The following is a 226,306-nucleotide window of genomic DNA, read 5'->3' as shown; positions in this document are numbered from 1 at the left end:
ACAGGGTTTTTTTACCTGTTTGCAGGTGAATCAGAGAGACGCTTTCAGACGCGCAACGGCCTCTTTGAGGTTTTCTTCCGTGACAGAAACGTAGGACATACGCAGCGTAGACGAGTCTGGATTGTCCGCATAGAAGAACTCACCCGGCACATAAACGACGCCTTTTGCCAGCGTTTCCTTCAGCCAGTCGGTGGTGTTCTTCTCATATTTGAACTTCGCCCACAGGAACATGCCGCCCTGCGGACGGTGGAAGGTCAGATGCTCCCCCAGCTCGGATTCAATCAATCCGCATAAGGTGTCGCACTTCTCTTTATAGGAGGCACGGATCATGTTGAGCTGTGCAGGCAGGCGGCCCGTTTGCAGGTAGTGATAGGTCAGCGACTGAGAAAGTGAACTGGTGTGCAAATCGGTGGCCTGTTTCAGGGTCACAATCTGGCGCTTGATCCACTCTGGCGCAATGACCCAACCGACACGGGCACCCGGTGCCAGAATTTTAGAGAAGGTGGAGGTGTAGATAACGTTTTCGCTGTTATCAATCTCTTTCGCCCAGGCGGTCAGCGGCTTGAACTGCTTATTGGTGAAGTTGATTTCGCTGTAGGGATCATCTTCGATAATGACGAAATTGTAGCGTTTTGACAGCGCCACCAGCTGCTTACGGCGCTCGTCAGACAAGGTCACGCCGCCAGGATTGCCAAAGGTCGGCACGACGTAAACGGCTTTGATGGGAGTGCTTTTAACTAACTCTTCCAGCTCATCCACCTTCATCCCTTCGCCGTCGGTGCCAACAGACGCCAGACGCGCTTCCGCCAGTTGGAAGACCTGCAGTGCAGCCAGATAGGTTGGTCGCTCGACCACGATGACATCGCCTGGGTTAATCAGCACACGGGCCAGCATATCTAAAGACTGCTGAGAGCCGGAGGTAATGACCACCTCATCAATCGTGCAGGAGATTTGACGTTGGGCAGAGAGCTGGCAGATAGCGTCACGCAGCTCAGGGCTGCCTTCGCTCAGACCATACTGGAAAGCCTCTTTCCAGGACGCTGACAGGACCTTGTCCATCGCCATTTGCAAACCTTCGCGATCGAACAGATCGGGATTCGGAATGCCTCCACCGAGAGAGATAACCCCTGGCATTTTGCTGTGCTTTAATAATTCCCTGATTGCAGAGGATTGTACGTTTTTAACTTTTGCGGAAATTCTCTCGTCTGACATTACCTTACCCTTTATCTGCTGCCGTTCACTCTTATTATGTGGCGATAGTTTTAGTGCTAACCATTTCCGTTATACAACAATCCTAAGGGGGCGTAAACGGAGCCCTCCGGCTCGCCTGGCATCACTGTTTATTCTAAAAAATGGATAGTAAATAGGGATTAAAACTGATTTTTTGTTTGTTTTTTGCCATTCCCGGCATCTTCATCGAACAATATCAGGATTTACTCCGGCAGGTTGGAGCAATCAGCGACAGCAACGGCAGGTTACCAAAATGTGCCGCATAACCCTGCCTGGGGAAAATGACCTTTGCTTCACCACATTTTCAGCGTCGTGCTCTCAAGGATGCTCGAAAAGATATCCAGCATCTCTTCACGCTCTGGCAGGTCTCTGGCGTGACCACTGTGATACTGGATGAGCCAGTAGATGATCATACTAAAAATACGCCGGGTCTTGAGCGCAGGGGTTGAAATGGCATCTGCCACACCCGGAGCCAGCCGGTTGGTAAGCTGCGGCAATATGCCGGTCAGGCACTCCATTGAAGAATCCAGCACCCGCGCATAGTGTTGCTTAAAGCAGCCGGATTGCGACTGTTTCATATAGCGATAAAAAAGCTCGGCCTGCTCCAGTGCTTTATGTTCTGCAAACCAGGCAAGGGTCAGCCGTTCAAGCGTCTCCATGGTGTTATCCAACTCCTGATAAATGATTGCTTGATACATACAGGGCCTCAATGATTGTCATCGTCATGCTCAATGCAGAAGAGATCGCACACGTCGCACCTGAGCATGTATCATGGATATCGCAACACTATGATAGATCATGCTACATTGTGCAATATTACGTTCACTTGAGGATCAGATGTGATTGATTATGATGCTTTGCCCGAACAGCGACAGTCTCTTATCCACCAGATACTGACGGAAACCGGCAGAGTGATCGGTGCGGACATTGCCCGCAAGCTGGGGGTGTCTGAGCATACGATCCGCCGTGATCTGCAGGAGCTGGCACGCCAGGGGCTGTGCAAGAAAGTGTATGGTGGTGCGGTCAGCCAGTTTAAACAGTCCGCCAGCTTCGAAACCCGCATGGCGCAGAACGTGCCGGAAAAATCACAGGTTGCCAGAAAGTGTGCCGAACTCATCAGGCCGGGCGCCTGTGTCTTTATTGATGCGGGCTCTACCTATGTGGCGATGGTCGAATGTCTCCCTGCCGATCTGGAGCTGACCATTGTCACCAACTCGCCGCAAATCGCCTCGGTGTTAAGCGGGCGCAGTAATATCGAGCTGATTTTACTCGGCGGCAAAGTGAACGCCCAAACCGGTAGCACGCTGGGCTCAGAACCGGTCAATCAAATTCGCGGCATGATGTTTGATCAAACGTTTATTGGCGTCTGCGGGCTGGATCCCCAGGTTGGAATGAGCGCGGTCTATTACGAAGATGCCTGCTTTAAAAAAGACGTGCTGGCGCAAAGTAATGAGGTGATTGCCGCCGTTACCGCCGACAAAGTGTCGCAGGTCGCACGCTACAAGGTCGTCCCCTGTGAGGAGATCGATATTGTCGTGGTAAGTAGCGACACCAGGATGGAGAGCTTCCGCCACCTCAATATGCGCATTGAAGTAGCGCAAGCGTAATGCTCGGTGTTGCGCGGTTGAGGGAAGTGAGCATAATGTCGCACCAGCGCGCACACCTTCCCTTCTCCTCTCCCTCAGGGCTGAGGAATCCCCACAAAAAAATGCGAGCACAGTCGGTCCCCTCTCCCTTGAGGGAGAGGGTTAGGGTGAGGGGAAACATGCGGCTCTGAGGGTCATTCCGTTCACCTTATGTTTCTTGCTTTTCTATCGCCCCAGAACCCGTGAACGTGCCAGGGCGGTTCACCTGCACTGAACCCCAGTTCCTGGACACTTTTTTATTCGTGTCTTTCTGCCTGAGCCCGGTATGCCACCGGGCTCATCCCGCCCGTTTTCAGGCTGATCCGTTCGTTATTGTAGTAGCGGATATACACCCTGATATCGCGCTCCAGTTCTTTCACGGAACCGTATTTCTTACGGTAGTACATCTCCACCTTCAGATGGCTGAAGAAGTTTTCTATCACTGCGTTATCAAGACAGTTCCCTTTACGCGACATGCTCTGGGTTATCCCGGCTTTCTCCAGCATTAACCGCCATGCCGGTGTCCGGTAAGCCCAGCCCTGGTCGCTGTGTAATATCAGACCTTCTTTGTGTCTGCCGGCTTTCACTGCCCTTTGCAGCATCCTGCAGACCAGAGGCTGTGACGGGCTGGTCGACATATTCCAGGCCACGATTTCATTGTTGAACAGATCCTGCAGGGCAGACAGATACAGTTTCTGCCCCGCGGCCCGGAACTCCGTCACATCCGTACACCACTTCATCCCACTTCGTTCAGCGCTGAAGTCCCGGGCAAGAAGATTAGAGGATGCCAGCCCGGCATCCGGCATGTACGAGCGATATCTTTTCCGGCGCAGCTGACAGGTCAGGCCGTGTTCTTTCATCAGCCTGCGCACGGTTTTGTGATTGAGCATGAAGCCCTGATCACGCAGCGCTTTTGTCATTCTGCGGTAGCCATAACGCTGAGCATGCCGCTGGCTGATGGCCTTCATCGCGCTGACGGCCTCCGCATAACGTTCAGTATCATGTGCTGGATGCGAGACATGATAATAATACGTGCTGCGTGACAGTCGCGCGGCATACAGCAGGCAGGGCAGCCTGTGTGCCGCCAGTAATGACTGCACTATTCTGGTTTTTTTTGCTGCTCCCTGAGCGCGCTTTCCTCCCTCAGGGCTTTCAGCTTTTTTAAATAAGCATTTTCCGCACGCAGATATTCCAGTTCCCTCTGAAGCTCTCTCGGGGTCATTTCACTGAATGGCTTCGCGCCAGGAATGTACTTTTTCTGTGACATAGCGGGTCCGGGTCTGGCAGAGTGAAGCGCCTTTTTACCCCCTTTCCGGTAACGCCTCATCCAGTCGAGAATAAGGGATTCATTGGGGATAGCGAAGCGCACGGAAGCCTCCGCGTAGCTGCACCTGTTTTCAATGACGTAGCGGACAACGCGGAGCCTGAATTTTGCAGTATAGGCACGGGCAGGACGGTCCTCCAGCCCGGCTTTACCCAGGCGTCTGAAGGCCCGCAGCCAGCGGGTCAGCGGTGTCCTGCCAACACTGAACAGGCGGGCCGTTTCCTTGATAGAGGAATGCCCGGCCATGTAATGCTGAACAGCAGCAAGCCGGATGTGAAAAGGATATTTCATCGTACTGAACCTCCAGACTGAGAAATCTGGTGTCCAGGATCCTGGGTTCAGTGCACCGCCACCGCCCTGGCGACCCGGGCTCCCGGCCAGGAAAATCGCCGCTGGCGCGGTCCACTACGCATATTCCTTCAGGCTAATCGGGGACGGGCGAAGGTAACGTCCGTGTAAAGTCGCCCTCGCCGCGCATCCCTGCGCGTCGCCCCGGCCTTACGGATACGCTTCGTCGATTTTCAGCCGGACCCAGTCATCGCGATGAGTGTTTTATTCTCATTGCGCAGTGTTATCGCTGCAAGACGTGATATTACTGGGGATTCCTCAGCCCTCAACCTTTGGGGAGAAGGAGAAAAGCCATGCTCGAACCGCAAAAAACGGCTTTCAGAAGCTCAGATTCCTGGTAAGCAGCAAAGCTGATAGTCTGTTCGCCACTCATTTCAGGTACCCGCTCACATGTACAACATCGACGACTTTGATCTGAAAATCCTCACGCTGCTGCAAGGCAATGGCCGTTTGACCAACCAGGAACTGAGCGATTTGATTGGCCTTTCTGCCTCCCAGTGTTCGCGCCGCCGTATTGCGCTGGAGCAGGCGCAGCTTATTCTTGGCTATCATGCGAGACTCGCGCCGGATGCGCTTGGGCTGGAGATGCTGGGGCTGATTGAAGTCCGCCTGATTAATCACACCCAGGAATATGTGGAGAGCTTCCACAAAATGCTCAACGAAGTGGATGCGATTCTGGACGCCTGGAAAACCACCGGCGATGCCGATTATCTACTGCGGGTAGCCGTGCCGGATTTACCGGGCTTAAGCCATTTGATCAGCCATATCCTTGCGCAAAACAAAGGCGTGGCGCATTTAAAAACCTCAGTGGTGCTAAACCGACTGAAAGAGAACGGTCAGCCGGTGCCTGACAGCAGCAATTTGCCCTAATTTGGGGCGAGGCGCCTTGTTTTGGTGCAATCATTTAGGCAGTCAATGCATTATGCGGGTGAAAACCACACGCATCACCCGAATATGGCTCTAATATTGCACACATCGTGCAAAAATCTCTTTTTTGCGATTTCAATGCGTTAGCGTGTGCTACGTCGATTTTTCCGGCACTTGATGCAGGAGACATACGGGTTTGGTGCGATTTTTGCAGGATATTTCTTATCTTTAGCAAATGTTGAATCGTACTTTCTTATGGATAACGTCCTGACCCCCAATAAACTTGCACATACCTGGCTGGAAGATGCGCTGGCGCTGCTGTTCGGCACGCTGATGATCTCTTTTGGCGTTATTCTGTTTCGCCAGGCGGGCGCGCTTACCGGCGGGACGGCAGGCATCGCTTTTCTGATTCATTACGCAACTCATCTGCCGTTCGGCGCAGCGTTCTTTTTGATTAACCTGCCGTTCTACTGGCTCTCAATTCGCCGGATGGGGGCGCAGTTCACCCTGAAAACCTTCTGTGCGGTGGCGCTGGTGTCACTGTTCTCCGATCTGCATGGCCGCTTTATTCATTTCGATCAGCTTAACCCGTACTACGCCACCCTGTTTGGCAACATTGTGGTCGGGATTGGTTTTGTGGTGCTGTTCCGTCATAAAGCAAGCCTCGGTGGCGTGAACATTCTGGCGCTCTATCTGCAGGATAAAAGCGGTATTCGTGCCGGTAAGTTCCAGATGGTCGTTGATGCCTGCATCGTGACCGCCTCGCTGTTCTTCGTGAGCCTGCCGATGCTGGCGGCCTCCATCGTGGGTGCCGTGATCCTTAATTCCATTATTGCCATGAACCACCGTCCAGGACGCTACGCGGTGTAATGGATTGACCTCTGACTGTTATTTCGGGAGTAGACTGTGTTCCAGAACGTTGACGCCTATGCGGGCGATCCTATCCTGTCGTTGATGGAGACCTTCCATCAGGACACCCGTGCTGAAAAAGTAAACCTCAGCATCGGTCTGTATTACGACGAGCAGGCCATCATTCCTCGCCTTGAGGCAGTACAACAGGCTGAAACCCGCCTGCAAAACCAGCCGCAAAAAGCCAGCCTCTATCTGCCGATGGAAGGTTTTGCCCCTTATCGTAGCGCCGTTCAGCAGCTGTTATTTGGTGAGAACCATCCGGCGCTGAATGCCGGGCGCATCGCCACTATCCAGACGCTCGGCGGTTCCGGCGCGCTGAAAGTGGGGGCGGATTTCCTGAAACGTTACTTCCCGGATTCTGAGGTGTGGGTGAGCGACCCGACCTGGGAAAACCACATCGCCATTTTCGCGGGCGCCGGATTCAACGTTCACACTTACCCGTACTTCGATGAAGCGACCCGTGGGGTCAACTTCGATGCCATGCTGAGCAGCCTGAAACAGTTACCGGCACGCAGCATCGTGCTCCTGCATCCGTGCTGCCATAACCCAACGGGTGCAGACCTGACCCATGCCCAATGGGATGAAGTCATCGAAGTGTTGATCGCGCGTGATCTGATTCCGTTCCTCGACATTGCCTATCAGGGCTTTGGCGCGGGCATTGAAGACGATGCGTACGCCATCCGCGCCATCGCCAGCACCGGCTTACCAGCACTGGTCAGCAACTCCTTCTCCAAAATTTTCTCCCTGTATGGCGAACGTGTGGGCGGGTTGTCCATCGTCTGTGAAGATGCAGAAGCCGCCGGACGCGTGCTGGGCCAGTTGAAAGCAACGGTACGCCGTAATTACTCCAGCCCACCGAACTTTGGTGCCCAAGTGGTTTCGCTGGTGCTCAACGATCCTGAACTGAACGCGTTGTGGCGCGCTGAAGTGGAAGCCATGCGCACCCGCATCAGTGAAATGCGTCAGGCGCTGGTCAACGTGCTGAAAGCGGCCCTGCCGGAGCACGATTTTAATTACCTGCTGACCCAGCGCGGCATGTTCAGCTATACCGGCTTTAGCCCGGCGCAGGTGGAGGCCCTGCGTGAAGCGTACGGCGTTTACCTTATTGCCAGTGGCCGTGTCTGTGTGGCCGGGTTAAACCACGGCAACATCGACCGCGTTGCCAGCGCGTTTGCTGCCGTGCAGTAATGTACTTCCCGCCTGTTCTCAGCGTTAACGCGTAACGAAAACAGGCGGTTGCCACGCCGTCACCTCCGGCGGCGTGCCGACAAACTTCTCGATTTCAACCTGACAACTTTGCGCCGAACTGCCCTGCCCCAGGCGCGAACTGCCGCGATCTTCCGTTAACACATTGGGATTACCGTGCTTATCGAGCGGCTGCGCATCCTGCCCGTTAATGGGGTCATACCAGGCGCCGGTGGACATCTGCACCACGCCGGGTCGAATCGACTCACTGAGTTTGGCCCCAGCCAGTAGTGCGCCGCGCGCGTTAAAAATCTTCACTACATCGCCGTCATGAATCCCCCGTGACGCAGCATCCTGCGGGTGGATCCATACCGGTTCGCGGCCCGCCACTTTGGTCTTGCGGCTGACGCTACCGTGATCGTACTGACTGTGCAGGCGGCTGCGCGGCTGGCTCGACAGCAGATGCAACGGCCATTTATCGGCCTGCGACTGCTGATACTCGGCCTCCGGCTCGTGCCAGTACGGATGGCCGGGGCACTCTTCATAGCCAAACCCGGCAATCGTCTGCGAAAAGAGCTCGATTTTGCCGGAAGGTGTGGTCAGCGGATGGGTATGCGGGTCGTCGCGAAACGCTTTCAACAGAATATGCGGGGCTTCAGGACGCGCATACTCCAGCATGCCTTCCTGCCAGAAATCATCAAACTCTGGCAGCGAAATGCCTTCATCGGCGGCACGGGGGCGGGATTCCTCGTACATCACCCGCAGCCATTCATGGGGCGTACGCCCTTCACTGAACGCTTCCCCAAAGCCCAGGCGTGATGCCAGCGCGCTGAAAATGGCGTAGTCATCCTGCGCCTCGGCAAAAGCGGGAATGTGCTGCCGCATGGCAATCATAAAGCCGTCGTTGCTGGCGCTGCCGATATCCTCCCGTTCCAGGGAGGTGGTGGCGGGCAGCACAATGTCGGCAAATTTGGCCTGCGCAGTCCAGTACTGCTCATGCACCACGACCGCCTCCGGGCGACGCCAGGCGCGAATTAATTTATTGAGATCCTGATGGTGATGAAAGACATTCCCGCCAGCCCAGTAGACAAAGCGGATATCCGGGTAGCGGAGGGTTTGACCGTCAAATTCATACGGCTCACCGGGCGATAACAGCATGTCGGCAATACGGGCGACAGGGATTTTGTCGGTCACCGGGTTGCGCCCCTGTGGCAGGCGCGGCCCGGAGAAGACACGGCGGTGGGCACCCGCCAGGTTGGTGGAGGCATAGCCAAAACCCAGACCGCCACCGGGGGTGCCAATCTGCCCGAGCAGTGCGGTGGTCGCAACCGTCGCCCAGAAGGTCTGCTCCCCCTGACGGGCGCGTTGTACTGACCAGGCGATGTTGACCATGGTACGGTGCTTCGCCATATCCCGGGCGAGCTGGCGTATGCATTCGGCGGACAGGCCGGTACGCAACGCCGCCCACTCCGGGCTTTTCGTCACCCCGTCGCCTTTGCCAAACAGATAATCACTAAATGGCGCAAAGCCCACCGTGTGGCTGTCGACAAAAGTGCGGTCATACAACGCTTCGGCGATCAGCACATGGCATACCGCCAGCAGCAGCGCGGTGTCGCTACCCGGTTTGACCGCCAGCCAGTCGGCATCCGGGACGCCCGCGAGATCGTTTTGTACCGGGCTGATATTGATAATGCGCGTGCCGTTCGCGCGCAGTGTCGTCAACCAGTGTTGCAGCGCATGATCGTTCGCCCCGCCGCCGTTGACCTGCGCATTACGCAGCGGTAATCCGCCGATGGCGACAAACAGCTCGCAGTTGTCCGCCAGCACCGGCCACGGGGTATGCTGGCGCTGAAGCGTGTCTAAATCGCCGAGGATATGCGGCAATATGCGCTCACCTGCAGCGATACTGTAGGTATTGGTACTGCCGGTATAGCCGCCAAAAAAGTTTAGAAAACGATGCAACTGCCCCTGCGCATGATGAAACCGCCCGGCACTGGACCAGCCGTAAGAGCCGCCGTAAATCGCCGTGTTGCCCTGCTCGCGTTTAACACGCAGCAGTTCGTTTGCCACAAGCTCCAGTGCCTCTTCCCAACTGACTTCAACAAAGGGTTCGCGACCGCGTCCTTCCCGCGAGGCCGCGCCGTGCTTCAGAAAACCTTCACGCACCGCCGGGCGGCGCACGCGTGACGCTCCCTGCACCGCATCCGGCAGAGATTCGCCAATCCGTGACGGGTTGCTATCCCACTCAACCGGGCGCACACCCGTGAGTTTGCCCTGCCGAGTTTCAACCTGGTAAGTGCCCCAGTGCATCACCGCCAGGTTGTGTCTGGATTGCTTGTTGTTCATGGCGTTCTCCGGGTGACCACGGCGGTCTGGCCGCTGAAATCCAGACTGTTCATTGTTTACGCCCTGAACGGGTCGTCGCTGATCCCGGCGTTCAGTACCAACTTCGCGTACTCCTGGGCGGAGAAGAGCGAGTGGTCGCGATAGTTACCGCAGGCCAGTTCAGTGACTGCCGGAACGTCAGTGGCCGTGACCACGCGCTGCAATACGCGGGTGAGCGCTGCGGCGATGTTTTTCGGGTCGTGCTCATCCCACAGGATCAGGTAAAACCCGGTACGGCATCCCATCGGCGAAATGTCGATAACCCCGTCCAGTTCTTCTCGCAGACCGAAGGCCAGCAGGTGCTCAAGGGTGTGCAGCGCCGCGGTCGGAATCGCATCCACATTGGGTTGCAGGAAACGTAAGTCGAATTTCTGCACCACGCTGCCCAGTTTGTGGCGTTCATAGCCCGCAACGCGGACATACGGGGCTTTCACTTTGGTATGGTCGAGGGTAAAGCTCTCTACAACAGGCATTTTTTTCACTCCTAAAGAAAACGTAAAAACAGGCTCACTCGCGGCGCAGGCGGCGAGCAAAGCGGGTTCCGAGGGTCTGAATAAGCTGGACGATGACAATCAGCACCAGTGCGGTGATAAGCGTGGCGAAGGCATCGAAACGCTGATAACCATAGGTAATGGCCAGATCGCCGATACCCCCTCCCCCCACCGTGCCGGCCATGGCGGTTGCGCCCAGCAGGCCGATGGTGGCGGTGGTCAGGGCCAGAATCAGGGAGGATGCGGCCTCCGGCAGCATAAAGTGCCAGATGGTCTGCAAGGTGGTGGCCCCCATGGCATCGGCGGCTTCTAAAATGCCCTCGTCCACTTCCAGCAGCGAGCTTTCCACCAGCCGCGAGATATAGGGCGCAATAAAGACAATCAGCGGCACGATAGCCCCAACGGTGCCGATGGTGGTGCCCACCAGCAGCCGGGTGAAGGGCAAAATGGTGATCAGCAAAATGATAAAGGGCAGCGACCGGACAACGTTTATCGTCGGGTTAAGCGCCTGATGGACAAACCGGTTCGGTAAAATCCCACCGGGGCGGCACACCACCAGAACGATACCCAGCGGAATGCCGAGCAGGGAGCCAAAGGCCAGCGAGACACACACCATCACCAGCGTGTCGTGCAGCGCGAGCAGGAACTGATCCCCGGTGACGGCGGTGTCAATTAACTCAAACATGGGTGATTTTCACTCCTGCATCACGTAGGTAATCAATAGCGCGGCCGGTATCGATTGGGCTGCCGGTCATCTGCACAATCATGAAACCGAGGATCCGCTCCTGCACCTCGGACATGGAGGCAAAGAGGATATTCACCTCAATGTCGAAGTCTTTGATGATGCGATTAATAATCGGCTGCTGTGCGGTGATGCCGACAAATTCCAGCCGCAGCGCCTGGGCCTCGCCGTCGCGTTTCAGCACTTCTTCAACCCGTGTGGGCAGGGAGTCGTGAATCACGGAATGCACGAAGTTCGCCGTCACCGGATGCTGCGGCTCCGCGAACAGTTTGAACACCTCGCCCTGCTCAACGATGGTGCCGTTTTGCATCACCGCCACTTTGTTGCAGATACGCTGAATGACCGACATCTCGTGGGTGATCAACACAATGGTGATGCCATAACGACGGTTGATCTCCTGCAACAGCTGCAGGATCTGCACGGTGGTGTGCGGATCTAACGCCGAGGTCGCTTCATCACACAGCAGCACCGACGGGTTAGTCGCCAACGCACGGGCAATCCCTACGCGCTGCTTCTGCCCGCCCGACAGTTCATTGGGATAGCTGTTCACTTTGTCGCTCAAATTGACGAAGGCCAGCAGCTCCGTCACGCGCGCCTGAATAAAGGCTTTGTCCCGGCCCTGTAAGATGAGGGGAATGGCAACATTGTGAAAAACGGTTTTCGAGTTCAGTAAATTAAAATTCTGGAAAATCATGCCAATTTCTTTCTTGACGGCATGCAGGCGCTTTCCATTTATACCCTGTAAGGACTCACCATTAACCACCACCTCTCCCTGGCCCGGCGATTCGAGACGATTGATTAAACGTAGCAGCGTACTTTTACCCGCACCGCTGTAACCAATAATCCCGAAAATATCGCCTTTGCCAATACTAAGATTAATGTTATTAAGCGCCAGAACAGGATTACCGTTACGGGAAAATGTTTTACTGACCTGGCGAAATTCAATCATGGTAGTGCTCATTTCAAATAATCAGGTAGCAGATAACCGTTATATTGCTCATGGGTCAGAATATAATTTTTGAAATCAGCGGAGTGATAGCCGTCAATAATATCCTTAGCAAAGGGTGCGTCTTTATTTTTACCGGCAATGGTCACAACGTTAATAAACTGACTCACCGGGGTTTCCAGCTTTAATGCCGAATTAAGTTTCAAACCACTGGAGACCGCGAAGTTACCCTGAATCAGGCCGTAGTCCACATCCGGTAAGGCGCGAACCTGCTGGGCGTTATCCATCTCTTTGAGCACAATTTTATAGGGGTTTTCAAGGATGTTACGCTGAGAGAAGGTAGCCGGATCGCTGTCTGGCTTCAGTTTTACCCAACCCAGACTTTGCAGGACCAACAGCGCGCGGTATTCATTCGGTGGCTGATTGGGCACCGAAATGACCGTGCCTTCTGCCGGCGTTTTTAGCGCTTTGATTTTGCCGCTGTACAAGCCCATCGGTGGGGTTGGCACTTGTACAATGCCGATGTTATCAATGCCCAGCCTTTCATTGACCGATTTCAGATAAACCGGGTGCTGCATAATATTGGCTTCTATATTGCCACGGGCAACGGCATCGTTGACCTGAATACCATCGCTAAAATCTTTATATTCGACTTTATAACCTTTTTTAATAAGATAAGGCGCCACACCTTTTTCAAATTGTTCTTTATAAGGACCGGGATTAAAACCGACGCGAATGAGTTTATCCTGCGCCGCAGCAAGAAATGATGAAGATGAAAGTACAGCAAAGACGAAACCAAATAATATTGGCTTATTCATAACGCATTATCCCTGTCGGTTGGTGATTGAATTTGATTAAATCACAGCCGTCTGTGCGTTGTCAGTCAGATTGACGACTTTCATTTTGCTTTTTTGTACTATCGATAATCAGGTTGGCTATATATAAAAAACAGCAATGGACAGTTTATTTTTTGCTTAAGGGAACGATGGCAAATAATGTTAACGATGGGTCAGTTATGCAATAGTCAATTATCGTTTTATGACACCGAGATAACCATGCCTGAATTTCGTGCCTCGCAATTAGTCGATGAACTGGAAGAAAATTTATTTAGCGTGCTGGAAAAGCTGGCCTCCCAGGTCAATACCGAGGATCTCCCCCTTATCGATCTCTCCAGCGGCAGCCCGGATCAACCGACGCCGCCGGAAGTGGTCGCCTCCGTTCAGGCAGCCATTACTGATAGCAAAAATCACGGCTACCCCTCCTTCTGGGGTAAACCTCAGGTGCGTCAGGCGATCGCTGATTTTTATCTGCGCCATTACGGGGTGGAATTAGATCCCGACACCGAAGTAGCAGTGTTTCAGGGATCGCACATTGGCGTGGGCGGGATCCCGCGCGCGGTGGTGAACCCCGGGCAGTACATCATCTCCACCGACCCTTGCTATCCCATTTACCGTTCGGCAGCGCGCCAGTCACAGGCGCATTTCTTTGGGCTTGTGGTCAGCGAAGAAAGCCAGTTCCTGCCCGATTTTGCCGATGTGCCGGATGAGGTTGCCTGTCACGCCGGGCTGGTTATCCTCAACTACCCGCACAACCCAACGGGTGCGCTGGCGACACCCGAACTCTTTGCCGATGCGTTGCAGTTTGCCCAGCGCCACAACGTGCCGCTGCTGCATGATTTCGCCTATGCGGCGATTGGCAGTACGCATGAAGATGTGCCGCTAAGCCTGTTTTCTCAGCCGGATGCGAAAGAGTGGGGCGTCGAAACCTATACCTTCTCGAAGACCTTTAATATGGCGGGCTGGCGCTTTGGTTTTGCGGTGGGTAACGCCTCGATTATCAAAGCCTTTAAAAAGCTGCATACCCACAGCTACAGCACCGTGTTTGGCGCGATTCAGGATGCCGCCATCACCGCCCTTTCACTGCCGGATGAGCGTCTGCAACAGCTTGTGGCGGTCTACCATCAACGGCGTAAACGGGTCGTGCAAAAGCTGGCTGAACTGCGCTGGCCCGTGCGGGAATCACAAGGCACTTTTTTCCTCTGGCTCGCCGTGCCTGGCGGGTTTAGCTCGCAGCAGTTCGCAGAACTGTTGTTACAGGAAGTCCATGTGCTGGTGGCGCCCGGCATCGGTTTTGGCAAAGGGGGTGAGGGGTATATTCGTATCAGCCTGACCGCCGGGGACGCAGCGCTATTGCACGCGCTTGATCGCATTGCTGCCCTGCATCTTTTTGACCGCCAGGCCTGAGCTGCGAGGCGGCTTCCACAATCCGGAATCGACTCTTTTTTCCTCTCCGCCCATCGTGTTACATTGCCGGACAGTGCTCAGTCAAAGGAACTCGCTTAATGATACGTTTTGCTGTCATTGGCACGAACTGGATCACCCGCCAGTTTGTCGATGCCGCCCATGAAACGGGCAAATACAAGCTCACCGCCGTCTACTCACGCAGCCTGGAACAGGCGCAGGAATTTGCCAGGGATTACCCCGTCGAGCACCTCTTTACCTCGCTTGAGGCGATGGCACAGAGTGATGAAATCGACGCAGTCTATATCGCCAGCCCCAATTCACTGCACTTTCCCCAAACCAGGCTCTTCCTCAGCCATAAAAAGCATGTGATTTGCGAAAAGCCGCTGGCGTCGAATCTGCGCGAAGTGGAAGCGGCCATTAAGCTTGCGAAAGAGAATCAGGTGGTGCTGTTTGAAGCCTTCAAGACCGCCAGCCTGCCTAATTTTGTGCTGCTGAAACAGTCGCTGGAAAAAGCGGGCAAAATTCATAAAGCGTTCTTCAACTACTGCCAGTACTCCTCCCGTTATCAGCGTTACCTCGATGGTGAGAATCCTAATACCTTCAACCCGGTGTTTTCTAACGGGTCAATCATGGACATTGGTTTCTACGTGCTGGCCTCAGCGGTGGCGCTATGGGGTGAACCGAAGCGCGTACAGGCGACCGCCAGTTTGCTGGCAAGCGGCGTGGATGCCCACGGTGTCGCGGTGCTGGATTACGGTGATTTCAGCGTAACCCTGCAACATTCCAAAGTGAGCGACTCAGTGCTGCCGAGCGAAATTCAGGGTGAAGCGGGCTCTCTGGTGATGGAAAAGCTCTCTGAATGCCAGAAGCTCTCTTTCGTGCCGCGCGGTGGTAAAGCGCAGGAACTCACTCAACCGCAGCATATCAACACCATGCTGTATGAAGCGGAGGTTTTTGCGCAGTTGGTGGAGGCGCAGACCATTGACCACCCGGCACTCGAGGTCAGTCGAATTACGGCAAAACTGGCAACCGAGATCCGCCGCCAGACCGGCGTGGTGTTCCCAGCCGATTCGGCTGAAGTGACCGCTCAGGCGTAAAGGTATGTAAAACAGATGTTACAGAACATTGACGTGCTGAATGTTCTGTCATACTTTGTTACGAGCAAAGGGGAGTAACTTCGTTGCCGGTGGGCCGTCATTACGATGCCTCTACCCGAAAGATTTTGAGTTGCGGTCCATGCACCTGCGGCTTGAAAGATAACGGGTAGATATGCATCCGGTCGCCGGGCGTCATACCTATGACGTAAGTGAGACCTTGCCGAAAGGCGAGGACCTATTGCATCTAAAGCAAGCGGCTGGCGTCTTTCGACGTTGGCCGTTTTCGTTTTAGGTGTTAAGGAATCTTGCTATGAATACCGTTGGTACACCACTGCTTTGGGGTAGCTTCGCCGTTGTCGTCGTTATCATGCTGGCTATCGACCTTCTGCTTCAGGGGCGTCGCGGCGTCCATACGATGACCATGAAGCAGGCGGCCGTCTGGTCACTGGTCTGGGTTAGCCTCTCTCTCCTGTTTAACGCCGCTTTCTGGTGGTATCTGACGCAGACCGAAGGTCGGGCGGTGGCAGATACCCAGGCGCTGGCGTTCCTTACCGGCTATCTGATTGAAAAAGCGCTGGCCGTCGACAACGTCTTTGTCTGGCTAATGCTGTTCAGCTATTTCGCGGTCCCAGCGGCCTTGCAGCGACGCGTGTTGATTTACGGCGTACTGGGCGCGATTGTCCTGCGTACCATCATGATTTTTGCAGGGAGCTGGCTGATTACCCAGTTCGAATGGCTGCTGTATGTCTTCGGGGCCTTCCTGCTCTTTACCGGTATCAAGATGGCGCTGGCGAAAGAGGACGACAGCGGGATCGGTGACAAGCCGCTGGTGCGCTGGCTACGTAGCCACCTGCGCATGACGGACAAGATTGAAAACGAGCGCTTCTTCGTGCGGAAAAACGGACTGCTGTTTGCCACCCCGCTGCTGCTGGTGCTGATTCTGGTCGAGTTGAGTGATGTGATTTTTGCCGTCGACAGTATTCCGGCTATTTTCGCCGTTACTACCGATCCGTTTATCGTCCTGACCTCGAACCTGTTTGCGATTCTGGGTCTGCGTGCCATGTACTTCCTGCTGGCCGGCGTGGCTGAACGCTTCACTATGCTGAAATATGGGCTGTCGGTGATTCTGGTGTTCATCGGCGTGAAGATGTTGATTGTCGACTTCTACCATATTCCGATCGCCATTTCGCTGAGCGTGGTCGGCGGGATCCTGCTGCTCACGCTGCTTATCAACGCGTGGGTGAATCATCAACACGACAAAAAGAAAATGCCTTAATGAATCCTCCTGCCCGGTCAATGGTAGATTGCCGGGCAGGAAATGTAACTTATTAGTTAAAAAGTATGATGCACTGCGTAAATTCCAGCATTTTATCCTTCCCCCCTCGCCTGTATTCCTTATACTCACTTGGCAAACATTTATTTACATCCAGACATAAATGTGACATTGAGCACATCTGGATGACACACAATTTCACTTAAGGAAAAAGGAATGACTACGCATCGTTCTGCTGGCGTGTTGCAACGTATTGCACGGGGTAGCCTTGTAAAACAAATCATGGTGGGCCTGGTGCTAGGTATTTTACTGGCGTGGGTCTCCACACCCGCAGCTGTGGCAGTCGGTCTGCTGGGTACACTTTTTGTCGGTGCTCTGAAAGCTGTTGCCCCGGTACTGGTACTGATGCTGGTCATGGCCTCTATCGCCAGCCATCAAAAAGGGCAAAAGACCAACATACGCCCTATTCTTTTCCTCTATTTGCTGGGTACATTTTCGGCAGCCTTGACGGCAGTGGTGTTCAGCTTTTTATTCCCTTCATCGTTGCATCTGACTACCGCCGCGGGTGATGTTACCCCACCTTCTGGCATCGTAGAGGTCATGCGTGGGCTCCTGATGAGCATGGTTTCCAATCCGGTCGATGCCCTGTTGAACGCAAACTACATTGGCATTCTGGTGTGGGCCATCGGCCTGGGCTTCGCCCTGCGCCACGGTAACGAGACCACAAAAAATCTGGTGAATGATTTCTCTCATGCAGTGACATTCATGGTGAAAGTGGTGATCCGTTTCGCCCCCATCGGGATCTTCGGGCTTGTCGCGTCGACCCTTGCCACGACGGGCTTCAGTACCCTTTGGGGTTACGCACAGCTGCTGGTTGTTCTTGTTGGCTGTATGGCTCTGGTGGCGCTGATCATCAATCCTCTGCTGGTCTACTGGCAAATTCGACGTAATCCCTACCCGCTGGTACTCACCTGTCTACGTGAAAGTGGCGTATATGCCTTCTTCACCCGTAGTTCGGCGGCCAACATCCCGGTAAACATGGCGTTGTGCGAAAAACTGAATCTTGACAGGGATACCTATTCCGTCTCCATTCCGCTGGGGGCCACCGTCAATATGGCAGGCGCAGCTATCACCATCACGGTACTGACGCTGGCGGCTGTACATACATTGGGTGTGCAAGTGGATTTGCCAACCGCACTGCTGCTTAGCGTTGTTGCATCGCTCTGCGCATGCGGTGCATCCGGCGTGGCGGGCGGGTCATTACTGCTGATCCCACTGGCCTGCAATATGTTTGGCATCTCAAGCGATATCGCCATGCAGGTCGTCGCGGTCGGTTTTATCATCGGGGTGCTGCAGGATTCCTGTGAAACAGCATTAAATTCCTCCACCGATGTGCTTTTTACGGCAGCCGCCTGCCAGGCCGAAGACGATCGTCTGGCAAAAAACGCGTTACGCAATTAACCCATTTACCTTCTTTAGCGCTCAGATGAGGACGCTTTCGTCATCGCGGTTTCGACCTTAAACGGGTCGATACCGCGTTTTTGCATCCGCCAGAATCGAATAATATTCAGGCCATTCATCACCAGGAAGCTGCCTTCAATAAGCGTTCCACCAATTGAACCCAGCCACAGGTTGTGGGTGACCCAGCAGGCGGTCGAGCACCACATGATACAGCGCACTTTTAACCCCTGGCAGCGGAACAGCGCCCAGGTACTGGCCACCGTCCCCACGACAGGTAAGAGCTCCACGGGATGGTGCAGTTTAATCAGGCCAAAAAAGAGGGTCAGCGTGATAAATACCGCCATCACCCAAAGTTTGCGGGTATGCATTGAGATGAGCGTGCGCACCGCATTAAGTTCTGCACTCATCCCCGCAGGCAGCGCACCCATCAGGAAGAAATGCACGCCAATGGTGGCGCTGTAGAGGGAAAGCTGAAGTTTGAAACGCTTTTCGTCGCGGTTAATGAACGTGGTAATACCGATGATAAACGCCAGCACACCTACGCCCTGGGCTAACCAGTACGCGCTCATGGAAGATCCTTGTTAACAGCATAAAAAGAAACGACGCTCCATATTATGAAACGTCGTTTTTAATTTCCAGCACGATGAAAGTTAATTAAAGCGTTACGCCGCTCTTAAATATTGCCAGCTCGCGGAATTCGTTGCGTTCGTTGCAGGTCTCTTTACCGTTGGCAAAATCAACAATCACATCCACAAATTCACTGAGCAATTGCGGCATAGTTTTACCGTGGATCAGCTGGCCGGCATCAAAGTCGATCCAGTGTTTCTTCTTCGCTGCCAGTTCGCTGTTAGTGGCAATTTTCACCGTTGGCACAAATCCACCGTAGGGGGTGCCGCGACCGGTACTGAACAGCACCATATGGCAGCCTGCGCCCGCCAGCGCACTGGTGGCGACCGCATCGTTACCCGGTGCGCTCAGTAGATTGAGGCCATGGGTTTTCAGGCGTTCACCGTAGCGCAGAACATCCACCACCTGACTGGCACCGGCTTTTTGGGTGCAACCCAGCGATTTTTCTTCCAGCGTGGTAATCCCGCCCGCTTTGTTACCGGGCGATGGATTCTCATAAATCGGCTGGTTATGCGCAATAAAGTACTGTTTGAAATCGTTGACCATGGTCACCGTCTTTTCAAAGGTCTCTTCATCGCGGCAGTGGCTCATCAAAATCTGCTCGGCACCGAACATTTCCGGTACTTCAGTCAGCACCGTGGTGCCGCCATTGCTAATGAGATAGTCGGAGAAGCGGCCCAGCATTGGGTTTGCGGTGATGCCAGAAAGACCATCAGAACCGCCACACTCCAGGCCAAACTTCAGCTCGCTCAGCTTGCCCGGCTCACGTTTGTCGTGACGCAGCGCTTCGTAGAGCGCATACATATGTTCAATTCCCGCCTCCACTTCGTCGTCCTGGTGTTGGCAGATCATAAAGTGGACGCGGGACGGGTCATACTCGCCCAGGGTTTCGCGAAATGCATCCACCTGGTTGTTTTCACAACCCAGCCCAATCACCAGCACCGCGCCCGCATTCGGGTGTCGTACCATGTTTTGCAGCATGGTACGGGTGTTTACGTGGTCGTCACCCAATTGGGAGCAACCATAGGTGTGGCTGAACAGGTGAACGCCATCGATATCTGCAGCGTTGTTGGTCTCTTTCAGAAAACGGGTCTGAATCTGACGGGCAATCCCGTTGACGCAACCCACGGTAGGCAGGATCCACAGCTCATTACGGACCCCGACATCACCGTTTGCACGGCGGTAAATCTGAACCTCGCGGTCCCCCGCCGGTGCATGTTCATCAACCAGTTCGGGTTGATAGCTATACTCATCCAGATCGCTCAGATTGGTACGGGCATTATGAGAATGGATATGTTCGCCTGCGGCGATATCCGTTGTCGCATGGCCAATTGGCAGGCCATATTTAACGACGTTCTCACCCATCGGGATGGCCTTAAGGGCAAACTTATGCCCACGAACCACCGCCTGACGCAGGCGAACCTCATGGCCGTCAACAACGACTTCTGTACCTTCGGCGAGATCCGCCAGCGCTACCGCGACATTATCCAGCGAGTGGATCTTGATGTATTGCATATCAACCTCAAACGGCCTAGTTCAGTTCAATCGCGAAGTAATCACGCGCATTGTTAAAGCAGATATTTCTCACCATCTCACCCAGCAGTTGGATATCTGCCGGTGCTTCCCCTGCATGGACCCAGCGACCAATCATCTGGCACAGGATGCGGCGGAAGTATTCATGACGGGTGTATGACAGGAAGCTGCGGCTGTCGGTCAGCATGCCCACGAAGCGGCTTAACAGACCCAGCTGCGCCAGTTGTGTCATCTGACGTTCCATACCGTCTTTCTGATCGTTAAACCACCAGCCGGAACCGAACTGCATCTTGCCAGGCATACCTTCACCCTGGAAGTTACCGATCATGGTCCCCAGCACTTCGTTATCGCGCGGGTTCAGACAGTACAGAATGGTTTTTGGCAGCAGATTCTCTTCATTCTGCTTGCTCAGCAGTTTGGACAGCTCTTCAGCCAGCGGGCGGTCATTGATGGAGTCAAACCCAACATCCGGCCCCAGCAATTTGAACTGACGCAGGTTGTTATTACGCAGTGCGCCGATGTGGTACTGCTGTACCCAACCGCGACGTGCGTATTCCGCGCCAAGCCAGACCAGAACAGCGGTTTTGAACTGCGCCACTTCGCGTTCGCTTAAGGTCTCACCGGAGAGGCGACGCGCCAGGATGCTGTCCAGCTCGGCGTCAGTTGCTTCAGCAAACAGTACAACGTCAAGCGCGTGGTCCGACACTTTACAACCATGTGCTTCAAAGTGGTCGAGACGTTTAGTCAACGCCGTTTGCAGGTCGGCAAAGCGACGGATGTCGGTGTCAGACACTTCACCCAGCTTGCTCATGTAATCGTTAAAGGTTGCCAGCTCAATATTGAAGGCTTTATCCGGGCGCCAGCTTGGCAGCACTTTGATGGAGAAGGTGGTGTCTTTGGCAACCGTCGCATGGTGTTCAAGAGAATCGATCGGATCGTCAGTGGTGCCGACCATCTTCACATTCATCTGCTCCATGATTCCACGGGCCGTAAATTTGTCCTGAGCCAGCAGTTCGTTGCCCAAATTCCAGATTTCATCGGCAGTAGACGGGGAAAGCAGCTTACCTGTAATACCAAATGGGCGACGAAGCTCCAGATGCGTCCAGTGGTATAACGGGTTACCGATGGTGTGCGGTACGGTTGCGGCAAAGGCGTCAAACTTCTCACGATCGCTGGCATCACCGGTGCACAGGCGTTCAGCCACACCGTTGGTGCGCATTGCGCGCCACTTGTAGTGGTCGCCTTTCAACCAGATGTCATACAGGTTTTTAAAACGGTAGTTATCTGCAATCTGCTGCGGCGGCAGGTGGCAGTGAAAGTCAAAAATCGGCTGATCTTTGGCGTAGTCATGGTACAGGCGGCGTGCGAATTCAGTATCTAACAGAAAATCTTCAGTCATAAACGGGGTCATTATCGTCTTCCTCTCAACGAGTGCGTCTGATGCTTACCTTAATGCTGACAAAGTTATCACACCAATTTCTATAGGCTGAGCACTTTTTCGTGAGTTAGATCAATAAACGATGACAAATATTTACAGAAATGGTTGCTCAAATCACTGCCAGGCCGCGCAGCAACTGGCTTTCCCGCCTGAAGTTAAAGACCACACAAAGAAAAACACTTTTGTGATGTCACTCACCTTTTCAAGTTGTATGACAAGTTATCTTTCTGCCGTCGAATACATACGCCGACGGAATGAATTGCCGATACCTCAAAAATCGGCCTTTACGGTACGGATGCCGAATTAAGCACGTTGAATAGCAAGGTTCGGGTTGTTACGGAGCTTTTCCGCTGACGCCCTCCCGTTTTCACCTTCCGACTGCAACCGGCAGGTGACCGCGAAAGCGGAATTACCATAACGATGAGGTTTACATGCGTAAAATTAAAGGGTTACGTTGGTACATGATAGCACTGGTGACGCTGGGCACCGTGCTGGGTTACTTGACGCGTAACACCATTGCTGCGGCAGCGCCCACGCTGATGCAAGAGTTGAATATTTCCACGCAGCAATACTCCTATATTATTGCGGCCTACTCGGCGGCGTATACCATCATGCAGCCTGTTGCGGGTTATGTACTGGATATCCTCGGGACCAAGATTGGTTATGCGGTCTTCGCCGTGACCTGGGCCATCTTCTGCGGCGCGACTGCGCTGGCGGGTAGCTGGGGTGGTCTGGCTCTGGCGCGTGGTGCCGTTGGTGCTGCTGAAGCCGCGATGATTCCGGCTGGCCTGAAAGCCGCTTCCGAGTGGTTCCCGGCGAAAGAACGTTCTATCGCAGTGGGCTACTTCAACGTCGGTTCCTCTATTGGTGCGATGATTGCGCCGCCGCTGGTCGTGTGGGCAATCGTCATGCACAGCTGGCAGCTCGCGTTCATTATCTCCGGCGTGCTGAGCTTCGCATGGGCTATGGCATGGCTGATTTTCTATAAACACCCGCGCGATCAGAAAAAACTGTCTGAAGAAGAACGCGAATACATCATTGGCGGTCAGGAAGCACAACACCAGACCTTTAACGGCAAAAAAATGACCGTGCTGCAAATTCTGGGTACCCGTCAGTTCTGGGGTATCGCACTGCCGCGCTTCCTGGCAGAACCGGCCTGGGGTACGTTTAACGCCTGGATCCCGCTGTTCATGTTTAAAGTCTACGGCTTTAACCTGAAAGAGATCGCGATGTTCGCCTGGATGCCAATGCTGTTTGCTGACCTGGGTTGTATCGTCGGGGGTTACCTGCCGCCGCTGTTCCAGCGCTGGTTTGGTGTGAACCTGATTGTGTCTCGTAAACTGGTTGTGACCATGGGTGCGGTACTGATGATTGGCCCAGGCATGATCGGTCTGTTCACCAGCCCGTACGTTGCAATCGGCCTGCTGTGTATCGGTGGTTTTGCTCACCAGTCACTGTCCGGTGCGCTGATTACCCTCTCTTCTGACGTCTTTGGGCGTAACGAAGTGGCCACCGCGAACGGCCTGACCGGTATGGCGGCATGGACAGCAAGTACCATGTTTGCGCTGGTAGTGGGTGCGCTGGCTGACACCATCGGCTTCAGCCCGCTGTTTGCCGTGCTGGCTGTCTTCGATATTATGGGTGCAGTTGTAATCTGGACGGTGCTGAAAAGTAAATCGGCAGCCGAGCTGGAAGCAGAAAAATCCGCGGTCGGCGGTACCGCCACCCAAAGCTAGCGACACTCCCGTTTGCTATGCAGTCCCCCCAGCCGCCCGCCATCATCGGGCGGCTTTTTCTTCCTCTGTTATGGTGAGAAAGACGCAAAAGTGGTATAACAAATCCACTATTGCCATATCTTACCTGGAGCGCATATGGAAATCACCGAATCACGACGTTTGTATCAACAACTTGCCGCTGAGCTGAAAAGCCGCATTGAGCAAGGTGTTTACCTCGTGGGTGACAAACTTCCAGCTGAACGCTTTATTGCTGAAGAAAAAAGCGTCAGTCGCACCGTGGTACGTGAAGCGATCATCATGCTTGAAGTGGAAGGGTATGTTGAGGTCCGCAAAGGCTCGGGCATTCATGTCATTTCCAATCAGGCCCGTTATTCGCAGGTGCCAGATGAAAACCTGGAGTTCGCCAATTACGGACCGTTTGAGTTACTCCAGGCGCGTCAGCTGATTGAAAGTAATATTGCTGAATTTGCCGCCACCCAGGTCACCAAGCAGGACATCATGAAGCTGATGGAGATCCAGGACAACGCGCGCAAAGAGAAGTGCTTCCGTGACTCAGAATGGGACCTGCAGTTCCACGTTCAGGTCGCCCTGGCGACGCAAAACACCGCTCTGGCAGCGATTGTCGAAAAAATGTGGACTCAACGTGTTCATAACCCGTACTGGAAAAAACTGCACGATCATATCGATTTACGCACCGTAGATAACTGGTGTGACGACCATGATCAGATTCTTAAAGCCTTGATTCGCAAAGATCCACACGCGGCTAAAGTGGCGATGTGGCAGCACCTCGAAAATACCAAACAGATGCTTTTCAACGAAACCAGCGACGATTTCGAATTCAATGCTGACCGCTATTTGTTTGCTGAAAACCCGGTGGTTCACCTTGACGCTGCTGCGAACGGCGTAAAATAATCACTCTTGCTACAGGCGCACCGATGGGATGCGCCTGGCGGCTTTTAGGGTCAGTAAAAAGTATAGAGTGTCAGCCTGTGTAAATACCCTCGCCTCACCCCTCTTCGACAAGCAAAATCATTTTCTGACAAAGCGTAATTTCTCTGACGCAGAACAGCGGCATTTGTTACAATTGGACGCATTTTGTCTCTGCGTGAGTTAGTACTTGCTCACTACGTTAGTCACCAAAGTCAGACAGCAGATGTGCCACGAGCGACCATAATGTATTGATTAATAATTTCGCCGTGCTGTTTACAGGTAACCGACGTGACGTAAACCGATGTACCAGGAATCTTGAATGGAACTTTTAAGCCAATTACTCCATGCCCTCTGGAGCCAGGACTTTGAAACCCTGGCTAACCCGTCGATGATCGGCATGCTCTATTTCGTTTTGTTTGTCATTTTGTTTCTGGAAAATGGCCTGCTCCCGGCCGCGTTTTTGCCTGGCGACAGTCTGCTGGTTCTTGTCGGCGTTCTGATATCTAAAGGCGCAATGGGCTTCCCACAAACCGTCATTTTGCTAACTATCGCTGCCAGTCTGGGTTGTTGGCTGAGCTACATACAGGGGAGATGGCTGGGGAATACACGGGTCGTGCAGAACTGGCTTTCCCATCTGCCGGCGCATTATCACCAGCGTGCTCACCATCTTTTCCATAAACATGGCCTCTCCGCGTTGTTGATGGGCCGATTTATTGCCTTTGTTCGCACATTGCTACCAACTATTGCCGGAATCTCGGGTCTGAACAATGCGCGTTTCCAGTTCTTCAACTGGATGAGCGGGTTGTTATGGGTGCTGATCCTGACGACACTGGGTTATTTGCTGGGCATTACCCCTGTGTTTCGGAAATATGAAGATCAGCTCATGTCCTGCCTGATGCTGCTTCCTGTCGCGCTGCTGGTCATCGGCCTGATTGGCTCGCTGGTCGTGATGTGGAAGAAAAAATACGGTAACCGGGGTTAACATGGAATTGCATCGTCCCTTTGTGCGTGGGGTCTTTATGGGCCTGTTTGCGGTGGCACTCTTTGGCGTGCTGTTTTATGGCTGGGTTACGCTGCAAAACCGGGAATCCACCCTGGCCATACGCCCGATAGCACAAAACGTCAGCGTGCCGGATGGCTTCTCAATCTGGCACCATCTGGATGCCAACGGCATTCATTTCAAAAGCATTACCCCGCTCAATGACACGCTGCTCATCAAATTTGAGTCCAGTAGTCAGAGCGCTGCGGCAAAAGCCGTTCTCGACCGCACGTTACCTCATGGATACATCATTGCGTTGCAGGATGACGACAGTCAGGCATCGGCCTGGCTGGTCCGCCTGCGCGACACCACTCACAGGTTCGGATAAACTTCCAGGATTCTGAATCTTTTCACCCACTTTGGTACTTTCACCTTTTACTTACTATGCTTGAGTAAATGGAACCAGAGTCCACGCAACACAACTGGATGCTGGCGCTCTACGTTATCGCCAGCCAACAATGGAAGGTTTCACTATGAAATACCGCATCGCACTGGCGTTAACTCTTTTATCTTTGAGCGCAGCGACGCAGGCCGCTTCCCTTTGTCAGGAGAAGGAAAACGAGATCCTGCGTGAAATTAGCTACGCCGAAAAACATAACAATCAGCGTCGTGTGGATGGCCTGAACAAGGCACTCCATGAAGTACGCACTAACTGTTCAGACAGCAAACTGCGTGCAGACCATGAGCGCAAGATTGCCGGGCAGAAAGAAGAGATTACCGAGCGTCGCCAGGATTTAGCCGAGGCAAAAGAGAAAGGCGATGCGGACAAAATCAGTAAACGCGAGCACAAGCTGAAAGAGGCCGAGTCAGAACTGAAGGCGCTTGAGGCGCGTGACTACTAATTTAATGGAAGTTAATACTTACTCACCTGGAGAGAAACATGTCAAAAGATACCAATACAGACCATCTGCGCGCTGAGTTGAAATCCCTGGCGGATACCCTGGAAGAAGTGCTGAATACCTCCGGGGATAAATCAAAAGAAGAGTTAAGTAAACTGCGCGGTAAAGCTGAAAAAGCGCTGCAGGAGAGCCGTTATCGCATCGGTGAAACCAGCGATCTTATTGCTCGCCAGACTCGTGAAGCTGCTGCGAAAACCGACGAATACGTTCGTGATAATCCGTGGACCAGCGTCGGGATCGGTGCGGCAGTGGGCGTGGTGTTGGGCGTGCTACTGACGCGTCGCTGATTATGGCGGATCTCAGACACACTCAAGGGCCAGGCAAAAGCGTTCTTGGCATCGGACAACGTATCGTTTCCATCGTGGTTGAAATGGTGGAAACGAGGCTACGGCTTGCGGTGGTCGAACTGGAGGAGGAAAAAGCAAACCTCTTCCAGTTGCTGCTGATGGTTGGGTTTACCATGTTGTTTGCTGCTTTCGGTTTGATGAGTTTGATGGTGCTGATTATCTGGGCCATCGATCCGCAATACCGGCTGAATGCGATGATTGCCACCACGGCCGTGCTGTTAATCGGCGCGCTTATCGGGGGAATCTGGACCCTGCGTAAAGCCCGTCAATCCACTATTCTGCGCCATACACGTCAGGAACTGGCTAACGATCGTTCGTTGCTGGAGGATGACAAATCATGAGCAACCAGGCCGAGCGTTTGAAACGAAAAGCCCGGCTGCTCAGTCAAATTCAGCAGCAGCGGCTCGATTTAACCGCCTGTCGCCGCGACTGGCTTGAAACCACCGCTTCTTACGATCGCGGCTGGAACACCTTTCTCAGCCTGCGTTCCTGGGCACTGGTGGGCAGCAGCGTGATGGCGGTGTGGGGCGTACGCCACCCCAGTCGTCTGATGCGCGTTGCGAAGCGCGGTCTGGGCGTGTGGAGCGTCTGGCGGCTGGTGAAATCCACCCTGGAGCAGCAACGGCGCTAACGTTGTCGGGCATGGCATACGCCGCCCGACTCCCTCCCTTCTGTCTGCTCATAACCTACCGATATCTGCTCCCAAAACTCACTCAGAATCTTTGATAAAGTTCGACAGTTTTCCTTGCTAACAATCCTGCCCCGCCCCGTTTAATATCCTCTCCATCGACAGCAGACATGCGCCCTGGCCCGTGATTGCAGCCTTTTTGATAGCAAAAGACATTATGGTTTCCTGGAGAGAAAGATGAAAAAATTAGAAGATGTTGGTTTTCTGGTCGCACGTATTCTGATGCCAATTCTGTTCATCAGCGCAGGCTGGGGCAAAATTTCAGGTTATGCGGGCACGCAGCAGTATATGGAAGCGATGGGCGTTCCGGGCTTTATGCTGCCACTGGTTATTCTGCTTGAGTTCGGCGGCGGCCTGGCCATTCTGTTTGGCTTCCTGACCCGTACGACTGCGCTGTTCACCGCCGGTTTTACGCTGTTAACCGCGTTTATCTTCCACAGTAACTTTGCTGAAGGCATGAACTCTCTGATGTTCATGAAAAACCTGAGCATCGCAGGCGGCTTCCTGATTCTGGGTATCACCGGTCCTGGCGCATTCAGCATTGACCGCGTACTGAATAAAAAGTGGTAAGCGCTCTATACTGAACTGAATAGATATGAAGCGAGGAGCCAGGCTCCTCGCTTTTGCCATTTAAAGGAGAAGCATGATGGGACAATTGATTGACGGCGTCTGGCACGACACCTGGTATGACACAAAATCAACCGGTGGACGTTTCCAGCGTTCAGTTTCAGCCTTCCGCAACTGGCTGACCGCAGATGGCAGCGCAGGCCCTTCGGGCGAGAGTGGTTTCGCTGCCGAAAAAGACCGCTATCACCTCTATGTTTCTCTGGCCTGTCCCTGGGCTCACCGCACGCTGATTATGCGCACCTTAAAAGGGCTTGAATCCTTTCTGCCGGTATCGGTGGTCAACCCGCTGATGTTTGAAAATGGCTGGACCTTTGATGACGATTTCCCGGCGGCGACCGGAGATTCGTTGTATCAGCACGAGTTCCTGTACCAGCTTTATCTGCACGCTGACCCGCAATACACCGGTCGGGTAACGGTTCCGGTGTTATGGGACAAGAAAAATCACACGATTGTCAGCAACGAATCCGCTGAAATTATTCGTATGTTCAATACCGCATTTGATGCGCAGGGTGCCCGTGCCGGGGATTACTACCCGCCCGCGCTGCGTCCACAGATCGACGAACTCAATAGCTGGATTTATGACAACGTCAATAACGGCGTTTACAAGGCAGGCTTTGCCACCAGCCAACAAGCTTATGACGAAGCGGTTGAGAAAGTTTTTGAATCACTGGCGCGTCTGGAGCAAATACTGGGGCAGCATCGTTACCTGACGGGTGACCAGCTCACTGAAGCCGATATCCGTTTGTGGACAACACTGGTGCGGTTCGACCCGGTCTATGTCACCCACTTTAAATGCGATAAACATCGCATCAGTGACTATCTCAATCTGTATGGCTACCTGCGGGATATCTACCAGATCCCTGGGATCGCTGAGACGGTCAATTTTGAGCATATCCGCCACCATTACTATCGCAGCCACAAAACCATCAACCCGACGGGCATTATTTCCATTGGGCCATGGCAGGATTTAAACGAGCCACACGGGCGCGATACACGTTTCGCCTGATCGTTTCCGGGGCGCTGACCGGCGCCCTGAAAATTTCCCCGCGCTGTGTTTTTTTGCCGTCTATTCTTACAGTGATCGCTGATAAAACAAGAAATTGAATGATGGTCGGGGTTACGAAATGGACTGGTATTTCAAAGTACTCAGCAACTATGCCGTTTTTCACGGACGCGCGCATCGCCGCGAGTTCTGGATGTTTATGCTGGTCAACATCATTCTCTTCGGTGTGCTGATTGTGCTGGACCGGATAGTCGCCTGGCAACAGGTTGCCGTGTTCAGTCTGATTTATGCGCTGCTGGTTTTCCTCCCCTCGCTCGCCGTCCAGTCACGTCGATTGCATGACACCGATCGCACGGCAAAATGGCTGTGGCTGTGGTGCATCCCGGTTTTAGGCTGGCTGATGCTGCTGGCGTTTCTGAGCCAGCACGGTACGGAGGGGGAAAACCGCTTTGGGCTCAAGCCAAAAGCGTTTTCTTAAGCGCGACGGGGCGTTATTTGCCGGAGAACAGTTTGGGGATTTCGCGCAGACACCAGGCCTTCGCTTCACCCATGCTGTCGCGTCGCCAGGCCATAATGATGTCGACTTCGCTGGTGTATTCCGGGCTGACTACGCGCAGTCTCCCTTCCGCAATGTCCTGCTCAACCAGCGGATACGGCATGGTTGCCACACCCAATCCTGCCAGTAACGCCTGACGCTTATCTTCAATCGTACTCACGGTAAGACGCGGCTGCTTATCCAGCAGCTGCACGGTCAGTACCGGGCGCTCACGCGCGGTATCGGCCACGGCCACGCCGCGATATTTCACACGCGTCACTTCAGAGAGCGGTTCCGGCTCATGGTGAATAGGGTGATCCGGCGCTGCCACATAGACGTTGAGCACTTTATAGAGTTTGCGGGAGTTAATTTCCGAGGAGGAGCGGAAATGCATATCCGGTGCAATCACAATATCTGCACGCCCTTGCTCCAGCCGCTCCCACGCCCCTGCCAGCACCTCGGTGATGACAGAAAGCTGTGTGTTGGCTTTATTCGCCAACTTTTCGACCAGCGGGAAAAGCTCGTGTGTTGGCACCAGCGCTTCAGTGACCAGCGTTAAATGGGTTTCCCAACCACGGGCCAACGCTTCGGCATCGGTGGTCAGCTTGTCCGCCGCTTCCAGTAACACGCGCCCGCGCTCCAGCAGCATACGTCCCACATTGGTAAACTTGGTGCGGTGACCCGAACGGTCGAAAAGTACCACGTCCAGTTCTTCTTCCAGTTTTTGCATCGTGTAACTGAGCGCAGAAGGTACGCGCCCCAGTTCATCTGCCGCGGCAGCAAAGCTGCCACGTCGGTCTATTGCGTCCATTACGCGTAACGCTTCGAGCGTAAGTGCCCTATCTTTCGCCATTTTTTGTTCTCATTCAGGAAATTTGAACATACCGGGCAGAATATCTGGCTAACAATGCACCGTCCATACCTTTACCATTGTTTTAGTGTAAAGAGAGGTCAAGAATTATGATTATTACCCGAACAGCCAAACAATGCGGTCAAGCCGACTTCGGCTGGCTCCAGGCCCGCTACACCTTTTCTTTTGGACATTATTTTGACCCGAAACTTTTGGGCTACGCCTCCTTACGCGTTCTAAACCAGGAGGTGCTCGCACCGGGCGCATCATTCCAGCCGCGAACCTACCCAAAAGTGGACATCATCAACCTGATCCTCGAAGGTGAAGCTGAGTATCGCGACAGCGAAGGTAACCATATACAAGCCAAAGCAGGCGAAGCGCTGCTGATTGCCACTCAGCCTGGGATCAGCTACAGCGAGCATAACCTGAGTAAAGATAAGCCCCTGACCCGTATGCAGTTGTGGCTTGACGCCTGCCCGGAGCGTGAGAATGCCGTGGTACAAAAGGTGAGTATTCGCGACCAGGCGCGCCAGTTACTGGCGTCCCCGGATGGCAGCGAGGAGAGCCTGCAACTGCGTCAGCAGGTTTGGTTGCACCACATTGAGTTGCAAAAAGGCGAAGAGCTGAGTTTTCAGTTACATGGCCCGCGTGCGTACCTGCAATCGATTCACGGCACCGTACACGCGCAGAGCCCGTGTGAAGCGAAGGAAGCACTGACGTGTGGTGACGGTGCATTTATTCGTGATGAGGCTAACATAACGCTCGTTGCCGATACGCCGCTTCGCGCTTTGCTGATAGATTTACCGGTGTGAGCCGATGCTATGGAGTCAGCTAATGAGTAAAAAGACGATGCAAAAAAACAAGGCAACAGAAAATGTAGTCGCCCTCCCGTCAGCAACGGAAAAGCCCGCCCCGGCTTTTGGTTACGATGAGATGCTGACCGAACTTGAAGCCATCGTCGCTGATGCTGAAGTCAGAATCGCTGAGGACGACGAAGCCGCATAAAACTGCCCTGGCCTTCGCCGGGGCAGTTATAGCTTATGGGTTATCAAGCAAAGAAGTACCGTAGGAGTTGTCTACGGTGCACAACCAGCGGCCATCGGCTTCAGCGCGAAAGACGTAGGTTGCCCGCCGGGTGGTTTCGACCGTGCCTCCTGCCCCGTCCGGGTAACGCAACAGCGTTTCCATGATGACGAGCGCGTTTCCAGCCCCCTCAATCACCTGCATCTCGCCTTGCTCCACCACCAGCGTTCCCTGGAAATAATCCGCGATGGCGATGAATGCCTTACGGATGTTCTCTTTGCCGCGGGCAATCATGCCGGGCTTGATGACCAGAGCAGCGTCTTCAGCGTAGTAAGTTAGCAGCGTGTCGTAATCTTTCGCTGTAATCGCCTTATCGCAGGCTTCGATGATTTGCCGTAATGGGTGCGTGCTCATGCATAACCTCCATGGTGGGTTCAGAGGTTCAGTAGAGCACTGCTGGCGGCAGATGCAATACCGGGTTGTGCTGAGCTACTGGAAATGGGGAGGGTGCGTGCTATGTTCCCCCTCACCCCAGCCCTCTCCCCAACGGGGCGAGGGGGCCCAGTAATATTACGTTTTGCAGCGATAACACTGCGCAATGAGAACACAACAGCCACCGCGATGACAGGGTCCGGCTGAAAATCGACGAAGCGTATCCGCAAGGCCGGGGCGACGCGCAGGGATGCGCGGCGAGGGCGACTTTACACGGACGTTACCTTCGCCCGTCCCCGATAAGCCTGAAGGCATACGCTAAGTGGACCGCGCCAGCGGCGATTTTCCTGGCCGGGAGCCCGGGTCGCCAGGGTGGTGGCGGTGAACCACCCTGGCACGTTCACGGGTTCTGGCGTGACAGAAAAGCAAGGAACATAAGGTGAACGGAATGACCCTCAGCGCCGCATTTTCCCCCTCACCCCAGCCCTCTCCCCAACGGGGCGAGGGGGCCGATCGAGCGAAGTTTTCGCAGGGCACAAAAGCAAAAACCCCGCCGAGGCGGGGTTCTTAAACAGTCGAAACTGACTGATAAGCCGCATTCTTTCATGAAAAGCGTCGTTGGACAGTCATTCATCTTTTCAAACGGCACAAAAGCAGAAACCCCGCCGAGGCGGGGTTCTTAAAAAGTCGAAACTGACTGATAAGCCGCATTCTTTCATGAAAAGCGTCGTTGGACAGTCATTCATCTTTTCAAACGGCACAAAAGCAAAAACCCCGCCGAGGCGGGGTTCTTAAAGAGTCGAAACTGACCGATAAGCCGGGTTCTGTCGTTGGACAGTCATTCATCTAGGCCAGCAATCGCTCACTGGCTCAAGCAGCCTACCCGGGTTCAGTACGGGCCGTACCTTGTGAACCCCTATTTGGCCTTGCTCCGGGTGGAGTTTACCGTGCCGCGAACTGTTACCAGTCGCGCGGTGCGCTCTTACCGCACCCTTTCACCCTTACCTGATCCCACTTGCGTGGGCCATCGGCGGTTTGCTCTCTGTTGCACTGGTCGTAGGCTGTTACACCCCCCAGGCGTTACCTGGCACCCTGCCCTATGGAGCCCGGACTTTCCTCCCCTCCGCCCGTCTCCCCCGAAGGAGGACGACGACGAAGCGGCGACTGTCTGGTCAGCTTCGGCGCGCAGTATAGAGCGTTTGCGCGCTGATGTCACCCCTCAGTCAGCATGCCAACCCGTAAAGTGGCGGCGATGTTACGTGAGGCGCGATAAATATTATCAAATGCGCCGCGGAAGGCCTCTTCCAGGGTGCCAATGCTGGTTAATACGCTGAACACGGCATCGATACCATATTGATGTACCACGCCGACATCACGCGTCAGGCTACCGGCAATACCGATAACGGGCTTGTGGTATTTCTTCGCCACACTCGCCACGCCCACCGGCACTTTACCGTGAATGCTTTGACTGTCGATACGGCCTTCACCGGTCACCACCAGGGTGCAATCATGAATGTGCTCTTCCAGGTTCAGCGCCTGAGTGACAATCTCAATACCACTACCCAGTTCTGCACCGAGGAAGGCCATTAATGCTGCCCCCATACCGCCCGCGGCTCCCGAACCAGGAACGTTTTTAACATCGACGTTCAGTGATTTTTTGATCACATCAGCATAGTGGCCGAGATTACGATCCAGTTCGACGATCAGCTCTTCGGTTGCCCCTTTTTGCGGCCCAAAAATGCGGGATGCGCCCTGCTCACCGGTTAACGGGTTGGTCACATCACAAGCTACCCGAATGGTGCAGGTACTTAAGCGTGGATCCAGGCCCGAGATATCAATGGAGTTCAGGCTCATCAGACTGCCGCCGCCATTGCCAATTTCGGTGCCATTGGCATCACTGAGTCTAGCGCCCAGCGCCTGAACCATGCCCGCGCCACCGTCATTAGTAGCACTACCGCCGATGCCAATAATGATATTCTTTGCCCCATGTTCCAGCGCGTGCAAAATAAGCTCCCCGGTGCCGCGCGATGTGGTGATCAAGGGGTTACGTAATTCTGGGGGGACAAGTGCCAGTCCGCTCGCGGCTGCCATTTCAATGAAGGCGGTTTTACCGTCGCCGGACATGCCCCAGCATGCATTGACTTCTTCACCTAATGGACCCGTGACAAAAGCCGTATGCTGCGAACCTTTTGTGGCGGCAATCATGGCCTCAACCGTTCCTTCACCGCCGTCCGCGACCGGAACTGAAACGTATTGAGCATCCGGGAAGATTTCCCGAAATCCTTTTTCTATCGCCTGGGCTACCTCGGTAGCAGAAAGGCTTTCTTTATAAGAGTCTGGGGCGATTACGATTTTCATAGTTGATTAGCCTGACATTGCCGCGCAAGGCATACACCCCCCTCTTCCGGCGACACGCATTTGTTACCTGACAAGAGGGTGATGTATAAGAAATTCAGGGCGCGGTCCCGCGCCCGTCTTTTAGCGAGTGATTTCTACTTTCGCCAGTTTTTCGTAGTAGCACGCGATAGCGCTATGGTCGTCGTTGCCATGACCATCAGCACGCAGCGCCTGCATCATTTCCATTACCGCAGCGGTCAGCGGCAGCTGAGCGCCTACACCATGGGATGTGTCCAGTGCGTTGGACAGATCTTTGATGTGCAGGTCGATGCGGAAGCCCGGCTTGAAGTTGCGGTTCAGCACCATCGGTGCTTTTGCTTCCAGCACGGTGCTGCCTGCCAGACCACCACGGATCGCTTCGAACACCAGCTCCGGGTTAACGCCGGCTTTGGTTGCCAGAGACAGTGCTTCAGACATTGCCGCGATGTTCAGCGCCACGATGACCTGGTTAGCCAGCTTGGTCACGTTACCTGCACCGATGTCACCGGTGTGAACCACGGAGCCGGCCATGGCTTTCAGCAGATCGTAGTATTTGTCGAACAGCGCTTTATCGCCGCCAACCATTACGGACAGGGTGCCGTCGATAGCTTTCGGCTCACCGCCACTCACCGGCGCATCCAGCATTTCAATGCCTTTTGCTTTCAGGCCTTCGCTGATTTCACGACTGGCCAGCGGCGCGATGGAGCTCATGTCGATGAGAACGGTACCCGGTTTTGCACCTTCAACGATGCCGCCTTCGCCCAATGCGACTTCTTTCACATGCGGGGAGTTCGGCAGCATGGTGATGATCACATCACACTGTTCTGCAATGGCTTTTGCGCTGGTGGCGGATTGTGCGCCTGCGGCGACCAGTTCTGCGACCACATCGGCATTGCGGTCAGAGACCACCAGTGAGTAACCTGCTTTAATGAGGTTTTTACTCATTGGTTTACCCATGATACCCAGGCCAATGAAACCAACTTTCATCGTCATAATTGCGTCTCTCTCTTTATTCAATGGTGGTGTGATTATTTTTTAAAGGTATCTGCCAGTCGCTGCGTACCCGCACGGAACACGCCCAGATCGCTGCCAACGGCAACAACGGTCGCACCCCATTCCAGGTAACGACGCGCATCAGCTTCGACAGGCGCCAGGATACCGCTCGGTTTGCCGTGCGCTTTTGCACGAGCAAAGATGTGTTGAATGGTGCGCTGTACTTCCGGGTGTGCGGCATTGCCGATGTAACCCAGAGTTGCAGCCAGGTCGCTTGGCCCTACAAATACGCCGTCAACGCCGTCGGTTTCGAGGATAGCGTCGAGGTTATCCACGCCCTGCTGACTTTCGATCTGCACGATGATGGCGATATTTTTGTTCGACTGAGCGAAGTAATCCGGCACGGTACCGAACATGTTGGCACGGTGCGAAACGGACACACCGCGCGTTCCTTCCGGCGGGTAACGGGTTGCAGAGACCGCGCTTGCAGCTTCTTCAGCCGTCTCGACGAACGGCACGAGGAAGTTATAGAAACCGATATCCAGCAGGCGCTTGAAAACAATCGGATCGTTCGTTGGAATACGCACGACCGGCGCACTTACGCTGCCTTTCAGCGCCATCAACTGCGGTACAAAAGAGAGCACGTCGTTAGGGGCGTGTTCACCGTCCAGAAGCAGCCAGTCAAAACCCGCCAGCCCCAGAACTTCGGTGCTGATGTGACTGCCCAGCGCCGACCAACAACCGATTTGAACCTGATTCGCCGCCAGTGCAGCTTTAAATTTGTTCGGGAAAATATCGTTACTCATCTTTTGCACCTTAAATTTTGTCGTTGCTTACTTTTTCAATTCCATACGTTTGATGTCGCCGACCACAAACAGGTAGCACACCATCATCATCAGGGCCGAACAGCCAACAAAGACCAACGCACCGTTGAAAGAATGCAACTCTTTAACCATGTATCCAATTGCTAACGGGGTAACAATGGACGCCACATTACCGAACACGTTAAACACGCCGCCGCACAGACCCACAATTTCTTTTGGTGCGACATCGGAGATAACAGGCCAGCCCAACGCGCCGAAACCTTTTCCGAAGAATGCCAGTGCCATTAAGGCGATAACCAGCACGGTGTTGTCGGTGTAATTACACAGAATGATGCTTGAAGCCAACAGCATCCCAAGAACAATAGGAAGCTTACGTGCGACGGTCAGAGAGTAGCCGCGCTTGATCAGGTAGTCAGAGAACAGACCGCCTAACACACCGCCACCAAAGCCGCAGAGCGCCGGGATGGAGGCAACAAATCCCACTTTCAGAATCGACATGCCCTTTTCCTGCACCAGGTAAATCGGGAACCATGTCAGGAAGAACCAGGTAATGGTGTTCAGGAAGTACTGACCAAAGAACACACCAAGCATCATACGGTTAGACAAAAGCTGCTTGATGTAATCCAGCTTCGGACCCTTTTGACTGCCGTCATCGGCTTTTTTGTGGTCCATGTCAACGACCGCGCCGTTGGCAGAGATGTAATCCAGCTCTTCACGGCTCATACGAGGGTGGTCGGTTGGGTTATGCATGTACTTAACCCAAATGGCCGTCAGCACAAAGCCCAGTGCACCCATCACGGTAAACACGTGCTCCCAACCCCAGGCAAAGGTCAGATAACCCAGCAGGGGTGAGAACAGCGCCAGCGAGAAGTACTGCGCTGAGTTAAAGATAGCGGATGCAGTACCACGCTCTTTTGCCGGGAACCAGGCCGCCACGATACGGGCATTTGCCGGGAACGAGGGCGCTTCAGAGAAGCCCAGCATGAAACGCATGATAAACATGGAGATACCGGCCCATGCTATCGGGAAGATGTCGACAAAACCTTGCATAAAGGTAAAGAGCGACCAGAAAAACAGGCTGTAGGTATAGACTTTTTTCGAACCGAAGCGGTCAAGCAGCCAGCCGCCAGGGATCTGCATCAGCAGGTAAGCCCAACCAAACGCAGAGAAAATGTAACCCATGGAGACAGAGTCAAGTTGTAACTCTTTAGCAACTTCGGTTCCCGCAATGGAGAGCGTCGCGCGGTCTGCATAGTTAATTGCAGTAACAATAAAGATTATCAGCAGTATTAAATAACGGGTTGGCATACCCCGTTTTACTTCAACATTATTTTGTACAGACATAACAAACCTCTCGGGCCCGGCTTAAATTAAAAATATAATTATTTTGATGTAAGAATCACCCGACTTATAAATAAGCTCTCGAAGCTAATATCAGGTAACGACATATTTAATTTTATTATCGCTCAGTATAATCATCACCTATAGGCCACGCACTGGAGTGATGCTCAATTCTGGAAGGGGTAAAGAAGATTTTTTTGAGCATATGCACATACCCCTGGGCGCTGATGCACAGATCTTATCATTCCTCCCCAGACAAGGCGGGTCATCGCAGAAATAAGTGATTTAGATCACATTTTAATATTAGAACTCCTGACATTCTTATTTCATCAAACGAGTTTTTAATTTGTGATAATTACAGAATCGTTTCTACTTTATTCCTTTTTGAGTAATGCATCGTACAGTTAGCTGGAGATTACCTGACAATGGCCGACATTGAAATTAGACAGCAGTCGCCTACGGCGTTTTATATTAAAGTACATGAGACCGACAACGTCGCGATCATCGTTAATGACAATGGCTTAAAAGCGGGAACACGCTTCCCGGACGGGTTAGAGTTAATTGAACATATCCCGCAGGGCCATAAAGTTGCGCTGGTAGATATTCCACATCATGGTGAGATTGTTCGTTACGGTGAAGTCATTGGTTATGCAGTGCGAGACATTGCGCGCGGCAGTTGGATCGACGAATCCACCGTCGAACTGCCAAAAGCGCCGCCATTGAATACATTACCTTTAGCGACCAAAGTACCCGAAGCACTGCCGCCGCTGGAAGGCTATACCTTCGAAGGCTACCGCAACGCGGACGGCAGCGTAGGGACCAAAAATCTGCTCGGCATCACCACCAGCGTGCATTGTGTTGCTGGCGTGGTTGATTATGTTGTGAAAATCATTGAACGCGACCTGCTGCCGAAATACCCGAACGTCGATGGCGTGGTCGGTCTGAACCATCTTTATGGTTGTGGTGTGGCCATCAATGCCCCCGCAGCCGTGGTGCCTATCCGTACCATTCATAATATTTCGCTGAACCCGAACTTCGGTGGCGAAGTGATGGTTATCGGTCTGGGCTGCGAAAAACTGCAACCAGAGCGTCTGTTGCAGGGCACCGATGATGTGCAAGCCATTCCGGTAGACAGCGCAAGTATTGTGCGTCTGCAGGACGAGCATCATGTCGGCTTCCGTTCTATGGTGGATGACATTCTGCAAGTGGCTGAACGTCATCTGGCGAAACTGAATCAACGTAAGCGTGAAACCTGCCCGGCATCTGAACTGGTTGTGGGCACGCAGTGTGGCGGCAGTGATGCCTTCTCCGGTGTGACCGCGAACCCGGCCGTAGGCTATGCCTCTGACCTGTTTGTGCGTTGTGGCGCAACCGTCATGTTCTCTGAAGTGACCGAAGTGCGTGATGCCATCCACTTGCTGACGCCGCGTGCAGAAACCGAAGAAGTGGGCAAACGTCTGCTCGAAGAGATGGCCTGGTACGACAACTATCTGGATATGGGGAAAACTGACCGTAGCGCCAACCCTTCTCCGGGTAACAAAAAAGGCGGTCTGGCTAACGTGGTGGAAAAAGCCCTGGGTTCTATCGCCAAATCCGGTAAAAGCGCCATTGTTGAAGTGCTTTCTCCTGGCCAACGCCCGACCAAACGAGGCTTAATTTACGCAGCAACCCCGGCGAGCGACTTCGTCTGTGGTACGCAACAAGTGGCTTCCGGTATCACCGTTCAGGTGTTCACAACCGGCCGCGGTACACCGTATGGCCTGATGGCAGTACCCGTCATCAAGATGGCGACCCGCACTGAGCTGGCCAACCGTTGGTTTGACCTGATGGATATTAACGCGGGCACCATCGCCACAGGCGAAGAGTCCATCGAGGATGTGGGCTGGAAACTGTTCCATTTCATCCTGGATGTGGCGAGTGGCCGTAAGAAAACCTTCTCGGATCAATGGGGTCTGCACAACCAACTGGCGGTGTTCAACCCCGCTCCGGTGACCTGATTCATCATTATAAAAAAACTCATCGTATTTTTAGCATGGCTTCGGCCATGCTTTTTTTATGGCTGAATCAGCACCACCTCAATCCCTAACTTACGCAGCCCACTCAGACTTTCAGCCGGAATATTTTCGTCCGTGATGACCATATCAATACGTTGTGTATCTATGATTTTGTGCAAACTTGAATGATTGAATTTGCTGGAGTCCGTCACCACAATAATCCGCTCCGCCACTTCACACATGCGGCGGTTTAATCGCGCCTCATCTTCGTTATGAGTGCTCACTCCCCGCTCCAGGTCAATGGCATCGACACCCAGAAAAAGCATATCGAAGTGGTAATTTTGGAGCGACTGCTCAGCCCGATCGCCATAAAAAGAGAGCGACTGTCGGCGTAGATGACCGCCGGTCATTAACAGCTCTACCCCTTCTGCTTCCAGCAATGCATTCGCCACATTCATCCCGTTGGTCATCGCAATCACATCGGTATGTTCACGTAATAAGCGGGCAATCTCATAAGTGGTTGTGCCGGAGTCCAGAATAATGCGATGCCCCGGCCTTACAAGGTCCACGGCGGCTTGCGCGATGCTGCGCTTGAGAGAAGTGTTGAGCGTACTTTTATCTTCCAGCGTGGGCTCTGACACCGGCGGAGTATTACTGTCGCAAATCAGTGCACCACCGTAAGCGCGTACCGCAATGCCCTGCTTTTCCAGAAAAGCGAGATCGTTGCGAATCGTCACGGTTGAGACCCCAAACTGGGTCGAAAGCTGGTTAACCTGCACGCTGCCCTGTTCGCGTAGTTGTTGAATAATTTGTTCACGCCTGCCGCTGGTACCGGTCGTCCGCTTTACCGCCAAAGAATCGTTGTTCGTCATCAAAAGGTCCTGATAAATTCTTTCGTTTCATTTCGATTAACTTATTAACTCCTTTCTTCAACGGAAATGCAAGGGCGTACTCCTTGTTCTGGCACCGCATTTGATGCATATCTTTCGATTTATTTCTTTTGTGAACCGGATCGTGCTTTTCATATCTTTCATTTTCCTTTCAAAGGAAAGACAAACACACTAAAACAAATCAAATGAAAGAATTATTTTGTTGGATGTCATTATGGAGAAGAAAGTGAAAAGCATTATTGATATTGTGCAAGCTCATAAGAAAGGAAGTGGAGAAGGTATCTACTCAGTTTGTTCTGCACATCCGATGGTACTGGAAGCTGCAATACGCTATGCACGCGCCACAAAACAGCTACTGTTGATTGAGGCAACTTCAAACCAGGTTGATCAGTTTGGTGGCTACACGGGCATGACGCCGGAAGATTTTCGCCAGTTTGTTCTCCAAATGGCCTCCCTTTTGAACTTCTCCCACGATCGGTTGATTCTCGGTGGAGATCATCTGGGCCCCAATCGGTGGCAAGCATTGCCGGCCAGCGAGGCAATGGATAACGCCTGCGCTTTGATTGCGGGTTATGTCGAAGCGGGGTTTAAAAAAATCCACCTCGATTGCAGCATGTCCTGCTCAGGGGACCCCGTTCCCTTAACCGATGAAATTGTTGCCGCTCGTGCAGCAAGACTGGCAAAAGTGGCTGAAGAAACCAGCCAGGCAACCTTTGGATACCGTGATCTGGCTTACGTCATTGGCACCGAAGTTCCCGTTCCGGGTGGCGCACATGAAACATTGATGGAGCTGGCTGTCACATCGCCACAAGCGGCGCAAAAAACATTGCAGGCCCACATTCAGGCATTTGAACAACAGGGCCTCGGAGACATCTGGCCACGCGTGGTTGCGCTTGTGGTACAGCCGGGCGTAGAGTTCGATCATACCCATGTCATTGACTATGTACCTGAAAAAGCCCAAATGTTGAGCAAGATGGTTGAGAGCATCGACTCCTTAGTGTTTGAGGCACATTCAACCGATTACCAGACACCGAACGCTTTGCAACAGCTGGTGCGGGACCATTTCGCTATCCTGAAAGTTGGCCCGGCACTGACATTTGCCTTGCGGGAAGCCTTATTTGGTCTGGTAGCGATTGAAGAAGAACTTCTGCCCGCCCATAAGCGTTCCGGTCTGCGTAGCGTAATGGAAGATGCCATGCTCGACAGGCCCGATTTCTGGCAAAGCCATTACGCGGGAGACCATAAATCCCGGCATCTGGCACGTAGCTACAGCTATTCAGATCGTATGCGTTACTACTGGCCGGACAACGAGGTCGACGACTCGGTAGCAGAGCTGATAAAAAATCTCTCAGCCGCACCGCTGCCGCTACCCTTGATAAGCCAGTATTTACCTTTGCAGTATCAACGTGTGCGCGAAGGTGTGCTCAATGCAACACCGCACGACCTCATTATCGACCATATTCAGGATGTCCTGCGTCAGTACCATGCAGCCTGCCGGGGAATCGCAGCGTGACATTTATATCAGATAACATGAAGTCCTTATCAGATCAGGAGAACACCGAATGCTGGGTATTGTACTGACCGGGCATGGCGGCTTTGCCACGGGCCTGGAAAAAGCCATGAAACAAATTCTTGGTGAACAAGAGCAGATTATTGCCGTCGATTTCCCGGAGGATTCAACAACTGCGCTGTTAACGACGCAGTTGGAGGGGGCCATTAAACACCTCCAGGAAAGTGAAAATATCGTCTTCTTAACCGATTTATTAGGCGGCACACCGTTTCGCGTGGCTTCGACCCTGGCCTTACAGCAGACCGGCTGGGAAGTCATTACCGGAACTAACTTACAGTTACTGCTGGAAATGATGATGGAACGCGATGATCTCGATAGCGAAACCTTCCGTCTCAGGGCGCTGGAATGCGGGCACCGAGGCTTAACCAGCCTTGCAGATGAACTCTCGCGCACGCCTGTTGCCGTGGAAAACGAAGACGGAATTTAAATATGCTCCCGCGCGGCCAACCTTCGGGTGTGGCCGCCCGTAACTCCTGTTTATGCTTTTTCTGCCTGTTTACTGCATTGGTAATCGCCAATGTTTCATTTCATTTCGAAATCATTCAAGACCTCAACCATAAAACTTTCGTTTTAAGTTACATTTCCTTTTTGTTTAATGGATCACAAATTACCATTTAATCTACAATCGCAATTGACCTTTCACTTCCTTGTTAGTAGATTTTGAAGAAAGGAAAAACCCTTTATGAGAAACAAAACGAAAGAGAGCACACCGTTTTTACCACTTTCGTTAACCTGGAAGAAAGGATGTTGAAATGAGTGAAACAACGTTGTCCCCGATGACGAGGACAAAGACCTGGACAGAACAAGAAATTCGTCAGCAGCCTCAAAGCTGGCTTCGCTCGCTGGCGTCCATTGATGCTCAACGAAACGAAATGAATACCTTTTTGACTACCGTTTTCGCGCGGCAAAATGTAAAAATTATCCTTACCGGCGCGGGAACATCAGCTTTTATCGGCGACATCATTTCGCCGTGGCTATCCCACCACACTGGGGAAAACTTTATCGCGGTTCCCACAACCGATCTGGTAACCAACCCAGCGGATTATCTGCGTGCAGATCAGACGACGTTGCTCATCTCCTTCGCTCGTTCAGGCAATAGCCCGGAAAGCGTAGCGGCTGTCGAACTGGCCAATCAACTGGTGAAAAACTGTTTTCATCTGGTCATCACCTGCAATGAAGACGGTAGTTTGTACCAAAACGCGTTAGCCAACAACAATGCCTGGGCGCTACTGATGCCCGCAGAAACACACGATCGCGGTTTTGCAATGACCAGCAGCATAACAACGATGATGGCGAGTTGCCTGGCAGTGTTCGCGCCAGAGGTTATTAATAGCACGACGTTCAGTGATGTTGCCCAACGTTGCCAGCAAATCATTGATGCTCAACCTGATTTCAGCAAACCAGTATTTGGCGATCTGGACTTGCGCCGTATCGTTTACCTGGGTAGTGGCAGTTTACAGAGCGTGGCGCGAGAATCAGCGCTGAAAGTATTAGAGTTGACTGCCGGGAAATTGGTGGCGTTTTACGACTCATCCACCGGCTTCCGCCATGGTCCTAAATCACTGGTTAACGATGAAACGCTGATCGTGATTTTCGTCTCCAGCCATCCCTATACACGTCAATACGACCTCGATCTGCTGGCCGAGCTGCGTCGTGATAACCAGGCCATGCGCATTGTCACTATTTCCGCCGCTGAAGCATCATCACCCGATGGCGATTTGCACATCACTCTGCCGCCATCACGTCATTTTATCGATATTGAACAGGCCTTCTGCTTCCTGATCTATGCACAAATCTTTGCGCTTAGTGAATCTATTAAAGCGGGTATGACGCCTGACAATCCGTCAGTAAGTGGCACCGTTAACCGTGTTGTTCAGGGCGTTAACATTCATCCGTGGCAGCCGCAGGAGGTATAGAATGGGCATTATCTCGACGAAATATTTACTCCTGGATGCGCAAGCAAAAGGCTATGCCGTGCCTGCCTTTAATATTCATAACGCGGAAACCATTCAGGCTATTCTTGAAGTCTGCCAGGAAATGCGCTCTCCGGTCATCCTCGCCGGGACGCCGGGAACCTTTAAACATATTTCTTTTGAAGAAATTTTTGCTCTATGTAAGGCCTATTCAAATAGCTACAAAATGCCGCTTGCACTCCATCTCGATCATCATGAATCACTGGCGGATATCAGCCATAAAGTCCATGCAGGCGTGCGTAGCGCCATGATTGACGGCAGCCATTTTCCCTTTGACGAAAATGTGAAGCTGGTTCAATCGGTTGTGGATTTTTGCCATAGCCATGATTGCAGCGTTGAAGCTGAACTTGGGCGTCTGGGCGGTGTGGAAGACGATATGAGTGTGGATGAAGAAAGTACTTTCCTGACCTCTCCACAGGACGCGCGTCGTTTCGTTGAATTGACAGGTGTCGATAGCCTCGCCGTCGCGATTGGTACTGCACATGGTTTATATGCAAAAACACCAAAGATTGATTTTCAACGGCTGGATGAAATCCGTCAGGTCGTTGATATCCCTCTGGTACTCCATGGTGCCAGCGATGTGCCTGATGAATATGTCCGCCGGACCATCAAACTCGGTGTCTGTAAGGTCAATGTGGCAACTGAACTCAAAATTGCTTTCGCAAACGCAGTTAAAAAGTGGTTCGCCGAAAATCCACAAGGCAATGACCCACGCTATTACATGCGCGTTGGAATGGATGCGATGAAAGAAATCGTGAGGCAAAAAATTACAATATGTGGTTCTGCAGACCGTGTAGTGTTGGATAAGGAAAAGATTTCATAACGCATATTTCTCTTACAAAGGGAAATATTCAAACAGAACACATATCAATGATAATTCGATAATTATCATGAAAAGATGGCGGGAAAATATGACTACTCCAAACATACTTTTAACACGCATTGATAACCGACTGGTTCACGGTCAGGTTGGCGTAACCTGGACATCGACTATCGGCGCAAATCTGCTGGTTGTGGTCGATGATGAGGTTGCTCAAGATGAAATCCAGCAGAAATTAATGGGCATTACTGCTGAAACCTATGATTTCGGCATTCGGTTTTTCTCCGTTGAGAAAACCATTAACGTTATCGCTAAGGCTGCGCCACATCAGAAGATTTTTCTCATCTGCCGTACACCTCACGTAGTAAAGCAACTCGTTGAAGGCGGCGTTCCTCTCAAAGATGTGAATGTGGGGAATATGCATTTTTCCGCAGGTAAAAAACAGATCAGCAGTAAGGTCTATGTTGATGAAAAAGATTTAAGCGATCTTCGTTTTATTAAAAATCACGGTATTAACGTGTTTATTCAGGACGTACCGGGAGATAGCAAAGAAAACATCCCGGAATAACACCGGCTGACCCTACACATAAATAAATGATCCTCGAGAGGCATTAAAATGCATGAGATCACGCTTATCCAAGGAATTTCACTGGCAGTGCTGGTATTCATCCTTGGTATCGACTTTTGGTTAGAAGCACTTTTTTTATTCCGTCCGATAATCGTCTGTACACTCACCGGCGCCATTCTTGGTGATATTCATATTGGCTTAATTACCGGTGGCTTAACAGAATTAGCTTTTGCCGGGTTAACGCCTGCGGGAGGTGTACAACCGCCGAACCCCATCATGGCGGGGGTGATGACCACCGTTATCGCCTGGTCGACCGGGGTAGATGCCAAAACAGCCATTGGGCTTGGGCTGCCATTTAGTCTGCTGATGCAATATGTCATTTTGTTCTTCTATTCCGCGTTCTCTCTTTTTATGACCAAAGCGGATAAATGCGCAAAAACGGCGGATACCGGCGCATTCGCAAGGATGAACCTGACGACCACGCTCATTGTCGCCTGCTCATATGCCATCATTGCGTTTCTTTGCACCTACCTTGCCCAGGGAGCGATGCAGGCACTGGTGAGATCCATGCCAGCCTGGCTGACGCATGGTTTCGAAGTTGCAGGGGGCATTCTTCCTGCCGTTGGCTTCGGCCTGCTGCTGCGCGTGATGTTCAAAGCACAATACATTCCTTACCTGATCGCGGGATTCCTGTTTGTTTGTTATATCCAGGTCAACAACCTCTTGCCTGTTGCGGTACTGGGCGCGGGTTTCGCGGTTTATGAGTTCTTTAACGCGAAGGCAAAAATGCAGAACCAGCCTCAGCCACAGGCCAACAATAATGATAAAGAGGACTACAGCAATGGCATCTGAAATCAGCAAAAAGGATATTACTCGCCTGGGATTCCGTTCTTCCCTTTTACAGGCCAGCTTTAACTACGAGCGCATGCAGGCGGGTGGTTTTACCTGGGCTATGCTGCCCATCCTGAAAAAAATCTATAAGGACGACAAAGACGGCCTGAGCGCCGCCATGAAAGATCATCTGGAATTTATTAATACCCACCCCAACCTGGTTGGTTTCCTGATGGGGCTGCTTATCTCTATGGAAGAAAAAGGGGAAAACCGCAGCACAATCAAAGGGCTTAAGGTCGCACTGTTTGGGCCTATTGCAGGTATTGGAGATGCGATTTTCTGGTTTACGTTACTGCCTATTATGGCTGGTATTTGTTCATCCTTCGCCAGCCAGGGAAATCTGTTGGGCCCCATTCTCTTTTTCGCCGTCTATCTGGCTATTTTCTTCCTCCGCGTGGGCTGGACGCACATTGGTTATTCAGTGGGGATCAAGGCCATAGATAAGGTGCGAGAGAATTCCCAGATGATTGCACGCTCCGCAACGATTCTCGGGATCACTGTCATCGGTGGGTTGATCGCATCCTATGTGCATATCAATGTTGTGACTACTTTCGCCATTGATGCCACGCACAGCGTTGCGCTGCAAAAAGATTTCTTCGATAAGGTCTTCCCTAACCTTTTACCGATGGCATACACCTTGCTGATGTATTACCTACTGCGCGTTAAAAAAGCGCATCCAGTCGTGTTAATCGGTGTGACATTTATCCTGTCCATTCTGGGCTCAGCGTTGGGGATTCTGTAAATGGCAGATATGATTTTCAAAGGATGTGAAAATTATCAGGCGCTTAGCGAATACGCTTGCCACTGTCTGATCGATATCATCCGCAAAAAGCCTTGCGCGACAATTTGCCTGGCGACAGGTGGTACGCCAGAACTGACTTATGCCCTTTTTGCCGAAGAGGTGCATCGTCAGAAACTTGATGTCAGCCAGGTCACGTTCGTCAAGCTTGATGAATGGCTAGGAGTACCTTTAGCCACTAAAGGTACCTGCGAAACTTTTCTGCGTGAGCGCGTACTGAAACCGTTAGATATTCACGATAACCAGTTCATCTCCTTTGATTCAGAAGGAGATATTGCGCTGGCCAGTGAACGAATCAACATGCAAATTACGCAAAGAGGCGGCCTGGATTTATGCATTCTGGGGCTGGGTAAGAACGGTCATCTTGGGCTGAACGAACCCGCTGAGGAGCTCGAACCATCAATGCACATTGCACAATTGGATGAACGAACCCGCAGCCATGAAATGCTTAAAGAGGCCTCTTATCCAGTGAAAGAGGGGATTACGCTGGGCTTAAAAGAGATTCTCTCTGCAAGGGAGATTCTTTTCCTGATAGCGGGTTCCGGGAAACAGGAGGCCTTTACTAAATTGATGACCAGAAAGATTACCACTCAACTTCCGGCGTCTTTTTTGTGGCTTCATCAGCATGTGACCTGTGTCTACGATTCCGAAGAGTACTAGCCATAAGCAAAGGGGCATCGTTAGATGCCCCTGAACGCTTTTACTCGCCCTGCTGCTCCAGTGCGTACTTATAGAGTGCATTCTTCTTCACGCCGTGAATTTCCGCTGCCAGTGCTGCTGCTTTTTTTAAAGGCAACTCGGCCTGAAGCAAAGCCAGCGTACGCAGCGCATCGGCAGGCAGTGCATCTTCCTGTGCTTTGTGCCCTTCGACGATGAGAACCATCTCGCCTTTGCGACGGTTCTCATCCTCTTTGACCCACGCCAGCAGTTCGCCAACCGGGGCGCCGTAAATGGATTCCCAGGTTTTAGTCAGCTCACGGGCCAGAACGACGTAACGCGCCTCACCCAGCACCGTGACGATATCTTCCAGGCTTTCCAACAGTCGGTGAGTGGATTCATAAAAAATCAGCGTACGCGGTTCAGTTTCCAGTGCTTGCAAGGCATCACGGCGACCTTTCGATTTGGCGGGTAAAAAACCTTCGTAGCAGAAACGGTCGGACGGCAAACCAGCAGCGCTAAGCGCAGCAATGGCGGCACAAGGGCCGGGTAGTGGTACGACACGGATACCCGCTTCACGGCAGGTACGTACCAGATGATAGCCAGGGTCATTAATCAGCGGCGTACCTGCATCGGACACCAGGGCAATGTTTTGCCCCTCTTTCAGCTTTGCCACCAAAGTATCGGCTTTTTGTTGCTCGTTGTGATCGTGAAGCGCGAACAGACGCGCATTGATGGCAAAATGCTGGAGCAATAATCCGGTATGGCGGGTATCCTCTGCGGCAATCAGATCAACATCCTGCAATACGGTGAGCGCACGCTGGGTGATATCCCCCAGATTGCCAATGGGCGTAGGGACAATATAGAGCTGGCCCTGAGAATTGTCCGCTGATTCGTGTTGTTTCATTGTTCTATCCGTATTGCCGATTTAATATTGAGCATTGCGTAAAAAATATCACTGGATACAGAATGCTACCCTCTACATTTCTACGTTCAAAAGCCTTGCGCTGCCTGCCTGTCGTGCTGGCCGCTCTGCTGTTCGCAGGCTGCGGCACCCAAACTCATGACCAGAGCGATGCACATATGCAGGGCAGCGCGCAGGCCGATTCGGGTTACTACCTGCACCAGATGCAGCAAAGCGCAGATGATAGCAAGACCAACTGGCAATTACTCGCCATTCGTGCACTGATTAAAGAGGGCAAAACTCAGCACGCGAGCGAACTGTTTGCCCAGCTTCCGCAGAATCTGGACGATACCCAACGCCGTGAACAATCGCTTCTGGCCGCCGAGCTTAAGCTGTCGCAGAAAGATGTTCAGGGCGCACAGGCGCTGCTGGCGAATCTCGATCCCACCAGTCTTGATAACAATCAGCAGGCGCGTTACTGGCAAATTGGCATTACCGCCTCGCAGGGCAGACCCTCTTTAACACTCTTCCGCGCCTTGATTGCCCAGCAACCGTTGCTCACCACCGCGGCGGAAAAACAGAAGAATATTGATGCGACCTGGCAGGCCCTCTCTGCAATGTCACCTGATGAAGCGAAGACGCTGGTGATCAACGCTGACGAGAATGTGCTGCAAGGCTGGCTGGATCTGCAACGCGTCTGGTTCGATAACCGCAACGATCCGAATATGCTTAAAGCCGGCATCGCTGACTGGCAACAGCGCTATCCGCGCAATCCGGGTGCTCAGATGCTGCCGAGCCAACTGGCGAATGTGCAGAACTTCCGCCCGGCATCGGTGAATCAAATCGCCCTGCTCCTGCCGTTGAATGGCCAGGCCGCCGTTTTTGGGCGCGCTATCCAACAAGGCTTTGAGGCAGCGAAAAATGGCGCGACGCCCGTTTCTGGCCCTGCCGTTCCCGTCCAGTCAGCCCAGGCAGCAAACGTGAATACCACCACCGATGTGGTTAGCCCATCGCAAACCAACGTTAACGATCTCACGAGCCCACAAACGCAAGAGCCGGTGACCGCACCACAGGCGCAGCAAACGGAACAAAACGCGACGCCAGTTCAGAACGCCCCCGCTGAGCCAGCGACTGCCGCCCCGGCCCCTCAACCGGCAGCCACGCCGGGTGTGGCGACAGCGCCCGCTAATACCTCGGCGTCGCTGAAAATTTACGACACCAGCAGTCAGCCGATGAATCAAATCCTCAACCAGGTTCAGCAGGACGGCGCCAGCATCGTGGTTGGCCCGTTGCTGAAAAACCATGTCGAAGAGTTGATGCGTAGCCAGACGACCCTCAACGTGCTGGCGCTGAACCAGCCCGAAAAGGTCGAGAACAGAGTAAATATCTGTTATTACGCGCTTTCCCCGGAAGATGAAGCCCGTGATGCAGCACACCATATGCGTGATCAAGGCCGTCAGTCACCGCTGCTGCTGGTGCCGCGCAGCGCGCTTGGCGATCGTGTGACCACGGCGTTTGCCGAGGAGTGGCAAAAACTCGGCGGCGGCATCGTTCTGCAACAAAAATTAGGCTCAACGGCTGAGCTGAAAATGGGCATTAACGGCGGTTCGGGCATTGCTATGACCGGCAGCCCGGTATCGGCCAGCCTGCCTCAACAACAAGGCGTGACCATTGGCGGTCTGACTATCCCGGCTCCGCCAACGGATGCGCAAATTAGCGGTGGCGGTAAAGTGGATGGCGTCTATATTGTTGCCACCCAGGATGAGATGGCGCTCATTAAACCGATGATCGCCATGCGTACCGGCAGCCAGAGCGGGATTATCCTCTATGCCAGTTCACGCAGCGCTCAGGGCGGAGCAGGCCCGGACTTCCGTCTGGAGATGGAAGGATTACAGTTCAGCGAGATTCCGATGCTGGCTGGCAGCAACCCGGCCCTGATGCAAGAAGCATTAAGCCGCGTCAATAACGACTATTCACTGGCGCGTCTTTATGCAATGGGTGCCGATGCCTGGACGCTGGCGAATCATTTCTCGCAAATGCGTCAGGTGCCTGGCTTTGAAATTAACGGTAATACCGGCGATCTCACCGCCACCCAGGATTGTGTGATTAACAGGAAGTTATCATGGCTCAAATACCAGCAGGGGCAAATCGTCCCGGCCAGTTGACCCGTAAACAGACCGGCGACGCGTGGGAAGCCCGCGCGCGTTGCTGGCTTGAGAGCAAAGGAATGCGTTTTATCGCCGCGAATGTTCGTGACAGAGGTGGCGAGATTGACCTGATAATGCAGGACAATGCCACAACGGTTTTTGTGGAAGTGCGCTACCGTAAATCGTCTCTTTTTGGCGGCGCGGCCGGTAGCGTTACCCCGTCCAAACAACGTAAATTACTGCATACCGCCCGATACTGGCTCGCCCGGCATAATGGGAGTTTTGATACTGTGGATTGCCGGTTCGATGTGGTAGCCTTCACCGGAAATGACGTTGAGTGGATTAAAAATGCCTTTAATGACCACTCATAATGACTGAATGATAGGGAACACTGTGCTCGATAGAATTAAAGTCTGCTTTACGGAAAGCATTCAAACACAAATTGCAGCCGCAGAAGCCCTGCCCGACGCAATTTCCCGTGCCGCCATGACCATGGTCCATTCCCTTCTTAACGGCAACAAAATCCTCTGTTGTGGCAATGGCACCTCTGCCGCCAACGCACAGCATTTTGCTGCCAGCATGATTAATCGTTTTGAAACAGAACGCCCAAGTTTACCCGCCATTGCACTTAATACCGATAATGTGGTCTTAACGGCAATAGCGAACGATCGCCTGCATGACGAGATTTATGCCAAGCAGGTCCGGGCGTTAGGCCATGCCGGTGATATTCTGCTGGCCATATCCACGCGAGGCAACAGTCGCGATATCGTCAAAGCCGTTGAGGCGGCGGTGACGCGCGATATGACGATTGTGGCGCTCACGGGGTATGACGGGGGTGAACTGGCCGGGCTGTTGGGGCCTCAGGATGTTGAAATCCGTATTCCTTCTCACCGCAGCGCACGCATCCAGGAGATGCATATGCTGACGGTGAATTGCTTATGCGATTTGATAGATAACACGCTTTTTCCTCACCAGGACGATTAAGGAGTACCTATGAAGGCTTTTACGCCCCTCGCAGTCCTTATTTCCGCGCTGCTCTTACAGGGTTGTGTTGGCGCAGTGGTTGTTGGTTCAGCGGCAGTGGGGACCAAAGCAGCGACCGATCCACGCACCGTGGGCACCCAGGTAGATGATGGTACGCTGGAGTTGCGCGTCAACAGCGCCCTGTCCAAAGATGAACAAATCAAGAAACAAGCGCGCATCAACGTGACCGCTTACCAGGGCAAAGTCCTGTTAGTGGGCCAGGCGCCAACCACCGATCTCGCCTCTCGCGCTAAGCAGATTGCCGTGGGTGTGGAAGGCGCGACAGAGGTCTTTAACGAAATCCGTCAGGGTCAGCCAATCGGTATGGGAACGGCTGCCAGCGATACCTGGATTACGTCGAAAGTGCGTACCCAGTTGCTGAGCAGCGATGAAGTGAAATCGTCTAACGTGAAAGTGACCACGGAAAATGGCGAGGTGTTCCTGCTGGGTCTCGTCACCGATCGTGAAGGCAAAGCCGCAGCAGATATTGCCAGTCGCGTAAGCGGCGTGAAGCACGTCACCACCGCGTTTACGTTTATTAAATAAGCGTCCTTCGCCCGGTAGCGCTCTGCTTACCGGGCTATTTCATCAGAAAAGCAATACACTTCCTGTTATCACCCCCCCCAATGCAACCAGTCCAGCCGTCAGCCACAGCGCTTTGGCCGGGAAGGATTTACGCAGCATAACCAGCGATGGCAGGCTCACTGCCGGAAGCGTCATCAGCAGAGCCATCGCAGGCGCAGCGCCCATGCCTGCCAGCATCATGGTTTGTACAATCGGGATTTCTGCCGCCGTTGGAATGACAAACAGACAGCCGACAATGGCCATCGCGATCACCCATAACAGGGTGTTGTCGATAGCGCCATCGGCATGAGGGAACAGCCAGACCCGCGCCGCGCCCAACACCAGCACCGCGATGATATAGGCAGGAATGGTGCTCCAGAATAACGTCCACAGCGCCCTGCCCCAGCGGGCAAAGAAGTGCCCCTGCGGCTCAGGCAGCGTGATATCTACTGGCGCAGTTTGCTGAATATCGTCTTTCACCAGATGCTGTACCAGCGTCGCGACGCCCACCACGATCGCCAGCCCGGCAATCAGGCGCAGGGCTACGAAGTGCCAGCCCAGCACAAATCCCATAAACACCATCGTCGCCGGGTTAAGTAAGGGGTTGCCCATCCAGAACGCCAGTGCGCCCCCCATCGACACCTGCTGACGACGCATCCCGGCGGCAACAGGCGCCGCGCAGCAGGAGCACATCATGCCGGGTAACGAAAACAGGGTGCCAAACAGCGTCCCGCGCAGGCGTTTTTGGCCCAGCGTACGCAGCAGCCAGTTTCGGGGGATCAGCACCTGAAGTAATGAGCCCAGCAACACGCCAAGTACAGCGGCTTTCCAGACGGCAAGAAAATAGACCATTGCGTAGTCAAGCGCCGCCTGAAACGGGCTGACGTCCGCCCCGGCAAGAATGGATTTACCAATGCTATGAGTTTGTGCAGCGGTGAAGGCTTTGCCGTAATAGGGCTGCCATTTCACATACCAAAGGCCGACAATAACGACGACAAAAAAGAGAGCGGGTTTCCACCATTGAAGTGGAGCAGCCGCCCGAGATGAAGACTGACCAGTCATACCATTCTCCGGGGGATAAGTGCGGAATTAATTACCCGGCGAATAGTACGCTTTTGAAATATTTTTGAAAGCGCTTAATCTTCCGCAAGCCTGCGCAATTGGGAAGAGGTCAGGATCGTGACCCGCTCTGCTGAAGGCGCGAATGCCGTTCGGTGCAGAGCGGCAGCGACGTCCCGTGCCTCAATTGATTTCCAGTTCCCCGGCAGTAACGTAAACAGTGGTGCCATCAGTGATTCGTTAAAGCGCTGCTTCTCACGATCGCCCAGTAACATTGAAGGCCTTGCCAGAGTCAGGCGCTCCCAACCTTGTTCCCGCAGCGCATTTTCCATCTCACCTTTCACGCGGTTGTAGAAAAAGGGGGAACGCGCGTTGGCCCCCATGGAACTGACAACCAGCATATGCTGAGCCCCCAGCCGCAATCCCGTTAGCGCGGTATCTACCACCAGGGTGTAGTCAGCATGAATAAAGGCTTCTTTGCTGCCCGCTTCCCGGCGGGTAGTGCCAAGGCAGCAAAAGACCGTGTCCACCGGAGTGGTCACTTGTGCCAGCGCATCACTGAGTTGCGGATCATAAGGATTAAAGACGTCTGCCGCTGATTCCAGCGGCCGGCGTGTGGGGGCAGCAATAGCCGTTACGCGCGGGTCATTAACCAGCATGCGCAGTAAATGTCCGCCCACCAGCCCGGTCGCCCCGGTTAACAGTATCCGACTCATTTCATCTCCTTTTGCAGAAAAGTCTGCCTTGCAATGCCAGCGCCCTGAACCAGGCTTAATAGTCCTGATAGTCATTATTGTTGAAAATGACGAGCCTGAACTGAATAACGGAGGATACATGAGCAAGAAAATTGCGGTCTTGATCACCGACGAGTTTGAAGATTCAGAATTTACGTCTCCGGCGGAGGAGTTTCGTAAGGCAGGCCACGAGGTCATTACCATTGAGAAACAGGCCGGAAAAACGGTGAAGGGGAAGAAAGGCGAAGCCACTGTTACCATTGATAAAGCGATCGATGAGACGCGCCCGGCAGATTACGATGCATTGTTGCTACCGGGCGGCCATTCACCGGACTCTCTGCGCGGTGATGACCGTTTTGTCACCTTTACCCGAGACTTCGTCAACAGTGGTAAACCGGTCTTTGCTATCTGCCACGGGCCACAACTGCTGATAAGTGCTGATGTGATTCGTGGCAGGAAGTTGACGACGGTGAAGCCGATCGTCGTTGATGTGAAGAACGCAGGGGCTGAATTCTACGACCAGGAAGTGGTGGTGGATAACAATCAGTTGGTGACCAGCCGCACCCCTGACGATCTCCCTGCCTTTAACCGTGAAGCGTTACGCCTGCTGGGTGCCTGACTCGCGTAGCCAGTGAAGTTTTTTACCAAAGCCCAGCGTGTTGTCGGTAAATTTAATCTCCGTGAGGCGGATTTCCCACATCGGGGCTGACAGCATGCGGGCAACAGGAAAGCGTCGGTTGTACTGTGCACGGGGCCCCGCGCTTTCCTCCTCTTCCATACGCCGGATTTCACCGGTGAACTGCACGCCTCTGATTAAGGCGACGGTTTTCGGCTGGCCATTAACCGTGCCGGCGACACTGGCCTGTAGGCCCGTCATTTGCGAATGGCGCGTGTGATCGTCGCTGAGAATATAAAAGGCGACCTGCTGCGGATCATAAATATAAAACGCGTTCGCACACCATAACTCCCCACGGCTGGCCACACACCAGCTGACGACGTGCTGTTTCATCAACCAACGATTGATGGCCGCAAGCGTTTCCATTTCTCTTTGTCCTCGTGGTATTTTTCTTTCACATTAGCACAGTGAATAACGTTATGACGCCCTGGTTTCTTTATCTCATCCGTACCCCTGACAATCGCCTGTACACCGGCATCACCCTTGATGTGCCGCGCCGATTTATACAGCATCAGAATGGCAAAGGCGCGAAGGCGCTTCGGGGTAAGGGCGAGCTGTCGTTGGTGTTTTCAGCACCCGTGGGGGATAAGTCGTTAGCGTTACGCGCAGAATATCGCATCAAGCAACTGACGAAGCGCCAGAAAGAGCGCCTCGTCAGCGGGGAGGATTCGTTTGAACGATTTGTTGGAGACCTTCAGGCCACCCTCGCTAGAAGCGATTAAACAGCGTGTGGTATTCCACCAGACCGCTTACCTCACTGAAGGCATTGTCCGCCAGACGGTGTACCTGGAAAGCACTTTCCGTTCCCGGCCAGCGGCAGTGAAGGTCGTGATGAGCGGCAGGTTCAAACCCGAGACGCGCATAAAAATCTGGCTCACCAAGCGTCACAACGGCGGCATAACCAAATTCATTCAGTGAATCCAGCCCCTCATAAACAAGCTGGCGGCCGATCCCCTGGTGGCGGTACGCCTCATCCACCGCCAGCGGCGCAAGCCCGACCCACTGCAAATCTTCGCCTTTCACCGTCACCGGACTGAACGCGACATAGCCGATGACCTGACCTTCATCATCTGTTGCGACCAGACCTAAGGTAATTAAGCCATCTTCGCGAAGATCATGCACCAGCGTCGCTTCGCGTTCATCCGCAAAGGTGCGGCGTAACAGCGCGTCGATACCCGGTGCATCAATCCCAATTTCTACTCGAATCAGCATGGTTCACCTACAGAAGTGTGTGGTGTTTCCATCGGCGTTTTCTGGCCGGCTTCAACAAAATCCGCCAGTTGCAGCAGCATGATGCGTAAGGCTTTTGGCATCTGCTCAAGTTCAATGGCGTCCATCAGATTCTTCACATACAGCCCAAGCTCAGTGTCACCCTCGATCACCAGACGACGCTGGAAAAAGAGCGTGTCAGGATCCTGCTTACGTGCGGCGATCATCAGTAGATCGCTGGCATCCGCGCAGAAGCTGACATCGGCACTGGCGGATTCGCGTACGACCAGTTGTGAATTCTCTACTGAGGTATACCACGTCAGGCCGATATCACGAACCTGGATACTCAACCAGCGGCCTTCCAGAAACTCAAGCTCGCCCTCTTCCAGCGCTTGCTGAAACTGCCAACGGAGCACCTGCTCCAGAACCTGCCGTTTGATGGCGAAAGGCGTCAGTTTAACCGGCACGCTCAGCAAAGACGGGCCATAGTGAACGAGACGTGAGCGCAGTTTTTCCAACACGAGCTTTACTCCCTGAAATAAACGTTCCTGCTATTTTGCCATATCAAATAGATGCCATGGCGGCGTAAATCAACAATTACGTAAGAAGAATGCATCGATTATTGCCACCACCAATACACATTTAACTGCCTCAAATCAAAAATTGTCGCAACCAGGTTAACTAGAATCCCAGTTCATTAACAATTTAGCGACCCCAACGGGTTGTCTGGGCCTGCGTGCCCCGGATTGCAGGAAATATTATGGAGTTGCTCTGCCCGGCCGGAAACCTCCCGGCGCTCAAGGCGGCCATTGAAAACGGCGCCGATGCCGTCTATATCGGTCTGAAAGACGATACCAACGCCCGCCACTTCGCTGGCCTCAACTTTACTGAGAAAAAACTGCAGGAAGCGGTGAGTTTTGTTCATCAGCATAAACGGAAGCTGCACATTGCTATCAATACCTTTGCCCATCCTGATGGCTATCAACGCTGGGAACGGGCCGTGGACATGGCGGCAGGAATGGGGGCGGATGCGCTGATTCTGGCCGACCTTGCAATGCTGGAGTATGCAGCAGCGCGTTATCCGCATATCGAACGCCACGTTTCTGTTCAGGCGTCGGCCACCAATGAAGAAGCTATCCGATTCTATCATCGCCACTTTGACGTCTCCCGCGTGGTTCTCCCGCGCGTGCTGTCGATTCATCAGGTGAAACAACTCGCCCGCGTCACCCCTGTCCCGCTGGAAGTGTTTGCTTTCGGCAGCCTGTGCATTATGGCAGAGGGGCGCTGTTACCTGTCTTCGTACCTGACCGGTGAATCACCCAATACCGTCGGAGCCTGTTCTCCCGCTCGGTTTGTGCGCTGGCAGCAAACGCCGCAAGGGCTGGAATCACGGCTGAATGACGTGCTGATTGACCGTTATCAGGATGGCGAAAACGCAGGGTATCCAACGCTGTGTAAGGGGCGCTATCGGGTGGATGGCGAGCGTTATCATGCCCTCGAAGAGCCCACCAGCCTGAATACCCTCGAGCTGCTGCCTGAGCTGCTGGCAGCCAATATTGCCTCCGTCAAAATTGAAGGACGCCAGCGAAGCCCGGCGTATGTGAGCCAGGTGGCCAAAGTCTGGCGACAGGCCATTGACCGCTGCATGACCGATCCCCAGCACTATGCCCCAGAGCCTGGCTGGATGAGTACGCTGGGGGCGATGTCGGAAGGCACGCAAACGACTCTTGGCGCGTACCATCGCAAATGGCAGTAGGAAACATGATGAAATATTCACTCGGACCGGTGCTGTACTACTGGTCAAAAGAGACGCTGGAGACCTTCTACCAGCAGGCTGCCGTCAGTAGTGCGGATGTTGTTTATCTCGGTGAGGCCGTGTGCAGTAAACGTCGGGCAACCAAAGTGGGCGACTGGCTGGATCTGGCAAAATCTCTCGCCAGCAGCGGCAAACAGGTGGTGATTTCCACCCTGGCGCTGGTACAAGCCTCCTCAGAACTGAACGAACTCAAGCGCTACATCGATAACGGCGACTTCTTGCTGGAAGCGAGCGACCTTGGCGTTGTTAACCTTTGTGCCGAGCGTAAATTGCCGTTCGTCGCAGGGCATGCGTTGAATGTTTACAATGCGGTCACGCTGCGCCTGTTGCTTAAGCAAGGTATGACGCGCTGGTGCATGCCGGTTGAGCTCTCACGCGACTGGCTAATCAATTTGCTTAATCAGTGCAGCGATTTGGGCATCCGCGAACAGTTCGAAGTGGAAGTGTTGAGTTATGGCCACCTGCCGCTGGCTTACTCTGCGCGCTGCTTCACCGCACGCTCAGAAGACAGGCCGAAAGATGAGTGTGAAACCTGCTGCATAAAATATCCCCTTGGGCGTGACATGCTGTCGCAGGAAAATCAGCAGGTGTTTGTGCTTAATGGTATTCAGACCATGAGTGGCTACGTATATAACCTTGGTAACGAGCTGAAATCGATGGCGGGTCTTGTCGATATGGTGCGTCTTTCTCCGATGGGCGAGGAGACCTTTGCCATGATTGATGCCTTCCGGGCCAATGAACAGGGCACCTCCCCGCTACCACTGACAGCGAATAGCGAGTGCAACGGCTACTGGCGACGCCTGCCAGGCTTACAACTCCAGCAGTAAAGATACGCAAAATCACGCAAGCTGCATCAAGGCGGCGTGAAGGATAAAATGTAAAAGCTCACTTTGTTAACAACGGTTATCGAATTTTCATGCACTATTAAATAATTCGCCGTCAACAAAGTGAGCTGACATGACTGATAAAACTATTCCGTTTTCGGTGCTGGATCTGGCACCGATCCCGCAAGGCTTCTCGGCGCGAGATGCCTTTTCACACTCACTGGACCTTGCTCGCCTGGCCGAAAAGCGAGGTTATCACCGCTACTGGCTGGCTGAACATCATAATATGGTCGGTATCGCCAGCGCAGCGACCTCTGTACTGATTGGGTATCTGGCAGCTAATACTACCACCCTGCACCTGGGTTCCGGTGGTGTGATGCTGCCCAACCATTCGCCGCTGGTGATTGCCGAACAGTTCGGTACGCTGAATACCCTTTATCCCGGACGTATCGATTTAGGTCTGGGCCGTGCGCCTGGAAGCGACCAGCCCACGATGCGCGCCCTGCGCCGCCATATGAGCGGCGATGTCGATAACTTCCCGCGCGATGTCGCTGAACTGGTGGACTGGTTTGATGCCCGCAACCCGAACCCACAGGTGCGCCCGGTTCCCGGCTATGGCGAACACATCCCCGTGTGGCTGTTGGGTTCCAGCCTCTACAGTGCACAGCTGGCCGCACAGCTTGGGCTGCCGTTTGCTTTTGCTTCACACTTCGCCCCGGATATGCTCTTCCAGGCATTGCACCTCTATCGTACCCAGTTCAAACCGTCGGCGCGCCTCGACAAGCCGTACGCGATGGTCTGTATCAACGTTATCGCCGCCGACAGCAATCGCGATGCGGAGTTCCTGTTTACCTCAATGCAGCAGGCATTTGTGAAGCTGCGTCGTGGGGAAACCGGGCAACTGCCACCGCCGGTGGAGAATATGCATCAGCTCTGGTCGGCCTCCGAGCAGTATGGCGTTCAACAGGCGTTGAGCATGTCGCTGGTTGGCGATAAAGCGAAGGTGCGTCATGGGCTTGAATCCGTTCTGCGTGAAACCCAGGCCGATGAGATTATGGTCAACGGACAGATCTTTGATAATCAGGCCCGTCTGCATTCATTTGACCTGACGATGCAGGTGAAAGAGGAACTGCTGAGGTAGCGTTTCCCCCTCACCTTCTCACACAAGGAGAGGGTGAGGGGATCAGACTGTTCTGTCTACCGATACACCGGCAACAGATCAAAGCTCGACAGCACATGCACCACCGCATTGCCGAGACCAAACAGCAGAATTAATACAATCATCGGTGTGCCGCCCCAGACGCGAAATGCCGGGCTACCAAAACGCTTACGCGACGCTTTTGCCAGCAAGGCAGGGACAATCGCCGCCCAGATGGTGGCCGCCAGTCCCGCATAACCAATCGCGTACAAAAAACCATTCGGCCACAGCAATCCACCCACCATCGGCGGTAAAAAGGTCAGCAGCGCGGTCTTGAAGCGCCCAAGGGCGGAGTCATCAAAGCCAAACAGGTCTGCCAGGTAATCAAACAAACCAAGTGTTACCCCCAAAAATGAACTGGCAACGGCAAAGTTAGAAAAGACCACCAGCAGCAGATCCAGACTGCGACTGTTCAGCACACCGCTCAGCGCCTGCACCAACACATCGATATTGCCGCCCTTCTGGGCGATACCAATAAACTCAGGACGCGGAATGTTACCCATTGTCCCCAGCAACCACACCATGTACAGCCCCAGTGCCAGCAGCGTGCCGTAAACCAGGCAGCGCGTGATAGTTCGCGGATCTTTCCCGTAAAACTTCATCAGGCTGGGGACATTACCGTGGTAACCAAACGAGGCAAGGCAGAAAGGCAATGTCATCAACAGGTAGGGGGTGTAGGAGGTATTCGCTTCCGCCGCGTTGAAGAGCGTTGCTGGCTGCACGTGGCCTAACAGGCTGCCAAAGGTCAGGAAGAAGGTTATGACTTTGGCACCGAGCACAATCGCTGTCATCCTGCTGACAGCACGCGTAGAAAGCCAGACGATAAAGGCGACCAGAAATGCAAAGGCCAGCCCGGCAGCACGAGGCGCAATATCAAACGACATTTCCGCAAAGGTATGGTGCAGGATAGAGCCGCTCGCCGAGATATAGGCGTAGGTGAGGATATAAAGCACAAAGGCAATTGAGAGACCGTTAATCACATTCCAGCCACGCCCCAACAGATCTTTGGTGATGGTGTCGAAGCTCGCACCAATGCGGTAGTTGAGGTTAGCTTCAAGAATCATCAGACCGGAATGCAGCATACAGAACCAGGTAAAAACGAGTGCCGCTATCGACCAGAAAAACCACGCACCTGACATAACCACGGGCAATGAAAACATGCCTGCGCCGATGACCGTCCCGCCAATAATCACCACGCCGGCCAGCAACGAAGGCGTTGCTTGAGTGGTTGTCAGTGTTGCCATGAAAGTTTGCTCCTGTAAGCATGAATACCGCAACATTGTACCAGTACAGGAGTACAAAACAGATAAAAGAAACCCCGATGGTTTCATCGGGGTTTGTATTTAAAACTTTACAGCTTGTAAAGCAGCACTACCGGTAATTATGCATCACCGAAGCGACGACGGCTGGTGCCTTCTTCGCGGCGTGGAGCACGACGCTCACCGCTGAAGCTACGACCTTCACCACGACCGCCTTCGCGACGTTCGCCGCCACCGAAGTTACGGCCGCCTTCACGACGCTCACCGCCACCGAAGTTACGACCACCGCCAGCAGGACGATCGCCATCACGACGAGGACCACGGTCCGCGCGAGGCTGAGCATCACCCATCAGTTGCATATTCATCGGTTTGTTCAGAATACGCGTGCGGGTGAAGTGCTGCAGAACTTCGCCCGGCATGCCTTTCGGCAGCTCGATGGTAGAGTGCGTACCAAACAGTTTGATGTTACCGATGTAACGGCTGCTGATATCACCTTCGTTAGCGATAGCACCCACGATGTGACGCACTTCAACACCATCATCACGGCCCACTTCGATACGATAAAGTTCCATTTCGCCAGCATCACGACGCTCACGACGTGGACGATCTTCACCACCACGCTCAGGACGGTCGCCACGCGGGCCACGGTCATTACGATCGCCGCGACGTTCGAAACGCTCGTCACGCTCACGGAATTCACGCTTAGGACGCATCGGCGCATCAGGCGGAACGATCAGAGAACGTTCGCCCTGTGCCATTTTCAGCAGCGCAGCGGCCAGTGTTTCAACGTCCAGTTCTTCACCTTCCGCGGTCGGCTGGATTTGCGCCAGCAGCGCACGGTACTGATCCAGATCGCTGCTTTCCAGCTGCTGCTGTACTTTGGCGGCGAATTTTTCCAGACGGCGTTTGCCCAGCAGTTCTGCGTTCGGCAGTTCCACTTCTGGAATGGTCAGCTTCATGGTGCGTTCGATGTTACGCAGCAGACGACGTTCACGGTTCTCAACGAACAGCAGCGCACGGCCAGCACGACCCGCACGACCGGTACGACCGATACGGTGAACGTAAGATTCGGAATCCATCGGGATGTCGTAGTTAACAACCAGGCTGATACGTTCAACGTCCAGACCACGTGCTGCCACGTCGGTTGCAATCAGGATATCCAGACGACCGTCTTTCAGACGTTCCAGCGTCTGCTCACGCAGTGCCTGGTTCATATCGCCGTTCAGCGCAGCACTGTTGTAGCCACTACGTTCCAGCGCTTCGGCCACTTCCAGAGTCGCGTTTTTGGTACGAACGAAGATGATCGCCGCATCAAAATCTTCTGCTTCCAGGAAACGAACCAGCGCTTCGTTTTTACGCATACCGTATACCGTCCAGTAGCTCTGGCTGATATCCGGACGAGTCGTCACGCTGGACTGAATACGCACTTCCTGAGGCTCTTTCATAAAGCGACGGGTAATGCGACGAATGGCTTCCGGCATGGTTGCAGAGAACAGCGCGGTCTGATGCTCAGCCGGGATCTGCGCCATGATGGTTTCAACGTCTTCGATGAAGCCCATACGCAGCATTTCATCGGCTTCGTCCAGTACCAGACCTTTCAGGCCGGACAGATTCAGCGTGCCACGTTTTAAGTGATCGAGCAGGCGACCCGGGGTACCCACAACAACTTGTGGTCCCTGACGCAGGGCGCGCAGCTGCACGTCATAACGCTGGCCGCCATAAAGGGCTACCACGTTTACGCCATGCATATGTTTAGAGAAATCAGTCATCGCTTCTGCAACCTGAACAGCCAGTTCACGGGTTGGAGCGAGTACAAGGATCTGCGGTGCACGCAGTTCCGGGTCAATGTTGTTCAGCAGCGGCAGCGAGAACGCTGCAGTTTTTCCGCTACCGGTCTGGGCCATACCCAGCACGTCACGACCAGACAGCAGGTGCGGAATGCACTCAGCCTGGATCGGAGAAGGTTTTTCGTAACCGAGATCGTTAAGGGCTTCAATAATAGAGGTTTTCAGCCCCAGATCGGAGAAAGTGGTTTCGAATTCAGCCATGTAGTACGAGTGCCTCAATGTCAGTGGCGGCCAGTCTACATAACTCATCGTGAAATTGATCTGCAATTTTCATTGAAAAGTGTGAACCGGCTCAAAGTAGATGTATTGACGAACAACAACGCCCTCACCAGTTAAGATGATGGCAATCAAAAGATTACGGGCTGATGTCTATGTCGTCAGCTATTGCTGGTCCGATTCTGCCAGGTCGTCTTGCTCCTGGCCCAAGAGCGATAATTCCAACAATGCATAACGGTGCTCAACGAAGTTGTGTACGTTGTTAGCGACCGCTAATTTGAACAGTGCCGTAGCGCTGTCCTTTTCCCCCAGACTTAGGTAGTACTTACCTAAATAGAAGTTGGTTTCACTGAGATGCTCAGCGAGCGAGGTGTTATCCGTTGCGTCCGCCTTCAGGCGTTCCATTAACGTAGCTTCGTTAATGTTGCCCAGGTAGAACTCGACAATGTTCCATCCCCATTGCTCTTTATCCGATTTTTCGAAGCGCTGGGACAGTGCTTCTTTTGCCTGCTTCTCGTCAAGCTTACGCTCGGCGACATAAAGCCACAGGCTACGGAAAGGATCATTGGGATCGTCTTGATAAAACGCTAGCAGATCATCTTGCGCTAACTTGTCACGACCGCCGTAATACAAAGCGATTCCGCGATTCAAGTGCGCGTAGTTGTAAGTTGGATCAAGCTCAAGTACAGAATCAAACGCTTCATAGGCAGCATCAAAATTGCCTGCCTGCGTTAAATAAATGCCTAAGTAATTGAATACTTCAGGCATATCGGGTCGAATGGCCAACGCTTGTGAAAAATCATTTCGCGCCAGTGCCCTCAGACCGAGACTATCATACAACACTCCGCGCTCATATAAAAGCTGTGCGCGTTCATCATCGGATAAAGCCCGACTGGCAAGAATTTGTTCCATGCGTGCCAGAATCACTTCCTGCTGCAAAGTCGGTTGCAATGGCACCGCGAGGACTTCGCTCTTACGCCAGGCAGAGTTGCTGCATCCTGCCAGCGTTAAAGCTGTCGCAACGAAACACCAGCGCAAAAAAGGCTTCATTTCCCACTCCCGAAGACAACAATTGGATGAACGTCCTGTCCCCCGGCTGCAAACACGGCGTCCTGCCCGATAATGCGCCCTCCACCGTAGTGGAGGGCAAAACAACCTTACTCGCCCTGCTCTGCTTGCTGCGCTTCCGGCGCACCTGCAGGCTGAGTTTGTTCGGTAGCTTCTTTAATGCTAAGACGGATACGGCCCTGGCGATCAACTTCCAGAACTTTTACCGGTACTTCCTGGCCCATCTGCAGGTAATCAGTCACTTTCTCAACGCGTTTGTCGGCGATCTGAGAAATATGAACCAGACCTTCTTTACCGCCACCGATGGCAACAAATGCGCCAAAGTCAACGATACGGGTCACTTTACCGCTGTAGATACGGCCCACTTCGATTTCAGCAGTGATCTCTTCGATACGGCGAATCGCGAATTTCGCTTTCTCACCGTCGGTCGCTGCGATTTTCACGGTACCGTCATCTTCGATTTCGATAGTCGTGCCGGTCTCTTCGGTCAGCGCACGGATAACAGAACCGCCTTTACCGATAACATCTTTGATCTTGTCTGGATTGATCTTGATGGTATGGATACGCGGAGCGAACTGAGAAATGTCGCCACGCGGTGCGTTAATAGCCTGTTCCATCACACCCAGGATGTGCAGACGCGCACCTTTTGCCTGGTTCAGAGCAACCTGCATGATCTCTTTGGTAATGCCTTCGATTTTAATATCCATCTGCAGCGCAGAGATACCTTCGCGGCTACCGGCAACTTTAAAGTCCATATCGCCCAGGTGATCTTCATCGCCCAGAATGTCAGACAGAACAACAAAGTTTTCGCCTTCTTTCACCAGACCCATTGCGATACCTGCAACAGCGGCTTTAATCGGCACACCTGCGTCCATCAGCGCCAGAGAAGCACCACAAACGGAAGCCATCGAAGAAGAACCGTTGGATTCAGTAATCTCGGACACCACACGGACGGTGTACGGGAATTTGTCTGCATCCGGCATCACTGCCAGCACGCCGCGTTTCGCCAGACGACCGTGACCAATTTCACGACGTTTCGGCGAACCGACCATACCGGTTTCCCCTACGGAGTACGGAGGGAAGTTGTAGTGGAACAGGAACGAATCAGTACGCTCGCCCATTAGTTCATCGATGTTCTGTGCGTCACGTGCGGTACCCAGAGTCGCCGTTACCAGCGCCTGAGTTTCGCCACGGGTGAACAGAGAAGAACCGTGAGTACGTGGCAGCACGCCAGTACGTACATCCAGACCACGGATCATATCTTTTTCACGACCGTCGATACGCGGTTCGCCAGCCAGTACGCGGCTACGAACGACGTTTTTCTCGATTGCGTGCAGAATGTCACCCAGTTCGTTAGCGTCCAGGGTTTCTTCTTCCGCCAGCAGAGCAGCAACGGTTTCAGATTTGATTACGTCAACCAGAGCATAACGCTCTTGTTTATCGGTCACACGGTAAGCATCGCTCAGGCGAGATTCTGCCAGGGCAGCAACGCGTGCATTCAGCGCGTCATTTGCTGCTTCTGGCTGCCAGTCCCAACGTGGTTTACCGGCTTCTTTCACCAGGTCGTTGATGTTCTGGATAACAATCTGCTGCTGATCGTGGCCGAAGACCACTGCGCCCAGCATCTGATCTTCGCTCAGCAGTTCAGCTTCGGATTCAACCATCAGCACTGCGCCTTCGGTACCTGCAACCACCAGATCCAGCTTACTTGCTTTCAGCTCTTCCTGGGTTGGGTTCAGTACGTACTGGTCGTTGATATAACCAACGCGCGCGGCACCGATAGGGCCATTGAACGGGATACCTGACAGGGACAGTGCAGCGGATGCACCAATCATTGCAACGATATCCGGGTTAACCTGCGGGTTTACGGAAACCACAGTAGCGATAACCTGAACTTCGTTAACGAAGCCTTCCGGGAACAGCGGACGAACCGGGCGGTCAATCAGACGCGCAATCAGGGTTTCGCCTTCGCTTGGACGGCCTTCACGACGGAAGAAGCCACCCGGGATTTTACCGGCAGCGTAGGTACGCTCCTGGTAGTTAACGGTCAGTGGGAAGAAGTCCTGACCTGGTTTTGCTTTTTTCTGGCCAACAACGGTAACGAATACCGCGGTGTCATCCATGCTAACCATAACGGCTGCAGTGGCCTGACGTGCCATCATGCCGGTTTCCAGCGTGACGGTATGTTGCCCGTACTGGAACTTACGAACGATCGGATTAAGCAAAGTATTATCCTTTCTTAATGAATGGCAGCACATCTTCAGAGTGCTGTCGTTTAAACCCGATCCTCTTTGCATCCTCGCGACTAATGACAACCCTAACCCGTGTTCTCCGGGTAAAGCCTCTCATTAGCCGCGCGAACCTCTGCAACGAAGATCATTCTTAGCAACAATACATTATTGTACCGTTAATTGCTGCCGTCTGGTTGAAAAAAGGGGCCTTACGGCCCCTTTCTCTGAAACTCGCCAGACTTAGCGACGCAGACCCAGACGCTCGATCAGCGCGGTGTAGCGTGCAACATCTTTACGTTTCAGGTAGTCGAGCAGTTTACGACGCTGAGAAACCATACGCAGCAGACCACGACGGCTGTGGTGATCTTTTTTGTGCTCTGCAAAGTGACCTTGCAGGTGGTTAATCTGAGCAGTCAGCAGGGCAACCTGTACTTCGGTAGAACCGCTGTCATTTTCGCCACGACCAAACTCGGAAACGATTTTTGCTTTAGCTTCAACGCTTAGAGACATTTTGAACTCCAGTGATAAAAAAATGAAAGGGTGCCGATCTCTAATTCAGCTACCCCAGTGTAATGCCAAAACAGTGTTAAACAATTGCCCGGCATTAAGCGGCAATATTCTACTCGCAGTGTCTGTTTATCGCAAGGTGAGGCTTAGACTGGCGGGTATTCAACAACCAGGCGGCGTGGCGCAAGTCGCCCGTCAGCCCCCATTTCACCCATACCGATAAACACTGCATTTTCACCTTCTGTAACCCGTACCAGCCCTTCCTGGGTTATCCCATCCGTACGCACTGGCTGACCATTTTTAAAATACGCCGCCACAACAGCAGTGATGTTTACGATGGGATAATCCGCCGCCGGACTGTCCATCGGCATCAGCAAGGGATCCAGAAGGTCGGCTGAAGGAACAGCCTGTGACTCCGCTTGTTCAACTAAAGCCTGTAACTGCTCCAGTGTCACCATTCTCTCCGCCGGGTACTTGCTGACAGCAAGACGACGCAGGAAAGTAACGTGGGCGCCGCATCCGAGCTTTTCACCGAGGTCATCAATGATGGTACGAATGTAGGTGCCCTTTGAGCAGTGAATTTCCAGCTCAAGCTCATTACCTTCGTGGCGAATAAACAGCAGTTCGTACACGATGATGGGCCGTGCCTCACGCGGGACGTCAATCCCCTGACGCGCGTATTCGTACAGCTTTTTACCCTGATATTTCAGAGCGGAATACATCGATGGAACCTGGGAGGTCTCTCCACGGAAGCTCTCCAGCGCGGCGGCAAGCTGCTCGTCACTGAAGGCCACCGGACGCTCTTCAACGACCTGGCCATCTGCATCAGAGGTATCGGTGCGCTGGCCGAGCCGGGCAACCACGCGATAACGTTTATCTGAATCAAGCAGATATTGGGAAAATTTGGTCGCTTCGCCCAGACAAATGGGTAGCATACCGGTCGCCAGCGGATCCAGTGCGCCCGTATGCCCGGCACGATTCGCATTGAACAGACGTTTTACCTTTTGCAGCACATCATTGCTGGAGGCGCCTTGTGGCTTATCCAGCAATAATACGCCATGTATATCACGACCACGACGACGAGGACGACTCATCAGTCCTCCTTGTTATCGCCGCTTTCATCCGGATTCACACGACGCTCATCATCATGTTTCACCACGCTGGTCACGAGGTTTGACATGCGCATCCCTTCAACCAGTGAGTTGTCATAGAAGAAGGTTAGTTCTGGCACAATACGCAGGCGCATCGCTTTGCCTACTAACGTACGGATAAAGCCAGACGCATCCTGCAACGCACGAATACCGGCTTTTACAGACGCTTCATCCTGATCGTTCAAGAAGGTGACAAACACTTTGGCATAAGCCAAATCGCGAGATACTTCAACACCGGAAACGGTGGTCATCATACCTAGTCGCGGGTCTTTGATTTCGCGTTGCAGGATGATGGCAATTTCTTTTTGCAGTTCCTGTGACACGCGCTGTGGGCGACCAAATTCTTTCGCCATGATAAATTCTCCAGACTAAAAAGGGGCCGTTAAGCCCCTTTGATCATTCATGCCGGGTGGCGCTTTGCTTACCCGGCCTACAAAACGATTAATCGATGCTACGTTGGATCTCGATGATCTCGAACACTTCGATCATATCGCCAACGCGAACGTCGTTGTAGTTCTTCACGCCGATACCACATTCCATGCCGTTACGGACTTCGTTAACGTCATCTTTGAAGCGGCGCAGGGATTCCAGCTCGCCTTCATAGATAACCACGTTGTCACGCAGAACGCGGATTGGGTTGTGACGTTTGATGATCCCTTCAGTCACCATACAGCCTGCGATAGCGCCGAATTTCGGTGATTTAAAGACGTCACGTACTTCAGCCAGACCAATGATCTGCTGTTTCAGTTCCGGAGACAGCTTGCCGCTCATTGCCGCTTTCACTTCGTCGATCAGATGGTAGATGACGGAGTAGTAACGCAGATCCAGACTTTCAGCATCAATCACGCGGCGTGCAGAAGCATCGGCACGAACGTTAAAGCCAACCAGGATAGCGTTCGATGCAGCAGCCAGGGTTGCGTCGGTCTCGGTGATACCACCTACGCCAGAACCGATGATCTTCACTTTCACTTCGTCGGTAGACAGTTTCAGCAGAGAATCGCTGATGGCTTCTACAGAACCCTGAACGTCCGCCTTCAGCACGATGTTCACTTCATGAACTTCGCCTTCGGTCATGTTAGCGAACATGTTCTCAAGTTTAGATTTCTGCTGGCGAGCCAGTTTAACTTCACGGAATTTACCCTGACGATAGAGCGCAACTTCACGCGCTTTCTTCTCGTCACGGACAACCGTCGCTTCATCACCCGCAGCAGGAACACCGGACAGACCGAGGATCTCAACAGGGATAGACGGACCGGCTTCGGTGACTTCACGACCCAATTCATCGCGCATTGCACGAACACGACCGTATTCGAAGCCACAAAGAACGATATCGCCTTTATGCAGCGTACCTTCACGAACCAGAACGGTGGCAACCGGACCACGACCTTTATCCAGGAAGGATTCGATAACTGCGCCGCTCGCCATACCATTACGGATAGCTTTGAGTTCGAGAACTTCAGCCTGCAGCAGGATAGCGTCCAGCAGTTCATCAATACCGGTACCGGCTTTCGCAGAGACATGGACGAACTGGCTTTCACCGCCCCATGCTTCCGGCATGATGCCGTACTGAGACAGTTCCTGCTTAACGCGGTCCGGATCGGCTTCTGGCTTATCGATTTTGTTGACCGCAACAACCACCGGCACCTGCGCCGCTTTCGCGTGCTGGATTGCTTCGATAGTTTGCGGCATCACGCCATCGTCAGCTGCAACGACCAGAACAACGATATCCGTTGCCTGAGCACCACGAGCACGCATAGAGGTAAATGCGGCGTGGCCCGGGGTATCCAGGAAGGTGATCATACCGTTGTCAGTTTCAACGTGGTATGCACCGATGTGCTGAGTAATGCCGCCCGCTTCACCTGATGCCACTTTCGTGGAACGGATGTAGTCCAGCAGGGAGGTTTTACCGTGGTCAACGTGGCCCATGATGGTCACGACTGGTGCGCGAGCTTCTGCTGCTGCGCCAGTATCACGGTCACTCATTACCGCCTCTTCCAGCTCATTTTCGCGGCGCAGGGTCACTTTGTGGCCCATTTCTTCCGCAACCAGCTGAGCAGTTTCCTGATCAATAACCTGGTTGATGGTGGCCATGGCACCCAGTTTCATCATCGCTTTGATGACCTGAGAACCTTTCACCGCCATTTTGTTCGCCAGTTCGCCCACGGTGATGGTCTCGCCGATCACAACGTCGCGGTTAACGGCTTGAGCAGGTTTCTGGAAGCTCTGCTGCAGAGAAGAACCTTTACGTTTTCCGCCTTTACCACCACGAACAGCGGCACGGGCTTCTTCACGATCGGCTTTCGACTCAGCATGCTTATTGCCCTTTTTAGCAGGGCGTGCGGCTTTAGTCGTACGAGTACGTCCACGTCCGCCTTCTACTTCACGGTCGTTTTCATCTTCGGCCTGACGAGCGTGCTGAGAGGTGGTGACATGATAATCGCTCTTATCTTCTTCCACTTTCTCTTGCTCAGCCCATACACCTGCATTTTCTTCAGCCATACGGCGCGCGTCATCAGCAACGCGACGAGCGTCTTCTTCAAGCTTACGACGCGCTTCTTCTTCAGCTTTGCGTTTCAGCTCAGCAGCTTCCGCTTCACGGCGGGCTTTTTCAGCATGGGCAGTTTTGGTCATATCGTCGGTTTGTTGATTGCTCACTTTATCTTTTTCCGCAACTTCACGTTTCGCTTTCTCAGCGGATTCACGTTTCGCTTGTTCTGCGGCCTCACGTTCAGCTTTTTGTTGCGCCTCGCGTTTAGCAGCTTCTTCTGCTTCACGACGGGCCTGCTCTTCCGCTTCACGCTGTGCCTGCTCTTCCGCGGCAAGGCGTTCTGCCTCTTGCGGATCGCGTTTTACAAAGGTGCGTGTTTTGCGGACTTCGATTTGTACCGATTTACTCTTTCCACCGGTACCAGGAATATTGAGAGTACTGCGCGTTTTACGCTGCAATGTCAACTTATCCGGGGCAGAACCGTTTTCACGGTTGAGGTGCGCCAGTAAAGTCTGTTTCTCTTGCGCGGACACAGAGTCATTTGCAGACTTCGGGATACCTGCATCAGCAAATTGCTGTACCAGGCGATCCACGGAGGTCTGTATCTCTGCAGCCAGTGTTTTTACGGTTACATCTGTCATGCTGTTCCTTCCTGCTACAGTTTATTACGCTTCGTCACCGAACCAGCAAATATTACGGGCTGCCATGATCAGCTCACCGGCTTTTTCGTCGTTCAACCCTTCAATATCAGCCAGATCATCAATGCCTTGTTCGGCGAGATCTTCCAGCGTACAAACACCACGGGCAGCCAGTTTGAAGGCCATTTCACGATCCAATCCTTCCAGATTTAACAGATCGTCAGCTGGTTTGTTATCACCAAGGCTTTCTTCCTGGGCCAGTGCCAGAGTGGTCAGTGCGTTTTTAGCACGCTCGCGCAGCGCTTCAACGGTTGCTTCATCAAGACCGTCGATTTCCAACAGTTCTTTCATTGGCACATAGGCCAGTTCTTCGAGCGTTGCAAAGCCTTCTTCAACCAGTACAGTCGCGAAATCTTCATCGATATCGAGATACTTCGTAAAGGTATCAATGGCTGCGTGTGCTTCAGCCTGATGCTTAGCCTGCAGGTCATCAACGGTCATGACGTTGAGTTCCCAGCCGCTCAATTGTGACGCCAGGCGGACGTTCTGACCGTTACGTCCAATCGCCTGAGCGAGGTTACCGGCTTCAACTGCGATATCCATGGTGTGCTTGTCTTCATCTACAACGATAGATGCAACATCAGCAGGCGCCATCGCGTTGATAACGAACTGTGCCGGGTTGTCGTCCCACAGGACGATATCAATACGCTCACCGCCCAGTTCGGTTGAAACCGCCTGAACACGCGCACCGCGCATACCCACGCACGCACCGACCGGATCGATTCGCTTATCATTGGTTTTGACTGCGATTTTGGCGCGTGAACCCGGATCGCGGGCTGCGGCTTTAATCTCAATCACTTCTTCACCAATTTCCGGCACTTCAATGCGGAACAGTTCGATCAGCATCTCAGGCTTGGAGCGAGTCACGAACAGCTGTGCACCACGCGCTTCCGGGCGAACGGCATACAGAACACCACGAATACGGTCACCTGGGCGGAAGTTTTCACGCGGCAGCATATCTTCACGCAGGATGACAGCTTCAGCATTGCTGCCCAGATCCAACGTAATGTTATCGCGATTCACTTTCTTCACCACACCGGTGATGATTTCGCTTTCATGTTCACGGAACTGGTCAACAACCATTGCACGTTCAGCTTCGCGAACCTTCTGAACGATAACCTGTTTTGCCGTTTGCGTTGTGATACGGTCAAAGGTTACCGATTCAATCTGATCTTCGACATACTCGCCAACGTTAAAACTTTCGTCTTCGTAGCGGGCAGCTTCCAGGGTGATTTCTTTAGTAGGTTGGGTTACTTCTTCGACAATAACCCAACGACGGAACGTGTCGAAATCGCCGCTCTTACGGTCAATGCTGACGCGCACGTCGATTTCTTGCTCATATTTTTTCTTGGTTGCTGTAGCCAGGGCACTTTCCAGCGCTTCGAAAATCTTCTCACGCGGCAGCGCTTTTTCGTTAGAAACAGCTTCAACAACAGCCAAAATTTCTTTGTTCATCGGGGGCCTTTCACCTCAATCCAGACTGTTAAAAGTGGGGGACCAGGTTCGCTTTCTGAATGTTGCTCAATGCGAACACTTCATCTTTACCTTCGACCGTAACGGTGATCATCTCGCCATCGACACCTTTAATAATGCCCTGCCACTTACGACGGTTTTGTACCGCCATACGCAGAACCAGTGTCACTTCGTCACCTGTAAAACGCTCGTAGTGTTCCGCCGTAAATAAAGGACGCTCAAGACCTGGTGAGGACACTTCCAGGTTATAAGCTACCGTGATGGGATCTTCGACATCCATCACTGCGCTGACCTGGTGGCTAACATCAGCACAATCTTCAACAGTGATGCCATTTTCACTATCAATATAGATGCGCAGCGTAGATGTGCGACTACGCACAAATTCAATGCCAACCAGTTCATAGCCCAGTGCTTCAACCGGTGCAGTGATCATCTCTGTTAATTTTTGCTCTAATGTGGACAAGCCCACCCCCAAGACATAAAAAAAGGGCATATAGCCCAGTTATTTCGTAGTCAGATAACAAAAAACCCCGATAAATCGGGGCTTTAAATAACTGAACCCTAAAGTCGCAACTGCGACCTGGAGAACCTTCCGGGAGTATTTTTTTCAAATCCAGCGACGAAGGCATTAAGTCTTCATAGTATATTTGAAAAAGAACACTTCGGGAAAGTGGTTGCGGGGGCCGGATTTGAACCGACGACCTTCGGGTTATGAGCCCGACGAGCTACCAGGCTGCTCCACCCCGCGCCTGAAACGTGGCAAATTCTACTCGTTTAGCAGAAGATTTGCAAATAATGCTGGGATTTGGTACCGAAGACGGGACGTTAAATCGGCCTCCATTATATTGATAACCACAAGCCACTGTCAACCGCATGCGCTTTGCATTTTATGCGCCTGGCCCTATAGTTATGGGGCCAAATGTTTTTCCCACAACTCGTCGGCGCTCGCCGCCATTTTGGCAACGAAATTTACACTCTTCTCTTCCTGTCATCGCCAAAAGATGTTTAAATGAAAACTCATTTATTTTGCATAATCATTCACTAAATACTTGTTCAGTGCATGGTTAAAAATCATCATGGCGTGGCTGTTAAGTCTCTCACCATAGGTTTATTAAGCAGGGATTTATTTTATGACGACGATTCTTAAGCATCTTCCGGTAGGGCAACGTATCGGTATCGCTTTTTCCGGTGGACTGGATACCAGCGCGGCACTGTTGTGGATGCGCAAAAAAGGTGCGGTTCCTTATGCGTATACTGCGAATTTGGGTCAACCGGATGAAGACGACTATGACGTCATTCCTCGTCGTGCGAAGGAATATGGCGCGGAAAATGCCCGTCTGATTGATTGCCGTAAGCAACTGGTAGCAGAAGGTATTGCCGCTATTCAGTGTGGTGCATTCCACAATACAACCGGTGGACTGACCTACTTCAATACCACCCCTCTGGGACGTGCGGTCACCGGAACCATGCTGGTTGCCGCGATGAAAGAAGATGGCGTTAACATCTGGGGTGACGGCAGCACCTACAAAGGTAACGATATTGAGCGTTTTTATCGTTATGGCCTGCTGACCAATGCCGAGCTCAAAATCTACAAACCCTGGCTGGACACCGATTTTATCGATGAGTTGGGCGGCCGTCTGGAAATGTCCGAATTCATGATTGCGTGTGGCTTCGACTACAAAATGTCCGTCGAAAAAGCCTACTCTACCGACTCAAACATGCTGGGTGCCACGCACGAAGCAAAAGACCTCGAATTCCTCAACTCCAGCGTCAAAATCGTTAACCCGATTATGGGTGTGAAGTTCTGGGACGAAAACGTCAAAATCCAGGCTGAAGAAGTCACTGTTCGTTTTGAGCGTGGTCATCCGGTTGCGCTGAACGGTCAAACCTTCTCTGATGATGTTGAGCTGATGCTGGAAGCTAATCGTATCGGTGGTCGTCACGGTCTGGGTATGAGCGATCAGATTGAAAACCGTATCATTGAAGCGAAAAGTCGTGGCATTTATGAAGCGCCGGGGATGGCACTGCTGCATATCGCCTACGAGCGTCTGCTAACGGGTATTCACAACGAAGACACCATCGAACAATATCATTCCCATGGTCGCCAGTTGGGCAAACTGCTGTATCAAGGTCGCTGGTTTGACCCGCAGGCATTGATGTTGCGCGACGCTCTGCAGCGTTGGGTTGCAAGCGCTATTACCGGTGAAGTCACCCTTGAGCTGCGCCGCGGCAACGACTACTCGATTCTGAACACCGTGTCTGACAACCTGACCTACCAGGCAGAGCGTCTGACCATGGAGAAAGGTGATTCTGTTTTCTCACCGGACGATCGTATTGGCCAGTTGACCATGCGTAACCTGGACATCACCGATACCCGCGCGAAGCTTTTCACTTATACCGAAAACGGCCTGCTCTCTGCATCAAGCAGTAATGGTCTGCCGCAGGTTGAGAATCTGGAAAATAGCGACAAGTAATCGCGATATTGAAATGCAAAAGGCGCCTTAGAGCGCCTTTTTTATTATCTTCGCTTTCTCAATTGCACTGTACGTCCAGCAAAACCAGCAATTAACGTTGTGCCTTAAGTTCCACAGAAGCATGAAGAAAGTGCAGACGAAAAAAAAAGACGCTTTTCAGCGTCTTTCTTTCGGAATATTGGTACTGAGGATGGGACTCGAACCCACAAGCCCGTTAGGGCACTACCACCTCAAGGTAGCGTGTCTACCAATTCCACCACCTCAGCACGACAACTTCTTATTTAGGGATATCGCTGCTCGGTTGTACCGGAGCGGCTGGCTGAGTTTGCTCGGTTTTCGCCGGCGCGCTCAACGTTTCCCATTCACTTCCTTTATTGGTTTTGTTGGTATTGATGTTACCCAACACCAGGCTGATGATGAAGAACAAAGTGCCCAGGATACCTGTTGTACGGGTCATGAAGTTACCAGAACCACTTGAACCAAACAGCGTACCAGAAGCGCCTGCACCGAATGAGGCTCCCATATCAGCGCCTTTACCTTGTTGCAGCATGATCATACCAACCAGGCTAATTGCCACAATAAGGAAAATAACTAAAAGAGCTTCGTACATAATCAACCTGTTCCTTGCGGTGTTGCCGCATCTCAATGCTTCAAACCAATTAAAGCGGGGCTGTTAGCGTTTCCCACTAGAAGCGGGTGTGAATACTAACCAAAGCGAATGACCTTCGCAAGGGCAATTTAATCGCATTGTATCAAGTGAGGAAAAAAACAGCAAAAACACGAACACTGTGCACAGATAAGGCGGCAAATGCCGCCTTTTTAAACACTTATCAGTCGTTATACAGCTTTCACTGCATTGGCAATTCGATTAGCAAAATCTACAACCTGCGCTTCTTCTTCGCCTTCAACCATTACGCGAATAAGCGGTTCGGTTCCCGATTTACGCAGAAGTACACGGCCACGATTGCCCAACGCCGCTTCGACTTCGGCAGTAACCGCTTTAACGGACGCCTCTTCAAGTGGATCATTACTGCCTGCGGTGTAACGGACATTCACCAGCACCTGCGGGAACATCTTCATTCCGCTACACAGATCATGAAGAGTCATATGGTTACGGACCATTGCTGCAACGACCTGCAAGCCTGCGACGATCCCATCACCAGTGGTAGTTTTATCCAGCAGAATGACATGACCGGAGTTTTCAGCCCCGATGCGCCAGCCTTTCTCCTGCATTTTCTCCATGACGTATCGGTCACCCACTTTCGCGCGAGTAAAGGGTATACCCAACTGTTTCAATGCCAGTTCAAGCCCCATGTTGCTCATCAGCGTGCCAACAGCACCGCCGCGCAATTGCCCTTGACGTAGCCCTTCGCGCGCAATGATATAAAGAATCTGATCGCCGTCTACCTTATTACCTTCATGATCAACCATGATCACGCGGTCACCGTCACCATCGAAGGCAATACCCAGGTCAGCTTTTTCAGCAACCACGCGCGCCTGCAGCGCACGAACATCGGTCGCCCCAACCTCTTCATTGATATTAACGCCATCCGGCTCGCATCCCATGGCAATCACCTTCGCGCCAAGCTCACGGAACACGCTAGGGGCAATGTGATAGGTCGCGCCATTGGCACAATCGACCACGATTTTCAGGGCGTTGAGATTCAGCTCATTTGGGAAGGTCGCTTTACAGAATTCGATGTAACGACCAGCGGCATCCACAATTCGGCTGGCTTTACCCAGTTCAGCAGAATCCACGCAGGTAAGCTCTTTTTCCATTTCGGCTTCAATGGCTTCTTCAACGGCATCTGGCAATTTAGTGCCATCAATGGAGAAGAATTTAATGCCATTGTCATAGAACGGGTTATGCGAGGCAGAAATAACGATGCCAGCTTCTGCACGGAACGTGCGTGTCAGGTACGCCACGGCAGGCGTGGGCATTGGACCGGTAAAGGATGCAGAAAGCCCGGCAGCGGCGAGCCCTGCTTCCAGTGCAGACTCAAGCATATAACCTGAAATACGCGTGTCCTTACCAATAATAATTTTTCGTGAACCATGGCGAGCCAATACTTTGCCTGCCGCCCAACCCAGTTTTAAAACAAAATCCGGAGTGATAGGCGCGTCACCCACACGACCGCGAATGCCATCGGTACCAAAATATTTGCGATTACTCATAGCGTTTCTTTTCCTTCGCTGACAATGTGGCTTCCACCACCCGCATGGCTTCTACCGTCTCTTTCACATCATGAACCCGAATAATATGCGCCCCCTGCATCGCTGCAATCACTGCACACGCCAGGCTGCCGTTCAATCGATCGTTCGGACCGAGGTTGAGTAACTGGCCAACCATAGTTTTACGTGACATTCCCACAAGTAGCGGTAGGCCAAAGTGATGAAATTCCGCCAGGCGGGCGAGGAGCGCATAGTTGTGAGAGAGATTCTTACCGAAACCAAATCCCGGGTCGAGTAACAATTTCTCTTTTGAGATACCTGCCCGCTCACATCGTGCAATCTGGTCAATAAAGTAGCGGTTTACGTCAGCAAACACATCCTCATAGCGGGGGGCTTCCTGCATGGTTTTGGGCTGCCCTTGCATATGCATCAGGCAGACAGGCAGTCCCGTTTCCGCTGCCGCCTCCAGTGCACCAGGCTCACTCAGAGAGCGGATATCGTTGATGATGTGAGCCCCGACCCTTGCCGACTCTTTAATTACCTCAGGCTTAGAGGTATCTACCGAAATCCACACTTCAAAACGTTGGGCAATAGCTTCAACGACGGGAATGACACGCGCGAGCTCCTCTTCAACACTCACATCAACCGCTCCTGGTCGGGTGGACTCCCCGCCAATATCCACGATCGTTGCCCCTGCATTGATCATGAGGTTGGCATGTTTCACCGCCTCAATGAGCGTGTTGTGCGTTCCACCATCAGAAAAGGAATCTGGCGTAACGTTCAGGATCCCCATCACATGCGGATGGGAAAGATCGAGGGTGCTGCCCTGTGCATGAAGTTTCATGGTTAAACCTGGGTTTTATAGAGAGTCAAAAAGAAAAACCCCGGAGCATACGCCCCGGGGTTTCATCAGCAGAACCGATCATCAACAGCGGGTAACTTATTTATCACCCAGCTGTTCTGACATGGTGTTACCTGGATTCGGCGTACGTGGTTCATCAACCGGACGTGGCGCACGAGGGGTACCATTACTGTCAGAATTGCTTGTGCCTGGATCTTCCCAGCCAGCTGGCGGACGTACATCACGGCGCGCCATCAGATCGTCAATTTGCGGAGCATCAATGGTTTCATACTTCATCAGCGCGTCTTTCATCGCATGAAGAATGTCCATATTTTCGCCCAGAATAGTGCGAGCACGCTCGTAATTGCGCTCGATTAACGCTTTCACTTCCTGGTCAATGATGCGAGCAGTTTCATCTGACATGTGCTTCGCTTTCGCGACGCTACGGCCCAGGAAGACTTCGCCTTCTTCTTCCGCATACAACAACGGACCGAGTTTGTCAGAGTAGCCCCACTGGGTCACCATGTTGCGTGCCAGATTTGTGGCCACTTTGATGTCGTTAGACGCACCGGTCGAGACCTGGTCAACGCCGTAAATGATCTCTTCTGCAAGGCGACCGCCGTACAGGGTGGAGATCTGGCTTTCCAGTTTCTGACGGCTTGCGCTGATCGCATCCCCTTCCGGCAGGAAGAAGGTCACGCCCAGCGCACGACCGCGCGGGATAATCGTGACTTTATGAACCGGATCATGAGACGGAACAAGACGACCGATAATCGCATGGCCTGCTTCATGATAAGCAGTAGATTCTTTCTGCGCTTCCGTCATCACCATGGAGCGACGTTCCGCACCCATCATGATTTTATCTTTCGCTTTCTCGAATTCAACCATCGAAACAACGCGTTTGTTACCACGGGCAGCAAACAGTGCAGCTTCGTTGACCAGGTTTGCCAGGTCAGCACCGGAGAAGCCCGGCGTACCGCGCGCAATGATCGCCGCATCGATGTCCGGAGACAGGGGAACACGGCGCATATGCACTTTCAGGATTTGCTCACGACCGCGCACATCCGGCAGCCCAACAACAACCTGACGGTCGAAACGACCAGGACGCAGCAACGCAGGGTCAAGAACATCCGGGCGGTTAGTTGCCGCGATAACGATAATGCCTTCATTACCTTCGAAGCCATCCATCTCAACCAGCATCTGGTTCAGCGTCTGCTCACGCTCATCGTGACCACCGCCCAGGCCTGCGCCACGCTGGCGGCCTACGGCATCGATTTCATCGATAAAGATGATGCAGGGTGCTGCTTTCTTCGCTTGTTCGAACATGTCGCGCACACGGGAGGCGCCGACACCAACGAACATTTCAACGAAGTCTGAACCGGAAATGGTGAAGAACGGTACTTTTGCTTCACCAGCAATTGCTTTTGCCAGCAGCGTTTTACCGGTACCTGGAGGGCCGACCATCAGAACGCCTTTCGGGATTTTACCCCCGAGTTTCTGGAAGCGGCTTGGCTCACGCAGGTATTCAACCAGTTCACCCACCTCTTCTTTCGCTTCGTCACAACCCGCAACGTCAGCAAAAGTGGTTTTGATCTGATCTTCAGTGAGCATACGCGCCTTGCTCTTACCGAACGACATGGCACCTTTGCCACCACCGCCCTGCATTTGGCGCATGAAGAATATCCAGACCCCAATCAGCAACAGCATCGGGAACCAGGAAATGAAGATGGAAGCCAGCAGGCTAGGTTCTTCCGGCGGCTCGCCAACCACTTTGACGTTTTTGGTCAACAGGTTATCGAGCAGTTTCGGATCGTTCACCGGGATGTAAGTCGTGTAACGGTTACTATCTTTCTTGGTAACGTTGATCTCACGTCCGTTGATACGCGCTTCGCGAACCTGATCCTGATTGACCTCTTGCAGGAAGGTAGAGTAATCCACCTTACGGCCATTAGACTCGCTGGGCCCAAAGCTCTGGAATACTGACATCAGCACGACGGCAATGACCAGCCAGAGTATTAGGTTTTTCGCCATGTCACTCAAGGGATTAACCTCATATTACAACTGTGTTAAAAACAGCGTCAGGTTACTATAGTTTTCGCCCGGTCGCTACAATGTACACTTCGCGTGAACGGGCACGAGAAGAGTCCGGTTTACGAACTTTCACCTTCGTAAACAGAGAGCGAATTTCTCTTAGGTACTCATCAAAACCTTCGCCCTGAAACACTTTCACTAAAAAACTACCGCCTGGTGCCAGCACATCCCTACACATTCCCAGTGCCAGTTCAACCAGGTACATCGACCGGGGAATATCAACTGCCGGGGTACCACTCATATTGGGTGCCATATCAGACATGACAACTTGCACTTTGCTGTCACCGACACGATCCAGTAACGCTTTCAGGACTAATTCATCACGAAAATCGCCCTGGAGGAAGTCCACACCAACAATTGGATCCATAGGTAAAAGATCGCAAGCGATGATACGGCCGCTCCCACCAATTTGCGTCACGGCATATTGAGACCAACCGCCGGGCGCAGCACCGAGATCGACAACGGTCATTCCCGGCTTAAAGAGTTTGTCACTTTGCTGTATTTCATCAAGTTTAAACCAGGCACGGGAACGTAACCCCTTTTTCTGTGCCTCTTGAACATATTTATCGCTAAAGTGTTCCTGAAGCCAGCGACTCGAGCTGGCAGAACGCTTTTTACCTGTCATTTAACATTCCGTCCGGGTTCATCATATACAGCAACGTAAAATTCCACGCAGCGATTTGGTGATATAAGGGAGATGGCGGTAGAATGACCCGTTTTCAATCCCAACGTAAGCAAAATATACGATGAATCTTAGTACTAAACAAAAACAGCACCTGAAAGGTCTGGCACATCCGCTCAAGCCGGTCGTTATGCTTGGCAACAATGGTTTGACCGAAGGGGTGCTGGCCGAGATCGAACAAGCGTTAGAGCACCATGAACTTATCAAGGTCAAAATCGCTACCGAAGACCGCGAGAATAAAACCTTGATCGTGGAAGCCATCGTGCGCGAAACCGGCGCCTGTAATGTACAGGTCATCGGTAAAACGCTGGTGCTTTATCGTCCGTCTAAAGAGCGCAAAATCTCGCTACCGCGCTAAGGATATCCTTAATTGAACACAAAATCTGTGTAAAACGAGGGGTTTTCGCTAGTAGACGAGCAAAATGCCATGCTCAAGGAGTTGTTAAAAGGCCGCAGTGCGGCCTTTTTCTTTTCTTTACAATACGTCAACAATCGTGTTTTGCGAAGAAATTACACGTATTCCACTTTGATAATTTCAAATTCGACATCACCGCCAGGGGTGCGAATGTTGACCACATCATCCTGTTCTTTGCCGACCAGGCCACGCGCGATCGGTGAATTTACCGAGATCAGATTCTGCTTAAAATCAGCCTCATCGTCACCCACAATACGGTAGGTTTGCTCTTCATCATTGTCGAGATTGAGCACGGTGACGGTAGAACCAAAAATAACGCGGCCATTGTTCGGGATTTTCGAAATATCAATGACCTGTGCGTTTGACAGCTTGGCTTCGATGTCTTTGATACGCCCTTCGCAAAAACCCTGCTGCTCACGCGCCGCGTGATATTCAGCATTTTCTTTCAAATCGCCGTGTTCGCGCGCTTCCGCAATGGCGGCAATGATTACAGGGCGACGCACGGACTTCAGATGGTCCAGCTCTTCACGAAGTTTTTCGGCACCGCGTAAAGTCATCGGAATAGCTTGCATTTATATACCTCTTAAACATTCCTGTAGGGAGCAGTTCTTCCGCCCCGGTTGCTATGTCTGACCAAAAAAGGACGCTGCCCCGGGTCAGAAGCAATAGAAAACTGACCCGGAGACAAAGCTCCAGGTCAGCGGCAATTTTTCAATTTGATACGCATTTTAACCGGAAGTTCACTATGGGTCATCGTTTACTTTCCGGGTCGATGCACCGTAGTATGACGGCTTGTTTCCAGGTTGTTAGCGCGAGATTATGCGATTTTCCAGATTTATCATCGGATTGACCACGAGTATAGCCCTGAATGTTCAGGCCGCGAATGTCGACGAATACATTAACCAGTTGCCTGACGGTGCAAATCTTGCGTTGATGGTACAGAAAGTGGGTGCTCAGGGGCCGGAGATTGATTATCACGCCAATCAAATGGCGCTGCCGGCCAGTACGCAAAAGGTGATCACGGCGTTGGCCGCGCTCTTGCAACTGGGTCCCGATTTTCGTTTTACCACCACCCTGGAAACCAAAGGCACGGTAAATAGCGGCGTGCTCAAAGGCGATCTTATCGCACGATTTGGCGGCGATCCAACGTTAAAACGCCAGAATATCCGCAATATGGTGGCGACATTAAAAAAATCCGGGATAGAGAAAATCGATGGCAATGTGCTTATCGACACCTCTGTCTTTGCCAGCCATGATAAGGCACCCGGCTGGCCCTGGAATGACATGACGCAATGTTTCAGTGCCCCACCAGCCGCTGCCATCATCGATCGTAACTGTTTTTCCATTTCGTTATACAGCGCACAAAAAGCGGGAGACCTGGCGTATATCCGCGTCGCTTCCTACTATCCGGTCAATATGTTCAGCCAGGTGCGGACCCTCGCGCGCGGCTCTTCAGAAGCTCAGTATTGTGAGCTGGACGTGGTGCCTGGCGACTTAAATCGCTTCACGTTAACAGGGTGCCTGCCGCAACGCGCTGAGCCGCTGCCTTTGGCGTTCGCCATTCAGGACGGTGCCAGCTATGCGGGCGCAATTCTTAAGGCTGAGCTCGCAGACGCCGGCATCAGCTATTCCGGCACACTGTTACGCCAGACGTTAGTCAATGAGCCGGGAACCGTGATTGCAACAACGCAATCAGCGCCACTGCATGATTTACTCAAAACGATGTTGAAAAAATCGGACAACATGATTGCCGATACGGTTTTCCGAATGATTGGTCACGCCCGTTTTGGCGTTCCCGGTACCTGGCGAGCCGGTTCTGATGCGGTCAGACAGATTTTGCGTCAGCAGGCCGGTGTGGATATTGGCAATACCATTATTGCTGATGGCTCCGGGTTATCTCGTCATAACCTGATTGCCCCTTCCACAATGATGCAAGTGTTGCAATACATCGCGCAACACGACAGTGAACTCAACTACATATCTATGCTGCCGCTGGCGGGTCATGATGGCTCGCTGCAATACCGTGCCGGGCTGCATGAAGCAGGTGTAGACGGTAAGGTTTCAGCGAAGACGGGCTCGTTACAGGGGGTCTATAACCTGGCGGGTTTCATTACGACATCAAGCGGGCAGAGGATGGCCTTCGTGCAGTACCTCTCAGGCTATGCCGTTGAGCCTGCAGACCAGCGTAATCGTCGCATTCCTTTGGTACGTTTCGAAAGCCGTTTATATAAAGACATCTACCAGAACAACTAATAAAAAAGCCGGATAGCAGTCAAACTGTTACCCGGCTCTCAATCTGACACCCTGCATATTCAATGCAGGGTGATGATTAACTTAACGTTTGTAGATGAATTCGACGCCTTCTTCATCATCTTCGTCCCAATCGTCGTCATCGAGATCGTCTTCTTCAACCTCAACCTCTTCGAGCTGCTGACGATGGTAATCGTCCCACATGAACTCGACTTTCTCAGGCTGCTTCGCTTCCTGCGCTTTCTCGACCGGATTCTCAATGATGAAGGTCATCACATCCCAGCAAAGATCTTTCACACCCTGGTGGCTGGCTGCAGAGATCAAATAGAACTCCCCTTCCCAACCCAGAGCGTCAGCAATTTCTTTCGCTTTGGTCTGTGCCGTTTCTTTATCCATCAGGTCGATTTTATTGAAAACCAACCAGCGAGGTTTGGCCGCCAGCTGCTCGCTGTATTTTTCCAGCTCACCGATGATGATGCGCGCGTTTTCAACCGGATCTGAACCATCAATCGGATCAATGTCGATCAGGTGCAGCAGAACACGACAACGCTCAAGGTGTTTCAGGAAGCGAATACCCAGCCCGGCACCTTCTGCAGCACCTTCAATCAAGCCTGGAATATCGGCAACCACGAAGCTCTTTTCGTTGTCCATACGAACAACACCTAAGCTCGGCACCAGGGTAGTAAACGGATAATCCGCCACTTTCGGTTTTGCCGCCGAGACAGCACGGATGAAGGTCGATTTACCGGCATTCGGCATACCGAGCATACCCACGTCAGCCAGCAGCATCAGCTCCAACGCCAGCTCGCGTTTATCACCGGGTGTACCCATCGTTTTTTGGCGCGGGGTACGGTTGACAGAGGATTTAAAGCGCGTGTTGCCCAGCCCATGCCAGCCACCTTTGGCTACCATCAGACGTTGACCATGATTGGTCATGTCGCCCATGGTCTCACCGGTGCCCTGATCGATGACGCGTGTTCCCATAGGGACTTTAACGGTCACGTCTTTTCCGCGCTTACCGGTACAGTCACGACCCTGGCCATTCTGGCCACGCTCTGCACGGAAGGATTTTTCAAAACGGTAGTCGATCAGGGTGTTCAGGTTTTCGTCAGCTTCCAGCCACACGTCACCGCCATCACCACCGTCGCCGCCATCAGGGCCGCCATGCGGAATATATTTTTCGCGACGGAAGCTAACGCAACCATTGCCACCATCACCTGCCACGACCAGGATTGTCGCTTCATCAACAAACTTCATTTTACTCTCCGTTACTCATTCGCCTGAGCGGGGCATAGTGACGATCACTTCACGCTTACGCCATCGTCCCCAGAGACGATGGCCAATGGCGGAATACATCGCTCCCGCAACCACGACAAACGCACCGAGATAACCGATAAGGTTTAACATCGGTCTGGCGAAAAAATCGGGCCAGGCCATTGATAATAAATCTGAAAATAGCAGTGTAAACAGAGGAGTCAGCGTAATTAACGCACTCACCTGCGCTGCCTGCCAGCGCGCCATGGCTTCCGCCAGCGCGCCGTAACCTACCAGCGTGTTCAAACCACAAAAAACCAGGCATGCCATCTGCCAACTGCTCAGTTGGAAGACAACGTCCGGTTTTGCCAGCGGCAACAACGCTATCGTACATAAAGTGTACAGCAAAAAAAGGATCTGCTGTGAGGCCAGACGACGCAACAAAACTTTCTGCGCAACGCCATAGCTGACCCAAACCGTTGCGGCGCCCACGCCAAAGATGACGCCCCATGTGTAATCGGTCAGTCGGGTAAAAATTTCGATCAGGCTGGTATTAAAAAACAGCAACAGCCCACAAAGCAGCATTGTCGCACCCACTATCTGTGTTCCGCGCATTTTCTCTTTCAGGATAACGACGCTGGCTACCATCATCCCGACCGGAGAAAGCTGCCCAATGACCTGCGATGCAGTTGGGCTCAGATATTGCAGGGAGGAACTAAAAAGGATGAAGTTCCCAAACAAACCGCCGGTTGCGATTGCCAATAAAAGCAACCATTTGGGCTTACGGAAAATACGCAATGGGGGAAGCTTACGCTTACAGGCTAAAATAGTGCCAAGACCTATACCCGCCATTAAGAAGCGATAAAACACCACCGTAGGAGGTTCCATCACTTCCAGCACCTGCTTCATCGCAATGGGCAATGCACCCCAGCACATCGCTGTTGTCAGTGCCAGGAGAATACCCATGCCTGCCTGCTGTTTCATGCCCGTATTCCCTGTCAGAATTTCACCGGACTCTTAATGTAAAAAGCCCCGCAACACGTTGCGGGGCTTTAATCCGTTACCGGACCACGAAAAACTTACTCAGCAACAATGCTGATGTATTTACGGTTGTTCGGGCCTTTAACTTCGAATTTCACTTTACCGTCTGCTTTAGCAAACAGAGTGTGGTCCTTGCCGCAACCCACGTTAGAACCAGCGTGGAATTTAGTACCACGTTGACGAACGATGATGCTACCAGCCAGAACTGTTTCGCCGCCAAAGCGTTTTACGCCCAGACGTTTAGCTTCTGAATCGCGACCGTTACGAGTCGAGCCGCCAGCCTTTTTATGTGCCATTTAATCTGCTCCCCTGTCTTAAGCGCTGATGCCAGTGATTTTCACATCAGTGAACCACTGACGATGGCCCTGCTGCTTACGATAGTGTTTACGACGACGAAACTTAACAATTTTAACTTTCTCGCCACGACCGTGAGCAACGATTTCAGCTTTGATTACGCCGCCATCAACGAAAGGAACGCCGATTTTGACTTCTTCACCGTTTGCGATCATCAGAACTTCAGCGAACTCGATAGTTTCGCCAGTTGCGATGTCCAGCTTTTCCAGGCGAACGGTCTGACCTTCGCTTACTCGGTGTTGTTTACCACCACTTTGGAAAACCGCGTACATAAAAAACTCCGCTTCTGCGCACACCTTATGAATGATTAAGAGCGCGCTATAAATATTCACAATAGGGCGCGAATATTACGCAAAACGCGAGGCTTTGACAAGTGCTAGCATCACTCCATGAAGAAAAAAAACACAACGTGTACGGCGACGTTTATCTGGCGCGTTTTTTCAGTACAATCAGCAATACTATTCTAACCCGTAACCCTTCGTTATCCCATTTTGATATGTGGTAAACAGGACTGAAAGCCCGGCTTTTGCGATGAATTTAGAAAAAATCAATGAGTTAACCGCGCAAGATATGGCGGGTGTTAATGCGACAATCCTGCAGCAGCTCAACTCGGATGTTCAGCTAATCAACCAGTTGGGTTATTACATCGTCAGCGGAGGCGGTAAACGTATCCGTCCGATGATCGCCGTCCTTGCCGCGCGAGCAGTGGGCTATGAAGGTAATGCACATGTCACTATTGCCGCCTTAATCGAATTTATCCACACCGCCACGCTGCTGCATGACGATGTTGTGGATGAGTCTGATATGCGTCGTGGCAAAGCAACGGCCAACGCGGCCTTTGGCAATGCAGCCAGCGTTTTGGTGGGTGACTTTATCTACACCCGTGCGTTTCAAATGATGACCAGCCTGGGTTCATTACGCGTGCTGGAAGTGATGTCAGAGGCGGTCAACGTTATTGCAGAAGGTGAAGTGCTGCAGTTGATGAACGTCAACGATCCGAACATCACCGAAGAAAACTACATGCGCGTGATTTACAGCAAAACAGCGCGTTTGTTTGAAGCAGCAGCGCAGTGTTCAGGCATGCTCGCAGAGTGTAGTCCTGCACAAGAAAAAGCCTTACAGGATTATGGTCGCTATCTGGGTACGGCGTTCCAGTTGATTGATGATCTACTGGATTACAGCGCTGATGGCGAAACACTCGGTAAAAATACGGGTGATGACCTCAACGAAGGTAAACCTACCCTCCCGCTTCTTCATGCCATGCATCATGGCAATGCAGAACAGGCGAGTATGATTCGCGAAGCCATTGAGAACGGAAACGGGCGTCACCTGCTTGAACCGGTTCTGGAAGCTATGGCCGAATGCGGTTCGCTTGAGTGGACGCGCCAGCGTGCAGAGGAAGAGGCTGACAAGGCGATTAGCGCGTTGCAAATCCTCCCTGACTCCCCATGGCGTGAAGCGCTTATCGGACTGGCCCACATCGCCGTTCAGCGCGATCACTAATCTCTCCCCCTGACTTTCCCGCTGCTGGCGGGAAAGTTTCAATAAGTTCCAAAAAATACTCTACTGGTTTATAAAACCCCTAAACACCGCCCTGGCAGAATCCTAAAGTTAAAAAACCTTACATGAACTTTTTAGAGCTTTCGTTCTTATATGCGTATATTAAGCGTGCTTATTTACTGTCATGTATGAACAGGTTTTGTTACCAGGGAGGAGTAATGGAAGGTAAATTTATCGACTGGCACACCGCAGATATCATTGCAGGTCTGCACAAAAAAGGAACATCACTCGCGGCTGAATCACGCAAAAATGGGCTGTCGTCTTCGACGCTGGCAAATGCGTTAAGTCGTTCCTGGCCCAAAGGTGAGCTTATTATTGCCCGTGCGCTGGATACCGATCCTTGGGTTATCTGGCCTTCACGCTATCACGATCCGGTGACACATGAATTTATTGACCGGACCAGCATGATGCGGCAAAAAAGAGTGAAATAAGAAATAAAAAAGCCCCTGACCAGACCTGGCAGGGGCTTTTGCAAACGGAAAAAGTTATTCGCCTTTTACGCGTTCGATATTTGCGCCAAGCGCACGCAATTTATCTTCGATACGTTCATAGCCGCGGTCGATGTGATAGATACGGTCAACAATCGTGGTCCCTTCCGCAATACAACCCGCCAGCACCAGGCTCGCAGAGGCACGCAGATCCGTTGCCATAACTTGCGCACCGGAGAGTTTTTCCACGCCGTAGCAAATGGCCGTATTGCTCTCGATTTCCGCATGCGCGCCCATACGGATCAGTTCAGGAATGTGCATGAAACGGTTTTCGAAAATCGTTTCAGTGATCACACCCGTTCCTTCAGCGACCAGGTTAAGCAGCGTGAACTGGGCCTGCATGTCGGTCGGGAATGCCGGATGTGGCGCGGTACGTACGGTCACAGCCTTTGGACGTTTGCCATGCATGTCCAGGCTGACCCAGTCTTCGCCGACTTCGATATCCGCACCCGCTTCACGCAGTTTAGCCAGGACGGCATCAAGCGTATCAGGCTGAGCATTACGGCATACAATCTTGCCGCCAGAGATCGCCGCAGCCACCAGGAAAGTACCGGTTTCGATACGATCCGGCAGTACGCTGTAAGTGCCACCACCAATACGCTCAACGCCCTGGATGGTGATACGGTCGGTACCCTGACCGCTGATTTTTGCTCCTAACGCATTCAGGAAGTTGGCGGTATCAACAATTTCCGGTTCACGCGCAGCGTTTTCAATGACGGTCGTTCCCTCTGCAAGGGTAGCCGCAGACAGAATAGTCACCGTCGCACCGACGCTGACTTTATCCATCACGATATGCGCGCCTTTCAGACGTCCGGCAACGCTCGCTTTAACGTAACCTTCTTCCAGTTTGATCTCAGCACCGAGCTGCTCCAGACCGGAGATATGCAAATCAACCGGACGTGCGCCGATAGCACAACCGCCAGGCAGAGAAACCTGACCCTGACCAAAACGCGCCACCAGTGGACCCAGCGCCCAGATAGAGGCACGCATAGTTTTCACCAGGTCATAGGGAGCACAGAAAACGTCAACCTTGCTCGCATCGATCCAGACGGATCCATTACGCTCCACTTTGGTACCCAGCTGGCTGAGTAACTTCATGGTAGTGTCGATGTCTTTCAGTTTCGGAACGTTGCGGATTTCTACCGGTTCTTCAGCCAGCAAAGCGGCAAAGAGGATAGGCAGCGCGGCGTTTTTTGCGCCTGAAATTGTGACTTCGCCCTGGAGCCGGGTCGGCCCCTGTACACGAAACTTATCCATTCATCTGTTCTCTGTTAAGAATTCACACGCGCTGCGGGCCTGGGCCCGTAGCTCAAAAACCGTTTAGCTTGCGATCGCGCGCCCATTCCTGCGGCGTAAATGCTTTGATCGACAGAGCGTGGATGCGGTTATCCGCAATGTATTCCGATAAAGGGCCATAAACCGCCTGCTGTTTCTTGACGCGGCTCATCCCGTCGAATACCTCACCCACAGCAATAACCTGAAAGTGACTGCCATCGCCAGAGACGTGGGCTTCCTGGAGAGAGAGTGCATTCATCAGCACTGTCTGAATTTCATGATTTTCCATGGGCGTTAATTTCATCTAATAGTGAAAACAGCCACACATCTTAGAGGAAAGTGCGGCGGTCTTAAATAAGCAAAAAGCCTCGCTGATAAATCAAACGAGGCTTTTAAGAGTAACGTACTGAAAAAATTAGCGAGGCAATACTTCAACCGGCAAATTATAGAGCTCAGCAAGCGTTCGTAAATTTTCGCTGATACCTTCAAGCGAAACCTTATGCCCTTGCTTTTTCCCCAAATCAACAAGGTGGATCAGCAACGCAACGCCAGCCGTATCAATGCGGGTAATCCCCTGAAGGTCGATGCAGTGCACGCCCTTCATCGCCTCAACGCGCGTGTCCCATAATGGATTTAGCACGTCCTGATCGAGTTCACCCTGTAGTGCCAGTCGATCGCCTTCGCGCGTCCAGCTAAGCTGAACAGCCATTATTTTTTCTCATCCAGCGTAATTTTCTGGCGGGAAATAGACTGCAGCTGAGCTGTCAGGCCATCAATGCCTTTTGTGCGCAGCAGGTCGCTCCACTCATTCTGCTTGGTGGTGATCATACTGACGCCTTCGGCGATCATATCGTAGGCCTGCCAATTGCCAGACTGACTATTTTTACGCCACTGGAAATCAAGACGGACAGGCGGGCGGCCATTCGGGTCGGTAATGGTGACACGAATCGGGACAATCGTCGCATCGCCCAGCGGCTTTTCAGGGGCAATCTGGTAGCCCTGACCGTGATACAGAGCCAGCGCCTGGCCATAAGCCTGCTTCAGGTATTCACGGAAGGCAGCGAAATAAGCTTCACGCTGCGCCGGCGTGGCGTCTTTATAGTAACGCCCCAGCACCAAAGCACCGGCATACTTCACCTGCACGTAAGGCAGCAATTCCTGATCGACGATCTCACGCAGATAATCGGGGTTGGAACGAATTTTAGGCTGCTCATTTTTAAGACGATCGAAAGTCTTTTGCGCCGCTTCCTGCATCGCTTTATAGGGATTGCTCTGCTCTACTGCGTTGGCAAGGCCCAGGGGGGCGATAACCAGCATGGCCACCATTAATAGACGTTTAAACATGCGTCAATTCTCCTCGTTAATTCGTCGAACCAGCTGACGGTGCGCTGGAAGTATCATCCTGCTGCTGCGGCTGCGCATCGCCGGAATTCTTATTGTCGCTTCCCTTACTGCTGTAAAGGAATTGTCCGATAAGATCCTCAAGAACCATAGCGGACTTGGTATCCTGGATAGTGCTGCCTTCTTTAAGCATAGAAGTTCCCAGCTCAGGATCCTCAAAACCAACATTCAGTGCGAGATATTGCTCACCCAGCAGTCCAGAGGTGCGAATAGCTAATGAACTGGTATCCGGGATCTGGTTGTAACGCTCTTCAATGTCCAGCGCAACGCGCGGCAGATAGGTCTTTGCATCAAGCTCAATGTCGGCGACACGGCCCACCACGACCCCACCAATACGGACCGGTGAGCGTGCTTTAAGACCACCGATATTATCGAAGGTAGCGTAAATACGGTAAGTTGGCTCTGTACGCATCGAAGCCACATCCGCCGCTTTCAGACAAATGAAGAGCGCGGCAAGCAGTGCCACCAGAACAAAAATGCCAACCCAAATTTCACTTTTTTTCGTTTGCATGAACTCAATTCCCAAACATCAATGCGGTGAGCACAAAATCAAGGCCGAGTACGGCCAATGAAGCGTGCACAACGGTACGTGTTGTCGCCCGGCTAATCCCGGCAGAAGTCGGAATCGCATCGTAACCGTTAAATAAGGCAATCCAGGTCACGGTGATAGCGAACACCACACTTTTAATCAGACAGTTAATCAGATCCAGACGCAAGTCGACAGCATCCTGCATGGCCGACCAGAAGAATCCCGAATCGATTCCTTTCCAGTTCACACCCACCAGTGAGCCGCCCCAAATGCCTACGGCAACAAAAATGATTGTTAGCAGCGGAAGCGAGATGACGCCGGCCCAAAAACGTGGCGCGATGACGCGACGTAAGGGATCAACCGCCATCATCTCGAGGCTGGAAAGCTGCTCCGTGGCCCGCATCAGTCCGATTTCCGCCGTCAGCGCCGAACCTGCACGGCCGGCATAGAGTAACGCCGCGACAACCGGCCCAAGCTCACGCAACAGGGATAGCGCAACCAGCATGCCAAGGCTGGTTTCAGCGCTGTAGGTCGTAAGCACCAGATAGCCTTGAAGTCCAAGCACCATACCAATGAACACCCCAGAAACCAGGATGATGAGCATCGACAAGACGCCCACATGGTAGAGCTGACGCATCAGAAGAGGCGCATGCTTACGGAATTCAGGCTTACCGACGATCGCGTTAAATAGCATTAAACCGGCGCGGCCAAACGTCGCGATCGTTTTGATCCCGCGGTGCCCGAGCGACGCCAGTGCTTGTAGCAGCATGAGTGGCTTAACTCCCTGTCTCTAATAAATCGAATTGATACTCACCGGCAGGATAGCGGAAAGGAACCGGGCCATCGGCAATACCGTCAAGAAACTGGCGAACGCGAGGATCGCCGTTCTCTTGCAGCCCCTGTGCGCTGCCATGGGCAACAATTTTTTTATCCGCCACGATATACGCATAATCAGCAATACTCAGGACTTCAGGCACATCATGCGAGACCACAATGCAGGTCACGCCCAACACACTGTTCAGCTCGGAAATCAGTTTGACCAACACGCCCATCGTGATCGGATCCTGGCCGACGAAGGGTTCGTCGAACATGATCAAATCCGGCTCCAGCGCGATAGCACGAGCCAGCGCAGCACGACGCGCCATCCCCCCCGAAAGTTCAGAAGGCATGAGTTTGGCTGCGCCACGCAAGCCAACGGCTTCCAGCTTCATCATCACCGTACTTTTCAGCAGCGGCTCAGGTAAATTCGTATGTTCACGCAACGGGTAAGCCACGTTTTCAAATACCGTGAGATCGGTAAAGAGCGCACCGGATTGAAACAACATACTCATTCTTTTACGGACGGTGAACAGTCGGGATCGACTCATCTCGGGTATGTTTTCACCGTCGAAGAGGATCTCACCTTTATCTGGAGGAATCTGACCACCGATAAGGCGTAATAGCGTTGTTTTGCCGATCCCTGACGGCCCCATGATCGCAGTGATCTTTCCGCGTGGCACCGTCAGAGAAATATTGTCAAAAATCAGACGGTTACTCCGTGAAAAACTCACGCCATGGATATCAACGAGATTCGCCACTGTCTGGCTCATTCTTTCATCCTTATAAGCCCTGTCGGGTTGTGCATCATGGTCGATAACATCAAGAACCCAACATTTTTACAGAATATTACCTGCTTGAGTTAGCGAAAGCTGGCATTTGTTTTACTTTTGAGCCGCATAAAGTCAAAATTAAGACTTGTTTACGCCGCTCGAAACTCCCGGTATTTCCCGGCGATCGCAGCCTGCGGACCGGCAGATTATACCTCAAGAAAGGACGTTAGATGCTTTTAGCGACGGCGCTATTAATAATTGGTTTACTTTTGGTGGTCTACAGCGCCGATCGCCTTGTGTACGCAGCCTCGATCTTGTGCCGGAATTTGGGTATTCCCCCTCTGCTGATTGGCATGACGGTAGTGAGTATTGGCACCTCATTGCCGGAGATCATCGTTTCTGTCGCCGCCTCCATGCACGGTCAGCTTGATCTGGCCATCGGAACGGCGATCGGTTCCAATATCACCAACATTCTTTTAATTCTCGGTCTCGCCGCCTTCTTGCAACCCTTTACCGTGCATTCCGATATCTTACGTCGCGAGTTGCCGCTAATGTTGTTAACCAGTGTACTGGCAGGTCTGGTGCTTTACGACGGGCAACTGAGCTGGATTGACGGCATCTTTTTACTGCTTCTCGCCGTGCTGTGGCTGGTGTTCATTGTTAAAATCGCCCGCCTTGCTGAGCGTCAGGGCAATGATAGCCTGACGCGCGAGCAACTGGCTGAACTACCGCGAGAAGGTAGCTTGTCGGTGGCGTTCTTGTGGCTCGGCGTAGCATTAATTATCATGCCCATGGCCACAAGGATGGTGGTAGATAACGCGACCGTAATGGCGAACTATTTTGCCATGAGTGAGTTGACGATTGGCCTGACCGTCATTGCTATTGGGACGGGCCTGCCCGAGCTTGCCACCGCCATTGCCGGGGCACGTAAGGGTGAGGACGATATTGCCATTGGCAACATCATCGGCTCGAATATTTTCAATATCACTCTGGTTCTGGGGCTGCCTGCGCTGATTGCGCCGGGCGTATTCAACCCCCTCGCCTTCTCACGTGACTATGGCGTGATGCTGGTGGTTAGCGTGATCTTTGCCTTCACCTGTTGGCGACGCAAACAGCAATCCGGCAGAGCTCTTGGTGCTCTGCTGCTTATGGGCTTCTTCATTTGGTTGGCGCTGTTGTTTTGGGTAACGCCACGTTTGATGGGATAGGTGGAGTAAATATGTCGCATATTGATCTGCAACCTGGGTTCGATTTTCAGCAAGCCGGGCGGGACGTTCTTAACATTGAACGTGAAGGTCTGGCGCATCTCGATCAGTATATCAACCAGGACTTTGCACTCGCCTGCGAGAAAATTTTCTACTGCAGCGGCAAAGTGGTTGTGATGGGCATGGGGAAGTCGGGCCATATTGGCAGAAAGATGGCGGCGACCTTTGCCAGTACGGGGACGCCCTCGTTCTTTGTACACCCAGGTGAAGCCGCGCACGGCGATCTCGGTATGGTAAGCCCGCAGGATATCGTTATCGCGCTTTCCAATTCCGGTGAATCGAATGAAATTCTTGCGCTCATTCCGGTATTAAAACGGCTTAAAGTGTTGCTGATTTGCATGACCAGTCGCCCTGAAAGCAGCATGGGGCGAGCGGCGGATATTCACCTGAGCGTGAAAGTCCCCAAAGAGGCGTGTCCGCTCGGTCTGGCGCCGACCTCCAGCACGACGGCTGCATTGGTCATGGGAGATGCGTTAGCCGTCGCGCTTCTCAAGGCGCGTGGCTTCACGGCTGAAGACTTTGCCCTTTCGCATCCCGGCGGGGCGTTAGGGCGTAAACTGCTGTTACGCGTGAATGATATTATGCACACGGGGGATGAAATTCCTCATGTAAGCAAAGAGGCCTCACTCCGCGATGCGCTGCTGGAGATTACCCGTAAAAACCTGGGCCTGACGGTAATCTGTGATGATCTGATGAAAATTGAAGGTATCTTCACCGACGGGGATTTACGCCGCGTGTTTGATATGGGAGCAGACGTCCGCAGCCTCGGCATTGCTGATGTGATGACCCCAGGCGGCATACGTGTGCGGCCTGATATATTGGCAGTAGAAGCCCTGAATTTGATGCAATCCCGCCATATTACCGCCGTCCTGGTCGCCGATGGCGACCTGTTGCTGGGTGTGGTACATATGCATGATTTGCTGCGCGCGGGCGTAGTATAAAAAAGGATAAGATAATGAGTAATGTTGGAGCGTCGCTTGCGACCTGCTACGGTCCTGTCAGCACGCAGGTCATGGCGAAAGCCGAAAAAATTCGCCTGTTGATCCTGGATGTTGACGGTGTTTTGTCTGATGGCCTTATTTATATGGGCAACAGCGGCGAAGAGCTCAAGGCCTTTAACGTTCGCGATGGGTATGGTGTGCGTTGTGCGTTAACATCTGACATTGAGGTTGCCATCATTACCGGGCGAAAAGCTAAACTGTTAGAAGATCGTTGTGAAACACTGGGAATTACGCACCTTTACCAGGGGCAGTCAGACAAACTGCTGGCCTATCGTGAGCTTTTAACCAAGCTTGACCTGCAACCTGAGCAGGTGGCTTATGTGGGTGATGATTTGATCGACTGGCCAGTGATGGCGGAGATCGGTTTGAGCGTCGCCGTAGCCGATGCACATCCGCTGCTGATTCCGCGCGCGGATTACGTCACGCGTATCGCGGGAGGCCGCGGCGCCGTCCGTGAAGTCTGTGATTTATTATTACTGGCGCAAGGGAAACTTGATGAGGCCAAAGGGCAATCGATATGAGTAAAACCAGACGTTGGGTCATCATTTTGCTGGCACTTATCGTACTGGTACTGATTGGTGTGAATCTGGCTGACCGAGACTCTGCGGCGCCGGTGACCACCAATAGCAGTGATCCAACGTATAAAAGCGAGCATACCGATACGGTGGTGTACAGCCCGGAAGGTGCGCTGAATTACCGACTTATTGCGCAGCACGTGGAGTACTTTTCCGCTGAAGCGATAACGTGGTTCACCCAACCCGTACTGACGACATTCGATAAAGACAAGATCCCAGGGTGGTCCATTAAGGCGGATAAAGCCAAGCTCACCGATGACAGAATGCTTTATCTTTATGGCCATGTTGAAGTTAATGCGCTGACCGAAGACGCGCAACTTCGAAAAATTACGACGGATAACGCCCAGATAAATCTGGTCACGCAGGATGTGACCTCCGATGACAGGGTAACGTTATACGGAACAACATTTAATTCCACCGGCCTGAAAATGCGCGGCAACTTACGCAGCAAAACCGCAGAGCTGATTGAAAAGGTTAGAAGCTCATATGAAATTCAAAACAAACAAACTCAGCCTTAATGTTGTCCTGGCCAGCGCCCTCTTTGCTGCCAGCCTTCCGGCGCTTGCGGTGACGGGCGATACCGATCAGCCCATTCACATCGACTCCGACCAGCAGTCGCTGGATATGCAAGGCAATGTGGTGACCTTTACCGGTAATGTCATTGTTACCCAGGGCACCATTAAAATTAACGCTGATAAGGTCGTGGTCACCCGTCCTGGCGGTCAGCAGGGTAAAGAGGTCATTGACGGCTTCGGTAATCCAGCCACCTTCTATCAGCTCCAGGACAACGGAAAACCGGTCAAAGGTCATGCCTCCCAGATGCACTACGAGCTGGAAAAAGACTTTGTGATCCTGACGGGCAACGCGTACCTGGAGCAGCTTGATAGCAACATTAAAGGCGACAAGATCACCTACCTGGTGAAAGAGCAAAAGATGCAGGCGTTTAGCGAAAAAGGTAAACGTGTAACAACGGTTCTGGTCCCGTCTCAGTTGCAGGATAAGAGCAACAATCAGAACCCGGCCCCGGCGCAAAAAAAGAGTAACTAATTCGTTATGGCAACATTAACTGCAAAGAATCTCGCTAAGGCCTATAAGGGCCGCCGTGTCGTGGAAGACGTGAGCCTGACCGTGAATTCTGGCGAAATCGTCGGCCTGCTTGGCCCGAACGGGGCGGGTAAAACCACAACATTTTACATGGTCGTGGGTATCGTACCGCGAGATGCGGGCAACATCATTATTGATGATGAGGATATCAGTCTGCTGCCGCTGCATGCCCGTGCGCGACGCGGTATCGGCTATCTGCCTCAGGAAGCATCCATTTTCCGCCGCCTGAGCGTGTTTGATAACCTGATGGCCGTCCTGCAGATTCGTGACGATCTTAGCGCGGAGCAGCGGACCGATCGCGCCAACGAATTGATGGATGAGTTCCATATTGAGCATCTGCGTAATAGTCTCGGCCAGGCACTGTCGGGTGGTGAGCGCCGTCGTGTAGAGATCGCCCGTGCGCTGGCGGCGAATCCTAAATTTATTTTGCTGGATGAACCCTTCGCCGGTGTTGACCCGATTTCCGTTATCGACATCAAGCGTATCATTGAACACCTTCGTGACAGCGGGCTCGGTGTGCTGATTACTGACCATAACGTTCGCGAAACGCTGGCCGTTTGTGAACGCGCGTATATCGTGAGCCAGGGGCATCTGATTGCCCATGGCACTCCACAGCAAATCCTTGAAGACGAACATGTTAAGCGCGTATATCTTGGGGAAGACTTCAGACTCTGATAGGGTAGAGTTTATTGACGTGTTTAGTCGGAGAGTACTGCTCTGAATATGAAGCAAGGTTTGCAATTAAGGCTTAGCCAACAGCTAGCCATGACGCCGCAGTTGCAGCAGGCTATCCGCCTGTTACAACTGTCCACGTTGGAACTTCAGCAAGAACTTCAGCAAGCGCTGGAGAGCAACCCTTTGCTGGAGCAGACCGATCTTCATGAAGAAGTGGAAGCGCAGCAGTCTCAGGATAATGAAAATCTCGATAGCGTAGACGCTCTGGAACAAAAAGATATGCCAGAGGAGCTGCCGCTGGATGCCAGTTGGGATGAAATTTATACCGCGGGTACCCCTTCCGGTAGCAGCACCGATTATATTGACGACGAGTTGCCCATTTATCAGGGCGAAACGACCCAGTCATTACAGGATTACCTGATGTGGCAGGTTGAGTTAACCCCCTTTTCTGACACCGACCGTGCGATTGCCACCTCCATTGTGGATGCCGTCGATGATACGGGTTATCTCACCGTGCCGCTGGAAGATATCCTTGAAAGTATGGGCGACGACGAGATTGGACTGGATGAAGTCGAGGCCGTACTCAAACGTATTCAGCGTTTTGATCCGGTCGGCGTGGCGGCGAAAGATCTGCGCGACTGTCTGCTGATTCAGCTTTCCCAGTTTGCGAAAGAGACGCCGTGGCGTGAAGAGGCGCGGCTAATTATCAGCGATCATCTGGATCTGCTCGCCAACCACGATTTCCGCACTCTGATGCGCGTGACCCGGCTGAAAGAAGATGTGCTGAAAGAGGCGGTGAATTTAATTCAGTCACTGGATCCGCGCCCGGGCCAGTCGATCCAAACCGGCGAGCCTGAGTACGTCATACCCGACGTGTTGGTGCGTAAGCACAATACCCGTTGGGTGGTCGAACTGAATTCAGACAGCATTCCACGTCTGCAAATTAACCAGCACTACGCTGCTATGTGCGGCGGTGCGCGCAACGATGCTGACAGTCAGTTTATTCGCAGCAATCTACAGGATGCGAAGTGGCTGATTAAAAGCCTGGAAAGCCGTAACGACACGCTTTTACGGGTCAGCCGTTGTATCGTAGAACAGCAGCAAGCCTTTTTCGAACAGGGAGAGGAGTTCATGAAACCCATGGTGCTGGCGGATATCGCTCAGGCCGTTGAGATGCATGAATCCACCATTTCTCGTGTCACCACGCAAAAATACCTTCATAGTCCGCGAGGCATTTTTGAACTCAAGTATTTTTTCTCCAGCCATGTCAACACCGAAGGCGGTGGCGAAGCCTCGTCAACGGCTATCCGTGCGCTGGTGAAGAAATTAATCGCCGCAGAAAACCCCGCAAAACCGCTGAGCGACAGTAAGCTGACGTCCATGCTGTCCGATCAGGGTATTATGGTTGCGCGGCGAACCGTTGCAAAATATCGAGAGTCTTTATCCATTCCGCCGTCAAACCAACGCAAACAGTTGGTCTGACCCAACCGATAAGGAAGACACTATGCAGCTTAACATCACAGGACAGAACGTCGAGATCACCGAGGCCCTGCGTGAATTTGTGAATACAAAATTTGCGAAACTCGAACAATACTTCGAGAGGATTAATCAGGTCTATATTGTGTTGAAAGTGGAGAAAGTGACTCATACCTCGGATGCGACTTTGCATGTTAATGGTGGTGAAATTCACGCCAGTGCGGAAGGTCAGGATATGTATGCTGCCATCGACGGTTTAATTGATAAACTGGCGCGTCAGCTGACGAAACATAAAGATAAACTGAAACAACACTAATTGTCCGGGCTGACGTCTGGTGCGTCTCACCCTACCGTAACCCGGTAGGGTGAATTCACTGGCGACGCTTAGGTGAAATTATGATGAACAACGATTCCGCTCTACAACTGAGCAATGTCCTTAACCAGGAATGTACCCGTAGTGGCGTTCACTGCCAGAGCAAAAAACGTGCGCTGGAGATAATCAGTGAACTTGCTGCTAAACAGCTGAGCCTGCCACCTCAGGTGGTATTTGAAGCGATCCTTACGCGCGAGAAAATGGGCAGTACGGGTATTGGCAATGGGATAGCCATCCCTCACGGCAAGCTTGAAGAAGATACCCTTCGTGCGGTTGGTGTGTTTGTGCAATTGGAAACCCCGATTGCCTTTGATGCTATTGATAACCAGCCTGTCGATCTGCTGTTTGCACTGCTGGTGCCTGCCGATCAAACTAAAACGCATTTGCATACCCTTTCATTAGTGGCAAAACGTCTGGCGGATAAAACCATTTGTCGCCGCCTGCGTTCTGCGCAAAGTGATGAAGAGCTGTATCAGATAATCACGCTGACAGAAGGCGAACAGGACGATGCGTAACGTATTAGTCGCCGTGATTTCAGGTGCTGCGAGGAGAAATGGCCCATGGTCCTGATGATCGTAAGTGGTCGCTCGGGTTCCGGTAAATCGGTCGCCCTGCGCGCGCTGGAAGACATGGGATTTTACTGCGTAGATAACCTGCCAGTGGTGTTGCTGCCAGAGCTTGCAAGAACGCTGGCCGACAGACAAACCTCTGCAGCTGTCAGCATCGACGTGCGTAATATGCCTGAGTCGCCGGAGATCTTTGAGCAGGCGATGAACAACCTGCCGGAGTATTTCTCACCGCAGTTGCTGTTTCTCGATGCCGATCGCAATACCCTGATTCGTCGCTACAGCGATACGCGTCGTCTGCACCCTCTCTCCAGTAAAAATCTGTCGCTGGAAAGCGCCATTGATGAAGAGAGTAACCTGCTTGAACCTCTGCGTTCGCGTGCCGATCTGATTGTCGATACCTCTGAGATGTCGGTGCATGAACTGGCAGAAATGCTCCGCACGCGCCTGCTTGGCAAACGTGAGCGCGAGTTGACCATGGTGTTCGAGTCGTTCGGTTTCAAACACGGTATTCCTATTGATGCCGATTACGTGTTCGACGTGCGCTTTCTACCCAACCCGCACTGGGACCCTAAACTTCGTCCCATGACCGGTCTCGACAAGCCTGTTGCCGCGTTCCTCGACAGGCATACCGAAGTGCATAACTTTATCTACCAGACGCGCAGCTATCTGGAGTTGTGGCTTCCCATGCTGGAGACCAACAACCGTAGCTATCTGACCGTCGCCATCGGTTGTACGGGTGGTAAGCACCGTTCCGTCTACGTGGCGGAGCAGCTTGCTGATTACTTCCGCTCGCGCGGTAAGAACGTTCAGTCTCGTCATCGCACGCTGGAAAAACGCAAAACATGACCGTAAAACAAACTGTCGAAATCACTAACAAGCTGGGCATGCATGCACGCCCGGCGATGAAGTTATTTGAACTGGTTCAGGGGTTTGACGCGGAAGTGCTTCTGCGCAATGACGAAGGAACGGAAGCCGAAGCCAGCAGTGTGATAGCCCTGTTGATGCTGGACTCGGCGAAAGGACGTCAAATCGAGGTTGAAGCGACGGGTCCGCAGGAAGAAGAAGCTCTGGCAGCCGTTATCGCGCTCTTTATTGCCGGATTTGACGAAGAGTAACCCTCTCCGCCCGGAGAGGGTAGGATCAATGCAGCCTGTTGCGCTGCAGAAATTCTTCCCCGCCTAGCTGACGCATCTGGCGCAGGATCCACGCCTGCCGACTACGTACATAACCTGAAGGGGCATCTGCCCGAAAGCGAAGCGGGTTCGGTAACACCGCTGCCAGCAACGCGGCTTCCGACATGGTGAGTTTGCTGGCGGGTTTATGGAAATAGCGCTGAGAGGCCTCTTCCACGCCAAATATGCCCTCGCCAAATTCAGCAATATTGAGATAGACGGTGAGTATGCGCCGCTTGGTCCAGACCACTTCCGTGGTCAGCGTCAGACCGGCCTCAAGCCCTTTACGAACCCAGCTTTTACCGTCCCATAACAGCAGATTTTTCACCGTTTGCTGCGAAATGGTTGATGCGCCGCGAATGCGATTTTCATGCTGCTCATTATGAGAAAGCGCCTTTTCGATTGCGCTAAAATCCAGCCCCCAGTGCTCGGGGAAACGCTGATCTTCTGCAGCAATCACGGCCAATGCAGCCCAGGGGGAAATATCGTCCATGCCGACCCAGTCGGAATGTGCAACATAGCCGAAGTCTCCGGTAAGCCAGGCGCCCAACTGCCGTTCTACCATGACTGCGGAAAACGGCACCGGCAGAAAACTGAACAGGACGATGCCGCCCCCCCAAAAAAGGGCCAGTGCCAGCACCACCCGCAGGATCATCCGCTTAAGACGAACTTTCAGTGGACCGCGCAGCCCCTTCATTCCGTCAGCACCAGCACGCGCGCCACCAGTTTTTCGATACCGGTAGCGGCTTCAGCGATATTTTGCGCCAGCATATAAGCCGGCGTGGTGACCACTTTGTTGTCCTCATCAACCACAATATCGTCTACCGGACAGGAGACATGTTCGGCCCCCATATCTTCCAGAATTTCAGCGGTATCAATATCTGTACCGATGGTTAAGCGCAGGGGGAAATCAAAAATTTTTGGCAACATCGCCGGCGCAATACAGATAAAACCAAGAGGCTTACCTGCACGATGCATCTCCAGCGCCAGACGTTTCAGACCCTCATCCACCACGCACTCACTTCCCTGACTGGCAAAGGTGCTAAGATTTTTTGCCGCCCCAAATCCCCCCGGGACAATCAACGCATCCAGATCGTTTACTGATGCATAAGCCAGCGATTGAATGGATCCACGCGCAATACGGGCCGCTTCGATCAACACATTGCGACTCTCGTTCATAGGATCACCGTTAAGATGGTTGATCACATCGCTCTGGATCTTATCCGGTGCAAAACAGACGGCTTCAGCCCCTTCACGGGCAATGGCAAGCAGCGTCAGGACTGCCTCATGGATCTCCGAACCGTCATAAACTCCTGCGCCACTGAGAACAACACCGACTTTTTTCATTTTGCTCATCCTTTATGCAACGGTCAGTAGATAATTAATTATTTTGATAAGGGCGCTATGCTTCACACATTTCGCTGATTGATGTAACAAATCGTTTAAGATTTGCTATCTTATGTGCGTGCAGTTCAAATTTTCAGACTGCGCCCTTGTAATAAATAACTATAACATTACGGCGCAGCCACGATTTCCCTGGTGTTGGCGCAGTATTCGCGCACCCCGGTTAATCCGGGGTCATTTTTTTCCAGCGTCCGCTACCCAGGCTTTGAGTACCGCTACATCCTGCGGCCATTCCTGCTTCATCTCTTCGATCCATTCACCAACGTTATCCCACCATGCCGGAAGATCCGGGGACTGGATCTGCTGTCCTAGCTGTTGCAGGTGACGTAACCCGATCGAGCCAGCCGCGCCTTTGATCTTGTGCCCCTCCTCGACGATCCCTTTTTGATCCCGGGCCGTCAGGTTCGATTCCAGCACGCTGACATAGCCCGGCATCATTTTCTCAAAGACAGCCAGCCCATCGGTAATGAGCTTCGGTCCTACCAACTCGATATACTGTTCGAGCATCTCTACATCCAACAGATTTTGCGATTTAGTGTCCGTGGTGGTCATCGTTTCATCCTCGTCGTCGCAGGTATCCCAGAATTTTTTAATCATGGCGGTGAGTGCCGGAACCGCCAGCGGCTTGCTCAGTACGTCGTCCATACCGGCTTCAAGGTACTCGTTTTTATCTTTCAGCACGTTGGCGGTCAGGGCCACCAACGGCGGCAAATCGTCGCGGGCGAACTGGCTGGTGAGCAAGCGGGAGATATCGAGTCCCGTCATGTCCGGCAACTGAATGTCCAGTAGCACCAGGTCATATTCTCCGGGCTGGAACATCTCCAGCGCGGCCTTACCGGTCATCGCCACATCCACGCTGCAGCCCAGTTTTTCCAGCACCGAGCGGGCAACAATCACGTTAAGTTCAATGTCCTCCACCAGCAGCACATGTAGCGCTGGCAGTGGCATATCATCGTCTTCAAAGGCATCTTCAACCTCTTCCGCCACCGCAGGGGCATGCACGGTCAGAGTAAAGAGCGAGCCCTTGCCCGCCTGGCTGGTGACAACAATATCCCCGCCCATACTTTTCGCCAGACGACGGGATACCGCAAGGCCAATCCCGGTTCCGGTGGCAGGCTTCCCGCCGTGACTGTCTTTTACCTGATAATACATAGCGAAAATTTTATCGAGCTCGTCACGCGGGATACCGATACCCGAATCTTCCACCTCAAAGTGCAGCATGTCGCCAGCGTCAAAACGCACGCGTACGGTCACCTGCCCTTCACGGGTAAATTTGACGGCGTTGCTAATCAGATTCCACAGGATCTGACGCAGACGCGTTCCGTCGGTGACCACCTTATGCGGCAGCGGTAACTCAGGCTCCATGACAAACCGCAGCCCTTTCTGATGGGCCTGTAGACCCGACAGGTTCTCGAGATCCGCCAGGAAACTGGTGAAATCAACAGGCTGATTATCCAGTTGCACCTTACGCCGCTCCATTTTATCCATGTCGATAATATCGTTAAAGATATTGCCCAGCGTGACGGCTGAAACATGGATAGTTTTGAGATATTTTTCCTGCTCGCTGGTTAACTCGGTGTCCAGCAGGATTCGGCTCAACCCCACGATGCCATTTAACGGCGTACGCAGCTCGTGGCTAATCGTGGAGATAAAGGTGGTCTTATCACGGCTGGCACGCTCCAGCGCGTCCTGGTAGCGTTTACGCTCGGTAATATCGCGTCCAAAGCCCATGAGCCCGTGGCGCTTGCCTACACGGTCGTAGTAAGGAACTTTGCGAATTTCAAAACAGGCTTTACGGCCGTCAGGGTAATCGAGCCATTGCTCATAGGTGAGTGACACGTTATGGCGGAAAACTTTTTCATCGGTTTCAATGACTTTTTCCGAGGCCTCAGGGGAATAAACGTCCTGCGGTTTGAGGTTAATGAGCTGCTTTTCACTCTTTCCGGTCAGCAGTTCCATGGCACGGTTGCAGCCGGAAAACTCCTTATCCTCGTTACGATAGAACACCAGATCCGGCGAGGCGTCGAGGAAAGACCGTAAGAACGTCGACTGCTGCTCAAGCTGGATCTGGGTCTGCTCGCGCTCCTGCATCTCGATCTTGAGTCGTTCAAAGGTGGCCTGACGTTCGGCCTCCGCTTTCTCGCGATCGGCCATCTCCTGATTGAGACGCGTGATGTTCTCTTTTAGCTGAACGTTGAGTTTGAGGTCACGTTCGCGCATCTCTTCCAGCTTATCCACCAGCCGTGACAGACGCTGGCGCGACTCCTCTAGCTGTTCCACCACCACCGAGAGAAAGTAGACCGCCCAAGGGGTGATCAATAAGCCAAAGAATATCGAGCGGATAACGTCGATATTTTCCACCTGCCCCTGCAACACCATGGTCACCGCCATTTGCACCACGATGGCGAGCACCACCAGCGCCAATGCCAACAGCATGGAGAAACGCACCAGGCCGAGCTTCATCATCAGGTCGACATAATACTGCGCCAGTAAACGGATTTGCTTCATAACGGTTTCCTCAAACAAGTCCGCTCAATAATACTCAATTCTGAGCAAGGCGTTGAAGGTTGTGCGAAAAATGCGGCAATGAATGCTGTTTGGTATTCATTCAGTGAATGATTCTAAGGACAGAGGCGCAGCGACAGGCGTCCAGCCACGCCCCAGCGCCGAGCCCTGTGGACCTTGCTGATTAAGATAGCGATCCAATTCAACCATGCCGGTCCAGCGATTTTCACACCACAGCGGTGCCAACAACGTAGGGCGGCGGGCGCTGGCGGAAATACGGTGATAAATAATCTCCGGCGGGGTATGGCGAATCATCTCACCGGCCGTCACGGTGTAATCCTCAAGTTCGATGCCATTCAACCTGCCCGCTTCCCAGGCTTTCGCCATGATGCTGCCTTTAACGATATGCAAAGGGTGCAATTTGATCCCATCCACGCCCGTCTCCACGACCCGCTGGAGCGTTTGCAGGCATTCAGCCTGACCTTCGCCCGGCAGCCCGACAATAAGATGGCTACAAACCTTCAGCCCGCGCTCACGTGCCAGACGCGTCGTCCTCTGGTAGCAGGCGAAATCATGACCGCGGTTAATACGATGCAGCGTTTTATCGTGTGCCGTCTGTAACCCCAGCTCCAGCCAGACTTCATAACCCTGATGATGATATTCGCCGAGCAGGTCAAGCACCGCTTCCGGCACGCAGTCAGGGCGCGTGCCAACGCATAAACCCACAATATTGGCCTGGCTGATAGCCTGTTGATACATGGATCGCAGCACCTGCACTTCTGCCCAGGTACTGGTGTAGGCCTGAAAATAAGCAAGATAGCGTTTGGCGCGATTGACCCGATGGGCCTGATGGGTAAGCTGTTCGGCAATGGAACGGTGCTGCTGCGCTTCGTCAGCAAAAGAGGCCACATTACAAAAGGTGCAGCCACCGCGCCCTATCGTGCCGTCGCGGTTTGGGCAGCTAAAACCTCCGTGTAACGTCAGTTTATGGACTTTTTCACCATAACGGCGGGCAAGATCCCCACCAAACATATTGACTAATTTTTGTAACTGCATAATCTGAAAGGCCGGCTCTGGAAAGGGGCCAAGCCTGCCATTTTTAGCTTTCGACGGCGATGATGTGGATCAATCGCCTGGCAACGCTTTTATCTATTGCATAAAAACGCATTATTACCGAGATTTCATTCACCTTAAAAGCAATTACATTTGCTTATGCTCAGCGGATATTTTGCAAAAATACTCTCCCCTCTGCAAAACAGTGCTTTTATGCACCTCAAGATCAATTAGCAGCATAAAACTCTGCAAAGCAGTCACGAGTTAGGATGGTAGCGTGCCTGGCGGGCTTTTCGATAGTGAGACAGATCACATAACCAAGCCGGTTCCCATGGCGTCACGGTAATGTAAAAAGGGTTAAATTTATTTATATATCAAATGATTAATGCACACTTAGCACAATTATGTATAAATAAGCCTGGCATTTGACCTGAATAAGGATTCCCGATAAGTTGGAAATCCGCTGGAAGCTTTCTGGATGAGCGGTCTGCTCATCATATTTATGCAGTTATTGTGATTCCCTCTTAAGCAAGTCCTCAACACTTGTGTACCGATGCGAAAAGGAAATTAAAGAGGGCGACATTCGAGGCTTATGCCCCGTCGCCATGCTCTTGTTGTGCCTGTGCGCGTCGGTCAGGAGGGGGTCCCGTAGAGCCTGGGGAGGTTCACTGATATGTTGTACGATAAATCCCTTGAGAGGGATAACTGTGGTTTCGGCCTGATCGCCCACATAGAAGGCGAACCTAGCCACAAGGTAGTGCGTACCGCTATACACGCACTGGCCCGTATGCAGCACCGTGGGGCCATCCTCGCCGATGGTAAAACCGGCGACGGTTGTGGCTTGCTGCTGCAAAAACCCGATCGTTTCTTCCGAATTGTTGCGGAAGAGCTCGGCTGGCGTTTAGCCAAAAACTACGCAGTCGGCATGCTGTTCCTGAATCAGGATCCAGATAAAGCCGCCGCTGCTCGCCGTATTGTAGAAGAAGAGCTTCAGCAAGAGACCCTGTCGATTGTGGGCTGGCGCGATGTGCCAACCAACGAAGGGGTACTCGGTGAAATCGCCCTCTCCTCGCTGCCTCGTATTGAACAGATTTTTGTTAACGCCCCGGCAGGCTGGCGTCCACGTGATATGGAGCGCCGTCTGTTTATCGCTCGCCGTCGCATTGAAAAACGTCTGCAGGAAGATAAAGACTTCTACGTTTGTAGCCTCTCCAATGTCGTGAACATCTATAAAGGTCTGTGCATGCCGACAGACCTGCCGCGATTCTATCTGGATCTCGCGGATCTGCGTCTGGAATCGGCCATCTGCCTGTTCCACCAGCGCTTCTCCACCAACACCGTGCCGCGCTGGCCGCTGGCGCAGCCGTTCCGCTACCTGGCCCATAACGGTGAAATCAACACCATCACCGGTAACCGTCAGTGGGCGCGCGCGCGTACTTACAAATTCAAAACGCCATTGATCCCTGACCTGCATGATGCCGCGCCGTTCGTCAATGAGACCGGTTCTGACTCCAGTTCAATGGACAACATGCTTGAGCTGCTGCTGGCTGGCGGTATGGACATTGTCCGTGCCATGCGCTTGCTGGTACCCCCAGCCTGGCAGAACAACCCGGATATGGATCCGGATCTGCGTTCCTTCTTTGACTTTAACTCCATGCACATGGAGCCATGGGATGGCCCGGCCGGTATCGTCATGTCCGATGGCCGTTTCGCGGCCTGTAATCTGGACCGTAACGGTTTGCGCCCGGCGCGTTATGTCATCACCAAAGACAAGCTGATCACCTGCGCCTCTGAAGTCGGGATCTGGGATTACCAGCCGGATGAAGTGGTTGAGAAAGGCCGCGTCGGTCCTGGTGAACTGATGGTTATCGACACCCGCGGTGGGCGCATTCTGCACTCCGCTGAAACCGATAACGATCTGAAAAGTCGCCATCCATACAAAGAGTGGATGGAGAAGAACGTCCGTCGCCTGGTGCCGTTTGAAGAGCTGGCAGACGATCAGGTTGGCACCCGCGAAATGGATGACGATCTGCTGTCGAGCTACCAGAAACAGTTTAACTACAGCTTCGAAGAGCTGGACTCGGTTATCCGTGTACTGGGCGAAAATGGCCAGGAAGCGGTCGGCTCAATGGGTGACGATACCCCATTTGCCGTACTCTCCAGCCAGCCACGTATTATCTATGACTACTTCCGTCAGCAGTTCGCGCAGGTGACTAACCCGCCGATCGACCCGCTGCGTGAAGCGCACGTGATGTCGCTGGCTACCAGCATCGGCCGTGAGATGAACGTCTTCTGCGAAGCGGAAGGCCAGGCGCACCGTCTGAGCTTCAAATCGCCGATTCTGCTGTACTCTGATTTCACCCAGCTCACCACGATGAAAGAAGAGCACTATCAGGCAGATGTGCTGGACATTACCTTCGACGTGACGCAAACCACGCTGGAAGAGACCGTCAAAGCGCTGTGCGATAAAGCCGAGCAGATGGTCCGTAACGGTACCGTACTGCTGGTGCTCTCTGACCGTGCGATTGCTAAAAATCGTCTGCCGGTACCGGCACCTATGGCGGTCGGAGCGATTCAGACTCGCCTCGTGGATAAGAGCCTGCGCTGCGATGCCAACATCATTGTTGAAACCGCCAGCGCCCGCGACCCACACCACTTTGCGGTGCTGCTGGGCTTCGGCGCCACTGCCATCTATCCGTACCTGGCCTATGAAACCCTGGCCAAACTGGTTGATGGCAAAGCTATCGAGAAAGATTACCGTACCGTGATGCTGAACTACCGTAACGGCATCAATAAAGGCCTGTACAAGATCATGTCCAAAATGGGCATCTCCACGATTGCCTCTTACCGTTGCTCGAAGCTTTTTGAAGCGGTCGGACTGCATGAGGATGTCTCAGATCTGTGCTTCCAGGGTGTGGTCAGCCGTATCAGCGGCGCAAGCTTCTCGGACTTCCAGCAGGATCTGCTGAATCTGTCGAAACGCGCCTGGCTGGCACGTAAGCCGCTGGATCAGGGCGGTCAGCTCAAATACGTTCATGGTGGCGAATACCATGCCTATAACCCGGACGTGGTGCGTACCCTGCAACAAGCAGTACAAAGTGGTGAGTACAGCGACTATCAGCAATACGCCAAACTGGTGAATGAGCGTCCGGCTGCGACCCTGCGCGACCTGCTGGCTATCACGCCAAACGGCGAAACCGTCAGCATCAACGATGTTGAACCGGCAAGTGAGCTGTTCAAACGCTTTGATACTGCGGCGATGTCCATCGGCGCACTGAGCCCGGAAGCCCATGAAGCGCTGGCGGAAGCGATGAACAGCCTCGGCGGTTTCTCCAACTCCGGCGAAGGCGGCGAAGACCCGGCGCGTTATGGCACCAATAAGGTCTCACGTATCAAGCAGGTGGCTTCCGGCCGCTTCGGCGTGACTCCGGCCTACCTGGTCAACGCTGACGTGATCCAGATTAAAGTGGCTCAGGGCGCGAAACCGGGTGAAGGCGGTCAGTTGCCAGGTGACAAAGTCACTCCGTACATCGCTAAGCTGCGTTATTCCGTGCCGGGCGTCACCCTGATTTCACCGCCGCCACACCACGATATCTACTCTATCGAGGATCTGGCGCAGTTGATTTTCGACCTGAAACAGGTCAACCCGAAAGCATTGATCTCCGTGAAGCTGGTCTCTGAACCTGGCGTCGGCACCATCGCGACAGGTGTGGCAAAAGCGTACGCAGACCTGATTACCATTGCAGGTTACGACGGTGGTACGGGTGCAAGCCCGCTCTCCTCCGTGAAATACGCGGGTTGCCCGTGGGAACTGGGCCTGGTGGAAACCCAGCAGGCGCTGGTGGCTAACGGCCTGCGTCACAAAATCCGCCTGCAAACCGATGGCGGTCTGAAAACCGGTCAGGACATCATCAAAGCGGCCATCCTTGGCGCCGAGAGCTTCGGCTTCGGTACCGGTCCAATGGTGGCGCTGGGCTGTAAATACCTGCGTATTTGTCACCTCAACAACTGCGCAACCGGTGTGGCAACTCAGGACGAGAAACTGCGTAAAAACCACTACCACGGTCTGCCATTCAAAGTGACCAACTACTTTGAATTTATCGCCCGTGAAGTGCGTGAGTTAATGGCGCAGCTGGGTGTGAAACGCCTGGTCGATCTGATTGGTCGTACTGACCTGCTCAAAGAGCTGGACGGTTTCACCGCCAAACAGCAGAAACTGGATCTGTCGAAACTGCTGGAGACCGCCGAACCGCATCCTGGTAAAGCCCTGTTCTGCACGGAGAACAATCCGCCGTTTGATAATGGCGTGCTCAATGCGCAACTGTTGCAACAGGCAAAACCGTTTGTGGACGAACGCCAGAGCAAAACCTTCTGGTTTGACATCCGCAACACGGACCGCTCCGTCGGTGCATCGCTGTCTGGCTACATCGCGCAGTCTCACGGCGATCAGGGCCTGGCCTCTGACCCGATTAAAGCGCACTTCAGCGGCACCGCAGGCCAGAGTTTCGGTGTGTGGAACGCAGGCGGCGTTGAGCTCTACCTGACTGGCGATGCCAACGACTACGTGGGCAAAGGCATGGCAGGCGGTTTAGTGGCGGTCCGTCCGCCAGTGGGCTCGGCGTATCGTAGCCACGAAGCGAGCATTATCGGTAACACCTGCCTGTATGGCGCAACCGGCGGTCGTCTGTATGCCGCGGGCCGCGCAGGTGAGCGTTTCGGTGTGCGTAACTCTGGCGCAATTACCGTGGTTGAGGGTATTGGTGACAACGGCTGCGAATACATGACCGGCGGTATCGTCTGCATCCTCGGCAAAACGGGCGTCAACTTTGGCGCGGGTATGACGGGCGGCTTCGCCTATGTACTGGATGAAGACGGCGAATTCCGCAAACGCGTGAACCCGGAACTGGTGGAAGTGCTGAGCGTTGATGACCTCGCCATCCACGAAGAACATCTGCGCGGTCTGATAACCGAGCACGTACAACATACCGGTTCTTCACGCGGTGAAGAGATTCTGGCGAACTGGCCGACCTTCTCAACGAAGTTCGCACTGGTGAAACCAAAATCCAGCGATGTGAAAGCTCTGTTAGGTCACCGTAGTCGTTCCGCAGCTGAGCTGCGGGTGCAGGCGCAGTAAGGGGTAGCAATGAGTCAGAACGTATACCAGTTTATAGACTTACAGCGTGTCGATCCGCCGAAGAAACCGCTGAAGATCCGTAAAATTGAATTTATTGAGATTTACGAGCCATTTTCGGAAGGCCAGGCCAAGGCGCAGGCAGATCGCTGCCTCTCCTGTGGTAACCCGTACTGCGAGTGGAAATGTCCGGTCCATAACTACATCCCGAACTGGCTGAAGCTGGCCAACGAAGGGCGTATTTTTGAAGCCGCTGAGCTGTCACATCAGACCAATACCCTGCCGGAAGTTTGTGGGCGCGTTTGCCCGCAGGACAGGCTGTGTGAAGGTTCCTGTACGCTGAACGACGAATTCGGTGCGGTAACCATCGGTAACATCGAGCGCTACATCAACGATAAAGCGTTCGAAATGGGCTGGCGCCCGGACCTGACCGGCGTGAAGCAGACCGACAAACGCGTGGCGATTATCGGTGCAGGCCCGGCAGGCCTGGCCTGTGCGGACGTGCTGACCCGTAACGGCGTCAAAGCCGTGGTGTTCGATCGCCACCCGGAAATCGGTGGTCTGCTGACGTTTGGTATCCCGGCCTTCAAGCTGGAGAAAGAGGTGATGACCCGCCGTCGCGAAATCTTCACCGGCATGGGTATCGAGTTCATACTGAACACCGAAGTAGGCCGTGACGTTCAGCTCGATGACCTGCTGAAAGATTATGACGCCGTATTCCTGGGCGTGGGCACCTATCAGTCAATGCGCGGTGGCCTGGAAAACGAAGATGCCGATGGCGTGTTTGATGCGCTGCCGTTCCTCATCGCGAATACCCGGCAGATCATGGGCTTTGGCGACACCGAGGAGCAGCCGTACACCAGCATGGAAGGTAAACGCGTAGTGGTTCTGGGCGGTGGCGATACCGCGATGGACTGCGTGCGTACCTCCATTCGTCAGAACGCGAAGCATGTTATCTGTGCTTACCGTCGCGATGAAGAAAACATGCCGGGCTCCCGTCGTGAAGTGAAAAACGCGCGTGAAGAAGGCGTCGAGTTTCAGTTCAACGTGCAGCCGCTGGGTGTGGAAGTCAACGCCAACGGCAAAGTCTCTGGCGTGAAAATGGCGCGTACCGAAATGGGTCAGCCGGATGAAAAAGGTCGTCGTCGTGCAGAAATCGTGGCCGGTTCTGAGCATGTGGTACCAGCCGACGCGGTAGTCATGGCGTTTGGTTTCCGTCCACACAGCATGGAATGGCTGGCGAAGCACAGCGTTGAGCTGGATTCCCAGGGTCGCATCATCGCGCCAGAAGGCAACGAAAATGCGTTCCAGACCAGCAACCCGAAAATCTTTGCCGGCGGCGATATTGTCCGTGGTTCTGATTTGGTGGTAACAGCCATTGCTGAAGGCCGTAAAGCGGCTGAAGGCATCATGAACTGGCTGGAAGTGTAACCAGCATGCCGGATGGTGGGGCTATCCCGTCATCCGGCACACTCTGCTGATGCAGAATTTTTCACATCACGCCCTGACCTACCCTCTCTCAACACTTAGCCCTGATAGATTTCATCCGTGAGAAATGCGGGCCAGTTCTTCTCAAAAAAGATGGTCGACAGGTCATCAAGCGTACGCAGCGGCCTGGTTTCCACGCTGAATTCCCCGTTATGCCAGCTCACCTGCAACTGCTCCTGCCGGTGCTCGGGTTTCTCTGAGAGAAAACGAAAGGCAGACAGTTCGCCTTCACGGGTGTGGGGCACTACGTCGCCCGCATTTGAGCACAACATACGCGCCCCCCGGCTGCCACCGCCTCTAGCGATATACGCGTCCAGGGCCACCAGCAGCGCTTCCGAGGCCAGCGCCATGTGTCGCCATTGCAGGCTGAACGCTGCCTTGTTGGGATGGTCGATAGCCACTCCATACTGGGCGATACGTTGGTTAAGCCGTCGGGCGGCCTGAAGGGCATCAGGAACTAATGCCGCATCGCAGACAAAGCCGGCGCGTTCACTCATGCGCTGCTGGATCTCATCACGAACGGATTCGATGGAAAGCGCCTCAGGACGCTGACTATCGCGCTGAATCTGGCGCAGTAATTCCGTCGTTTGCGTTTCGAACAGTGCCTCTGACGCTTCACGCGGCGTGGCAGCGATGTGCTTCGCACAGCGCAGACCAAACACCTGCCCGGCATTCAGCGCGGCTCCGCCAGGTCGTGTCACACCATGTGTCCCCGCCGCTTCCCCCACTGCATAGCAGCCGTTTAAGGATGAATGTCCCCAGGTATCTACCGCAATCCCCCCGTTCATATGCTGGTGGTTAACGTTGAAGGGCAGCGGCTGGGTGGTGAGATCGTGCCCGTGATGCTTATAAAGCTCGATAGCCAACGGATTCATGCGCTGCAAACGCGCAATGGGAAGCTCAAGACAGGCATCGTTGTTTCGCAGATAGTGATAGACGTCTTCATCCAGATTGCCGAGGGCAAAAGGTTCATCCCCCGGCACCGGTAACGGATTACGGTTGAAATCCATCAGAATGGTACGCCCGGCCTGAGATTCATTATAAATCGCCAGATCCACCAGGCTTGAGCCAAAATCCAGCATCCGCGTGGCATGAATCGGCCACTGATAGCCCTTGCGGAAGATGTTCGAGGCCAGTTCCCGCGTAGTGCGATAGTACCGGGCGAGGAAATTATGCTCTTGCCCGTACTCATCGACGGAGTAGATATAGGGCATGCTCTGCACGTAAGTCCCTGAGAGATTCCATGGAAACTCGTCGCGACGGGTACCGATGCCAAACTGGTGCTCCGTCAGGTTGACGGTGGCAATACCCGCCTCCAGCGCCAGCCCCAGTGAACCGAAGCAGCGTTTCGGGTAGACGCTGTCCCTGAACAGCTCTCCAGGCCCACCCGCTGCGAGCACCACATTCGGGCTACGCATCAGGCACAATCCCCACGGGTTATCCTCCGACCTTGCCCCTTTGACGATGGCCAGGAGCCCCGCCACCCGGCGCTGCGCGCCTTCCCCCTCGGTCAGCAGCCGGACTGCTGTGGCATGATCCACAAAAGGCACCTTCAGCAGTACGGCCTCTTCTGCCAACACTTTGACCATCAGTCTTGAGGTGCGTGGGCCACAGCTGGTGGCGCGCCCAACTTCATCGTGGTCAGTCTGATAACGAAGCACTGCGCCATATCTGTCTTCCGGCAAAGGCAGGCCAATACTTTTCAAGCCAATAAAGGCTTCCACTGACCCCACGGATTCCACATAGGCGGTATCCGCATCCATCGCCCCACCCGCCCCAATGGCGCTGGCAAGGGCGGTGAAGTTATCACCTTTGAAACTGGTCGAGGCGGTGTGCAGCGTCTGTTTATCCGATCCCGAACAGGCAGAGGTTCCCCAGAACAACGTCTGGGTTGCCACCAAGACATCCACTTTCCTGCGCTTTAACTCCACCGCTGCACGTAACCCGGCGGCCCCACTACCGACAACCAGCGCGTCGCTGTGATAGACCGGGATGCGAAATCCATCGAGCTCAAGGGTCTGCTGCGGCGCTGCCAGTGAAACATGGCGCGGCATGGTCACGTTGGTCAGTTTTTCCAGGATCGACTGCGGGATCGTTATTGCCATGTTTTACCTCGTTAAACGCGTGAAGACAGCCCGGTTATATCCATCTCTTTGACGGGCTTCGCCGCCTTACGGACGCCAAGCAGCAGCACCGAACTGACGACCATGACGCAGGCCGCGACAAACCAGACCGCTGACATGGAGTACTTGTCGGCAAAATAGCCCGCCAGAACCGGAGAGATCCCCCCTGCGGTCATGCCGACGTTCATAACAAAACCGATTGCCGAGCCACGAAGCTGTGGCGGCACCAACTCTGCTGTGAAAGAGAGCACCAGCGGCGTGACCGGATAGCCCAGCAGGCCAAGCAGCAGGACCAGGATAACGACAGCAAAAACGGGCAGTTGCAGCACCATCGCGGCCATCAACAGACTACTTGCTACCGTGATGCCTATCAGGATGCTGCGTTTACGAGAAAAATCACCGCCATCGCAAATACGGCCCAACAAGAAACCGCCCAATGCCCCCGTCAGCCCAAGCAGACTGGCAATAGTTCCAGCAGTGCCGATAGTGAGCTGCTTAACGTTCATCAGGAACGTCGGCGCCCAGAGCAGGACAATCCACCAGCCGCTGAGTAACAGGAAGTAGTAGAACGCCATCAGCATCACGGACTGATTGCGGAAAAGCTGTTTTAACGGAATTTTTTCATGCGCCGCGACGGTAACGACCTTTTTCGGTTCAGACTTCACCAGGATGGCATAGGCGATAGCGACGAGAATGCCGAGCCCACCGGCGACATAAAAGACCACGCGCCAGCCATACTCCGGGCCCAGTACCGCCCCTAGCCAGGTGCCAAAGAATCCGCCGATCGGATAGCCCATCCAGTAGAGAGACATCACGGTGGTGCGCTGCTTTTCGGTGGTGACGTTCGCCACTTCCAGCGAGGCGGCGGGCCAGAAGACCCCCTCGCCAATGCCGGTCATGACGCGGTAAAAAATCAGCGAGCTCAGGCTTCCGGCCACCCCTGTCAGCATGGTGGCAACGGAGAACATAACCAGCCCCAGGATCAGCACCGGTTTGCCGCTGAGCTTGTCGGCGATAATGCCCGACAGAAACAGAAAGCCAATAAAGCCGTAGAAGAAGGAGCTCAACAGGATCCCGGACTGGCCTTTACCCAGCCCGAAATCCGTGGCGATAAGCCCGATTGCAGAGGAGACGGTCATGCGATCCACGGAGTACATCATGTAGCCCAGGCCGCACAGTACCGACACCAGTATCATCTTTTTTGTATCTGTATTCATATTTCCCTCGACTAACCTGGTAAGACTGACGAGACATCAGATACAGCCAAAATCTGATTAACAATGCGTCAAATGACGCGCTTTGCAGGTAGCGAGCACCGTATCCGGATCGCGCTGCCACCAGTTGTGTTCGGAAAAAATCTCAACTTCATGCGCGCCTTCATAGCCCAGGGCTTCTACTGCCTGACGGGCGGCGCGGATATCAATCACCCCATCGCCCATCATGCCGCGATCGAGCAGCAGATGTTGCGTCGGCACCAGCCAGTCGCAGATATGAAACCCCAGGATGCGTTTAGATCCCGCGCGGGTAATCTGTTGGAAGAACTTAGGATCCCACCAGGTGTGGTAGAGATCGACGGCCATACCGAGACCATCATCACCCAGCTCATCACAGAGATCGTTGGCCTGCTCCAGGGTGTTTATGCAGGCGCGATCGGCGGCGTACATCGGGTGCAACGGTTCAATGGCCAGCGGCATGCCTGCTTTACGGGAATACTCCAGTAAGCGTCCCAGCCCGTCCCGCACCTGGCTACGTGCGCCGGCAATATCTTTTGACTCTCCCGGCAGGCCACCGACCACCAGCACCAGACAGGCGGCGTTAACGGCCAGCGCTTCATCGACGGCCCGTCGGTTGTCGTCATCGGCCGCACGTCTTGCCGCATCGTCAATACCGGGGAACATCCCGCCGCGGCAGTAGCCGCTGACGGTCAGTTCATTAGTGCGAATCAACTGCGCCGTACGCTCAAGCCCCAGCGCCTGTACCTGATCGCGCCACGGTGAAATGCCGCGAATTTCATGGCGGGCGCAGCCGTCGATAATTTTATCCAGCGTCCACTGCTGGCGGACGGTGGCAGTATTCAGCGATAAACGCCGTGGATCGGGTTGTTGCATAAGGCCCCCTTAACGCACCAGTGATGGAACATCGACCCAGCGGCGCTCTTTCCAGCTCTGCAGGGCCAGTTCAACCAGCTGCACCCCTTTCGCCCCTTCAAGCAGGTTCCAGCGGAAATCAATTTCACCGTGAACGTGACGCAGGAAGAGTTCCCACTGCACTTTGAATGCGTTGTCGTAGGAGGTGGTATCCGGGACCGGAGACCAGTCCTCATAGAAATTGTGCGTCTGACGAACGTCCGGGTTCCAGACAGGTTTCGGCGTGTTCACGCGGGATTGGGTCAGGCAATCGGTGAGGCCCGCCACGGCGGAACCGTTTACGCCATCGACCTGAAAGGTCACCAGATCGTCACGGCGTACGCGCACGCACCACGAGCTGTTGATCTGTACAATGGTGCCGTTTTTTAGTTCAAAGGTGGCGTAGGCTGCGTCATCGGCGGTGGCTTTATAGGCATTACCCTGCTCGTCAAACCGTTCAGGAATATGGGTTGCCCCCAGGCAGCTGATGCTCTTAATTTCGCCAAACAGGTTATCGACGACGTAGCGCCAGTGGCAGATCATATCGAGGATGATGCCGCCGCCATCTTCCTGACGATAGTTCCAGGACGGGCGCTGGGTAGGTTGCAGATCACCCTCAAACACCCAGTAGCCAAACTCACCGCGCACCGACAGCACCTGACCAAAGAAGCCCGCCTGATTGAGCATCTGCAGTTTGCGCAGACCCGGCAGCCAGAGCTTGTCCTGTACCACACCGTGACATACTCCCTGCTGTTCGGCGTAGTGGTAGAGTTCCATCGCCTCAGACAGGCTGACCGCCACGGGTTTCTCACAGTAGATGTGTTTCCCGGCAGCAATGGCTTTTTTCAGTAAAGTGGGACGCGCCTGGGTGGTCGCCGCGTCAAAGAATATGGTGTCGTTAGGGTTGGCCAGAGCCGCATCCAGGTCGGTACCCCAACGAGAAATGCCGGTCTGTTTTGCCAGCGCGGCGATTTTTTCTTCATTACGACCAATCAGGATCGGATCCGGCAGCAGGCGATCGCCATTGGCCAGCAGAACTCCGCCCTGCTCACGAATCGCCACGATCGAGCGGATCAGATGCTGATTCTTACCCATCCGACCGGTTACACCATGCATGATAATGCCAACGGAAATTGTAGCCATTGTTGTGCCTCGTGATTAAAAGTGGGATTTGTTCAGGCCGCCATCGACATCGATAATCTGACCGACGGTGAAAGGAAGTTTGCCGCTCGCCAGCGCATCGACAACAACCGCGATATCGTCAGGTTGCCCCCAACGCTTCATCGGTACCAGGCCATCGCTGATGAGCTGATCATATTTGGGTTTGACGCCGCTGGTCATGTCAGTGGCGATAATGCCTGGACGCAGTTCGTAAACGCCCACGCCCTCCTGCGCCAGACGCAACGCGAACAGTTGCGTCACCATGCTGGCCGCTGCTTTCGACACGCAATATTCACCGCGAGAAATCGATAAGCTGTGGGCGCTACAGGAAGTGATGTTGATAATGGAGCGATGCTGATGATTTATTTCACCCTGGTGAAGCATGGCGCGCGCCGCTTTTTGACAAAAGAAGAACATCGCCCTGGTGTTGACGTTCTGACAGTACTGATAATTTTCCGGTGTGACTTCCAGCAAGTCGCCGCGCTGTTTAGCCGCCGTTCCGGCATTATTGACGACGCAATCCAGTCGGCCCCAGCGTGCCAGTACCTTGTCAAACATCGGCTGCTGGAGCGGTAGTTCCGATACATCGCCCGGTAATGCCAGCGCTTCGGTGCCAAACTGTTCTATTTCCGCTACCATGGCTTGTTGCCGGGCGCGGCCTTCTTCGTTATCACGTCCGTTAATGGCGACATGAAACCCGGCTCTGGCCAGCGCAAGCGCACACGCTTTACCAATTCCCCGTGTGGAGCCTGTCACCAGTGCTACCGGACGCTGCGAATGGATCATGAGGATACTCCCTGCTGAAATTGATACATTTCAACTAAACAGTTGAAACTTCGAAATCAGTATAGAAAGAGTTAAAAATTAAAATCATGATCGACTTCTCAAAATCAACTAGATGGTTGATTTATTTAAAACTACAATTAAAACAAGAAATTGAATGGAGATTCTATGAAAGGGGAATCGAGAACCAAGCGCAGGCATGATCCCGATCTCACAAAATGCCTGATCCTGAACGCGGCGAAAAAGGAGTTTGCGGAAAAGGGTTTTGATGGGGCAAGGATCGATCAGATTGCCGCGACGGCAAAAGTGAACAAGCAGCTGATCTATTACTATTTCGAAAATAAAGACACGCTCTTTACCCACGTGCTGCAGGAAGCCTATCAGGATATCCGCACAAGGGAAGCCGCGCTGGAGCTGGATCATCTACCTGCCCGCGATGCGGTGCTTGAGTTAATGGATTTTACCTGGCACTACTATCTCGAGAATCCGGAATTTATTCAGTTGCTCAACAGCGAGAATCAGCTTAAAGCGCGGCACCTGAAAGGCGTGGATACGATCGTGCCGATTAACAGCACCTGGCTTGCAATCACCCAACGTATTCTCGATCGTGGGCAGGAAGATGGCACCATCCGACCGGGGATCGACGCGATGCAGTTGAATATCACCATGTCGGCGCTGGGATTTTTCTATCTCATCAACCAGTCAACGTTGTCGATTATTTATCAGCAGGATTTGAAGCGGCCGGAAGCGTTGGCCGTCAGGAGAATGGTGATGCGAGAAACGATTGCATGCTGGCTGATGCCGGGAAGTCAGGCATAAAAAAAGCAGGGCTTGAAAGCCCTGCCTGGAGTTTACTTCACGACGCGTAGCGAAGGACGTCCACCGCGCGGCGGGGGATCATCGTCAGGCTCGTTATCGTCTTCGTGATCGGGTTTATCGCCATCAATCACCGACATCACCGATGTTACCGTCTCGTTTTCCGGGAGCGTTGCATCGTCTTCATCGTTCAGACTGACCACGTCTTCATCGTAGGCAACTTCCGGCTCGAACATCGTACCGGCACCGTTTTCACGTGCGTAAATCGCCAGTACCGCAGCAAGCGGGACGGAAACCTGGCGCGGGACGCCGCCGAAGCGCGCATTAAAACGCACCTCGTCATTGGCCAGCTCAAGATTACCTACGGCACGAGGTGCAATGTTCAGGACAATTTGCCCGTCACGCGCATACTCCATCGGCACACGCACATCCGGCAACGTTACGTCGACTACCAGATGCGGAGTGAGCTGGTTGTCCAGCAGCCACTCATAAAATGCACGCAGCAGATAGGGACGACGCGGTGTCAGTTGCGACAAGTCCATTCAATTAACCCCGACCAAGGCGCATCTCGCGCTCAGGTTCAGTCAAAGATGCGAGGAAGGAGTCACGCTCGAATACGCGTGTCATGTACCCTTTCAGCTCTTTGGAACCTGCACCGCTCAGCTCGATACCAAGAACCGGTAAACGCCATAACAGCGGCGCCAGGTAGCAATCGACGATACTGAACTCATCGCTCAGGAAATACGGCTTCTGGCCGAAGACCGGAGCAATCTGCATCAGTTCTTCACGCAGCTGGCGACGTGCGTTATCCGCCTGCGCGCCGGTGCTGTTCTTGATGACTTCCATCAAGGAGTACCAGTCTTTCTCAATGCGATGCATGTACAGGCGGCTTTCGCCACGCGCAACCGGGTAAACCGGCATCAGTGGTGGATGCGGGAAACGCTCATCCAGGTATTCCATGATAATGCGTGATTCCCACAGAGTGAGTTCACGATCGACTAAGGTCGGTACGCTTTGATTCGGGTTGAGGTCAATCAGATCCTGTGGAGGATTATCCTTTTCCACGTGTTCAATTTCGAAGCTGACACCTTTTTCGGCCAGCACGATACGGACCTGATGGCTATAGATATCAACAGGACCAGAAAACAGCGTCATTACCGAACGTTTGTTGGCAGCGACAGCCATGAAAACCTCCAGGTATATTCAGAATTTTACTGCTACCAGCCCTACTGCGACTGGCCAGATGTTAGTTACCTACCCACGCGCACCGTCACTCTCGTTCAAAAAACAAACAAAAAATGAACAATCCCAGGCATTTGGGCAGAAAATTGGATGATAGTTTACCAGATTTTGAAGGCTTTGTGGTGAGGGGATTCCGGAAATGCTGAAAAAGAAGAGGGAATCAACTCGTTACTGTGGATAACGTGATTTTTATCCATAAAAAAACCCGGCATAAACCGGGTTTTTCGCCAATCGTTCTGCTTGCGCAGGACAAATTAACGTTTGGAGAACTGCGGACGACGACGTGCTTTACGCAGGCCGACTTTCTTACGTTCAACCTGACGAGCATCACGAGTAACGAAGCCAGCTTTACGCAGTTCGCCACGCAGGGACTCATCGTACTCCATCAGAGCGCGGGTGATACCGTGACGGATCGCACCAGCCTGACCAGAGATACCACCACCTTTAACGGTGATGTACAGATCCAGTTTCTCAACCATGTCGACCAGTTCCAGCGGCTGACGAACTACCATGCGGGCAGTTTCACGACCGAAGTACTGTTCCAGAGAACGTTGGTTGATAACGATTTTACCACTGCCCGGTTTGATGAAAACGCGAGCTGCGGAACTTTTGCGGCGACCAGTGCCGTAGTATTGATTTTCAGCCATTGCCTATAATCCCGATTAAATGTCCAGAACTTGCGGTTGCTGTGCCGCGTGGTTGTGCTCGTTACCCGCGTAAACTTTCAGTTTACGGTACATAGCACGACCCAGCGGGCCTTTTGGCAGCATGCCTTTAACCGCGATTTCAATCACACGCTCAGGACGGCGGGCAATCATCTCTTCAAAGGTCGCTTCTTTGATACCACCGATGTGGCCGGTGTGGTGGTAGTACATTTTGTCAGTACGCTTGTTGCCGGTTACAGCAACTTTTTCTGCGTTCAGAACGATGATGTAGTCACCAGTATCAACGTGCGGAGTGTATTCCGCTTTGTGCTTACCGCGCAGGCGACGAGCCAGTTCGGTAGCCAGACGGCCCAGAGTTTTACCGGTCGCGTCAACAACATACCAGTCGCGTTTTACGGTTTCTGGTTTAGCTGTAAAAGTTTTCATTAAAAGCTTACCCAAATAAATAAGTTACACGTTGGTGAACACCCAAACGTTTAGTCAGTTGAGGTTCACACGACAGAGTCCGGCAAACCTACCCCTTCGAATAGCCTATGCCAGCACATAGAAAGTTTTGGGAAAAAACCTTCTCGTAACGTGGGGTCGCAAGATTATAGAGAAGTCGAGGTCAAAGATCGACCCCTAATTGTGATTCGACGCGGGTTTTTCCGGGGGTGGGGTTTGTGCGCTTGAGTGCCCTCACCCGAAGCCCCTCTCCCGCGGGAGAGGGCAGCGTTTATTACGGCATGTGCGAGCGCTTGAGGTACTCCTCGCTCTGCATCTCCTGCAAGCGTGACAGACAGCGCTGGAACTCAAACTTGAGCCGCTCACCCTGATAGATGTCGAATAGCGGCACTTCCGCACTGATCACCAGCTTGACGTGTCGTTCATAAAACTCATCGACCAACGCAATAAACCGCCGCGCTTCGCTTTCCATCAGCGGCGTCATCACGGGAACATCAAACAGCATCACCGTGTGGAACAGGCGCGACAGTGCAATGTAGTCATGTTGGCTACGGGCATCCACGCATAAGGTCGTGAATGACACCGCCAGCGTTTGGTTTTCGACGCCCAGCGTCGCCATCGGACGATGGTTGATGTCGAGCGTCGGTGCGTTGCCTCGCGGCGCGCCCGCCAACGCCTGCCACAATTTATCCATTTGCTGCGTCGTTTCATCCTTCAGGGGCGAAAGCCACAGATGCGCCTGGGTCAGCGTACGTAGACGATAATCAACGCCTGCATCCACATTCATGATGTCGCAGTGCTGTTTAATCGCGTCAATGGCCGGCAGAAAACGCGCTCGTTGCAAACCGTTACGATAAAGTTCATCAGGCGGAATGTTTGACGTTGCCACCAGCGTAATGCCACGAGCAAACAGCGCTTTCATCAGCCCACCGAGCAGCATGGCATCCGTAATGTCTGAGACAAAAAACTCATCAAAACAGAGCACATCCGTTTCTGCTTTGAAGCGGTCAGCCACACTCTCCAGCGGATCGCTATGCCCTTGTAATTCTCGAAGTTCTTCATGAACACGGAGCATAAAGCGGTGGAAGTGGAGCCGCTGTTTACGCGTTCCCGGCAGGCTCTGATAGAAGAGATCCATCAGCCAGGTTTTACCGCGTCCGACGCCGCCCCACATATACAGACCGCGAACCGGAGCCTGTAAGGCAGGTTCGCGTTTACCCAGCAGTTTGCCAAATTTCGCCATTAAACCGCCCCGCTCTGGGGCCGCTTCTTCTTTGGTCACAATCTGTTGGTATATGTTGTCCAGCCGGGTAACGGCCTCTTTTTGCACATCGTCTGATTGATGGCTACCCTCGTTCAGGGCATTGATATATCGCGAGGTTGGGGAAAGACTCTGCATAGTGTAAAAGTTGTTCCTTGAAAATCGATCCTGCCCACAGGGTTGACCAAAAAAAGGTCGCTCTACCCTACGCGATGCCGCGCCGGGATTCCACTTCTGCGCGATTAGCGGTTATAGTGGCATAATCAGGCGCAGGCAAGGAGCTTGCAGCCACCACCCTACGGAATCATAAGACAATGGGAGAAGTACATGACCTGGGAATACGCGCTAATTGGGTTAGTTGTCGGTATCATAATTGGTGCCGTGGCCATGCGTTTTGGAAACCGGAAATTACGCCAGCAGCAGGCCTTGCAGTACGAGCTGGAAAAGAACAAAGCGGAGCTTGAAGAGTACCGTGAAGAACTCGTGAGTCACTTCGCTCGTAGCGCAGAACTTCTGGATAACATGGCGGACGATTATCGCCAGCTGTATCAACACATGGCAAAAAGTTCCAGTAGCCTGCTGCCAGAAATGTCGGCCGAAGAGAACCCCTTCCGCAATCGTCTGGCCGAGTCTGAAGCGGGTAACGATCAGGCACCGGTGCAGATTCCTCGTGACTATTCCGAAGGCGCATCGGGTCTGCTGCGCGGGGGCGCACCCCGTAAATAACCCTCTTTTGCTTTGCATTTTTAACGGGCGCACATGTTGCGCCCGTCCTGTCTTAACAAACCCAGCTATTATTTAGTCATATCCGCATTGTTCCTGGGTTGAAATTTCAATAACATCAACCTGTTTTACGTCGTTTTTTCCCCCTTTCACTTTAGGTTACGAGAGCCAGCATCAATGAAGAAACAAACCCTGCTGTTGAGTGCGTTAGCGTTAAGTGTCGGGTTATCTCTTTCGGCACCCATTCCGACTCTGGCGGCAATGCCGTCACAGATACCGGGCCAGGGGGCGCTGCCCAGTCTTGCGCCAGTGCTGGAGAAAGTCTTACCTGCGGTGGTCAGCGTGCAGGTGGAAGGGACGGCGGTACAAGGTCAAAAAGTCCCTGATGAGTTGAAAAAATATTTCGGTGAAGAGCTGCCCGACCAGCAAGCCCAACCGTTTGAAGGGCTTGGCTCCGGCGTAATCATCGACGCAGCGAAAGGCTATGTGCTCACCAATAATCACGTGATTAATCAGGCGCAAAAAATCAGTGTGCAGCTTAATGACGGGCGTGAATTTGAAGCCAAACTCATTGGCGGCGATGACCAGAGCGACATCGCGCTGCTGCAATTACAGAACCCCACCAACCTGACGCAAATTGCCATCGCCGACTCCGATAAACTCCGCGTAGGCGATTTTGTTATCGCGGTGGGTAATCCATTCGGGCTGGGGCAAACCGCCACTTCCGGCATAGTCTCTGCCCTGGGCCGCAGCGGGCTAAACCTGGAAGGCCTGGAGAATTTCATTCAGACCGATGCCTCTATCAACCGGGGGAACTCCGGCGGTGCGCTGCTGAATCTGAACGGTGAGCTGATCGGGATTAATACCGCTATTCTCGCGCCCAGCGGCGGCAGCGTGGGTATCGGGTTCGCTATCCCGGGTAATATGGCGCAAACCCTTGCCCAGCAGTTGATTCAATTCGGCGAAATCAAACGCGGTCTGCTCGGTATCAAAGGGACCGAAATGAGCGCCGATATCGCCAAAGCTTTCAACCTGAACGTGCAGCGTGGCGCGTTTGTTAGCGAAGTGCTGGCGAATTCAGGTTCAGCGAAGGCTGGCATCAAATCCGGCGATGTCATTGTTAGCCTCAACGACAAGCCGCTGAACAGCTTTGCCGAACTGCGTTCGCGTATTGCGACAACCGAACCGGGTACAAAAGTGAAGCTGGGCCTGCTGCGTGAGGGGAAACCGCTGGATGTGGAAGTGACGCTGGATAAGAGCACGTCATCCTCTGCCAGCGCAGAGCTGATTTCTCCAGCGCTTCAGGGTGCCTCGTTGAGCGATGGTCAGTTAAAAGACGGCACCAAAGGCATCAGCATTGAAAATGTTGAGAAAAGTAGCGCTGCCGCTCAGGCAGGATTACATAAAGATGATGTCATCATCGGCATTAACCGCACGCGCGTACAATCCATTGCTGAGCTACGCAAAGTGCTGGAGTCCAAACCTGGCGTCATCGCGCTGCAAATTATTCGCGGCAACGAAACTCTTTATTTATTGCTGCGTTAAGCAAATGCGATCCCGGACATCACCGCTGCATGTGATGTCCGGATAAGTCATGCTATGCTGCTGCCGATCCCTTAACAACGACGCCCGCATCATGTTTTTGAAGTTCTTACGCTCGGTAGTACTCGGTTTAATTGTCGGTGGCCTGATCCTCGCCGCCGTGCCCTCATTACGCCAGAAAATCACTTTTTCGACACCGCAGTTCGACAGCTCCGGCGATACGCCTGCCAGCTACAATGCGGCGGTTCGTCGCGCCGCGCCTGCGGTGGTGTACGTGTATAACCGGGGTCTGAACAATTCGTCACATAACCGTCTGGAGATTCGTACCCTGGGCTCCGGGGTTATCATGGATCAGCGCGGATATATTGTGACGAACAAGCATGTGATCAACGATGCTGACCAGATTATCGTCGCTCTGCAGGACGGCCGCGTGTTTGAAGCACTACTGGTAGGCTCTGATTCCCTCACCGACCTGGCGGTACTCAAAATCAACGCCAACGGCGGGCTTCCTGTGATTCCTATTAATACCCAGCGCGTGCCGCACATCGGCGATGTCGTCCTGGCGATCGGTAACCCTTACAACCTCGGGCAGACCATCACTCAGGGGATCATCAGCGCTACCGGGCGTATCGGGTTAAACCCAACCGGTCGACAGAATTTCCTGCAAACCGATGCATCCATCAACCACGGTAACTCCGGTGGCGCGCTGGTCAATTCACTCGGTGAGCTAATGGGGATAAACACCCTGTCATTCGATAAAAGCAACGATGGCGAAACGCCTGAAGGTATCGGTTTCGCCATCCCCTTCCAGCTTGCTACCAAGATCATGGACAAGCTGATCCGCGATGGGCGCGTGATCCGGGGCTACATTGGGATCGGCGGACGAGAAATTGCGCCCATGCACACTCAGGGCGGTGGCATTGATCAGATCCAGGGGATCGTGGTCAATGAAGTGGCACCGGATGGCCCGGCCGCCCAGGCCGGCATTCAGGTCAATGATGTCATTGTTTCGGTGAATGGCAAACCGGCCATATCCGCTCTGGAAACGATGGACCAGGTGGCAGAAATTCGTCCCGGCTCGGACATTCCGGTGGAAGTGATGCGAGAAGATAAAAAGCTGAAGCTTCAGGTCACTATTCAGGAATATCCGGCGACAAATTAAAGGAAATAAAAAACCGGAGCGCATAGGGCTCCGGTTTTTTATGCTCACCCCTGGCGGCAAACGGCACACCAGGCAGCGTTCATCCTCATTTGTTGACGAAGTCTTCGCCCAGTTGAATATCTTTATTGAGCGTGTCTAACATCCCTTCCAGCGCTTGCTGTTCAAAGGCGCTCAGTTTGCCAATCGCCTGACGCTCCTCAATACCGTTTTTACCCAGCAACAGCGGCTGTGAGAAGAAACGTGCATAGTGCCCGTCGCCTTCCACATACGCGCATTCCACGACGCCTTTCTCACCTTGTAGAGCGCGTACCAGTGACAGACCAAAACGTGCCGCAGCCTGCCCCATAGAGAGCGTTGCAGAGCCGCCACCTGCCTTCGCTTCCACCACTTCAGTACCCGCATTCTGGATACGCTTAGTCAGATCCGCGATTTCTTGTTCAGTGAAGCTGACGTCCGGGATTTGCGACAATAAAGGCAGGATGGTCACACCGGAATGACCGCCGACAACCGGCACCTCGACATCCGTTGGTTGCTTGCCTTTCAGCTCAGCCACGAAGGTATTGGAACGGATGATGTCCAGGGTCGTCACCCCAAACAGTTTATTCTTGTCATACACGCCCGCTTTTTTCAGCACTTCTGCGGCGATGGCAACCGTGGTATTGACCGGGTTAGTAATAATGCCAATGCATGCTTTTGGGCAGGTTGTCGCAATCTGCGCAACCAGGTTTTTGACAATGCCAGCATTGACGTTAAAGAGATCAGAGCGGTCCATACCCGGTTTACGCGCGACGCCAGCAGAAATCAGTACCACATCTGCACCGTGCAGCGCGGGGGTGGCATCTTCACCGGAAAAACCTTTGATTTTAACAGCAGTAGGGATATGGCTGAGGTCGACAGCAACCCCAGGAGTGACAGGAGCAATATCATACAGAGTGAGTTCTGAACCTGAAGGCAGTTGTGTTTTCAGTAGTAGAGCTAACGCCTGGCCAATGCCACCAGCTGCGCCGAGGACTGCAACTTTCATCATAAACTCCTTATTATGGTTAGCTAAATATTTTGTTACTCCGCTACGGCGACCTTAATTCACCCTGATAATTATGGCATCATGCAAATCAAAATTCTGCGGCACGGCACGCTTTTAAAATATTATAATGGGCTTTTACGATCGACTGGCAAACAAACTCAGCGATTAACACTGAGTGTTTACAATATAGACTCGACAACCCTCAAAACAACACCAATTGCATAACATTTATTTTACTTTTGCTTAAATTTGCGACACAAGCCACAAGCAGATTTTCTCCTGGCCGAAAAGACAGAGAGAACATTTGTATCTTTAATAACAGTATTTTAGATCTTTCCACAGTAGATTATTTGCATAAAAATTCATCCATATGCATAATAATGTAGTTTTCACGACCTGATACGGGTGACTTATGCGAAGCTCGGCAAAACAAGAAGAATTAGTTAAAGCGTTCAAGGCGCTACTTAAAGAAGAGAAGTTTAGTTCTCAGGGAGAAATCGTGCTGGCGTTGCAGGAGCAGGGTTTTGACAATATTAATCAGTCAAAAGTCTCTCGCATGCTCACCAAGTTTGGCGCCGTGCGTACGCGTAATGCCAAAATGGAGATGGTGTACTGCCTGCCTGCAGAACTGGGCGTTCCCACCACGTCCAGCCCGCTGAAGAATCTGGTGCTGGATATTGACTACAACTCGGCGGTGGTAGTGATTCATACCAGCCCGGGCGCAGCTCAGCTTATTGCCCGCTTGCTTGACTCATTAGGCAAGGCGGAAGGCATTCTGGGCACCATTGCGGGCGATGATACCATTTTCACCACGCCTGCGAACGGGTTCACGGTGAAAGAGCTGTACGAGGCCATCCTCGTTTTATTTGAACAAGAGCTCTGACGCCCCTTGCCCCTCATCCTGCCGTGAGGGGTTCTCCTCCCCCTCAAATTCATCTGGCTGTCACTAGCTGCACCTTCTTTTGACACATTGTGCGATTTCCTTTCACAAACCATTCACCATAAGAATGGTTTCGCACAAATAATCAAAATTCATCATCCCCATGATTTTAAATAAGAAAATGAAAATAATTTTCTTTTTTTATACACGAATTGATATAAAAAATGGCTTCCTTACCACTTATTTACCTTTGAAATAATTAGTCTGGTATTAATTTTCCGGGTGATTAGTGTATACTTGATTTTGTGATGAGGGTCACGAAACAAGACTCTCCAAAAGAAAATATGACGAGGCAATTATCATGAATATCAAATCTACCGTTGCAGCACTGAGCGTTCTTTCTGTTCTCTCTTTTGGCGCATTCGCCGCAGATTCTATCGGTGCCGATCAAGCACAAAACCGTCAGTCTTTAGGCACCGTTTCTGTAGGCGGCATCAGCTCTTCTCCGATGGACATGCGCGCTGAACTGAACAAGAAAGCTGAAGAGCAGGGTGCTTCTTCTTATCGCATTATCGAAGCACGTACCGGTGACAATTGGCACGCCACTGCTGAGCTGTATAAATAAGCTGTACTGAACAAACCCTGTATCAACCTGTAATAGATATCGCTCAACGGCACCAGGCATAAAAATAGCAGTTCAACCCTTCTCGCCGTTGGGAATTGAGGAGAAAGATTATGAAACGTAACACAATCATCGCAACCCTTGGTTTAGCTTCACTGTTGTCTTTCGGCGCGAGCGCCGCAACGCAAGTGTCTGCGGACCAGGCGCAAAACCTGCAATCTCTGGGCAGCATTTCTGTCTCTCAGACGGCCAGTTCCCCAATGAGTATCCGTGAGCAACTGTCGGCCAAAGCCGATCAGGCGGGCGCTTCCAGCTATCGCGTTACCGAGCTACAGGAAGGCGACACCTGGCACGCAACCGCCCAACTGTATAAATAATCCCTCGTCGTATGTCCTACGACTTGCCCCTGCTTGCAGGGGCTTTTTTATCTCTGTCGCTTAACGAATGTTAAAACGTAACTGCCCTTCCAGCTCTTCTTCAGCCTCATCAAATAACAAAATCAACGCGCCAAAACGCCGACGTAATTTTTCAGGCAAATGAATAAACTCAATTTCGAGTGGCACGGGTAACTCGCTCGTCACCACATGCCAGAGGGTATCCAGATCGCTGACTTTGTCACGATCGAGTGAAAACTGGCGGGAAAAATCACGGTAAAATGCGGGCTGATCGTCTATTTCATCAAAATCAAAAGTATAGGTATTCATTGTCCGCCATCCTGCCAAAAGGGGCGGTAATCCCGCCCCGTAAGCTTATAGACCCCCGAGATGCAGGGTTTTAACCTCGAGAAACTCCTCCAGACCGAGCACCGACCCCTCACGTCCGAGTCCAGATTCTTTAACTCCCCCAAACGGGCCAAGCTCCGTTGAGACAGCACATTCATTGATGCCAATCATGCCGCTTTCAATGGCTTGTGAAACACGGAAGACCCGCGACAGATTCTGCGTATAGAAGTAGGCAGCAAGGCCAAATGGCGTCGCGTTAGCACGCTGAATCACTTCATCTTCAGACGTAAACCGGAAACAGGCGGCGACCGGACCAAAGGTCTCTTCACGAGCAAGTTTCATGCCGTCGCTGCAATCCCCCAGCACCGTTGGCTGCCAGAAATTTCCGCCCAGCGAATGCGCTTTTCCGCCCGCCAGCACTTTTGCACCATGCGCAACGGCATCTTCAACATGCTCGCGAACCTTATCAACAGCGGAAGATTCAATCAGCGGCCCGACCACAACGCCCTCCTCAAGACCGTTACCGACCTTCAGCGCATTCACCGCTTCTGCCAGCTTCTGCGTAAAAGCGTCATAGACCGACTCATGGATGAAGAAACGGTTGACGCTCACGCAGACCTGCCCGGCATTACGGAATTTGTTGGCAATGGCCCCGTTCACTGCGGCATCAAGATCTGCATCCTCAAAAACGATATAAGGTGCATTGCCGCCGAGTTCCATAGAGACTTTTTTCATGGTTTCAGCAGCATTACGCATCAGCGTTTTCCCGACCGCAGTGGAGCCGGTAAAGGAGATTTTACGCACGTCCTGGCTTGCCATAATGGCATCGCTAATTTCGGACGTGGTCCCGGCTACCGCGTTCAATACACCATCCGGTACCCCGGCTTTCTTCGCCAGCGTCAGTAACGCGAAGGCGCTCAGTGGCGTATTGTTGGCGGGTTTAATTACGCCAGTACACCCTGCTGCCAGCGCGGGTCCCAGTTTACGGGTGAGCATCGCCATCGGGAAATTCCAGGGCGTGATCGCCGCCACCACCCCAATGGGCTCACGGGTGGCGTAAATGCGAGAACCGGGTTTAACGGGCGGAATAATTTCACCGTTGGCGCGTTTAGCCTGCTCGGCAAACCACTGAATAAAGCTGGCGGCATACTCCACCTCACCTTCTGCTTCTTTCAACGGTTTGCCCTGCTCCGTAGTCATCAATTGCCCCAGCCAGCGCTTATTCTCAATCATCAATTCGTACCAGCGATACAGAATCGTGGAGCGCTCTTTGGCGGTTTTTGCACGCCAGGCGGGGAAGGCTTTGGTCGCCGCAGCAATGGCCTCTTCGGTCTCTTTTTTCCCCGCTTTCGCCACTTTTGCTATCACGTCACCCGTTGCCGGATTCAGTACGTCAAATGTCGTATCCAGTGATTTCCAGACGCCATCCACCAGATAACCCGTCTGAAATAGTTCACTATCCTGCAATGCCTGCGTAGTCATTTGTCCTCCTGAACGGTGATTTAAAAACCTCCCGTAAAGTATAGCCATAAAAAAACCGACGCTTTGCGCGTCGGCTTCAGGGTTAACTCGTGGTCAGTGCATGTTGGTATTTATGCAGCATACCGGTTAAACGCTTAACAGGTTCAGTAACCTGAGGTGGCGCATCCCAGTAGGAGAGCTTTTCCTGATAGATGCCCAACTCTTCCAGTAACTGAGAAAAATAACGCCGTCGCTTGCTGTCGCTACCTGCGGAGATAATCTGGTCTGCCGTACGTCGCAACTGGCGGTGAAAAGCAGAAAGATCATCGTTAATGGGCACCGGCGCATCGCGCAAACGTTGATGGGCGATAATCAAGGTCAGCGCCAGACGAAACTTCGCCAGATCGCCCGGAAATTTGTTCAGCAACAGGAACAGTTGCTGATATAACGCAGGCAGATGATTTTCTTTGCGCCGGGCGGTATTGGTCGTCATCGCTGAGACAGCGGCAAAGACGAACTGGTTGAGAAGCGTACGGCCGGTCCGTGCCTGCGAATTATCACGCACCAGTAAAATAACAATCAGTGCCAGACCACAGCCGACAATTTGCCCAAGCGCACTGTCGAGAAATTGGCTGAAATGAAAGGTCATCGGGTTATCCAGCACAATAATATTAATCGTGCTGGCGAGCGCCCCCAGAGAGCCCAAGCGCCTTTTTTGCACTTCAATACCGATAAAGAAAGCCATCACTGCCAGACTGATGCATAGCAGCAACATGCTCTGCTGCGTTGATGGGATGATGACCAGGAAGTACAGCGCCCCCAAAGGCAATGCCACCAGCGTCCCTAACAGAAAATCAATCGCGACCATTTTAGGATTCGGCAAACGCATCGCCAGTGAGGTCACCACGGCAATCATCACCATGGTTCCACTTCCCGATGTCCAGCCGCTCCACAGCCAGAACAGGGTGCCTAAAACGCATGAGAGCGTGGTACGCCAGAAGTTGATCATGGCATGGTGGCCCTCCGCCGAAGCGGCTTTGACCACCACTTCACGACGTAACACCTCATCCTCTGTTGCGCTGATTTTGGTGTTAGTAGTGACGCCGCGTTTAAGCAACAGATAGCGTGTTGCCGAGCCGACCCAACTGTAAATGGTCACTGGCGTTTCACGTTCGCCCGTCCAGGCGATGACCCGACGCATGCGTTTCAACTGCTTGTGGATGTCCTGAATGGTGTCTACAGGGGCATCGAACAGCTCGCGGAACGTGCCGGTAATCAGCTCCGGTCGGGTGTTCTGGATCAAATAGGTTTCACACGCTTGCGTAATCAATGTCAAAGACAGGGTATTGATCGCTTTCAGACGGCGATTCGCCCTTCCCCAACGTGAGGATTCAATCTTCAGATTACTGCGCATCCCTTCCAGCGCCGCCGTCCGGCGAACCAGCGCTCCCCAGGCTTTATCCACCTCTTCAGGTTCGCCATGTTTAATGCAAAGCTGCATCAGTTGATATTGCGCCACCAGCAGACTGTCCAGTTCGCGATCGATCTCTTTTTTGATGGAACGCGGAGAGAAGAGCAGATCCGCCATAATGGCGCACACGATCCCGATGACGATTTCACTGCAACGCTCAACCGCAAACTGCGGGGTAAGCAGCGGTTCGCTTTGAATGGTGATGACAATAATCAGCGCGGTGTAGCCTGCCAGCCCCCAGGCATAGGAGTTTTCTACCCTTACTAAAGAGGAGAGCCAGGTACAAAAGCCGGCCCAGATGCAACAGACCATCAGCATCAGTAATGGGGCACGGATCATCGCAATGATGATAACCAAACCGGCAATACAGCCAATAAACGTACCGATAATGCGCAGCATGCCGCGGTAGCGAATGGCACCGGACCAGGGTTCCCCCCCTGCTGCAAAGGCCGGACCGGCCGCCACAATAGCGGCCGTCAGCACTGCCCAGCGCGGCGTTTCCAGTTGGAAATGAAAGCCAACAAATAACGCAAGAACAATGGCGCAAGCCAGCTTTAAGGCAAACCGGATATGCTGGCTGGCAATCGAGAACAGCCCCATGGTCATTAACCCATCTCACGCAGGCGATGCGCCAGTTTGCGGAAGAACGAATCGTGACTTTCATCGCGATCGTTTTTACCGGTAATCACGACGGTTGCGGTCGTACCCGCAGGCCACAGATTGCCTTGCTGCTCATCGAGATGAATGCGTACCGGCACGCGCTGCGCCAGACGAACCCATTCCAGGTTGGAATCGATGGTTGCCATACCTTTACTGTCGCTACTGCTGCTGGCATTGGTCACGCCGGCAGCCACGCTGTCAACGGTTCCTTTCAACACACGGTTGCTGCCAAGCGGCGTAATTTCAGCGCGATAACCCGGACGGACGCCTTCAAGTTTGGTCTCTTCGAGATAGGCCAGAACGTAGAACGAGTTTTGTTTGACCAACGCCACTGCCGTTGAGCCACGGGTAATGAATTCACCGGCATAGACATTCAGGTTAGTGACCCATCCGTCTGCTGGCGCACGAATTACGGTCCGTTCAAGGTCAAGCTTCGCCAGGTCACGGGTAGCTTGTGCTTTTGCCAATTGATGCAAAACGGTTTGCAGGACGTTGTTCGCCTGATCGATCTCTTCACGAGACATGGCCTGAACACCCAGTTGGTTACGGCGCCCTGCTTCGCGACGTTTTTCGTTCGCCAGTGCCTGGTAATAAGAGACATCAGCTTCGGCCTCTTCCAGCGCTTTTTGATAACGCGGCTGGTCGATAGTAAAGAGTACCTGGTTTGCTTTAACCAGTTCGTTGTCATGAACATTCACCGCGGTGATTAAACCGGCGACGTCAGGAGCGATGGCGACTACATCGGCGCTAAAGCGGGCATCACGAGTCCAGGGGGATTCGGTGTAGTAAACCCAGGCGCGAAAAATAGCGATGAACGCGAGGATAACCAGCACGACAGTGATAGCAGTACGGGAGAGATTTCTTGTTAGTGTTTTCACTTCTACCTCAAGCAAACAGGCGCGACAGCAGATAGAACAAGCAGCAGTAGAGCGCGGTATTAAACAATGCCGGATGCCAGACAAAATCATAGATCCCGGTCGGGATCAGCACACGGCGCACCAGCCAGAAAACCGCCAGTGACAAAAGTAATTCGAAAAAAATCGGGGGGAACGACAGACCGAACACCACGATAACGGGAAACAGACTCATGTTGACCTTGATTAGAGAGAGTGCAGGCGACAATATTTCTTATCCGTACCGCCACGGAGCAGTGAGCAAGCCAGGCGAGAGCGATACGTTAATTATTCAGCGAATAGTATATTAACGTAACTGTTATGCTGTTATCTATATAATGTGATCTAAATCACTTTTAAGCCAGAGTGAATAATGGAACGACTAAAACGAATGTCGGTATTCGCCAAAGTGGTTGAGCAAGGCTCTTTCACCGCAGCGGCACGGCAGCTTCACATGAGCGTCTCCTCCATCAGTCAGACGGTGGCAAAGCTGGAAGATGAACTTCAGGTCAAGCTGCTAAACCGCAGTACACGCAGCCTGGGGCTTACCGAAGCGGGAAAAATCTACTACCAGGGCTGCCGCCGGATGCTGTTTGAAGTTCAGGACGTTCACGAACAGTTATATGCATTCAATAACACCCCTATCGGTACGCTACGCATAGGCTGTTCTTCAACCATGGCACACAATGTTCTCGCCAGAATGACCGCCGATATGCTGAAAGAGTATCCTGGCCTTTCCATAAACCTTGTGACGGGCATCCCGGCCCCTGACCTGATTGCTGATGGTCTGGACGTGGTGATTCGCGTTGGGGCATTACAAGATTCTAGCCTCTTTTCTCGCCGGCTGGGGGCGATGCCGATGGTGGTATGCGCAGCCAAAAGCTATCTTGCGCAGTATGGCACACCGGAAAAACCTGCGGATTTGGTCAATCACTCATGGCTGGAATACAGCGTACGTCCGGATAATGAATTCGAACTGATCGCGCCGGAAGGGATTTCTACGCGGCTGATCCCGCAGGGGCGATTTGTCACCAACGATCCGATGACGCTTTCGCGCTGGTTGACCGCCGGAGCCGGTATCGCCTATGTGCCGCTAATGTGGGTGATCGACGAGATCAACAACGGCAATCTGGAGATCCTGTTTACCCGCTACCAGTCCGATCCCCGTCCGGTATGGGCGCTGTATACGCAAAAAGACAAATTACCGTTGAAGGTTCAGGTCTGTATCAACTATCTGACGGAATATTTTGTTGAAGTGGCGAAAATTTATCAGGGAATGCAGGGGCGTGGGCTGTAATGCCCTCACCTTTAGGGCTGAGGAATCCCCGCAAATAATGCGAGCACAGTCGGTCCCCTCTCCCTTGAGGGAGAGGGTTAGGGTGAGGGGAACATGCGGCTCTGAGGGTCATTCCGTTCACCTTATGTTCCTTGCTTCTCTGTCACGCCAGAACCCGTGAACGTGCCAGGGTGGCTCGCCGCCACCACCCTGGCGACCCGGGCTCCCGGCCAGGAAAATCGCCGCTGGTGCGGTCCACTACGCATATTCCTTCAGGCTTATCGGGGACGGGCGAAGGAAACGTCCCTGTAAAGTCGCCCTCGCCGCGCATCCCTGCGCGTCGCCCCGGCCTTACGGATACGCTTCGTCGATTTTCAGCCGGACCCTGTCATCGCGGTGACGGTTTTATTCCCATGGCGCAATGTTATCGCTGTAAAACGTAATATTACCGGGATCCCTCAGCCTACAGGGTGAGGGCATGTAAAACGAAAATCAGGCAGTACCGCCGACGGTCAGGTTATCGACTTTCAGCGTCGGCTGACCGACGCCCACTGGCAGGCTCTGGCCCTCTTTACCACAGACGCCCACGCCTTTATCCAGCTTCAGATCGTTACCCACCATCGATACCTGTTGCATCGCTTCAATACCGGAACCGATCAGGGTTGCGCCTTTGACCGGTTTGGTAACTTTGCCGTTCTCAATGAGGTAAGCCTCTGAGGTAGAGAAGACGAATTTGCCGGAGGTAATATCCACCTGGCCTCCGCCAAAGTTCGGCGCAAAAATACCAAACTCAACGGATTCGATAATCTCTTGTGGGGTCGATTTACCCGCCAGCATATAAGTGTTGGTCATACGCGGCATCGGCAGATGAGCATAAGATTCACGACGCCCGTTACCGGTCGGCGCAACGCCCATCAGACGCGCGTTTAACTTATCCTGCATATAGCCTTTGAGAATGCCATTTTCAATCAAGGTGTTGTACTGGCCCGGCGTGCCTTCATCATCAATAGACACGGAACCACGGCGATCGGCCATGGTGCCATCGTCCACGATGGTACAAAGCTCTGAGGCGACCAGTTGGCCCATTTGACCACTGAAAACAGAGGTGCCACGGCGGTTAAAATCTCCTTCCAGCCCGTGTCCAACCGCTTCATGCAGCAGCACGCCAGGCCAACCTGCACCCAGTACCACCGGCATAGTACCGGCAGGGGCCGCAACCGCAGAAAGATTAACCAGCGCCATACGCACGGCCTCTCGCGCCCAGGCATCGGCGCGCACATCACCCTCTTCGTCCTTCAGGAACCAGTCGTAACCGAATCGACCACCGCCACCGCTTGAGCCGCGTTCACGCTTACCGTCATCTTCTACCTGCACGCTGACTGAGAGGCGAACCAGCGGACGGACATCCGCCGCCAGCGTACCGTCGGTCGCAGCAACCAGAATCAGCTCATAAACGCCGGTCAGGCTGGCGGTCACTTCCTGCACACGTTTATCCGCCGCACGCGCGACCTTGTCTACCCGGCGCAGAATATCCAGTTTCTCTTCGCGGCTCATGCTCTGTAACGGATCAATACTGGTGTAGAGGCCGCTATGTTCAACAGCCCCCAGCGTCTGCACTCGCCCGTCACCGGCATCACGCACGATGGTGCGCGCGGCCTGGGCACTCTGCTCCAGAGCCAGCATGCTGATTTGATCCGCATAGGCAAAGCCGGTTTTCTCACCGCTTACGGCACGCACACCGACACCCTGGTCAATGTTGTACGAACCGTCTTTTATGATGCTGTCTTCTAACACCCAGGATTCATGATAGCTCGACTGAAAATAGAGATCGCCATAGTCGAGTCGACGTTCGGTCAGTTGGCCGAGAATGGAAAACAGATCCTGATGGCTCAGGCCATTTGCTGCCAGTAATTGTTCACTTACCAGGTTCAGACTCATCGTTAGCTACTCGTCGTTGCCGCCACAAAGGGCAGTAAAAATGTCATATAAGAAGATTGAGGCAATTCTTAGACGCCGTCAAATCATTGCTTTTTATCCGCACGGGTCTCGCGAAGCACTTCATTGATCTGCGGTTTGTCCACCGGACCGGTTATCTGGTAGCGCAAAATGGAGACTTTATTCCACAGCGGCCCCAGAACCTTGCTGGCAGCAAAGACGGCAGCACCGACAATCGGGTTAACCGCAAACGCCGCCGCAACCCCCACGGTGGCCGAAATCTCCGGTGCGACTACGGCTTCCACGTTCAGTCGTCGCTGCACCAGATCAACCGAGCCTTTCATGGCAATGTCTGCCTCGAGTCCGTCCACCAGCGTGTCATCGGTGTGCAGAATGCCGTCTTTAATCCAGGCCGTACTGCGAATAGAGTCAAAGAAAAAGCTGTCGTTACTGAAGGTGTCGCTAAAGTCAAAACGCAGCTTACGCAGTAGCGCATCCACGCTGAAGAGACGCAGCAGCTGACCTGCATGGCCAGTGCTGACATCCGTGATCTCCCCTTTCCCCAGACGGGTACGCAGGATGCCGTTAAGCGAGGCTTCCTGCGGCTGCCACGGTGGGCTGCGCCAGTGCAAATCGTAGTTCACATCAAAGGATGCATTACGCATCGGGGTCGAGATACCAAAGAAACTCATCGCCGCATCGATCTTTTCCCCTTTCAGGGTGCCTTTGACAGAGGTGCGCTCACCCCCGGTACGATTGACCCACTCACCGTCTGCGGTCAGGCGCGCAAAGCCGGTGTCAACCAGCCCTTTGGTCAGCGTCAGGGTATCTCCTTTGATATCAACATCACCGTCTATGCGACCGTATTTTTGCCCCCATAGCCAGCACTCGGCACAACGCAACCGCAGATCTGGCCAACCACTGAAATCCACCTGCGATTTGCCACTTAGCAGCGTCGTGGGTGACGAAATGTCATTATCTTCGGATACGGCCGCCGCGGGGTTGTAATAGAGATAACGAATGGCTGCTTCCCAGGGGGCATTATCCCGCAGGGTGAGGGTGCCGTTAATTTCTCTACCCTGCGCTTCGATAACTGAGCCGGAGGATTGCGGCTTTGAGACAAGGCTTAGATTATTCCACTGCTGACCGGCCAGGGTTAGCGCTGGCGTGCGTAAAGTAATACGCGACGGGAAAGCGGTAGAATCGCTGACATTACTGGCGACACCCTGGCGGAACAGCGCCAGCCACTGCGCGCCGTTCATCGCAGGCAGGTTGAGTTCTACCCCTTCTTCATCCGGTAACGGCGGCAAAGTATGGCTATCGGAAGCCCAAATGGCGCGATCAAGGGTCAATTTACTGTTAAGCAACCACCGGCTGTTGAAGTGATTGGTGCTGCCCGCGCTGCCGGTGAGATCAAAGCTGTGCAAGTTCCCTTCAACCTTGAGCTTAACGGGCAGCGCTTTGCCCGGCTGCTTATCCATGGGCGGTGGTAACTTACTGGCAATGTTGGTTAAATCGCCATCAATATTGACGGCATACTTCGCACCTGAGCGGTAGGGAAGGTCGATGTCCACTTTTCCTTTCCAGCCAAAGCTCCCACTGAGCGCATTATTCAGTTGCTGCGGTAGAACGCCCGTGCGTGCCGGCTGCCAGTTTCCGTTCAGATTCACCGCCACCTGGTAGGCTTTCTCACCCTCAGTGGTTGTGAAATCAATATTAAGCGGCTGATTAAACCAGGTGGCCTGTAACGGTTCGCTTTTCAAATTGCCGTTCACGAAGCTGAACTTGCCGCGCAGATCGTTGACTGTGCTGTTAATAGGCTTGATAAACAGATTATTGTGGTTCAGCGTGACGTCGCCCTTCGCGGTTGTCATTTCGCCATCAAGCGGAATGTCGAGATGTAAGCGAGCATTCACCTCGCCGTCGAGCTGCAACTCATCAAGCGCAGTCGACAGCGTCTCTTTCAGCGGGGTGTCTTTGAAATAGGGACCCACGGCTTTGCCTGGCCCTTTAACATCGGCATCGATCAATAACTTCTCTTTGAGATAATCCGGGATAGTGGCCGACAGGTTAGTGGCCTTTACGCCGCCTAACGCCACCTCATCGGTCTTCATCCATAAACCATCGTTGATAAAATCGAGCTCGATATCAAAATTCTTCAGCGCGGGCCAGTCGGGCTGGAAGGCAAAGGTCGCGTTGCGTAGCGGAACCAGTACCTCAAACTGCCCTTCATTATGTTTGTACGGGAACAGTTTCGGATTGCCGCCATACACCAGCGTCGCATTATCGGCCTGACCGCCCTGGATAGCCCCACTCAGGTAGTCCACTAGCGCCTTGCCCATCAGATTTTCCGGGAAGTAGCGCCAGGCCTGACCGCCGTCGGTGACGTTAATACCCGCCAGAATACCCAGCCATGGCTCGTCATTCGCCGGTTGCAGGTAGCGGAAATCACCACGGGCATGAATGGCATTGGCCTGCACATCAATATTGCGTCCATCCAGCTGCAGGCCACGTTCATCCTTTTGCCAGTTGAGGGTGGCAGCACCTTTTTCAATTTCAAGCGGAGCGCGGAAGACCGTGGCATACGGCATTTTTGCCTTCACCATCTCGGCAGTTATGCGCCCATTCTCCACGCTTCCGCTAAGCGTACCGGAGAGATTTTCGACACCCGGCAGTAGCTGCCACTGTTTCCAGGCAAGGTTTTTCCAGTTCGCCTGAAAGCGCGTTTTCTCCGTCGCTTGCAAGGGGATGTCGAGCGCCAGGTTGTCCAGCAAACCGGAAGGATTCATGGTGCGCCAGATGTTGCCGAGTTCCGGGGAAATTTTTTCCGCAATCGGTAGCAGACCGTCCAGGTTATCGAGCTCAAGGCGGCTGGCGCGCACGCGCAATTCATCACTACGGATACCGTCAGGCCCACCGGCTTCCTGTGCTGGCACCCAGGCAAAGGCCAGTGACCCTTTAGGCCATGGGCGCTCGTCCAGCGTAATACGTGTTTCCGGGATATCAAACTGCCAGCCCTGCTGCTGGCGTGAAACATGGGCGGTTAGATTGTCGACAGTCATCTCATGGACTGTCTTATCGCCCTGCCAGCTGGCTCCCCCTTTTTTCAGCCAGACATCGCCGCTTTCAACTTCGCCTTTGTTGAGTGTCATCCACCCTTCAAGGCTGAAACGGGCAGAATCCAACGCAACGTTGTCCTGCATCCATTTACCCAGCCACGGCTTCACATCGATATCATCAGCCTGCAACCACACTCTGCCATTATTGAGGATGCCGTTGTCGTCACGCAGATCCATGCGGACCTGCATAATGCCATGCTGGCCCGTCAGGCTGGAGAGGCTTAACTGACCTTCCGCACGATGACGCTCATTGCTGTTTAGCCAGGTCAGTTGGGGAATGGACAATTCGGCGCGCTGGCCGGAAAGGGTCAGAAAACTGAGACTACTGTCGCGCAGATCGAAGTGATCGAACTGGCGAAGAAAGAGATCGCTGATGCGATCGGTTTCAAGCGTATCGCCGCTATTGTTGCGTTGCAGAGGGGTATTACTTCGGACCGCCAGTTGGTAAAAGGTCAGGTCGCGGAACTGCCAGCGCAAGTGCAGCAGGCTTTGCCAGATATCCAGCGCCAGGGTAAGGCGTTTTACGGACAGGCTCCCACCATCATTCAGTACCGCACTGATATCACGCACGTCCAGGGTAGGGCCAAAATTCTGCCAGCTTGCCTGCAGATGACCGGCATCAACGTCGACACCTGTTTCTTTCTTGATGATGGAGAGGATCTCAGGACGCCAGTTGTCCAGGTGAGGCAACATAAGACGCAGGCCACTCACCAGCAACGCCACAATTACGATAAGCGTTGCCACTGTAAGCAGTAAAATCCCCGGCAATCGCCTCACGCACCTCTCCTTGTCAGCAAAACATCTGGACCCCGTCTTGGGTCTTACATCATGACCACGTCAAACTGCTCTTGGTTGTAGAGCGGTTCTATTTGCACCTTAACCTGCTTGCCGACGAAGATTTCCACCTCTGCCAGCGCATGGGACTCTTCCCCTTTCAGGGTTTCCGCTACCGCAGGAGAAGCATAGACCAGGAATCGGTCAGAATCGTAAGCATGGTGCACACGGACAATTTCACGCATGATTTCATAGCAGACGGTTTCCACCGTTTTCACGGTTCCGCGACCGTGACAGGTTGGGCACTCGTTGCACAGCACGTGCTCAACGCTTTCGCGGGTACGTTTGCGGGTCATTTCCACCAACCCGAGCTGTGAAAAGCCGTTGATGCTGGTTTTGACTCTGTCCTTACTCAGCGCCTGCTCCAGGGAATGCAGTACGCGGCGACGGTGATCTTCATTATTCATATCAATGAAGTCGATAATGATAATCCCGCCGAGATTACGCAAACGCAGCTGACGAGCAATGGCCTGGGTCGCTTCGATATTGGTATTAAAGATGGTGTCATCAAGATTACGGTGCCCCACAAAGGCGCCGGTATTGATATCGACCGTGGTCATGGCTTCGGTCTGGTCGATCACCAGATAGCCACCGGACTTCAGCTCCACTTTTCTTTCCAGCGCGCGCTGAATTTCATTTTCAACGTCAAAGAGATCGAAAATGGGCTGGCGACCACTGTAGTGCTCAATCTTGTTGGTCATTTCCGGCATGTATTCTGCGGTGAACTCCAGCAGCATGTCGTAAGTCAGGCGTGAGTCGACGCGGATCCTGTCGAGCTGCGCATCAGCAAAATCGCGCAGCACACGTTGCGCCAGCGCCAGCTCACCGTAGAGCTTGTAACGCGTCTGGTTGCGTTTTTTACGCTCCATAACTTTGGTCCAGACGCGTTTCAGGTAGGCGGCATCCGAGGAGAGATCGTCTTCACACACCCCTTCAGCCGCGGTACGGATAATAAAACCACCCTGCTCATCGCAGTATTCCGCCACGACCTGTTTGAGTCTTTCACGCTCGGCTTCGCTGTCGATGCGTTGGGAGACGCCGACGTGCGAAGCGCCCGGCATAAACACCAGGTAACGGGAAGGCAGGGTAATGTCGGTTGTCAGTCGTGCGCCTTTGGTGCCCAGAGGATCTTTCACCACCTGCACCATCAAATCCTGGCCCTGACGCACCAGTTCTGAGATGTCGCGTACGGTAAAGTTCTTCTGCTCTTCCCCGGCAACGCATTCGGTATGCGGCATAATGTCCGAGGCATGAAGGAACGCCGCCTTATCCAGACCAATATCTACAAAAGCCGCCTGCATCCCAGGAAGTACTCGACTTACCCGACCCTTGTAGATATTGCCTACGATCCCGCGTCGCGCCTCACGCTCGATGTGGATCTCCTGCAGGATCCCACCATCGATGTAAGCCACACGCGTCTCCGATGGCGTTACGTTAACTAACAATTCAGCCGTCATGATTATCTTTTCCCTCGCGCAGTGCGTTAAAGTTGCTCAACAGTTCCCACGTTTCCACCAGCGGCAAACCGACGACGGCATGGTAACTGCCATTGATTTTTCTGACAAAACAGCCGCCCAGTCCCTGGATGCCATATGCCCCGGCTTTATCAAGCGGCTCGCCAGTTGCCACATAAGCGGCAATATCTTCGTCAGATAGCACGCGGAAAGTGACTTCCGTGACCACAAGGCAATCCAGCAGATGCTGGCTGTCTGCCAGTGCCACCGCAGTCATCACCTGATGGGTTTGACCGGAGAGTTGTCGTAACATTTTAGCAGCATGCGAGGCGTCTTTCGGTTTTTCAAGCACTTCACCATTAAATATCACAATGGTGTCGGCCCCAAGAACCGGCAAGTCACGCGTGACCATCGCTACCCCGGCCTGGGCTTTTTCTCGCGCCAGTCGCAACACGTAATGATGGGCGCTCTCTTGCGCCCGACGCTGCTCTTCAATACCAGGGATAATGCGTTCGAAGCTCACGCCCAACTGGGTGAGCAGTTCCTGACGGCGTGGGGAACCGGAGGCAAGCCAGAGAGTTGTCATAAAAAACCTTATTGCACGGCAAACTGCTGACGAATCTTACGCATCAACAGAAATATCCACGGCCAGAGCACACCATTAACGAGACTGCTCCAGAAAATATCGGGTTTAAAGGAGACGTTAATGACCAGGAACTCGGCCCAGAAGATAACCACTTCAGTGGCCAGCGACAGTACCATCACCACCAGCGCCTGTTGCCATAGCGCCAGATTACGAAACAGTTGGTATTTTAGTGCGACCAGATAGGCGACGATGCTGAGGGATAACGCGCGTACGCCAAGCGTGGATCCGCTGATGAGATCCAGTATGGCACCCATCGCAAAACCCGTACCCACATTTACGCGGTGAGGCAGAGCCAGAATCCAGTAAAGTAAAATCAGCAACACCCAGTTTGGCCGGTAGACAAGAATGTCGTCCGGCCAGGGCATAACCTGAAGCAACAGTGCGATAAGAAACGAGAGCCAGATAACCCAGCGCCCCTGGCTACGGTAACTTGCCACTATTGCCCTCCTCCGGTAGCAGAAGCGGGAGGGGCAGCAATACCGGTTGCCGGCGCGGGCATCGGTGCCGGTGGTCCCATCGCATCAGGAGAGGGAAGAACCTGGGGCATCATCTGCATCAAGCGTTCGTTTGCCACACGATGCACATCTTCCGGAGTCATAGGATTGGTACCGTTACGATCGGCGCCCCACAACAGCAACAGATAGCGCAAGCGTTGCAGACCGGCAGTCGGACGCGCCTGGATCACGGTATAAGCACGTTGTGTGTCTAGCTTCACGGATGACACCACCCCGACCGGGTAACCTTCCGGGAAACGTCCACCCAGACCGGATGTCACCAGCACGTCACCGACGCGAATATCGGTATTAGCAGGCAGGTGTTCCAGTTGCAGATCGTCAGTACAGCCGTTACCCGCGGCAATCACGCGAATGTCATTACGCAGCACCTGAATCGGCAATGCATGGGTTGCATCGCAAATCAGTAACACCCGACTGGTGAGTTTGGCCACGGCGACAACCTGGCCCACAACACCCTTATCGCTGATAACTGGCTGACCTTCATACACACCGTTGACGCTGCCCTTGTCGATAACCACCTGATCGCTGTAAGGATCGTTAACCGTAGAGATAACCTGGGTCACCATCTTCTGTTCGTCCTGGCGCAGGGGCGAACCCAGCAGCTCGCGCAACCGCGCGTTCTCCTGTTTGTATTGACCTAACATCAGCAGCTCGCTGTTTTTCAGCAGTAACTCCTGACGTAATGCCCGATTTTCCAGTTCGAGTTGATCGCGCGAGGACAGCGTCTGCGACATGCTGTCGAGTAATTCGCGAGGACCATTGGATATAAAATAGAAAGGGCTGACGGCAGTATCCATGTACGTTCTGATTTGACTGAACGTACCCAGGCGGCTGTCCGCAATGATTACACCCAGCGCCACAACAACCGCCAGAAAAAGGCGAATCTGTAGCGACGGGCCACGGCTAAAAATTGGCTTCATAGGCTATGCGTATTCTCAGGCCAGGCAAACCCGGGACAAACACTGACCCGGGTTTGACGCAGACTATTCTTCGCTGAACAAATCGCCGCCGTGCATATCGATCATTTCCAGTGCCTTGCCGCCGCCACGCGCTACGCAAGTCAGTGGATCTTCTGCAACTACGACAGGAATACCTGTCTCTTCCATTAACAGGCGGTCGAGGTTACGCAGCAGCGCACCACCACCAGTCAGAACCATACCGCGCTCGGAGATATCGGAAGCCAGTTCTGGCGGGCACTGCTCCAGAGCTACCATGACGGCACTGACGATGCCGGTCAGCGGCTCTTGCAGCGCTTCGAGAATTTCGTTGGAGTTCAGGGTGAAACCGCGGGGTACACCTTCTGCCAGGTTACGACCACGCACTTCGATTTCGCGTACTTCGTCGCCAGGGTATGCAGAACCGATTTCATGCTTGATACGTTCAGCTGTCGCTTCACCGATCAATGAACCGTAGTTACGACGGACATAATTAATGATTGCTTCATCAAAACGGTCACCGCCGATACGTACAGAGGAGGAATACACGACGCCGTTCAGGGAGATAACGGCAACTTCTGTCGTACCGCCACCAATATCCACCACCATAGAACCGGTCGCTTCAGAAACCGGCAGGCCAGCACCGATTGCAGCCGCCATCGGCTCTTCAATCAGGAAGACTTCACGGGCGCCTGCGCCTTGAGCGGACTCACGAATCGCACGACGTTCAACCTGGGTAGCGCCAACCGGCACACACACCAGTACACGCGGGCTTGGACGCATAAAGCTGTTGCTATGCACTTGTTTAATAAAGTGCTGAAGCATTTTTTCAGTCACGAAGAAGTCGGCGATAACACCATCTTTCATCGGGCGAATGGCAGCGATATTGCCCGGAGTACGCCCAAGCATTTGCTTCGCGTCATGACCGACAGCGGCGACACTCTTCGGTGAGCCGGCACGATCCTGACGAATGGCCACAACGGAAGGCTCATTCAATACGATGCCTTGTCCTTTTACATAAATCAGGGTATTCGCAGTACCCAGGTCAATGGACAGGTCATTGGAAAACATGCCACGAAATTTTTTCAACATACTAAGGGATAATCCTGAAAGCTGGGGCGGAAAAATAAAATCCGCTTACTTTACCAACCACACGTAGCAGCGACAAGGCGCAAAAATCGTCTGCGACGGTGAAAATTAGTGCAGTTTGTTTCCTTTGTTACAAACAACCTGACTCATTCAGGGTTGGAAAGTAGCGGGAGCAGTCCGTGCCCGGTGTTTGCAACCTGTCAAAGGTCAAAACTCGCGTTTACGCTGTAACATTCCGGCAGGCAGACAAGCACACCCCCATTGGACACAGCGCGCATTATTCTACGTGAAAACGACTTAAACAGCAGTTCAAACCGAGTAACTTTGCGAATATTTTTTCACGCTGGTATCGAGAGGTTGTGAAGCGGCAATAAAATCGCCCTGACCACCAGAAACGCCACGTTCAATCAGTGTCTGCCACTCACTTCGTGAGCGAACCCCGGTGGCAAATACGCGCGTACGCGTTCCTTTGCAGGCTTCCACCAGGCTTTGTACCAGCAACTGATTTTCAGTGCGTTTTTCGATATTTCTAACCAGCCCCGGATGCAGCTTGAGTAACTCTACATCCAGCGCCTTAATCCAACTGGTACTGACAAGTGTCAGACCGGCCTGGGTAACGGCGATACGCGCCCCGAGAGCATTCACTAATCGCACCACGGGCTGTAAGCGACTGATGTGTTGACAAACATCTGCCTCTGCAAGTTCAAAAATAATCCGTTTCCGTTGTGATTTTTCGCACTGCATAAGGGTATCGCGCAGCCAGCGCTGGAAACGGGGGCGAATGAGCGACTCGACGGTGATCTGGATAGCGAGGTTTTCTTCCGGCCAAAAACCTAAATACGGAATCAGTCGACCTATTTGCAGGCGTTCATACTCCTCCGATAACCCAAACTGCAATACCATCGGCATGTATTCAGCTGCAATGACTTCCTGATCGCCATCGTAAATACGGCACATAAGTTCACGATGGTGCACTTGCCCATCGCGATTAATCGCCGGTTTCTGATACACCCTCGGCCCACCACGGCTCAGCATATTTTCGATAAGGGTTCGCCAGCGAACATTGCCTCTTCCCTGTTCCGGCAATGAGTCATCATAAACTGACCAGCTGTTCCCGCCCTGCAATACCGCATTACGGGTTGCCGCCTCGGCATGCTCCATCACCTGTTCCGTTGACTGCCCGCTGCGCCAGGCACAAACGCCGATGTGCATCATATCTTCCTGGTCGAGCATTTTGCTGGGCGGCAGTCCATCTAATGCTTTCAAAATTTGCCCGGCAATGCTTTCCGCTTCTTTGAGTGTGCGATGGGGTAGCAGGACAGCAAAATCACTGCGGTGATAACGCGCGAGCAGCGAACCGGGGTAACGCATAATAAAGGTAGAGAGCAGGTTGATGAGCATAAACAGATGCTCCTCAACAACGGCTCTGCCCCAGTTATCCCGCAGCAGGTCAAAATCCGGCAGACGAATCATCATCACGACGCCGTGCACACCGACTTTTTCCTGATCTTCTAATAAGGTTGCCAGCTGATTATCAAAGAAGAGACGGTTATTGAGGCCGGTCTTGGTGTCCTGCGCGGCGTAAGAGCGAATCATGGTATCAATATGGCTACGCTGATCGCTGGCAAACTGTATTTCTGCCAACAGAACATCCAGCGCGCTGCTGGCCCGCGACGGCCATTCATAGATCGAGCCGCGGGCGCCAATCCCACGCTCCCCGTTCAGGATGCGGGTAGACCGCATCTCAAGCAGCTCCTGGCCTGAGAGCTGACGACGTATCCAGCGCACTGACAGGAAGATAATCAGAATCATAAAGCCCATCGCCAGCGTCAACGGGACCGTGGTGACCAGGGAGCTAAGGTAATTTGCCATCGGGTCCTGGTACATCATGGTGATGGTCATGCCGGGGTTTTTAATCGACGCGATATCCAGTTTGCGGAACTGAAAATTGCTGCCTGCCGGGCGATAACTGCTTTTACGTGTGTGCTCTAGTAGCGTCTGCTTTCCCTGTCGAATCTCGATGCCAACGATATCCACAGGCACCATCATTTCATCCAGCTGAGATAAAAGCTCAGGGGGGGAAGTAAAGATCAGGCGCGAGTCGACAACCACCGCCACCGATTCAACACGATTAGCCACCTTGGACTGGATAGCATTATAAAAGCTTAATGCGCTACCCAGCAGGGTGACGAACATCGCCAGGCCTGTGAGCAGGGTCATAAAAGCTGAAAATTTCGTCGTTAATCGCATCCTTGTGTTAACTCCGTAGTGTGAAAGAACGAGACGCGACCTACTCTGGCTTTGAATGAGTAAGTGCTAACTAGCGAAACGAGCCCGGCATACTAGCAGGCCTGACGTTTCTGGCAATCAGTATTGCAATGGCCTATCGGAGTATAGTCCGCAGAAATTTTTTGCCAATCATCCCCGTGAGCAATGGCATACAGAGGGGCATTCTACTTTCAGGACTTCAATTTTTCGTGATATTCCTCCGCGAGCACTCACCCCGTGCTACAAGTAATAAAAAGGGGGAGACACTATGCACAAGAAAATACTCACTGAAGCCGACGTCACTGCTGAATCCGTTTTTATGCTGCGACGCCGTCAGATTCTGAAAACACTCGGAATAAGCGCAGCCGCGCTCAGCCTCTCTCCTCGTGCCCATGCCGATTTGCTGGGCTGGTTTAAAGGTAATGACAGGCCGAAAGCCCCGCCTGGCCAGCCTCTGAATTTCACCAAACCGCCTGAATGGCAAAATTCGTTGACCTTAACCCCTGAAGACAAAGTGACGGGGTACAACAACTTTTATGAGTTCGGCCTGGATAAAGCGGACCCCGCAGCCAATGCCGGAAGCCTGAAGACCTCTCCCTGGACGCTCAAAATTGAAGGGGAAGTGGCTAAACCCCTCACCCTTGATTACGACGATTTAACCAAACGCTTTCCCCTGGAAGAGCGTATCTATCGTATGCGCTGCGTAGAAGCCTGGTCGATGGTGGTTCCCTGGACAGGGTTTCCTTTGCATAAATTGCTGGCGCTGGTTGAACCGACCAGCAATGCGAAATATGTGGCGTTTCAGACACTCTATGCCCCCGATGATATGCCGGGGCAAAAAGATCGTTTCATCGGCGGTGGTCTGGAGTACCCCTACGTTGAGGGCTTACGTATAGATGAAGCGATGCATCCGCTGACGCTCCTTTCGGTTGGCGTCTATGGTAAAGCACTGCCACCGCAAAATGGCGCGCCCATTCGCCTGACGGTGCCCTGGAAATATGGTTTTAAGGGCATCAAGTCTATCGTCAGCATCAAACTCACCAGCAAGCGCCCACCGACAACGTGGAATCTTGCCGCGCCGGACGAGTATGGCTTCTTTGCCAACGTTAATCCGCATGTTGATCATCCTCGCTGGTCACAGGCGACCGAGCGTTTTATTGGCTCCGGTGGCGTACTGGACGTTAAGCGTCAACCGACGTTGCTGTTCAACGGCTATGCAGATGAAGTGGCTTCGCTCTATAAGGGTCTCGATCTGCGGGAGAATTTCTGAGTGCGATTAACGGCAAAACACATTACATGGCTTAAAGTGGCCCTGCATCTGGCAGGCTTTCTGCCCGCGGTGTGGCTATTCTGGGCCGCTTCGCAAGGCTATTTTAGTGCCGATCCGGCGAAAGATATTCAGCATTTTACGGGCCGTATGGCCCTGAAGTTCCTGCTGGCGGGGCTGCTGGTGACGCCGCTGGCACGTTATGCACGACAGCCGCTTCTGATCCGTACCCGTCGCCTGCTCGGATTGTGGTGCTTTGCCTGGGCGACGCTTCACCTCACAAGCTATGCCTTGCTGGAACTGGGTATTAACAACCTGGGGTTATTCGCCCAGGAACTGATCTCTCGACCGTACTTGATGCTCGGCATTGTCAGTTGGCTGATTTTGTTCGCTCTGGCCGCGACCTCCACGCAATGGGCGCAGCGAAAACTGGGCAAACGTTGGCAACATTTGCATAACTTCGTCTATCTTGTGGCGATTCTGGCCCCCATCCATTACCTGTGGTCAGTAAAGATTATCTCGCCGCAACCTCTGCTTTACGCCGCTGCTGCTATCGTGCTTTTAGCGTGGCGATACAAGAAGTTCCGTCAATGGTGGCGATAATGTGCTTTGTTGTGGGTTAAACCGCATTTTCGTTATTATCCGCAGGCATATTCACAGCAGCGGTTGATAATCTTCCCTGATAAGACCAGTATTTAGCTGCCAAATGCTACGAAATCGTTATAATGTGCGACTTTGGTTTTGCCGACAGGGTTTTTTAGGCTCTGAATGGGTGACAACCATGCAACGAAGGTATATTTTGTATTTTACCGGAAGATTGCAGGAGATAGCAGCACGATGACGGTTAAGTTGCCAGTTGTTTACTTAATCACTTCCCTTTATAACGTGGGGAAGCGAGAAGCATCGGCAAGCTGACTGGGACAGGAATTCATCGACCGAATTCATCAGGCTAAAGACACTGTGGACTCTACCCTGATCAATCCGGCCGTGTTTATGCCTACCCATGTCACGATACGTGACCCGTTACGCCATCATGCCTGTTTCCCCGATATTGCTGCTGGCTCCCTCTGCACTAGAGGTGCCGGCGGTTGTTCAAACGCGTTACAGACGGCGGTAAAACGCTTGTCACAATCAAACTAAACAAGAGTACGGAACCCACTCATGGATATTCGTAAGATTAAAAAACTGATCGAACTGGTTGAAGAATCAGGCATCGCTGAACTTGAAATTTCTGAAGGCGAAGAGTCTGTACGTATCAGCCGCGCACCGGTAGCACCTGCTTATCCGATGATGCAACAGGCTTATGCGGCACCGGTTATGCAGCAGCCCGCTCCTGCACTTGCTGGCGCCGTTGCGCCTGCAGCACCTGTAGTAGAAGCCGCGCCTGCTCAAATCAGTGGTCACATCGTACGTTCCCCGATGGTCGGGACTTTCTATCGCACCCCGAGCCCGGACGCGAAAGCGTTCTGCGAAGTGGGCCAGAAAGTCAACGTGGGCGACACGCTCTGCATCGTTGAAGCGATGAAAATGATGAACCAGATCGAAGCAGATAAAGCAGGTGTGGTGAAAGCCATCCTGATCGAGAGCGGTCAACCGGTTGAATTCGACGAGCCGCTGGTCATCATCGAATAACGAGGCGAAGATGCTGGATAAAATTGTCATTGCTAACCGTGGCGAGATTGCCCTGCGAATTCTGCGTGCCTGTAAAGAGCTGGGCATCAAGACTGTCGCCGTGCACTCCACTGCGGACCGCGATTTAAAACACGTATTGCTGGCGGACGAGACGGTCTGTATTGGCCCGGCTCAGTCCGTGAAAAGCTATCTCAACATCCCGGCTATCATCAGCGCTGCTGAGATTACCGGGGCGGCTGCCATTCACCCCGGCTATGGTTTTCTCTCCGAGAACGCCAACTTTGCCGAGCAGGTTGAACAGTCCGGCTTTATTTTCATCGGCCCGAAAGCTGACACCATCCGCCTGATGGGCGACAAAGTGTCGGCCATTACCGCCATGAAACAGGCCGGCGTGCCGACCGTACCGGGCTCTGACGGCCCGCTGACGGACGATATGGAGGCTAACCGTGCCCATGCAAAACGCATCGGCTACCCGGTTATCATCAAAGCGTCCGGCGGCGGCGGCGGTCGCGGTATGCGCGTGGTGCGCGGCGACGCCGAACTGGCCCAGTCCATCTCCATGACCAAAGCGGAAGCCAAAGCGGCGTTCAGCAACGACATGGTCTACATGGAGAAGTACCTGGAAAACCCCCGCCACATCGAAATTCAGGTGCTGGCAGACGGTCAGGGTAACGCCATCTATCTGGCCGAGCGCGACTGCTCCATGCAGCGTCGTCACCAGAAAGTGGTCGAAGAAGCACCGGCACCGGGCATCACCCCGGAACTGCGCAGCTTCATCGGTGACCGCTGCGCGAAAGCGTGCGTGGACATCGGCTACCGTGGCGCGGGCACCTTCGAGTTCCTGTTCGAAAACGGCGAGTTCTACTTCATTGAGATGAACACCCGTATCCAGGTGGAGCACCCGGTTACCGAAATGATCACCGGCGTGGACCTGATCAAAGAGCAGCTGCGTATCGCTGCCGGTCAGCCGCTGTCCATAAAACAGGAAGACGTGGTGGTGAAAGGCCATGCGGTGGAGTGCCGTATCAACGCCGAAGACCCGAACACCTTCCTGCCGAGCCCGGGTAAAATCACCCGTTTCCACGCGCCGGGCGGTTTTGGCGTGCGCTGGGAGTCGCATATCTACGCCGGTTACACCGTGCCGCCGTACTATGACTCCATGATTGGCAAGCTGATTTGCTTTGGCGAAACCCGTGACGTGGCGATTGCCCGCATGAAGAACGCCCTGCAGGAGCTGATCATCGACGGCATCAAAACCAACGTGGATCTGCAGGCGCGCATCATGAACGACGAGAAATTCCAGCAGGGTGGCACCAACATCCACTATCTGGAGAAAAAACTCGGTCTGAATGAGAAGTAAGCCCGTTGTTAGCGCTAAAAGGCCGGATATTCCGGCCTTTTTTATTTCTGGGGATTGGAAAGCCCCATAAGGTACAATCCCCGCTTTCTTCATCCACAAGGGACAAATATGGACACGCGTTTTGTTCAGGCCCATAAAGAGGCGCGCTGGGCGCTGTGGCTGACCCTTCTTTATCTCGCCGCTTGGTTAGTAACTGCTTACTTACCAAATTCAGCGCAAGGAATTACCGGACTACCGCACTGGTTTGAAATGGCCTGCCTGCTCATGCCGTTAGTGTTTATTCTGCTATGTTGGGCAATGGTGCGCTTTGTCTTCCGCGATATCTCCCTGGAGGATACGGATGCATCCTGAAGTGATTATTCCACTTATCGCCTACATGCTGATTGTCTTTGGCCTGTCGGTGTATGCCATGCGCCAGCGTAAGGCAGGCACTTTCCTGACCGAATATTTTCTCGGTAGTCGTTCAATGGGCGGCATGGTGCTCGCCATGACCCTGACGACCTCGTACATTAGCGCCAGCTCGTTTATTGGTGGACCAGGCGCGGCCTATAAATACGGTCTGGGCTGGGTACTCCTGGCGATGATCCAGGTACCGACCATCTGGCTGTCGCTTGGGGTATTGGGTAAAAAGTTTGCCATCCTCGCCCGTCGTTACAATGCAATTACCCTCAACGACATGCTGCTGGCGCGTTATCAAAGCCGCTTATTGGTATGGGTTGCGAGCATCAGTTTATTGGTGGCCTTTGTGGGCGCTATTGCCGTGCAATTTATCGGCGGCGCACGCCTGCTGGAAACGGCAGCGGGCATCAAGTACGAATCTGGCCTGCTCATTTTCGGTATCAGCATTGCGCTCTATACCGCCTTTGGCGGTTTCCGCGCCAGCGTCTTAAATGACACCATGCAGGGTATGGTGATGCTGATTGGCACTATTGTGCTACTCGTCGGCGTTGTCTACGCCGCGGGTGGCCTGCATAGCGCCGTGGATAAATTACAGCAAATTGACCCGCAGCTGGTCTCCCCTCAGGGTGGAGAGGGCATTCTCACTCCCGCCTTTATGACATCATTCTGGGTACTGGTGTGCTTTGGGGTCATCGGCCTTCCCCACACCGCCGTGCGCTGCATCTCCTATAAAGACAGCAAGGCCGTTCATCGTGGCATCATTATCGGCACCATTGTGGTGACCATCCTGATGCTGGGTATGCACCTCGCGGGGGCACTGGGCCGGGCCGTGATACCGGATTTGAAAGTGCCGGATCTGGTCATCCCGACATTAATGGTGAAAGTGCTACCGCCGCTTGCCGCCGGGATCTTCCTCGCCGCCCCGATGGCCGCCATTATGTCTAACGTCAATGCGCATCTTTTGCAGGCATCCGCTACGATCATAAAGGATCTCTGGCTCAACGCCCGTCCAGAGCAGATTCATAATGAGCAACGGCTGAAACGGATTTCCATGACGATCACGCTGATCCTTGGAGTCTTTATGATGCTGGCCGCCTGGCACCCGCCTGAGATGATCATCTGGCTGAATCTTCTGGCGTTCGGCGGGCTTGAAGCCGTCTTTCTGTGGCCTTTAGTGCTGGGTTTGTACTGGGAGCGCGCCAATGCTATGGGTGCCCTGAGTAGCATGTTCACGGGTGGTATTTTGTATGCTGTCCTGGCAACCTGGAATGTCCATTATCTTGGACTGCACCCTATCGTGCCGTCACTTATTTTAAGTTTGTTGGCCTTTTTCGTCGGAAACCGCTTTGGTCGCCCCGTCGCACAAGCCAACGTTATTTCTGTGAACCAATAAAGAGTTTCTTATGCCGTGGATCCAACTGAAGTTAAATACGACTGGCACGAATGCCGAAGAGCTTAGCGATGCATTAATGGAAGCAGGTTCTGTTTCGATTACCTTCCAGGACACGCACGATACGCCGGTATTTGAGCCGCTGCCCGGTGAAACGCGTCTGTGGGGCGATACCGATGTTATCGGCCTGTTTGATGCCGAAACCGACATGAAAGAAGTCGTGGCTATTCTGGAACAACATCCCTTACTGGGTACAGGTTTCGTCCACAAGATAGAGCAGATCGAAGATAAGGACTGGGAACGTGAGTGGATGGAAAACTTCCATCCGATGCAGTTCGGTAAGCGCCTGTGGATCTGTCCAAGCTGGCGGGATGTGCCGGATGAAAACGCGGTGAATGTGATGCTCGATCCAGGTCTCGCCTTCGGCACCGGTACACACCCTACGACATCCCTTTGCCTGCAATGGCTGGATGGCCTCGATTTAACCGGTAAAACCGTTATCGATTTTGGCTGCGGCTCCGGCATTCTGGCGATTGCGGCGCTGAAACTGGGGGCGGCGAAAGCCATCGGCATCGATATCGATCCGCAGGCGATTCAGGCAAGCCGGGACAATGCCGAGCGTAACGGCGTTTCTGACCGTCTGGCGCTTTATCTGCCACAAGATCAACCAGAGGCGATGCAAGCCGATGTCGTGGTAGCAAACATCCTGGCAGGGCCATTGCGTGAACTGGCACCGTTGATCGGCGTGCTGCCCGTTTCCGGCGGTCTGTTAGGCCTGTCCGGTATTCTGGCAAGCCAGGCGGAAGGGGTTTGCGAAGCGTACCGTGAAAACTTTGAACTTGACGCTGTTGTAGAGAAAGAAGAATGGTGCCGGATTACTGGACGGAAACGCTAACTTTTTTCGGCCACTGACGCGCGCGATTTATTCGCAGTGATAATAGTTCGAAAGGCGAAATTGAGAGTATGATCTCATTTTCGCCTTCTTTTTTGTCTATTAAAACAGCAAATTATCCCGTTATTTACTGCCTGAACGAAGAAAAAATGCGAAGTTTAAGGAAATTATATTTGCTCACAATTTCGCCACAAAATAATAATTATATGATTTTTAACAAATAATTTTTATTGGCATCCACGTCAGCAGGGATTCATTGATCTGCGACAGTGGATTGCTCAAAGTTTGGCCTTTCATCTCGTGCGAAAAATGCGTAAGATACGCCGCCTTGCAGTCACAGTATGGTCATTTCTTAACTCATGCGCATCGGACAACACCAGCTTAGAAATCGCCTGATCGCAGCGCCCATGGCTGGCATTACTGACAGACCATTCCGGACGTTGTGCTACGAGATGGGAGCAGGTTTAACCGTATCCGAGATGATGTCTTCTAACCCACAAGTGTGGGAAAGCGACAAATCCCGACTGCGGATGGTGCATGTTGATGAGCCAGGTATTCGCACCGTGCAAATTGCAGGGAGCGATCCGGATGAAATGGCGGATGCCGCCCGCATTAATGTGGAAAGTGGCGCCCAGATTATTGATATCAATATGGGCTGCCCGGCTAAGAAAGTGAATCGCAAGCTTGCGGGCTCTGCCCTGCTGCAACACCCGGACCTGGTGAAGTCTATCCTGACCGGTGTGGTAAATGCGGTGGACGTTCCCGTCACGCTTAAGATTCGCACTGGCTGGGCTCCGGAACACCGTAACTGCGTAGAGATTGCCCAACTGGCTGAAGACTGTGGGATTCAGGCTCTGACCATTCATGGACGCACCCGCGCCTGTTTGTTCAATGGAGACGCTGAGTACGACAGCATTCGGGCAGTTAAGCAGAAAGTTTCCATTCCGATTATCGCGAATGGTGACATTACTGACCCGCTTAAAGCCAGAGCTGTACTCGACTATACGGGGGCTGATGCCCTGATGATAGGCCGTGCAGCTCAGGGAAGACCCTGGATCTTTCGGGAAATCCAGCATTATCTGGACACTGGAGAGCTGCTTGCTCCGCTGCCTTTGGCAGAAGTTAAGCGCTTGCTTTGTACGCACGTTCGGGAGTTGCATGACTTTTACGGTCAGGCAAAAGGTTACCGAATTGCGCGCAAACACGTCTCCTGGTATCTCCAGGAGCATGCTCCAAATGACCAGTTTCGGCGCACATTCAACGCCCTTGAGGACGCCAGCGAACAGCTGGAGGCGTTGGAGGCATACTTCGAAAATTTTGCGTAAACAGAAATAAAGAGCTGACAGAACTATGTTCGAACAACGCGTAAATTCTGACGTACTGACCGTTTCTACCGTTAACTCTCAGGATCAGGTAACCCAAAAACCTCTGCGTGACTCGGTAAAGCAGGCACTGAAGAACTATTTTGCTCAATTGAATGGTCAGGATGTTAATGACCTGTATGAGCTGGTACTGGCTGAGGTAGAACAGCCTCTGTTGGACATGGTGATGCAATACACCCGTGGTAACCAGACCCGCGCTGCCCTGATGATGGGCATCAACCGTGGTACGCTGCGTAAGAAACTGAAAAAATACGGCATGAACTGATATTAATCAGAGACTGCTTCTAAAAGGCGCGAACCGGCATGGGGACGCGCCTTTTTTATTCCTCGCTCTGCCACGCAAAAACTTCTCTCCCCTCACCTTCTCCGGCGGATGATTTCGTGTATATTCCCATCGGTTAAATGCGAGATAAGGATGTGCGGAATGATTCGAAAGTACTTCTGGCTGGTTATTTTTGCCCTGTCTGTTTTATTGCTGGATTCGATTCTGATGCACTGGGTCGAGTTTCTGACAACTGAAGTAGATAAATGCCGAAACATGAATTCCGTCAATCCACTTAAACTGGTGAACTGTACCGAGCTCGACTGACATGTGCTCAAGGTGCACTCTCTCCTGCGTGCTCAGGGATGTAATCCTGGTTGTGTCATCCTCTTAGGGTTTTCGTGTCTCAGCCCTTTTCGCCCATACAAATGTAGTTAGCGTAACGCTTTTTTGTGAATGAGTTGATGACATCATGCTGGTTAGCCAATACGACCAAATCCTTGTTGTTGTTTCTTTTGTTGTGGCCATTCTGGCGTCTTACACCGCGCTGAATATGGCAGGCCGTGTCTCCACCAGCACCGGTTGTTCCGCATGGGTCTGGCTGAGTGGTGGTGGTGTGGCCATGGGCATTGGCATTTGGGCAATGCATTTTATCGGCATGCTGGCCATGGATATGTCCATGCACCTGCGCTATGACCCGCTGCTCACTGCGCTCTCCATGGTCATCGCTATTGGCGCCTCACTGTTTGCCCTTTGGCTCGTCAGTGGTGCTGCCTTAACGCTACATCGCCTGTTGCCTGGCTCGTTCGTCATGGGAATGGGCATTGCAGCCATGCACTATACCGGCATGGCCGCATTACAGGTCACCCCCACTATCGTGTGGGATATGACCTGGGTAGCCATTTCAATCGTGATCGCTTTACTGTCATCGTTTGCCGCGCTGTGGCTCACTTTCCGGTTACGTTATGAAGCCGCACAGGTCGCGCTCATGCGCTTTGGCGCAGCCATTTTAATGGGGCTGGCCATCGCCGGCATGCATTACAGCGGTATGATGGCAGCACATTTCCCAAGCGAAGAGCCCATGGGACACCATGGGGTGAATGGTAACTGGCTGGCGGTACTGGTCAGCGTGGTCGCCTTTTCCATATTAGGAATTACGTTGCTGGTATCGATGTTGGACGCGCGTTTACAGGCCCGCACTTCCCAGCTTGCCACCTCGCTTGCTGAAGCCAACCGTGAACTTGCCCAGCTCGCGCTGCACGACACCCTGACCCGCTTGCCCAACCGCGTTTTACTTGAAGACCGTCTGGATCAAGCCATCAATAAGGCACGCCGGGAAGGAAACTTCTTTGCCCTGATGTTTATGGACCTGGATGGGTTTAAAACGGTTAATGACGCTTACGGGCATGATGTGGGCGATAAGCTCCTGATTGCGGTCGCCGAACGGCTTAAACAGCAGCTCCATGGGCAGTATACGTTGGCGCGAATGGGTGGGGATGAGTTCGTGTTGCTGACTGAAGTCAATGCCCCGGACGAGGCGGCTACGCTCGCGGGCTCGCTGGTTCGCATTATCGATAAACCTTTTAATATCGATCCTTACGATATGATGGTCACGCTTAGCGTCGGTATCGCCCTGTATCCGCATGATGGCAAGAGCGAGCGCGAACTGATGTTCAATGCCGATGCCGCGATGTATCACACAAAACATATGGGACGCAACGGCTACCACTTTTTCCAGCCGTCCATGAATACGCTCGCTCAGACCCAGCTGCAACTGATGAACGATCTCTGGCTGGCGACGGAGCGCAAAGAGTTTCGCCTGGTTTATCAACCTAAGTTCCAGGCGCCTGCCGGACCGATTATCGGATTTGAAGCACTTCTTCGCTGGCAACACCCCAAACGTGGGTTACTCACCCCGGATGCGTTTCTTCCATTAGCAGAAAAAACGGGCTTAATCATTCCTCTGGGCAACTGGGTAATTGATGAAGCGTGCCGACAGTTAAGCGAATGGCGTCAGCAGGGCAAAACCAACTGGTCCGTTGCGGTGAATTTATCGACCCTTCAGTTTGAACAGCCTTCTCTGGTGCAGACCATCATGGACAGTCTTAAAAAGCATGACGTGCCGCCTGAGACCTTAATCCTGGAAGTCACCGAAACCACCGCCATGACCAATCCGGACGAAAGCGTGCGTGTTCTCACTCTACTGACTGAAGCAGGGGTTCAGGCATCCATTGATGACTTTGGTACCGGCTATTCCAGTCTTCTTTATCTAAAGCGTTTACCTGCCTGCGAACTGAAAATCGACAGAGCATTTGTTCGTGAGCTGAGCAGCGAGGGGGACGATGCCACCATTGTCTCTGCTATCGTGGCGCTGGCAAAAACGTTAAACCTTAAGATTGTCGCTGAAGGCGTTGAGACCGCTGAGCAACAGGCCTTCCTGACAGAATTAGGTTGTAATACGCTTCAGGGGTATTTGTTAGGAAGGCCGGTGTCTGCGGAAACCATTACCGCGCAAAGCAATACAGCCTCTTCTTCACAAAGCAAAACCTAAAAGCACAATACGATATTTGCATTAAATCACCTCTGTTTTTAACTGATTCTCAACATGCGCTTTCGAGTGCATGTTGAGTCGGGATTGAATTGCCAATTAGATTAATCTTATCTGAATCAACGGTTCTGGCTAATAAAGCACGTGGTCTTTTGTTGATTAATTTTTTATATCGCGACATTTTATATTTTTTTACCAACCTCACTTTTTCTACACGATTTGATTTTTCAGTTTCCTTTTCTCCATGATGTTTACACTGCTCATAATTTGAGATTAATAACCCCCTCTCTCTCAGCTTAACGAATGATAAAATACAATATCGATTCTGGGCTGGTATCGTTTTATTTGATGCCGGGGGTCGTAATTATTAGAGGTAACATGATGAAAAGACTCATTTCCGTTGCGCTGCTAACTGCTTTACTGGCGGGCTGCGCTCACGACTCACCCTGTGTCCCCACTTACGATGACCAGGGGCGTCTGGTGCATACCAATACCTGCATGAAAGGAACAACGCAGGATAACTGGGAAACAGCGGGCGCTATCGCTGGCGGTGCTGCTGCGCTTGCAGGTTTGACGCTGGGTATCGTTGCGTTAACCAAATAGGTTAAGTTTTTAGGCGAAGCGCGGATTACTGCGCTTTGCCTTATTTAGGTGCATCATTATTTAAAAGCGTAAATTTTTAGCTTCATAAGAGAGCAAACCCGCCAGATTAAATTCATTTACATTATTTTTTCATGTCTTTTTTCAGATCTGACTCTTCTTCTCGTGATGTATTTCACAAAGTAACGCCATTCTCTTCACTGCTTATATTAACGCTGGAAACTTGTTTGCCAGCATAATGCCCTGCATGAAAGTTTTTTGCTCTGTTTTGTGGCGTAGGTTGAAGTTTTGCACCACACCAGGGCGTTTGGTTTATTTTTTCCTGTCTACACTCTCAATATTACGCCTGCGCAATCAATTATTACCGCATTCGTAAACCTGGCACTACCTTTGCTTTGAAGAGTATGGCCAAAGCCACAGACAGGTTTCAGGCGTTTCCCGGACGCCTCATATAACGATAATTTTTCGCCACACAGGATGCATTATGAAAAAGATGATGATTGCCAGCCTGGCCGCTGCCGGTGCGCTGTTTGCTGTTGTAAATCAGGCGCATGCTGGAGCAACTCTGGATGCCGTTAAAAAGAAAGGCTTCGTACAATGCGGTATCAGCGACGGTCTGCCTGGCTTCTCTTATGCGGACGCAAACGGTAAATTCACCGGTATTGATGTGGATGTTTGCCGCGGGGTTGCCGCAGCCGTGTTCGGTGATGATTCCAAAGTAAAATATACCCCGCTGACCGCAAAGGAGCGCTTCACTGCGCTGCAATCGGGCGAAGTTGATGTGCTTTCCCGTAATACAACCTGGACCTCTTCACGCGATGCTGGCATGGGGATGTCGTTCACTGGCGTAACCTATTATGACGGCATCGGCTTTTTGACCCATAACAAAGCAGGCCTGAAAAGTGCGAAAGAACTGGACGGCGCAACCGTCTGTATTCAGGCCGGTACTGACACCGAACTGAACGTGGCGGATTATTTCAAATCCAACAATATGAAATATACGCCCGTCACCTTTGACCGCTCCGATGAATCCGCTAAAGCGCTGGAATCAGGGCGTTGCGATACACTCGCCTCCGATCAATCTCAGCTCTATGCCCTGCGTATCAAGTTAAGCAACCAGGCTGAATGGATCGTGTTGCCAGAAGTGATCTCGAAAGAACCATTAGGCCCGGTGGTTCGCCGTGGCGATGACGAATGGTTCTCGGTGGTTCGCTGGACGCTGTTCGCCATGCTCAACGCTGAAGAAATGGGCGTTAACTCGAAGAACGTAGATGAAAAAGCCGCAAATCCGGCAACCCCAGATATGGCACATCTGCTGGGCAAAGAGGGTGATTTTGGTAAGGACCTGAAGCTGGATAACAAATGGGCTTACAACATTATTAAGAAAGTGGGCAACTACGCAGAAATCTTTGAGCGCAATGTTGGGTCGGAAAGTGCACTAAAAATTAAGCGTGGCCAGAATAACCTCTGGAACAACGGCGGCATTCAGTACGCTCCGCCAGTACGTTAATACGACGGTGTTGTAACGGGCGCCACCCTGGTGTGGCGCCCAGTCCAGAGTCATGGTTACTGAGGTTTTCCTATGTCCCAACGCCGCCCAACCGTTAAAGGATCGCTCTCCTTTTCTAATCCAGCGGTTCGTGCATGGCTGTTTCAAATTCTTGCGATTCTTGCGGTCGTCAGCATCGCTATCTATTTGATACACAATACTGTTACCAACCTGAATAATCGCGGTATTACATCGGGTTTTGGCTTCCTTGACCGCGCGGCTGGATTTGGCATTGTTCAGCACCTTATTGATTACGAACAAGGTGATACTTACGGTCGGGTATTCTTTGTCGGTTTGCTTAATACGCTGTTAGTCTCGGCATTGTGCATTATTTTTGCCTCGTTTATCGGCTTTTTCCTGGGGCTTGCTCGTCTCTCTGAAAACTGGTTATTGCGTAAACTCTCAACTATTTATATCGAGACATTCCGCAATATTCCGCCGTTACTGCAAATCTTCTTTTGGTATTTTGCCGTATTGCGAAATCTGCCCGGCCCACGTCAGGCGTTGAGTGCAATGGATCTCGCTTTTGTCAGTAACCGAGGGTTGTACATCCCCTCGCCGCAAATGGGGGAAGGTTTACTGGCGTTTGTCGGGGCTATTGCCATCGCTATCGTGATGATTATTGGGCTCTATCGTTTTAATAAAACACACCAGATTAAAACCGGTCAGTTGCGCCGAACCTGGCCAACCGCACTGGTCTTGCTGGTCATCCTACCGTTGTTGTCTCATTGGGTATTTGGCGCAGCCCTACACTGGGATGTTCCTCATCTGCGTGGTTTCAACTTCCAGGGCGGAATGGTATTAATCCCGGAACTGGCAGCACTCACCATCGCGCTATCAGTCTATACCTCTGCCTTTATTGCCGAGATTATTCGTGCTGGCATTCAGTCCGTACCTTATGGTCAACACGAAGCCGCGCGATCGCTTGGTATCCCTAACCCGGTTACGCTACGTCAGGTCATTATCCCTCAGGCACTGCGCGTTATTATTCCGCCACTGACCAGCCAGTATCTGAATATCGCGAAAAACTCCTCGCTTGCTGCCGCTATTGGCTATCCGGATATGGTTTCCCTGTTTGCAGGGACGGTACTTAATCAGACAGGACAAGCGATTGAGACTATCGCGATCACGATGTCTGTTTACCTGATTATCAGTCTGACGATTTCGTTGCTCATGAACATTTATAACCGTCGTATCGCTTTAATTGAGCGCTAAGGAATCCTGATGACAAAAGCTATTCTGTCTCACTCTACGCGCCAGAAAAGTAAGACCCGCAGCAGTGCCATTGTGTGGGCAAAGAAAAATTTGTTCTCCAGCTGGACGAATACACTGCTGACGCTGTTCTCGCTCTGGCTTATGTGGGAGCTGATTCCCCCCTTACTGAACTGGGCATTCTTTCAGGCCAACTGGATAGGCTCAACACGGGCAGAGTGTACTAAAGCAGGAGCATGTTGGGTGTTTGTTCATGAACGCTTTGGCCAGTTCATGTATGGACTCTATCCACACGATCAGCGCTGGCGTATAAATCTTGCACTGATCGTTGGCCTACTGTCGATAGTACCGATGTTCTGGAAATCACTTCCCGCCCGTGGCCGTTACATTGCCATCTGGGCCGTCGTGTATCCCATCGTTGTATGGTGGCTGATGTATGGCGGCTTTTTCGGCCTTGAGCGTGTCGAAACCCGCCAGTGGGGTGGCTTAACCCTGACGCTAATCATTGCCTCAGTCGGTATTGCCGGTGCCCTGCCATTGGGAATATTACTGGCACTGGGTCGCCGCTCAACCATGCCGGTGGTACGTGTTCTCTCGGTGATCTTCATCGAATTCTGGCGTGGCGTCCCGCTGATAACCGTATTGTTTATGTCATCCGTTATGCTGCCACTGTTCATGTCCGAAGGTACCAGCATTGATAAGCTTATTCGCGCATTAGTCGGGGTGATTTTGTTTCAGTCGGCTTACGTGGCGGAGGTGGTGCGCGGTGGGCTGCAGGCATTGCCAAAAGGTCAGTACGAAGCCGCGGAATCATTGGCTCTGGGCTACTGGAAAACCCAGGGACTGGTCATTTTACCGCAGGCTCTCAAAATGGTGATTCCAGGCCTGGTTAACACCATTATCGCCTTATTCAAAGACACCAGCCTTGTGATCATCATCGGCCTGTTTGATCTCTTCAGCAGCGTTCAGCAGGCAACGGTCGATCCAGCATGGCTGGGTATGTCTACTGAAGGATATGTCTTTGCCGCGTTAGTTTACTGGATTTTCTGTTTTAGCATGTCGCGCTACAGCCAGCATCTGGAAAAGCGCTTTAACACCGGGCGTTCAGCGCATTGAGGAACTTATGAGTCAAATTACTATGCAACCTGCCGACGCGATGATTACGCTCGAAGATGTGAATAAGTGGTATGGGCAGTTCCATGTTCTTAAAGATATCAATCTAAAAGTGAAACAGGGAGAACGCATTGTATTGTGTGGTCCCTCTGGTTCGGGTAAATCAACCACCATCCGTTGTATTAATCACCTCGAAGAACACCAACAGGGACGAATTGTGGTGGATGGCATCGAGTTGAACGAAGATATCCGTAATATTGAGAAAGTGCGTCAGGAAGTCGGCATGGTATTCCAGCACTTTAACCTTTTCCCGCATTTAACCGTGCTGCAAAACTGCACGCTGGCCCCCATCTGGGTGCGTAAAATGCCTAAGAAAGAAGCAGAAGCGCTGGCCATGCATTATCTTGAGCGTGTCCGTATTGCCGAACATGCGCATAAGTTTCCGGGCCAGATTTCTGGTGGCCAGCAGCAGCGTGTTGCCATTGCACGTTCACTCTGTATGAAACCGAAAATTATGTTGTTTGATGAGCCAACGTCGGCGCTGGATCCTGAGATGGTTAAAGAAGTGCTTGATACAATGATTGGCCTGGCTGAGTCAGGCATGACGATGCTGTGCGTCACCCATGAAATGGGCTTTGCCCGTACCGTTGCCGATCGTGTGATTTTTATGGACCGTGGCGAAATCGTTGAACAAGCCCCACCGCAAGAGTTCTTTGCTCATCCAAAATCAGAACGCACCCGCGCTTTTCTGTCCCAGGTTATTCATTAATTAATCAGGCCCGGCGATCCATCGTCGGGCAAGCTTCTTTCCTGGTATTTTAACGGCATCCCCTTTTGAATCTGGTTTTAATTCGCTCAGTCAGTGTTAGCAAAACTCAAATGCAAAAAGGCCATCCTTTCGGATGGCCTTTTCACTTAATTGATGTCTGGCAGTTCCCTACTCTCGCATGGGGAGACCCCACACTACCATCGGCGCTACGGCGTTTCACTTCTGAGTTCGGCATGGGGTCAGGTGGGACCACCGCGCTACTGCCGCCAGACAAATTCTTTTCTAAGCGCCGAACTTTAACCTTAAAACTGGTGCTGATACCCAGAGTCGAACTGGGGACCTCACCCTTACCAAGGGTGCGCTCTACCAACTGAGCCATATCAGCACACTTAATTTGATGCCTGGCAGTTCCCTACTCTCGCATGGGGAGACCCCACACTACCATCGGCGCTACGGCGTTTCACTTCTGAGTTCGGCATGGGGTCAGGTGGGACCACCGCGCTAGTGCCGCCAGGCAAATTCTTTGTGCTCTGTCCTGTGGCTTTTGTGCTGATACTGCGTTGGCTGCTCTTGTGAACGTCAGTCACATACCTCAGTATGCTCCTTCCGTCACTGCGTTTGCCGCCTTGTCTCAGCGCAAAATCCTTCGGACTCTGAATCTAAGCTGAAAATCTCTCAAATCACGCCAAAACACCTTCGGCGTTGTAAGGTTAAGCCTCACGGTTCATTAGTATCGGTTAGCTCAACGTATCGCTACGCTTACACACCCGACCTATCAACGTCGTCGTCTTCAACGTTCCTTCAGGACCCTTAAAGGGTCAGGGAGAACTCATCTCGGGGCAAGTTTCGTGCTTAGATGCTTTCAGCACTTATCTTTTCCGCATTTAGCTACCGGGCAATGCCATTGGCATGACAACCCGAACACCAGTGATGCGTCCACTCCGGTCCTCTCGTACTAGGAGCAGCCCCCCTCAATTCTCCAGCGCCCACGGCAGATAGGGACCGAACTGTCTCACGACGTTCTAAACCCAGCTCGCGTACCACTTTAAACGGCGAACAGCCGTACCCTTGGGACCTACTTCAGCCCCAGGATGTGATGAGCCGACATCGAGGTGCCAAACACCGCCGTCGATATGAACTCTTGGGCGGTATCAGCCTGTTATCCCCGGAGTACCTTTTATCCGTTGAGCGATGGCCCTTCCATTCAGAACCACCGGATCACTATGACCTGCTTTCGCACCTGCTCGAGCCGTCACTCTCGCAGTCAAGCTAGCTTATGCCATTGCACTAACCTCCTGATGTCCGACCAGGATTAGCTAACCTTCGTGCTCCTCCGTTACACTTTAGGAGGAGACCGCCCCAGTCAAACTACCCACCAGACACTGTCCGCAACCCGGATCACGGGTCTACGTTAGAACATCAAACATTAAAGGGTGGTATTTCAAGGTTGGCTCCACGCAGACTGGCGTCCACGCTTCAAAGCCTCCCACCTATCCTACACATCAAGGCTCAATGTTCAGTGTCAAGCTATAGTAAAGGTTCACGGGGTCTTTCCGTCTTGCCGCGGGTACACTGCATCTTCACAGCGAGTTCAATTTCACTGAGTCTCGGGTGGAGACAGCCTGGCCATCATTACGCCATTCGTGCAGGTCGGAACTTACCCGACAAGGAATTTCGCTACCTTAGGACCGTTATAGTTACGGCCGCCGTTTACCGGGGCTTCGATCAAGAGCTTCTCCTTACGGATAACCCCATCAATTAACCTTCCGGCACCGGGCAGGCGTCACACCGTATACGTCCACTTTCGTGTTTGCACAGTGCTGTGTTTTTAATAAACAGTTGCAGCCAGCTGGTATCTTCGACTGAGTTCAGCTCCACGAGCAAGTCGCTTCACCTACCATCAGCGTGCCTTCTCCCGAAGTTACGGCACCATTTTGCCTAGTTCCTTCACCCGAGTTCTCTCAAGCGCCTTGGTATTCTCTACCTGACCACCTGTGTCGGTTTGGGGTACGATTTTGTGTTACCTGATGCTTAGAGGCTTTTCCTGGAAGCAGGGCATTTGTTACTTCAGCACCGTAGTGCCTCGTCATCACACCTCAGCGTTAAAAAGGTACCGGATTTACCTGGAACCTCCGCCTACATGCTTAAACCGGGACAACCGTCGCCCGGCTAACATAGCCTTCTCCGTCCCCCCTTCGCAGTAACACCAAGTACAGGAATATTAACCTGTTTCCCATCGACTACGCCTTTCGGCCTCGCCTTAGGGGTCGACTCACCCTGCCCCGATTAACGTTGGACAGGAACCCTTGGTCTTCCGGCGAGCGGGCTTTTCACCCGCTTTATCGTTACTTATGTCAGCATTCGCACTTCTGATACCTCCAGCAACCCTCACAGGTCACCTTCAACGGCTTACAGAACGCTCCCCTACCCAACAACGCATAAGCGTCGCTGCCGCAGCTTCGGTGCATGGTTTAGCCCCGTTACATCTTCCGCGCAGGCCGACTCGACCAGTGAGCTATTACGCTTTCTTTAAATGATGGCTGCTTCTAAGCCAACATCCTGGCTGTCTGTGCCTTCCCACATCGTTTCCCACTTAACCATGACTTTGGGACCTTAGCTGGCGGTCTGGGTTGTTTCCCTCTTCACGACGGACGTTAGCACCCGCCGTGTGTCTCCCGTGATAACATTCTTCGGTATTCGTAGTTTGCATCGGGTTGGTAAGTCGGGATGACCCCCTAGCCGAAACAGTGCTCTACCCCCGAAGATGAATTCACGAGGCGCTACCTAAATAGCTTTCGGGGAGAACCAGCTATCTCCCGGTTTGATTGGCCTTTCACCCCCAGCCACAGGTCATCCGCTAATTTTTCAACATTAGTCGGTTCGGTCCTCCAGTTAGTGTTACCCAACCTTCAACCTGCCCATGGCTAGATCACCGGGTTTCGGGTCTATACCCTGCAACTTAACGCCCAGTTAAGACTCGGTTTCCCTGCGGCTCCCCTATACGGTTAACCTTGCTACAGAATATAAGTCGCTGACCCATTATACAAAAGGTACGCAGTCACACCACGAAGGTGCTCCCACTGCTTGTACGTACACGGTTTCAGGTTCTTTTTCACTCCCCTCGCCGGGGTTCTTTTCGCCTTTCCCTCACGGTACTGGTTCACTATCGGTCAGTCAGGAGTATTTAGCCTTGGAGGATGGTCCCCCCATATTCAGACAGGATACCACGTGTCCCGCCCTACTCTTCGAGTTCACAACATATGCACTTTCATGTACGGGACTTTCACCCTGTATCGTGCGACTTTCCAGACGCTTCCATTAACACACATGCTGATTCAGACTCTGGGCTCCTCCCCGTTCGCTCGCCGCTACTGGGGGAATCTCGGTTGATTTCTTTTCCTCGGGGTACTTAGATGTTTCAGTTCCCCCGGTTCGCCTCATGCCACTATGTATTCATGACATGATAGTGTGTCGAAACACACTGGGTTTCCCCATTCGGGTATCGCCGGGTCAAAGGTTCATATCACCTCGCCGACGCTTATCGCAGATTAGCACGCCCTTCATCGCCTCTGACTGCCAGGGCATCCACCGTGTACGCTTAGTCGCTTAACCTCACAACCCGAAGATGTTTCGTAAAACACCGTCAGTGTCGTGAAAATTTGAGAGACTCGAACACACCGTCATTCTGTTCTTATTACGGAGAACAGACACGATGTGTCGTTTCAATTTTCAGCTTGATCCAGATTTTTAAAGAGCAAATATCTCAAACATGACTCGCAAGTCAGTTTTGAGATACGGGGGTCGGCGACTTTCACTCACAAACCAGCAAGTGGCGTCCCCTAGGGGATTCGAACCCCTGTTACCGCCGTGAAAGGGCGGTGTCCTGGGCCTCTAGACGAAGGGGACACTGAAGTCTCAATCGCAAGACGCCTTGCTGTTTACTTTTCATCAGACAATCTGTGTGAGCACTACAAAGGCAGGTTCTTTAAGGTAAGGAGGTGATCCAACCGCAGGTTCCCCTACGGTTACCTTGTTACGACTTCACCCCAGTCATGAATCACAAAGTGGTAAGCGCCCTCCCGAAGGTTAAGCTACCTACTTCTTTTGCAACCCACTCCCATGGTGTGACGGGCGGTGTGTACAAGGCCCGGGAACGTATTCACCGTGGCATTCTGATCCACGATTACTAGCGATTCCGACTTCACGGAGTCGAGTTGCAGACTCCGATCCGGACTACGACATACTTTATGAGGTCCGCTTGCTCTCGCGAGGTCGCTTCTCTTTGTATATGCCATTGTAGCACGTGTGTAGCCCTACTCGTAAGGGCCATGATGACTTGACGTCATCCCCACCTTCCTCCAGTTTATCACTGGCAGTCTCCTTTGAGTTCCCGGCCGGACCGCTGGCAACAAAGGATAAGGGTTGCGCTCGTTGCGGGACTTAACCCAACATTTCACAACACGAGCTGACGACAGCCATGCAGCACCTGTCTCAGAGTTCCCGAAGGCACCAAAGCATCTCTGCTAAGTTCTCTGGATGTCAAGAGTAGGTAAGGTTCTTCGCGTTGCATCGAATTAAACCACATGCTCCACCGCTTGTGCGGGCCCCCGTCAATTCATTTGAGTTTTAACCTTGCGGCCGTACTCCCCAGGCGGTCGACTTAACGCGTTAGCTCCGGAAGCCACTCCTCAAGGGAACAACCTCCAAGTCGACATCGTTTACAGCGTGGACTACCAGGGTATCTAATCCTGTTTGCTCCCCACGCTTTCGCACCTGAGCGTCAGTCTTTGTCCAGGGGGCCGCCTTCGCCACCGGTATTCCTCCAGATCTCTACGCATTTCACCGCTACACCTGGAATTCTACCCCCCTCTACAAGACTCAAGCCTGCCAGTTTCGAATGCAGTTCCCAGGTTGAGCCCGGGGATTTCACATCCGACTTGACAGACCGCCTGCGTGCGCTTTACGCCCAGTAATTCCGATTAACGCTTGCACCCTCCGTATTACCGCGGCTGCTGGCACGGAGTTAGCCGGTGCTTCTTCTGCGGGTAACGTCAATCGACACGGTTATTAACCGTATCGCCTTCCTCCCCGCTGAAAGTACTTTACAACCCGAAGGCCTTCTTCATACACGCGGCATGGCTGCATCAGGCTTGCGCCCATTGTGCAATATTCCCCACTGCTGCCTCCCGTAGGAGTCTGGACCGTGTCTCAGTTCCAGTGTGGCTGGTCATCCTCTCAGACCAGCTAGGGATCGTCGCCTAGGTGAGCCGTTACCCCACCTACTAGCTAATCCCATCTGGGCACATCTGATGGCAAGAGGCCCGAAGGTCCCCCTCTTTGGTCTTGCGACGTTATGCGGTATTAGCTACCGTTTCCAGTAGTTATCCCCCTCCATCAGGCAGTTTCCCAGACATTACTCACCCGTCCGCCACTCGTCACCCGAGAGCAAGCTCTCTGTGCTACCGTTCGACTTGCATGTGTTAGGCCTGCCGCCAGCGTTCAATCTGAGCCATGATCAAACTCTTCAATTTAAGTTTGATGCTCGTAGAATTAAACTTCGTAATGAATTACGTGTTCACTCTTTGAGACTTGGTATTCATTTATTGTCCGAAGACATTAAGAATCCATGTCACTTTGAGTGCCCACACAGATTGTCTGATAAATTGTTAAAGAGCAGTGCAACGCGGCTTTCGCTCACCGTTGCGAGGTGGCGTATATTACGCTTTCCTCTTTCAGAGTCAACCCTGATTTTCAGGATTTTTTCTCTTCAACCGAACCGGCTGTTTAGTGTGAAGTGATTCACATCTGCCGTGTCGATGGAGGCGCATTATAGGGATCCAAACTTTTAGCACAAGCGTTTTTTAGATCTTTTTTCCTGACTGCTGCTTTTCCAATCTTTTCGTCCAGATCCCGTACGATCTGCTCACATTCTGACAAGTAAAAGGGTTGCAGAACGTCTGCATTGCTACCAAAGTCATCATCACACCCTATTTTCGATGAGGTAGCTATGTCTGCAGTATTACGTCCTTATAAGGATCTTCTTCCGAAATCCGGTCTGCGAGTAATGATTGATGACACTAGTGTTGTCATTGGAGATGTCAGAATCGCCGACGATGTCGGTATCTGGCCTCTCGTCGTGATCCGCGGCGATGTCAATTATGTAGAAGTGGGCGCGCGAAGTAATATTCAGGATGGCAGCGTACTGCATGTCACCCACAAATCCTCTTACAACCCGGAAGGTAATCCTCTTATTATTGGAGAAGAGGTTACGGTTGGGCACAAGGTCATGCTTCACGGTTGCACAATCGGTAATCGAGTGCTGGTTGGTATGGGATCTATTTTACTTGATGGCGCCGTCATTGAAGACAACGTGATGATTGGTGCGGGTAGTCTGGTGCCGCAAAACAAACGGCTCGCAAGTGGTTATTTATATCTTGGCAGCCCGGTAAAACAAATCCGCCCGCTCACCGAAGCTGAAATTGAAGGTTTGAAATATTCGGCCAACAACTACGTTAAATGGAAGGATGAATATCTCGCTCAGGATAGCCAGACTCGTCCCTGATCGTCTTCTTGTTGTGCCAGAATCAACTGTTCAGCTTCATCCTCAAGATCCCAACGATGCTGGCTGAATAAGGCCAGCCACTGCGCTGGCGTATCCCCACCAAAACGGGACGCCAGGGTGTCACCGTGAATAATACAGGTGAGCAGCATTCCATTGACCATCGCAGGAAAGTGAAGCGCATTCTCCACATCGCTCCACTCCTCGCGATCGGGAAATTGTATTGCCTGATTCAACCTGCCAGCTCCTTCTTTAGCTTTACAATGACAGGTTCAATCTCGGGTAATACACCGTGCCATAAAAGCACAGCATGTGCCGCCTGTCCCACCAGCATGCCCAGGCCATCGGAACACCTGTTAGCACCGAGTGACTGGCACCAGGCCAGGAAAGGCGTGTTGCCTTTTTGATAGAACATGTCGTAGCAATAAAGCTGCGAGTGAATTATTGACTGAGGTAATGAAGGAATCTCACCGCCCACCCCACTAGAGGTAGCATTAATGACCAGATCGAATTCATGCCCGGCCACCTCACTCTCTTTCAACGCATTGATGCTTCCCGTATGAGCGAAGAGTGCTGCAAGTTCATGCGCACGAGAGAAGGTGCGATTCACTATGGTCACGGCACAATCCATTGAAAGTAAAGGAAGTAACACGCCGCGTGCTGCACCGCCCGCACCAATGAGCAGAATGCGAAAACCGGGCTTAATAAAGGATAAGCGCTGCAAATCACTCAACAGACCAATGCCATCAGTGTTGTCGCCCACCAGCCGACCGTCATCCAGGCGCTTCAGCGTGTTAACGGCACCGGCAAGCGCCGCTCGCTCTGTCAGTTCATCCGCGCGACTAAACGCTTCTTCTTTAAAGGGCATGGTGACATTAGCTCCCTTTCCCCCCTCAGCAAAGAATGCATTTAGCGTATTCGTGAAATCATCAAGTGGCGCGAGAATACGGCCATACGGGTGTTCTATCTGTAATTGCTGCGCAAATTGCGCGTGAATTGCAGGCGATTTGCTATGTGCAATGGGATGGCCAAAAACAACATAAGGTTCCATACAGTTACCCTTGACGGAAAAGTTCGCCGGTCAGGGCGTCACGGATTTCAGAAGGATTCAAACGCCCACCCGTTGGGCCTTCGACAACAGGAAAATCTGCACCAAATTGCTGACGGACTTCTTCATCCGTTCTGCAGGGTGGTAACCCCGTCAGATTCGCACTGGTCGACACCAGCGGTTTTCCAAATGCTTCACATAAGGCAATAACCTGAGGGTGGTCGGTCACGCGTACGGCAAGGGAATTAAAACGTCCGGTGAGCCAACGCGGAGTGGTCGCTTTTGCCGGAAACACAAAGGTCATCGGTCCTGGCCAACAGGAAAAAATTGACTGCCGTTGTGCCTCATTAAGTATGCTGTCATCTATATAAGGTTTGAGTTGCTCAAAATGAGCCGCAATGAGTATCAAACCCTTTTCAACAGGGCGCTCTTTCAACGCCAGAAGTCGATATACCGCCTTTTCACTGTCCGGATCACATCCGACACCAAAAACCGCTTCCGTGGGATAGGCGATAACATTTTCATTTTTAAGAACTTCTACCGCCTCAGCGATGGGATTATGTTGCAGGTCATTCTTCACGATTTATTCCGCCGTTACCGGCTGTCCACATTGTTTACTGGCACAAAAACATTGAACACCTTGCGCCGTCTTCTTTTCTATGAGTAACGGGTAGTGACATACAGGACACTCACCCGCTACGGGTTTAAAATTGATAACGAACTGACAATCGGGGTAGCGATCGCAGGAATGGAACGTTTTACCAAACCGAGAGCGTCGCTGAATGAGGTGCCCGCTCTGGCATTGTGGGCAAGTGATAGCGGTATTGTCTGGTTTATCAATCTGCTCGGTATGTTCACACTCAGGATATTGGCTACAACCAATAAACATGCCGAACCGCCCCTGACGCAATACAAGAACAGCACCACATGCAGGGCATAATTGCCCATCCAGAATTTTGACGACATGCCCGTCTGCCTGGCTCTTCAGAGGACGCACATAATCGCACTCAGGATAGTGAGAACACCCCAAAAACGGGCCATGTTTACCGGAGCGTATAACGAGTTCAGCCCCGCACTGTGGGCAGGGCTCATTGTTGCGCACCGTGAATAGTGCTGATTTAGTCATAATGATTCAGAAAGCTGCGGATGATTAGTGCAGCATACCTTCATTCACTTCAAAGAGTAATTCTTCCATTTGCTGGTAGGCATTTTCACACCCAGGAATATTGAAGAGCACCATCAGAATGACCCATTTCAGGTCTTCTAAATCGAACTCTGCCGTATCCAGCGCAAGTACGCGCTCAATCACCATTTCACGCGTTTCGAGGTTTAGCACCTGAATTTGCTCCAGGAATAATAAAAATCCCCGGCAACTGGCATCCAGCCTGTCGCACTCTTCCGCCGTATAAATGCGTACGGACAGAGGATCGGAAGCTAACTGCATCGGTTCGGCAAGGCCTTCCTGATAATCAGCTAATTTTTCCAGCCAGAGAAGTGCGTTGTAAATGTCCTCACGATCAAAGCCAGCGTCGGTAAGATCCCGTTCCAGTTTGTCCTGATCTACACGCATTTCAGCTTCGTTATGGATGTAAGTCTCAAACAAATACATTAGTACGTCGAACATGGCTTGCCCTCCTCAATCGGACATAGCCGCCGGGTACAGCTGCGATCCACCCTGCTAACTCCAGTTCAAGCAATTGAGCAACCGTTACTGGCACAGGTTGGCCGGCACGTTCAGCGACGACGTCAACAGGTGTTACCTCATCTCCTACGTTAGCCAGGAGCTCAGGAAATGGCAATGCCACCTCATCTTGATTTGGTGAATAAATTGTCTTTTCACCCTGCTTCTGCACTAAGGGAACGATGCCAGGTAAATTTTCCAGAATGCATTCTGGAGAGGTCGCCATATATGCTCCTTGTTGGATTAGCCAGTGAGGACCTTCACTACCGGGATTTCCAATAGGGCCTGGCAGAGCAAACACATCCCGCCCCTGGTCTAACGCACATCGGGCAGTAACTAATGAGCCGCTGCGCAATGCGGCCTCAATGACTAACACGGCGTAGCTAAGGCCACTGATTATGCGATTCCTGCGCGGAAAGTTGCTCGCATAAGGCGTGGTATGGAGCGCGAACTCTGATACTAATGCGCCGCCATCATTGACGATTTGCTTAGCCAGCGAGGCATGCCGTTTTGGATGTAATGTAAAAAGGCCATTGCCTAATACCGCTATCGTTTTCCCACCAACGGCCAGGGCCCCACGATGGGCTACGCTATCAATGCCCAGAGCCAATCCACTGGTGATCACGAAGCCATGCTGACTGAGTGTTTCACAAAATAGACGTCCCCACCGTTCCCCATACCAGGAATGAGTACGGCTTCCTACCACGGCAAGTTGAGGTTCATTCAGAATTGTGGGTTCACCCGCTATAAAAAGCGCGCCAGGATAGTCATCGATAGCACGTAACTGCGCTGGATAACGCACATCATTAGCAGGAATAAGATAGTGCTGCGGTTCAGCCAGCCACGCCAGGCTCGCGTCGATGTCCTGCTGCGTCATGGACAGAAACCGGCGAGCTTGTTTTGCCCTAAGGCCGCAACTCATGAGCGCGTCCAAATTAATGGTGGGCAGGTGAGCCAGAAGCTGGGCAATCCGCACCATCTCGTCACCGTACAGGTCATTTATATAAATCAAACGCAACCATATCTCTGTGGACGTCATCCTAATCCTCTGCCCTTGCCATAAGTGGCTCGCTCAATCCTTGCGATTGGTCACCGATGCTGTCAATCGGAGGGGGATTTGTCTAGAATAGAGGGAATAATCTTCCCAACTCCTGAACACGACTCTGGATATTTATGGCAGTTTTGCAAGTGTTACATATTCCTGACGAGCGCCTTCGCAAAGTCGCTACGCCGGTAAAAGAAGTAAATGAAGAAATTCAGCGCATCGTTGATGATATGTTCGAAACGATGTACGCCGAAGAAGGTATTGGTCTTGCTGCAACGCAGGTGGATATTCATCAACGAATCATCGTGATTGATGTTTCGGAAAATCGTGATGAGCAGCTGACGTTGATCAACCCAGAGCTCCTTGAAAAAAGCGGCGAGACGGGTATTGAAGAGGGTTGTCTGTCAATTCCTGAACAGCGTGCGCTAGTGCCACGTGCCGAAAAAGTAAAAATTCGCGCGCTTGACCGTAATGGAAAGCCGTTTGAGCTTGAAGCTGATGATCTTCTGGCTATCTGTATCCAGCATGAAATGGATCATTTAGTCGGCAAACTCTTCATTGATTATCTCTCACCGCTCAAGCAGCAACGTATTCGTCAGAAAGTTGAAAAACTGGATCGTATGAAAGCCAGAGCTTAAGGACAAACACGAACGTGTCAGATTCTCTACGGATTGTTTTTGCAGGCACCCCTGATTTTGCAGCGCGTCATCTCGACGCGCTGTTGTCGTCTGACCATCAGGTCGTTGGGGTATTTACCCAACCTGACCGCCCCGCCGGTCGGGGTAAAAAGCTTATGCCGAGTCCAGTCAAAGTCCTTGCGGAAGAAAAAGGGATCCCGGTATATCAACCCGTCTCTTTACGCCCTCAGGATAACCAGCAATTGGTCGCCGATTTACATGCCGATGTGATGATAGTCGTTGCCTACGGACTCATTCTTCCTAAAGCAGTGCTGGATATGCCGCGCCTGGGTTGCCTTAACGTCCATGGTTCATTGCTTCCACGCTGGCGTGGTGCTGCCCCTATCCAACGTTCGCTTTGGGCGGGCGATCGGGAGACGGGTGTGACCATCATGCAAATGGATGTGGGTCTGGATACCGGCGACATGCTTTATAAGCTGGCCTGCCCCATTACAGATGAAGATACCAGCGCAACGCTTTATGACAAGCTGGCACAACTCGGTCCGCAGGGCCTGCTTGAAACACTCAAGCAAATCGCGACAGATTCGGCGCAACCCGAAGTGCAAAATGAAGCGTTGGTCACCTATGCTGAGAAACTCAGCAAAGAAGAAGCGCTTATTGACTGGTCTCTTTCTGCCAATCAACTTGAGCGTTGTATCCGGGCATTCAATCCCTGGCCAATGAGCTATTTCATTATCGACGAACAGCCCGTAAAAGTTTGGAAAGCGTCTGTCATCCATGCTCAAACCAATGCAGAGCCCGGTACCATAGTTGAAGCGAATAAACACGGTATCCAGGTCGCAACGGCAGAGGGGATCTTAAATCTTGAGTCCCTACAGCCCGCAGGCAAAAAAGCCATGAATGCGCAGGATTTATTAAACTCCCGCCGTGAATGGTTTACGCCGGGTAATCGTCTGTCCTAATTCCCCCTGCCCGGTAAAACCGGGCATTTTTATCTCGTGGCTATGAAAAAAAATATTAATTTACGAAGCCTTGCGGCACAGGCAATTGAGCAAGTGATCGAGAAAGGGCAATCGCTGAGTAGCGTCCTGCCCCCACTACAGCAGAAAGTCTCCGACAAAGACAAGGCATTGCTTCAGGAGTTATGCTTTGGTGTGTTACGAACACTTCCTCAACTGGACTGGTTAATCAATAAGCTGATGGCCCGCCCGATGGCAGGAAAACAACGGACGGTGCACTTTCTCATTATGGTGGGTTTGTACCAGCTTCTGCATACGCGTATCCCTCCCCATGCTGCATTAGCCGAAACGGTTGAAGGCGCTGTAGCCATCAAACGCCCCCAGCTCAAAGGGTTGATCAACGGTGTTCTGCGCCAGTTCCAGCGCCAGCAAGAGGCGCTGCTAACTGAGTTCGAACTGAGTAACGAACGCTATCTGCACCCTGACTGGCTTCTCCAGCGAATTAAACGTGCCTACCCTAAAGAATGGCAAAAAATTGTTGAAGAAAACAACCAACGTCCGCCTATGTGGCTCCGCGTAAACCGGACACACCATACCCGGGATGCCTGGCTCGAATTACTGGAAGAAGCGGGCATGCAGGGGTTCACACATGAAAATTACCCTGATGCTATCCGACTGGCCTCGCCGGCTCCGGTACACGTATTACCAGGATTTGAACAAGGCTGGGTAACCGTTCAGGATGCCGCCGCACAACGCAGCGTGAATTTCCTTGCACCGAAAAACGGTGAACGCATTCTGGACCTGTGTGCGGCACCGGGCGGGAAAACAACACACATACTCGAAGCCGCACCTGAAGCCAGTGTGCTTGCAGTAGATGTAGATGAACAGCGTCTGTCTCGCGTTTATGAAAACCTTAAGCGGCTTGGCATGAAAGCAGAGGTCAAACAAGGAGATGGCCGTACGCCTTCTCAGTGGTGTGGAAACGAGAAGTTCGACCGTATATTGCTTGATGCGCCTTGTTCAGCGACAGGGGTAATCCGCCGTCATCCTGATATCAAGTGGTTACGTCGTGATCGCGACATCAAAGAGCTTGCTCAACTGCAGTCTGAAATTTTAGATGCCATCTGGCCACACCTTAAATCTGGTGGGACTCTGGTCTACGCAACATGCTCAATCTTACCGGAAGAGAACAGTCAGCAGGTGCGCGCGTTTTTGACACGTACATCTGATGCGCAATTAATTGAGACGGGTACACCGGAACAACCAGGCCTGCAGCATCTGCCTGACGCAGAAGAAGGTGACGGTTTCTTTTACGCTAAGCTTGTAAAACAGTGACGAGAAGAACGGGCCACAGCGGATGAAAATAATAATACTGGGTGCGGGACAAGTTGGCGGTACGCTGGCAGAAAATCTTGTTGGCGAAAATAACGATATCACCGTCGTTGATATCAATGGCGATCGGCTGCGTAGTCTTCAGGATAAGTTTGATTTGCGTGTGGTTCAGGGTCATGGCTCCCATCCGCGCGTGCTTCGTGAAGCAGGGGCAGATGATGCTGACATGCTCGTCGCCGTCACCAGTTCGGATGAAACAAACATGGTGGCCTGCCAGGTCGCCTATTCGCTTTTCAACACACCGAACCGCATTGCGCGTATCCGATCGCCCGACTATGTGCGTGATGCAGACAAACTTTTTCACTCTGAAGCCGTACCAATCGATCATCTGATAGCCCCCGAGCAACTCGTTATTGACAGCCTTTATCGGCTTATAGAGTACCCTGGCGCGCTTCAGGTGGTGAATTTCGCTGAAGGAAAGGTCAGCCTCGCGGTCGTGAAGGCTTACTACGGCGGGCCCTTAGTTGGTAACGCATTATCCACTATGCGGGAACATATGCCTCATATTGACACGCGTGTCGCGGCTATTTTTCGTCATGACCGCCCCATCCGTCCTCAAGGATCGACCATTGTTGAGGCTGGCGATGAAGTCTTCTTCATCGCAGCCTCTCAGCATATCCGCGCCGTCATGAGCGAACTTCAGCGGCTCGAAAAACCCTACAAACGTATCATGTTAGTAGGCGGAGGGAATATTGGTGCAGGTTTGGCGAGGCAGTTGGAAAAAGATTACAGCGTCAAATTGATCGAGCGCGATCAGCAACGCGCGGCGGAGCTGGCAGAAAAACTGCAAAATACCATCGTGTTTTATGGCGATGCTTCGGATCAAGAATTGCTGGCCGAAGAGCATATAGATCAAATGGATCTGTTTATCGCTGTGACCAATGATGATGAAGCCAACATCATGTCCGCGATGCTGGCTAAGCGCATGGGAGCGAAAAAAGTCATGGTTCTCATTCAGCGTAAAGCGTATGTCGATTTGGTTCAGGGCAGCGTCATTGATATCGCGATTTCCCCGCAGCAGGCCACCATTTCGGCTCTGCTGAGCCATGTCCGTAAAGCGGATATCGTCGGTGTTTCTTCCTTACGCCGTGGTGTTGCTGAAGCTATCGAAGCCGTTGCGCATGGTGATGAAAGTACATCACGTGTCGTAGGACGAGTCATCGATGAGATTAAGCTACCTCCTGGCACCATTATTGGTGCTGTTGTGCGTGGTAATGATGTCATGATTGCCAACGACAACTTGCGTATTGAGCAGGGGGACCACGTCATTATGTTCCTGACAGACAAAAAGTATATTTCTGACGTAGAACGATTATTCCAGCCAAGTCCCTTCTTTTTGTGATCAGCAAGGCGCCATATACGGCGCCTTTTTCATGCATTCTTATAAAATGCTGCCTAATTTGTGATGTGAATGGCAAAAAGGATGACGTTTGTTAGACTTACGTTACCAGATAGCATAAGGGGAAAAGTATGAGCTTATTGAAAGACTTCCGTGAATTCGCAATGCGCGGAAACGTAGTTGATTTAGCCGTAGGTGTGATTATCGGCGCAGCATTCGGTAAAATTGTTTCTTCACTGGTTGCCGATATTATCATGCCGCCGCTTGGATTATTGATTGGCGGGATCGACTTTAAACAATTTGCAATTACGCTGCGTGAGGCTCAGGGAGATGTTCCTGCAGTTGTCATGCACTATGGCGTGTTTATCCAGAACGTTTTTGATTTTATCATCGTGGCTTTCGCGATCTTTATGGCGATTAAACTGATTAACAGGCTAAAACGGAAGCAAGAAGAACAACCAAAGGCACCGCCAGCGCCCACTAAAGAAGAGGTCTTGCTGACGGAAATTCGTGATTTGCTGAAAGAACAAAACAGCCGTCCCTAGTCAGACCTCGATAGTAAGAAGGCCAGTGGTAAAAAAGCATTTTGCTTGTTTGCCACTGGCCTCCCAGTTACCCCGGTTTGCATGTTTCTCTTTACGTAAAAAACTGCCCTTCCCTTTCTTATTCTTTTCCACACGCTGACGAAATAGCGGGTCATGCAACAAAGCCTCTAAAGCATTATCTTTAATCTGGCCTTTTGTATGTTGATATCGACTCATAAACACTCCTGACATGGTTAAAAACGACGCAAGTTTAGATCCGTCCCGCAGTAAAATCAACCCGCCGCAATATGGTCCGATCCTTGCTCTAATGTTTCCAGAATAGAGCAGTACACACTGCTATGCGCAGTTCCACAACAGGCGTCATTGAGTTTTTGCAGTGAAGAGCGAATAACTTGCAGCTCTTCGATGCGCGCTTCTACTTCGCTTAACCGCTCTTGCACGATACTTTTGGACTCCTGACAGGTATGATGCTCGGGATCAATTCGAATCGATAGTAAGTCGCGAATAGACTCCAGCGTGAAACCCAACTGCCTCGCATGACGTATGAATTTTAATCGGCGTAGATCCTTTTCAGTATAAAGACGGAAGCCTCCTTCTGTCCGCACTTCATGCTCCATCATCTGCTGTTTTTCGTAGTAACGGATAGTATCAGGGGTAACACTGGCCAATTTCGCCAATTCGCCTATACGAAACATAGCAATCACTCCTCCAGTTTATGACGTATTTTATCGGAATAGCCGGTATGCAGAAATTCACTGCTCAGCCCCGCCTGACGAAGCCTGAGTTCCAGCAATGAAAGACGACGAGAAATGGATGAATAATCTGGATGATCTCTCTGGATTCCCGACAAAAGTTCTGTAAGTGCAATGGCTTCCTTACGATATTCCATCTCGGGAGGGAGGCAACCTGCATTCTTGAGTAATCGGAACCCTGCACGTAGTTCAGGTGGCACGTGTGAATCGTCCTCAAGAGTAATAGGCTTACCCTTACCAGGCAGATTATCGAATTCACCTTTATTTTGCGCATCCAGAATGTGGCGTTCAGCCCACTGGTCAATTAACCACATGACCGCCCCCTTGGAAAGAACAGAGCAGAAAAGATACAACCATTGTAGAGACGTAAGGATGCTGCGGATATAAAAAAACCCGCCGAGGCGGGTTTTTTTACTTCGCTACAGATTACTCTGCAGCTGCTTCTGTTTTCGATTCTGAACGATCAACCAGCTCGATGTATGCCATCGGCGCGTTGTCGCCTGCACGGAAACCACACTTCAGAATGCGAGTGTAACCACCGGCACGGCTCGCGAAACGCGGGCCCAGTTCGTTAAACAGTTTTGCCACGATCTCGTTATCACGAGTACGGGCGAATGCCAGACGACGATTAGCAACGCTGTCAGTCTTGGCAAGAGTAATCAGCGGCTCAACTACGCGACGCAGCTCTTTCGCTTTAGGCAGGGTCGTCTTGATGATTTCATGACGAACCAGTGAACCTGCCATGTTGCGGAACATAGCCTGGCGATGGCTGCTGTTGCGGTTCAGTTGACGACCACTCTTACGATGGCGCATGACCTTATCCTTCTCAGTAAAACCTTAACCTGTGATCCGGTTACTCGTCAGCAATGCTTGCTGGTGGCCAGTTTTCCAGGCGCATGCCCAGTGACAAACCACGCGAAGCCAGCACGTCTTTAATCTCGGTAAGAGATTTTTTACCTAGGTTCGGCGTTTTCAGCAACTCAACCTCGGTACGCTGTACCAGATCACCGATATAGTGGATAGCTTCTGCCTTGAGGCAGTTAGCAGAGCGGACAGTCAATTCCAGATCGTCAACAGGGCGCAGCAGGATCGGATCGAATTCTGGTTTCTCTTCTTTCACTTCCGGCTGACGTACATCACGTAAGTCAACGAAAGCTTCCAGTTGTTCTGCCAGGATGGTTGCCGCACGACGAATCGCCTCTTCAGGATCGATTGTGCCGTTGGTTTCCATTTCGATGACCAGCTTGTCCAGGTCGGTACGCTGTTCTACACGCGCTGCTTCAACATTGTAGGCAATACGCTCTACAGGGCTGTAGCACGCGTCGACCAGCAGACGGCCGATTGGGCGCTCATCTTCTTCCGAATGAATTCGGGCAGAAGCCGGCACATAACCACGACCGCGCTGAACTTTGATACGCATGCTAATAGATGCGTTTTCATCGGTCAGGTGGCAGATCACATGCTGTGGCTTGACGATTTCAACATCACCGTCGTGGGTGATATCGGCTGCAGTCACAGGGCCAATGCCAGATTTATTCAGAGTAAGAATAACATCATCTTTACCCTGAACTCTCACCGCCAGCCCTTTCAGGTTGAGCAGGATTTCCAGGATATCTTCCTGAACGCCTTCTTTGGTGCTGTACTCGTGCAGTACACCATCAATCTCAACCTCGGTCACCGCGCAACCCGGCATCGATGAGAGCAGAATACGGCGCAGTGCGTTACCCAGAGTATGGCCAAAGCCACGCTCTAAAGGCTCAAGGGTCACCTTGGCGTGCGTCGAACTCACTTGCTCGATATCTACCAGGCGCGGTTTTAGAAACTCTGTCACAGAACCCTGCATTGTGTCCTCTCTTTGGTACTAAGCTTTACTTGGAGTAAAGCTCGACGATCAGGTGTTCGTTAATGTCCGCAGACAGATCAGAACGCTCTGGCTTACGCTTGAACGTGCCTTCCATCTTGCCAGCATCAACTTCCAGCCAGGTTGGCTTTTCACGCTGCTCAGCCAGCTCCAGAGCGGCTTTCACGCGAGACTGCTTTTTCGCTTTCTCACGAATGCTAACAACGTCATTCGGACTAACCTGATAAGAAGCGATGTTAACAACACGACCGTTTACCATAATTGCTTTATGGCTAACCAGCTGACGTGATTCAGCACGAGTAGCACCGAAGCCCATACGGTATACAACGTTGTCCAGACGACCTTCCAGCAGAGCCAACAGGTTTTCACCGGTGTTGCCTTTCAGACGTGCTGCTTCTTTGTAGTAGTTACGGAACTGACGCTCCAGCACACCGTAGATACGGCGAACTTTTTGCTTTTCACGCAACTGCACACCATAGTCAGACAGACGCGGTTTACGCGCACCGTGCTGGCCAGGAGCTTGTTCAATTTTACACTTGGTATCGATCGCGCGAACGCCAGACTTAAGGAATAAGTCGGTGCCCTCACGACGGCTCAGCTTGAGCTTAGGACCCAAATATCTTGCCATTTTCTTTCTCCAACAAACCTGGAAAACGAAGCGTTATACGCGACGTTTCTTCGGCGGACGACAACCGTTATGAGGGATCGGAGTCACATCAGTAATATTCGTGATGCGGAAACCAGCGGCGTTCAGTGCGCGAACAGTAGATTCACGACCCGGACCCGGACCTTTAACCATAACTTCCAAGTTCTTGATACCGTACTCTTTCACGGCGTCAGCGCAACGCTCTGCTGCAACCTGAGCTGCAAACGGAGTGGATTTACGCGAACCACGGAAACCGGAACCACCGGCTGTTGCCCAACCCAGTGCGTTACCCTGACGATCGGTAATGGTAACGATGGTGTTGTTAAAAGAAGCATGGATATGAGCCACGCCATCAGAGACTTGTTTTCTTACACGTTTACGTGCACGAATTGGTGCCTTTGCCATTATTCAATCACCCCGATTATTTCTTGATCGGTTTGCGCGGACCCTTACGGGTACGTGCGTTGGTCTTGGTACGCTGACCGCGAACCGGGAGACCACGACGATGACGCAAACCGCGATAGCAACCAAGGTCCATAAGGCGCTTGATGCTCATGCTAACTTCACGGCGCAGATCACCTTCAACGACAAATTTGGCAACTTCGTCACGCAGCGTGTCGATTTGTTCTTCAGACAGCTCACTGATCTTAACATTCTCAGCGATACCCGCAGAAGCCAGGATGGCTTTAGAACGGGTCTTGCCGACGCCATAGATCGAAGTTAATGCGATCACAGCATGTTTCTGATCAGGAATGTTAATGCCTGCTATACGGGCCACTATGCACTCCTATAATTTCACTTGCACGCACCATGCTGAAAAGCCCGTTTTCAGGATACTCAAATGGATACGTACAGACATACAAAAGATTGGCTGGCTAATCTAGCCAGCTCAACCCAACTTTGCAAGAAAAATATGCGAAATAATCAGCCTTGGCGCTGTTTATGTTTCGGCTCGGCACTGCAAATCACACGGATGACACCATCACGCTTAACGATTTTGCAGTTACGGCATAATTTCTTGACGGAAGCACGAACTTTCATTTTTACTCTCCGTAACTTCTCAGGCGACCATTAACGGCCGTAGCCTTTCAGGTTCGCCTTCTTCAATGCAGACTCGTACTGACTCGACATCATCAGAGTTTGCACTTGAGCCATAAAGTCCATAATCACGACGACAACAATAAGTAATGAGGTTCCACCGAAGTAGAACGGCACTTTCATTGCATCACGCATGAACTCCGGGATCAGGCAAATAAAAGTAATATAGAGCGCACCAACCAAAGTCAGGCGGGTCATTACTTTATCGATATACTTCGCCGTTTGCTCTCCCGGACGAATTCCTGGTACAAATGCACCGGACTTCTTCAGGTTATCTGCTGTTTCACGCGGGTTGAAGACCAACGCCGTGTAGAAGAAACAGAAGAATATGATTGCAGACGCATAGAGTAACACATAAAGCGGTTGTCCAGGCTGCAAATACAGCGAAATTGTTGTCAGCCAGTTCCAACCGGTACCGCCCCCGAACCATGACGCGATGGTCGCCGGGAACAGAATAATACTGGAAGCGAAAATTGCCGGGATAACCCCTGCCATATTCACTTTCAGCGGCAAATGTGTGCTCTGTGCAGCATACACACGACGACCCTGCTGACGTTTAGCGTAGTTCACCACAATGCGGCGTTGACCACGTTCCACGAAGACAACAAAGAACGTCACTGCAAATACTAATACTGCAACCAACAGCAACAGGAGGAAGTGCAGGTCGCCTTGACGCGCTTGCTCGATAGTGTGGGCAATGGCTGGCGGGAGTCCCGCAACGATACCAGCGAAGATAATAATCGAGATACCGTTACCGATACCACGTTCAGTGATCTGTTCGCCGAGCCACATCAGGAACATAGTTCCTGTAACCAGACTAACAACAGCGGTGAAATAGAATGCAAAGCCTGGATTCATAACCAGACCTTGCATACCAGGCATATTCGGTAAACCGGTAGCAATACCGATTGACTGGAATATCGCCAGCACCAGAGTACCGTAGCGGGTGTACTGACTAATCTTACGACGTCCGGACTCCCCTTCTTTCTTCAACTCTGCCAACGCCGGATGAACGACGGTCAGCAGCTGGATGATAATTGATGCCGAGATATACGGCATAATACCCAGAGCGAAGATAGAAGCACGGCTGAGTGCACCACCAGAGAACATGTTAAACATTTCAATGATGGTGCCTCGCTGTTGCTCAAGCAGTTTGGCAAGTACAGCGGCATCAATACCAGGGATCGGAATAAAAGAGCCAATACGGAACACAATAAGCGCACCGATTACAAACAACAGTCTGCGTTTCAGCTCGCCTAAGCCACCTTTGGCACTTTGAAAATCTAATCCCGGTTGTTTAGCCATCTGCTACTTATTCCTCGATTTTACCGCCAGCAGCTTCGATAGCAGCACGAGCGCCTTTAGTCACACGCAGGCCACGAACAGTTACCGGAGTAGAAACTTCACCAGACAGGATCACTTTCGCGAACTCAATCTGAATACCGATAATGTTTGCTGCTTTCAGCGTGTTCAGGTCAACTACGTCGCCTTCTACGTGAGCCAGATCAGACAGACGAACTTCAGCTGTGATCATTGCTTTGCGCGAAGTAAAACCGAATTTCGGCAGACGACGGTACAGAGGCATCTGACCACCCTCGAAACCGCGACGTACGCCACCGCCAGAACGAGAGTTCTGACCTTTGTGACCACGACCACCGGTTTTACCGAGACCGGAACCGATACCACGACCCAGGCGTTTGCCCGCTTTTTTAGAGCCTTCGGCCGGAGACAGAGTATTTAAACGCATCTCTTACTCCTCAACTTTAACCATGTAGGAAACCGCGTTGACCATACCACGAACAGCAGGAGTATCCTCGCGTTCTACGGTGTGACCAATACGACGCAGACCCAGGCCAAGCAGCGTTGCCTTGTGTTTCGGCAGACGACCGATTGCACTGCGGGTTTGAGTAATTTTAATAGTCTTTGCCATGGTTTATTTCCCCAGAATTTCTTCAACGGATTTACCACGCTTGGCAGCGACCATTTCTGGAGAATTCATATTTTCCAGACCATCAATAGTTGCACGAACCACGTTAATCGGGTTGGTGGAACCATATGCTTTGGCCAGAACGTTATGAACCCCAGCGACTTCCAGGACGGCGCGCATTGCACCACCGGCGATAATACCGGTACCTTCAGAAGCCGGCTGCATGAAGACACGAGAACCCGTGTGAACACCTTTAACAGGGTGTTGCAGGGTGCCGTGGTTCAGCGCGACATTAATCATATTGCGACGGGCTTTTTCCATCGCTTTCTGGATCGCTGCTGGAACTTCACGCGCTTTACCGTAACCAAAACCAACGCGACCGTTACCATCGCCAACAACAGTCAGAGCTGTGAAGGAGAAAATACGACCACCTTTTACGGTTTTAGATACGCGGTTAACCGCGATCAGCTTTTCCTGCAGTTCGCCAGCCTGTTTTTCGATGTGAGCCATCTTACACCTCTACCTTAGAACTGAAGGCCAGCTTCACGGGCAGCATCTGCCAGTGCCTGGACACGACCATGATATTGGAACCCGGAACGGTCAAAGGACACGACTTTGATGCCTTTTTCCAGAGCGCGTTCAGCAACAACTTTACCAACAGCTGCAGCAGCGTCTTTGTTACCGGTGTACTTCAATTGTTCAGTGATAGCTTTTTCTACAGTAGAAGCAGCTACCAGAACTTCAGAACCATTCGGTGCAATTACCTGTGCGTAAATATGACGCGGGGTACGATGTACCACCAGGCGAGTTGCACCCAGCTCCTGGAGCTTGCGGCGTGCGCGGGTCGCACGACGGATACGAGCAGATTTCTTATCCATAGTGTTACCTTACTTCTTCTTAGCCTCTTTGGTACGCACGACTTCGTCGGCGTAACGAACACCCTTGCCTTTATAAGGCTCAGGACGACGGTAGGCGCGCAGATCAGCTGCAACCTGGCCGATCAGCTGTTTATCAGCGCCTTTCAGCACGATTTCAGTCTGAGTCGGACATTCAGCAGTGATACCGGCTGGCAGCTGATGCTCAACAGGGTGTGAGAAGCCCAGAGACAGGCCTACTGCATTCCCTTTGATCGCTGCACGGTAACCTACACCAACCAGCTGAAGCTTTTTAGTGAAGCCTTCGGTAACACCAACAACCATTGAGTTCAGCAGGGCACGCGCGGTACCAGCCTGAGCCCATCCATCCACGAAACCATCACGTGGACCGAAGGTCAGAGCGTTGTCTGCATGATTAACTTCAACAGCATCGTTGAGGGTACGAGTCAGCTCGCCATTTTTACCTTTGATCGTAATAACCTGACCGTTGATTTTTACATCAACGCCGGCAGGAATAACGACCGGTGCTTTAGCAACACGAGACATTCTTTCCTCCGATTAGGCTACGTAGCAGATAATTTCGCCACCAAGACCAGCTTGGCGCGCTGCACGATCAGTCATAACACCTTTAGAGGTAGAAACAACTGCGATACCCAGACCAGCCATAACTTTAGGCAGCTCATCTTTTTTCTTATAGATGCGCAGGCCTGGGCGGCTGACACGCTGAATGCTTTCTACAACAGCTTTACCCTGGAAGTACTTAAGAGTTACTTCCAGTTCCGGCTTGGTGTCGCCTTCAACTTTAAAATCTTCGATAAAACCTTCATCCTTCAGCACGTTGGCAATAGCCAATTTCAGCTTGGAGGAAGGCATAGTGACCGCAGCTTTGTTCGCGGCCTGACCGTTACGGATACGGGTCAGCATATCCGCGATCGGATCTTGCATGCTCATCTGTCTTTACTCCCGTGATTCAATTGGTAATTACCAGCTAGCCTTTTTCAAGCCAGGTACTTCACCGCGCATGGCGGCTTCACGCAGCTTAATACGGCTCAACCCGAACTTGCCCACATAACCATGTGGACGACCTGTTTGACGGCAGCGGTTACGCTGACGAGACGGGCTGGAATCACGCGGCAGAGTTTGCAGCTTGAGAACTGCGTTCCAACGATCTTCGTCGGAAGCGTTCACATCAGAGATGATCGCTTTCAGTTCAGCGCGTTTAGCGAAGAATTTATCAGCTAAAGCTACGCGCTTTACTTCGCGTGCTTTCATTGATTGCTTAGCCATTCAGTAACCCTACCTTACTTGCGGAACGGGAAGTCAAAGGCAGCCAGCAGAGCACGGCCTTCTTCATCAGATTTCGCAGTAGTGGTAATGGTAATATCCAAACCACGCACGCGGTCGACTTTATCGTAGTCGATTTCTGGGAAGATGATCTGCTCACGGACACCCATGCTGTAGTTACCACGACCGTCGAAAGACTTAGCGGACAAGCCACGGAAGTCACGGATACGTGGAACAGCAATAGTGATCAGGCGCTCAAAGAACTCCCACATGCGTTCGCCACGCAGAGTTACTTTACAGCCGATCGGATAGCCCTGACGGATTTTGAAGCCTGCAACAGATTTGCGTGCTTTGGTGATCAACGGTTTTTGACCGGAGATTGCTGTCAAATCAGCTGCTGCGTTATCCAGCAGTTTCTTGTCAGCGATCGCTTCACCAACACCCATGTTCAGGGTGATCTTCTCGACCCGAGGGACTTGCATGACAGAATTGTAGTTAAACTCAGTCATGAGTTTACCAACTACTTCGTCTTTGTAGTAATCATGCAGTTTCGCCATCGTACTACTCCAAATTACTTGATAGTTTCGCTGTTAGACTTGAAGAAACGGACTTTTTTGCCGTCTTCGAATCTAAAGCCTACACGGTCAGCCTTACCGGTTGCCGCATTGAAGATTGCAACGTTAGAAACCTGAATTGCAGCTTCTTTTTCAACGATGCCACCCGGTTGATTCAGAGCCGGTACAGGCTTCTGATGTTTTTTAACCAGGTTGATACCTTCAACAACAAGCTTGCCGGAAGACAAGACATTCTTAACTTTACCGCGCTTACCTTTATCTTTACCGGTAAGAACAATAACTTCGTCATCACGACGGATTTTCGCTGCCATGATTCGCTCCTTAAAGTACTTCTGGTGCCAGAGAGATAATTTTCATGAACTTCTCATTACGAAGTTCACGAGTTACCGGCCCAAAAATACGCGTGCCGATAGGCTGCTCGCTGTTATTGTTTAAAATAACGCATGCATTACCATCGAAGCGAATGACAGAACCGTCCGGGCGACGAACACCCTTCCTGGTGCGCACCACTACCGCTTTCAGCACATCACCTTTTTTGACCTTACCACGCGGAATTGCTTCTTTGATGGTGATCTTGATGATGTCGCCTACGCCTGCGTAGCGACGGTGCGAGCCACCCAGAACCTTGATACACATTACGCGACGTGCACCGGAGTTGTCGGCGACGGTCAGCATAGTCTGTTCTTGGATCATTTTAGTGCTCCGCTAATGTCAACTACTACTTATGACCCTCTAAATCAGGGTCGTTAAAAAGCCCCATATCGGGGGCGCGGCATTATAACACCGCTTCTCAGATATGGGTAGAAAAAATAAACGGCTCACTGCTGAGCCGTTTATTTATTTTGAGAAGGCGTACTGTATTACAGAACCGCTTTCTCTACAACGCGAACCAACGTCCAGGACTTAGTCTTAGACAGTGGGCGGCATTCACGGATTTCAACCTTGTCGCCGATACCACATTCGTTGTTCTCGTCATGTACGTGCAGTTTGGTCGTACGTTTGATGAATTTCCCGTAGATCGGGTGCTTCACAAAACGTTCGATAGCTACAACAATGGATTTCTCCATTTTGTCACTAACAACGCGACCTTGCAGAGTACGGATTTTATCGGTCATTACGCACCCGCCTTCTGAGTCAGTAAAGTCTTAACACGTGCGACATCACGACGCACTTGCTTCAACAGGTGAGTCTGTTGCAGCTGGCCACTTGCAGCCTGCATACGCAGGTTGAACTGCTCACGCAGCAGGTTAAGCAGCTCGGTGTTCAGCTCTTCAACACTCTTTTCACGCAGCTCGTTTGCTTTCATTACATCACCGTCTTAGTTACAAAGGTGGTTTTAATCGGCAGTTTTGCTGCTGCCAGCTCGAAGGCTTCGCGGGCCAGCTCTTCCGGAACGCCGTCCATTTCATACAGGACTTTACCCGGTTGAATCAAGGCAACCCAATACTCCACGTTACCTTTACCTTTACCCATACGAACTTCCAGCGGCTTCTCGGTAATCGGCTTGTCCGGGAATACACGGATCCAGATTTTACCTTGACGCTTAACAGCACGAGTCATTGCACGACGCGCTGCTTCGATCTGACGAGCGGTCAGACGACCACGGCCAACAGCTTTCAGACCGTAAGTGCCGAAGCTCACATCCGTGCCCTGCGCCAGACCACGGTTGCGGCCTTTGTGCACCTTACGGAATTTTGTACGCTTTGGTTGTAACATCAGCGACGCTCCTTATTTACGGCCTTTACGCTGCTGCTTTTTAGGTTGCGCAGCCGGTTTTTCCGGTTGTTCAACAGCAGCCATACCACCCAGGATCTCGCCTTTGAAGATCCATACCTTAACGCCGATTACACCGTAAGTGGTGTGCGCTTCAGAGGTGTTGTAGTCGATGTCAGCACGCAGAGTGTGCAACGGTACGCGACCTTCACGGTACCATTCGGTACGTGCGATTTCCGCGCCGCCCAGACGGCCGCTAACTTCAACTTTGATACCTTTAGCGCCCAGACGCATTGCGTTCTGAACAGCACGCTTCATAGCACGACGGAACATAACGCGACGTTCCAGCTGAGAAGTGATGCTATCAGCAACCAATTTAGCGTCCAGTTCAGGCTTACGAACTTCGGCGATATTGATCTGTGCAGGAACGCCAGCGATATCCGCTACGACCTTGCGCAGTTTTTCTACGTCTTCGCCTTTCTTACCGATAACGATACCCGGGCGAGCAGTGTGGATTGTCACACGAATGCTCTTAGCCGGACGCTCGATAACGATACGAGATACAGACGCTTTAGCCAGTTCCTTAGTAAGGTACTGACGTACTTTAAAATCGCTGTCCAGGTTGTCAGCGAATTCTTTGGTGTTCGCGAACCAGGTAGAGTTCCATGGTTTGACAATACCCAGGCGAATACCATTAGGATGTACTTTCTGACCCATTGCTAGTCTCCAGAGTCTCAGCGATCGGACACAACCACAGTAATGTGGCTGGTGCGCTTCAGGATGCGATCTGCACGACCTTTCGCACGCGGCATAATGCGCTTCATGCTCGGGCCTTCGTCTACGAAAATTTTCGCAACTTTCAGATCGTCAATGTCAGCGCCATCGTTGTGTTCAGCGTTAGCAATGGCAGATTCCAGTACTTTCTTGACCAATACCGCAGCTTTCTTGTTGGTATAGGTCAGGATGTCCAGGGCCTGCGACACTTTCTTACCGCGAATCAGGTCAGCAACAAGGCGAACCTTCTGAGCAGAAGAACGAGCATGGCGATGTTGAGCTAAAGTTTCCATCTCTTCCTCCTACCTTATTTCTTCTTCGCTTTTTTATCAGCAGCGTGGCCGCGATAAGTACGAGTCGGTGCGAATTCACCCAGTTTGTGACCGACCATTTCGTCGGAAACAAATACCGGAACGTGCTGACGACCATTATGGACAGCGATGGTCAAACCGATCATGTTAGGAAAGATCGTTGAACGACGGGACCAAGTGCGCAAAGGCTTCTTGTCTCCGCTTTCCACCGCTTTCTCTACCTTCTTCAGCAAGTGCAGGTCAATAAAAGGACCTTTCTTGAGAGAACGTGGCATGGCTTATCCTCTAATATTATTTGCTACGGCGACGTACGATAAATTTATCAGTACGCTTGTTGCTGCGGGTCTTCTTACCTTTGGTCTGAACGCCCCACGGAGTTACCGGGTGCTTACCAAAGTTACGACCTTCACCACCACCATGTGGGTGGTCGACTGGGTTCATCGCAGTACCGCGAACGGTAGGACGAACACCACGCCAGCGTGCAGCACCTGCTTTACCCAGAACGCGCAGCATATGCTCAGCATTGCCAACTTCGCCCAGGGTAGCGCGGCAGTCTGCTTCGACTTTACGCATTTCACCAGAACGCAGACGCAGGGTGACATAAGCACCATCGCGCGCAACGATCTGAACGTAAGTACCAGCGGAACGTGCCAGCTGACCGCCTTTACCTGGTTTCATTTCTACGTTATGAACGGTAGAACCAACCGGGATATTGCGCATCGGCAGGGTGTTGCCTGCTTTGATTGCAGCATCAACGCCAGACTGAATCTGGTCGCCAGCTTTCAGGCCTTTAGGGGCCAGAATGTAACGGCGTTCGCCATCTTTGTACAGAACCAGCGCGATGTTCGCGGAACGGTTCGGATCGTACTCAAGACGCTCAACAACTGCTGGGATACCGTCTTTGTTGCGTTTGAAGTCAACAATACGATAAGCCTGCTTGTGGCCACCACCGATGTGACGAGTGGTGATACGGCCATTGTTGTTACGACCACCGGATTTGCTGTTTTTTTCCAGCAACGGAGCAAACGGTTTGCCCTTGTGCAGCTCAGGGTTAACCACTTTAACAACGTGGCGACGACCCGGAGATGTCGGTTTACATTTAACAACTGCCATTGTATTACTCCTCCGACTTACTCAGCGCCGCCAACGAAGTCCAGATTCTGGCCTTCTTTAAGGGTGACGTAAGCTTTTTTCCAGTCGCTACGACGACCGATACGCTGTCCGTGACGTTTAACTTTCCCTTTAACTACCAGGGTGTTAACGACTTCGACTTCGACTTCAAACAGTTTCTGCACAGCAGCTTTGATTTCTGCTTTGGTCGCGTCTTTAGCAACTTTGAGAACGATGGTGTTTGTTTTTTCCATCGCAGCAGACGCTTTTTCAGAAACGTGCGGTGCGCGAAGCACCTTCAGCAGACGTTCTTCACGAATCATGCCAGCATCTCCTCAACTTGCTTAACAGCATCAGCAGTCATTACGACTTTGTCGAAGGCGATCAGGCTAACCGGGTCGATACCAGTTACATCGCGTACGTCAACCTTGTGCAGGTTGCGCGCAGCCAGGAACAGGTTTTCGTCCAGCTCACCGGTGATGATCAGCACATCTTCCAGAGCCATGTCTTTCAGTTTCTGTGCAAGCAGCTTAGTTTTAGGCGCTTCTACAGAGAAAGATTCGACAACGATCAGACGATCCTGACGTACCAGTTCGGACAGAATGCTTTTCAGCGCGCCGCGGTACATCTTTTTGTTAACTTTTTGACTGTGGTCCTGCGGACGCGCAGCGAAGGTCACGCCACCTGAACGCCAGATCGGGCTCTTGATAGAACCTGAACGCGCACGGCCGGTGCCTTTCTGGCGCCACGGCTTTTTGCCGGAACCAGTTACTTCAGCACGAGTCTTCTGAGCACGAGTGCCCTGACGAGCACCAGCTGCATAAGCAACAACAACCTGGTGTACCAGCGCTTCGTTGAAATCACGACCGAAGGTAGTTTCGGAAACAGTCAGCGCGCTCTGCGCGTCTTTCAATACTAATTCCATTGCTATCCCCTTACGCCTTCACAGCTGGTTTAACGATCAGGTCGCTACCGGTTGCACCCGGGACAGCACCTTTAACCAGCAGCAGGTTGCGCTCAGCGTCAACACGTACTACGTCCAGGCTCTGAACGGTTACACGTTCGTTACCCAGCTGACCTGCCATTTTCTTGCCTTTGAACACTTTGCCCGGAGTCTGGTTCTGACCGATAGAACCCGGAACGCGGTGAGACAAGGAGTTACCGTGGGTAGCGTCCTGGGTACGGAAGTTCCAGCGCTTAACGGTACCGGCGAAACCTTTACCTTTAGAGGTGCCAGTTACGTCAACTTTTTTAACTTCAGCAAACAGCTCAACGCTAATGTCCTGACCTACGGTGAACTCTTCGCCGTCAGCAAGACGGAATTCCCACAGACCACGGCCAGCTTCAACGCCAGCTTTAGCGAAGTGACCCGCTTCCGGTTTAGTTACACGGTTAGCTTTTTTAGCACCAGTGGTAACCTGAACGGCACGGTAGCCATCGTTAGCCAGATCTTTAACCTGAGTAACGCGGTTTGCTTCAACTTCGATTACGGTTACTGGGATAGAAACGCCATCTTCAGTGAAGATGCGGGTCATACCCACTTTTTTACCGACTAAACCAATCATTGTATCAACCTCTCAATCGCTCGATGACCTGATTAACCCAGGCTGATCTGCACGTCTACACCGGCAGCCAGATCCAGACGCATCAGAGCATCAACGGTTTTCTCAGTTGGCTCAACGATGTCAACCAGACGCTTGTGAGTGCGAATCTCGTACTGATCACGCGCGTCTTTGTTGACGTGCGGAGAGATCAGAACGGTAAAGCGCTCTTTGCGAGTTGGCAGCGGGATCGGACCACGGACTTGCGCACCAGTGCGCTTAGCAGTCTCGACGATTTCCGCGGTTGATTGATCGATCAGACGATGATCAAACGCTTTCAGGCGGATACGGATTCTTTGGTTCTGCATGAGACCAGAGCTCCAATTATTTTATAGACGAAAATGATTACTACCCACATCCATTACGATTGATGGAGGAGTGTAATCGTTCTTACGTAGCCCCCCGATTGGGAGCATTGTAGATAGCCAAAAGCGCTATCAGGGTTCTTATCGAACCTGCCGTCAATTACGACAAGCCCGCGCATTATACGTAAATCTGCGCTTAACGCAAGCCCGTCGTACAAATTAGAGACGTATTCGACACCGCTCGTAGATCTCTGGTCGTGTTGCTTTGCACCCGGCTTTTTCTCTGGCTCTGCTACCCAGTCCTGGAAAAGGGGGTTTTCTTTTTAGAACGCTTTTGCAGAGGCTGTCAGGAATCGCGACATCACAAAGGATTAGGGATGGTAATCGCTTGCTTGTTCCTGACGCTCTATCTAGCACTCAACGTTTTGTTAGTCTGGCATGACATGCGCCACGGACTTTTACCTGATAGATTCACCTGCCCTCTTCTGTGGTGCGGGCTGGCTTACGCTTGCTTGAGAGATACAGAATTGCTACCCGACAAAGTCTGGGGCGCTATTGCAGGATATCTGGGGTTTGCATTTCTTTATTGGGGCTATCGCTTACTACGTGGTTGCGAGGGGCTCGGATACGGCGATATTAAATTTCTGGCGGCTCTTGGCGCATGGCATGGCTGGCAGGCATTAAGCATGCTGGTTTTTATCGCAGCTGTACTCGCTTTTGCGACAGTGAGTTTCTCAAGCATCATGGGTAAAAAGCAGATGGCACAAAAAAACCCGCTGCCGTTTGGCCCATTTCTGGCTGGCGCGGGTCTGCTTACAGGTTACCAGGAGCTCTTTCAGGGGGCGATTAGCTTTCAACTTTGATTTGTGATTGCAGATAGTTCTGCAGACCAATTTTGCCAATCAGATCCAGTTCGGTTTCGAGCCAGTCGATGTGCCCCTCTTCATCGGCAAGGATTTCAATCATCATATCTCTGCTGACGTAGTCATGAACGCTATCGGAATAGGCGATAGCCTCACGCAAATCTCGCGCACCTTCGAGTTCGAGTCGAAGATCGGATTGCAGCATCTCCTCCACATCCTCACCGATGCCAAGCTTGCCTAAATCTTGCAGATTTGGAATACCCTCAAGAAACAGAATGCGCTCGATGTACTTATCGGCGTGTTTCATTTCATCGATGGATTCATGGTATTCGACATCATTGAGGCGCATCAGGCCCCAGTTCTTGAACATTCTCGCATGGAGAAAATATTGATTGATTGCGACAAGCTCATTTCCCAATAATTTATTGAGATAATTTATTACTTTGACATCACCTTTCATTATGTAGTCCCTCCGCTTCCACTTATTGAAGCGTAGAACGGGCTACAGGGAAGTCAAAAAAAAGCGGGGCGCTCAGGCTGTTTCTTTATATTCCGGGATCTGCAGCAATTCATCCTGCATTATTTCGCGAGCGGCCCGGATGCATTTACCACACTGATTTCCAACGGGAATAAACTTACGCAGCTGCTGAAAGGACTGCGGGTGGAACTGGCGTACTGCCTGGCGAATTTTTTTATCGCTTACACCATTACACAAACAAACGTACATGATTACTCCCGCTTAATTAATGCTCAAAGTGTAAATGAGAATAATTATGATTACAATAGCCGGAGATTGTAAAAAAGTCAGAGAATCGTAAACATCGATTTCTTCTGGAGAAACTGGCCGATCGCGAGCAATAAAAAAGGGCGCCAAAGCGCCCTTTTCAAATCACCGCTAATTAAGCGATAACTTTTGCTACCACGCCCGCACCAACAGTACGGCCGCCTTCACGGATTGCGAAACGCAGACCGTCATCCATCGCGATTGGGTGGATCAGGGTAACAACCATTTTGATGTTGTCGCCCGGCATTACCATCTCAACACCTTCCGGCAGTTCGATGGTGCCAGTCACGTCAGTTGTACGGAAGTAGAACTGCGGACGGTAGCCTTTGAAGAACGGAGTATGACGGCCGCCTTCGTCTTTGGACAGAATGTACACTTCAGATTCGAACTGGGTGTGCGGCTTGATGGTGCCCGGCTTAGCCAGTACCTGACCACGTTCGATTTCTTCACGTTTGATACCACGCAGCAGAACACCAACGTTCTCGCCCGCACGGCCTTCGTCCAGCAGTTTGCGGAACATTTCTACGCCAGTACAGGTAGACTTGGCAGTCTCTTTGATACCAACGATTTCAACTTCTTCGCCTACTTTAACGATACCGCGCTCTACACGACCGGTAACAACAGTACCACGGCCGGAGATGGAGAATACGTCTTCGATAGGCAGCAGGAACGGCTTGTCAATCGCACGCTCTGGTTCCGGGATGTAAGAGTCCAGGTAGCCAGCCAGTTCGATGATTTTCGCTTCCCACTCAGCTTCGCCTTCCAGCGCTTTCAGCGCGGAACCACGAACGATCGGGGTGTCGTCGCCCGGGAAGTCGTACTGGGACAGAAGTTCACGAACTTCCATTTCAACCAGTTCCAGCAGCTCTTCGTCATCAACCATGTCACATTTGTTCAGGAACACGATGATGTAAGGAACGCCTACCTGACGACCCAGCAGGATGTGCTCACGGGTCTGCGGCATCGGGCCGTCAGTCGCAGCAACAACCAGGATCGCGCCGTCCATCTGCGCAGCACCGGTGATCATGTTTTTAACATAGTCGGCGTGGCCCGGGCAGTCTACGTGTGCGTAGTGACGGATTTCGGTATCGTATTCAACGTGAGAGGTGTTGATGGTGATACCACGTGCTTTCTCTTCCGGCGCGTTATCGATCTGGTCGAATGCACGAGCCTGGCCACCGAAGGTTTTGGACAGAACGGTGGTGATTGCAGCAGTCAGGGTAGTTTTACCATGGTCAACGTGGCCGATAGTACCGACGTTGACGTGCGGTTTTGTACGTTCAAATTTTTCTTTAGACACGGCTATATTCCTTACTATAGTGCCCCCTCTCTGAGGGGACACGGGACTTTTGGTTTTAACCCTGCGGCTTATTTACCACGGGCTTCGATTACGGCCTGAGCAACGTTGTTCGGCGCATCATCATACTTCAGGAATTCCATAGTATAGGATGCACGACCTTTGGTCAGAGAACGCAGCTGAGTTGCATATCCGAACATTTCAGACAGCGGAACTTCAGCGTGGATCTTAACGCCAGTCACTTCGGATTCCTGACCGCGCAGCATACCGCGACGACGGCTCAAGTCACCAATTACGTCACCGGTGTTCTCTTCCGGAGTCTCTACTTCAACCTTCATAATCGGCTCAAGCAGTACTGGTTTCGCTTTCTTAAAGCCATCTTTGAAGGCGATAGAAGCGGCCAGTTTAAACGCCAGTTCAGAGGAGTCAACGTCATGGTAAGAACCGAAGTGCAGACGCACACCCAGATCAACTACCGGATAGCCAGCCAGCGGGCCAGATTTCAGCTGCTCCTGGATACCTTTATCAACGGCAGGAACGTATTCGCCAGGAATTACGCCACCTTTAATGTCGTTGATGAACTCATAACCTTTCGGATTTGAGCCCGGCTCCAGTGGGTACATGTCGATAACAACATGACCGTACTGACCACGACCACCAGACTGCTTGGCGTGTTTACCTTCGATATCGGTAACTTTCGCACGAATCGCTTCACGGTAAGCAACCTGAGGTTTACCTACGTTAGCTTCAACGTTGAATTCACGCTTCATACGGTCAACGATGATATCCAGGTGAAGTTCACCCATACCAGCGATGATAGTCTGGTTAGATTCTTCATCAGTCCATACGCGGAATGACGGGTCTTCTTTAGCCAGACGGCCCAGAGCCAGACCCATTTTTTCCTGGTCAGCTTTGGTTTTCGGTTCTACTGCGATGGAGATTACCGGCTCAGGGAATTCCATACGCTCCAGAATGATCGGCGCATCCGGGTTACACAGGGTGTCACCGGTAGTTACGTCTTTCAGACCGATTGCAGCAGCGATATCGCCCGCGCGAACTTCTTTGATCTCTTCACGTTTGTTAGCGTGCATCTGAACGATACGACCGAAACGCTCACGTGCAGCTTTCACGGAGTTCAGTACAGTATCACCAGAGTTAACCACACCGGAGTAAACGCGGAAGAAGGTCAGGTTACCCACGAACGGGTCAGTTGCGATTTTGAATGCCAGTGCAGAGAAAGGCTCATCATCGCTGGCATGACGCTCAGCCGGAGTATCTTTACCATCATCCAGCATACCGTTGATTGCCGGTACGTCGGTTGGTGCTGGCAGGTAATCAATTACCGCATCCAGCATTGCCTGTACGCCTTTGTTTTTAAACGCAGAACCACAGGTAACCAGAATGATTTCGTTGTTCAGAACGCGCTGACGCAGCGCTTTCTTGATTTCTTCCTCGGTCAGCTCTTCGCCGCCCAGGTATTTTTCCATCAGCTCTTCAGAGGCTTCAGCAGCGGACTCAATCAGGTTCTGGTGCCATTCGTCAGCCAGGTCCTGCATGTCAGCCGGGATATCTTCGTATTCGAAGGTAACGCCCTGATCGGCTTCGTTCCAGTTGATGGCTTTCATTTTCACCAGGTCGATAACACCGGTGAAACCTTCTTCAGCACCAATTGCCAACTGCAGCGGAACAGGGTTCGCGCCCAGACGGGATTTGATCTGACCAACAACTTTCAGGAAGTTCGCACCCATACGGTCCATTTTGTTAACGAACGCGATACGCGGAACTTTGTATTTGTTTGCCTGACGCCATACGGTTTCAGACTGCGGCTGAACACCACCAACTGCGCAGTAAACCATTACCGCGCCATCAAGAACACGCATGGAACGTTCTACTTCGATGGTGAAGTCAACGTGGCCCGGGGTGTCGATGATGTTTACGCGATGCGGTTCATACTGTTTGGCCATACCAGACCAGAATGCAGTAGTCGCAGCAGAAGTAATGGTGATACCACGTTCCTGCTCTTGCTCCATCCAGTCCATGGTAGCGGCGCCGTCATGAACTTCACCGATTTTGTGGTTAACACCGGTGTAGAACAGGATACGTTCGGTAGTCGTGGTTTTACCGGCGTCGATGTGCGCACTGATACCGATGTTACGGTAGCGTGCGATAGGTGTTGTACGAGCCATTTTATTCCTCGTTTATTACATTAGGCGTTCAGTTAAGCTACCCAGAGCGGGCGCCTCAAGTGAAGCGCCCGCCTGGTGACTATGACTCCGAAGGGATTACCAACGGTAGTGTGCGAACGCCTTGTTGGCTTCAGCCATACGGTGAACGTCTTCACGTTTCTTAACTGCAGTACCTTTGTTGTCTGCAGCATCAGAAAGTTCGTTCGCCAGGCGGAGAGCCATGGATTTATCACCGCGTTTACGAGCAGCTTCAACGATCCAACGCATTGCCAGAGCATTACGACGAACCGGACGAACTTCAACTGGAACCTGATAAGTAGAACCACCTACGCGGCGGGACTTAACTTCGACAGTCGGGCGAACGTTGTCGAGAGCGACTTCGAAAGCTTCCAGTGCATCTTTACCAGCACGCTGAGCCAGGGTCTCCAGTGCGCTGTATACGATGGTTTCTGCAGTAGATTTTTTACCATCTACCATCAGGATATTGACAAATTTAGCCAGCAATTCTGATCCGAACTTAGGATCCGGCAGGATTTTACGCTGACCAATGACGCGACGACGTGGCATGGAAATACTCCGTTGTTAATTCAGGATTGTCCAAAACTCTACGAGTTTAGTTTGACATTAATATAAAACGTTTGGCCTTACTTAACGGAGAACCATTAAGCCTTAGGACGTTTCACGCCATACTTGGAGCGTGATTGCTTACGGTCTTTAACGCCGGAGCAGTCAAGCGCACCACGAACGGTGTGGTAACGAACACCCGGGAGGTCTTTTACACGACCGCCACGGATCAGGATCACGGAGTGCTCCTGCAGGTTGTGACCTTCACCACCAATGTAGGAAGTCACTTCAAAACCGTTGGTTAAACGAACACGGCAAACTTTACGCAGTGCGGAGTTCGGTTTTTTAGGAGTGGTAGTATATACACGAGTACATACGCCACGTTTTTGCGGGCATGCTTCCAGCGCAGGCACGTTGCTTTTCGCAACTTTGCGTGCACGTGGTTTGCGTACCAGCTGGTTAACTGTTGCCATTAAATAGCTCCTGGTTTTAGCTTTTGCTTCGTAAACACGTAATAAAACGACCTCATATAATATGAGGACGCAGAATTTTATGGCTGTGCTCAAAAGGTGTCAAGAAATATACAGCGATCCGACTCACCAACGCATCTGAGTCTCATGTTTTAACGTCAAACCAACGAAGTCAGTATAGCCAACCCTGACGGCGTTGCTCGAAATTTGACCAGTAAGACCGCGTGCATCAATATCTTCTTTCAGCACATGCACCGTTATGGGGGCATTTAGCAGTAACTCAAGGTACTGCCCCCCTTCCAGCGCGGCAATCACACCGTCAGACAGCAGCAAGAGATCGTCCCCTTCCCGCAGAGTGCGTAGCAAGGCTGTCATATCGCATTGCCAGGGTGAATGGGACAGAGTGTGCAACATAAACGCCTCAGAACGTCATCACAACATCGAATTCATCCAGTTTGTTACGCATTGCGTCCGGCTCCAGCGACTGCACTGGCAACACAAACGCCGTTGCGTCATTCAGGCCACGCTCGCGCAGTGACGCCTGACAAACCCAATACTCTTCGATGTCATAAAGAGGAAGAACTTTAAAAGTAGCGATGTAATCGCGGCTCAGAATCGCACCGGGTTGCTGGTTCGCAATTAACTGGAAGACCCCGTCGCCTAAGAAAAACACGCCGATAGTGTCGCTGTAAGCTGAAGCCGCCATTAAGGCATCAAGGCCTTCACGCCCGGCGGTCGAACCATGCGGCGCAGAGGTAAAGATAAATGCAATACGTTTCATTAGAATTGCACCATGCGATCGCAGGTTAATGCGGCCTCCGCTAATGCACCCAATCCGGAGAGCGAAAAGCCAGCCTGTAAGTTAGCGTCTGTCAGCCCCCGCTGCTTCGCCTCATTCTCATCAACGACACCACGCCGTAGCGCCGCTGCCACGCAGATATGTAACTCTACCCGATGTTCATCGTGCAGATGTTGCCATGCGCGGACCAGGTCGAACTCATCGCTGGCAGGAGACGTCAGTGCATTCGCATTGCTGACGCCCTCCTGGTAGAAAAAGATGCTGCCTAACTCATGACCGCACTCAAGTACCGCTCGCGCAAATTGATATGCGCTGCTGGCCTGCTGGCTGCCGTAAGCCGGGCCGGTGACCATCAGGGCAAAACGCATTAACGCTCCTGTCCGGAGAAATCGCCGCTTTTGAACTGGCGAATGTAGAGATACACGGTGTGTTTGGAAATATTTAAACGGTCCGCAACCTGGTTAATCGCATCCTTGATATCAAAAATGCCTTTCTCATACAGGTTCAGGACAATTTGACGATTTTTCGCATTATTCGATACGTTGCGGTCGGCGTTGACTTCTTCGATGGTGAATTCCAGCGTCTGCGTAACCAAATCCTCTACCGAAGAGGCGAAGTTAACGGCAGAGCCCACATCCGGCGTTTCCGGCGGGATAAAGGTATTCATGATTTGTGAGAACGGCACATCAAGGTTCATGTTAATACATAACAACCCAATGACACGATGATCACGATTGCGGATAGCAATCGTCACCGATTTCATTAAGACGCCGCTTTTCGCGCGCGTGAAGTAACATTTAGAGACGCTACTGTCCGCACCGGTCATATCATGCAGCATACGCAATGCAAGGTCGGTAATCGGCGAGCCGATTTTACGCCCGGTGTGTTCGCCATTAGCAATACGAATGGCGGAACATTTCAGATCCTGCAGGGAGTGCAAAACGATTTCACAGTGAGAACCAATGAGCATCGCTAACCCGTCCACCACCGCTTCGTAAGATTTCAGAATATCGAAGTCGGTTTGATCGAAAGGACGTTGATCCAGTAAATCGAGTTCACTGGTTTCGTTGGTTAAAAGCGACCTGGACATGAAAAAAAACACTCCTTTTCAGGAGCCTGTCGTTAAGTTTTCAGGGCAGGCTCGACATAAATACGAAGAACTAAATTAATACAGCGTAGGTGACGCTTTCCAGAATTATATCCTTACTGCAATAAAAAAACCGCCGCCATTAAGGCGGCGGTTTTTATCACTGTTACTTCTTGGTCGTATCAGCGGCTTTATCACCCGCTGGCGCTGCGGGTGCAGCATCTGCTTTCGGTGCCGGTTTGATGTCTAACAGTTCGACATCGAACACCAGGGTAGAGTTAGCCGGGATGCCCGGAACGCCATTTTTGCCGTAAGCCAGATCTGGCGGGATAGCCAGTTTGATTTTGCCGCCTTTCTTGATGTTTTTCAGGCCTTCGGTCCAGCCCGGGATAACGCCATCAAGACGGAAGGAAAGTGGCTCACCACGGGTATAGGAGTTATCAAACTCTTTACCGTCGATCAGCGTACCTTTGTAGTTAACGACAACGGTGTCGCTGTCTTTCGGCGCATCACCTGTCCCTTCTTTCTCTACCTTATAGACCAGGCCAGTAGAAGAGGTTTTAACGCCTTTCTCTTTTGCGAAGGCATCACGGTATGCTTTGCCTTTGGTTTCGTTTTCAAGCGCATCTTTTTCCATTTTTTCCTGCGCGGACGTTTTCACGCGGGTTTCAAAGGCTTGCAGAGTCTGCTCGATTTCCTGGTCTGTCAGTTTACTCTTGTCTGCAAAGGCATCCTGAACACCTGCGATAAGTTGTTCTTTATCCAGTTTAATGCCCAGTTTTTCTTGCTCTTTGAGAGAGTTTTCCATGTAACGGCCCAAAGACGCACCCAGCGCATACGCTGATTTCTGGTCGTCATTTTTAAAAGCCGATTTAGCGTCAGCTGCCGCTGCCGGAGCCTCTTTAGTTGCAGTTTCTGCAGCAAAGGTAAGCGGCGCATTCAGTGCCACGGCCATTGTGGTCGCCAGCAGCGTGACTTTAAACAGTGATTTCATCCATTTCTCCAGGGCCGGGGCCTCTCACCCCAGGGTTTAAACGTAAATGAGGAACGTACTATAAAACGTTGCGGGACAAATCAACATAAGCACGCTCCCTGAATTCGACAGTTTTCAGACTATTTTTGTTTAAATTAGTTTCGCTCACCACGCTTAATGCTGCAGGCAGAGGGAAAGTTAAGTAAAATCCGCCCCTGCCGCGGTAATCACGCCAGAAACTGAACGAGGTGAAATATGCAGGATGTAACACTGGAAGCGCGTCTGGCAGAACTGGAAAGTCGTCTGGCCTTCCAGGAAATGACCATTGAAGAGCTTAATCAGACGGTTATCGCCCATGAACTGGAGATGGCGAAGCTGCGCGATCTGATGCGACTGGTGACCGAGAAGTTGAAAGCCAGCCAGCCTTCACATCTCGCCTCGCAGTCCGAAGAGACGCCGCCGCCCCATTATTGAGACGTAAAAAAAGCGGGGTAACCCGCTTTTTTTGAACCTGATGACACTCACGCGTATCAGGCCTGGAGAGACATACCCTCAGGGGTATTAGTGGCAGCCGCAGCCGCCATTCCCGCCGCAACCACCTTTACCGTGGCTATGACCGTGGTCGTGATCGTGGTCATGACCATGACCGCCGCAGCAACCATCGTGACCATGGTCGTGGTCATGATCGTGGCCGTGAGCACCGTGAACGTGACCGTGCGCCAGCTCTTCTTCCGTTGCTTCGCGAATTGCCACGACTTCAACGTTGAATTTCAGGTTCTGGCCCGCCAGCATGTGGTTACCGTCAACCACGACGTGCTCGTCTTCCACTTCGGTGATTTCAACCGGCACTGGGCCCTGGTCGGTTTCAGCCAGGAAGCGCATGCCAACCTGCAGCTCGTCAACACCCATGAAGACGTCTTTAGGAACACGCTGAACCAGGTTTTCGTCGTACTGACCGTAAGCGTCGTTAGACGCAACTTCCACGTCGAATTTGTCGCCAACTTCATGACCGTTCAACGCGTTTTCCAGACCAGAAATCAGGGAACCGTGACCGTGCAGGTAGTCCAGCGGCGCACTCACCGGAGACTCATCAACCAACACACCGTCTTCTGTACGTACCTGATAGGCCAGGCTGACCACCAGGTCTTTTGCTACTTTCATGATATCTCCTGAGCGTGGGAAAATTGCTGGCGCAGATTGTAACGGAAATCCGCACCCGTGTACCCTTTAGCTTAAAAAAACTCTGGGTATATCGCTAGTCCGGATGAAAGATCCCAATCACTTGTTCATCTTTGCGAACATGATCGCGCGCTTCCTTATCGGCTTCCCGCATCTGGTGACCACACTTAACACACTCAACAATATCAACATTATTTTCGCGCCACATCGCCAGAGAGTCCTGCGCCTTGCAGGACGGGCACACCGCCCCGGCAATAAAACGTTTACGAATTGCCATACATTTCTCCTACTCGAACTCGTCCCAACCATCCAATTGGCGACGTTCCTGTTGCATTTCACGCTGGAAAATCTCCTCCAGCTCACGTCGCGCTTCCCGAACGCGGGAAATCTGCGACGTATCGGTATGTACCGGCGTCAGCTCACGCAGCATGCGCATATCCAGACGACGGAAATGCAACTGAGCTCGGTGCGCCTGATGCGGATGAACGCCCAATGAGATAAGCGTTTTACGCCCTAATTCCAGAGCACTGGAAAAGGTTTCGCGAGAAAACTGGGTCACGCCCAACTGCAATAATTCATGTGCTTCAACGCGTCCCCGGGCACGCGCCATAATGTTGAGATGGGGGAAATGCTGTTGGCAAAGCTCCACCACCTTCATGGTATCTTCCGGCTCGTTACAGGTGATGACGATAGATTGCGCGGCCTGGGCGCCAGCCGAACGGAGAAGTTCAAGCTGAGTCGCATCACCGTAGTAGACTTTGTAGCCATATTTGCGCATCAGGTTCACCGCACTGATATCGCGCTCCAGAACGGTTATACGCATTTTGTTGGCCATCAATAAACGGCCAATCACCTGCCCAAAGCGGCCAAATCCCACCACAATGACCTGAGGCTGATCGTCTTCTACCCACGGCGCTTCGTCTTCATCTTCCGCCGTGTTGAACCGACGTGATAGCAGCTTATCAATCAGCTTCATCAACAGCGGCGTGGTCATCATCGACAGCGTCACCGTGACCAGTAGCAGCGCCATCTGATCGCCGTGAAACAGGCGTTGCGAGGAGGCAGAAGAGAAAAGAACAAAGGCAAACTCACCGCCCTGGCTCAGCACGCCGGCAAACTGCATTCTTTCGGAGCTTCGCAGGCCATAAACTCGCGCCAGCGCATACAACACCCCTGTTTTAACGGCCACTAAGACGGCGACACTGACCAGCACCCATAACAGATGGGTATAGAGCACCCCCAGGTTTAACGCCATGCCTACCGAGATGAAAAACAGTCCGAGGAGCAGCCCTTTGAAAGGATCGATAGCAATTTCAAGCTCGTGGCGATACTCACTTTCCGCCAGCAGGATCCCGGCAATAAACGTCCCCAGCGCCATCGACAGCCCGAGTGCGTCCATAAATAAGGCCGAACCTAAGACCAGTAATAACGTCGCCGCAGTGAACACTTCCCGCACGCCAGAGGCTGCGATGTAGCGAAAGACCGGGCGCAGCAGATAGCGCCCACCAACTAGCATTACGGCAAAGGCCAGCACCTTCATGCCGATTTTGATCCAATCAGGATGGTCATCGCCATTGCCCGCCAGCAGCGGCACCAGCGCCAGCGCCGGAATCACCGCCAGATCCTGGAACAAGAGCACCGAGAAGCCCAATTGCCCGGATTCATTGCGGTTCATGCCTTTGTCACGCATCAACTGCAACGCCATCGCCGTGGAGGACATCGCCAGCCCAATGCCGCCAATGACCGCGGCCTGCCAGGAGAACTGGGTGAGCATTAACAGTCCGGCGAGAATAGCCGCGCTCAGCAACACCTGCGCCGCCCCAACGCCAAAGATGGAACGCCTTAACGCCCAGAGTTTGGCGGGATTCAGCTCCAGTCCGATGATAAACATCAGGAAAACCACACCCAGCTCGGAGAAGTGCAGGATTTCGTCTACGTCACTGATAAAACCCAGCCCCCAGGGGCCGATGGCAATACCGGCAAGCAGGTAGCCGAGCACCGCACCAATACCGAGTCTGGCCGCGAGCGGCACCGCCACGACAGCGGCAAAAAGGAACAGGACACCGGCCAGCAGTAAATCAGAGCCTTCCATTACAGGCCTCCCGTCATCACCGGTGAAGCCAGCCAGTCACCGTAGGCTTTGGCATGGTTTGCCAGCGCCCCAGGTGGTTGCCTGCGCGCCCAGTAAACAATAATAGGGTTCATCCAGTGCATACGGCACATCGCGGCCGTCAGTTCGAAAGGACGTAAAATATCGCTTAACGGATAACGATTAAGCCCGTCATAGCGATAAGCCGCCTCCGGTTCGCCGGTCGTGATAACACTCCGCCAGTACTTTCCCGCGAGTTGATTCCCTCCGGGGCCACTGGCAAATTCACGCGTCAATACACGATCGAGCCACTCTTTCAGCAAAGCCGGGCAGCTGTAGGTATAAAGCGGATGTTGAAATACGATGACATCATGCTCACGCAGCAACGCCTGTTCCCGCGGGATATCAATAAAAAAGTCTGGATAGTGTGCATAGAGGTCATGCACGGTGACATTTTGCAGTTGCGTTGCCGGCTTAAGCAGAACCCGATTAGCCACCGAGTCCTGTGATTCCGGATGGGCATACAGCAGCAGTACTTTCGCTGTCTGGGACATCATCCCCCTCCCGGGTGTCTTACAGATCATTTTCGTGGCGCTCACGATGCCGCCAGAATGATTTTGTGTAAATTCTTTGTTTTGGGCTACCATTGCGGGCCCGGTGGGGCAAATCGCCCACACCTTACATTATCATAATGACAAATTAACATAGTCTGAACATACGGCACCTTATGATTGTTTTCTCCTCGTTACAAATTCGTCGCGGTGTACGTGTCCTGCTGGACAACGCCACAGCCACCATTAACCCAGGGCAAAAAGTCGGCCTTGTCGGCAAAAACGGCTGCGGTAAATCCACGCTGCTGGCGCTTTTGAAGAACGAGCTGAGCGCCGACGGCGGCAGTTTTACCTTCCCAAATAACTGGCAACTCGCCTGGGTGAACCAGGAAACGCCTGCTCTGCCAATGCCTGCGCTGGATTACGTCATTGATGGCGACAGAGAGTACCGCCGTCTTGAGGCTGAGCTGAACGCCGCGAACGAACGTAACGACGGGCATGCCATCGCTACCGTTCACGGCAAGCTCGACGCCATTGACGCCTGGACTATCCGTTCACGCGCCTCCAGCCTGTTGCACGGGCTGGGGTTCTCCAATGAACAACTGGAGCGTCCGGTCAGCGACTTTTCCGGTGGCTGGCGCATGCGTCTCAACCTCGCTCAGGCTCTGGTCTGCCGTTCAGACTTACTGCTGCTTGATGAACCGACTAACCACCTCGATCTTGATGCCGTTATCTGGCTGGAAAAATGGCTGAAAAGCTATCAGGGTACGCTGATTCTGATCTCCCATGACCGCGACTTCCTTGACCCGGTCGTGGACAAAATCATTCATATCGAACAGGAATCCATGTTCGAGTACACCGGCAACTACAGTTCATTTGAACGTCAGCGTTCAACGCGTCTGGCCCAACAGCAGGCGATGTTTGAAAGCCAGCAGGAGCGCGTCGCGCATCTGCAAAGCTTTATTGACCGCTTTAAAGCCAAAGCCAGCAAAGCGAAGCAGGCTCAAAGCCGTATCAAAATGCTGGAACGTATGGAGATGATTGCGCCGGCACACGTGGACAACCCGTTCCATTTCAGTTTTCGTGCCCCGGAAAGCCTGCCGAATCCTCTGCTGAAGATGGAAAAAATCAGCGCGGGCTATGGCGATCGCGTCATTCTCGATTCCATCAAGCTCAACCTGGTGCCCGGCTCGCGCATCGGTCTGCTGGGGCGTAACGGCGCGGGGAAATCAACGCTGATCAAGCTACTGGCCGGTGAACTGACGCCCTTTAGCGGCGACATTGGTTTGGCCAAAGGGATCAAACTGGGTTACTTCGCCCAGCATCAACTCGAATTTTTACGCGCCGATGAGTCACCGTTACAGCATCTGGCGCGCATGGCTCCCCAGGAGCTGGAGCAGAAGCTGCGTGATTATCTCGGCGGATTTGGCTTCCAGGGCGATAAGGTCAGCGAAGAGACCCGTCGCTTCTCGGGCGGTGAAAAAGCGCGTCTGGTGCTGGCGCTGATCGTCTGGCAACGTCCGAACCTGCTGCTGCTCGATGAACCTACCAACCACCTCGACCTCGATATGCGTCAGGCACTGACCGAAGCGCTGATAGAGTTTGAAGGCGCGCTGGTGGTGGTGTCGCACGACCGTCACCTGCTGCGCTCGACGACTGATGATCTCTACCTTGTGCATGACGGTAAAGTGGAAGCATTCGATGGCGATCTGGAAGATTATCAGCAGTGGTTGAGTGAGGTGCAAAAGCAGGAAAACCAGCCTGCGGATGCTGCAAAAGATAACGCCAACAGCGCCCAGTCACGCAAAGACCAGAAGCGTCGCGAAGCAGAACTTCGCACCCAAACGCAGCCGCTGCGTAAAGAGATAACCCGTCTTGAAAAAGAGATGGAAAAGCTCAACACGCAGCTTGCACAGGCCGAGGAAAAACTGGGCGACAGCGGCTTGTACGATCAAAGCCGCAAAGCCGAACTGACCGACTGTCTGCAACAGCAGGCAAAAGCCAAAGCCGGTCTTGAAGAGTGTGAAATGGCCTGGCTGGATGCGCAGGAACAACTTGAGGCAATGCTGCAAGCCGACTAACCCCAAAGGCAGGCCGAAATGACCCCGGATGTGACCAGTGACATCACCTTTCGCAAGCTCGCGATCTTTATGGCCTTTATGGAGAAAGGCAATATTGCGCGAGCCGCTGAAGTCCTCAATCTGAGCGGGGTGAGCGTGCATCGCGCGCTGCACACCCTGGAAGAGAATGTCCGCTGTCCGTTGTTTACTCATAAAGGGCGCAACTTGTTGCCGCTCCCTGCCGCCTGGACGCTGCTGGAATATTGCCAGGAAGCGATGCAAATCATGGAACGCGGCCTGGTCGAAGCGCGAAAAATGGCGGGCATTGGTCAGGGACGAATCCGGGTTGGCACCCTCTACTCGCTGACGCTGGAAACCGTCCCGCAGCTGATTATGGGCATGAAGCTGCGCCGCCCGGATCTGGAGATGGATCTGACCATGGGCTCCAACGATACCCTGCTGCACAAGCTCGATGAGGGCGCGCTCGATGCTATTCTGATCTCCATTTCCGAGACCGAAATCGACGCGTCAAATCTTGAAGTGTTGCCGCTATTCCACGATGAAATTTATTTAGCCGCACCCGCATCTGCCTCGCTGGACACCACAAAACCCGCCGATCTGCGCGATTATCGTCAGGAGAAATTTGTCTCCCTTGCGGAAGGTTTTGCGACGTACGCCGGGTTCCAGGAAGCCTTCCACATCGCCGGATTTGAGCCGGAAATTGTGACCCGAGTGAATGATATTTTCTCAATGCTGAGTCTGGTGCAGGCGGGGATTGGCTTTTCGCTGATGCCAGGCCGGATGAAAAAAGCTTATGAGAATTCGGTGCAGTTGTTAAAACTCGCCCAGCCGTACCAGATGCAGCAGCAGATAGCGATTGTCTTCGCCCGCAACCGCGAGCGTGACCCGAACCTGCTGGCGCTGGCCGCCGAAGGGCGCATGTACGCGCGCCGATTTCACGCCGAGAATTGAGTGCCGGAGGGCGAATCCCAGGCCCGATAAGGGAAGCGCCATCCGGCAAAACACCGCTACGCGTTAAGCCGCTGCGCCAGATGCAACGCCACTTCGACGCCGCTGCGTTCTAACGAAATCGACTCGCCCACCCAGGTCGCCTGCCGCGTCAGACAGGTCAAAATCCCCCCGGGGGGCATCTCTATCGCCAGACGGGCGTCACGCTCGTTGGCCGCAATAACGGCTTCCTGCCAGCGCACCGTCCGCGCCATGTTCATCGCCAGATCGTCAGCAATCTTTTCCGGCTGCCATAATACCCGCCCGGTACTGCCGCTGAGATAAGCACAGGCTGGGCGCGTGAGCGTGACATCTGCAAAGGCCTGCGCCAGTTTCTGCGCCGGTTCCGCCAACAGTTCGCAGTGGGATGGCACGCTCACCTCAAGGCGGCGCACTTTGTTTGCCCCTTTCGCCAGCGCGTTATCACCCACGCGCGCCATGTCTTCATCACGACCGGCAATCACAATCTGCGTCTCGGCGTTAAGGTTGGCAACGTAGGCCCCACTTCCTTCCAACAAGGCTTCTACCTGCGTCAGCGTCAGCCCCATGATCGCGGTCAGCCCGTAGCCGTGCGGGTATGCCTGCTCCATCAGATCACCGCGAAGCGCCACCAGCTTCAGCGCATCGGCGAAATCAAGCGCGCCGGCAATTACCGCCGCCGGGTAGGCTCCAATCGACAGACCGCTGACGATATCCGGCGACACACCGCGACGCATCAATTCACGCGCCCAGGCCACACCGGCAATAAGCAGCGACAACTGCACGGCGCGGGTATGGTGCAGGGCGTCCGCCGAATCCAGTGTATCGACCTCCGCGCCTAAGACTTCACGCGCCTGCGCCAGTTCGTTGCCAGGCAGGTTATGTAACATCCCCGGATGCTGGGTGCCCTGCCCCGGAAACGTGAACAAAATTTTCATTTATGCCTCCCTCTGCCAGGGATCGCGCACTAACTGCGGCCCCCGGGCTGTTTTCAGCAATGCTTTCCCCTCGCGCAACCATTCAGCCAACGCAAAACCCCCTATTGGGGTATCCACCTGCGTGTCCGCCCGGCACAGCGCCTGGCTGAGCTGTGATTGCCACAATGTGAGTTCCGCCCTCGTGAGCGGGAGCGCCGCGCGGATAATCAAATCCAGATCGCTGTCGGCATGAATCACCGGAATACCGGTGGCCAGCGCATAGCCCGTGCTGCCGGTAATGCCCCATGACCACGGCCAGGACTGGCGGGAAAGCTGCACTGCCACCTGAACCGGTGGCTGAGTGATAAACGGTGAGCGCAGCAGGTCATTTTCAACCGCAAGCTGCTCGGGAGAGACCAGGCGTGCGACATGGGCGGGGCTGACCCACCCTGCCGCACGCTGATCGCGTTTCAGGCCACGCACCCCAACCGGGATGCGCCCATTAGCATCAACATCACGCCGCACCACCACCGGTAAACCGATGTGCCATGCGTTTTCCACCCAGCTTTCGCTAATGCCTTCCAGCGCGTCGCGAGTGGTCAGCCAGAGCAGGTCGTGTGGGCGTGGTGTTGAGAGCATAATTACATTCCTGAAGTCAGCGAGATAAACAGCGGCAGCGACAGAATACACAGTACCGAACTTAACAGCAGCACCGCTTCCGCATCCGGTGACTGCACCCCAAAGCGGTTACCAAATACCACGCCAAAGAAACCAGCGGACAGGGCAATCATCAGGATAGCGGTGATGGCTACCGATCCGTGCAGACCGAAGATCACGACGATCCCCCAGGCAATAGCCGGTTGAATCAGCAGTTTGGCGAGGGTTGAGGTAATCACCATGGTGTTAATTTGCAGTTTACGGGCCGACAGAATCACCCCGGTCAGGAACAGTGCCGCCGCGGTGGCTGACAGTCCCAGCGGTTTAATGGCTGCCAGCAGCAGCTCCGGCATTTTGATACCTATCGCCGAGAGGATCACCCCTAACAGCGGCCCCATCACAATCGGTTTTTTCAGCGAACGCCACATCAGCACCGGCAGCATGGCCAGCGTGGAACCGGTATTGCCCCCTTCCGCACGGGCTTTTTCACGTTCCAGAATCAGCAGACAGAACGGCGTCATCAGCACGGAACCACAGGCGATGGAGACCGCCACGGAGAGCGACGTTGAAGCCCCTTCCCCCAATACGCTGCCCAGAATCGGCAGTCCAAGAGCGGCATAGTTGGGCAGCGCCACGGTCAGCGTCAGTACAGCCGCATCCTGTGGCGACTTCTTGAATACCTTTGTTGCCAGGAAGTAGATAGCGGCGTAGGTAATCCACATGGCCAGCGTCAGCACCAGAATCAGCGGCGACTGGGCGAGAATACCGGTCCAGGGCGTTTGTACCGTGGCGCTGAACAGCGTCGCCGGTAAGGCGAAATCCATAACAAAAATGTTGAGCAGGGAAACATTTTTGTTATCAACCATTTTGGCTTTGCCGGCCCAGAAGCCCAGCAGCATGATGATGAAAATCGGTGCGAGGGCATGAACAATTACGTAAGTCATAAATCACCTGTAATAAGAAGTTTAAGCACTGGCGCGATGATTATTATTTTTCAGGTGCAGCCTCCCGCGCGGGCGCAACGCGTGCGCCCACGGGGGGTACATCTGGCAGGTCTCTTTTTTCTTACCAGCTTGCTTTCATGCGTTCACGCACAAGAGCAGAGCTGCGGCGGTTGTCAGCACCCAGACGATTTTTGAGGGAGGTGTCCTGACGAGCGTCTTTGATGGCCTGTTGCAGCGTGGTTTTCACCAACGCCAGATCGGTTGAGGATGGCGCATCCGGGTTGCTGATATCGAGCAGGTTTTCCAGCAGTCCCAGCGTCGCGTAGTTACTGATGTCGTAAGCCATGGGCGGAATCGTTGCCGCCAGTTTTTCCAGCGCCTCGACGGTTCGCAGCGTGATACGTGCGGCGGACTCTTTCCCCATCGCGTGGATCAATACGCCGCTATCGTTAAACGCGATAAGACGGTTGGCCTGGTAGCCGTGTGCCAGAAACGCACCGGACATCGCTTTACCGACAATAAGGCCAATCACCGGGTGACCGGCGAGGCGCGCATTGGCATACGCCGCTGCGGCGCCGGCCAGCGCCTGATGAATGCCAAAGCCCTCTTCGCGACGACCGTATGCCTGGCTTGGCACGTCAATCACTGCCACAATCGGGCGTTTCACTGCGCTATTCGCATCCGCAGCGATGGTTTCACTGACCACTTTGGCCAGCGTCCAGCCTTCCAGCAGACCCACTTCGCCTTTGGCGGCGCGCGGGTAGTGGTTGTTGGCATCCGGTACCACGGCAATGAAACGTACCGCTTCTCCGTTAAGTTCGCCGTCTGCCGCCTGCACGGACGGGCACAACCCTGCCAGACGCTGGGCGTGTGGGGCGAGGGTGTCGAGCCAGAGTTCGCCACGGCTAATTGGATTGCTCATCATTTCACCTCCCGGGCAAAAAGCGCGTTAATCTGTTCGGCATCCGCCTGTTTACGGGTGTCGAAATGGGTCAGACGTGTGAGGTAGTCGTCGTAATTATCGGTGCGGTGTTTTGCTGGCACGCCTTTGGCAATCGCCGCATTCATCGCCGCTTTCACCGCATTCACGCCGTCACCGACTAACGCATCCACCAGCCCGCTTTGATAGCGCACTTCACCACCGGTCATACTCCAGATAAACGGACGGTCGCGGGAGTCATACTCTTCAATGCCCGCTTCTTGCTCAATGACCTGCGGGCCGTTCAGTCCCAGACGGGCCTCACGGGTGACAATCAGGTAGCTGCACAACGCGGCCGCAATCGACATCCCGCCGAAGCAACCGACGGTCCCGGCCACAATGCCGACCACGGGGGTATAACGACGCAGGTCTACAATCGCCGCATGGATATCGGCAATCGCCGCCAGACCAAGATTGGCTTCCTGCAAGCGCACACCGCCGGTTTCAAGGCTCAGTACCGCCTGGGTCGGGATGCCGTTACGGTTATCTTCTGCCGCCAGCTCGAGCGCCGCCGCCATTTTCGCACCGGAGACTTCACCCATGCTGCCGCCCTGGAACGCGCCTTCAATGGCAACAACCACGGCCGGTTTACCGTTAATCGTCCCTTTCGCGACGATCATGCCATCGTCGGCCTGCGGCACGATGCCCTGGGCACCGAGCCACGGCGACTCAATCCCATCAAAAGGATCGAGCAGTTCGCGGTAGCTGCCTTCATCCAGCAGCGCATGCGCACGCTGACGTGCTTTTAATTCGATAAAACTGCGATCATCACGCATAGCTCACCTCTTCAAAAACCTGTTCGATACGGATGCGTGCAACGCCGGGTGTCGCGCCAAAATCGTGAATGGTCAGTTTGCCTGCCGGCAGGCTGCTGACGGTCTGTAAGCGATTGAACAACGCTTCCCAGCGACCACGGCTGTTGTCGACGGAGGTGGTGATATCAATGGTTAAGGTCTGGCTCTGGTCGGCGGTGAATAACACCTCCATATCTCCTGAACCAACAACCCCTGCCAGCGCTTTGCCGTTTAAGGTACGGCTGGCGGGCACGATTAATGTGATTTTTTCCATAACATCCTCTTAATGCTTGAAATAGGGCGTCCCGACGCGATCGAGAAACAGCGTGGCGGCGAGCAAATCTGCGGCTCCACCGGGCGAGGCATTCAGCGTCAGCATCTGACGATCCAACCTTGCCAGCGCCTGCTCGCCTTCTGGCGTTGCACTGCCCCCCGCGCTTAAGACGGCGCGAGCACCGTGCTGCATGACCTCGAGTCCTTCCATCCCGGCACGAGAAAGCACACAGGTATCGGTGAGCGAGGTCATGATGGCCATCAGGGCATCAAGCCGGGCGTGCGATTCACTGCCACCGTTCTTTCGGCTCACATGCAGCTGTGGCAACCCGTACTGCAAAATATGCGGGAAGGCCTGCTGGGCCTCTTCTCGGGCACCGGGAACACGGTAGCGATGTGTCGCACGTAGCCCTTTACTGAACACTTTGGGCGCCGCGTTATCCGGCAGTTTGGCAAGCGTCGCGGCGGTGGCAGCAATCACGGATGCCGTTGCGTCGCCACCGAGCATTGCCACAGCGCTCACTAACAGTCCCAGTGCCCAAATCGCGCCACGGTGGGTGTTCACCCCGTCCGTGGTGGTCATCATCTGCTGCTCGCCAACACGTCCGAGTCGTCCGATGGTTTGTCTGAGCGCAATGTCCGCAGGTCGGTGCCAGCTTTGTAGCGCCAGCGCCTGAAACGTAGGGGTCAGGCTATGAGCAGAACGTTCCATTAACGCGAGCGTTAAGTCGTGATGTGCGCCGCTCCCCCGACTGTCCACCAGACCGGGTTTCGGGCTCAATCGTGCTTCGTCTATCAGACACTGCGTGGCGGTTCGCGCCAGCCATTCGGCACCGCCTTCAACCTGAATCTGGGGCAGAAGTTTCATTACCAGCTCCGGAATTTCGCAGGTGGGTTGTACAGACCGTCAGACCACTCCACCAGGTCTGCCACGCTGCTTGCCGCCAGCAGAGAGCGGGTTGCATCGGTGCGACGGATGCCCATATCTTCCGGGTAGACCACTTTGCCACTTTGACGCAGTTGGGCGACGCGTTTGGCATCCACACCCAGACCGATGTCCGTGATACCGGCAACTGCGGCGACCATCGCACGGCGCTCTTCCATGCTTTCAGCACGGTAGAGGTAGGCAATGCCCTCTTCGGTCAGCACGTGGGTCACGTCATCGCCATAAATCATGACCGGTGCCAGCGGCATACCGGAGGACTTCGCTACGTCCACAGCGTCAAGGGTTTCGACGAAGCTCGGTTTAGCACCTGCCTGGAAGGTTTCGACCATCTGCACCACCAGCTTTTTGCCGCGCTGCATCGGATCAGGTTCGGTGATCATATTGAGCCAGGCCGGGGTGGCGTGACGACGACCGTGCGGGTCATGGCCCATGTTTGGCGCACCGCCAAAGCCGGACAAACGGCCACGGGTCACCGTGGAAGAGTTGGCAAGGCCATCAATTTGCAGCGTCGAGCCAATGAACATGTCCACAGCGTACTGCCCTGCCAACTGGCAGAAAGCGCGGTTGGAACGCATGGAACCGTCAGCGCCGGTGAAGAAGATGTCCGGTCGTGCGCGGATGTACTCTTCCATCCCCAGCTCACCACCGAAACAGTGCACACTCTCCACCCAGCCGCTCTCAATCGCCGGGATCAGCGTCGGGTGCGGGTTCAGCGTCCAGTGTTTACAGATTTTGCCTTTCAGGCCGAGCTGTTCGCCCCAGGTCGGCAGCAGCAGTTCGATAGCGGCGGTGTTGAAGCCGATACCGTGGTTCAGCGACTGCACCTGATGCTCAGCGTAAATCCCTTTGATGGCCATCATCGCCATCAGGATATGTTCCTGTTTGATCAGACGCGGGTCACGGGTAAACAGCGGTTCGATAAAGAACGGTTTGTCTGCCACAACCACGTAGTCAATCCACGAACCGGGGATGTCCACACGCGGTAAATCACACTCGTCATCCACCAGCTCGTTCACCTGGGCGATAACAATGCCGTCACGGAACGCGGCAGCTTCCACCAGCGCCGGGGTATCTTCCGTACTCGGACCGGTGTAGAGGTTACCTTTGCGGTCAGCTTTATAACCGGCAATCAGCGCCACGTTCGGCGAAAGGTCAACGTACAGGCGGGAGTAGAGTTCGATGTAGGTATGAATAGCGCCGATTTCCAGCAAGCCGTCTTCCAAAAGCTGGGAAATACGCAGGCTTTGGGTGCCTGAAAACGAGAAGTCGAGTTTGCGAGCGATGCCTTTTTCGAAAATATCGAGATGCTCGCTACGCCCGACGCTTGGCATGATCATGTGCAGGTCATGCACTTTCTGTGGGTTCACCTCAGCCAGCGCACGAGAAAGAAAATCCGCCTGCTTTTGGTTGTTGCCTTCGAGCACCACGCGGTCACCCGGTGCTATCAGTTTTTCCAGCATGGCGACCAGGTCGTCGGTCGGCAGCACTTTGCCCTGCACCGGTACGGAGGCCAGACGACGCTGCTTCTCGCTGCGTCGCGTATTCCATACCCGTGGTGGCGTTTGCCCAGATAACATTATTAACCTCCTGATTCAGCTCATCATTTTGATTTGCTTAACGCTGAGTAAAGTGTGCACCCTGATGAGAAAGCCATCAATTAAGCGTAGAGAAGAATCATTAGCCTGAGAGTAATAATCAAAAATGACATTTTGTGACGCGGATCATTTTAAGGGGCAAAAAGAGGTTGTACGAAGGGGGCACGATGCGCCCCCAGAAAGAAGTAGAACGGTAAACTAGCGCTGCGTCGCCAGGCGCTGGCGAATCTCTTCGAAATGGTCTGCGTTAAACAGTTTGCCGTCGAGGAAGCGGGTTTTCAGCTCTCCTGTTTTTTCCTGCTCCCAGGTCTGCTCATCGTGTAACGCCAGCTCGCCCTGCGCATCCCTCTCGACCCGCAGCAGACCGCGTGCTGAACGTTTCAGCCCACTGTCGGTTTTCGGCTCTTTGAAAATCATACGACCTTCACCGTTAACCGCGCCCCAGGTTGCCTTCATGGCAAAACCGAAGGTGTCGCGGGTGTTGTACTGATAGGTAAATGAACCGACACCGAAGACCACGTTTGAACTGGCGAAACCTTTTGCTTCCAGGCGACGCAGGATTTCATCTGCCCGAGCCAGGGTAATGGAATCGCCATAAATCAGGCCAACATGTGGGTCGAGAACCTTGTAGCCCTTTTCATTCACGGTGCCGCCGAAGATCTCCCACAACACTTCCACTGAGCCTTTCTCCTCAGGGGTGCGCGTGTCGCGGGTGTCATCGTCCGCACCGGTGCCGCAAAGGATCTCAACCGGGTCACCGCTGTCCGGGCGGAACACCACGCGCCCTTCACGACCGAGGATTATCTGTTTCAGTTCGCGGGTGTATTCCGTGATCACCCGCCAGTAATCCCAGGTATCCGAGACGATGGAGACGAACCCCTGCGGGTAGAGATCGGCAATCAGGCGGCGGAAGGTTTCGATTTCATGCTCTTTCTCGCCCATACACATCACGCTGTGTTCGGTCGCCGGGATGCTCGCGCCGATAAAATAGTCCTCACCGCCGGTATAGTAATCGCGGGCATACATCAGCGAAGGAATGCTGTCGGTGCCTTTAAAGCTCAATAAGTGCCCGGCACCCGCCTGCATGGTGTCCTGCAGCCCTGCCATGCCACGGAAGGAAAAATCATGGCACTGAAAATCAAGGTGCGACATATCGCTACAGGTTTTTGTCGCCCACAGTTCGCAGACCTTACGATAGTGGTGCGCAATGGTGGCGTTGGTCGAAGCCTTCCACAATTCCGCAGAGAGCACGGTTTCGAGGTAATTCACCAGCCAGAAAAACTCAGCACGGGTATTGGTGATGGTCAGCACCGGCACTTTCATCGGCACCGTGGTGCCTTCATCAAGCGATTTAACGTGCAGCGGTAAATAGCCCAGGCGATGCAGCGCGCGGATGTGATCCACCGGCACGGCATCTTTGCCCAGATAGCTGTCCATTACCGCTTTGTACTCCTCGGCCACATCGTCTTCCGGGCGAGCAAAAAATGCCTCGTTGAACAAATCGACCATGAACCATTGCAAAAATCCCTGCAGACCAAAGAAGACCAGTTTGCCATCCGCGACAGGCGAGGAGAAAAAGCGGTCACTGCGCGGCGTAAAGTTGGAATAGACCTGCGTGGTGCCCTCGGGATACTGCGCACGGTGGGAAACTTTGTAACCGTCGATAGCCAAAATTGGATTCATTTTCATGGGGTTATCTCCCTCAGGCGTTAAAAATGGTATTAATATCGATAAGCTCAACACGCGGTTCACTTAGCGTGGGAGAGGCAATAGAGGTGGTGGTGTAAATGGCGTCAATGCCATTATTGAGCAGGTTTTCCACCCCTTTGGAAAACACGCCATGGGTGACGTACAGGCTGACGCTACGTGCACCGGCGTCACGTAACACCTGAGCAGAACCGATAAAGGTGCCGCCTGCATCACAAAGGTCATCGACAATCAGCAGGTCTTTGCCCGCCACATCGCCAGAGACCAGCGCAAAACCGGTCAGGTTGCCGCTTGCCACGTCACGCTCTTTGGTCAGGATGGCGTATTCACGCGCACCGCTGGCCTTCGCCACGTTATGAATTTTCTTTAACGCGCCGGCATCGGGCGCCACCAGCATCAGTTCGCCGCTGCCGATGGCATGGCGCAGGGTTTCACTTTGCATCAGACAGGTCTCCTGAGGGACAACCACGCTGTTGTTAATGGCGGCCGCTGCCGCATCGCTGTGTGGATCCAGCAGAAAAACCTTGTTGAAGTTGAGCAGATTCAGATGGTTAGCAAAAACCTTGAGCGCAAAGCTGTCGCCATTGACCATGTGCCTGTCCTGACGCGCCCAGGGCAGCCAGGCCAGTTCAAGATGACTTGTCGTGATGTCGGAAACATGACGCACGGCATCAACCAGCTGTGCCAGCAGCATAAAATCGTTCATGTCTCGCATAGCGGCGATGCGAATACGCATGACCTGCGCAAAACGCGGCAATTCGCTGCTAACTTTCAACCATACCGCTCCGTCAGGGAAGACGCCGTGTACGATATCAACGCGTTGATTATCCATTGTAAGCTCTATTCTGCTGGTCATCATTCACCTCGTCGCTAGTTAATGTCCGTAAGACACATATAATATTGTCTATAAGACACTAATGGGCAACTTATTTTTTGCTGAATTTACGGAATTTAGTACAAATCATTGATAAAACTAACTTTAAAAGTTAGCTTGCCCCACTTTCGCGGGCTGGTAAACTTGTCACGTGTTTAATCAGGCGAGCAAGTGATGATCAGCGAAGCAGAATATCTGGATTCTTACGATGCCAGCCAGTTCCCTTCCCCCCTGGTAACCGTAGACAGCGTGCTGTTTACCCTCCATGAACAGGCGCTTCGCGTTTTACTGGTCGAGCGCGCCAGTCAGCCGCAGCAAGGGCGCTGGGGTTTGCCGGGTGGGTTTATCGATATGGAACATGATGAATCGACACGGGCGACGGCGCTGCGTAAGCTGACGGAGAAAACCGGGGTTTGCCCTTCCTGGCTGGAACAGCTGGATACCTTTTCTGGCGCAACGCGCGACCCGCGTGGCTGGAGTCTGACCATTGCCTGGTATGCACTTATTTCGTGGGTCGCCTGCGCACCGCACATCGCGAGCGTCAGCGATGCCAGGTGGGTGCCTGTCACGCAACTTGATGACATCGCGCTGGCGTTCGATCATCGGGATATCATTCAGACCGCTCTGGCGCGCTTACGGCAGAAAACCATGTACTCTTTACTGCCTGTTTATTGTCTGCCTGATACCTTTACCCAGACGCAACTGCAGGAGGCAACGGAGATTATTCTCGGCCATCCTATCCAGCGAAAAAGTCTGATTCGCCGCTTTGAGGCGTCAGGCATGTTTGAAGAGACAGGCGAGAGCGTGGCAACCGGGGCGCGAAAAGCGCGCTTGTGGCGACGTAAGCCGGATGCCGACATCCATCTCTTTTCCCGTAATTTACTGGCGGATTAGCCTTTATACGCATGTAGCCCATGAAATGAACAAACCTAAAGGCTGCGTGTCGATATAGTCTTCCCCCCACACTTTATTGATTTACCGTACTATGGCTGACATTACACCCTCACGACTTTCGGAAATTGAAGAGAATACGCAGGATTTCCGCCCCATGCGCGGTGGGCGTAATCCTCATTTCCAGACCATGCTGCCGCGTGTCATACGCCGCAAGCTGGGTTTTACGCCAACATGGCAACGCCTCGAATTGCCGGATGGTGATTTTGTTGATCTTGCCTGGAGCGAAGATCCCCAGCAGGCGAAGCACAAACCCCGGCTGGTGGTTTTCCATGGGCTGGAGGGCAGCCTGCACAGCCCCTACGCGCATGGATTGATCGAAGCGGCAAAAGCGCGCGGCTGGCTCGGCGTGGTGATGCATTTTCGCGGCTGCAGCGGTGAACCTAATCGCCTGAACCGCATTTATCATTCTGGCGAAACCGAAGACGGCACCTGGTTTCTACACTGGCTGAAGCGCGAGTTCGGCGAGGCCCGCACCGCCGCCGTTGGTTACTCACTGGGCGGCAATATGCTTGCCTGTCTGCTGGCAAAAGAGGGTAACAGCGTGCCGCTGGATGCCGCCGTGATTGTCTCCGCCCCCTTTGTGCTGGAAGCTTGCAGCGCGCATATCGAAAAAGGCTTTTCCCGGATTTATCAGCACTACTTGCTGAATTTGCTGAAAGGCAACGCCTCAAGAAAACTGAAAGCGTACCCAGGCACGTTACCGATCGACCTGTTGCAGCTAAAACGCGTGCGCCGTCTGCGTGAATTCGACGATTTGATCACCGCACGCATTCATGGCTTTACCGATGCCATCGACTACTATCGTCAGTGCAGCGCGATGCCGTTATTGAATAAAATTGCCTGTCCAACGCTGATTATTCATGCGAAAGACGATCCTTTCATGGACCATCACGTTATTCCCGACTCTGCGACGCTCCCCGCATGCGTAGAGTACCAACTGACTGAACATGGCGGGCACGTTGGCTTTGTGGGTGGGACGCTCCTGCGCCCGCAAATGTGGCTTGAGAAACGTATCCCCGACTGGCTGACAACCTGGCTGGAAGACTAAGATGATTATTCCCTGGCAAGACCTGGATCCTGAGACGCTGGACAACCTTATTGAAAGCTTTGTCTTGCGCGAAGGCACTGATTATGGTGAACATGAGCGCGCATTTGCACAAAAAGTCGCTGATGTTAAACGCCAACTCAAAAGCGGCGAAGCCGTACTGGTATGGTCTGAATTACACGAAAGCGTCAACATTATGCCGCGTGCTCAATTTCATGATTAACAACGCGTAAAGCGAAAACATCGCAAACGTCTGGAGTCGCTATGTCTGCTAAACATCCGGTTATTGCTGTAACAGGCTCCAGCGGTGCGGGAACCACCACCACCAGCCTTGCCTTTCGTAAAATTTTCGCCCAATTGAATTTGCACGCCGCTGAAGTGGAAGGCGACAGCTTTCACCGGTATACACGCCCTGAAATGGACATGGCTATCCGCAAGGCGCGCGATTCAGGTCGCCACATCAGCTACTTTGGCCCGGAGGCTAACGACTTCAGCCTGCTGGAGCAGACGTTTGTCGATTATGGCCATACCGGCACCGGCCAGGCGAGAAAATATCTTCATACCTACGACGAAGCGGTGCCATGGAATCAGGTGCCAGGAACCTTTACCCCCTGGCAACCGCTGCCGGAACCGACGGATGTGCTGTTTTACGAAGGCCTGCACGGCGGGGTGGTGACGCCGCAGCATGATGTGGCGCGCCATGTGGACCTGCTGGTCGGCGTGGTACCGATTGTGAATCTGGAGTGGATGCAGAAGCTGGTTCGCGACACCGGCGAACGCGGTCATTCCCGTGAAGCGGTGATGGACTCCGTGGTACGTTCAATGGAGGATTACATCAACTTCATTACGCCGCAGTTTTCCCGCACGCACATCAACTTTCAGCGCGTTCCCACCGTGGATACATCGAACCCCTTTGCCGCCAAAGTCATTCCATCGCTGGATGAAAGCTTTGTCGTCATTCATTTCCGTAATCTTGAAGGGATTGATTACCCCTGGCTACTGGCAATGCTGCAGGGTTCTTTTATTTCTCACATGAATACAATCGTGGTGCCGGGAGGCAAAATGGGGCTGGCGATGGAGCTCATCATGACACCGCTGGTTGAACGGTTGATGGAAGGCAAGAAGATTGAGTGATATCAGTCCCCTCTCCCCGTGGGAGAGGGTCAGGGTGAGGGCATCAGACCGCACAATGCCCTAAACCCGTCAGCCTTCGATCACTTCAAACGAATGCGTGATATTCGCCGCTTTCTCCAGCATCAACGCGACTGAGCAATACTTCTCGGCAGAGAGATCCACCGCACGGGATACGGCCGCCTCCTTCAGTGCCTTACCCGTCACGATAAAGTGCAGATTGATGTGGGTGAACAGGCGCGGCGCCTCTTCCCGGCGCTCAGAAGTGAGCTTTACTTCGCAATCCGTCACGTCATGACGGCCTTTCTGCAATATAGAGACAACATCAATCGCGCTGCACCCGCCTGCGGCCATCAGCACCATTTCCATCGGGCTTGGCGCTTTATCGCCCGAATTACCGTCCATCAGAATCTGGTGCCCGGAGGCAGATTCACCAAGGAACGTTAAACCTTCGACCCATTTCACACGAGCATGCATTTTATTCACTCCGGCAATGTCACTTTCTCTACAGATTACGCGCACATAAGAAAACTCGCAATGGAAGGCGACCTGCGTCAAGCTGAAGCGAGACACCAGGAGACAGGCGGCAAAACCTATGCTAAAACAGTCTGAATGCTACAGTGATACATTGATGTAATGCATGTACGCAGAGGACATCACATCTTAGAGCCCGCAGACATGTCTGACGGCGCACTTCCCAGGTATCGGGAAGACAGATTGCAACCCCAGTCACAGGGCGCAGATCCTGAGACTGGAGCCAGCTTATAACAGAGGATAACCGCGCATGGTGCTTGGCAAACCGCAAACAGACCCGACTCTCGAATGGTTCTTGTCTCATTGCCATATTCATAAGTACCCGTCGAAGAGCACGCTGATTCACCAGGGTGAAAAAGCGGAAACGTTGTACTACATCGTAAAAGGCTCAGTGGCTGTGCTCATCAAGGATGAAGAAGGGAAAGAGATGATCCTCTCTTACCTTAACCAGGGCGATTTTATTGGTGAACTGGGTCTGTTCGAAGAAGGTCAGGAGCGCAGTGCCTGGGTACGCGCCAAGACCGCTTGTGAAGTGGCCGAAATTTCCTACAAAAAATTCCGTCAGTTGATCCAGGTAAACCCGGATATTCTGATGCGCTTGTCCTCGCAGATGGCACGCCGCCTGCAGGTCACCTCGGAAAAAGTCGGCAACCTCGCCTTCCTCGATGTGACAGGCCGTATTGCTCAGACGTTACTGAATCTGGCGAAACAACCCGACGCAATGACCCACCCGGACGGTATGCAAATTAAAATAACCCGTCAGGAAATTGGTCAGATCGTGGGCTGTTCTCGTGAAACCGTTGGCCGCATCCTGAAGATGCTGGAAGATCAGAACCTGATCTCCGCTCACGGTAAAACTATTGTCGTGTACGGAACACGTTAATCTCTGAGCGGCGCATTGCTTCTGGCAGTGCGCCGTTTTTGTTTGCCTCATGTGGCGCAGGCTGATTTACCACCCCGAAATCAACTATGCACTGCGACAAACGCTGGTGTTATGCCTGCCTGTGACCGTTGGCCTGATTGCCGGTCGACTGGATTTAGGTCTGCTCTTCTCGTTAGTTCCCGCTTGTTGCAACATAGCTGGTCTCGACACACTGCATAAACGCTTCTTCAAGCGCGTGATCATTGGCGGTTCGCTCTTTGCTGGCAGCAGCCTCGCGGTGCAATTCCTGCTTTTCGAAAACGTTCCTCTGCCGCTCATTCTTACCCTGCTGGCGCTGACGCTGGGCGTCACGGCGGAAATCAGTGCGCTGCACGGCAGGTTGCTTCCCGCCTCGCTGATTGCCGCCATCTTCACGCTGAGTCTTGCGGGAAATATGCCGGTCTGGGAGCCGCTGCTGATCTACAGTCTTGGCACGCTATGGTATGGCGCCTTCAACGCCTTTTGGTTCTGGCTGTGGCGAGAGCAGCCGCTGCGCGAGTCATTAAGCCTGCTGTATCGTCAGCTCGCTGATTATTGCGAGGCCAAATACAGCCTGCTGACTCAGCATGCGGACCCGGAAAAAGCCCTCCCCCCACTGCTGGCACGTCAGCAAAAAGCAGTGGACATGATTAGCCAGTGTTACCAGCAACTGCATATGCTGGCGGCTAATCAGAACAGTGATTACAAAAGATTAAGGCGGGTTTTTCAGGTGGCGCTGGACCTACAGGAGCATATCTCCGTCAGCCTGCATCAGCCGCAGGAGGTGCAGGAACTGGTAGAGCGTAGCCATGCCGAAGAGGTCATTCGCTGGAACGCGCAAACCGTGGCGGCGCGGCTCCGGGTCATTGCGGATGACATCCTCTATCATCGCTATCCACAGCGCTTCAATATGGACAAGCAGATCAGCGCGCTGGAGAAAATCGCCCGTCAGCATCCGGACAACCCGGTAGGCCAGTTCTGCGCCTGGCACTTCAGCCAGATTGCCCGCGTGCTGCGCACCCAACGTCCGCTCTATATTCGCGATCTTATGGCCGAAAAGCAGCGACGAT

General features: G+C 52.7%; 240 protein-coding genes, 4 tRNA genes, 4 rRNA genes, 1 other RNA gene and 1 pseudogene (1 of these 250 running past the window's edge). 98 read left to right on the top strand and 152 right to left on the bottom strand.

The features are described 5' to 3' along the window. Window positions 1-30: 30 nt before the first annotated feature. Complete coding sequence (locus ACUY4Q_RS03345) at window positions 31-1,212, bottom strand: aminotransferase-like domain-containing protein (protein ID WP_458045682.1); 1,182 nt, start codon at window positions 1,210-1,212, stop codon at window positions 31-33. A 311-nt stretch (window positions 1,213-1,523) separates the two neighbouring features. Then, window positions 1,524-1,928 carry a hypothetical protein gene (locus tag ACUY4Q_RS03340; protein WP_458045681.1) on the bottom strand — a complete coding sequence of 135 codons (405 nt, stop codon included), beginning with the start codon at window positions 1,926-1,928 and terminating at the stop codon, window positions 1,524-1,526. Window positions 1,929-2,069: 141 nt separating this feature from the next. Here ACUY4Q_RS03340 and ACUY4Q_RS03335 point away from each other — a divergent pair, with 141 nt between their 5' ends. Continuing rightward, window positions 2,070-2,837: a DeoR/GlpR family DNA-binding transcription regulator gene (locus ACUY4Q_RS03335; protein WP_458045680.1), complete on the top strand. Its 768-nt coding sequence runs from the start codon at window positions 2,070-2,072 to the stop codon at window positions 2,835-2,837. A 275-nt stretch (window positions 2,838-3,112) separates the two neighbouring features. Here ACUY4Q_RS03335 and ACUY4Q_RS03330 read toward each other — a convergent pair. Then, a protein-coding gene (locus tag ACUY4Q_RS03330; RefSeq protein WP_458043069.1) for an IS3 family transposase occupies window positions 3,113-4,470 on the bottom strand; the annotation gives its coding sequence in 2 pieces (ribosomal slippage) (window positions 3,113-4,020 and window positions 4,020-4,470; 1,359 coding nt in all). Window positions 4,471-4,917: 447 nt separating this feature from the next. On the opposite strand from ACUY4Q_RS03330, the gene ACUY4Q_RS03325 reads away from it, so the two are divergent. The 3 genes from ACUY4Q_RS03325 to ACUY4Q_RS03315 all read left to right on the top strand — a co-directional run bounded on the left by ACUY4Q_RS03325 (window position 4,918) and on the right by ACUY4Q_RS03315 (window position 7,494). Then, window positions 4,918-5,397 (top strand): Lrp/AsnC family transcriptional regulator, encoded by a 480-nt coding sequence (locus ACUY4Q_RS03325; protein ID WP_458045679.1) that lies wholly within the window; start codon window positions 4,918-4,920, stop codon window positions 5,395-5,397. Window positions 5,398-5,649: 252 nt separating this feature from the next. Continuing rightward, window positions 5,650-6,264: a YitT family protein gene (locus ACUY4Q_RS03320; protein WP_458045678.1), complete on the top strand. Its 615-nt coding sequence runs from the start codon at window positions 5,650-5,652 to the stop codon at window positions 6,262-6,264. Window positions 6,265-6,300: 36 nt separating this feature from the next. Continuing rightward, the gene (locus ACUY4Q_RS03315) at window positions 6,301-7,494 is read left to right on the top strand and encodes an amino acid aminotransferase (protein ID WP_458045677.1); all 1,194 of its coding nucleotides are present in this window, start codon (window positions 6,301-6,303) and stop codon (window positions 7,492-7,494) included. Window positions 7,495-7,518: 24 nt separating this feature from the next. On the opposite strand, the gene ACUY4Q_RS03310 is transcribed toward ACUY4Q_RS03315, so the two are convergent. From ACUY4Q_RS03310 to ACUY4Q_RS03290, 5 genes are read right to left on the bottom strand one after another with little or no spacing between them, the layout of a single operon-like run. Beyond that, window positions 7,519-9,837, bottom strand: coding sequence for a molybdopterin-dependent oxidoreductase (locus ACUY4Q_RS03310; protein ID WP_458045676.1), 2,319 nt, complete (start codon window positions 9,835-9,837; stop codon window positions 7,519-7,521). A 56-nt stretch (window positions 9,838-9,893) separates the two neighbouring features. Further along, window positions 9,894-10,349, bottom strand: coding sequence for an S-ribosylhomocysteine lyase (locus ACUY4Q_RS03305; protein WP_458045675.1), 456 nt, complete (start codon window positions 10,347-10,349; stop codon window positions 9,894-9,896). Window positions 10,350-10,383: 34 nt separating this feature from the next. Continuing rightward, the gene (locus tag ACUY4Q_RS03300) at window positions 10,384-11,052 is read right to left on the bottom strand and encodes a methionine ABC transporter permease (protein WP_458045674.1); all 669 of its coding nucleotides are present in this window, start codon (window positions 11,050-11,052) and stop codon (window positions 10,384-10,386) included. Then, the gene (locus ACUY4Q_RS03295) at window positions 11,045-12,058 is read right to left on the bottom strand and encodes a methionine ABC transporter ATP-binding protein (RefSeq protein WP_458045673.1); all 1,014 of its coding nucleotides are present in this window, start codon (window positions 12,056-12,058) and stop codon (window positions 11,045-11,047) included. The genes ACUY4Q_RS03300 and ACUY4Q_RS03295 overlap by 8 nt, the downstream gene beginning before the upstream one ends. 8 nt (window positions 12,059-12,066) lie before the next feature. Further along, on the bottom strand, window positions 12,067-12,873 hold the full coding sequence (locus tag ACUY4Q_RS03290; protein WP_458045672.1) for a MetQ/NlpA family ABC transporter substrate-binding protein: 807 nt from the start codon (window positions 12,871-12,873) through the stop codon (window positions 12,067-12,069). Between the two features lie 237 nt (window positions 12,874-13,110). Here ACUY4Q_RS03290 and ACUY4Q_RS03285 point away from each other — a divergent pair, with 237 nt between their 5' ends. The 4 genes from ACUY4Q_RS03285 (at window position 13,111) to sstT (ending at window position 18,129) form a co-directional block, all read left to right on the top strand. Then, entirely contained in the window at window positions 13,111-14,298 is a 1,188-nt protein-coding gene (locus ACUY4Q_RS03285; protein ID WP_458045671.1) for an aminotransferase class I/II-fold pyridoxal phosphate-dependent enzyme, read from the top strand. Window positions 14,299-14,396: 98 nt separating this feature from the next. Continuing rightward, window positions 14,397-15,395 (top strand): Gfo/Idh/MocA family protein, encoded by a 999-nt coding sequence (locus ACUY4Q_RS03280; RefSeq protein WP_458045670.1) that lies wholly within the window; start codon window positions 14,397-14,399, stop codon window positions 15,393-15,395. A gap of 310 nt (window positions 15,396-15,705) precedes the next feature. Then, window positions 15,706-16,671: a TerC family protein gene (locus tag ACUY4Q_RS03275; protein WP_458045669.1), complete on the top strand. Its 966-nt coding sequence runs from the start codon at window positions 15,706-15,708 to the stop codon at window positions 16,669-16,671. A 213-nt stretch (window positions 16,672-16,884) separates the two neighbouring features. Further along, window positions 16,885-18,129, top strand: a complete 1,245-nt coding sequence (sstT, locus tag ACUY4Q_RS03270; protein ID WP_458045668.1) for a serine/threonine transporter SstT — start codon at window positions 16,885-16,887, stop codon at window positions 18,127-18,129. A gap of 14 nt (window positions 18,130-18,143) precedes the next feature. On the opposite strand, the gene ACUY4Q_RS03265 is transcribed toward sstT, so the two are convergent. The 3 genes from ACUY4Q_RS03265 to uxaC all read right to left on the bottom strand — a co-directional run bounded on the left by ACUY4Q_RS03265 (window position 18,144) and on the right by uxaC (window position 21,700). Beyond that, complete coding sequence (locus tag ACUY4Q_RS03265; protein WP_458045667.1) at window positions 18,144-18,698, bottom strand: YgjV family protein; 555 nt, start codon at window positions 18,696-18,698, stop codon at window positions 18,144-18,146. Window positions 18,699-18,783: 85 nt separating this feature from the next. Next, window positions 18,784-20,271, bottom strand: a complete 1,488-nt coding sequence (locus ACUY4Q_RS03260) for a UxaA family hydrolase (RefSeq protein ID WP_458045666.1) — start codon at window positions 20,269-20,271, stop codon at window positions 18,784-18,786. Window positions 20,272-20,287: 16 nt separating this feature from the next. After that, window positions 20,288-21,700 (bottom strand): glucuronate isomerase, encoded by a 1,413-nt coding sequence (gene uxaC, locus ACUY4Q_RS03255; protein WP_458045665.1) that lies wholly within the window; start codon window positions 21,698-21,700, stop codon window positions 20,288-20,290. 458 nt (window positions 21,701-22,158) lie between these two features. Between uxaC and ACUY4Q_RS03250 the strand changes: the two genes are divergently transcribed. The 11 genes from ACUY4Q_RS03250 (at window position 22,159) to ACUY4Q_RS03200 (ending at window position 29,474) form a co-directional block, all read left to right on the top strand. Further along, the gene (locus ACUY4Q_RS03250; protein WP_458045664.1) at window positions 22,159-23,463 is read left to right on the top strand and encodes an MFS transporter; all 1,305 of its coding nucleotides are present in this window, start codon (window positions 22,159-22,161) and stop codon (window positions 23,461-23,463) included. Window positions 23,464-23,598: 135 nt separating this feature from the next. After that, window positions 23,599-24,375 carry a transcriptional regulator ExuR gene (gene exuR / locus ACUY4Q_RS03245; protein WP_458045663.1) on the top strand — a complete coding sequence of 259 codons (777 nt, stop codon included), beginning with the start codon at window positions 23,599-23,601 and terminating at the stop codon, window positions 24,373-24,375. Window positions 24,376-24,712: 337 nt separating this feature from the next. Then, window positions 24,713-25,375, top strand: coding sequence for a DedA family general envelope maintenance protein YqjA (yqjA, locus tag ACUY4Q_RS03240; RefSeq protein ID WP_458045662.1), 663 nt, complete (start codon window positions 24,713-24,715; stop codon window positions 25,373-25,375). A gap of 37 nt (window positions 25,376-25,412) precedes the next feature. Continuing rightward, entirely contained in the window at window positions 25,413-25,760 is a 348-nt protein-coding gene (mzrA, locus tag ACUY4Q_RS03235) for an EnvZ/OmpR regulon moderator MzrA (RefSeq protein WP_458047247.1), read from the top strand. 145 nt (window positions 25,761-25,905) lie between these two features. After that, a complete protein-coding gene (locus ACUY4Q_RS03230; protein WP_458045661.1) occupies window positions 25,906-26,274 on the top strand; it encodes a DUF1090 domain-containing protein in 369 nt (122 codons plus the stop codon). 38 nt (window positions 26,275-26,312) lie between these two features. Next, window positions 26,313-26,618, top strand: coding sequence for an ElaB/YgaM/YqjD family protein (locus ACUY4Q_RS03225; protein WP_458045660.1), 306 nt, complete (start codon window positions 26,313-26,315; stop codon window positions 26,616-26,618). Window positions 26,619-26,620: 2 nt separating this feature from the next. After that, complete coding sequence (locus tag ACUY4Q_RS03220; RefSeq protein ID WP_458045659.1) at window positions 26,621-27,019, top strand: phage holin family protein; 399 nt, start codon at window positions 26,621-26,623, stop codon at window positions 27,017-27,019. Further along, complete coding sequence (locus tag ACUY4Q_RS03215; protein WP_458045658.1) at window positions 27,016-27,309, top strand: YqjK-like family protein; 294 nt, start codon at window positions 27,016-27,018, stop codon at window positions 27,307-27,309. The genes ACUY4Q_RS03220 and ACUY4Q_RS03215 overlap by 4 nt, the downstream gene beginning before the upstream one ends. Before the next feature lie 234 nt (window positions 27,310-27,543). Beyond that, window positions 27,544-27,936 carry a DoxX family protein gene (locus tag ACUY4Q_RS03210; protein WP_458045657.1) on the top strand — a complete coding sequence of 131 codons (393 nt, stop codon included), beginning with the start codon at window positions 27,544-27,546 and terminating at the stop codon, window positions 27,934-27,936. Between the two features lie 76 nt (window positions 27,937-28,012). Then, window positions 28,013-28,999 (top strand): glutathione S-transferase family protein, encoded by a 987-nt coding sequence (locus tag ACUY4Q_RS03205; RefSeq protein WP_458047246.1) that lies wholly within the window; start codon window positions 28,013-28,015, stop codon window positions 28,997-28,999. 118 nt (window positions 29,000-29,117) lie between these two features. After that, window positions 29,118-29,474, top strand: coding sequence for a DUF805 domain-containing protein (locus tag ACUY4Q_RS03200; RefSeq protein WP_458045656.1), 357 nt, complete (start codon window positions 29,118-29,120; stop codon window positions 29,472-29,474). 13 nt (window positions 29,475-29,487) lie between these two features. Here the strand turns inward: ACUY4Q_RS03200 and ACUY4Q_RS03195 are convergent, their stop codons facing one another. Then, window positions 29,488-30,384, bottom strand: coding sequence for a LysR family transcriptional regulator (locus tag ACUY4Q_RS03195; RefSeq protein WP_458045655.1), 897 nt, complete (start codon window positions 30,382-30,384; stop codon window positions 29,488-29,490). 107 nt (window positions 30,385-30,491) lie between these two features. Here ACUY4Q_RS03195 and ACUY4Q_RS03190 point away from each other — a divergent pair, with 107 nt between their 5' ends. Next, window positions 30,492-31,193, top strand: coding sequence for a pirin family protein (locus ACUY4Q_RS03190; RefSeq protein WP_458045654.1), 702 nt, complete (start codon window positions 30,492-30,494; stop codon window positions 31,191-31,193). Between the two features lie 22 nt (window positions 31,194-31,215). After that, on the top strand, window positions 31,216-31,386 hold the full coding sequence (locus tag ACUY4Q_RS03185; RefSeq protein ID WP_458045653.1) for a protein YhaL: 171 nt from the start codon (window positions 31,216-31,218) through the stop codon (window positions 31,384-31,386). Between the two features lie 33 nt (window positions 31,387-31,419). On the opposite strand, the gene ACUY4Q_RS03180 is transcribed toward ACUY4Q_RS03185, so the two are convergent. The 6 genes from ACUY4Q_RS03180 to ACUY4Q_RS03155 all read right to left on the bottom strand — a co-directional run bounded on the left by ACUY4Q_RS03180 (window position 31,420) and on the right by ACUY4Q_RS03155 (window position 37,373). Further along, window positions 31,420-31,818: a YybH family protein gene (locus ACUY4Q_RS03180; protein ID WP_458045652.1), complete on the bottom strand. Its 399-nt coding sequence runs from the start codon at window positions 31,816-31,818 to the stop codon at window positions 31,420-31,422. A gap of 815 nt (window positions 31,819-32,633) precedes the next feature. Then, window positions 32,634-33,016, bottom strand: an RNA gene (gene rnpB / locus ACUY4Q_RS03175) — RNase P RNA component class A. Between the two features lie 32 nt (window positions 33,017-33,048). Next, window positions 33,049-34,194, bottom strand: coding sequence for a glycerate 2-kinase (garK, locus tag ACUY4Q_RS03170; RefSeq protein ID WP_458045651.1), 1,146 nt, complete (start codon window positions 34,192-34,194; stop codon window positions 33,049-33,051). A 120-nt stretch (window positions 34,195-34,314) separates the two neighbouring features. Then, a complete protein-coding gene (garR, locus tag ACUY4Q_RS03165; protein WP_458045650.1) occupies window positions 34,315-35,205 on the bottom strand; it encodes a 2-hydroxy-3-oxopropionate reductase in 891 nt (296 codons plus the stop codon). A gap of 35 nt (window positions 35,206-35,240) precedes the next feature. Beyond that, window positions 35,241-36,011 (bottom strand): 2-dehydro-3-deoxyglucarate aldolase, encoded by a 771-nt coding sequence (garL, locus tag ACUY4Q_RS03160; RefSeq protein WP_458045649.1) that lies wholly within the window; start codon window positions 36,009-36,011, stop codon window positions 35,241-35,243. Window positions 36,012-36,038: 27 nt separating this feature from the next. Further along, the gene (locus tag ACUY4Q_RS03155; protein WP_458045648.1) at window positions 36,039-37,373 is read right to left on the bottom strand and encodes an MFS transporter; all 1,335 of its coding nucleotides are present in this window, start codon (window positions 37,371-37,373) and stop codon (window positions 36,039-36,041) included. Between the two features lie 422 nt (window positions 37,374-37,795). Here ACUY4Q_RS03155 and garD point away from each other — a divergent pair, with 422 nt between their 5' ends. Then, the gene (gene garD / locus ACUY4Q_RS03150) at window positions 37,796-39,367 is read left to right on the top strand and encodes a galactarate dehydratase (protein ID WP_458045647.1); all 1,572 of its coding nucleotides are present in this window, start codon (window positions 37,796-37,798) and stop codon (window positions 39,365-39,367) included. Between the two features lie 56 nt (window positions 39,368-39,423). Here garD and ACUY4Q_RS03145 read toward each other — a convergent pair whose 3' ends face one another. Continuing rightward, window positions 39,424-40,236 carry a DeoR family transcriptional regulator gene (locus ACUY4Q_RS03145; RefSeq protein ID WP_458045646.1) on the bottom strand — a complete coding sequence of 271 codons (813 nt, stop codon included), beginning with the start codon at window positions 40,234-40,236 and terminating at the stop codon, window positions 39,424-39,426. Window positions 40,237-40,468: 232 nt separating this feature from the next. Here ACUY4Q_RS03145 and kbaZ point away from each other — a divergent pair, with 232 nt between their 5' ends. The 8 genes from kbaZ (at window position 40,469) to ACUY4Q_RS03105 (ending at window position 47,535) form a co-directional block, all read left to right on the top strand. After that, window positions 40,469-41,767, top strand: a complete 1,299-nt coding sequence (gene kbaZ / locus ACUY4Q_RS03140; protein ID WP_458047245.1) for a tagatose-bisphosphate aldolase subunit KbaZ — start codon at window positions 40,469-40,471, stop codon at window positions 41,765-41,767. Between the two features lie 49 nt (window positions 41,768-41,816). After that, window positions 41,817-42,251 carry a PTS galactosamine/N-acetylgalactosamine transporter subunit IIA gene (agaF, locus tag ACUY4Q_RS03135; RefSeq protein ID WP_458045645.1) on the top strand — a complete coding sequence of 145 codons (435 nt, stop codon included), beginning with the start codon at window positions 41,817-41,819 and terminating at the stop codon, window positions 42,249-42,251. Window positions 42,252-42,576: 325 nt separating this feature from the next. After that, window positions 42,577-43,740 (top strand): SIS domain-containing protein, encoded by a 1,164-nt coding sequence (locus ACUY4Q_RS03130; protein WP_458045644.1) that lies wholly within the window; start codon window positions 42,577-42,579, stop codon window positions 43,738-43,740. A gap of 1 nt (window position 43,741) precedes the next feature. After that, complete coding sequence (kbaY, locus tag ACUY4Q_RS03125) at window positions 43,742-44,620, top strand: tagatose-bisphosphate aldolase subunit KbaY (protein WP_458045643.1); 879 nt, start codon at window positions 43,742-43,744, stop codon at window positions 44,618-44,620. 88 nt (window positions 44,621-44,708) lie between these two features. Beyond that, the gene (gene agaB / locus ACUY4Q_RS03120; RefSeq protein WP_458045642.1) at window positions 44,709-45,185 is read left to right on the top strand and encodes a PTS galactosamine transporter subunit IIB; all 477 of its coding nucleotides are present in this window, start codon (window positions 44,709-44,711) and stop codon (window positions 45,183-45,185) included. 48 nt (window positions 45,186-45,233) lie between these two features. Continuing rightward, entirely contained in the window at window positions 45,234-46,037 is an 804-nt protein-coding gene (agaC, locus tag ACUY4Q_RS03115) for a PTS galactosamine transporter subunit IIC (RefSeq protein WP_458045641.1), read from the top strand. Next, a complete protein-coding gene (gene agaD / locus ACUY4Q_RS03110; protein WP_458045640.1) occupies window positions 46,027-46,818 on the top strand; it encodes a PTS galactosamine transporter subunit IID in 792 nt (263 codons plus the stop codon). Before agaC ends, agaD begins: the two co-directional genes overlap by 11 nt. 9 nt (window positions 46,819-46,827) lie before the next feature. Then, window positions 46,828-47,535: a galactosamine-6-phosphate isomerase gene (locus ACUY4Q_RS03105; protein WP_458047244.1), complete on the top strand. Its 708-nt coding sequence runs from the start codon at window positions 46,828-46,830 to the stop codon at window positions 47,533-47,535. Window positions 47,536-47,575: 40 nt separating this feature from the next. Here the strand turns inward: ACUY4Q_RS03105 and rsmI are convergent, their stop codons facing one another. Next, window positions 47,576-48,439, bottom strand: coding sequence for a 16S rRNA (cytidine(1402)-2'-O)-methyltransferase (gene rsmI, locus ACUY4Q_RS03100; protein ID WP_458045639.1), 864 nt, complete (start codon window positions 48,437-48,439; stop codon window positions 47,576-47,578). A gap of 62 nt (window positions 48,440-48,501) precedes the next feature. Between rsmI and ACUY4Q_RS03095 the strand changes: the two genes are divergently transcribed. Genes ACUY4Q_RS03095 through dolP form a run of 4 tightly spaced genes read left to right on the top strand, consistent with a single transcriptional unit; the run spans window position 48,502 to window position 52,152 of the window. Beyond that, window positions 48,502-50,601 carry a penicillin-binding protein activator gene (locus ACUY4Q_RS03095; protein ID WP_458045638.1) on the top strand — a complete coding sequence of 700 codons (2,100 nt, stop codon included), beginning with the start codon at window positions 48,502-48,504 and terminating at the stop codon, window positions 50,599-50,601. Beyond that, window positions 50,559-50,954, top strand: a complete 396-nt coding sequence (locus ACUY4Q_RS03090; RefSeq protein WP_458045637.1) for a YraN family protein — start codon at window positions 50,559-50,561, stop codon at window positions 50,952-50,954. The genes ACUY4Q_RS03095 and ACUY4Q_RS03090 overlap by 43 nt, the downstream gene beginning before the upstream one ends. A 22-nt stretch (window positions 50,955-50,976) precedes the next feature. Further along, complete coding sequence (diaA, locus tag ACUY4Q_RS03085) at window positions 50,977-51,567, top strand: DnaA initiator-associating protein DiaA (protein WP_437431754.1); 591 nt, start codon at window positions 50,977-50,979, stop codon at window positions 51,565-51,567. A 9-nt stretch (window positions 51,568-51,576) separates the two neighbouring features. Further along, on the top strand, window positions 51,577-52,152 hold the full coding sequence (gene dolP / locus ACUY4Q_RS03080) for a division/outer membrane stress-associated lipid-binding lipoprotein (protein WP_458045636.1): 576 nt from the start codon (window positions 51,577-51,579) through the stop codon (window positions 52,150-52,152). Window positions 52,153-52,194: 42 nt separating this feature from the next. Here dolP and ACUY4Q_RS03075 read toward each other — a convergent pair whose 3' ends face one another. Next, on the bottom strand, window positions 52,195-53,232 hold the full coding sequence (locus tag ACUY4Q_RS03075; RefSeq protein WP_458045635.1) for a permease: 1,038 nt from the start codon (window positions 53,230-53,232) through the stop codon (window positions 52,195-52,197). Window positions 53,233-53,306: 74 nt separating this feature from the next. After that, window positions 53,307-53,945: an NAD(P)H-binding protein gene (locus tag ACUY4Q_RS03070; protein ID WP_458045634.1), complete on the bottom strand. Its 639-nt coding sequence runs from the start codon at window positions 53,943-53,945 to the stop codon at window positions 53,307-53,309. Window positions 53,946-54,063: 118 nt separating this feature from the next. Between ACUY4Q_RS03070 and ACUY4Q_RS03065 the strand changes: the two genes are divergently transcribed. Next, window positions 54,064-54,582 (top strand): type 1 glutamine amidotransferase domain-containing protein, encoded by a 519-nt coding sequence (locus ACUY4Q_RS03065; protein WP_458045633.1) that lies wholly within the window; start codon window positions 54,064-54,066, stop codon window positions 54,580-54,582. Here the strand turns inward: ACUY4Q_RS03065 and ACUY4Q_RS03060 are convergent. After that, on the bottom strand, window positions 54,562-55,005 hold the full coding sequence (locus ACUY4Q_RS03060; protein ID WP_458045632.1) for a YhbP family protein: 444 nt from the start codon (window positions 55,003-55,005) through the stop codon (window positions 54,562-54,564). The two genes, ACUY4Q_RS03065 and ACUY4Q_RS03060, sit on opposite strands and share 21 nt — an antisense overlap. A gap of 53 nt (window positions 55,006-55,058) precedes the next feature. On the opposite strand from ACUY4Q_RS03060, the gene ACUY4Q_RS03055 reads away from it, so the two are divergent. Beyond that, window positions 55,059-55,361, top strand: a complete 303-nt coding sequence (locus tag ACUY4Q_RS03055; protein ID WP_458045631.1) for a GIY-YIG nuclease family protein — start codon at window positions 55,059-55,061, stop codon at window positions 55,359-55,361. Here ACUY4Q_RS03055 and ACUY4Q_RS03050 read toward each other — a convergent pair. Together ACUY4Q_RS03050 and ubiT are read right to left on the bottom strand one after the other, a co-directional pair. After that, window positions 55,348-55,851: a GNAT family N-acetyltransferase gene (locus tag ACUY4Q_RS03050; RefSeq protein WP_458045630.1), complete on the bottom strand. Its 504-nt coding sequence runs from the start codon at window positions 55,849-55,851 to the stop codon at window positions 55,348-55,350. The genes ACUY4Q_RS03055 and ACUY4Q_RS03050 overlap by 14 nt on opposite strands. After that, window positions 55,845-56,369 (bottom strand): ubiquinone anaerobic biosynthesis accessory factor UbiT, encoded by a 525-nt coding sequence (ubiT, locus tag ACUY4Q_RS03045; RefSeq protein WP_458045629.1) that lies wholly within the window; start codon window positions 56,367-56,369, stop codon window positions 55,845-55,847. The genes ACUY4Q_RS03050 and ubiT overlap by 7 nt, the downstream gene beginning before the upstream one ends. Before the next feature lie 239 nt (window positions 56,370-56,608). On the opposite strand from ubiT, the gene ubiU reads away from it, so the two are divergent. The 3 genes from ubiU to ACUY4Q_RS03030 all read left to right on the top strand — a co-directional run bounded on the left by ubiU (window position 56,609) and on the right by ACUY4Q_RS03030 (window position 59,629). Next, window positions 56,609-57,604, top strand: a complete 996-nt coding sequence (gene ubiU / locus ACUY4Q_RS03040) for a ubiquinone anaerobic biosynthesis protein UbiU (protein WP_458045628.1) — start codon at window positions 56,609-56,611, stop codon at window positions 57,602-57,604. Window positions 57,605-57,612: 8 nt separating this feature from the next. After that, a complete protein-coding gene (locus ACUY4Q_RS03035; RefSeq protein WP_458047243.1) occupies window positions 57,613-58,491 on the top strand; it encodes a U32 family peptidase in 879 nt (292 codons plus the stop codon). Between the two features lie 130 nt (window positions 58,492-58,621). Further along, entirely contained in the window at window positions 58,622-59,629 is a 1,008-nt protein-coding gene (locus tag ACUY4Q_RS03030; RefSeq protein WP_458045627.1) for a luciferase-like monooxygenase, read from the top strand. A 56-nt stretch (window positions 59,630-59,685) separates the two neighbouring features. Here ACUY4Q_RS03030 and mtr read toward each other — a convergent pair whose 3' ends face one another. The 12 genes from mtr to ACUY4Q_RS02970 all read right to left on the bottom strand — a co-directional run bounded on the left by mtr (window position 59,686) and on the right by ACUY4Q_RS02970 (window position 73,372). Beyond that, window positions 59,686-60,930 (bottom strand): tryptophan permease, encoded by a 1,245-nt coding sequence (mtr, locus tag ACUY4Q_RS03025; protein WP_458045626.1) that lies wholly within the window; start codon window positions 60,928-60,930, stop codon window positions 59,686-59,688. Window positions 60,931-61,067: 137 nt separating this feature from the next. Further along, window positions 61,068-62,993, bottom strand: a complete 1,926-nt coding sequence (locus tag ACUY4Q_RS03020; protein ID WP_458045625.1) for a DEAD/DEAH family ATP-dependent RNA helicase — start codon at window positions 62,991-62,993, stop codon at window positions 61,068-61,070. After that, on the bottom strand, window positions 62,986-63,066 hold the full coding sequence (gene yrbN, locus ACUY4Q_RS03015; RefSeq protein ID WP_123349176.1) for a protein YrbN: 81 nt from the start codon (window positions 63,064-63,066) through the stop codon (window positions 62,986-62,988). The genes ACUY4Q_RS03020 and yrbN overlap by 8 nt, the downstream gene beginning before the upstream one ends. A 107-nt stretch (window positions 63,067-63,173) precedes the next feature. Continuing rightward, window positions 63,174-64,058, bottom strand: a complete 885-nt coding sequence (gene nlpI / locus ACUY4Q_RS03010; protein WP_458045624.1) for a lipoprotein NlpI — start codon at window positions 64,056-64,058, stop codon at window positions 63,174-63,176. Window positions 64,059-64,165: 107 nt separating this feature from the next. Then, window positions 64,166-66,301 carry a polyribonucleotide nucleotidyltransferase gene (gene pnp, locus ACUY4Q_RS03005; protein WP_458045623.1) on the bottom strand — a complete coding sequence of 712 codons (2,136 nt, stop codon included), beginning with the start codon at window positions 66,299-66,301 and terminating at the stop codon, window positions 64,166-64,168. 246 nt (window positions 66,302-66,547) lie between these two features. Then, window positions 66,548-66,817, bottom strand: coding sequence for a 30S ribosomal protein S15 (gene rpsO / locus ACUY4Q_RS03000; protein ID WP_004385056.1), 270 nt, complete (start codon window positions 66,815-66,817; stop codon window positions 66,548-66,550). Between the two features lie 143 nt (window positions 66,818-66,960). Beyond that, window positions 66,961-67,908 carry a tRNA pseudouridine(55) synthase TruB gene (truB, locus tag ACUY4Q_RS02995; RefSeq protein ID WP_458045622.1) on the bottom strand — a complete coding sequence of 316 codons (948 nt, stop codon included), beginning with the start codon at window positions 67,906-67,908 and terminating at the stop codon, window positions 66,961-66,963. Further along, complete coding sequence (gene rbfA, locus ACUY4Q_RS02990; RefSeq protein WP_458045621.1) at window positions 67,908-68,318, bottom strand: 30S ribosome-binding factor RbfA; 411 nt, start codon at window positions 68,316-68,318, stop codon at window positions 67,908-67,910. The genes truB and rbfA overlap by 1 nt, the downstream gene beginning before the upstream one ends. Window positions 68,319-68,406: 88 nt before the next feature. Then, on the bottom strand, window positions 68,407-71,094 hold the full coding sequence (gene infB, locus ACUY4Q_RS02985; RefSeq protein ID WP_458045620.1) for a translation initiation factor IF-2: 2,688 nt from the start codon (window positions 71,092-71,094) through the stop codon (window positions 68,407-68,409). Between the two features lie 24 nt (window positions 71,095-71,118). After that, complete coding sequence (gene nusA / locus ACUY4Q_RS02980) at window positions 71,119-72,606, bottom strand: transcription termination factor NusA (RefSeq protein WP_458045619.1); 1,488 nt, start codon at window positions 72,604-72,606, stop codon at window positions 71,119-71,121. Window positions 72,607-72,634: 28 nt separating this feature from the next. Then, entirely contained in the window at window positions 72,635-73,087 is a 453-nt protein-coding gene (gene rimP / locus ACUY4Q_RS02975; RefSeq protein ID WP_437887888.1) for a ribosome maturation factor RimP, read from the bottom strand. Window positions 73,088-73,295: 208 nt separating this feature from the next. Then, window positions 73,296-73,372: transfer RNA gene (locus tag ACUY4Q_RS02970), tRNA-Met, on the bottom strand. A 382-nt stretch (window positions 73,373-73,754) separates the two neighbouring features. Here ACUY4Q_RS02970 and argG point away from each other — a divergent pair. Beyond that, window positions 73,755-75,098, top strand: coding sequence for an argininosuccinate synthase (gene argG, locus ACUY4Q_RS02965; RefSeq protein WP_458045618.1), 1,344 nt, complete (start codon window positions 73,755-73,757; stop codon window positions 75,096-75,098). Window positions 75,099-75,277: 179 nt separating this feature from the next. Here argG and ACUY4Q_RS02960 read toward each other — a convergent pair. From ACUY4Q_RS02960 to rlmE, 6 genes are all read right to left on the bottom strand, one after another. Then, a tRNA-Leu gene (locus ACUY4Q_RS02960) sits at window positions 75,278-75,364 on the bottom strand. 11 nt (window positions 75,365-75,375) lie between these two features. After that, on the bottom strand, window positions 75,376-75,708 hold the full coding sequence (gene secG / locus ACUY4Q_RS02955) for a preprotein translocase subunit SecG (RefSeq protein WP_458045617.1): 333 nt from the start codon (window positions 75,706-75,708) through the stop codon (window positions 75,376-75,378). 227 nt (window positions 75,709-75,935) lie between these two features. Next, window positions 75,936-77,273 carry a phosphoglucosamine mutase gene (gene glmM / locus ACUY4Q_RS02950; protein ID WP_458045616.1) on the bottom strand — a complete coding sequence of 446 codons (1,338 nt, stop codon included), beginning with the start codon at window positions 77,271-77,273 and terminating at the stop codon, window positions 75,936-75,938. Continuing rightward, entirely contained in the window at window positions 77,266-78,114 is an 849-nt protein-coding gene (gene folP / locus ACUY4Q_RS02945) for a dihydropteroate synthase (RefSeq protein ID WP_458045615.1), read from the bottom strand. The genes glmM and folP overlap by 8 nt, the downstream gene beginning before the upstream one ends. 96 nt (window positions 78,115-78,210) lie before the next feature. Then, window positions 78,211-80,142 carry an ATP-dependent zinc metalloprotease FtsH gene (gene ftsH, locus ACUY4Q_RS02940; protein ID WP_458045614.1) on the bottom strand — a complete coding sequence of 644 codons (1,932 nt, stop codon included), beginning with the start codon at window positions 80,140-80,142 and terminating at the stop codon, window positions 78,211-78,213. A gap of 55 nt (window positions 80,143-80,197) precedes the next feature. Beyond that, window positions 80,198-80,827 carry a 23S rRNA (uridine(2552)-2'-O)-methyltransferase RlmE gene (rlmE, locus tag ACUY4Q_RS02935; RefSeq protein ID WP_458045613.1) on the bottom strand — a complete coding sequence of 210 codons (630 nt, stop codon included), beginning with the start codon at window positions 80,825-80,827 and terminating at the stop codon, window positions 80,198-80,200. A gap of 121 nt (window positions 80,828-80,948) precedes the next feature. Here rlmE and yhbY point away from each other — a divergent pair, with 121 nt between their 5' ends. Continuing rightward, window positions 80,949-81,242 (top strand): ribosome assembly RNA-binding protein YhbY, encoded by a 294-nt coding sequence (gene yhbY, locus ACUY4Q_RS02930; RefSeq protein WP_458045612.1) that lies wholly within the window; start codon window positions 80,949-80,951, stop codon window positions 81,240-81,242. Window positions 81,243-81,394: 152 nt separating this feature from the next. Here the strand turns inward: yhbY and greA are convergent, their stop codons facing one another. After that, window positions 81,395-81,871, bottom strand: a complete 477-nt coding sequence (gene greA / locus ACUY4Q_RS02925) for a transcription elongation factor GreA (protein WP_458045611.1) — start codon at window positions 81,869-81,871, stop codon at window positions 81,395-81,397. A 247-nt stretch (window positions 81,872-82,118) separates the two neighbouring features. On the opposite strand from greA, the gene dacB reads away from it, so the two are divergent. Beyond that, window positions 82,119-83,552, top strand: coding sequence for a serine-type D-Ala-D-Ala carboxypeptidase (dacB, locus tag ACUY4Q_RS02920; protein WP_458045610.1), 1,434 nt, complete (start codon window positions 82,119-82,121; stop codon window positions 83,550-83,552). Between the two features lie 81 nt (window positions 83,553-83,633). Here dacB and cgtA read toward each other — a convergent pair whose 3' ends face one another. The 4 genes from cgtA to rplU all read right to left on the bottom strand — a co-directional run bounded on the left by cgtA (window position 83,634) and on the right by rplU (window position 86,470). Further along, complete coding sequence (gene cgtA / locus ACUY4Q_RS02915) at window positions 83,634-84,806, bottom strand: Obg family GTPase CgtA (RefSeq protein WP_458045609.1); 1,173 nt, start codon at window positions 84,804-84,806, stop codon at window positions 83,634-83,636. Between the two features lie 15 nt (window positions 84,807-84,821). Continuing rightward, window positions 84,822-85,787, bottom strand: a complete 966-nt coding sequence (locus ACUY4Q_RS02910; protein WP_458045608.1) for a DMT family transporter — start codon at window positions 85,785-85,787, stop codon at window positions 84,822-84,824. A 95-nt stretch (window positions 85,788-85,882) separates the two neighbouring features. After that, on the bottom strand, window positions 85,883-86,140 hold the full coding sequence (gene rpmA / locus ACUY4Q_RS02905) for a 50S ribosomal protein L27 (protein ID WP_064541895.1): 258 nt from the start codon (window positions 86,138-86,140) through the stop codon (window positions 85,883-85,885). A gap of 18 nt (window positions 86,141-86,158) precedes the next feature. After that, on the bottom strand, window positions 86,159-86,470 hold the full coding sequence (rplU, locus tag ACUY4Q_RS02900; protein WP_437431722.1) for a 50S ribosomal protein L21: 312 nt from the start codon (window positions 86,468-86,470) through the stop codon (window positions 86,159-86,161). A 259-nt stretch (window positions 86,471-86,729) separates the two neighbouring features. Between rplU and ispB the strand changes: the two genes are divergently transcribed. Further along, the gene (gene ispB, locus ACUY4Q_RS02895) at window positions 86,730-87,701 is read left to right on the top strand and encodes an octaprenyl diphosphate synthase (protein WP_458045607.1); all 972 of its coding nucleotides are present in this window, start codon (window positions 86,730-86,732) and stop codon (window positions 87,699-87,701) included. Window positions 87,702-87,916: 215 nt separating this feature from the next. Beyond that, window positions 87,917-88,189 (top strand): DNA-binding transcriptional regulator SfsB, encoded by a 273-nt coding sequence (sfsB, locus tag ACUY4Q_RS02890; RefSeq protein WP_458045606.1) that lies wholly within the window; start codon window positions 87,917-87,919, stop codon window positions 88,187-88,189. A 54-nt stretch (window positions 88,190-88,243) separates the two neighbouring features. Here sfsB and murA read toward each other — a convergent pair whose 3' ends face one another. From murA to mlaF, 7 genes are all read right to left on the bottom strand, one after another. Continuing rightward, window positions 88,244-89,503: a UDP-N-acetylglucosamine 1-carboxyvinyltransferase gene (murA, locus tag ACUY4Q_RS02885; protein WP_458045605.1), complete on the bottom strand. Its 1,260-nt coding sequence runs from the start codon at window positions 89,501-89,503 to the stop codon at window positions 88,244-88,246. A gap of 52 nt (window positions 89,504-89,555) precedes the next feature. Beyond that, window positions 89,556-89,810: a BolA family iron metabolism protein IbaG gene (gene ibaG / locus ACUY4Q_RS02880; protein WP_458045604.1), complete on the bottom strand. Its 255-nt coding sequence runs from the start codon at window positions 89,808-89,810 to the stop codon at window positions 89,556-89,558. Window positions 89,811-89,936: 126 nt separating this feature from the next. Continuing rightward, window positions 89,937-90,230: a lipid asymmetry maintenance protein MlaB gene (gene mlaB, locus ACUY4Q_RS02875; protein WP_458045603.1), complete on the bottom strand. Its 294-nt coding sequence runs from the start codon at window positions 90,228-90,230 to the stop codon at window positions 89,937-89,939. Beyond that, the gene (gene mlaC / locus ACUY4Q_RS02870) at window positions 90,230-90,865 is read right to left on the bottom strand and encodes a phospholipid-binding protein MlaC (protein ID WP_458045602.1); all 636 of its coding nucleotides are present in this window, start codon (window positions 90,863-90,865) and stop codon (window positions 90,230-90,232) included. The genes mlaB and mlaC overlap by 1 nt, the downstream gene beginning before the upstream one ends. Before the next feature lie 16 nt (window positions 90,866-90,881). Further along, window positions 90,882-91,433: an outer membrane lipid asymmetry maintenance protein MlaD gene (gene mlaD, locus ACUY4Q_RS02865; protein WP_458045601.1), complete on the bottom strand. Its 552-nt coding sequence runs from the start codon at window positions 91,431-91,433 to the stop codon at window positions 90,882-90,884. A 4-nt stretch (window positions 91,434-91,437) separates the two neighbouring features. Further along, complete coding sequence (gene mlaE, locus ACUY4Q_RS02860) at window positions 91,438-92,220, bottom strand: lipid asymmetry maintenance ABC transporter permease subunit MlaE (RefSeq protein ID WP_458045600.1); 783 nt, start codon at window positions 92,218-92,220, stop codon at window positions 91,438-91,440. A 7-nt stretch (window positions 92,221-92,227) separates the two neighbouring features. After that, window positions 92,228-93,040 carry a phospholipid ABC transporter ATP-binding protein MlaF gene (gene mlaF / locus ACUY4Q_RS02855; protein ID WP_458045599.1) on the bottom strand — a complete coding sequence of 271 codons (813 nt, stop codon included), beginning with the start codon at window positions 93,038-93,040 and terminating at the stop codon, window positions 92,228-92,230. 230 nt (window positions 93,041-93,270) lie between these two features. On the opposite strand from mlaF, the gene ACUY4Q_RS02850 reads away from it, so the two are divergent. From ACUY4Q_RS02850 to npr, 11 genes are all read left to right on the top strand, one after another. Beyond that, on the top strand, window positions 93,271-94,248 hold the full coding sequence (locus ACUY4Q_RS02850) for a calcium/sodium antiporter (protein ID WP_458045598.1): 978 nt from the start codon (window positions 93,271-93,273) through the stop codon (window positions 94,246-94,248). An 11-nt stretch (window positions 94,249-94,259) separates the two neighbouring features. Then, complete coding sequence (kdsD, locus tag ACUY4Q_RS02845) at window positions 94,260-95,246, top strand: arabinose-5-phosphate isomerase KdsD (protein ID WP_458045597.1); 987 nt, start codon at window positions 94,260-94,262, stop codon at window positions 95,244-95,246. A gap of 14 nt (window positions 95,247-95,260) precedes the next feature. After that, window positions 95,261-95,827, top strand: a complete 567-nt coding sequence (gene kdsC / locus ACUY4Q_RS02840; RefSeq protein ID WP_458045596.1) for a 3-deoxy-manno-octulosonate-8-phosphatase KdsC — start codon at window positions 95,261-95,263, stop codon at window positions 95,825-95,827. Continuing rightward, the gene (gene lptC, locus ACUY4Q_RS02835; RefSeq protein ID WP_458045595.1) at window positions 95,824-96,399 is read left to right on the top strand and encodes an LPS export ABC transporter periplasmic protein LptC; all 576 of its coding nucleotides are present in this window, start codon (window positions 95,824-95,826) and stop codon (window positions 96,397-96,399) included. Before kdsC ends, lptC begins: the two co-directional genes overlap by 4 nt. Next, window positions 96,368-96,928 (top strand): lipopolysaccharide ABC transporter substrate-binding protein LptA, encoded by a 561-nt coding sequence (gene lptA / locus ACUY4Q_RS02830; protein WP_437431709.1) that lies wholly within the window; start codon window positions 96,368-96,370, stop codon window positions 96,926-96,928. The genes lptC and lptA overlap by 32 nt, the downstream gene beginning before the upstream one ends. Window positions 96,929-96,934: 6 nt before the next feature. Then, window positions 96,935-97,660 (top strand): LPS export ABC transporter ATP-binding protein, encoded by a 726-nt coding sequence (gene lptB, locus ACUY4Q_RS02825; protein WP_458045594.1) that lies wholly within the window; start codon window positions 96,935-96,937, stop codon window positions 97,658-97,660. Window positions 97,661-97,708: 48 nt separating this feature from the next. After that, entirely contained in the window at window positions 97,709-99,142 is a 1,434-nt protein-coding gene (gene rpoN, locus ACUY4Q_RS02820; RefSeq protein WP_458045593.1) for an RNA polymerase factor sigma-54, read from the top strand. A 22-nt stretch (window positions 99,143-99,164) separates the two neighbouring features. After that, the gene (gene hpf / locus ACUY4Q_RS02815) at window positions 99,165-99,452 is read left to right on the top strand and encodes a ribosome hibernation promoting factor (protein WP_458045592.1); all 288 of its coding nucleotides are present in this window, start codon (window positions 99,165-99,167) and stop codon (window positions 99,450-99,452) included. A gap of 80 nt (window positions 99,453-99,532) precedes the next feature. Beyond that, the gene (gene ptsN, locus ACUY4Q_RS02810) at window positions 99,533-100,024 is read left to right on the top strand and encodes a PTS IIA-like nitrogen regulatory protein PtsN (RefSeq protein WP_437887860.1); all 492 of its coding nucleotides are present in this window, start codon (window positions 99,533-99,535) and stop codon (window positions 100,022-100,024) included. Between the two features lie 45 nt (window positions 100,025-100,069). After that, complete coding sequence (gene rapZ / locus ACUY4Q_RS02805) at window positions 100,070-100,924, top strand: RNase adapter RapZ (protein ID WP_458045591.1); 855 nt, start codon at window positions 100,070-100,072, stop codon at window positions 100,922-100,924. After that, window positions 100,921-101,193, top strand: a complete 273-nt coding sequence (gene npr, locus ACUY4Q_RS02800; RefSeq protein WP_458045590.1) for a PTS phosphocarrier protein NPr — start codon at window positions 100,921-100,923, stop codon at window positions 101,191-101,193. Before rapZ ends, npr begins: the two co-directional genes overlap by 4 nt. A gap of 25 nt (window positions 101,194-101,218) precedes the next feature. Here npr and mtgA read toward each other — a convergent pair whose 3' ends face one another. The 4 genes from mtgA to mnmL all read right to left on the bottom strand — a co-directional run bounded on the left by mtgA (window position 101,219) and on the right by mnmL (window position 106,215). Then, window positions 101,219-101,947, bottom strand: a complete 729-nt coding sequence (gene mtgA / locus ACUY4Q_RS02795; RefSeq protein ID WP_458045589.1) for a monofunctional biosynthetic peptidoglycan transglycosylase — start codon at window positions 101,945-101,947, stop codon at window positions 101,219-101,221. Then, on the bottom strand, window positions 101,944-102,597 hold the full coding sequence (gene elbB / locus ACUY4Q_RS02790; protein WP_458045588.1) for an isoprenoid biosynthesis glyoxalase ElbB: 654 nt from the start codon (window positions 102,595-102,597) through the stop codon (window positions 101,944-101,946). The genes mtgA and elbB overlap by 4 nt, the downstream gene beginning before the upstream one ends. A 231-nt stretch (window positions 102,598-102,828) precedes the next feature. Beyond that, window positions 102,829-105,162: an aerobic respiration two-component sensor histidine kinase ArcB gene (arcB, locus tag ACUY4Q_RS02785; RefSeq protein WP_458045587.1), complete on the bottom strand. Its 2,334-nt coding sequence runs from the start codon at window positions 105,160-105,162 to the stop codon at window positions 102,829-102,831. 96 nt (window positions 105,163-105,258) lie between these two features. Further along, window positions 105,259-106,215: a tRNA modification radical SAM protein MnmL/YtqA gene (gene mnmL / locus ACUY4Q_RS02780; protein WP_458045586.1), complete on the bottom strand. Its 957-nt coding sequence runs from the start codon at window positions 106,213-106,215 to the stop codon at window positions 105,259-105,261. Between the two features lie 670 nt (window positions 106,216-106,885). Here mnmL and gltB point away from each other — a divergent pair. Then, window positions 106,886-111,346, top strand: coding sequence for a glutamate synthase large subunit (gltB, locus tag ACUY4Q_RS02775; protein WP_458045585.1), 4,461 nt, complete (start codon window positions 106,886-106,888; stop codon window positions 111,344-111,346). A gap of 9 nt (window positions 111,347-111,355) precedes the next feature. Then, entirely contained in the window at window positions 111,356-112,774 is a 1,419-nt protein-coding gene (locus ACUY4Q_RS02770) for a glutamate synthase small subunit (RefSeq protein ID WP_458045584.1), read from the top strand. 95 nt (window positions 112,775-112,869) lie between these two features. Here ACUY4Q_RS02770 and ACUY4Q_RS02765 read toward each other — a convergent pair whose 3' ends face one another. From ACUY4Q_RS02765 to ACUY4Q_RS02745, 5 genes are read right to left on the bottom strand one after another with little or no spacing between them, the layout of a single operon-like run. Then, on the bottom strand, window positions 112,870-114,936 hold the full coding sequence (locus ACUY4Q_RS02765; protein ID WP_458045583.1) for an FAD-binding protein: 2,067 nt from the start codon (window positions 114,934-114,936) through the stop codon (window positions 112,870-112,872). Window positions 114,937-114,947: 11 nt separating this feature from the next. Continuing rightward, on the bottom strand, window positions 114,948-116,171 hold the full coding sequence (locus ACUY4Q_RS02760) for an MFS transporter (protein WP_458045582.1): 1,224 nt from the start codon (window positions 116,169-116,171) through the stop codon (window positions 114,948-114,950). Between the two features lie 57 nt (window positions 116,172-116,228). Next, window positions 116,229-117,062 (bottom strand): sugar phosphate isomerase/epimerase family protein, encoded by an 834-nt coding sequence (locus tag ACUY4Q_RS02755; RefSeq protein ID WP_458045581.1) that lies wholly within the window; start codon window positions 117,060-117,062, stop codon window positions 116,229-116,231. 9 nt (window positions 117,063-117,071) lie between these two features. Further along, window positions 117,072-118,223, bottom strand: a complete 1,152-nt coding sequence (locus tag ACUY4Q_RS02750; RefSeq protein ID WP_458045580.1) for a Gfo/Idh/MocA family protein — start codon at window positions 118,221-118,223, stop codon at window positions 117,072-117,074. A 15-nt stretch (window positions 118,224-118,238) separates the two neighbouring features. Beyond that, window positions 118,239-119,027, bottom strand: a complete 789-nt coding sequence (locus tag ACUY4Q_RS02745) for a 3-ketoacyl-ACP reductase (RefSeq protein ID WP_458045579.1) — start codon at window positions 119,025-119,027, stop codon at window positions 118,239-118,241. Window positions 119,028-119,192: 165 nt separating this feature from the next. Here ACUY4Q_RS02745 and ACUY4Q_RS02740 point away from each other — a divergent pair, with 165 nt between their 5' ends. Beyond that, complete coding sequence (locus ACUY4Q_RS02740; RefSeq protein WP_458045578.1) at window positions 119,193-119,843, top strand: TetR/AcrR family transcriptional regulator; 651 nt, start codon at window positions 119,193-119,195, stop codon at window positions 119,841-119,843. Between the two features lie 32 nt (window positions 119,844-119,875). Here the strand turns inward: ACUY4Q_RS02740 and sspB are convergent, their stop codons facing one another. The 5 genes from sspB to zapE all read right to left on the bottom strand — a co-directional run bounded on the left by sspB (window position 119,876) and on the right by zapE (window position 123,590). Continuing rightward, complete coding sequence (gene sspB / locus ACUY4Q_RS02735; RefSeq protein WP_458045577.1) at window positions 119,876-120,382, bottom strand: ClpXP protease specificity-enhancing factor; 507 nt, start codon at window positions 120,380-120,382, stop codon at window positions 119,876-119,878. Between the two features lie 4 nt (window positions 120,383-120,386). After that, entirely contained in the window at window positions 120,387-121,025 is a 639-nt protein-coding gene (sspA, locus tag ACUY4Q_RS02730) for a stringent starvation protein SspA (RefSeq protein ID WP_458045576.1), read from the bottom strand. A 311-nt stretch (window positions 121,026-121,336) separates the two neighbouring features. After that, on the bottom strand, window positions 121,337-121,729 hold the full coding sequence (gene rpsI, locus ACUY4Q_RS02725) for a 30S ribosomal protein S9 (RefSeq protein WP_003025138.1): 393 nt from the start codon (window positions 121,727-121,729) through the stop codon (window positions 121,337-121,339). A 15-nt stretch (window positions 121,730-121,744) separates the two neighbouring features. Beyond that, on the bottom strand, window positions 121,745-122,173 hold the full coding sequence (gene rplM / locus ACUY4Q_RS02720; protein ID WP_017374839.1) for a 50S ribosomal protein L13: 429 nt from the start codon (window positions 122,171-122,173) through the stop codon (window positions 121,745-121,747). A gap of 292 nt (window positions 122,174-122,465) precedes the next feature. Then, a complete protein-coding gene (gene zapE, locus ACUY4Q_RS02715) occupies window positions 122,466-123,590 on the bottom strand; it encodes a cell division protein ZapE (RefSeq protein WP_458045575.1) in 1,125 nt (374 codons plus the stop codon). A 189-nt stretch (window positions 123,591-123,779) separates the two neighbouring features. Here zapE and zapG point away from each other — a divergent pair, with 189 nt between their 5' ends. From zapG to degS, 3 genes are all read left to right on the top strand, one after another. Beyond that, a complete protein-coding gene (gene zapG, locus ACUY4Q_RS02710; RefSeq protein WP_458045574.1) occupies window positions 123,780-124,178 on the top strand; it encodes a Z-ring associated protein ZapG in 399 nt (132 codons plus the stop codon). Between the two features lie 174 nt (window positions 124,179-124,352). Beyond that, complete coding sequence (degQ, locus tag ACUY4Q_RS02705; protein ID WP_458045573.1) at window positions 124,353-125,720, top strand: serine endoprotease DegQ; 1,368 nt, start codon at window positions 124,353-124,355, stop codon at window positions 125,718-125,720. 91 nt (window positions 125,721-125,811) lie between these two features. Continuing rightward, window positions 125,812-126,879 (top strand): outer membrane-stress sensor serine endopeptidase DegS, encoded by a 1,068-nt coding sequence (degS, locus tag ACUY4Q_RS02700; RefSeq protein WP_458045572.1) that lies wholly within the window; start codon window positions 125,812-125,814, stop codon window positions 126,877-126,879. A gap of 85 nt (window positions 126,880-126,964) precedes the next feature. On the opposite strand, the gene mdh is transcribed toward degS, so the two are convergent. After that, entirely contained in the window at window positions 126,965-127,903 is a 939-nt protein-coding gene (gene mdh / locus ACUY4Q_RS02695; RefSeq protein WP_458047242.1) for a malate dehydrogenase, read from the bottom strand. A 412-nt stretch (window positions 127,904-128,315) separates the two neighbouring features. Between mdh and argR the strand changes: the two genes are divergently transcribed. The 3 genes from argR (at window position 128,316) to yhcN (ACUY4Q_RS02680) (ending at window position 129,782) form a co-directional block, all read left to right on the top strand. After that, entirely contained in the window at window positions 128,316-128,786 is a 471-nt protein-coding gene (argR, locus tag ACUY4Q_RS02690) for a transcriptional regulator ArgR (protein WP_458045571.1), read from the top strand. Between the two features lie 358 nt (window positions 128,787-129,144). Further along, on the top strand, window positions 129,145-129,408 hold the full coding sequence (yhcN, locus tag ACUY4Q_RS02685) for a peroxide/acid stress response protein YhcN (protein ID WP_458045570.1): 264 nt from the start codon (window positions 129,145-129,147) through the stop codon (window positions 129,406-129,408). 110 nt (window positions 129,409-129,518) lie between these two features. After that, entirely contained in the window at window positions 129,519-129,782 is a 264-nt protein-coding gene (yhcN, locus tag ACUY4Q_RS02680; RefSeq protein WP_458045569.1) for a peroxide/acid stress response protein YhcN, read from the top strand. Between the two features lie 60 nt (window positions 129,783-129,842). On the opposite strand, the gene ACUY4Q_RS02675 is transcribed toward yhcN (ACUY4Q_RS02680), so the two are convergent. The 5 genes from ACUY4Q_RS02675 to aaeX form a co-directional block, all read right to left on the bottom strand. Then, on the bottom strand, window positions 129,843-130,109 hold the full coding sequence (locus ACUY4Q_RS02675) for a barstar family protein (RefSeq protein ID WP_458045568.1): 267 nt from the start codon (window positions 130,107-130,109) through the stop codon (window positions 129,843-129,845). 45 nt (window positions 130,110-130,154) lie between these two features. After that, window positions 130,155-131,609: an NAD-dependent succinate-semialdehyde dehydrogenase gene (locus tag ACUY4Q_RS02670; protein ID WP_458045567.1), complete on the bottom strand. Its 1,455-nt coding sequence runs from the start codon at window positions 131,607-131,609 to the stop codon at window positions 130,155-130,157. Between the two features lie 82 nt (window positions 131,610-131,691). Then, a complete protein-coding gene (aaeB, locus tag ACUY4Q_RS02665; RefSeq protein ID WP_458047241.1) occupies window positions 131,692-133,659 on the bottom strand; it encodes a p-hydroxybenzoic acid efflux pump subunit AaeB in 1,968 nt (655 codons plus the stop codon). Between the two features lie 5 nt (window positions 133,660-133,664). Further along, on the bottom strand, window positions 133,665-134,597 hold the full coding sequence (aaeA, locus tag ACUY4Q_RS02660; protein ID WP_458045566.1) for a p-hydroxybenzoic acid efflux pump subunit AaeA: 933 nt from the start codon (window positions 134,595-134,597) through the stop codon (window positions 133,665-133,667). 7 nt (window positions 134,598-134,604) lie between these two features. Then, a complete protein-coding gene (aaeX, locus tag ACUY4Q_RS02655) occupies window positions 134,605-134,808 on the bottom strand; it encodes a p-hydroxybenzoic acid efflux pump operon protein AaeX (RefSeq protein WP_458045565.1) in 204 nt (67 codons plus the stop codon). A gap of 177 nt (window positions 134,809-134,985) precedes the next feature. Between aaeX and aaeR the strand changes: the two genes are divergently transcribed. Further along, a complete protein-coding gene (gene aaeR / locus ACUY4Q_RS02650) occupies window positions 134,986-135,909 on the top strand; it encodes an HTH-type transcriptional activator AaeR (RefSeq protein WP_458045564.1) in 924 nt (307 codons plus the stop codon). Between the two features lie 471 nt (window positions 135,910-136,380). Here aaeR and tldD read toward each other — a convergent pair whose 3' ends face one another. From tldD to csrD, 8 genes are all read right to left on the bottom strand, one after another. Further along, complete coding sequence (gene tldD / locus ACUY4Q_RS02645) at window positions 136,381-137,826, bottom strand: metalloprotease TldD (RefSeq protein WP_458045563.1); 1,446 nt, start codon at window positions 137,824-137,826, stop codon at window positions 136,381-136,383. A gap of 83 nt (window positions 137,827-137,909) precedes the next feature. Beyond that, entirely contained in the window at window positions 137,910-141,719 is a 3,810-nt protein-coding gene (yhdP, locus tag ACUY4Q_RS02640) for an AsmA2 domain-containing protein YhdP (protein WP_458045562.1), read from the bottom strand. Between the two features lie 44 nt (window positions 141,720-141,763). Continuing rightward, window positions 141,764-143,233, bottom strand: a complete 1,470-nt coding sequence (gene rng, locus ACUY4Q_RS02635; RefSeq protein ID WP_458045561.1) for a ribonuclease G — start codon at window positions 143,231-143,233, stop codon at window positions 141,764-141,766. Continuing rightward, complete coding sequence (locus ACUY4Q_RS02630) at window positions 143,223-143,816, bottom strand: Maf family protein (protein ID WP_458045560.1); 594 nt, start codon at window positions 143,814-143,816, stop codon at window positions 143,223-143,225. The genes rng and ACUY4Q_RS02630 overlap by 11 nt, the downstream gene beginning before the upstream one ends. A gap of 8 nt (window positions 143,817-143,824) precedes the next feature. Continuing rightward, entirely contained in the window at window positions 143,825-144,313 is a 489-nt protein-coding gene (gene mreD, locus ACUY4Q_RS02625; protein WP_458045559.1) for a rod shape-determining protein MreD, read from the bottom strand. Further along, complete coding sequence (gene mreC / locus ACUY4Q_RS02620) at window positions 144,313-145,311, bottom strand: rod shape-determining protein MreC (protein WP_458045558.1); 999 nt, start codon at window positions 145,309-145,311, stop codon at window positions 144,313-144,315. Before mreC ends, mreD begins: the two co-directional genes overlap by 1 nt. Window positions 145,312-145,374: 63 nt before the next feature. After that, window positions 145,375-146,418 (bottom strand): rod shape-determining protein MreB, encoded by a 1,044-nt coding sequence (gene mreB / locus ACUY4Q_RS02615; protein WP_000913396.1) that lies wholly within the window; start codon window positions 146,416-146,418, stop codon window positions 145,375-145,377. Window positions 146,419-146,724: 306 nt separating this feature from the next. Next, window positions 146,725-148,665, bottom strand: a complete 1,941-nt coding sequence (gene csrD / locus ACUY4Q_RS02610) for an RNase E specificity factor CsrD (RefSeq protein WP_458045557.1) — start codon at window positions 148,663-148,665, stop codon at window positions 146,725-146,727. A 286-nt stretch (window positions 148,666-148,951) separates the two neighbouring features. On the opposite strand from csrD, the gene msrP reads away from it, so the two are divergent. From msrP to ACUY4Q_RS02525, 17 genes and pseudogenes are all read left to right on the top strand, one after another. Next, complete coding sequence (gene msrP, locus ACUY4Q_RS02605) at window positions 148,952-149,953, top strand: protein-methionine-sulfoxide reductase catalytic subunit MsrP (protein WP_458045556.1); 1,002 nt, start codon at window positions 148,952-148,954, stop codon at window positions 149,951-149,953. Next, complete coding sequence (msrQ, locus tag ACUY4Q_RS02600; protein ID WP_458045555.1) at window positions 149,954-150,553, top strand: protein-methionine-sulfoxide reductase heme-binding subunit MsrQ; 600 nt, start codon at window positions 149,954-149,956, stop codon at window positions 150,551-150,553. Between the two features lie 327 nt (window positions 150,554-150,880). Further along, window positions 150,881-151,090: pseudogene (locus ACUY4Q_RS02595) on the top strand (type II 3-dehydroquinate dehydratase); the annotation flags it as partial. A gap of 21 nt (window positions 151,091-151,111) precedes the next feature. Next, a complete protein-coding gene (accB, locus tag ACUY4Q_RS02590) occupies window positions 151,112-151,582 on the top strand; it encodes an acetyl-CoA carboxylase biotin carboxyl carrier protein (protein WP_458045554.1) in 471 nt (156 codons plus the stop codon). Between the two features lie 10 nt (window positions 151,583-151,592). Then, window positions 151,593-152,942: an acetyl-CoA carboxylase biotin carboxylase subunit gene (accC, locus tag ACUY4Q_RS02585; protein ID WP_458044020.1), complete on the top strand. Its 1,350-nt coding sequence runs from the start codon at window positions 151,593-151,595 to the stop codon at window positions 152,940-152,942. 108 nt (window positions 152,943-153,050) lie between these two features. Next, on the top strand, window positions 153,051-153,293 hold the full coding sequence (locus tag ACUY4Q_RS02580) for a YhdT family protein (RefSeq protein ID WP_458045553.1): 243 nt from the start codon (window positions 153,051-153,053) through the stop codon (window positions 153,291-153,293). Then, the gene (panF, locus tag ACUY4Q_RS02575) at window positions 153,283-154,734 is read left to right on the top strand and encodes a sodium/pantothenate symporter (RefSeq protein ID WP_458045552.1); all 1,452 of its coding nucleotides are present in this window, start codon (window positions 153,283-153,285) and stop codon (window positions 154,732-154,734) included. Before ACUY4Q_RS02580 ends, panF begins: the two co-directional genes overlap by 11 nt. A gap of 10 nt (window positions 154,735-154,744) precedes the next feature. Further along, window positions 154,745-155,626, top strand: a complete 882-nt coding sequence (gene prmA, locus ACUY4Q_RS02570; RefSeq protein ID WP_458045551.1) for a 50S ribosomal protein L11 methyltransferase — start codon at window positions 154,745-154,747, stop codon at window positions 155,624-155,626. A gap of 356 nt (window positions 155,627-155,982) precedes the next feature. Continuing rightward, a complete protein-coding gene (gene dusB / locus ACUY4Q_RS02565; protein WP_458045550.1) occupies window positions 155,983-156,948 on the top strand; it encodes a tRNA dihydrouridine synthase DusB in 966 nt (321 codons plus the stop codon). Window positions 156,949-156,973: 25 nt separating this feature from the next. Beyond that, the gene (gene fis / locus ACUY4Q_RS02560; RefSeq protein ID WP_000462905.1) at window positions 156,974-157,270 is read left to right on the top strand and encodes a DNA-binding transcriptional regulator Fis; all 297 of its coding nucleotides are present in this window, start codon (window positions 156,974-156,976) and stop codon (window positions 157,268-157,270) included. Between the two features lie 159 nt (window positions 157,271-157,429). Then, on the top strand, window positions 157,430-157,594 hold the full coding sequence (locus ACUY4Q_RS02555) for a DUF2556 family protein (protein WP_458045549.1): 165 nt from the start codon (window positions 157,430-157,432) through the stop codon (window positions 157,592-157,594). A gap of 145 nt (window positions 157,595-157,739) precedes the next feature. After that, window positions 157,740-159,818, top strand: a complete 2,079-nt coding sequence (locus ACUY4Q_RS02550) for a putative bifunctional diguanylate cyclase/phosphodiesterase (RefSeq protein WP_458045548.1) — start codon at window positions 157,740-157,742, stop codon at window positions 159,816-159,818. A 378-nt stretch (window positions 159,819-160,196) separates the two neighbouring features. After that, the gene (locus tag ACUY4Q_RS02545) at window positions 160,197-160,418 is read left to right on the top strand and encodes a lipoprotein (RefSeq protein WP_458047240.1); all 222 of its coding nucleotides are present in this window, start codon (window positions 160,197-160,199) and stop codon (window positions 160,416-160,418) included. A gap of 481 nt (window positions 160,419-160,899) precedes the next feature. Beyond that, window positions 160,900-161,925: an amino acid ABC transporter substrate-binding protein gene (locus tag ACUY4Q_RS02540; RefSeq protein WP_458045547.1), complete on the top strand. Its 1,026-nt coding sequence runs from the start codon at window positions 160,900-160,902 to the stop codon at window positions 161,923-161,925. A 72-nt stretch (window positions 161,926-161,997) separates the two neighbouring features. Next, on the top strand, window positions 161,998-163,179 hold the full coding sequence (locus tag ACUY4Q_RS02535; protein ID WP_458045546.1) for an amino acid ABC transporter permease: 1,182 nt from the start codon (window positions 161,998-162,000) through the stop codon (window positions 163,177-163,179). A 9-nt stretch (window positions 163,180-163,188) separates the two neighbouring features. Further along, the gene (locus ACUY4Q_RS02530) at window positions 163,189-164,292 is read left to right on the top strand and encodes an amino acid ABC transporter permease (protein WP_458045545.1); all 1,104 of its coding nucleotides are present in this window, start codon (window positions 163,189-163,191) and stop codon (window positions 164,290-164,292) included. 7 nt (window positions 164,293-164,299) lie between these two features. After that, window positions 164,300-165,058, top strand: a complete 759-nt coding sequence (locus tag ACUY4Q_RS02525) for an amino acid ABC transporter ATP-binding protein (RefSeq protein WP_437891403.1) — start codon at window positions 164,300-164,302, stop codon at window positions 165,056-165,058. Between the two features lie 155 nt (window positions 165,059-165,213). Here ACUY4Q_RS02525 and rrf (ACUY4Q_RS02520) read toward each other — a convergent pair. The 6 genes from rrf (ACUY4Q_RS02520) to ACUY4Q_RS02495 form a co-directional block, all read right to left on the bottom strand. Then, window positions 165,214-165,329, bottom strand: a 5S ribosomal RNA gene (gene rrf, locus ACUY4Q_RS02520). Window positions 165,330-165,367: 38 nt separating this feature from the next. After that, a tRNA-Thr gene (locus ACUY4Q_RS02515) sits at window positions 165,368-165,443 on the bottom strand. 14 nt (window positions 165,444-165,457) lie between these two features. Continuing rightward, window positions 165,458-165,573, bottom strand: a 5S ribosomal RNA gene (gene rrf / locus ACUY4Q_RS02510). Between the two features lie 191 nt (window positions 165,574-165,764). Further along, window positions 165,765-168,670, bottom strand: a 23S ribosomal RNA gene (locus ACUY4Q_RS02505). Between the two features lie 218 nt (window positions 168,671-168,888). Continuing rightward, window positions 168,889-168,964: transfer RNA gene (locus tag ACUY4Q_RS02500), tRNA-Glu, on the bottom strand. An 85-nt stretch (window positions 168,965-169,049) separates the two neighbouring features. Then, window positions 169,050-170,589 (bottom strand): 16S ribosomal RNA (locus tag ACUY4Q_RS02495). The 16S, 23S and 5S rRNA genes sit together here with 2 tRNA genes alongside, the layout of an rRNA operon. A gap of 476 nt (window positions 170,590-171,065) precedes the next feature. Between ACUY4Q_RS02495 and ACUY4Q_RS02490 the strand changes: the two genes are divergently transcribed. Next, window positions 171,066-171,620 (top strand): gamma carbonic anhydrase family protein, encoded by a 555-nt coding sequence (locus ACUY4Q_RS02490; protein WP_458045544.1) that lies wholly within the window; start codon window positions 171,066-171,068, stop codon window positions 171,618-171,620. Here the strand turns inward: ACUY4Q_RS02490 and ACUY4Q_RS02485 are convergent. Genes ACUY4Q_RS02485 through dprA form a run of 6 tightly spaced genes read right to left on the bottom strand, consistent with a single transcriptional unit; the run spans window position 171,596 to window position 175,385 of the window. After that, entirely contained in the window at window positions 171,596-171,853 is a 258-nt protein-coding gene (locus ACUY4Q_RS02485; protein WP_458045543.1) for a DUF1488 family protein, read from the bottom strand. The two genes, ACUY4Q_RS02490 and ACUY4Q_RS02485, sit on opposite strands and share 25 nt — an antisense overlap. Next, a complete protein-coding gene (aroE, locus tag ACUY4Q_RS02480) occupies window positions 171,850-172,668 on the bottom strand; it encodes a shikimate dehydrogenase (protein WP_458045542.1) in 819 nt (272 codons plus the stop codon). The genes ACUY4Q_RS02485 and aroE overlap by 4 nt, the downstream gene beginning before the upstream one ends. Window positions 172,669-172,672: 4 nt before the next feature. Then, window positions 172,673-173,245: an L-threonylcarbamoyladenylate synthase type 1 TsaC gene (tsaC, locus tag ACUY4Q_RS02475; protein WP_458045541.1), complete on the bottom strand. Its 573-nt coding sequence runs from the start codon at window positions 173,243-173,245 to the stop codon at window positions 172,673-172,675. Between the two features lie 3 nt (window positions 173,246-173,248). After that, on the bottom strand, window positions 173,249-173,791 hold the full coding sequence (locus ACUY4Q_RS02470; RefSeq protein WP_458045540.1) for a DNA topoisomerase family protein: 543 nt from the start codon (window positions 173,789-173,791) through the stop codon (window positions 173,249-173,251). 24 nt (window positions 173,792-173,815) lie between these two features. Next, window positions 173,816-174,289, bottom strand: coding sequence for a DUF494 family protein Smg (smg, locus tag ACUY4Q_RS02465; RefSeq protein ID WP_458045539.1), 474 nt, complete (start codon window positions 174,287-174,289; stop codon window positions 173,816-173,818). Next, the gene (dprA, locus tag ACUY4Q_RS02460) at window positions 174,261-175,385 is read right to left on the bottom strand and encodes a DNA-protecting protein DprA (RefSeq protein ID WP_458045538.1); all 1,125 of its coding nucleotides are present in this window, start codon (window positions 175,383-175,385) and stop codon (window positions 174,261-174,263) included. The genes smg and dprA overlap by 29 nt, the downstream gene beginning before the upstream one ends. Window positions 175,386-175,519: 134 nt before the next feature. On the opposite strand from dprA, the gene def reads away from it, so the two are divergent. From def to mscL, 5 genes are all read left to right on the top strand, one after another. Further along, window positions 175,520-176,029 carry a peptide deformylase gene (gene def, locus ACUY4Q_RS02455; RefSeq protein ID WP_458045537.1) on the top strand — a complete coding sequence of 170 codons (510 nt, stop codon included), beginning with the start codon at window positions 175,520-175,522 and terminating at the stop codon, window positions 176,027-176,029. A 14-nt stretch (window positions 176,030-176,043) separates the two neighbouring features. Further along, window positions 176,044-176,991 carry a methionyl-tRNA formyltransferase gene (gene fmt / locus ACUY4Q_RS02450; protein WP_458045536.1) on the top strand — a complete coding sequence of 316 codons (948 nt, stop codon included), beginning with the start codon at window positions 176,044-176,046 and terminating at the stop codon, window positions 176,989-176,991. 42 nt (window positions 176,992-177,033) lie between these two features. Next, a complete protein-coding gene (gene rsmB, locus ACUY4Q_RS02445; RefSeq protein WP_458045535.1) occupies window positions 177,034-178,323 on the top strand; it encodes a 16S rRNA (cytosine(967)-C(5))-methyltransferase RsmB in 1,290 nt (429 codons plus the stop codon). Window positions 178,324-178,345: 22 nt separating this feature from the next. Continuing rightward, a complete protein-coding gene (trkA, locus tag ACUY4Q_RS02440) occupies window positions 178,346-179,722 on the top strand; it encodes a Trk system potassium transporter TrkA (RefSeq protein ID WP_458045534.1) in 1,377 nt (458 codons plus the stop codon). A 128-nt stretch (window positions 179,723-179,850) separates the two neighbouring features. After that, window positions 179,851-180,264, top strand: a complete 414-nt coding sequence (mscL, locus tag ACUY4Q_RS02435) for a large-conductance mechanosensitive channel protein MscL (RefSeq protein WP_458045533.1) — start codon at window positions 179,851-179,853, stop codon at window positions 180,262-180,264. Here mscL and ACUY4Q_RS02430 read toward each other — a convergent pair whose 3' ends face one another. The 31 genes from ACUY4Q_RS02430 to rpsJ form a co-directional block, all read right to left on the bottom strand. Continuing rightward, complete coding sequence (locus ACUY4Q_RS02430; protein ID WP_458045532.1) at window positions 180,265-180,480, bottom strand: alternative ribosome-rescue factor A; 216 nt, start codon at window positions 180,478-180,480, stop codon at window positions 180,265-180,267. Between the two features lie 56 nt (window positions 180,481-180,536). Beyond that, entirely contained in the window at window positions 180,537-180,959 is a 423-nt protein-coding gene (gene zntR, locus ACUY4Q_RS02425; RefSeq protein WP_458045531.1) for a Zn(2+)-responsive transcriptional regulator, read from the bottom strand. Window positions 180,960-180,964: 5 nt separating this feature from the next. Then, the gene (locus ACUY4Q_RS02420) at window positions 180,965-181,330 is read right to left on the bottom strand and encodes a DnaJ family domain-containing protein (RefSeq protein WP_458045530.1); all 366 of its coding nucleotides are present in this window, start codon (window positions 181,328-181,330) and stop codon (window positions 180,965-180,967) included. Between the two features lie 112 nt (window positions 181,331-181,442). Continuing rightward, on the bottom strand, window positions 181,443-181,829 hold the full coding sequence (gene rplQ, locus ACUY4Q_RS02415; RefSeq protein WP_220266741.1) for a 50S ribosomal protein L17: 387 nt from the start codon (window positions 181,827-181,829) through the stop codon (window positions 181,443-181,445). Window positions 181,830-181,869: 40 nt separating this feature from the next. Beyond that, window positions 181,870-182,859 (bottom strand): DNA-directed RNA polymerase subunit alpha, encoded by a 990-nt coding sequence (locus ACUY4Q_RS02410; protein WP_034461761.1) that lies wholly within the window; start codon window positions 182,857-182,859, stop codon window positions 181,870-181,872. 25 nt (window positions 182,860-182,884) lie between these two features. Beyond that, window positions 182,885-183,505, bottom strand: a complete 621-nt coding sequence (gene rpsD, locus ACUY4Q_RS02405; RefSeq protein WP_437434294.1) for a 30S ribosomal protein S4 — start codon at window positions 183,503-183,505, stop codon at window positions 182,885-182,887. A gap of 33 nt (window positions 183,506-183,538) precedes the next feature. Then, the gene (gene rpsK, locus ACUY4Q_RS02400) at window positions 183,539-183,928 is read right to left on the bottom strand and encodes a 30S ribosomal protein S11 (RefSeq protein WP_260861814.1); all 390 of its coding nucleotides are present in this window, start codon (window positions 183,926-183,928) and stop codon (window positions 183,539-183,541) included. A gap of 16 nt (window positions 183,929-183,944) precedes the next feature. Further along, window positions 183,945-184,301 (bottom strand): 30S ribosomal protein S13, encoded by a 357-nt coding sequence (gene rpsM, locus ACUY4Q_RS02395; protein WP_437889935.1) that lies wholly within the window; start codon window positions 184,299-184,301, stop codon window positions 183,945-183,947. Window positions 184,302-184,447: 146 nt separating this feature from the next. Next, window positions 184,448-184,564, bottom strand: a complete 117-nt coding sequence (gene rpmJ, locus ACUY4Q_RS02390) for a 50S ribosomal protein L36 (protein WP_000868187.1) — start codon at window positions 184,562-184,564, stop codon at window positions 184,448-184,450. Between the two features lie 30 nt (window positions 184,565-184,594). Next, window positions 184,595-185,926 carry a preprotein translocase subunit SecY gene (secY, locus tag ACUY4Q_RS02385; RefSeq protein ID WP_437434296.1) on the bottom strand — a complete coding sequence of 444 codons (1,332 nt, stop codon included), beginning with the start codon at window positions 185,924-185,926 and terminating at the stop codon, window positions 184,595-184,597. A gap of 7 nt (window positions 185,927-185,933) precedes the next feature. Next, window positions 185,934-186,368 (bottom strand): 50S ribosomal protein L15, encoded by a 435-nt coding sequence (rplO, locus tag ACUY4Q_RS02380; RefSeq protein ID WP_458045529.1) that lies wholly within the window; start codon window positions 186,366-186,368, stop codon window positions 185,934-185,936. 3 nt (window positions 186,369-186,371) lie between these two features. Next, window positions 186,372-186,551 carry a 50S ribosomal protein L30 gene (rpmD, locus tag ACUY4Q_RS02375; RefSeq protein WP_004846568.1) on the bottom strand — a complete coding sequence of 60 codons (180 nt, stop codon included), beginning with the start codon at window positions 186,549-186,551 and terminating at the stop codon, window positions 186,372-186,374. 3 nt (window positions 186,552-186,554) lie between these two features. Beyond that, window positions 186,555-187,058, bottom strand: a complete 504-nt coding sequence (rpsE, locus tag ACUY4Q_RS02370) for a 30S ribosomal protein S5 (RefSeq protein ID WP_004106339.1) — start codon at window positions 187,056-187,058, stop codon at window positions 186,555-186,557. A gap of 14 nt (window positions 187,059-187,072) precedes the next feature. Further along, window positions 187,073-187,426 carry a 50S ribosomal protein L18 gene (rplR, locus tag ACUY4Q_RS02365; protein WP_458045528.1) on the bottom strand — a complete coding sequence of 118 codons (354 nt, stop codon included), beginning with the start codon at window positions 187,424-187,426 and terminating at the stop codon, window positions 187,073-187,075. 9 nt (window positions 187,427-187,435) lie between these two features. Beyond that, window positions 187,436-187,969: a 50S ribosomal protein L6 gene (gene rplF, locus ACUY4Q_RS02360; protein WP_458045527.1), complete on the bottom strand. Its 534-nt coding sequence runs from the start codon at window positions 187,967-187,969 to the stop codon at window positions 187,436-187,438. Window positions 187,970-187,981: 12 nt separating this feature from the next. Continuing rightward, a complete protein-coding gene (gene rpsH / locus ACUY4Q_RS02355; protein ID WP_437434299.1) occupies window positions 187,982-188,374 on the bottom strand; it encodes a 30S ribosomal protein S8 in 393 nt (130 codons plus the stop codon). A gap of 30 nt (window positions 188,375-188,404) precedes the next feature. Further along, window positions 188,405-188,710, bottom strand: a complete 306-nt coding sequence (gene rpsN, locus ACUY4Q_RS02350) for a 30S ribosomal protein S14 (protein WP_013099026.1) — start codon at window positions 188,708-188,710, stop codon at window positions 188,405-188,407. Window positions 188,711-188,724: 14 nt separating this feature from the next. After that, window positions 188,725-189,264 (bottom strand): 50S ribosomal protein L5, encoded by a 540-nt coding sequence (gene rplE, locus ACUY4Q_RS02345; RefSeq protein WP_041142966.1) that lies wholly within the window; start codon window positions 189,262-189,264, stop codon window positions 188,725-188,727. A 14-nt stretch (window positions 189,265-189,278) separates the two neighbouring features. After that, on the bottom strand, window positions 189,279-189,593 hold the full coding sequence (gene rplX, locus ACUY4Q_RS02340; protein ID WP_003863287.1) for a 50S ribosomal protein L24: 315 nt from the start codon (window positions 189,591-189,593) through the stop codon (window positions 189,279-189,281). A 10-nt stretch (window positions 189,594-189,603) separates the two neighbouring features. Further along, a complete protein-coding gene (gene rplN / locus ACUY4Q_RS02335) occupies window positions 189,604-189,975 on the bottom strand; it encodes a 50S ribosomal protein L14 (RefSeq protein ID WP_002438705.1) in 372 nt (123 codons plus the stop codon). 167 nt (window positions 189,976-190,142) lie between these two features. Further along, entirely contained in the window at window positions 190,143-190,397 is a 255-nt protein-coding gene (rpsQ, locus tag ACUY4Q_RS02330) for a 30S ribosomal protein S17 (protein WP_002438707.1), read from the bottom strand. Further along, the gene (rpmC, locus tag ACUY4Q_RS02325) at window positions 190,397-190,588 is read right to left on the bottom strand and encodes a 50S ribosomal protein L29 (protein WP_330985803.1); all 192 of its coding nucleotides are present in this window, start codon (window positions 190,586-190,588) and stop codon (window positions 190,397-190,399) included. The genes rpsQ and rpmC overlap by 1 nt, the downstream gene beginning before the upstream one ends. Next, window positions 190,588-190,998, bottom strand: a complete 411-nt coding sequence (gene rplP, locus ACUY4Q_RS02320; protein WP_007369814.1) for a 50S ribosomal protein L16 — start codon at window positions 190,996-190,998, stop codon at window positions 190,588-190,590. The genes rpmC and rplP overlap by 1 nt, the downstream gene beginning before the upstream one ends. 12 nt (window positions 190,999-191,010) lie before the next feature. Next, window positions 191,011-191,712, bottom strand: a complete 702-nt coding sequence (gene rpsC / locus ACUY4Q_RS02315) for a 30S ribosomal protein S3 (protein WP_000529945.1) — start codon at window positions 191,710-191,712, stop codon at window positions 191,011-191,013. 17 nt (window positions 191,713-191,729) lie between these two features. Beyond that, the gene (gene rplV / locus ACUY4Q_RS02310; protein ID WP_002919773.1) at window positions 191,730-192,062 is read right to left on the bottom strand and encodes a 50S ribosomal protein L22; all 333 of its coding nucleotides are present in this window, start codon (window positions 192,060-192,062) and stop codon (window positions 191,730-191,732) included. Window positions 192,063-192,076: 14 nt separating this feature from the next. Next, window positions 192,077-192,355 (bottom strand): 30S ribosomal protein S19, encoded by a 279-nt coding sequence (gene rpsS, locus ACUY4Q_RS02305; protein ID WP_001138115.1) that lies wholly within the window; start codon window positions 192,353-192,355, stop codon window positions 192,077-192,079. A 16-nt stretch (window positions 192,356-192,371) separates the two neighbouring features. Next, window positions 192,372-193,193, bottom strand: a complete 822-nt coding sequence (gene rplB / locus ACUY4Q_RS02300; protein ID WP_000301859.1) for a 50S ribosomal protein L2 — start codon at window positions 193,191-193,193, stop codon at window positions 192,372-192,374. A 17-nt stretch (window positions 193,194-193,210) separates the two neighbouring features. Continuing rightward, a complete protein-coding gene (gene rplW, locus ACUY4Q_RS02295) occupies window positions 193,211-193,513 on the bottom strand; it encodes a 50S ribosomal protein L23 (RefSeq protein ID WP_004868363.1) in 303 nt (100 codons plus the stop codon). Then, on the bottom strand, window positions 193,510-194,115 hold the full coding sequence (gene rplD, locus ACUY4Q_RS02290) for a 50S ribosomal protein L4 (RefSeq protein WP_035894974.1): 606 nt from the start codon (window positions 194,113-194,115) through the stop codon (window positions 193,510-193,512). The genes rplW and rplD overlap by 4 nt, the downstream gene beginning before the upstream one ends. A gap of 10 nt (window positions 194,116-194,125) precedes the next feature. Further along, complete coding sequence (gene rplC, locus ACUY4Q_RS02285; protein ID WP_024549497.1) at window positions 194,126-194,755, bottom strand: 50S ribosomal protein L3; 630 nt, start codon at window positions 194,753-194,755, stop codon at window positions 194,126-194,128. Window positions 194,756-194,787: 32 nt separating this feature from the next. After that, the gene (gene rpsJ, locus ACUY4Q_RS02280; RefSeq protein ID WP_001181005.1) at window positions 194,788-195,099 is read right to left on the bottom strand and encodes a 30S ribosomal protein S10; all 312 of its coding nucleotides are present in this window, start codon (window positions 195,097-195,099) and stop codon (window positions 194,788-194,790) included. 374 nt (window positions 195,100-195,473) lie between these two features. Between rpsJ and ACUY4Q_RS02275 the strand changes: the two genes are divergently transcribed. Continuing rightward, window positions 195,474-195,959 carry a prepilin peptidase gene (locus tag ACUY4Q_RS02275; RefSeq protein WP_458045526.1) on the top strand — a complete coding sequence of 162 codons (486 nt, stop codon included), beginning with the start codon at window positions 195,474-195,476 and terminating at the stop codon, window positions 195,957-195,959. Here the strand turns inward: ACUY4Q_RS02275 and bfr are convergent. From bfr to fkpA, 11 genes are all read right to left on the bottom strand, one after another. Next, window positions 195,943-196,419, bottom strand: a complete 477-nt coding sequence (gene bfr, locus ACUY4Q_RS02270; protein WP_458045525.1) for a bacterioferritin — start codon at window positions 196,417-196,419, stop codon at window positions 195,943-195,945. The genes ACUY4Q_RS02275 and bfr overlap by 17 nt on opposite strands. Before the next feature lie 72 nt (window positions 196,420-196,491). After that, window positions 196,492-196,686 (bottom strand): bacterioferritin-associated ferredoxin, encoded by a 195-nt coding sequence (gene bfd / locus ACUY4Q_RS02265; protein WP_437889941.1) that lies wholly within the window; start codon window positions 196,684-196,686, stop codon window positions 196,492-196,494. Between the two features lie 172 nt (window positions 196,687-196,858). Further along, window positions 196,859-198,043 (bottom strand): elongation factor Tu, encoded by a 1,185-nt coding sequence (gene tuf / locus ACUY4Q_RS02260; protein WP_458044911.1) that lies wholly within the window; start codon window positions 198,041-198,043, stop codon window positions 196,859-196,861. A gap of 68 nt (window positions 198,044-198,111) precedes the next feature. Continuing rightward, window positions 198,112-200,226, bottom strand: coding sequence for an elongation factor G (gene fusA, locus ACUY4Q_RS02255; RefSeq protein ID WP_458045524.1), 2,115 nt, complete (start codon window positions 200,224-200,226; stop codon window positions 198,112-198,114). Between the two features lie 96 nt (window positions 200,227-200,322). Further along, window positions 200,323-200,793, bottom strand: a complete 471-nt coding sequence (gene rpsG / locus ACUY4Q_RS02250) for a 30S ribosomal protein S7 (RefSeq protein WP_437887661.1) — start codon at window positions 200,791-200,793, stop codon at window positions 200,323-200,325. Window positions 200,794-200,888: 95 nt separating this feature from the next. Continuing rightward, window positions 200,889-201,263, bottom strand: coding sequence for a 30S ribosomal protein S12 (gene rpsL / locus ACUY4Q_RS02245; RefSeq protein ID WP_003023654.1), 375 nt, complete (start codon window positions 201,261-201,263; stop codon window positions 200,889-200,891). 123 nt (window positions 201,264-201,386) lie between these two features. Next, window positions 201,387-201,674 (bottom strand): sulfurtransferase complex subunit TusB, encoded by a 288-nt coding sequence (gene tusB, locus ACUY4Q_RS02240; protein ID WP_458045523.1) that lies wholly within the window; start codon window positions 201,672-201,674, stop codon window positions 201,387-201,389. Window positions 201,675-201,681: 7 nt separating this feature from the next. Next, entirely contained in the window at window positions 201,682-202,041 is a 360-nt protein-coding gene (gene tusC / locus ACUY4Q_RS02235; protein ID WP_458045522.1) for a sulfurtransferase complex subunit TusC, read from the bottom strand. Next, window positions 202,041-202,427, bottom strand: coding sequence for a sulfurtransferase complex subunit TusD (gene tusD, locus ACUY4Q_RS02230; RefSeq protein ID WP_458045521.1), 387 nt, complete (start codon window positions 202,425-202,427; stop codon window positions 202,041-202,043). The genes tusC and tusD overlap by 1 nt, the downstream gene beginning before the upstream one ends. Then, window positions 202,427-203,149 (bottom strand): helix-turn-helix transcriptional regulator, encoded by a 723-nt coding sequence (locus ACUY4Q_RS02225; RefSeq protein ID WP_458045520.1) that lies wholly within the window; start codon window positions 203,147-203,149, stop codon window positions 202,427-202,429. The genes tusD and ACUY4Q_RS02225 overlap by 1 nt, the downstream gene beginning before the upstream one ends. A 163-nt stretch (window positions 203,150-203,312) precedes the next feature. Next, window positions 203,313-204,140 (bottom strand): FKBP-type peptidyl-prolyl cis-trans isomerase, encoded by an 828-nt coding sequence (gene fkpA / locus ACUY4Q_RS02220; protein ID WP_458045519.1) that lies wholly within the window; start codon window positions 204,138-204,140, stop codon window positions 203,313-203,315. 234 nt (window positions 204,141-204,374) lie between these two features. Between fkpA and ACUY4Q_RS02215 the strand changes: the two genes are divergently transcribed. Continuing rightward, window positions 204,375-204,593 carry a protein SlyX gene (locus tag ACUY4Q_RS02215; RefSeq protein WP_458045518.1) on the top strand — a complete coding sequence of 73 codons (219 nt, stop codon included), beginning with the start codon at window positions 204,375-204,377 and terminating at the stop codon, window positions 204,591-204,593. 87 nt (window positions 204,594-204,680) lie between these two features. Here the strand turns inward: ACUY4Q_RS02215 and slyD are convergent, their stop codons facing one another. The 4 genes from slyD to kefG form a co-directional block, all read right to left on the bottom strand. Continuing rightward, window positions 204,681-205,280, bottom strand: coding sequence for a peptidylprolyl isomerase (gene slyD / locus ACUY4Q_RS02210; protein WP_458045517.1), 600 nt, complete (start codon window positions 205,278-205,280; stop codon window positions 204,681-204,683). Between the two features lie 94 nt (window positions 205,281-205,374). Then, complete coding sequence (locus ACUY4Q_RS02205) at window positions 205,375-205,575, bottom strand: YheV family putative zinc ribbon protein (RefSeq protein WP_458045516.1); 201 nt, start codon at window positions 205,573-205,575, stop codon at window positions 205,375-205,377. 9 nt (window positions 205,576-205,584) lie between these two features. Further along, window positions 205,585-207,390 (bottom strand): glutathione-regulated potassium-efflux system protein KefB, encoded by a 1,806-nt coding sequence (gene kefB / locus ACUY4Q_RS02200; protein WP_458045515.1) that lies wholly within the window; start codon window positions 207,388-207,390, stop codon window positions 205,585-205,587. Then, complete coding sequence (kefG, locus tag ACUY4Q_RS02195; protein WP_458047239.1) at window positions 207,390-207,941, bottom strand: glutathione-regulated potassium-efflux system ancillary protein KefG; 552 nt, start codon at window positions 207,939-207,941, stop codon at window positions 207,390-207,392. Before kefG ends, kefB begins: the two co-directional genes overlap by 1 nt. Window positions 207,942-208,114: 173 nt before the next feature. On the opposite strand from kefG, the gene ACUY4Q_RS02190 reads away from it, so the two are divergent. Both ACUY4Q_RS02190 and ACUY4Q_RS02185 read left to right on the top strand, forming a co-directional pair. Next, a complete protein-coding gene (locus ACUY4Q_RS02190) occupies window positions 208,115-210,019 on the top strand; it encodes an ABC transporter ATP-binding protein (protein ID WP_458045514.1) in 1,905 nt (634 codons plus the stop codon). Window positions 210,020-210,037: 18 nt separating this feature from the next. Continuing rightward, window positions 210,038-210,970, top strand: coding sequence for a LysR family transcriptional regulator (locus ACUY4Q_RS02185; RefSeq protein ID WP_458045513.1), 933 nt, complete (start codon window positions 210,038-210,040; stop codon window positions 210,968-210,970). Window positions 210,971-211,026: 56 nt separating this feature from the next. On the opposite strand, the gene mdcH is transcribed toward ACUY4Q_RS02185, so the two are convergent. From mdcH to prs, 10 genes are all read right to left on the bottom strand, one after another. Beyond that, window positions 211,027-211,923, bottom strand: a complete 897-nt coding sequence (mdcH, locus tag ACUY4Q_RS02180; RefSeq protein ID WP_458045512.1) for a malonate decarboxylase subunit epsilon — start codon at window positions 211,921-211,923, stop codon at window positions 211,027-211,029. Continuing rightward, complete coding sequence (locus tag ACUY4Q_RS02175; RefSeq protein ID WP_458045511.1) at window positions 211,924-212,541, bottom strand: malonate decarboxylase holo-ACP synthase; 618 nt, start codon at window positions 212,539-212,541, stop codon at window positions 211,924-211,926. A 2-nt stretch (window positions 212,542-212,543) separates the two neighbouring features. Next, entirely contained in the window at window positions 212,544-213,503 is a 960-nt protein-coding gene (locus ACUY4Q_RS02170) for an AEC family transporter (protein WP_458045510.1), read from the bottom strand. Window positions 213,504-213,624: 121 nt separating this feature from the next. Then, window positions 213,625-214,425 (bottom strand): biotin-independent malonate decarboxylase subunit gamma, encoded by an 801-nt coding sequence (gene mdcE, locus ACUY4Q_RS02165; RefSeq protein ID WP_458047238.1) that lies wholly within the window; start codon window positions 214,423-214,425, stop codon window positions 213,625-213,627. Continuing rightward, window positions 214,425-215,258, bottom strand: coding sequence for a biotin-independent malonate decarboxylase subunit beta (locus ACUY4Q_RS02160; RefSeq protein ID WP_458045509.1), 834 nt, complete (start codon window positions 215,256-215,258; stop codon window positions 214,425-214,427). Before ACUY4Q_RS02160 ends, mdcE begins: the two co-directional genes overlap by 1 nt. Further along, window positions 215,251-215,550 carry a malonate decarboxylase acyl carrier protein gene (mdcC, locus tag ACUY4Q_RS02155; protein WP_458045508.1) on the bottom strand — a complete coding sequence of 100 codons (300 nt, stop codon included), beginning with the start codon at window positions 215,548-215,550 and terminating at the stop codon, window positions 215,251-215,253. Before mdcC ends, ACUY4Q_RS02160 begins: the two co-directional genes overlap by 8 nt. Before the next feature lie 9 nt (window positions 215,551-215,559). Then, complete coding sequence (locus ACUY4Q_RS02150) at window positions 215,560-216,417, bottom strand: triphosphoribosyl-dephospho-CoA synthase (protein WP_458045507.1); 858 nt, start codon at window positions 216,415-216,417, stop codon at window positions 215,560-215,562. After that, window positions 216,417-218,072, bottom strand: coding sequence for a malonate decarboxylase subunit alpha (mdcA, locus tag ACUY4Q_RS02145; protein ID WP_458045506.1), 1,656 nt, complete (start codon window positions 218,070-218,072; stop codon window positions 216,417-216,419). Before mdcA ends, ACUY4Q_RS02150 begins: the two co-directional genes overlap by 1 nt. A 216-nt stretch (window positions 218,073-218,288) precedes the next feature. Then, on the bottom strand, window positions 218,289-219,779 hold the full coding sequence (locus ACUY4Q_RS02140; RefSeq protein WP_458045505.1) for a nicotinate phosphoribosyltransferase: 1,491 nt from the start codon (window positions 219,777-219,779) through the stop codon (window positions 218,289-218,291). Between the two features lie 13 nt (window positions 219,780-219,792). Continuing rightward, the gene (gene prs / locus ACUY4Q_RS02135) at window positions 219,793-220,653 is read right to left on the bottom strand and encodes a ribose-phosphate diphosphokinase (protein WP_458047237.1); all 861 of its coding nucleotides are present in this window, start codon (window positions 220,651-220,653) and stop codon (window positions 219,793-219,795) included. A 192-nt stretch (window positions 220,654-220,845) separates the two neighbouring features. Here prs and ACUY4Q_RS02130 point away from each other — a divergent pair, with 192 nt between their 5' ends. The 4 genes from ACUY4Q_RS02130 to ACUY4Q_RS02115 all read left to right on the top strand — a co-directional run bounded on the left by ACUY4Q_RS02130 (window position 220,846) and on the right by ACUY4Q_RS02115 (window position 223,804). After that, window positions 220,846-221,565, top strand: a complete 720-nt coding sequence (locus tag ACUY4Q_RS02130) for an NUDIX hydrolase (RefSeq protein WP_458047236.1) — start codon at window positions 220,846-220,848, stop codon at window positions 221,563-221,565. Between the two features lie 91 nt (window positions 221,566-221,656). Next, entirely contained in the window at window positions 221,657-222,673 is a 1,017-nt protein-coding gene (locus tag ACUY4Q_RS02125; protein WP_458045504.1) for a hydrolase, read from the top strand. Between the two features lies 1 nt (window position 222,674). After that, window positions 222,675-222,893, top strand: coding sequence for a YheU family protein (locus ACUY4Q_RS02120; RefSeq protein ID WP_458045503.1), 219 nt, complete (start codon window positions 222,675-222,677; stop codon window positions 222,891-222,893). 41 nt (window positions 222,894-222,934) lie between these two features. Then, window positions 222,935-223,804 (top strand): phosphoribulokinase, encoded by an 870-nt coding sequence (locus ACUY4Q_RS02115; protein WP_458045502.1) that lies wholly within the window; start codon window positions 222,935-222,937, stop codon window positions 223,802-223,804. Between the two features lie 69 nt (window positions 223,805-223,873). On the opposite strand, the gene ACUY4Q_RS02110 is transcribed toward ACUY4Q_RS02115, so the two are convergent. After that, entirely contained in the window at window positions 223,874-224,278 is a 405-nt protein-coding gene (locus ACUY4Q_RS02110) for an OsmC family protein (RefSeq protein WP_458045501.1), read from the bottom strand. A gap of 307 nt (window positions 224,279-224,585) precedes the next feature. Between ACUY4Q_RS02110 and crp the strand changes: the two genes are divergently transcribed. After that, window positions 224,586-225,218 carry a cAMP-activated global transcriptional regulator CRP gene (gene crp, locus ACUY4Q_RS02105; protein ID WP_000242758.1) on the top strand — a complete coding sequence of 211 codons (633 nt, stop codon included), beginning with the start codon at window positions 224,586-224,588 and terminating at the stop codon, window positions 225,216-225,218. 49 nt (window positions 225,219-225,267) lie between these two features. Further along, window positions 225,268-226,306 carry the beginning of a YccS/YhfK family putative transporter gene (locus ACUY4Q_RS02100; RefSeq protein WP_458045500.1) on the top strand. The gene runs 1,040 nt beyond the window's last position, so 1,039 of the gene's 2,079 nt are visible here — the first part of the coding sequence; the start codon lies at window positions 225,268-225,270; its stop codon lies beyond the right edge, outside the window.

This window comes from Phytobacter cepae (assembly GCF_054165735.1).
Note: the sequence above shows the minus strand (reverse complement) of the source record. Positions and strands in the feature narration are given on the sequence as shown.

Coding starts and splice junctions, on each gene's coding strand:
- ACUY4Q_RS03345 (WP_458045682.1), bottom strand. CDS start 1,212: ATGTCAGACGAGAGAATTTCCGCAAAAGTTAAAAACGTACAATCCTCT.
- ACUY4Q_RS03340 (WP_458045681.1), bottom strand. CDS start 1,928: ATGTATCAAGCAATCATTTATCAGGAGTTGGATAACACCATGGAGACG.
- ACUY4Q_RS03325 (WP_458045679.1), top strand. CDS start 4,918: ATGTACAACATCGACGACTTTGATCTGAAAATCCTCACGCTGCTGCAA.
- ACUY4Q_RS03320 (WP_458045678.1), top strand. CDS start 5,650: ATGGATAACGTCCTGACCCCCAATAAACTTGCACATACCTGGCTGGAA.
- ACUY4Q_RS03310 (WP_458045676.1), bottom strand. CDS start 9,837: ATGAACAACAAGCAATCCAGACACAACCTGGCGGTGATGCACTGGGGC.
- ACUY4Q_RS03305 (WP_458045675.1), bottom strand. CDS start 10,349: ATGCCTGTTGTAGAGAGCTTTACCCTCGACCATACCAAAGTGAAAGCC.
- ACUY4Q_RS03300 (WP_458045674.1), bottom strand. CDS start 11,052: ATGTTTGAGTTAATTGACACCGCCGTCACCGGGGATCAGTTCCTGCTC.
- ACUY4Q_RS03295 (WP_458045673.1), bottom strand. CDS start 12,058: ATGATTGAATTTCGCCAGGTCAGTAAAACATTTTCCCGTAACGGTAAT.
- ACUY4Q_RS03290 (WP_458045672.1), bottom strand. CDS start 12,873: ATGAATAAGCCAATATTATTTGGTTTCGTCTTTGCTGTACTTTCATCT.
- ACUY4Q_RS03285 (WP_458045671.1), top strand. CDS start 13,111: ATGCCTGAATTTCGTGCCTCGCAATTAGTCGATGAACTGGAAGAAAAT.
- ACUY4Q_RS03280 (WP_458045670.1), top strand. CDS start 14,397: ATGATACGTTTTGCTGTCATTGGCACGAACTGGATCACCCGCCAGTTT.
- ACUY4Q_RS03275 (WP_458045669.1), top strand. CDS start 15,706: ATGAATACCGTTGGTACACCACTGCTTTGGGGTAGCTTCGCCGTTGTC.
- sstT (WP_458045668.1), top strand. CDS start 16,885: ATGACTACGCATCGTTCTGCTGGCGTGTTGCAACGTATTGCACGGGGT.
- ACUY4Q_RS03265 (WP_458045667.1), bottom strand. CDS start 18,698: ATGAGCGCGTACTGGTTAGCCCAGGGCGTAGGTGTGCTGGCGTTTATC.
- ACUY4Q_RS03260 (WP_458045666.1), bottom strand. CDS start 20,271: ATGCAATACATCAAGATCCACTCGCTGGATAATGTCGCGGTAGCGCTG.
- uxaC (WP_458045665.1), bottom strand. CDS start 21,700: ATGACCCCGTTTATGACTGAAGATTTTCTGTTAGATACTGAATTCGCA.
- ACUY4Q_RS03250 (WP_458045664.1), top strand. CDS start 22,159: ATGCGTAAAATTAAAGGGTTACGTTGGTACATGATAGCACTGGTGACG.
- exuR (WP_458045663.1), top strand. CDS start 23,599: ATGGAAATCACCGAATCACGACGTTTGTATCAACAACTTGCCGCTGAG.
- yqjA (WP_458045662.1), top strand. CDS start 24,713: ATGGAACTTTTAAGCCAATTACTCCATGCCCTCTGGAGCCAGGACTTT.
- mzrA (WP_458047247.1), top strand. CDS start 25,413: ATGGGCCTGTTTGCGGTGGCACTCTTTGGCGTGCTGTTTTATGGCTGG.
- ACUY4Q_RS03230 (WP_458045661.1), top strand. CDS start 25,906: ATGAAATACCGCATCGCACTGGCGTTAACTCTTTTATCTTTGAGCGCA.
- ACUY4Q_RS03225 (WP_458045660.1), top strand. CDS start 26,313: ATGTCAAAAGATACCAATACAGACCATCTGCGCGCTGAGTTGAAATCC.
- ACUY4Q_RS03220 (WP_458045659.1), top strand. CDS start 26,621: ATGGCGGATCTCAGACACACTCAAGGGCCAGGCAAAAGCGTTCTTGGC.
- ACUY4Q_RS03215 (WP_458045658.1), top strand. CDS start 27,016: ATGAGCAACCAGGCCGAGCGTTTGAAACGAAAAGCCCGGCTGCTCAGT.
- ACUY4Q_RS03210 (WP_458045657.1), top strand. CDS start 27,544: ATGAAAAAATTAGAAGATGTTGGTTTTCTGGTCGCACGTATTCTGATG.
- ACUY4Q_RS03205 (WP_458047246.1), top strand. CDS start 28,013: ATGGGACAATTGATTGACGGCGTCTGGCACGACACCTGGTATGACACA.
- ACUY4Q_RS03200 (WP_458045656.1), top strand. CDS start 29,118: ATGGACTGGTATTTCAAAGTACTCAGCAACTATGCCGTTTTTCACGGA.
- ACUY4Q_RS03195 (WP_458045655.1), bottom strand. CDS start 30,384: ATGGCGAAAGATAGGGCACTTACGCTCGAAGCGTTACGCGTAATGGAC.
- ACUY4Q_RS03190 (WP_458045654.1), top strand. CDS start 30,492: ATGATTATTACCCGAACAGCCAAACAATGCGGTCAAGCCGACTTCGGC.
- ACUY4Q_RS03185 (WP_458045653.1), top strand. CDS start 31,216: ATGAGTAAAAAGACGATGCAAAAAAACAAGGCAACAGAAAATGTAGTC.
- ACUY4Q_RS03180 (WP_458045652.1), bottom strand. CDS start 31,818: ATGAGCACGCACCCATTACGGCAAATCATCGAAGCCTGCGATAAGGCG.
- garK (WP_458045651.1), bottom strand. CDS start 34,194: ATGAAAATCGTAATCGCCCCAGACTCTTATAAAGAAAGCCTTTCTGCT.
- garR (WP_458045650.1), bottom strand. CDS start 35,205: ATGACGATGAAAGTTGGTTTCATTGGCCTGGGTATCATGGGTAAACCA.
- garL (WP_458045649.1), bottom strand. CDS start 36,011: ATGAGTAACGATATTTTCCCGAACAAATTTAAAGCTGCACTGGCGGCG.
- ACUY4Q_RS03155 (WP_458045648.1), bottom strand. CDS start 37,373: ATGTCTGTACAAAATAATGTTGAAGTAAAACGGGGTATGCCAACCCGT.
- garD (WP_458045647.1), top strand. CDS start 37,796: ATGGCCGACATTGAAATTAGACAGCAGTCGCCTACGGCGTTTTATATT.
- ACUY4Q_RS03145 (WP_458045646.1), bottom strand. CDS start 40,236: ATGACGAACAACGATTCTTTGGCGGTAAAGCGGACGACCGGTACCAGC.
- kbaZ (WP_458047245.1), top strand. CDS start 40,469: ATGGAGAAGAAAGTGAAAAGCATTATTGATATTGTGCAAGCTCATAAG.
- agaF (WP_458045645.1), top strand. CDS start 41,817: ATGCTGGGTATTGTACTGACCGGGCATGGCGGCTTTGCCACGGGCCTG.
- ACUY4Q_RS03130 (WP_458045644.1), top strand. CDS start 42,577: ATGAGTGAAACAACGTTGTCCCCGATGACGAGGACAAAGACCTGGACA.
- kbaY (WP_458045643.1), top strand. CDS start 43,742: ATGGGCATTATCTCGACGAAATATTTACTCCTGGATGCGCAAGCAAAA.
- agaB (WP_458045642.1), top strand. CDS start 44,709: ATGACTACTCCAAACATACTTTTAACACGCATTGATAACCGACTGGTT.
- agaC (WP_458045641.1), top strand. CDS start 45,234: ATGCATGAGATCACGCTTATCCAAGGAATTTCACTGGCAGTGCTGGTA.
- agaD (WP_458045640.1), top strand. CDS start 46,027: ATGGCATCTGAAATCAGCAAAAAGGATATTACTCGCCTGGGATTCCGT.
- ACUY4Q_RS03105 (WP_458047244.1), top strand. CDS start 46,828: ATGATTTTCAAAGGATGTGAAAATTATCAGGCGCTTAGCGAATACGCT.
- rsmI (WP_458045639.1), bottom strand. CDS start 48,439: ATGAAACAACACGAATCAGCGGACAATTCTCAGGGCCAGCTCTATATT.
- ACUY4Q_RS03095 (WP_458045638.1), top strand. CDS start 48,502: ATGCTACCCTCTACATTTCTACGTTCAAAAGCCTTGCGCTGCCTGCCT.
- ACUY4Q_RS03090 (WP_458045637.1), top strand. CDS start 50,559: ATGGCTCAAATACCAGCAGGGGCAAATCGTCCCGGCCAGTTGACCCGT.
- dolP (WP_458045636.1), top strand. CDS start 51,577: ATGAAGGCTTTTACGCCCCTCGCAGTCCTTATTTCCGCGCTGCTCTTA.
- ACUY4Q_RS03075 (WP_458045635.1), bottom strand. CDS start 53,232: ATGACTGGTCAGTCTTCATCTCGGGCGGCTGCTCCACTTCAATGGTGG.
- ACUY4Q_RS03070 (WP_458045634.1), bottom strand. CDS start 53,945: ATGAGTCGGATACTGTTAACCGGGGCGACCGGGCTGGTGGGCGGACAT.
- ACUY4Q_RS03065 (WP_458045633.1), top strand. CDS start 54,064: ATGAGCAAGAAAATTGCGGTCTTGATCACCGACGAGTTTGAAGATTCA.
- ACUY4Q_RS03060 (WP_458045632.1), bottom strand. CDS start 55,005: ATGGAAACGCTTGCGGCCATCAATCGTTGGTTGATGAAACAGCACGTC.
- ACUY4Q_RS03055 (WP_458045631.1), top strand. CDS start 55,059: ATGACGCCCTGGTTTCTTTATCTCATCCGTACCCCTGACAATCGCCTG.
- ACUY4Q_RS03050 (WP_458045630.1), bottom strand. CDS start 55,851: ATGCTGATTCGAGTAGAAATTGGGATTGATGCACCGGGTATCGACGCG.
- ubiU (WP_458045628.1), top strand. CDS start 56,609: ATGGAGTTGCTCTGCCCGGCCGGAAACCTCCCGGCGCTCAAGGCGGCC.
- ACUY4Q_RS03035 (WP_458047243.1), top strand. CDS start 57,613: ATGAAATATTCACTCGGACCGGTGCTGTACTACTGGTCAAAAGAGACG.
- ACUY4Q_RS03030 (WP_458045627.1), top strand. CDS start 58,622: ATGACTGATAAAACTATTCCGTTTTCGGTGCTGGATCTGGCACCGATC.
- mtr (WP_458045626.1), bottom strand. CDS start 60,930: ATGGCAACACTGACAACCACTCAAGCAACGCCTTCGTTGCTGGCCGGC.
- ACUY4Q_RS03020 (WP_458045625.1), bottom strand. CDS start 62,993: ATGGCTGAATTCGAAACCACTTTCTCCGATCTGGGGCTGAAAACCTCT.
- yrbN (WP_123349176.1), bottom strand. CDS start 63,066: ATGAAAATTGCAGATCAATTTCACGATGAGTTATGTAGACTGGCCGCC.
- nlpI (WP_458045624.1), bottom strand. CDS start 64,058: ATGAAGCCTTTTTTGCGCTGGTGTTTCGTTGCGACAGCTTTAACGCTG.
- rpsO (WP_004385056.1), bottom strand. CDS start 66,817: ATGTCTCTAAGCGTTGAAGCTAAAGCAAAAATCGTTTCCGAGTTTGGT.
- truB (WP_458045622.1), bottom strand. CDS start 67,908: ATGAGTCGTCCTCGTCGTCGTGGTCGTGATATACATGGCGTATTATTG.
- rbfA (WP_458045621.1), bottom strand. CDS start 68,318: ATGGCGAAAGAATTTGGTCGCCCACAGCGCGTGTCACAGGAACTGCAA.
- infB (WP_458045620.1), bottom strand. CDS start 71,094: ATGACAGATGTAACCGTAAAAACACTGGCTGCAGAGATACAGACCTCC.
- nusA (WP_458045619.1), bottom strand. CDS start 72,606: ATGAACAAAGAAATTTTGGCTGTTGTTGAAGCTGTTTCTAACGAAAAA.
- argG (WP_458045618.1), top strand. CDS start 73,755: ATGACGACGATTCTTAAGCATCTTCCGGTAGGGCAACGTATCGGTATC.
- secG (WP_458045617.1), bottom strand. CDS start 75,708: ATGTACGAAGCTCTTTTAGTTATTTTCCTTATTGTGGCAATTAGCCTG.
- glmM (WP_458045616.1), bottom strand. CDS start 77,273: ATGAGTAATCGCAAATATTTTGGTACCGATGGCATTCGCGGTCGTGTG.
- folP (WP_458045615.1), bottom strand. CDS start 78,114: ATGAAACTTCATGCACAGGGCAGCACCCTCGATCTTTCCCATCCGCAT.
- ftsH (WP_458045614.1), bottom strand. CDS start 80,142: ATGGCGAAAAACCTAATACTCTGGCTGGTCATTGCCGTCGTGCTGATG.
- rlmE (WP_458045613.1), bottom strand. CDS start 80,827: ATGACAGGTAAAAAGCGTTCTGCCAGCTCGAGTCGCTGGCTTCAGGAA.
- yhbY (WP_458045612.1), top strand. CDS start 80,949: ATGAATCTTAGTACTAAACAAAAACAGCACCTGAAAGGTCTGGCACAT.
- greA (WP_458045611.1), bottom strand. CDS start 81,871: ATGCAAGCTATTCCGATGACTTTACGCGGTGCCGAAAAACTTCGTGAA.
- dacB (WP_458045610.1), top strand. CDS start 82,119: ATGCGATTTTCCAGATTTATCATCGGATTGACCACGAGTATAGCCCTG.
- cgtA (WP_458045609.1), bottom strand. CDS start 84,806: ATGAAGTTTGTTGATGAAGCGACAATCCTGGTCGTGGCAGGTGATGGT.
- ACUY4Q_RS02910 (WP_458045608.1), bottom strand. CDS start 85,787: ATGAAACAGCAGGCAGGCATGGGTATTCTCCTGGCACTGACAACAGCG.
- rpmA (WP_064541895.1), bottom strand. CDS start 86,140: ATGGCACATAAAAAGGCTGGCGGCTCGACTCGTAACGGTCGCGATTCA.
- rplU (WP_437431722.1), bottom strand. CDS start 86,470: ATGTACGCGGTTTTCCAAAGTGGTGGTAAACAACACCGAGTAAGCGAA.
- ispB (WP_458045607.1), top strand. CDS start 86,730: ATGAATTTAGAAAAAATCAATGAGTTAACCGCGCAAGATATGGCGGGT.
- sfsB (WP_458045606.1), top strand. CDS start 87,917: ATGGAAGGTAAATTTATCGACTGGCACACCGCAGATATCATTGCAGGT.
- murA (WP_458045605.1), bottom strand. CDS start 89,503: ATGGATAAGTTTCGTGTACAGGGGCCGACCCGGCTCCAGGGCGAAGTC.
- ibaG (WP_458045604.1), bottom strand. CDS start 89,810: ATGGAAAATCATGAAATTCAGACAGTGCTGATGAATGCACTCTCTCTC.
- mlaB (WP_458045603.1), bottom strand. CDS start 90,230: ATGGCTGTTCAGCTTAGCTGGACGCGCGAAGGCGATCGACTGGCACTA.
- mlaC (WP_458045602.1), bottom strand. CDS start 90,865: ATGTTTAAACGTCTATTAATGGTGGCCATGCTGGTTATCGCCCCCCTG.
- mlaD (WP_458045601.1), bottom strand. CDS start 91,433: ATGCAAACGAAAAAAAGTGAAATTTGGGTTGGCATTTTTGTTCTGGTG.
- mlaE (WP_458045600.1), bottom strand. CDS start 92,220: ATGCTGCTACAAGCACTGGCGTCGCTCGGGCACCGCGGGATCAAAACG.
- mlaF (WP_458045599.1), bottom strand. CDS start 93,040: ATGAGCCAGACAGTGGCGAATCTCGTTGATATCCATGGCGTGAGTTTT.
- ACUY4Q_RS02850 (WP_458045598.1), top strand. CDS start 93,271: ATGCTTTTAGCGACGGCGCTATTAATAATTGGTTTACTTTTGGTGGTC.
- kdsD (WP_458045597.1), top strand. CDS start 94,260: ATGTCGCATATTGATCTGCAACCTGGGTTCGATTTTCAGCAAGCCGGG.
- kdsC (WP_458045596.1), top strand. CDS start 95,261: ATGAGTAATGTTGGAGCGTCGCTTGCGACCTGCTACGGTCCTGTCAGC.
- lptC (WP_458045595.1), top strand. CDS start 95,824: ATGAGTAAAACCAGACGTTGGGTCATCATTTTGCTGGCACTTATCGTA.
- lptA (WP_437431709.1), top strand. CDS start 96,368: ATGAAATTCAAAACAAACAAACTCAGCCTTAATGTTGTCCTGGCCAGC.
- lptB (WP_458045594.1), top strand. CDS start 96,935: ATGGCAACATTAACTGCAAAGAATCTCGCTAAGGCCTATAAGGGCCGC.
- rpoN (WP_458045593.1), top strand. CDS start 97,709: ATGAAGCAAGGTTTGCAATTAAGGCTTAGCCAACAGCTAGCCATGACG.
- hpf (WP_458045592.1), top strand. CDS start 99,165: ATGCAGCTTAACATCACAGGACAGAACGTCGAGATCACCGAGGCCCTG.
- ptsN (WP_437887860.1), top strand. CDS start 99,533: ATGATGAACAACGATTCCGCTCTACAACTGAGCAATGTCCTTAACCAG.
- rapZ (WP_458045591.1), top strand. CDS start 100,070: ATGGTCCTGATGATCGTAAGTGGTCGCTCGGGTTCCGGTAAATCGGTC.
- npr (WP_458045590.1), top strand. CDS start 100,921: ATGACCGTAAAACAAACTGTCGAAATCACTAACAAGCTGGGCATGCAT.
- mtgA (WP_458045589.1), bottom strand. CDS start 101,947: ATGAAGGGGCTGCGCGGTCCACTGAAAGTTCGTCTTAAGCGGATGATC.
- elbB (WP_458045588.1), bottom strand. CDS start 102,597: ATGAAAAAAGTCGGTGTTGTTCTCAGTGGCGCAGGAGTTTATGACGGT.
- arcB (WP_458045587.1), bottom strand. CDS start 105,162: ATGAAGCAAATCCGTTTACTGGCGCAGTATTATGTCGACCTGATGATG.
- mnmL (WP_458045586.1), bottom strand. CDS start 106,215: ATGCAGTTACAAAAATTAGTCAATATGTTTGGTGGGGATCTTGCCCGC.
- gltB (WP_458045585.1), top strand. CDS start 106,886: ATGTTGTACGATAAATCCCTTGAGAGGGATAACTGTGGTTTCGGCCTG.
- ACUY4Q_RS02770 (WP_458045584.1), top strand. CDS start 111,356: ATGAGTCAGAACGTATACCAGTTTATAGACTTACAGCGTGTCGATCCG.
- ACUY4Q_RS02765 (WP_458045583.1), bottom strand. CDS start 114,936: ATGGCAATAACGATCCCGCAGTCGATCCTGGAAAAACTGACCAACGTG.
- ACUY4Q_RS02760 (WP_458045582.1), bottom strand. CDS start 116,171: ATGAATACAGATACAAAAAAGATGATACTGGTGTCGGTACTGTGCGGC.
- ACUY4Q_RS02755 (WP_458045581.1), bottom strand. CDS start 117,062: ATGCAACAACCCGATCCACGGCGTTTATCGCTGAATACTGCCACCGTC.
- ACUY4Q_RS02750 (WP_458045580.1), bottom strand. CDS start 118,223: ATGGCTACAATTTCCGTTGGCATTATCATGCATGGTGTAACCGGTCGG.
- ACUY4Q_RS02745 (WP_458045579.1), bottom strand. CDS start 119,027: ATGATCCATTCGCAGCGTCCGGTAGCACTGGTGACAGGCTCCACACGG.
- ACUY4Q_RS02740 (WP_458045578.1), top strand. CDS start 119,193: ATGAAAGGGGAATCGAGAACCAAGCGCAGGCATGATCCCGATCTCACA.
- sspB (WP_458045577.1), bottom strand. CDS start 120,382: ATGGACTTGTCGCAACTGACACCGCGTCGTCCCTATCTGCTGCGTGCA.
- sspA (WP_458045576.1), bottom strand. CDS start 121,025: ATGGCTGTCGCTGCCAACAAACGTTCGGTAATGACGCTGTTTTCTGGT.
- rpsI (WP_003025138.1), bottom strand. CDS start 121,729: ATGGCTGAAAATCAATACTACGGCACTGGTCGCCGCAAAAGTTCCGCA.
- rplM (WP_017374839.1), bottom strand. CDS start 122,173: ATGAAAACTTTTACAGCTAAACCAGAAACCGTAAAACGCGACTGGTAT.
- zapE (WP_458045575.1), bottom strand. CDS start 123,590: ATGCAGAGTCTTTCCCCAACCTCGCGATATATCAATGCCCTGAACGAG.
- zapG (WP_458045574.1), top strand. CDS start 123,780: ATGACCTGGGAATACGCGCTAATTGGGTTAGTTGTCGGTATCATAATT.
- degQ (WP_458045573.1), top strand. CDS start 124,353: ATGAAGAAACAAACCCTGCTGTTGAGTGCGTTAGCGTTAAGTGTCGGG.
- degS (WP_458045572.1), top strand. CDS start 125,812: ATGTTTTTGAAGTTCTTACGCTCGGTAGTACTCGGTTTAATTGTCGGT.
- mdh (WP_458047242.1), bottom strand. CDS start 127,903: ATGAAAGTTGCAGTCCTCGGCGCAGCTGGTGGCATTGGCCAGGCGTTA.
- argR (WP_458045571.1), top strand. CDS start 128,316: ATGCGAAGCTCGGCAAAACAAGAAGAATTAGTTAAAGCGTTCAAGGCG.
- yhcN (WP_458045570.1), top strand. CDS start 129,145: ATGAATATCAAATCTACCGTTGCAGCACTGAGCGTTCTTTCTGTTCTC.
- yhcN (WP_458045569.1), top strand. CDS start 129,519: ATGAAACGTAACACAATCATCGCAACCCTTGGTTTAGCTTCACTGTTG.
- ACUY4Q_RS02675 (WP_458045568.1), bottom strand. CDS start 130,109: ATGAATACCTATACTTTTGATTTTGATGAAATAGACGATCAGCCCGCA.
- ACUY4Q_RS02670 (WP_458045567.1), bottom strand. CDS start 131,609: ATGACTACGCAGGCATTGCAGGATAGTGAACTATTTCAGACGGGTTAT.
- aaeB (WP_458047241.1), bottom strand. CDS start 133,659: ATGGGGCTGTTCTCGATTGCCAGCCAGCATATCCGGTTTGCCTTAAAG.
- aaeX (WP_458045565.1), bottom strand. CDS start 134,808: ATGAGTCTGTTTCCCGTTATCGTGGTGTTCGGTCTGTCGTTCCCCCCG.
- aaeR (WP_458045564.1), top strand. CDS start 134,986: ATGGAACGACTAAAACGAATGTCGGTATTCGCCAAAGTGGTTGAGCAA.
- tldD (WP_458045563.1), bottom strand. CDS start 137,826: ATGAGTCTGAACCTGGTAAGTGAACAATTACTGGCAGCAAATGGCCTG.
- rng (WP_458045561.1), bottom strand. CDS start 143,233: ATGACGGCTGAATTGTTAGTTAACGTAACGCCATCGGAGACGCGTGTG.
- ACUY4Q_RS02630 (WP_458045560.1), bottom strand. CDS start 143,816: ATGACAACTCTCTGGCTTGCCTCCGGTTCCCCACGCCGTCAGGAACTG.
- mreC (WP_458045558.1), bottom strand. CDS start 145,311: ATGAAGCCAATTTTTAGCCGTGGCCCGTCGCTACAGATTCGCCTTTTT.
- mreB (WP_000913396.1), bottom strand. CDS start 146,418: ATGTTGAAAAAATTTCGTGGCATGTTTTCCAATGACCTGTCCATTGAC.
- csrD (WP_458045557.1), bottom strand. CDS start 148,665: ATGCGATTAACGACGAAATTTTCAGCTTTTATGACCCTGCTCACAGGC.
- msrP (WP_458045556.1), top strand. CDS start 148,952: ATGCACAAGAAAATACTCACTGAAGCCGACGTCACTGCTGAATCCGTT.
- accB (WP_458045554.1), top strand. CDS start 151,112: ATGGATATTCGTAAGATTAAAAAACTGATCGAACTGGTTGAAGAATCA.
- accC (WP_458044020.1), top strand. CDS start 151,593: ATGCTGGATAAAATTGTCATTGCTAACCGTGGCGAGATTGCCCTGCGA.
- ACUY4Q_RS02580 (WP_458045553.1), top strand. CDS start 153,051: ATGGACACGCGTTTTGTTCAGGCCCATAAAGAGGCGCGCTGGGCGCTG.
- panF (WP_458045552.1), top strand. CDS start 153,283: ATGCATCCTGAAGTGATTATTCCACTTATCGCCTACATGCTGATTGTC.
- prmA (WP_458045551.1), top strand. CDS start 154,745: ATGCCGTGGATCCAACTGAAGTTAAATACGACTGGCACGAATGCCGAA.
- dusB (WP_458045550.1), top strand. CDS start 155,983: ATGCGCATCGGACAACACCAGCTTAGAAATCGCCTGATCGCAGCGCCC.
- fis (WP_000462905.1), top strand. CDS start 156,974: ATGTTCGAACAACGCGTAAATTCTGACGTACTGACCGTTTCTACCGTT.
- ACUY4Q_RS02555 (WP_458045549.1), top strand. CDS start 157,430: ATGATTCGAAAGTACTTCTGGCTGGTTATTTTTGCCCTGTCTGTTTTA.
- ACUY4Q_RS02550 (WP_458045548.1), top strand. CDS start 157,740: ATGCTGGTTAGCCAATACGACCAAATCCTTGTTGTTGTTTCTTTTGTT.
- ACUY4Q_RS02545 (WP_458047240.1), top strand. CDS start 160,197: ATGAAAAGACTCATTTCCGTTGCGCTGCTAACTGCTTTACTGGCGGGC.
- ACUY4Q_RS02540 (WP_458045547.1), top strand. CDS start 160,900: ATGAAAAAGATGATGATTGCCAGCCTGGCCGCTGCCGGTGCGCTGTTT.
- ACUY4Q_RS02535 (WP_458045546.1), top strand. CDS start 161,998: ATGTCCCAACGCCGCCCAACCGTTAAAGGATCGCTCTCCTTTTCTAAT.
- ACUY4Q_RS02530 (WP_458045545.1), top strand. CDS start 163,189: ATGACAAAAGCTATTCTGTCTCACTCTACGCGCCAGAAAAGTAAGACC.
- ACUY4Q_RS02525 (WP_437891403.1), top strand. CDS start 164,300: ATGAGTCAAATTACTATGCAACCTGCCGACGCGATGATTACGCTCGAA.
- ACUY4Q_RS02490 (WP_458045544.1), top strand. CDS start 171,066: ATGTCTGCAGTATTACGTCCTTATAAGGATCTTCTTCCGAAATCCGGT.
- aroE (WP_458045542.1), bottom strand. CDS start 172,668: ATGGAACCTTATGTTGTTTTTGGCCATCCCATTGCACATAGCAAATCG.
- ACUY4Q_RS02470 (WP_458045540.1), bottom strand. CDS start 173,791: ATGACTAAATCAGCACTATTCACGGTGCGCAACAATGAGCCCTGCCCA.
- smg (WP_458045539.1), bottom strand. CDS start 174,289: ATGTTCGACGTACTAATGTATTTGTTTGAGACTTACATCCATAACGAA.
- dprA (WP_458045538.1), bottom strand. CDS start 175,385: ATGACGTCCACAGAGATATGGTTGCGTTTGATTTATATAAATGACCTG.
- def (WP_458045537.1), top strand. CDS start 175,520: ATGGCAGTTTTGCAAGTGTTACATATTCCTGACGAGCGCCTTCGCAAA.
- rsmB (WP_458045535.1), top strand. CDS start 177,034: ATGAAAAAAAATATTAATTTACGAAGCCTTGCGGCACAGGCAATTGAG.
- trkA (WP_458045534.1), top strand. CDS start 178,346: ATGAAAATAATAATACTGGGTGCGGGACAAGTTGGCGGTACGCTGGCA.
- mscL (WP_458045533.1), top strand. CDS start 179,851: ATGAGCTTATTGAAAGACTTCCGTGAATTCGCAATGCGCGGAAACGTA.
- ACUY4Q_RS02430 (WP_458045532.1), bottom strand. CDS start 180,480: ATGAGTCGATATCAACATACAAAAGGCCAGATTAAAGATAATGCTTTA.
- zntR (WP_458045531.1), bottom strand. CDS start 180,959: ATGTTTCGTATAGGCGAATTGGCGAAATTGGCCAGTGTTACCCCTGAT.
- ACUY4Q_RS02420 (WP_458045530.1), bottom strand. CDS start 181,330: ATGTGGTTAATTGACCAGTGGGCTGAACGCCACATTCTGGATGCGCAA.
- rplQ (WP_220266741.1), bottom strand. CDS start 181,829: ATGCGCCATCGTAAGAGTGGTCGTCAACTGAACCGCAACAGCAGCCAT.
- ACUY4Q_RS02410 (WP_034461761.1), bottom strand. CDS start 182,859: ATGCAGGGTTCTGTGACAGAGTTTCTAAAACCGCGCCTGGTAGATATC.
- rpsD (WP_437434294.1), bottom strand. CDS start 183,505: ATGGCAAGATATTTGGGTCCTAAGCTCAAGCTGAGCCGTCGTGAGGGC.
- rpsK (WP_260861814.1), bottom strand. CDS start 183,928: ATGGCAAAGGCACCAATTCGTGCACGTAAACGTGTAAGAAAACAAGTC.
- rpmJ (WP_000868187.1), bottom strand. CDS start 184,564: ATGAAAGTTCGTGCTTCCGTCAAGAAATTATGCCGTAACTGCAAAATC.
- secY (WP_437434296.1), bottom strand. CDS start 185,926: ATGGCTAAACAACCGGGATTAGATTTTCAAAGTGCCAAAGGTGGCTTA.
- rplO (WP_458045529.1), bottom strand. CDS start 186,368: ATGCGTTTAAATACTCTGTCTCCGGCCGAAGGCTCTAAAAAAGCGGGC.
- rpmD (WP_004846568.1), bottom strand. CDS start 186,551: ATGGCAAAGACTATTAAAATTACTCAAACCCGCAGTGCAATCGGTCGT.
- rpsE (WP_004106339.1), bottom strand. CDS start 187,058: ATGGCTCACATCGAAAAACAGGCTGGCGAACTGCAGGAAAAGCTGATC.
- rplR (WP_458045528.1), bottom strand. CDS start 187,426: ATGGATAAGAAATCTGCTCGTATCCGTCGTGCGACCCGCGCACGCCGC.
- rplF (WP_458045527.1), bottom strand. CDS start 187,969: ATGTCTCGTGTTGCTAAAGCACCGGTCGTTATTCCTGCCGGCGTTGAT.
- rpsH (WP_437434299.1), bottom strand. CDS start 188,374: ATGAGCATGCAAGATCCGATCGCGGATATGCTGACCCGTATCCGTAAC.
- rpsN (WP_013099026.1), bottom strand. CDS start 188,710: ATGGCTAAGCAATCAATGAAAGCACGCGAAGTAAAGCGCGTAGCTTTA.
- rplE (WP_041142966.1), bottom strand. CDS start 189,264: ATGGCGAAACTGCATGATTACTACAAAGACGAAGTAGTTGGTAAACTC.
- rplX (WP_003863287.1), bottom strand. CDS start 189,593: ATGGCAGCGAAAATCCGTCGTGATGACGAAGTTATTGTTCTTACCGGT.
- rplN (WP_002438705.1), bottom strand. CDS start 189,975: ATGATCCAAGAACAGACTATGCTGACCGTCGCCGACAACTCCGGTGCA.
- rpsQ (WP_002438707.1), bottom strand. CDS start 190,397: ATGACCGATAAAATCCGTACTCTGCAAGGTCGCGTTGTTAGTGACAAA.
- rpmC (WP_330985803.1), bottom strand. CDS start 190,588: ATGAAAGCAAACGAGCTGCGTGAAAAGAGTGTTGAAGAGCTGAACACC.
- rplP (WP_007369814.1), bottom strand. CDS start 190,998: ATGTTACAACCAAAGCGTACAAAATTCCGTAAGGTGCACAAAGGCCGC.
- rpsC (WP_000529945.1), bottom strand. CDS start 191,712: ATGGGTCAGAAAGTACATCCTAATGGTATTCGCCTGGGTATTGTCAAA.
- rplV (WP_002919773.1), bottom strand. CDS start 192,062: ATGGAAACTTTAGCTCAACATCGCCATGCTCGTTCTTCTGCTCAGAAG.
- rpsS (WP_001138115.1), bottom strand. CDS start 192,355: ATGCCACGTTCTCTCAAGAAAGGTCCTTTTATTGACCTGCACTTGCTG.
- rplB (WP_000301859.1), bottom strand. CDS start 193,193: ATGGCAGTTGTTAAATGTAAACCGACATCTCCGGGTCGTCGCCACGTT.
- rplW (WP_004868363.1), bottom strand. CDS start 193,513: ATGATTCGTGAAGAACGTCTGCTGAAGGTGCTTCGCGCACCGCACGTT.
- rplD (WP_035894974.1), bottom strand. CDS start 194,115: ATGGAATTAGTATTGAAAGACGCGCAGAGCGCGCTGACTGTTTCCGAA.
- rplC (WP_024549497.1), bottom strand. CDS start 194,755: ATGATTGGTTTAGTCGGTAAAAAAGTGGGTATGACCCGCATCTTCACT.
- rpsJ (WP_001181005.1), bottom strand. CDS start 195,099: ATGCAGAACCAAAGAATCCGTATCCGCCTGAAAGCGTTTGATCATCGT.
- ACUY4Q_RS02275 (WP_458045526.1), top strand. CDS start 195,474: ATGGTAATCGCTTGCTTGTTCCTGACGCTCTATCTAGCACTCAACGTT.
- bfr (WP_458045525.1), bottom strand. CDS start 196,419: ATGAAAGGTGATGTCAAAGTAATAAATTATCTCAATAAATTATTGGGA.
- bfd (WP_437889941.1), bottom strand. CDS start 196,686: ATGTACGTTTGTTTGTGTAATGGTGTAAGCGATAAAAAAATTCGCCAG.
- fusA (WP_458045524.1), bottom strand. CDS start 200,226: ATGGCTCGTACAACACCTATCGCACGCTACCGTAACATCGGTATCAGT.
- rpsG (WP_437887661.1), bottom strand. CDS start 200,793: ATGCCACGTCGTCGCGTCATTGGTCAGCGTAAAATCCTGCCGGATCCT.
- rpsL (WP_003023654.1), bottom strand. CDS start 201,263: ATGGCAACAGTTAACCAGCTGGTACGCAAACCACGTGCACGCAAAGTT.
- tusB (WP_458045523.1), bottom strand. CDS start 201,674: ATGTTGCACACTCTGTCCCATTCACCCTGGCAATGCGATATGACAGCC.
- tusC (WP_458045522.1), bottom strand. CDS start 202,041: ATGAAACGTATTGCATTTATCTTTACCTCTGCGCCGCATGGTTCGACC.
- tusD (WP_458045521.1), bottom strand. CDS start 202,427: ATGCGTTTTGCCCTGATGGTCACCGGCCCGGCTTACGGCAGCCAGCAG.
- ACUY4Q_RS02225 (WP_458045520.1), bottom strand. CDS start 203,149: ATGTCCAGGTCGCTTTTAACCAACGAAACCAGTGAACTCGATTTACTG.
- fkpA (WP_458045519.1), bottom strand. CDS start 204,140: ATGAAATCACTGTTTAAAGTCACGCTGCTGGCGACCACAATGGCCGTG.
- ACUY4Q_RS02215 (WP_458045518.1), top strand. CDS start 204,375: ATGCAGGATGTAACACTGGAAGCGCGTCTGGCAGAACTGGAAAGTCGT.
- slyD (WP_458045517.1), bottom strand. CDS start 205,280: ATGAAAGTAGCAAAAGACCTGGTGGTCAGCCTGGCCTATCAGGTACGT.
- ACUY4Q_RS02205 (WP_458045516.1), bottom strand. CDS start 205,575: ATGGCAATTCGTAAACGTTTTATTGCCGGGGCGGTGTGCCCGTCCTGC.
- kefB (WP_458045515.1), bottom strand. CDS start 207,390: ATGGAAGGCTCTGATTTACTGCTGGCCGGTGTCCTGTTCCTTTTTGCC.
- kefG (WP_458047239.1), bottom strand. CDS start 207,941: ATGTCCCAGACAGCGAAAGTACTGCTGCTGTATGCCCATCCGGAATCA.
- ACUY4Q_RS02190 (WP_458045514.1), top strand. CDS start 208,115: ATGATTGTTTTCTCCTCGTTACAAATTCGTCGCGGTGTACGTGTCCTG.
- ACUY4Q_RS02185 (WP_458045513.1), top strand. CDS start 210,038: ATGACCCCGGATGTGACCAGTGACATCACCTTTCGCAAGCTCGCGATC.
- mdcH (WP_458045512.1), bottom strand. CDS start 211,923: ATGAAAATTTTGTTCACGTTTCCGGGGCAGGGCACCCAGCATCCGGGG.
- ACUY4Q_RS02175 (WP_458045511.1), bottom strand. CDS start 212,541: ATGCTCTCAACACCACGCCCACACGACCTGCTCTGGCTGACCACTCGC.
- ACUY4Q_RS02170 (WP_458045510.1), bottom strand. CDS start 213,503: ATGACTTACGTAATTGTTCATGCCCTCGCACCGATTTTCATCATCATG.
- mdcE (WP_458047238.1), bottom strand. CDS start 214,425: ATGAGCAATCCAATTAGCCGTGGCGAACTCTGGCTCGACACCCTCGCC.
- ACUY4Q_RS02160 (WP_458045509.1), bottom strand. CDS start 215,258: ATGCGTGATGATCGCAGTTTTATCGAATTAAAAGCACGTCAGCGTGCG.
- mdcC (WP_458045508.1), bottom strand. CDS start 215,550: ATGGAAAAAATCACATTAATCGTGCCCGCCAGCCGTACCTTAAACGGC.
- ACUY4Q_RS02150 (WP_458045507.1), bottom strand. CDS start 216,417: ATGAAACTTCTGCCCCAGATTCAGGTTGAAGGCGGTGCCGAATGGCTG.
- mdcA (WP_458045506.1), bottom strand. CDS start 218,072: ATGTTATCTGGGCAAACGCCACCACGGGTATGGAATACGCGACGCAGC.
- ACUY4Q_RS02140 (WP_458045505.1), bottom strand. CDS start 219,779: ATGAAAATGAATCCAATTTTGGCTATCGACGGTTACAAAGTTTCCCAC.
- prs (WP_458047237.1), bottom strand. CDS start 220,653: ATGACCAGCAGAATAGAGCTTACAATGGATAATCAACGCGTTGATATC.
- ACUY4Q_RS02130 (WP_458047236.1), top strand. CDS start 220,846: ATGATCAGCGAAGCAGAATATCTGGATTCTTACGATGCCAGCCAGTTC.
- ACUY4Q_RS02125 (WP_458045504.1), top strand. CDS start 221,657: ATGGCTGACATTACACCCTCACGACTTTCGGAAATTGAAGAGAATACG.
- ACUY4Q_RS02120 (WP_458045503.1), top strand. CDS start 222,675: ATGATTATTCCCTGGCAAGACCTGGATCCTGAGACGCTGGACAACCTT.
- ACUY4Q_RS02115 (WP_458045502.1), top strand. CDS start 222,935: ATGTCTGCTAAACATCCGGTTATTGCTGTAACAGGCTCCAGCGGTGCG.
- ACUY4Q_RS02110 (WP_458045501.1), bottom strand. CDS start 224,278: ATGCATGCTCGTGTGAAATGGGTCGAAGGTTTAACGTTCCTTGGTGAA.
- crp (WP_000242758.1), top strand. CDS start 224,586: ATGGTGCTTGGCAAACCGCAAACAGACCCGACTCTCGAATGGTTCTTG.